We start from the raw sequence: 230,686 nt of genomic DNA, 5'->3' as shown, positions 1-230,686 counted from the left end.
ATTTTATAATCTTAGCTTAAATTTATTAAAGTAGTATTAAAGTTGGTGTAACTTAGGTTATAAATTACATGGTGCTCAACCAGTTAAATTTCAAGTGTAGGTATTTATTCAAGTATACATTCTAGGTTAAATTATAGTATGTTTTTCACCATACTTTTGCACCATACTATAACAATGTAATATGAGCTAAAAAGGTTAATGAAAGAGCGAACCTATAAGTTTAAAATTTATAATTATAGCTCTGAATAAAACTATAAAATAACAAGGTTATTAGTTTAACTAGACAAAAATAAATCATGTTTACAGTTTTACGTTTTTTAGCTTAAGCAGTATTTACGTTATTTATTGACTAAAAATACCGCTCGGGTAAGCTAATAGTGTTTATCTTAATTTACAATGAATTAGCCGTTTATAACTTGACATGATTCTCATGCATTATTATTGCTCAATAAAGGATAACTATGCTAAGCGTATTGGGTACAAAAATAAAAAAGAAATCTAACCGCTACCGTCTAAAACTTACGGTATCGTTGCTCGCATTACTTGGCGCAATCGCCATTGGCTTTACGCTGTTAATCATTCAGATTCAGTCTGGTACTTCTGTTTATTTAGCCGCTTTAAGTAACTGGTCTCACGGGGTCAGTGAATCTGTTAGACAAGCTAAAAAGTATGTAAATTCTGGTGATCCTCGTGAACTACAACTCACACGCGAAAAATATCAAATTCCACTTGGGCACCTGCGTGGCCGTCTTATTTTAGAGCGTGATAAATTAGATTATCAATCAGCATACCGCAGCTTTTTACAAGGTGGAAATCACCCCGACGATATTGCAAAAATGATTTGGTTATTTCGTTTATTTCAAAATGCACCTTATTTTAACGATGCTATTACAGCGTGGAGAAGTTCTGATCCATGGGTAATAAGATTAGGCGATACCATTGAAAAGCTACCTATAGCATTGCAAACCTCCCCTTCAGAAGTCGAAGCTGTACAAATAGAGCTCGATGAAATAACCAATCGCTTAGCACAACCACAAAGTCAATTTCAGGTAAAAATGAGTTTAGCCAGTCGCGTTATTACTTCTTTATTATCGATTGCCAGCGTTATATTTTTTCTACTATTAGGTGGTATAGCAACACTATTGCTTAAAAAATTAACCGCCACAATTCGTGTTTCTGAATATAAATTTAGAAGTACTTTCGAAAATGCTGCCGTGGGTATCGCTCAATTAGATGCAAACGGGCGGATTATTGAAGCTAATAATGCCTTATGTAGTATTTTAAAATACAACTACACCGTTCTGTCGCAGCTAAGGTATAACCAGCTGATACATCCAGATGATAGTAATATATTTAATGAAGAGCGCTCTTTGTTAGATAAAGGAGAAAGTGAACGAGTAACTTTTAAACAACGGTTACATACTATTGATAAAAGCGTTGTATGGGTGCAAACCACTATGTCGCGATTCGAATGGGGCAACCCGTCTGAAGTGCGTTACATTTGTATTATTGAAGATGTGTCAGAACAACATCGACTCAGTAATGAATTAAGTTATCAAGCACGTCACGATAATTTAACTGGCCTGATCAACCGCAGAGCTTTTGATGGCTACTTAAGCGAGTCGTTACATAAAGCTCGAAGTGAAAATTTTGTCCATTGCCTATGTTTTATCGATTTAGATCAATTTAAAGTCATTAATGACACACTGGGTCATTTCGCAGGCGACCAGCTATTATTGCAAGTTACACAACTGTTCAGTCGTCAATTAAGAAAAAGTGACTTATTGGCTCGCTTAGGTGGCGATGAATTTGGCTTAATCCTCGATTGTTGTGATCCTGAACAAGCAATTAAAATGGCAGAAAATCTTCGTGATAGTCTCAGCCAACTACCTTTTAGTTGGGATGGGCGTGCCTTTAATATTGGCTGTAGTATTGGCATTACCCCTATTATGGCCACTAGCGGTGATGAAGCCTCAATATTGCAAGCAGCAGACTCAGCTTGTCACATGGCCAAAGAGCAAGGTCGAAACCGCGTTATAATGACCTACCAAGATGATGTAGAACTTGCTGCAAGACGCATTCAAATGGAATGGATTGAACGTATTCGCCGAGCTATTGATACAGATAAGTTATATCTAGATGCACAAAAAATAGTGCCTTTATCTGCCAATAAAAATACGCACATCGAAGTACTCGTTCGTATGCTAGGAGATAATAATGAAGTTATCCCTCCGAATGCATTCTTACCTGCCGCTGAACGCTTTAATCTCGTACATTTAATAGATCGCTGGGTAATTCACAAAGTTTGTGAACATCTACAACGTCATCCTTTGAAATTGAATAATATAGACGTATGCCATATTAATATTTCTGGTAAAAGTTTTGATCACGAAGATTTTACTCATTATACAATTAACACCATTAAGCAATATAACATTCCTGCAAGTTGCCTTTGTTTTGAAATAACCGAAACGGCAGCAGTTAGCAACTTAACTGTTGTGTGCGAATTTATGGAAAAACTCAAAGCTATGGGCAGCAGTTTTGCATTAGACGATTTTGGTGCAGGACTGTCTTCTTTTGCTTATTTAAAGCAATTCCCTGTGAAATATCTCAAAATTGACGGCGCGTTTGTCAGAAATATGGCCAACGATGATACCGACAAAGCGATGGTTAACGCTATTAGCAATATAGGGAAAACCTTAGGGAAAGTTATCGTTGCAGAGTTTGTTGAAGACAAGCAGGCCTTAGCTTATCTAGAAGAAATGGGCGTTGAGTTTGCACAAGGGTATTATTTACATAAGCCAGAGCGGTTTGATGGCCTAGTGAGTATTATTAAATAATACTCACTACATCTCCAGACGTGCTATTGCTTCTGAATTATTAATGGTTACTTTAACGCTATTAATTAACTAAATATTTCACTGGCACTATAAGCGACTAAAAAACCTACCGCTGCAATCGGGCCAGTTATATCATGCATATCTTCAAAAGCTTCTGGGATCATAGTTTGTATGATCATCACTAAGATAGCTCCTGCCGCTAATGCGGTAGCAAAACCAATATATTCATTACCGAGTTGCCCTAAAAGGGTTAAGCCTAAATAAGCCGATAATGCTAGGACTAAGGTAATAGCAATCCAAAGTGTAAAAACAAAAGTAGCGCTTTTTCCTGCTTTTTTCATACCCGCCGAACTTGATAGCCCCTCAGGTATATTAGACATAAATACCGCAAAAACTGTGACTAAAGCAACACTGCCTCCTTCAAGCATACTGACTCCAATTGCTGCTGACTCTGGAATACCATCAAGTAGTGCGCCTAAAGCAATAGCCATACCGGCAGATGTAGCAATCTTGCTTTTATCCGTTGTTATTTTTGCATGTTTGGGTATACCTTGTGAGCGTTTTCGATGAAGCCCACCACCATGAGATACAAAGTAATTCGCTATTGAGTAAACTAAAACACCAGAAGCAAAGCCACTAACGGCATATAACAACCCTCCTTGTTCTGTTGCCTTAGCCATTAGCTCAAATGATAGTGCTGATATTAGAACACCCGCACCAAATGCCATAATACTGGAAATAACTTTATGAGGTAAATTAATAAAGTAACCCACTAAGGCGCCAAGTATAAGTGCAAGCCCTGAAACGCCACCCCAAATTGCAGCCTCTAATGCTGGATTAATCATGGTTAAATCTACTTAGTATTTTGTTAATTTAAAGCCCTATTGCTAGGGCTAAGCCTAAAGCGATACGTTTAAATTCCTATTAAAACGTAAAAGTACCAATATTGAAGTTAATGTTTAGTTACTTAATGTTTAGTTGTTTAATGTTTTGCCAACAGCCGAATATCGTTACCCGTAGGCGACTCATGAACTCTAAGTGAAAATGCCGGTAAAACTGCAATAATATGATCGAAAATATCTGATTGAATATCCTCGTAAGCATTCCAACTGGTTGTATTAGTAAAGGCATAAATTTCAATAGGTAAACCAAAATTTGTTGGCTCTAACTGGCGAACGATTAACGTCATCCCTTGATGAATTTTAGGGTGATTTTTTAAATAAGATACCAAATACTTTCTGAACGTACCTACATTAGTCATGCGGCGACCATTTTGAATCACAGTCATATCGGCTTTTTTATCAATATTCTCTTTTTCAATTTCTGTAATTGTACTGGCAATATAGTCACTTAAAAGTTGCGCCTTTTTCAACTCACCTAATTGTTCTTTGCTTAAAAAACAAACGCTACTCATTTCAACATGAATACTACGTTTTATTCTTCTGCCACCGGCTTCAGACATACCACGCCAGTTTTTAAAAGAGTCAGAAATAAGTGCATAAGTTGGAATTGTAGTAATAGTTTTATCCCAATTTCTCACTTTTACAGTGGTTAAAGCAATATCAACTACATCACCGTCTGCGCCATACTTTGGCATTTCAAGCCAATCGCCAACAGCAAGCATGTTATTTGCAGAAAGCTGTATACCCGCCACTAAACCTAAAATAGGGTCTTTAAAAACCAATAACAATACCGCTGACAAAGCACCCAAACCACTCAATAAAATAAGTGGTGATTTATCCATCAGTAACGACACAGCTAAAATAGTAGTTAAAATACTAGCAACAAGCTTAACGGTTTGTAGCAAACCTCTTAATGGAAAGTGCCCCCGAGTTTCCCGTCTGTCAGAAATCGATTGAAGAATATCTAAAAAGGTAAATAACGATAATAATGCAAAGAGAATAATCCATTGATCGGTTACTACCTCAACAACGTGAAGAAACCATACTCCTTCGGCTATCCAGAGCTTCGCTTGTATAACAACTAAAGCCCCTTGAAGCGCAAATGAAAGTCGTCTGGCAAGCCGTTGAATTAACTTTATCGTTAGGTTTTGACCTTCTAAGGTGTCATTATTTTTACAAGTATCTTTTAAAAAGTGTTTAGCTGCGCCTCTAATAATAAAATGCAACGCAATTGCAAAGGTAGCTATCCATACAATGACTAACATGTCATACCAAAAAAAGACATTACCTGGGAGGTTTTGCCCAAACCAACCTAATAAAAACTCTCTTATTTGCGCTCTTGTTTCAGTCATTATTTAGTTACCTTATACTTAATTCGAAGGTTTTTTGTGATAAACATACTTATCAAAAAATCATGTTTTAGAGCTATTTACATTACCATTTTAACTTTTAAACTCAATTTAAACGCATGTAGCACAATAACTTAACTCGCACCTTAAAGGTAGCTACAACAATTAAATCGAACAGGAATGTATATTAACAATTTAATGCAGCCATTATCACCTAACGCAAGAGGCATCGCTAGGTGATAACGCTTTATTTCATTCAAACTTGCAATAGAAGTAGAAGGGAAAGTAAAAACAAATGCCAATGACTGGCTCAAAAACTAAATGGCTTAGAGATAAGACTTAGGCATAGGTATTTGAGCGACACCTGACGCTACTGCAGCTTCCGCTACCGCCTTTGCCACATTATGGCAAAGCCTTGGGTCCATAGGGCGAGGAATAATATAGTTTTTACCGAAGCTTAATGACTTTTCTCCACTGGCTTTTAATACGCTTTCTGGCACTTCAGCTTTTGCTAAAGTACGAATAGCGTGTACCGCCGCTATTTTCATTTCATTATTAATTTTTCTTGCTCGTACGTCTAATGCACCACGAAAAATAAACGGGAAGCACAATACGTTATTCACTTGATTAGGATAATCAGAACGCCCTGTCGCCATAATTAAATCATCTCTAACTGAATGTGCAATTTCTGGTTTAATTTCAGGATCAGGATTAGAACAAGCAAAAACAATAGGGTTTTCCGCCATTGTTAACAACTGCTCCTTCGACAATAAATTAGGCCCTGATACACCAACAAAAACATCCGCTTCGGCTATTGCATCATCAAGTGTGCGTTTATCTGTATTGTTGGCAAATAGCATTTTATATTCGTTTAGATCACTTCGACGAGTATGCACAACGCCCTTGGTATCAAGCATATAAATTTTTTCGCGCTTTGCTCCACATTGAATTAAAAGTTCCATGCAGGCAATTGCCGCAGCACCAGCACCTAAACAAACAATAACAGCGTGCTCAATGTCTTTACCTTGAATTTCCAATGCATTAATCATAGCAGCACAAGTAACGATAGCGGTACCATGTTGATCATCATGAAAAATAGGGATTTTACAGCGCTCTTGTAGCGCTTTTTCGATAATAAAACAGTCTGGTGCTTTTATATCTTCTAAGTTAATACCACCAAAAGTATCTGCAATACTAGCAACAGTATTAATAAACTCTTCAGGGGTTTTATGATTCACTTCAATATCAAACGAATCAATATTAGCAAAGCGCTTAAATAGCAACGCTTTACCTTCCATAACAGGCTTAGACGCCATTGGGCCTAAATTACCTAAACCTAAAACAGCACTACCATTTGATATAACCGCAACGGTATTTCCTTTGCCTGTGTATTTGTAAACATCGTCTGGATTTTCAGCTATTGCTCTACAAGGCTCTGCTACACCTGGGCTGTATGCCAATGATAAATCGTCACTGGTTTCTGCAGCAGTTGTTATTTGCACCGCTATTTTTCCCGGTGTTGGTTGAGCGTGGTAATCCAGTGCTAGTTGTTTAAAATCTGTCATAGTGGACCTTTAATTTAATGGGTATATGTCATGAGCTAATGCTCATAAACTTTTATTTGTATTGCATTAACAAGACTATTTATCGACATTTTGTGAATTTAGTCTGCCCTGTAGAGTTTGATGAAAATTTACGTGGCAGCGGTTTATTGATGCAAATGCTAACCAAATAGAAAATCTTAATGGGGCTAAACTTTTGCTAAAGATTAAATAAAATCACAAATCCTGTCAGGTATGTCAACTTTTATTTTTCCACTTAATTTAATTTTATTTTTATATGAATTTTTATGAAATCGATAAACTTGACACCTGTGACAGGCTTTGTTATCAAAGTATTAATCAATCATTACTTCCATTCAATAAAGGCATTCAACATGAATTTTAAATCATTTCACCCACCTCGCAGAATATTAATGGGCCCTGGCCCTTCCGACATCAGTCCTGAAGTTTTAGCGTCACTTTCAAGACCTGCCATTGGTCATTTAGATCCTTTATTTGTAGGTATGATGGACGAATTAAAAGCACTACTTCAGTATGCTTTTCAAACTAAAAATGAATTCACTATCGCCCTTTCAGCGCCTGGCTCTGCTGGCATGGAGGCTTGTTTTGTCAATTTAGTAGAAGCAGGCGAAAAAGTAATTGTATGTCGAAACGGCGTATTTGGTGATCGTATGTTCCAAAACGTTACTCGTATCGGCGCAGAGGCCATAGTAGTTGACTCTCCTTGGGGTCGAGCGGTTGAAGTAGACAAAGTTGAAGCCGCTTTAAAAGCTAATCCTGATGCTAAATTTTTAGCCTTTGTACACGCTGAAACCTCAACTGGCGCATTATCAGACGCTAAAGCCTTGTGTGCCCTTGCCCAGCAACATAATTGTTTATCTATAGTAGACGCGGTTACATCACTTGGTGGCGTTGAACTTAAAGTAGACGACTGGGGTATAGATGCGATCTATTCTGGCTCTCAAAAATGCTTATCGTGTGTGCCGGGTTTATCACCCATTTCATTTAGTGAAAAAGCGGTTAATGTTATTAAAAACCGTAAAACACAAATACAAAGTTGGTTTTTAGATCAATCACTTGTAATGAGTTACTGGTCTGGTGAGGGTAAACGAAGCTACCACCACACCGCCCCTGTTAACTCCTTATACGGGTTACATGAGTCGTTAATTCAACTGCAAAATGAAGGCATAGAAAACCGCTGGGCACGCCACCAAGAGCAGCACGAAGCACTTGCTAAAGGTTTAGATAAACTAGGCATTAAGTTCATTGTGCCAGTAGAAGAGCGTCTACCGCAGCTTAATGCTATTTATATTCCTGAAGGCATAGACGACGCCAAAGTTAGAAGTTATTTGTTGAACAAATACAACTTAGAAATAGGTGGCGGTTTAGGTGATTTTGCCGGAAAAGCATGGCGAATTGGCTTGATGGGTTATGCTGCAAGAAGCGAAAATGTAGCTTTATGTTTAACCACATTAGAAGACGCTTTAGCCCAACAAAACTAAACAAGGCTCATTAATATTTTTCATTATATGAAATCTAAAAAATCGTTTTGGTTCAACATGCAACTCAATTATCGATTACATTTGAAAAAAACAATGCGTAATTAGCTTTATTGGGTTACTAAAAAAGCCAGTATCAACAAGATATTGTTATCTTGTCTATACTGGCTTTTTGTATTCTCATCATTAAACTCTCAAAAAATACTTCGCTATATTTCTACTTTAATTATCAACACACTCTACACCTATGTTAATCGTTATTTATAAGTAATAACTAATTGTATTACATGCGCTATAAGCTATTTAATTACCAGTAACAAAAGTACAGAGTGACTTAAGCATATTTAAGCAAAATTAAGTAAACTTAAGACATCGTTGTATAAGGCTAAAACAGCTTTGAAGATTTTTAGATGGCTTAATGTCACTGATTGAATATCAATATATTCACTATTTTTTACTCTCCCTCAGATATATTTTGTACCAACAAATCAAACGTTTTTACATCACAGTTATTGAGGGCGTCACAGCCTTTTATAATAAACCTTAAGCTTGAAAGGTCTTCATCCTGAAAGGGTTTACCACCTAAAGAGTCACCTTCAGCAAAGCAAGATAAAGTGTTGTCATCAACTTCACATTGCACTTCACCTGTAGCGTTAGGACAAAGTGAAAAAGAAGTGCTGCCACATCTAAGCCTTACTATTTTGTTTGTGTCAGAGTGCGCCTCACCGTTAGTCGATAAATATAAATCTATTCTGTAAGAAGCTGAAGAAGGTGATACCCATTGAACGTCAAAACGTGTACCGGTTGTAACTGTTACCTGCTCTCCTTCATAAAAATCTTTTGAATCAAACCTAATATTATGTAAGATAAAGCCCTCTTCATCGACTGGCAATTCATTTATGTTGGTTGACTTTCCGCCAGAGCCACCGCCACAAGCACTTGATAAAAAGATAATAATGGCTATTAAAATATGTTTCATAAATGTCCTTATCATTAAAAATTCCTTTTCGTATTAACAAGTCTGCAATTCGTAATTTGAATCGTTAGTAATGACCAAGCATAAGAAATAAGCTTTAATTGGTGGTCATTTTTAGTCTCAGCAATTGAGTTTACATGATCAAAATACAACTAGGCTCATAAGCTAACTAATGTCTCATTAAGAGACAAATAATAATGGGTTAAAATATGTAACAAAGGAGAAAGCAGTCAATTGTTATTTCTCTTTTAAGAGACTCGTTTGCTAACTCTACAACCCACCTTGTATCATATCTTTTATTTTATGAGCTTTAACGAAATGATCTAATTTATGAGTCTGAATCCACCATGTTGCAGCCTCCATAAGTAACTCAGGATTGTCATTTTTGTTTGCAAAAAAAGCATAAAAAGACAAACCAACATTATCACCTTTACTGGAAATCTTTTTATCACAAATCGCAATAATTTTAGTTCTTAACTCTTCTCTCATTATTTACTCGTCATCATTTACTCGTCATTACCAATAGTCTCAAAACGCTAAGGGTATATAACGCCATGTTAATAGGAAAAATATTGTTGAATAACATAAGCGACGAACGAGAAATTACCAATATTTTTGTACTTATTCGGTTTCTTGTTCAGTTGAACTTACCAACCCAACATCTAAAGCATTTTGCTCATTGTTAAAAATAGCCATAGCTGTATTCATTTTCTTAAAGCCAAGCTTGTAATAAAAGCCTTCTTTACCTGGGTTGGCATATAAAAGAATTTTTTTGTGATCAACAGAAAATTCAACTAATTTTAAAATGATCTGACGACCTAAACCCAGTCCCTGATAATTAGGATGAATTGCTACATCACATATATATGAACAGTCAATTCCATCAGCTAAAGCTCTACCGACACCAATTAGTTTGCAATCATCAAAGATAAAACACTTAAACTTACTATTAGAGAATACTATCTTAAGATTCTCTGCAGGTTTGTCGCCTAAAGGGGCAATTCGATAAAGTTCTGATAATTGACTCCAGTCAATATTAGTTTGATCATAAACCCATGAAAAATTTTCCATACATGCCTTATCAATACATTGCCAGTTTAACACCCAAGAAATAGCTGGCTAACATGTTCGCACGAACAGCAGCCAACTGTTATTTGCCATGCTTTAACAACTTATTTTATTTGCCAAATTCATTCACTAAATTAAAATCTACATTTGGCAGTTTTTCAAAGCCAGGTTTAGCAAACAAATAACCTTGCATTAACTCAACACCAAAATCTCGTAAGCAGATAAACTCTTCCTTAGTCTCAATACCTTCAACGAGTGGAGTAATATTTAAATCACGAAAAATATTTAAACAGTTTTTTACGATTGATTGACGAGCATGATCTGAATCAATATTGCGGATAAGCGCCATATCAAGCTTTACAATATCGGTTTGAAAGTCAGCTAACAACCCTAAGCCAGAATAACCAGATCCAAAATCATCAATTGCAGTTTTAAACCCCAATTTAATATAATATTCGACTATGCTTTTAACAAAATTACTATCTTCTATTTTTTCAACTTCTGTAAACTCAAACATTATTCTTTCAGCTGGAAAATTATATTTCTTGGCCGCATCTAATGTCGTACGAATACAACGCTCAGGCTTGTATATAGCATTTGGAAGAAAGTTAATACTAAGCATAGTTTCAAGTTTTAATTTGGATGCTAAAGCTATCGCCTTAATTCGACAAAGTTGGTCAAATAAATAACGATTATCATCGTTAACTTTAGATATTATTGAAAATGCTGACTCATTATTTAATCCACGCACCAAGGCTTCATAACCATAAATTTTATTAGTCTTACAATTAATAATGGGTTGAAAAGCCATTGTAAAATCGAAGTCAAGGCTACTTTTATCAGAACAATTATCACATGAAAGTCTGTCATAAATTATAGGTTCTTCTTTCATTTATATATCCTTAACAAATTAAACGCTAAATTAAGCGAAGATTTAACGCTCTGTTGACCGTAAACTAGTTTTTGTTCTTATTAATTAGCTTGTTAGTTTTCTTTTTTAATACCTAACTTACCAATTTCTATTTTTGATCTTTCTTCAAGGTAATCATCTAGCTCCAATTTAAGATTGATCGAGTGAACTTCCCACTCGTCATCAGCTTTATAAAACTCTAAGCTAATTAGAGCAGGTTGACGTTGATACTTTAAGACATACCAACGAGTAGAATAAGTTCCTTCAATCTCTTGTTGGTGAATCAACTGAAGCGAATAGAACTTTCCAAGCACATTTAAATAACCATGAAATTGACTATCGGTTTGAATCAAATCAGCTTTGCTAATGTAGTCACTAACAGAGCTATGCTCTAAAGCTTTATTTGCTACATGTTCAATTTCATTTTTTGAAAACAGATCCAAAATCGGTTTAGCTAATTTATCAATCTGTTGTGATTCATTCGCATAAGTAAAAAATGGTGCCAGTAATAAGATGGTAATTAATAGATGCTTCAATTTTTTCTCCTGAAAGTTAATGCTTTGCAAAGCAGTAATAAAATAGTTGGCTAAAATGTTGAAAAGTGAAATCAGCCAACTGTATTTTGTAATGCTTGATTGACTTATTATGTGCTAAAACTGATAACCAACTTGGAAGAAACCGCCGTAGTTACTTTCGAACTCCGCATTAGTAGCATGAATCGAAATACCAAAAGTTGTACCTGAATGGTCAATGCCATTCATGAAATATGTATAACTTACACCAACGCCATATATATTATTTTCGTGACGATAATACTCAACTCCATTTGAAGTAGATGTATTGCTATAGCTTGATTCTTTACCAACTGAGCCAACATAAACACCGAAACCATGTTTATTAGAATTAGAGTCGAATAAATCAGTTTTAATCCAGCCAACACCAACACCACATTCTGAACCGGTCATTGAACTATATGCTGTACAACCAGCTGATATATATTTTAAATCTGTTTTTGAAACGAATGAAAAATTTGTGCCTATGCCACTATACATAGCTCCGATACCAAATCCAACAGAATGATTTTTAGTTTCACTATCTACCGCAGCGAAACAACTAAGAGATAATAGAGGTAAGAGTAAAATGATTTTTTTCAAGGTATATCCTTATTTTATAATAATAATTACATATGCCAAAAGTAGCATTTGTAAATAGCGCCTATTTAAGGGACTGGTTATATGTTCACCAAAGAGGTAAAAAATCAGCCCAATAAGAGGAAGTTTATTTTTTGGCTAAAGTCTTGAGAAACGAAAACAGCCAACGGTTTTTTCCTATTAATTTGCTGGTGAGAAAGGTTTCACTCTATTATATTTGAAAATAAATTTGAGCATTTGTACCTAGCCCATACATCACCATACAATGGACTTTTAGGATCACTATATTCAGTTGGCATATTACGCTGAAAACCAAATTTATTTAATTGGTTATCTTCATCTTTCGTTACATAGACAAGGATTAGTGCATTTTCAAGATATGCATGTACTGTATTTGCCAGAACATCTTTATTTTCAGTCAATGGCATTGCCAATAAATGATTCATAATTTCATTTACTGGGAACAAGTGCTCTTTAATTGCTTTAGATTGATCAATTACGAGTTTAGAAATATATTTCTTTTGTAATCCTTCTTTTTCAAGAGGTTCACTAAACTTTCGAATCAAGTGGTTTATAACAATTTTACAATCATTAATAGTCCCTAAATTTTCAATTTTGAAAGTGATTAATGAGGATATTATTTGATGCGAAATACCTTTCGTTGATAATGGCAAGAAAACCTCCTTATCTGCTGCCTAACGCCAACTTAAGCGGACAAAAACAGCTGATTATAATGTGAAGCGAAGCGTAACCTAACCAGCTGTTTATTTTTGTTATATTTAAAGTTCTTGCAAGGCATTTTCTCCAATAGCCATTAAAACAGGCATACTACCTTCGGAGCTGCTCATTATAAAAGCACGCTTAACTTTAGTATTTACAAAATCATTTGCGACAAATGCCTGTTTAACCCTTTTTACTGACAACCCCATTTCCGATGAATCATCATTAGAAAGCCAATCCCATTGTACAAACACGCCACCATCTTTTAGTAGAGACTTTAATAAACTCAAAGTTGCTTCATAATCTGGTAGAAAACCACAAACAGATGATGCCACTATTACATCAAATTTGTTTTTAAACTCTGGAAGGCTTTGAACTAACTCTTTTGATAGATAGTCAGAAATAGACGATACATTATTTAGCGCCTTTTTATCCAAATGCTTTATCATTTCTGAAGATGGATCTATCGCAACAATACTTTTAGCTGTTGGGCTCATAAGTTGAGTTAATGCACCTGTACCACAGCCGAAATCAAGAACAGTTAAACCATTAATATTTATGTTTTGTAATAGTGCTGAAAATGCATTTTTTGCATACTCTTCAACGGTAGGATCTACATCCCAGTTTTCAGCATACTCGTCCCATTTGTTACTCAAAATTCTCTCCAAAAACTCACAGTTTATCTAAATGTCTAACGCCCGTTTAAGGGGAAAATACAGTTGGCTAAAATAAGTGAACGTTGTGAACAAAAAGCCAACTGTTATTTGTCCTGCTTTAACGTCTTGTTATTAAGCGATGGTACAAGTCTATTCTTTAGTTTCACTAATACAACAACGATACAGGTAACGACAACAAACTGTCCAAACAGCAGCATAAATAACTTTGGCCAAAAATTAATCTCTTCAGTAAATATTGGATGCCAAAAATAAATCAGAGACAAATTACCTGGAAACAAAAAGATTTGATAGCCAGGTAATGGACCACTAAAAAATCCCCAAAGATTCCAACTTAAGGATAATGCAATAAGTCCAATCAATGTTGCTATTACACCAGAATATATTGCTACTGTATGGGGTTTATATAAATTCATTTAGCTTCATACCGCCCCGCTAAGGATAAATTTATAGTTTGCTATAATGTTGAACGGAGTGAAAACAGAAAACTGTAAATTCTACCTCTTGAGCGCCTTGTTATGTGTTCTATTCACCAAGCCAATTTAGCTTGGCATTTTTGTCAATTTCATTAAATTCAGACTCAGTTATCTTTTCACTAGCTAAATCACCTTCAGCAGCCCGAATAATTTTTATATATTGAAACTCTGTTGCCGCAAGAATATATCCTAATTTTCTTTCCGTAATTTTACCGCTATGAAATTGGCTCATGGCTAATTTTTTATTCCACGACTGACCTTTTGGTGGATCAGGTAGTGAAAAATCAATCGAGAGCAATCTTTCATCTGATATTGTGTAACCTTTAGCAATTGAGTCCTTAGCGCATTCATATAATAAATAATCAATAGAGTCTTGCAGGCCGTATAAATGCCAATCAAAACCAGCATTACAACCACCAACAATTTTCCCTTTTTTATCACTAATATCGATTACTCTTTCAGCGCAGCCTGAAAGAAAGAAAAATAAGACTATAGTTTTAAATAAATTTTGATACATCGACTAACTCTTCTAAACACTTAACGTTTACTTAAGCGGAAAATATAGTTGGCTAAAATGTTGAACAGAGTGAAAACAGCCAACTGTATTTCCTCGTCTGAAGTCTTGTTAGGCTTGAATATACGAATAAAGCCTCAATAACGGTTTTGTATTACAATAAATTTAAGTTTTAATCATTGCCTGTAAACATCTACCGCTTTGATCTTCCATTATTCCCCCTTGAGGGATCCAACCTTTCTTTATGAGATCGTTAACCTCTTTGATTAACCCTTTATATGTAGATGTTTTGACGAGTGTATATTCCATTAATAATCTCTTTTTACATAATTATTCAACAAAAAAACCTAACGCTTAGCAACTTGTTATACCTTAATTTTTAGCCTTACCAGCTTCTAAGATTGGCATACCAGCCTCTGTTGGAATATAAATACGCTCGCCACTTCCTTCTTGTAGGCCTTTGATCCAAATATAACGTAGATATGCTTCATTATTTTTTAAAGATTCACCAATTATTCTATTGGCTTCTGCTGCTGCTTTGGCAAGTTCTATATCAGCTTTACCCTCAGCCTTAGCACGAACTAATTTAGCTTCGCCTTCTGCTTGAGCTAAAGTAACTCTAGCTTTTGCTTGCATTAAAGCAGCTTCTTCTTGCGCTTTAGCTTCCACAATGAGTATTTGTTTACTCCATTCAGCCTCTTTTAAAGAAGCCTTACCATTCATTTCCATGCTGTAAACTTTATATTTTGGCCAAGCCCACAGTGATAAGCTTACGACCAAAACGAAAGAAATAACTAAAAAAACTATACCGCCAAATGCGATTGCATTCCGATTCGGGTGCATGGACTCTCCTTAATGTATAACGCCCGCTTAAGCAGACAAAAATTGTTGGTTATAATGTGAAAAAAGCGGAACCTACCAACTATTTTTGTTCCGTTTAAAGTGATTATTATACGCATGAACCTTTTGAAAAACTTAAATTCATAATATTCTCCAAACGACCGCTATCCCCATTTCGTATATCTATTGAAACAAAATTCCCATCATTTATATATTTTATAAGTTGAGCATCGCTACAAACTTTCTCTCTGATGTATTTACGAGAATTAGACTTTATTTTAGCTTTGTCATTTAAGCCAATATTTTCGCCAAGACCACTTAACTCTAGTGCTAAACCCACAGTATTTTTATCAACGCTAAAATATGTCATTTTTATACGTTCATCTGAATCGGTAAAGTATCTCTCGAATGATGCTCTGACTTCTTCATTAGACTGCTTTCCTACAAATACACCATAAAATCGAAAGCCAAGAAATATAACTAGTGAAATTTGTAAGGTTATTTTTATATATTTTTTAACACCCATGCTAGATAAACTCTTGTGCGTATAAAACTTTGCTAAGCAGTAAATAATGATTGGTTAAAATAAACGACGAAGGAGCAAAAACCAACTGTTATTTGTCCTTGTTTAACAGCTTATAGCACTTTGTTTATATGACTATAAAAGAATTTCTTCCCTTTTTGGTACAACTCTTTATCGTTAGGGTACTTTGCGTGTAAGCCTTGTTTAAGCTGATTTAATTCAGTAATTAACGCTACGTTATTATTCATGATCTTAACGAAATGTAAGTGCTTCTCCACATTCACATCACCTGATTGAAAAACATGCAAGTGAACCTTTCTTTGTTTTTTTGAAAAATATTCTCGCCCAATAATGCCATTTTGACCTCTGTAAATAAAACCAAGGTCAACAATATTTTGTTTGAAAGTTGAAACCTTTGAAATGTCCTTAACAACCCCTAACAGATCGATGCAATCTTTAGCATACAACCCTGCTATAGCAGTTGAGCCAATATGAAAAATTTCAATATCACCTTCGTAGGTTGAAATTATTGAATCTCTCACATTTTCGAACTCGGACTTCCAGTTTTCATTGTGCGGAAATATATACATAACTCGTGAGCGCTCTAACGCCTACTTAAGAGGAAATTTATAGTTGGCTAAAATGTTTGGGGAACGAAAAACAGCCAACTGTAATTTTCCGTTTAATATTCTTTTTATGTGCCTGATTTATCAAGGCTATATTGTTCTATACTACCAGCGATAAAACAAATACCAACATAAACCCAAACCGTACTAGCAATAACTTGCCAAAGATCTAAGCCTATAGGGTTAGTAAATGTAGGTATAGCAATTAAACCACGCAATGTGCAAAGAAAAGCAATAGTAATTAAAGCTGGTTTAACTAAAGGTATTTTGCGAATTAAACCAACGGCTGAAAAAGCAAAAACGGTACATGAGAACATTAATCCTGCGACTACGACTGTACCAAATGGAGCAAGTAAAGTTCCTTGCTGTGCGGAATCAATAATTTGTTGAGGTGCTCGCGCGAAAGTAAACCAACTAGGACCTCCCCAGATACATAGTAGATGCCATATAGCAGAAGCAGTGGCAATAAAACCTGCACTAATTAATAACTTTGATTTAAAACTAAACTTCAATGCGAACTCCATTTTGCACTGGCAAATAACGCCCAAATAATGGGCTAAAAAAAGTGGGCTAAAATGGAGCGAATCGAACATCTCGCTGTTTTTAGTCCTTGTTTAATTTCTTGTTATATGCCGACTACATCGTAATTGGCCCGAATACTTTGATACTTAAAGCAAATACGATAACAAAACAAAGTTGCCCAATTATTGGTACAACTATGGGAATTAATATAGTTTGCCAAACAGTTAACTTTAGAAATTTTTGTATAACAGCTAAAAAGATAATAATAGTTAATAGCAATGCTGCTAAATCGTCAAGAGCAACTAGCTCACATAAAGTAGAACTAACTAATTGAATGCCTAGTAATAACAAACTTAAATAAGCAGCTCTCTTTCTTCGTTGCTCGCTAACTTTTAGCTTATTGAGAATAAAATTGAAGCTAAAAAAATATCCAATTAAGTTTGAAAATAAATATAGAAATGTAAACACAAAATCCCTTTAGGCATAACGCCCCTGTTAAGCGGCAAAAAATTATTGGCTATAATGTGAACGAAGTGAAACAGCCAACTGTTTTTTGTCCGTTTGAACGTCTTGTTATATTTTTTTATACACGTAAAACCGAAATATCATAGCTTGAGAGAAGGCAGTTAAAGCAAACAACAATGAATCTTGATTATTTAATGAATACAAAGTTAAGCCTACAAATATACTAACTGCAAAATAGAATTTATACGAAGCATCAGTGAATTTACATATTAACCAGTGAGTTGGAAAACCAATAAGTAACCAGCCAACGATAGAAATTAGTAAGTAGACTCCAAAAAATAGTAAAAATGAAATTATTAAACCAGACAAATCATTAGCTGTGGTTGGTATTGATCCCGAAAGCAGTGTGACAAAAATGATCCCTAGAGCTACCCAAGATAAACTTTTGATAATTGCTCTATCCCAATGCCCTAAATCCACCAAACCTCCATAAAAATATAACGCCCTAATAATGGGCAAAAAATAGTTGGCTAAAATGTTGAGGAACGAAAACAGCCAACTGTTTTTTGTCCTTATTAATTAGCTTGTTATGTGTATTTACACAAAACCTAATTTACCCAAAATATAGAGTAGACTAAACCCTACCATACAACCTATTAAACCAAAGATAATCATTTTTCTTACATACAGCTTACTAGGCTCATACCACTTTTTAAGAAATAGCTCTGGTATATGCATAATTGTAATTCTACTGGAGTAGCCTGATTCTTTTAACGTTTGTATATTCACAGCAAAAGGAGCCATCAAAGTACCAACGAAAAGGCTAACAAATGAGAAGGATAATAGGATGAACAATAAAATTAGCATTTAATTCATAACTCTAGATACACATAACGCCTTACTAAGCGGTGAAAAATTGTTGGCTAAAATTGCGAGGAACGAGCGCTAGCCAACTGTTTAGCGTCCGTTTGAGTAACTTGTTAGTGCTCATTGCCACTCAGCCCATTCTGACCAACGCCCTTCAACAGTACCTGTGTTTCGAAGTTTATCTAAAACTTCTTCAGATAAGTACTCGGCATCGCATAAGTATGGTTTAGATATACCACCAGTATCTAAACTACCAAGAGTGTAATATTCAGCCATAGGACGTATTGATGCGTCTTGATGCGCTAAACGAATAAATAAATCACCAATGAGTGTTCCTAAAATAGTATCAAAAGGGTCTGTTTCTTCTTGTTGCCAAGTACAATTATACCCAACTGAAACACCTTCTTTAACCTCAGGTCCTGATAACATTCCTTCAGTTAATTCTTCTTTGGAAATATTTGGGCCCACAAGTATAGATTTAAATATTCTAAACACAGCTGTATCAGCTATACATATAACATCTAACATTTCTCTTGGATGATTCACGCCCTCAAACTGAAGATCTTGGAATTTTTCCATAATATCAAAAGCGTAATATTCTTTTTCTGTACTCCATTCATGAGAATGAGCCAGAACCCCTGTGATAATAGGTTGATTTAACTCTTTGTATGGGGAACCAGTCCGTTCAGGAACTAAATTTTTGATAGCGAAAGCTGTATTTATAATTTTTTTGAGATGTCTTCTTCTTAATGTCAGTTTACATTCAAAAACTGCTAATACCGCACCTGCTAAATAGTATTTTTTATTGATAAGGTGTTTGGGATAAGCAGGATGAAGAACTAAAATATCAACTTGAGGACTTGCCTCTCCATCATGGCTTAAAATCCTGCCTTTAGTTACGATGTGATAATTAGAAGGGAGCCAATTTCTTAAAAGCGCAGCCCAATTTTCTTCACCTTCATCACCAGCCGTGCCTGGATCTTCTATACTTCTCGCAGAAATCCGCTTATATTCGGAAGATAGTTCGTGCTGCAATTGCTGCATAAATTGATTTAATTCTGAACGCATAAATGTGACAACTCCATTTGAGCACTAACGCCACGTTAAGCGGCAAAAAATTGTTGGCTAAAATTGTGAACGGAGTGAAACAGCCAACTGTTTTTTGTCCGATTGAACGCCTTGTTAGGTTTTTATTACTATTGTTCCATATAACTCTATTGCATATGAACTAACAAATAACCCTATTCCTATAATTAGTAACCATTTCGTTAATTGGAATACAACCTCTCCCTTTTTTACTCTAGTCCACTCACTTTTTAGAGTTTTATGACTTAGCAAATATAGTTTTTCAGTTACCTGAGTAAAATGACCTGTCTCAGCCATTTTGTCATGACTCATAATCATACTTTCAATTGCATCAAGAGCGGAGATTAACTCATGATCTTTTTTAGGGTTCAGCATGAGCTTCAATTTATATATAAGCCTATGAGCTTCATTAAAAAGTTCATGTGCACTTTCGATGAAGTTAACACCATTAACTTTTTTAGTTGCAGGATCTTTGTCTGCAAGCATGAATTTAGCAGCTATATTATTTAAACAACCCATTAACTCGGATACATCGGAACGAAAATCATTAATCCAAGATTGTCTAAACTCTGAAATCTTATGATCCTTTGCTATAATTAAACCTACAAAAGAAACTACTGCAGCGATAATTGTAACTACAATCTTTACATCTAAATCTTCCATTTATTACCTTTGTTGAATATGAGTTCTCAAACTAGATGTTGAAACCTAACGCCCTGTTAACAGGCAATAATATAGTTGGCTAAAATAAGTGAACGGAGTGAACAAAAAGCCAACTGTATTTTGTCCTTTTTTAACAGCTTGTTAAGTACCGTCTGCCACCGACATAACAACTTTACCATTTAGTAATACTGCTAACAAAACTGACGGTTCCCCTTTAAAAGGGTTGCCAATAACCTCAATTTGATAAAACCACTTATCACGGTATTTATAATGAGGGAAACGATTTAGTGAGATGTTGCCCAATGCGAATTCTTCTCTTTGAGTTTTTTGGGTATACAAAGTCGTAGCTAAGTTAATAGCTTCTTTGATTGAAATAGGCACTACTTCTTTAGATGGATCAAATTTTGGCGTAGCTTCTAAATCAGTTAACTCTAATGCTAATTTTTGGACATGGGTAACACCGTCTGCAGTAGTGTGAGAACGTGATTCAATTTCAACTTCTTCACTCGAAGCATTAAAGCTTAAAGTAAGTAATACAAATAGTGCAGATATGCTCAATATTTTCATAAGGTACTTAACGCCCACTTAAGCGGACAAAAATAGTTGGTTAAAATGTGAAGCGGAGCGGAACCTAACCAACTGTTTTTGTTCCGTTTGAAGTGCTTGTTAGCAGTACTTTAACACAGCCCATTGTTTTAACTATGCTTTTAACTTTAACCGGATTACAACTACAAAAGAACTTATGATATTTATTAGCGAAAACATTACGAACAAACCAATAAATGAGCTGAAACAATATTTGGACAATGCAATAAAAGTAAAAGGTTCATTTGTAAAAAAGCTAGGAGTTAAAAAGCTAAAAGAAATAAAGACCAAAGAAAGGGCTATAGCTATACCTGCTGAAATTTTTGCTATCGCTATTTCCCAAAGAATAAACTTCCCAAAAATAGTTTGATTGTTTACGTCCATGCTCATTACAACATCCGATCTAATGGTACTGCTAACACCCATTTAAGGGGCTGATAATTTTTTGCTAAAATGTGTAGCGAAGCGAAACCGAGCAAACTGTTAGCAGTCCCGCTTGAAATGCTTGTTATATATATTATCCACTTTACCAGTCAAATAAATCAAATATCACAGCCAAAAGAGTATTATTACGCGCATGTTTTATACCTTTTTTTACATCTGACTTTTCGACGTTACCAGTTTTTAAATGTTCAGGTAAACCCCTTTCTCTTTGTTCTACGCTAGTCTTAACATCAGATAAAACCATGTGGTTTGTGCTTGAGCATCCAGATATTAATAATAAAATGAAAAACAATGTAGATAATTTCATACACCCTCCTTGAAATATAACGCCCTGTTAAGGGGCAAAAAATTGTTTGCTAAAATGTTGAGGAATGATCTTACACCACTTTCGTAGACACATTTCAAAGTCCTAATTTCTCATATTTTTCAGGCGTTGTATAACCTAAACTTGAATGTAATCGTTCTTGATTGTAAAACGCGATGTATTTCTGAATAACAGCAGTCGCCTCTTCTTGATTGTTAAAACGTTTGCCATGAATAGCTTCTGCTTTAAACGTATGGAAGTACGATTCCATCGCCGCATTATCAATCGGCGTTGCTTTTCGGCTCATACTCCTTATAAAACCTGACTTTTCCACAAGAGTTTTGAAATCATTCGCCGCATATTCAATTCCTTGGTCTGAATGAAATATACAATTATTATCTGGTGTTTCTGTTGCTAAGGCTGCCTTTAAAGCCGCTTGTGTCATTAAAGAATTTCGTTGACGACTAAACGACCACCCAATCAATTTACGTGTAAATAAATCCATAACAACCGCATGAAAGAGCCAACCTTTTTGAGTGCTGATGTGGGTGAAGTCACCAACCCACTGTTGATTCTTTGCGCTTGGCTTAGCGACATAATGCAGATGATTGCTTGTTGTTGAGTAATGTTTTCCTCTATTTGGTAAGCGCAAATATAAGTTTTTAGTCGAGCTACACAGGTTAAGCTCTTTCATTAGTCTCGTGATGCGTCGACGACTACAGCTAAGGCCTTCTCGATTTATCTGTACATGCATTCTTGGTGCGCCGTAGGCTCGTTTAAAGCCTTGGTGCTGCTTAATCAGTTCAGCCTTAAGTTGGTTATCTTTGACTTTATGCGCGGATACTGGCCGATTATGCCAGGCATAGTAACCACCGCGAGACACCCCCAACAGCGAGCATAATCTTGAGACATTACTTAAGGCATGGTTCTTTTTGATAAAGGTAAAATTAACTAGGGGTCTTCCTTTAAGAACCGCTCGAACTTTTTTAGAATTTCAATATCCTCTTCGCTGCGAGCTAGTTTTTTTTCCAACTTTTTAATGTGCGCATTGGCCTTAGCAAGTTTAAGCTTTTCGGGACTGACGGGCTTCTTCTCTTTGGATGGTTTTTCCATTTGATGATTTTTCATAAGCGGATGAGTAAACAATGACTCTTTACGGTATTCCATACACCAACGATAGAGCATGATGGGGTGAATACCCAAGGAACTAGCCACGTCTTTAGCTAAAACACCTTGCTGAGACGAGAGTAAAATAGCATGAAGTTTAAACGCTAATGAATATTGGTTGTAATGTCGCTTTCTTGTATGTCCCATGATTAACCTCTTTGGTAACAATTAAATAAATAACTGTCTACCAAAGTGGTACAAGATCAGAACGAAACAGCAAACTGTTTTTTGTCCTGCTTGAACAGCTTGTTATATTTTCATTTCTCGGACCCAACATCATTAAAAAATGCTTCAGGATCTTTGACATACTTTGCGGCGCTAGATTTTAAAATATGCTTTTTCAACTCAAATATATTAGGTTTGATTACAACGTGCTGCCCTGGTATAAACAATACACAATTAAGTGAGATAGCCGAGTCTACTAGTGAGTTCATTAGGCTTACATAGTTTTTACTTAAATCTAATCTAAAATCTATTGAAGAAACATTAGCATCATCGCGCCACACACTTATATCATTAGTTTTGGTATCACCCCAAAGAGTTAAATCTTTTGACCAAGACTCAGATCTAGGCAATATAGCATCGAAAACTTTTTCGAAGTCATCCCTAGGTTGTTGGTCTATCCACGTGCAAGTTGGGTCAAAACCATCTTCATCATATAATTTTTCAGTTTTGAATCCATTTTCTTCTGCCCATTGGAGGGGAATGAAATCGATTGTCACTTGCCAAACAGCCACCGAAGTCTCCTGAAAATATAACGCCCAAATAATGGGCAAATATCAGTTGGTTAAAATAAGCGACGCAGGAGCAAAACCAACTGTTATTTGTCCTGATTAATTTGCTTGTTAGGTAACCTTTTCCCAACCCAGTGAAAGAATGGACCCAAGCCTAGATAGATAAAAAGCACACCACCTGAAAAGCAAAACAAAATGTTAAACCAAAACAATATTGGATCATCTACTCTTGAAACCTCAATTCCTCTCATTTGGAAAAAATCATCATCAGATTTAATAAACGAGAACCAAATACAAAAAGAACCAAATGCTAGTCCAATAAAATTTGAGAATTTGAACCAATACTTATCTACTTCGTATTCAAATTTTTCTTTAGGCCGATTTGCCAATGCCTCACCTCTCCATGGTTACCTAACGCCCCATTAAGAGGAAATTTGTAGTTGGCTAAAATGTTGAACGCAGTGAAAACAGCCAACTGTAAATTTTCCTGCTTTAATGTCTTGTTAGAAGCCATTTACCTGTAACCAAATACCAACATAAAAACACCAATAAATATTGGTAGAACAACGAAGTTTAAGAAGCTTGCATAATCCCTTTTTATGAGTGAATAAATACCAATACTAAAATGAATAATTACGATAGAGATACATAAGATGCCACTGATAATTAGTTTAAGAGTATATTCGATTTCAGGAAATAATAAATATGTAGCAATACAAGTTGGAAGAATAATTAATAATTCAGTCCAAAGAGCATTCCCGTCATTTATAAATTTTAAATACTTCTGAGCTAGATTCATTCACTGGCTTCTAACGCCCCAATAAGGGGCTGATGATAGTTTGCTAAAATGTGAAACGAAGTGGAACTGAGCAAACTGTTAGCAGTCCCGCTTAATTGGCTTGTTATGTGTTGGCTGACAACTTACTGTAAATCAATTGTTTTTTAGCCTCAGATTTACAACTATCAAATTGTTCAAATAAACCAAACCAAAAAAGCCGTTCATTCATTGTCATACCACCGATGTTTCCAATTGCACTTGTATTGAAAGATGACCACAACTTATAAAGGTGATTATGAGTTTCCTCACTCTCTATCCAAGAGTGACCAAAAAACCTTTCTATAGTCGTTTGAAGCTGAACCACACTTTCATTATTAAGCTTCCAACCTTTCAATACACCCAATAACTTAGCAACATCAGGGTCGCTATCGTACTTTTGGACTTCGTTGACAAATTCATCGTAATTCATAGAAACACATAACGCCCCAATAAGGGGCTAAAAATGGTTTGCTAAAATGTTGAGGTACGAAACAGCAAACTGTTTTTAGTCCCGCTTAATTGGCTTGTTATAACTCAATTAAGCTCAAGATTTACAAAGCTATTCCACTCATCAATTGCATCATCAGCAGCTTGTTGATGCTTTCTTACTGCATCATTTTGTTCGTCGACAAAATCTTGGATACACCTTTTATAACGTTGAACATCATTATTAAAACTATCAACTTGATATTGTTCAGTGAACTCATATGGTTTGTAAGGTTTTGAGCATGAAGGGCTTGGAGTAAACATATCAGCTAAAACAGGTGATGCACAAATAAGTATAAGAAGACTTATCAAGATTGATTTTTTAGTCGATTTCACGATTGACCTCTATTTTGAGTTATAACGCCCTGTTAAGGGGCAAATTGTAGTTGGCTAAAATGTGTGAGGTACGAACAACAGCCAACTGTAATTTGTCCGACTTGAAAACCCTTGTTATGTGTTTTTTTAGAGTAAGACTGTAATTCTAAGCTTATTGTAAATTTGTCTTAATTCAAAATCGCTAACTAAATTAACATCAATATATGCATGGCAATCTACATTGTATTTTATGATTAAATTCTCATCATTGTCATGTCGGTCTTGAGAAAAATACACATTAGTAATTGTACTAATCTTAATTTTTTCAAACTCCAATGAGCTGAGCGACTTAGGAAAACTAATATAGTCTTTAGTAAGTTCAATAAAGCGCTCAGTACCTTTTATCTTATTGTAAATTTTTATAAATGGCTTAACCGCCAAAAGAGGGCTAAGCAACAATAAAGTTAACAATACTGAAAAGAAATATAATATCGGTTTATCATTAATATTTTCAAGTGCTAGGATAAATTTAATAAACACAAAGTCGAAAGCGTAAAAGCTAAGCCCAGAAAATATTACGCAACCAATAGCATAAAATAAGAAATCCCCTGCTTTAGCAGTACACTTAATTCGTTTCATACACCTAAACACATAACGCCCAAATAACAGGCTAAAAATAGTGGGCTAAAATGGAGCGAAGCGAACAGCCCGCTGTTTTTAGTCCTTGTTGATTTGCTTGTTAGTTGCTGATGCTCCGAGCTTTTTTTAAGACACGACACCATCAACAACCACGAAAAAAGATAACACTACATTGAGCTACAATACATGAAAGTGAGAACGCTGAAAAATAGCGGTAAAACCTAGACACTTCCTGTGATTGATAACTACTAACTTAAATGCTGATAAAAACCTGTAACCACGCCTTTAAAAACACCTAAATTTACTAGCAAACTAACGCCTTACTAAGCGGCGCGAAATTGTTGGCTAAAATTGCGAGGAACGAGCGCTAGCCAACTGTTTAGCGTCCGTTTGAGTAACTTGTTAGCCATATTTAAAACTCCTTACTAAAATTGGGGAAGTTTAACTTTTGACTTAAGTTTTTAAATTGCAGTTCAGTATATGGACCTTCTGTTATTTCATCTGGATTAAGGTAAATATTGTCCTTTTTCTTATCTATGTAAAAATAAGAAACTGAGTCTGAACCAGTAATTAATTGCTTTGCTACAACATAGTTTTCATTAGCACCAACGGCGATAATTTTGCTATCTACTCTGCCATGAAAAGAGCCTTTATCATCGATTTTAATACCTAATTTAATATCTCCATCGATATAATAAACCGCATAAGCACCATCCTCCCACATATTTGAATCACTCCAAATAAGTAAAAGCACGATAATTATTACGATGATAGATGATGCTAATTTCATATATGGCTAACAGCTTATTAGACAGATAATATCCCACTTTCCACAAGTAAAACTTCCATCTAATGAATATTTATTCAAATCAATATACATAATTAATATTTATCATTCAATATGTTGTTATTAGTTACTGAATAAAGCGATGTAGAAAGGAAGATTTAATCTGCCTTTCTACAATAAAGCGGGATTTACGGTGTGACTGTATAAAAATACAGTGCTTTATTTTTAATTTAAAATTATCATTAAAATTAAAAACGATAGGCTAAAAGCACTAATAAATCATACTGACCTTTAAGCAATATTAAATAGCCGTTATGTTAAAAAGATAAATTTCGCTACGAACAGTGCGGTTAACGCCCAAACACCATTTGAAATATCTTTATGCTTTCCTGCACCTAATTTAAGAACGGTATAAGTTATAAAACCAAATGCAATACCGTTGGCAATTGAGAAAGTAAAAGCCATCATAACGGTTGTGCTAACGGCGGGTGCATATTCGGTTAAATCATCCCAATCTAGGCCTCTTAATGAGCTCATCATTAACATGGCAACATAAATTAGTGCGCCATCAACCGCAAAGCCAGGTAGCATTTGTGCTAGTGGTAAAAAGAACATACCTGCCGCAAATAGTAACCCAATGGTTACGGCTGTTAAGCCTGTTCTACCGCCAACAGCAACACCAGCAGCAGACTCAACATATGAGGTAACGGGTGGACAACCAAAAGCGGTACCAATTACTGAAGAAATAGAGTCGGCTTTTAATGATTTACTTAAGCCAATAATTTTACCGTTTTTATCTTGTAATTTAGCACGTTCTGCAACGCCCATTAATGTGCCAGCGGTATCAAATATATTCACAAATAAGAAAGTAACAATAACGGGGATCAAAGCGACTTGAAAAGCACCTGCTATGTCGGCTTTCCAAAGTATAGGTTTAAGTGCTGAAAAGTCAGGTATCGCTAACATGCCGTTATAGCTAACAAAACCAGATGCTGGTGCGAATGATTTGGCGGCTTCTGCCACGACAAAAAATTCTGTTGGGAGTACCCATGTCATAATAAAAGCTATCAGGGTTGTTATGGCGATACCAATAATTACCGCACCAAATACATTGCGATAACTCAATACTGTTATCAGTAAAAAGCTTAAAAAACCTAGTGCTGGAGCTTCAGGGCCAAACTCTCCAAAGCCAAAATGTGTTAAATCAGCCAGAGCAACTATATTATCAGGGTTGGCAACAACAATACCGGTAAAGCGTAGGCCTATAAAACCCAAAAACAAGCCTACCCCTGCGGTCATTGCAAGCCGTAAACTAAGGGGAATACTGTCTAACATCCATTCTCGAAGCCTTGTAACACTCATTAGCACGAAAATAACACCAGAAAGAAATACTGCACCTAAGGCAATTTCCCAACTGTACCCCATAGCGCCAACAACAGAAAAAGTGAAAAATGCGTTTAAACCCATACCTGGCGCAAGCCCTACTGGCCAGTTTGCATATAGCCCCATCATAATGGTGGCAATAGCAGCTCCTAAACATGTCGCCAAAAATAAGCCATCGAACGGCATACCGGTTTTCGACATAATAATAGGATTTAAAAACATGATGTATGACATAGTTACAAAGGTGGTTAACCCTGCCATTAGCTCTGTTTTTACGTTGGTATTGTGCGAGTTCAATTTAAAAAATCGTTCTAAGAAGCTTAAATCGTGAGTCGCTGCACTGGCGGTGTTACCGGCTTGATCATCCATAATTTGTTCTCTAGTTGTTTATAATTAGGCTTTGTAATGCTTATAAATTAAGCCCTATTTAGATAATTTATTAACCACTTTAATTGTCGATTTTCGCGATTAACGCTTCTTGTTTTTAACAATTTATTTAATTTTTTATCATCATGTAACAACTTCATCCTATACTTAAATCAGAAAACCTGTCAATAGTGTCAAGAAATTAGTTTTTCTTGTATACTAGACTTTAGTTCTTGATGAACTGATTACACTGGGCAATGTGCTGCATTACTTCAAACTAAATTTAGTTGTGGTTACGTTAGTGCCTTCATTGAAATTTTTATTATTAGGCTGTTATGCTTCAACTTTCACATTTTAATCGTCGTAGTATCAAAGGCGACATTTTTGGTGCTCTTACCTCTACCATAGTGGCATTACCTTTTGCTTTAGCCTTTGGCGTAACGTCGGGCGCGGGTGCAAGTGCAGGTATTTATTGCGCTATTATAACGGGGTTATTTGCTTCTATATTTGGTGGTACTAATCAACAAATATCAGGTCCTAATACCGGTTTAACCATTGCAATGGTGGCCATTTTAACCAGTTTTATAGCGCAATCTCCTGAACATGGTATTGCGATGGCCTTTACCGTGGTTAGCATGGCAGGTGTTTTCCAAATGCTTTTTGGCTTTTTCAAGCTGGGTAAGTATTTTACTCTGATATCTTATCCGGTTATTTCAGGCTTCACGTCAGGTGTTGGTATCCTGATTATTTTATCCCAAATTACACCTTTATTTGGCAAGCCTCTTGCTGATTTATCTTTTTCATCTTCAATATTTACCAGCACAAATACCCTGCTCGGCTTAGTTTGTTTAGCAGTACTTTTTGTCTGGCCACAAAAATTCAGTCGAGTGATACCTGCAAGTATTGTTGCGGTTATTGGTGCAACGCTTTTTTATATTTTTTCTGACAGTGCCATTCCGGTTGTTGGTGCTATATCAAGTGAGCTACCCGCGTTTAATTTCCCTACTTGGCAAGGTGATTTAATAGGTGAAATGATCAAGTCGGCATTATTGATTGCCACCTTGAGTACTTTAGACTCTTTAATGACATCACTTACGGTTGATAGTATCAGTAATGATTTACATAATTCTGATCAAGAACTAGTGGGCCAAGGCATAGGTAATATTATTGCAGGCTTTTTCGGTGCCTTACCCGGTGGCGGCGCGACCATGCGCACCGTAACAAATTTAAGAGCAGGAGGAACAACACCTTTATCCGGTATTTTGCATGCACTTTTTATTCTCGCTATTGTCTTATGGGCAGGCGAATATACGGCTTATATACCTGTGGCGGTACTCGCGGCAATTTTAACCCATGTTGGTATTAGTATTATTGATTGGAATTTTCTAAAACGTGTACATCAAATCCCACTGTTTAGTGTTGCTTTGATGATTTCAACTATGGTGATGGCGGTTATATTTGACTTAATTACCGCGGTATTAATTTCAGCATTTGTGGCAAATTTGGTTACTATTCGTCGGTTATCAGAAATTCAATTAGACAATATTAAGCTCTTAACAGCGCAAGACGCACTGCACTTACCGATTTACGAAAAAGAGTTATTTACTGAGTTAAATAACCATGTACTTTTACTCAACATATCAGGCCCAATAGGTTTTGGTGTCGCACGAGGGTTAAAGCAAAGTGTGTCAAAATTAGATGAAAACAAAGCCTTATTGATCGATTTTACTGATGCGCGTTTTGTTGGCATTACCAGCACAATAGCTATTGAAGAAATTATTATGAGTTATCAAACACAAGGTAGAAAAATACTTTTATCTAATATCTGTCAGCGAGTTCGTGATGATTTTAATAAATTACAATTATTTGACAAAGTACCAAGAGAGCAGATATTTAATACTAGAATTGAAGCGTTATATTATTTAAAAAATCAAATACAACCATAATATTATTGAGTGTAGCGAGTAATTTCGTACTCGCTGCACTCAACTATTTACCTGTTTTGGCTCTTTTGCAATGCAAGGCTAGAGCCAAAGTTATTTACTTTTATTAACTGTAATTTACGATGAGAGTTGCTCGAAGGTATCAACGCCTGCTTGCGCGCAACCAAGATCTTGCTCCGGCGAGCCAGAGCTTACACCTATGCCACCAACTACTTCGCCTTGATAAGTAATGGGTAAGCCTCCGCCTACAATGCACATACGCCCACCTAATGCGGTGTGTATACCAAATAAGTTATTTTCATGGCCCGGAATACAAGCCTGATTAAAAATATGGGTACCTTTGCGAGCTGAAGCGGCGGTAAAAGCTTTATCTTGAGATAACGTAATACTGTGTATTTTTCCACCGTCCATGCGCTCAAAAGCAAGTAAGTTTCCTGACTCATCAACAACCGATATGCACATAGGCACGCCAAACTCCTTTGCCTTTATTACCGCGCCATCAATAATTAATTTCGCCTCTGATTGATTTAATCTATTTACTGTTAACATAGTTTACACTCTTTAGTTTTTTAAAATTCCTTATTAAACCAACGTCTTCAATACCCTATGTTATGTATTGATTCTATTGATTTAACGTTATATGTATTAACTTGAACTGTATTAAATTTTGGCTCATTTATACTTTTGCAATAACATGACCCAATTCAATGGAAATTGACTTTCCTGCTTTAATTAAATGCTTGATCCATTCATCTTTACGTCTTTGAATTGGAGCCGAAACTGAAAGCCCTGCTACAACTTCGCCAAACTTGTCATATAAAAGTACACCAATGCAGCCAACGCCCATTTCCGCTTCTTCGTTATCAAATGCATAACCTTGGTCAACACAAGCTAAGCATTCGTCAACTAGGGTATCGAACTTTGAAAAGGTTTTGCGTGTATAAGTGGGTAGATTTGTGCGCTGTGCGTAGCCTTTAATACCTTCTACACCATCTCGACCTAGCATCATTTTGCCAACACCGGTCACGTGCAACGGTGCCCTGCTACCAATAATTTGTTGAACATGCATCATACGATTTGGAATCGCTTTTTCGACATAAATAACCACATCACCTTCGCGCGTAGTTAAGTTAATAGTTTCACCAAACTTATCACGTAGCTTTTCCATGTAAGGAATAGCGACCTGACGAAAGTCTATCGCGTTACTTTGATTACTACTGAGTCTTATAAGTCGACCACTGAGCTGATATCTGCCAACACTATCTCGATCAACAAAGTGGTTATCAATCAACGAATGCAAGATACGAAAAGCCGTTGAAGGCGCTAAATTAGTATCAGCACTCAACGCCTTAAGTGTTACGGGTAATGAGTAACGTGAAATTGCGTCTAATAACATCGCTGCTCGGTCAATCACTTGAATACGAGATTCTGGTTTATGCTTTTTCATAAAACTCACACTGTCTTCCATTAGGGATTTAACTTGCTGTTAGCAAATCTACTTTACTGACTCTGTAGTTAAATATAATGCTAAAACAACCATAATAAATAGCTAAATTACACAATAATAATTCCACATTGTGAAATCCCGTACACGTCAGAACATAACCACCTCGTTAACGATTGATTTTTATGAACTTAATAAATGGTAATTACAATAACAATAAAAGAATTTCATATAGTGAAATCAACCTTGATTGCCTGACCCTACCATTTTCCATAAGGTGGAATAACTTAAATAAATCAAACCTGCTTTTATAAACCCATACAAAAGCAACGCACTTAAATCCTTTAAGTAAACAAAATAGTCAGCCATTTAGCCGTGGTTATTCAATAAAAAAGGAGCCGAATTTGAGCAGTTCAACAGAAAAGCCTATGTACATTCCAACTTACGACGATGTACTTGAAGCACACGATCGCATTAAGCCCTACATTCATGAAACACCTGTTTTAACTTCACGGTTTATTAATGAACTAGCCGGTGCTGAATTATTTTTTAAATGCGAAAACTTACAAAAAGCGGCTGCGTTTAAAGTACGCGGTGCTTGTAATGCCGTATTTGGTTTATCTGATGAAGCAGCAAAAATTGGTGTTGCGACACATTCGTCAGGCAATCATGCGTTATCACTTTCTTATGCGGCTGGTCGACGCGGTATTCCGGTTACGGTTGTTATGCCAAGAACGGCTCCGCAAGCCAAGAAAGATGCAGTTATTGGTTATGGCGGTACAATTATTGAGTGCGAACCCTCGACCACTTCGCGTGAAGCAGTATTTGCTGAAGTAGTGGCTAAATCGGGGCTGACTTTGTGCACCCTTACAACGATCCTCGTGTTATTGCAGGCCAAGCCACTTGCTCAAAAGAGTTAATTAGCCAAGTTGAAAATTTAGATACTGTTGTAGCCCCTATCGGTGGTGGCGGCATGATTTCAGGCACTTGCTTAACCTTATCGACCATAGCGCCTAGCATAAAAATATATGCCGCAGAGCCACTAAATGCTGACGATGCAGCCCGATCATTTAAAGCCGGTCATATTATTGCTGACGATGCTCCAGACACCGTTGCAGACGGTCTTAAAGTTCCCCTAAAAGATTTAACTTGGCATTTTGTTAAAAATCACGTTACCGACATTTTAACGGCAACAGAAGATGAAATTATTGCTGCGATGAAGCTTATTTGGCTACGTATGAAAATAGTCGTAGAGCCTAGTAGTGCTGTCACATTAGCCATTATTCTCAAAAACCCAAATGTTTTCAAAGGTAAACGAATTGGGGTAATTCTTACCGGTGGCAATGTCGATTTAGACAAACTGCCATGGATGAATAAATAGATTCAGTTCAAAGACATAAACTTAATAACAACAGAAATTTTGGAGATAAAAATGACTACAAGTAATTTAGAAGTAGGTTACGACATTCCGGCAGCTATAGGTATGGCAGAAGCTGATATTCAAACCCCCTGTTTAGTCGTAGATTTAGACGCCCTAGAGCGCAACATTGTCACCATGGGTAACTATGCAAAAGCAATGGGGGTTCGTCATCGCGTACACGGCAAAATGCATAAATCTGTTGATATTGCGCTATTACAAGAAAAGCTTGGCGACAGTTGCGGGGTATGTTGTCAAAAGGTATCTGAGGCAGAAGTATTTGCACGAGGTGGTATTAAAGATGTACTGGTATCAAACCAAGTACGTGACCCTGCAAAAATTGACCGTTTAGCCCGCATGCCTAAATTAGGTGCGCGTACACTTTGTTGTGTTGACGACCTTGATAATGTTGCAGAACTTGCGCTTGCCGTTAAAAAACACGGTACTGAAATTGAATGTTTAGTTGAAATAGACTGTGGTGCTGGACGTTGTGGTGTAAGTGAAGGACAACCAGTTGTTGATATCGCTAAAGCTATTCATGCAACACCGGGCTTAAAATTTGCGGGTATTCAAGCATACCAAGGTGCAATGCAGCACATGGAAAACTTTCAAGAACGAAAAGAAAAGCTCGATATAGCGATTGCAATGGTAGCTCGCACCATTGAAATGCTTAAGGTGGAAGGATTAACGTGCGATATTGTTGGCGGTGGCGGCACAGGTTCATATTACTTTGAAGGTAACTCGGGCGTATTCAACGAATTACAATGTGGTTCGTACGCATTTATGGATGCTGATTATCAACGGATTCACGATGAGAACGGTGAAAAAATCTCTGAATTTGAAAATGCCCTATTTATATTAACGTCAGTAATGAGTCATACAAAAATAGATAAAGCTATTTGTGACGCTGGTCTTAAAGCACAGTCTGTTGATAGCGGCTTACCTTATATATTTGGACGTGATGATGTTGAATATATTAAGTGCTCAGATGAACACGGCGTGATTTCAGATCCTAACGGTGTCTTAAAAATTAATGAAAAGTTAAAGCTAGTGCCTGGTCATTGTGACCCTACCTGTAATGTTCATGACTACTATGTAGGTGTGCGCAATGGCAAAGTTGAAGCGCTGTGGCCAGTATCAGCACGTGGCAAAGCTTACTAAGCGGCACGTTTTTAAATTCAGGTTTAAAGTTTTATTCTCCCAAGGCGTAATGGTTAAGCTTGTCGTTTTTATCTGTTTCCCAACCGACAATAACGAATGACTTTTAACCTTACCTTTGGGAGTTTTTTCATCGCATAAAAGAGTAACAACTTGATGCCCTATTTCAGCCAATTGATAACTTAAGGATACAATAATGAGTCAGTCTCCCATAAAGAAAAACCAAGGTGTTTCAGTAATATCTGAAGCAGTATGCCAAAAAATAATCGGCAGAGAAAATGCCTTTATTGCCGTAGAAAATGTATTTGCTGCGATGGCGAAAAATACCGCCTATAACTTCCCTGTGATCCGTGAAGCCATTGGCCATAAAAATGCGCTTTATGGTTTTAAGTCAGGCTTTGACCGCGATGGCATGGTGCTGGGTTTAAAATCAGGCGGTTACTGGCCTGGCAATACAGACAAAGGTTTAACGAACCATCAATCGACTGTTATTTTATTCGATCCTGATACAGGTAAATTAAAATCATTAGTCGGTGGAAACTACTTAACGGCCGTTCGTACAGCGGCATCTTCTGCGGTATCAATTGCTCATTTAGCCCGTAAAAACGCTAAAGTGTTAGGCATTGTCGGTGCAGGTCATCAATCAACCTTCCAGTTACGTGCAGCTTTAGAACAGCGTAGTTTTGAAAAAGTTGTGGCATGGAACTTACACGCAGACAAATTGAGTAACCTTGCTGATGTTTGTAAAGAGTTAAACGTGCCATTTGAAGGACTTAGTCGCGAAGCACTTTGTGTTCAGGCCGATGTTATTATTACCATTACTTCAGCGTTTGAGGCTTTAATCGATAAAGCGTGGATAAAACCAGGAACGCACATTGCGTGTATGGGCACCGATACTAAAGGTAAACAAGAAGTAGATGCCGAGCTATTAGTCACCGCTAGTGTGTTTACTGATGAACTTGCACAGTCAATTACCATTGGTGAAGCACAACATGCAATTGCTTCTGGCTTGATTAAAGATACCGATATTGTCTCAATTGGCGATGTTATCAATGGTGTAAAACCAGGAAGAACGAGTGATGATGAAATTACGTTATTCGACGGCACCGGTGTGGGTTTACAAGATTTAGCCGTTGCCTCTGTCGCCGCAGCGTTAGCAGAAGAAAAAGGCTTGGCTACTTATTTTTCACTTTAGTTTTTAACTCTTAGTTATTAGCTATTAATTTCTCTGTCAGTTTTCATTTAAATTAATGGTGTAAATAAGCTCAGCGGTGCTAATATCGCCGCTGAAATTGCACCTTAATATTGTGCACCTAAAATAGCGTATTAAATAACGTGTTTGACCTGACTCAGTAATATTAAAACCCTTAATCTTTATCACCATTTTTAATTGATAACACTAGCCTTTTACATGCTAAAACTTAGGCACATACCAGAATGAAGCACACTCTCCATCATGTCAGTAAAACTATTTTTCGTAGTTTTTCTCAAGTTATGCTGCAACAAAATACCTTAACAGGCTTACTGTTCTGTCTTGGTATCGCTATTAATTCAGTTACCATGTTGTTAGGAGCATTGTTGGCTGTGTTAGTGAGCTTTATCACCGCTACATTATGCAAATTCAACTCAAGGTTAGTTCAGCAAGGTGTTTATGGCTTTAATGCCGCGCTTGTTGGCACGGCGGTGTGGTTCTTTTTACCCGTGAGTTTTTTGTCGTTAATATTAATCATTATCGCTGCTAGCTTTGCCACCATACTTAGCCATATTTTACTCATCTATAGTGCCAAATTTCCTATCTTTACCGCACCTTTTATAATGACTACTTGGTGTATATTACTTTTTATGAAGGTTTCAGGTATAGCGCCAGTAACCGAACAATTTTCAACTCATGACATTGCTGATTTTCACACGGTTTTTCGAGGATTAGGCCAAGTAATGTTTCAAAGTTATTGGCTTTCCGGGCTAATATTTTTTGTTGCTTTGCTGGTAAGTTCGTACAAATTGGCTATTTGGGCATTAATTGGTTCTGGAACAGGCCTGCTGATCGCACGAACTTTAGGTTATTCTGAAGGGACATTATTAATTGGTGGTTATGGCTTTAACGCTGCGCTTGTTGCTATTGCCTTAGCTCAACGTTACCAAGGTAAACATTACTTGATTTTTATCGGTATATTGCTGAGCGTGTTGCTTTCTCAAGCGCTTACTTTACTGGCTATACCTGCATTAACAGCGCCATTTGTATTGGTTAGCTGGATAGTCGTTGCGGTAAAATCGAAAATAACAGGGGTTTATAAACTTCCCTAGCTAATACCGCAACCTTTTAGAATGATTTGAGTGAGTGAAGCAACCACCTCTTCGAAGTCGTCATCGTTCATTGCTTCTTTATCAAGTGCCGCGACAACTTGTACGTTAAAATCGGCGTAATGCTGAGTTGAACTCCAAATTAAAAATAACAAATGGTAAGGATTAACAGGGTCAATAAGGCCTTGTTCAACCCAAGATTCAATAACCATAACTTTGGTATTCAACCACACTTTAAAATCATTATTTAAGTAGTCGTTAAGAACTGGTGCGCCATGAATGAGCTCACTTGCAAAAATTCTTGATGCATCTGGATCATTTTTAGAGTGCATGACCTTCGCTCGAATATAAGCACTAAGCACTTTTTTGGGTTCGTTAGCCAAAGTTAGTGTGTCGTAATCTTTATTCCATACCGCGATAATATCACTCAATAACTGTTGGTATAAATCAGTTTTGTCAGCAAAATAGTAGTGAATGTTGGCACGAGCAATATTAGCGCGTTCAGCAATGCGTTTTATCGATGCCCCTTTAAAACCATAAGTAACAAACTCTTTCTTTGCTGCTTCTAATATTATGGCTTTATTTTTTTGTCGGATTGTCCCTTCAACTACTTTTTCTTTACTCACTTAAATTCCTATTACAACGTCAACATTAGCGGTATTTACACGTTAGTTAAATATACAGATACTTAGCGACAATAATGCCACTTATTTTTGCTTATTATTATCAAAAAATACTGTCAAAAATAAGTATCCAAAAATAATATCAAAAAACAGTTAGTTTTAACACGAGTGGAGCGCTAAGCCTAACTTAAACCTAACTTAAACTTAACTAAGCCTCTAAGATAAAAAAGGCAGATAATATCACTAAAAATTTAGGATACTAGCTGCCATTTGTTGATCAATTTTCGCCTAGGTTTTAAGAAAATCCTAGCGAGTTGTTATTTTGAGTTCGCAAGCCAAATGGCTAAACGCATACGCTCGTCATCTGTCATCGCGGTTTTATTCATAAATGGCATATCTTTGGCATCAATCACGCGTGCTTGAATACGTGGACCCCATTGTTTAATGGTATCAATATCAGAAAACACAATACCCGCTGGCGCAATGGTAAAAATGTCATCGGTCGGGGTTTCTGCATGGCAAGTGCCACAACGTTGCTCAATTATTTGCGTAACCTCACCATTAGTCACCACTTGTTGCTGTTGCGCTGCGCTTAACTCAACTGAGCGCGGTGCAATAGCTACAGCTAACACAACGGTCGCAACAACCGAAGCAACCAAAATTACAGGCTTTTGTTTACCAAAGTGTCGTAAAACAAAATATTGTCGAACCGCCGCTGTGATCAATATAATCACCATTAACACTAACCAGTTAGCACTATGGTTAAAGGTCATTGGGTAATGATTTGAGATCATAATAAAAATAATGGGCAAGGTGGTGTAAGTGTTATGTGTTGAACGCACTTTGGCATTTAAACCATAAGCAGGATCAGGTGCTTTACCTTCTTCTACGGCTTTAACTAAAGCACGTTGCGACGGCATAATACCGAAAAACACATTGCCGGCCATAATGGTGCCAATAATAGCGCCCATATGCATGTAAGCACCACGTGCACTGAATATTTGCGTTAACCCATACGATAATGCCGTTGCTACAACAAGCAGGATCAAACCTAAAATAAGGCCATGATTTCTTAGCTTAGTTCTAACTAAAAATTCGTAAATACCTACGCCGACCACAATAGAACCAACACCTAACAAGATGGCTTGCACTTGTGATAAGTCAGCAACACGTTTATCAATTAAATATGATTCAGCGCCAACATAGAACATAAGCGTTAATAATAGAAAACCTGTGATCCAAGTGGTGTAAGCTTCCCATTTAAACCAATGTAATGTCTCAGGAATTTTTGGTGGTGCTAATTTATATTTCGCCACTTCATAAAAACCACCACCGTGTATGGCCCACAAATCACCACCAATACCTTTGTCAGCTTTTTCTTGTGGTGGTGTTTCTAAATGATTGTCTAACCAAACAAAATAAAAAGATGCGCCGATCCAAGCAATACCTGTAATAAGATGTGCAAATCGAATGACTAAATTGAGCCATTCATTAATATACGGGTCCATAAAATTCCTTAGTGTTCAAAATCTGTTGTTTTATTATTATTGTATTTTTTAAACCCGCTCACCCATTATATGAGTTGCTTTAACATGGCGTTCATCGCCTAACATGCTTAGTATAAAAAGTTTTTCTGAAAGTGTTTTGCAATGTTGCATACGTCTATCCATTAAAGGCGTTGCGTTATAATCCAACACAATGAAATCGGCTTCTGCGCCTTTAACAAAATTACCTATAGTACCTTCAAGATCTAAAGCTATAGCTCCACCTAATGTAGCTAAAAATAGTGATTTAAATGGACTAAGTTTATCGCCGCGAAGTTGTTGTGTTTTATAACCTTCGTTTATCGTACTTAACATCGAGAACGTTGTACCAGCACCGATATCGCTACCCAAACCCACGTTAACATCAAACTTTTCTGCCTGCTTAAGGTTAAACAAGCCACTACCTAAAAATAGGTTTGAGCTAGGACAAAAAGCAATAGCAGAGTCAGTTTCACTTAAACGCTGGCATTCGCTGTCATGCAAATGTACGCCATGAGCAAATACACTACGTCGGCTGAGCAAGTTACTTTTATCGTATACATCTAAATAACCGTCGCTATCTGGAAATAGTTCTTCTACCCAAGCAATTTCAGCTTTGTTTTCACTTAAATGGGTATGCAAATAAACACTTGGGTGTTCTGCTAATAACTGCCCTGCTTTGTTTAATTGCTCGGTTGAACAGGTAGGTGCAAATCGCGGTGTAATAGCATATTGCAAACGGTCAGTATTATGCCATTTCTCAATTAATGCTTTACTGTCATCATAACCACTTTGTGCTGTGTCAGATAAGTAATCAGGACAATTTTGATCCATTAACACTTTGCCACAAATCATGCGTAATTTTTTCTGTTGAGCAATGGTGAAAAAGGCTTCTACTGATTCTTTATGTACGGTACCAAAAACTAAGGCGGTTGTTGTACCGGCCTCAAGTAATTGTGTTAAAAAGAACTCTGCGACTTTTTTACCGTGTTCAAGATCTGAAAATTGACGTTCAAATGGGAAAGTATAGTTTTCTAACCACTCAAGCAGTTGTTCGCCGTATGACGCGATCATTTCTGTTTGTGGATAATGCACATGAGTATCAATAAAGCCTGGCATCATTAAACCATTTTCGTAATGAACAACCTCAACACTTGTATCTAGTGTGTTAAGTAACGTTTTAGCTTCGCCAACTTGTTCAACAAGCCCATCTTTAATGATGAGGAGCCCATCTTCAATATATTGATAACTGTCTTGTAGAGCTACTTTGGCAGGATCAGCCAAAAAATGCAGTAACTCTCCACGATATACTTTCAACATTAATTTATTACCTTCTGATTTATTTATTGTTTTTTATAACGAGTGTTTATATTTATCAGTCAATGTGAAAATTGACTTTAAGCTTTTAATACCGATAACTGTTGATTAGGAGTCCGACGTTATTAACTTTCTGTAATAACGATAGAGCCATCTAATTCCAGCACGTCACAGTTATCACCTTCACCTCCGCGATCTACCACTAAAAAGTCACTTTCGCCTCCCAGTGCTAAACAGAAATGATGCCAAGTGCCTTTATGATAGTTAACGCCTTGGTCAGAATTTGCGATGAAAATTTCCAACTTATTTACGTCAAATTCTCCTGCGGGAGCTACTACCACTAGGTATGGATTTTGGCCCATAGGTATGAATGCTTGGCTGCCGTGTGGATGACGTTCCATCATTTTAACGGCAATCGGTTGTGCTAGCGGTGTAGAGCGAAATATGTTGATGATTGCGTGTCCTGCATTATCACTGACATCAACCTTAGCGAGATCATGATAACGCTGAGTAAAGCCATCGTTAATTTCGATTATTTTAGCGCCAGCATCAGCTTCAATAACATCACCAAAAGCACTAAAAGCTTCGCGTGTTAAAGGCTTTGGCGTAACGACTTGTATGTTGTTTGACATAATAGTTACCTACTTAACTTTATTAGCTACCACGATATGTTGAGTAACCAAACGCCGTTAATAACAACGGAATATGATAATGACTTGCACTGCCATCTAGCTCAAAAACGATATCAACATAAGGATAAAAACCTTGCTCTTTATTGGCCAAAAAATACGGTTTAGTTGAAAAGTGCATACGATAAATTCCTGCACCAAGCACTAAATCGTCAGCTAATAAACCAGCAATTCGGCCATCGGCGTTAGTTAAACCGCACGCTAACTCATTCCAACCATCATTGGTTTGAACAAATAAAGTAATGGGTAAGTTTTGCGCAGGTAAACCGCGAGTAGTGTCGAGTACATGAGTGGTTATTTGGCTCATATTAATTTCTCTAAACGTAAGTGAAATATTTTGCGTTGTTCTTCAGCCGCATTAGTCAGTTCGGTTACTTTATCGTTTGGCAAACGCGCTTGTAATAATGCCACCATTTGTGCCGCGCTTTTACCTGTTGCACAAACAATAAATATAAAACCAAACTTTTCTAAATAATCTGCGTTACCTTGAGCTAGCGATTCAATCACTTGCTCGGTTGCTTCACTGACTGAGCTTTGTTCACCACTGGCAAGTTCTTTGGTATTGGCATACTTTGCTCTTAACGTATCAACGTTGCCAATTTGTGGGTGACCTTCAAATGCTTCTAAATAGTCTGCTTCAGCAAGTCCTTGCCACGCTATATCTGCTTTAGTTTCTAAATCTTTTTTATCTGCAAAAGGACGCGCCTGAACCATTTTTTCTACCCAAGCTGCAGATGTACAACATTGCATAAAGGTGTGTGTGGCTTCATCGATAGTTAATTCATTTAATTGTGCTAAATTCATCTTATTTCCTGTTATTAACTGGTTTGTTTCTTTGTCATGCAATGATTGACTAAAGTAAGACATACAAGCTAAATGCTACTAATAAAAGCATAGCTATCACTTGTTTTATTATTTATTTTGTTATTTATTTATTTTATTGAGAGTAAGTATATTACTCTCTTTACTGACACTTTCTAACGTAAAGGTATTTCACATTGTAGAACGGTTTTATACGCTTTCATGCAAATCACCGGCTACGACTAACCAAGCACCTGATAGCCTTTGTTAGTTAAATAAAATGTTAGATAAATTAAATGCTAGTCAGTGTTAAGTAATTGCTTAAGTTCTTGCCAATGAATACCTTGCTGCGATTTAGGGCGTTTTTTGTTCACTGGCGTTGTTGAGCTATGCTCTTCTGATTGTTCAAGTATTTCATCTAATTGCGCTACTTTTGTTTGTTCAGCTTGGTAAATATTAATAATTTCAGCTGAAACAGAAATGGCGACTTCCATCGGTAATTTACCGCCAACTTGAGATAACCCTATCGGGCAATTCATTCTTGCAACTTGGTTTTCATCTATATCTCGGTGTTTATAACGTTGTTTGAATCTGCGCCATTTGGTATCGGAAGCGATTAGCCCTAAATAATGAAAATCAGCACGCTTTAAAATTGCCTGTGATATTTCAAAATCCATTTGGTGATTATGTGTCATGACAATAAAATAGCTATTTTCTGGCATGCTCGCTACTTCAAGCTCTGGCGCGTCACTGACGACTTTAAGAACATTATCATATTGCTCAGCATTAACAGGAAACTCTGCTTCTCGGCTATCTACCCAAGTTACTTTACACGGCAGTTGCGCTAACAATGGCACTAAAGCTTTACCTACATGGCCAGCGCCAAACAACATGATATTAACACCGGTTGTTGCAAAGCATTCAAACAACACGGTTGTATTACCACCACAACATTGACCTAAATTACTGCCCAGTTGAAAATGTTCGATATGCTGGCAACTTTTACCACTGAGCAACATTTTTTTCGCTTGTTTAATCGCCTTATGCTCAAGGTGACCACCGCCAATAGTGTCAAAAATGTCGTTACTGCTGATGACCATTTTTGTACCACTATTTCTTGGTGTTGATCCTGAAACACCAACCAATGTCACTAAGACATAGGCTTGGCCTTGTTTGCTCAATTTATAGCTCGCGCTGCTCCAGTTTGTTGTCATCAGTATTTACCTATGCTTGTGCGCTGTCTTTCATCGCTTCAACAGCCCAAAGAACACGTTCAGGGGTTGCAGGCGTATCAAGCGCGGGGCTTAACTTGTAATCTGACACACTCGAAATGGCATCTTTAAGTGCTGACCAAACTGAAATACCTAACATAAATGGTGGTTCACCCACCGCTTTAGAATTGTAAATAGTTTGTTCTCGGTTAGGATCGTCAGGCACTAAATCAACTCTAAAATCACTTGGTGTATCACTGATTGCCGGAATTTTATAAGTTGCAGGATTATTAGATAACAGTCGACCTTGATCATTCCAAACTAATTCTTCAGTCGTTAACCAACCCATACCTTGGATAAATGCCCCTTCAATTTGGCCAATATCTATTGCTGGATTCAACGAATGCCCTACGTCATGTAAAATGTCGGCACGTAATAATTTATATTCACCTGTTAGCGTATCAATTAATACCTCAGATACCGCAGCACCGGTTGAATAATAAAAGAACGGTCGACCTTTACCTGTTGCGCGGTCAAAGTGTATTTTTGGCGTTTTATAAAAACCCGTTGAAGATAGCGACACTCGGCCCATGTAGGCTTGCTGAATAAACTCTGCAAATGAGAATGTTTCTGTTCCCACTATGACTTGGCTTTCTTTAAAGTGGACCTCGGCTTCACTAACGTTATATTTTTCACAAGCAAACGCGATTAAACGGCCTTTAATGGTTATAGCTGCCGCTTGTGCTGCTTTACCGTTTAAATCGGTGCCTGATGACGCAGCTGTTGGTGAAGTATTAGGAACTTTATCAGTTCGGGTAGCAGACACGCCGACCGTATCCACGTTAACTTGAAACTCTTCAGCAACAATTTGGGCCACTTTAGTATATAAACCTTGGCCCATTTCTGTGCCACCATGGTTTAAATGAATAGTACCATCGGTATAAATATGTACTAAGGCACCTGCTTGGTTTAAGTGTTGAACAGTAAACGAAATACCAAATTTAACGGGTGTTAAAGCAATACCTTTTTTTAATATGGTGTTTTCAATATTGAACTGACTAATGCTTTTTCTGCGCGCTTGGTAGTCAGCACTTTGCTCTAATGATGAAATTAATTCCGCCATTTTATTATGTTCTACCGTTTGGTGATAATGCGTAACATTGCGATCATCTTTACCGTATAAATTGATTTTACGGATTTCTAACGGGTCTTTACCTAAATAGCGCGCAATATCGTCCATCACCATTTCAATGGTCATCATGCCCTGCGGGCCGCCAAAACCACGATAGGCGGTATGCGACACAGTATTTAATTTACAGCGATTACCGGTAACCGTTGCTTGATCTAAAAAGTACGCGTTATCAGAATGAAACATAGCTCTATCGACAATGGCATCTGACAAATCAGGTGAATAACCACAATTGCCGTTTACTTCGATATTAATACCTTTAATTTGACCATTATTATCAAAGCCAACGCGGTAATTATTTTCAAAAGGATGACGTTTACCTGTCATACACATGTCGTCTGATCGGCTTAATTTAAACTTTACAGGACGTTTGGTTTGATTAGATAAAAGCGCAGCTAGACAAGCCCAAGGCGCAGCTTGAGTTTCTTTACCACCAAAACCACCGCCCATACGGCGAGTATCTACAATCACTTTATTTAGAGGAATATCAAGCACTTCAGCCACTAGCTTTTGTACTTCACTCGGGTGCTGTGATGATGAGAATACGGTCATGCCGCCGTCTTCAGTTGGCTCGGCCGTAGACACTTGCCCTTCAAGATAAAAGTGCTCTTGACCTCCAACAGAAATTTCACCCGATAATTGATGCTCTGCTTGTTCAATTGCAGACTCTGAATCGCCTCGTTTCATGGTAAATGGCGGACGAACAAAGCTTTGTTTCGCTAAGGCATCTTTTACCGTTAATACAGCGGTTAATTCTTCATATTCAATTTTCGCTAATTTAACTGCACGTCTAGCTAAATCATGACTGGTAGCTGCTACAGCAAATATTGGTTGACCAATATAATCCACTTGACCAATAGCCAACACCGGATCACCCGGAAATACAGGGCCAATATCGGTATGTCCTGGAACATCTTCAACCGTGATCACGGCCACAACGCCTTCAGCTGCTTTAACGGCTGATAAATCGATACTTTTAATGCGGCCGTGTGCAATGGTGCTTTGACCTGCAGCAGCATGTAACTGCCCTTGAAGGCTTGGTCTGTCATCAATATATAGCGCTTCGCCACTGACGTGTTTGTCAGCGCTTTCATGCTTTTTAGAACGACCAACACCGCCTTGACCGACAGAAGCTAATTCTGCATTGATATTTTCGTTAGAGTGTTTTGTTTTTATAAGACTACGCATAATTAACTACCCGTGTTTCAATCTGTTTACTTTGTAATTCTAAATAACACTTTTGAATTAAGTTTTGTGCCACTTTCATGCGATATTTATCAGAAGCACGCACATCAGACATCGGCTTAAAATCGAGTGCTAATGCTGATTGCGCTGCGGTGATACTTTCGCCATTTAAAGTTTTATTTAACAAGGCGGCTTCACATTGTTTAGCGCGCATAGGAATACCCGCCATGCCACCAAAGGCAATACGAACATTGGTGACAATATTATCTTTAAGTTCGATATTAAAGGCCGCTAAAACTGCAGAAATGTCGTCATCAATGCGTTTAGATATTTTGTAAACCTTTAAAACCTTATCTGGCGTAGATTTAGGTATATAAATGTTCTTTATAAACTCAGACGGGTTTAACAGCGTTTTTTTGTAATCAACAAAGAAGTCTTCTACTGCTATTTTTCGTTCGCTGTCACCGCATTGCAAGGTCATTTCTGCACCTAACGCAATTAAAGCTGGCGGCATATCACCGATAGGCGAAGCATTACCAATATTGCCACCTAAAGTGCCATTATTACGGATTTGTCTTGAGCCTATACGCTCAATCATTTCACCAAGCTCATGATATTCTTTATGTAACATTGGAGTAAACTGGCTGTAAGGCACTGCTGAGCCGATAATAAATTCTTCAGCCGTGTTTTCTATCATGTTTAATTCAGCCACATCTCCCAAATAAACTAGGTCTTCAATGGTGGCTAAATTTTGTGTCACCGTTAATGCTAAATCAGTAGCACCGGCCACTAAAGTTGCTGACGGATTTTTTAATAATTTTTCGGCTAACTCTACGACAGTTTTTGGCGCGAAGTAATGATGACGAGCATTTGATAATGCCGCTGAAGGTAAGGTTTTAAACTCATTCAACTGTTGTATTGTTTGAGTATAATGTTCGGCAAATGAGTCAGCTTCGCAATGCTCACTAGACGCCATAGCCGCGTCAATAATTGAGCGATAGCCTGTACAACGACATAAATTACCCGCCAGCGCTTCTAGTACTTCTGTTCGGTTAGGCTTGTTATTTTGTTTATGTAAGGCGAATGAAGACATAACAAAGCCTGGTGTACAAAAACCACATTGCGAGCCATGATTATCGACCATAGATTGTTGAACATGATGCAGTTTTGCACCCTGCTTAAGATGCTCTACGGTGATCAGTTGCTTACCGTGTAAACTGCCGACAAAGCTAATACAGGCATTTATCGATTTATAATCTAGCGTTTGGTTATCTTTGGTTAACTCAGCAATAACAACCGTACAAGCGCCACAATCTCCTGAGGAACAGCCTTCCTTGGTGCCACTATTAAATCGCTCTTCACGTAAATACTGAAGAACCGTTAAATTAGGATCTATATTTTCTATTGTAACAACGTCGTTGTTTAATAAAAAACGCACTGTACTTATGGTCATATTGAATTTCGCTTCTTGTTTTGTGATTTTATAAAGTGCTTATGTAGTATTAAATATATCAGAATAAAAACCTGACACAAGTGTCAATTAATGTTTTTCGCGTTAAATATTAAAAATTACTTTAGCGCATACTCTGTTAACGCTTTAGCTCAATAGCTTTCAAACGAATAATTTGCTAGCCTTAACATCATAATAATAGTTTAAAATCCCAAAAATCTCGTGGATATTTCTCGGAAACATAATGGACGAAGTCGATAAAAAAATTGAGCAATGGGCAATTCAAATGCCAGAACTCGATACTAAAGCTATGGCTATTACTAGCCGAGTATTAAGAATATCAAAGCACATGAGCGATGAATTAACTAAGTCATTTCGTGATTACGAACTTACAGATGCTGGCTTTGATGTTTTAGCGACGTTGCTGCGTATCGGCCCTCCGCATGCGCTTTCGCCAAATCAATTGCTTGAACAAATGTTGATAACCTCAGGTACGATGACCAGTAGAATTGATTTACTTGAAAGTAAAAAACTGGTTAAACGCACAACCAATAAAAAAGATAAACGCAGTGTCACTGTTTCTCTCACGCCGAAAGGCTTAAGTCTTATTGAGAAAGTGATTGTTGAACATGCGCAAAGCCAAAAAGCGGTAGTGTCTTGTTTTACATCAGCAGAGCAAGCGCAATTTGAGCATTTATTAAAGCGCTACCTTACGCAAATAGGCTACTAAGCACTCCATATTTAGCCGTTGAAGTTCAAGTATAAAAAAACGCATGTAATGTCATTAAATTTGATTATTACATGCGTTTCTAGTTATCTCTTTAGTAAGGTCTTCCGTAAATAATTACTTAGCAGGACGTATAAAAGGCATATGTCTATTTACGTCTTTGTACAGTAAATATCTGAACGGGCCTGGGCCACCGGCATAACAAGATTGTGGGCAAAAAGCGCGTAACCACATAAAATCACCCGCTTCTACTTCAACCCATTCACCATTGAGGTGATAAACCGCTTTGCCTTCTAATACATAAAGCCCGTGCTCCATGACATGAGTTTCATCAAACGGAATAACTCCACCGGGTTCGAATGTAACAATATTCACGTGCATGTCATGACGCATATCTGACTGTTCAGTAAAGCGAGTGGTTTTCCATACGCCGCCAGTATTGGGCATTTCAATGCCTTCTACTTCGTTATCACTGGTAACAAAGGCTTCAGGTGCATCGATACCTTCCACAAATTGATACGCTTTGCGGATCCAATGAAATTTAACGTTGGCACTGCTGTTATTTTTTAGCGTCCATTTGCAACCAGGCGGTAAATAAGCATAACCACCTGTTTCAAGGTGATGGTTAGTGCCTTCAATATTTACGTCCATTTCGCCTTCAACAACAAACAGCACACCTTCTGCTTTTTCGTCTAATTCAGGTTTTTCAGAGCCACCATTTGCGCCAACTTCAACAATATATTGTGAAAAGGTTTCTGAAAAACCACTTAATGGACGCGCGATAACCCACATACGCATGTTTTCCCAAAAAGGTAAGTAACTGATCACAATATCAGTTAACACACGTTTTGGAATAATGGCGTATGCCTCAGTAAAAATTGCCCTGTCTGAAATCAATTGTGTTTGTGGTGGTAAACCACCGGTTGGAGCATAGTAAGTGTGTTTATCTGACATGGTCTTTATTTCCTTGATGTCTGGGCTGCAATGAATTTTTTTCTGTATTCATGCAACAATGGTTCGGTATACCCATTAGGTTGGGTTTTACCTTTAAATATTAAATCTAACGCGGCTTGAAAAGATAAGCTGTTGTCAAAATCGTCTGACATCGCTTGGTAAGCGTTATCGTGTGAGTTTTGTTGATCGACCACCATCGCCATTTTTTCTAAAGATGACCTAACCTGCGCTGGTGTTAGAATATTGTGCTCTAGCCAATTACAAATATGTTGGCTTGAAATACGTAACGTGGCTCTGTCTTCCATTAAACCTATATTGTTTATATCAGGAACTTTTGACGCTCCCATACCTAAGTCAACCCATCTTACGACGTAACCGAGTAAGCCTTGTGCATTGTTGTTTAATTCATTCTCAATGTCTTTTGTAGTCAGGCTGCTAACGTCGCTAAGCAAAGGTACTGTTAAGATATCATCAATGTTAGCGCGTGGTCTTTTTTCAATTTCTTTTTGCTGAGCAAATACGTCAACTTGATGATAATGCATAGCATGAAGCGTTGCTCCCGTTGGTGATGGTACCCAAGCGGTATTAGCACCTGATAATGGGTGAGCAATTTTTGCTTTCATCATTGCCGCCATTTCATCGGGTATTGCCCACATACCTTTGCCTATTTGCGCTTTACCTGTAAAACCACAAGCTAACCCTATATCTACATTCCAATCTTCATAGGCTTTAATCCAAGGCTGTGCTTTCATATTACCTTTGGCGACCATAGGACCAAGCAACATACTGGTGTGAATTTCATCGCCAGTTCTATCTAAAAACCCCGTATTAATAAAAACAACGCGGCTTTTAACGGCTCTGATACATTCTTTTAGGTTTACCGTCGTGCGGCGCTCTTCATCCATAACACCAATTTTAATGGTATCTCTGTCTAAGCTTAAAGCATCTTCAACCGCGTTAAAAAGCTTATTAGCAAATGCGACTTCTTCAGGGCCATGCATTTTAGGCTTAACAATATACACATTGCCATTTCTGGAGTTACGATGCAGGTTGTTTTTTTGCAAATCATGTAGCGCAATCAAGGTGCTGATCATAGCGTCCATAATGCCTTCTTGAATTTCAAAGCCGTCTTTATCAACGATTGCGGGGTTTGTCATTAAATGGCCAACGTTGCGACAAAACAATAAGCTGCGGCCGTGTACACTAAAACTTTCGTTTGCAAGGTTTTGATAAACTTTATCTGCTTTTAAAATACGTTTGGAAACCTGACCTGATTTTTCGATGGTTTCGCTTAAGTCCCCTTTCATTAAGCCTAACCAATTACGATATACCTGAATTTTCTCTTTCGCGTCAACGGCTACAACAGAATCTTCAAAATCTTGAATCGTGGTCAGCGCAGACTCTAAGGTAATATCCTTTACGCCAGCAGCATCAGTTTTACCAATGGTTGAAGTCGGGTCTATTTCAATCGCTACGCGTAAATCATTATGGGTTAATAAAATAGAACTTGGGCTAGTTTGCGTTCCTTGATAGCCGATTAATTGTTGGCTATTTTGTAGTTGTGTTGTTGTGCCATCGTTTAATGTAACCAATAGCTCATTATTGTTAATCGAATAAACACTAGCATCATGATGAGTAGCTTTAATCAAAGGAAAATGTTCGTTTAAGAAGTCTCTACCATAAGCAATAACTTTGTTTGCTCTAATCGAGTTATGTGATCGCCCTCTTAATGCCCCACCTTCATCACTGATAACATCGGTACCATAGAGTGCATCATATAAACTTCCCCACCGTGCGTTAGCCGCATTTAATGCAAAGCGTGCATTAGCAGTTGGCACCACAAGTTGTGGACCTGCTTGTGTGCTAATTTCAGAATCTACATTTTGGGTAGTTATTTTAAAGTCTTCACCTTCTGGCACCAAGTAACCAATTTCTGTTAGAAATGTTTTGTACGCTGACAGATCAAACTGGCCTTGATGCTTTAAATTCCACTGATCTATTTGTGCTTGTATTTTATCTCGCTTAACTAATAGCGCTCTGTTTTCAGGCCCTAATTCGTGGGTGATTTCAGATAAAGCCGTCCAAAAGTGTTGCTCTGAAATATTCAAGTCAGGCAGCACTTCTTCTTTGATAAAGGTTACTAAATCATTATTAACTTTTAATAAGTCTTTTTGTTGGAATTTTGTCATGTATTAATTACTCATTACTCTTGGATATTTAAAGCTTCATTACCCATAAATGTAAACAAATACTTAACACCTGTCAACAAAGACAGTTAATTGTAAACAAAATTGTTGACAATTTAAAATGAACTGCTCTATAGTATGCTGAAGAAAAGTGTTTTATTTAATCGCATTCAAATTTTTACTGAAAAACTATACTGAGAACATCTAAGTTTTAGTTAGTTCTACAAGGAATAATAAATGGCTAAGTTATCCACACACGTATTAGACACAGCAAATGGCGTTCCTGCACAAGGCATAAAACTCGAGTTCTTTCGAGTAGAAGGTACTGAGCATCAGCTTATTAAAACCTTAATAACAAATGCTGATGGTAGAACTGATGAGTTGTTACTTGACGCTAATGATATCGAAGTGGGTGAATACGTGATTGTTTTTCATGTTGGCGATTACTTTTCAAAGATCACAGGCGATAGTACTGAACCTGCTTTTTTAAATCGTATTCCAATCAATTTCGGTATTTTTGATGCTGATGCCAATTACCATGTTCCTTTATTAGTTTCCCCGTGGAGTTATTCGACATATCGTGGAAGCTAAATCACAATTCAGTCGTTTTTCAATATTTTAATAAAAGGTGTTCAGCATGAAACAATGGAATATTTATCTCTCAGGTGAAATTCATACCGATTGGCGCAAACAAATAGAACAAGGCTGCAAATCGCTACCTGTAGTATTTACTTCGGCGGTTACAGTGCATGAGCTTAGCGATGCTGCGGGCGATCATTTAGGGCATGCAGAAGATCCCTTTTGGCGCGACCATCAGTCTTCAAAAGTAAACGCGATAAGAACGCAAACGCTGATTAATGATTGCGACCTAGCCATTATTAGATTTGGTGACAAATATAAACAATGGAACGCGGCTTTTGATGCTGGTCAATGTGCTGCCTTGAGTAAGCCTTATATCACTCTGCATGATGAGAGTATTATTCATCCACTTAAAGAAGTTGATGCTATGGCATTAGCTTGGGCGAAAACAACAGACGATATTATCAAAATCATTGAATATGTAATTAAACAATAATAGAAAGATAACTTCTTAATTAATCACTTAAATATAAAATAAAGGAAAAAAAATGGCAGATTATAAACGTATATTCGTCGCGATCACCCCACACAGGGAAGAACAACCCGCCCTTGCTCGTGCTGTTTTTTTGGCAAACAAATACCAAGCGACATTGGTTTTAGGCAGTTCAATGTATAATCGCAGTATAGAAAAAGCCTCAGGGGTGGCGGCTGAAAGCTGTAAAGAATTAAAACAAACGTTAATGGACGATCAGAAAAAAGTGATGCTAGCATTGGCTGCTTCACTTGAAATTGAAACAAAAACTGAGTGTGTAGTGACGTGGCATAAAAAGTGGTATGAAGGTGTTATAAGCCTAGCCACAGAAAATAACTGTGATCTTATTATTAAAGAAACCAAGCATTACAAAAAATCGGTTCGTAACTTATTTACCCCTGATCATTGGAATTTACTTCGTTGTAGCCCGATTAATGTGCTGATGGTTAAAAACCATAAATGGACCTGTAACGGCGATATAGTTACCGCCATCAGTTTAGATGACGGCGATAGCGAGCATCAGTGTTTAAGTGAAAAGGTGGCGAAAGAAGCTGCTTCTATGTCAAAACTATTTGGTGCAAACTTACATTTTATCAATACGGTCAGTAAGGCCCCTATGCATATCGCAGTTGATAAATCGGCTTTCGATCCAGATAAAGTCAATGCTCGAGTTATGCAAAAGCATAAAGAAAGCTTAAAAATATTAGCAGATAATTTAAATATTGCTGATGTAAACATCATTGTCGAAGAAGGTTTACCTGGTCACGTTGTGCCAAAGTTATGTGACGATTTAAATGCTGAATGTTTGATACTAGGATCTGTTGGTCGTAAAGGTGTAACGGCCGCGTTATTAGGTAATACTGCTGAATATATTATCGACAAATTGGACTGCGATACTCTTGTTGTTAAAGGCTAACTACCTAAGGGCTATTACATTGTTAATAGCCCTTATTCTTATTTCTCTCAATTTACGACCTGCACTTACTTCAATTGCTCCCGTTATGGAGCGTATTGTTCAGGACTTATCACTCAGTCGTGCTAGTGCAGGGTTAATTACCACAATTCCTGTACTGTTAATGGGTTTCCTCGCCCCCATTGCGCCTATTTTAGCGCGACGGTGGAGTCAAGAACGCGTGTTAACAGCTGCTATGGCACTACTCTTCGCTGCCTTATCCATTCGTTACTTTAGCCAATACAGTTTCTCGTTATTATTAATTTCAGCGTTCATTGCTGGCGTTGCTATTGCTATCGCCGGTCCATTAATGTCTGGCTTTATAAAACAGTACTTTGCGCGTCATATTACGCTCGCCATCACGATATATTCTGTCAGCATTTCTGTTGGAGCATCACTTGCCGTAGCGCTGACGATTCCGATCATAAAGCTCAACAACGACCATTGGGAGCGCGGGTTAGCTGCATGGGGATTATTGGCCTTAGTCGCCTTTCTTATGCTGCTTATTTTTATGCCTAAATCATCCAGTAACAATCAACCGGCTTACACCCATCAAAAACTGCCGTTAGACTCTTTCAGAGCTTGGTTGTTAACCGGGTTTTTCGCCGCGCAATCTGGTGTTTTTTATGCATTGTCAACATGGTTAGTAGCACACTTTCAGCATGCAGGCTTTGATACTATTAAGGCAAGTATGCTAGCGAGCTCGTTTATGGCTTCGGGCATCATAGGTGCATTTGCATTACCATTATTAGCTGCACGCGTAGCCAATCGTAATATACTCATTGCGGTGGTAACGCTGTCTTCTACATTTTTAATCCTATGCATTGCATGGCAACCACAATGGCAGCCAATTTTAATAGTATCACTGTTAGGAATTACAACATCGGGAACATTTGCACTCGCACTTGCTTTGCCCGTTATGGAGTCAGACTCGCCACAATCTGCGTCACAATTATCTTCTATGATGTCATCTTTTGGTTATATTGTTGGAGGTGTTACGCCATCGCTGGTCGGTATAGGTCGAGACATAACACACAGTTTTGAATGGCCAATGACGTTTTTGTCTGTATTAAGTTTTTCTATGGTGATAATTGCCCTATTTTTACAAAATAAATCTAGCGATTAAGGACATTAAAAAGCCCGTAAGTAGATATAATCGTCTTACGGGCTTTTTGGGTTTTGATAAGGCTTGTAAGTTAGAACAACTTAACTAGCACTATGATGCTTAATCCAATGCTCAGCTATATCTTGTCTTCTACATAACCATACATCATTAAACTGTTCTACATAGTCGAGAAAACGCACTAAACTTGCAAACCTACCTGGTCGGCCAATAATGCGACAATGCAGTCCTATCGACATCATTTTTGGTGCGTCTGCACCTTCTGCATACAAGGTATCAAAGGTATCTTTTAAATAGTTAAAGAACTGATCACCTGCATTGAAACCTTGTGGGCTGGCAAAGCGCATGTCGTTTACATCAAGTGTATAAGGTACGATTAAATGTGGTTTGTTTATGCCGTCAATAAAATAGGGTAAGTCATCAGCATAACTATCAGAATCATATAAGAATGAGCCTTCTTCCATGACCAATTGTCGCGTATTTTCACTCATTCGGCCTAAATACCAACCTTTAGGCTTTTCGCCGGTCATTTCTTGGTGAATAGCAATGGCTTTTTGTAAGTGTTCACGCTCAGTATCAATAGATACTTTTTGATAGTCGATCCAACGATAACCGTGGCTGGCAATTTCCCAATCAGCTTCTAACATGGCTGCTACCGCTTCAGGATTTCTCTGCATCGCCATAGCAACACCGAAAACGGTAACGGGTACTTTTCGCTGTGTAAATAAACGATGTAAACGCCAAAAACCTGCACGACTGCCAAACTCATAAAATGATTCCATATTCATATGGCGTTCATTTTCAAAAGGTAAGGCACCAATAATTTCAGATAAAAAGGTTTCAGAGGCCTTATCGCCATGCAAGATACAATTTTCTGCACCTTCTTCATAATTAATAACAAATTGAACCGCTACTTTTGCCTTGTTCGGCCAATTAGCTTGTGGCACTTTTTGCCCGTAACCTTTCATGTCTCTTGGATAATCATTAAGATTTTCTGATGTCATATTAATGTCAACTCGATAGTTTAATTTCTAAATTTAAATTTGTAACTGCTGCTTTAGGATTTTTCCATTTAACAACATAAATACGGTCTCTAGCAGGTAAGTAAATAATAAATATCCTGAATATTAAAGCTTATCGACCGTTGCTCATATAAGCTTTTATACTGGTAATATAAGTAGTTTTGGATATAACATCTCTAATTAAAAATGTATTTGGAAGAACTGAATTACCTTTAAAAGTCACTCATTATTATTAAAAATAGCTGAGCTGAGGCAAGTTAATTTTTTAGTTTCGTCATTTAGTATTATCTAATAATCACGTTAAAGAGTTAATATAAAATTAATATTATCGAACAAAAGTTATCAATTTATTGCCCGATAATAATATGCTAGTTATTATATGAATAACTAAGACTAGTTCGTCTTAACAAACTAGCCTTATATAACTTAATCAGGCTCGTCTGGAACAATTAGATTAAGGAAAATAGCAAGAAACGCTGCAGGAAGTAACCCTGTTGCCAATAATGCTTTAGCTGTACTTGGCATATGTTGTAAAGCACCAGGTTCAAGCATTAAACCAAAACCTAAAGACAATGATATAGCAAATATCACCATATTACGGCTAGTCCAATCTACATCAGCAAGCATTTTCATACCTGACGATGCCACCATACCAAACATTAATATAACGCCACCGCCTAATACTTCAATGGGAATGGTAGAAATAATGGCACCCACTTTAGGGATAAACCCACAAATAATAAGGAATACCGCCCCTATAGTGGCCACATGTCGACTCATTACGCGTGTCATGGCAATTAAGCCTACATTTTGCGAGAACGAAGTGTTTGGTAAACCACCAAAAATGGCAGAAAACGATGAACCTAAACCATCAGCAAAAGTAGCACCTTTGATTTCAGTATCCGTTGCTTCTCGATCTGCACCACCTTTAGTAATACCCGAAACGTCACCTACCGTTTCAATAGCCGATATAAAGGACATAAGAACAATACCGAGAACTGCTGCAACCGTAAATTCAATACCAAATGGTAGTATTTTAGGCATTGCAAAAGCAGCGGCACGGCCAACATTATCAAAGCTCACCATACCGATTGAGTAGGCTACAACGTAGCCTGCAATCAAGCCTAGTAAAATTGATGATACTGACAAAAAGCCTTTGGTAAAAAACTTCAAGCCTAGGGTTACAACAATAACAACACTAGCAACACCCCAATTTTGTAATGAACCATATTCAGGTGTACCAATGGCTGGCACACCACCAGCGGCATATTGAATACCTACTTTCAATAAAGAAAGACCAATCATAGTAACAATTAAACCTGTGACTAAAGGAGGTAGAGCAAAACGTAAACGACCGACTAATGGCGCTAAAGCAGCTTGAAATAAACCGCCAATAAATATACCGCCAGTAACCGCAGCCATTGCATCGACACCTTTACCAGCGACTAATGGAATTAAAATGGGAATAAAAGCAAAGCTCGTTCCTTGAACAATAGGTAATCTAGCACCAATGGGACCAGCACCTATGGTTTGTAACAAAGTAGTTGCACCAGCCAGTAACATACACATTTGCATCATGTATAGCATCATAGGGAAGTCTGGTGAGTTTGAGCCAAATCCAAAGCCCGCAGCACCTGCGATAATAATCGCTGGTGTTATATTTGCTACAAACATGGCGAGTACATGCTGAATACCCAAGGGAACTGCCACGCTTAAACGCGGCATGTAGTTAGGATCACGACATTGTTCCGGTGTTCCTACAGATAAATTAGACATATTATTTTCCTCGTTTAGACAGCCAGACTAAAAAGTCCAACGTACCATAATTTGTGGAACTGATTCGTCACGTCCTTTAATACCTAAACGGTTTTTCCAGTATTGATATTCTACGCCAACAGCAAAGCTTTCATTTGCATGCCATAACACTTGAGGTTGCATTAATAAGTTTGATTCACTACCAAAGCCATCGCCTTCACCTGAGGTCCAATCTAAAAAGCCTTCGAATGAAAATTTCTCATCACTAATAGAAAAATCTTTGCTCCAAACTAAGTTAAACTGTACAGAACTGCCGTCTTTTGTAGGATCATCACGGTATTGTAAATGCGTTTTAACAAATTTAAAGCCAGATACATTCCAATCTAAACTTGCACCACCCATTTTTACTATTTTGGTGGTAAATTTATTAGAAGTCATATCAGCTTGAACGATACCATAGACACCTTTGATTACGCTGTTATCTTCAGGCTTGAAAAAACGATATCGAGGGCCAAACTCTAAATGTGTACCGCTGGTATCATCAGCATTGCTTATGTTAGTTACATCAGCGAAAAAATAAGTATCACCCCAAGTAAAACCTGTAGCATTGGCAATAGTGAAAATAGCTTCGTCTTTATCAGCACCATTAAAACCGCGTGCATAGTCTTGACCATATAAACCTTCTACTTTTGTAGAGCTCCAGACGGACGCTTGTGCAGTTGTTACTGCTGCGCTAGCTAAACCAACTAACAGGGTCGAGGCAGCAATAGCTGTAGTAATCTTATTCATGTTTTATTCTCGCTTTTGTTGTGTTGTTGTTGTGATACTTTATTGTTTTATTATCTTTATTTTTTTAAATTATTTTAATTATTTTTTTCTTGTTTACAGCACTTTCAACATCAGTAAAAAGTGACTGATTTATCACTCTAATGTTGATTTTGTTGATACCAAGTTGATACTAACTGTCGCTCTTCATCAGTCATGCCCGTTAAGTTGCCAATAGGCATAGCTTTAAGGACTACTGCTTGTTGATAAATTTGTGGCATTTGCGCTTTAATTTGTTGAGGCGTGTCGTACATATAACCTTTTGGCGCTGCTGCAAAACCCAATTGCGTAGGCTTTTGTGCATGACAAGTTGTACATCGCTGTTCAATAATAGTGGCTACTTGAGAGAATTCTACTAATGGAGCAGAAGTATCAAGCGTTACATTTTCAGTTTTAGGTGCCATGGCCCAGATAACGCCAATCATAATCGCAATGGCGGCAATAAGTGCGCCTGTTAAGGGTTTACCAGGGCTGTGACGTGAGACAAAGAAAATACGAATTAAGGCGCCTGCCATAGAAATAGCAATTAAAATCAACCAATTGTATTCATGGCTATAAGTCATTGCATAGTGATTACTGATCATCACAAATATCACTGGCAAGGTGAAATAGGTGTTGTGAACTGAACGTTGTTTACCTGCAATGCCCGGTGCTGCGTCAACCTCTTGCCCTGCTCTGAGTCTTTCTACCATTTGCTTTTGACCGGGAATAATCACGAAGAGTACACTGGCGGCCATAATCGTACCTAACATCGCACCGAAGGTCATAAAAGCCCCTCTTCCGGTGAATATTTGCGTCAGAGCGTAGGCTGCAATTGATACCAAAATAAAGATAACAATGCCTAAAAGTAAATCGTTTTTAGCTAAAGCAGATTTACACAATATGTCATAAATAATGTAGCCACCGAACATAAAACTTAAACTAACGGCTATGGCTGTGCCTTGCGTCATATCAACTTTGCTTGCATCAATAAGATAGATATCTGCGCCATACCAATAAACAATCGCCATTAAGAAGAAGCCGCTGATCCACGTTGTGTAGGCTTCCCATTTCGACCAGTGTAGATTGTCATCTAGTTGGTCATTTTTAGGCCCAAGCATATACTTTTGGGAATGATAAAAACCACCACCATGAACAGCCCAAAGCTCTCCGAATACGCCATTTTCAGTATCAGAAGATTTTTTCGGCTTACTTAATGAGTTATCGAGCATAACAAAATAAAAAGATGCACCAATCCATGCAATACCTGTGATGATATGAAGACTGCGAACTAAAAAATTTAACACGTCAAAAAAATACGCTTCCACCTGCTTGATCCTTTTCAATAATGATTATTGTTTTAATGATAATTAATACCAATAATATTTTTAAACATGAATAGCCAAAACTCTTTATGTTAAATAACCTTGGCTTATATTTTCTTGCTATGCCAGTGATCTTAATGAAATTTTTTCAGAACTATATTTCATAGCCTTTGTTAAGGTCTTTTATTGCTAAAGAGTATTAACAAATTAAACTTAGTAAATTGATAAAACATTATTCGATGCTAATAAAATATTCTTTATTTGCCTGTTACCGAAAAGCAAAACATTCGATAGTTGTTGGTATTAGCGTATCTATGTTTATTGCTGTTTATTGATTAACCAATATCAACCTAGCATATTGAACAAAAAACAGATTGTCAACAATCATGCATACAATAATCTGACATAACAGGCAGGTTGAGATTTTGGCAAAGAAAAAACCGCCAAAAAAACGAGGTCTTGGGAGGATTTGTAGCGGGGAAATTAAAATAATTAAACTCACGTAAACGCTTAACTTATGCCTGAATCACGCTTATTTTTTTACAATAAGCTAAACATAAGTTTTATTTAAGTTTTGTTTAAGATTGGTGTTAAGTTACGAGAAGTTTAAGTTTGATATGACAGGCCACAGCCCTTTAAAATTATATGCTTTATAGTTCTTTTAGCTTCGTCGAAATCATCTATATTGAGCGGTCTTTCCAAGGCTGCTTCAATTTCTACGGCGAAATTTGCATAATGTTGCGTAGCACCCCAGATAGTAAAAAGTAAATGATAAGCCGAGACTTTATCTATTTTACCTTGTGCTTGCCATGCTTCTATAACCTTTGCTTTTTCATCTATCCAGTGTTTAAAATCCGTTTGAAGATACTCACTTAAATAAGGAGCACCATGCAATATTTCACTGGCAAAAATGATCGAAGCTGTGGGGTTGATACGTGAATACTCTATTTTCGCATCTATATAGCTAGCAATGGCTTGAGCAGGATCATCGTCGGCGTTTATATTCGCAAAAGCTTGATTCCAAAGATTAATAATATTTGTTAATACCGCACCGTACAACGCTAACTTATTTTTAAAGTAGTAATGGATATTAGTTCGAGGTAGTTTAGCCGTCTCAGCGATACGCGATATTGAAGCACCATTAAAGCCATATTGCTTAAATTCTTGGCCAGCTGCAGCTAATATTATATTTTTGTTATATAAACGCGTTTTTTGGTGTGAACCACCTAAGGCGTCTTCATTGATTTGTATTTTCGTCATATGTGGATCTATTTACGTAATTTAAATTAGCTCATGTGCTAACGTTTTTTAAAAATATCAACTAAATCACCAACGGGCTCTTTATCTTCTAGTTTTAAACGCGATTTAATGCCTTGCACGTGGTTATACATTAGCTCAGAAGCTTTGTCGACTTGTCCTTTTTGCATAACGTCAATCAGTTCAAAATGCTCTAAGTGAGAACATTTAGGTGCGTCAGGTTGCTCATACAACACAATAACCAGAGATGTTTGTGGTATTAAGGTGGTGATAATGCGCTCTAAAGTGGCATTTTGTGATATTTTTGCGAGCATTAAATGAAAGTCTCCACCTAGTTGAATTCCTTCAACCATGTGTTCATCATCAATATTGTCTTGCTCTGCTTTTACGATACGTCGAAGTAAGTCAAAGTCACTCGCCGTTGCATATTTAATCACATCTTTAACGATCGCCACTTCAATAATTTTTCGAGCTTCAAGAATATCATGCGCTTGTTTGACGGTTGGGCTGGCAATAAAAGCACCTTTATTAGGCTCTATCTCTATAATATGATCTTGCGACAGACGCAGTAAGGCACTGCGGATAGTCGTTCTGCCGACATTGAATATTTTTGATAAATTTTCTTCAGTTAGCCGAGTGCCAGGACGTAAACGAAACGACAAAATCGCGTCGAAAATCTCTTGATATATTTCCTTATCACTTATTTTTTTTGGTTTTTTATCAGCCACTAACTTCTCTTTCATCACATTCCTAAATACGGGTAAATCAATTTATAGCAAACTTTCAAGCGCTTAGTATATACCCAAAGTATCATAAGATGCGCGTTTCGATGCCAATAAAAACGATTACTGAAGTAGATAAAGATAAGATATGAAGGGTTAGATATTGAATTTATTTTGAATTTGTTTTGAATAATAATGCGTACACATGGTTTACTTTATTAAGGTAAACCATGTTTTTAGTGTTTTTAAGACTTAATTATATTGATACCCGTTTATAGTCTCTGTACTCAGCTTGCCAAAAATTGTTTGCAATATTCGCCAGCAAAACATCGTCAGTTATGGGTAAAGCAAGCGCTTGCTGCATTGCCACTTTAGCGACAGCAAACGCTATTTTACGACTTAATGTCGCAATATCGGTCATTGGCGGCAACAAAGCAGCATTAGGATCTGTCGCTTGTGTTGATGCATCAGCAAGTGCGTTGCTGGCCGCCATTAACATCTCATCACTAATAATTCGGGCGCTACAAGCAAGTACACCTAAACCAATACCCGGGAAGATATAACTGTTGTTACATTGGGCAACATGAATATACTTACCTTTGTGCGTTATCGGCGCAAATGGGCTACCTGTTGCAACAACAACTTCGCCATCCGTCCATTCAATGATTTGTGCAGGTGTAGCTTCAACCTGCCTAGAAGGGTTACTTAATGGAAATATTATAGGTCGTTCACAATGTAACTTCATGCTACGTACCACTTGTTCGGTAAACAAACCTGGCTGACCTGAAACACCAATCAAAATATCAGGCTTGGCACAATTAATGACATCAATTAACACCGGATATTCTGAACTATATTCCCAATCTACAAGCGATGATAACGGCTGCTGCAACGCGCTTTGAAAATCACGTAACCCGCTCATACCTTGTGTTAACAAACCATATCTATCGACCATAAATATTTGTTTACGTGCTTGTGTGTCACTTAATCCCTCAAAACACATTTGTTGAATTAGCATTTCGGCAATACCACAACCAGCTGAGCCACCGCCAACAAAAGCAACTTTCATCTGTGAAAGCTTAGTTTTTCGTGTACGACAAGCCGCTAATATTGTACCTAAAGTGACCGCCGCTGTACCTTGTATATCATCATTAAAACAACACACCGTATCTCGGTACTTATTCAGTAATGGCATTGCATTAGGTTGAGCAAAATCTTCAAATTGGATCATCACTTCTGGCCAACGGCGTTGGGTTGCTTGAATAAATAAATCCAAAAACTCATCGTATTCAGCTTGACCAATACGTTGATGTTTAGCGCCCATGTACATAGGATCGTTCAATAGTTTCTGATTATTTGTGCCTACATCCAACATCACAGGTAGTGTGTAAGCTGGGCTAATACCCCCACAAGCGGTATATAACGAAAGTTTTCCAATCGGAATACCCATACCACCAATACCTTGGTCGCCAAGTCCTAAAATTCGTTCGCCATCAGTGACGACAATCACTTTAACTTTACCTTTGGTGGCATTTCTCAAAATATCGTCAATCAAGTATCGGTCTTGATAGCTGATAAATAACCCTCTAGAAGAACGGTAAATATCTGAGAATTTTTCACAAGCATCACCAACGGTTGGGGTATATATAATTGGCAGCATTTCTTCAATGTGCGCTTGTATCAACCGAAAGAATAAGGTTTCGTTAGTATCTTGAATAGCACGCAAATAAATATGCTTATTCAATGGCTCATCAAAGCTTTTGTATTGCATATAAGCGCGTTCAACTTGTTCTTCAATTGACTCATAGCGCGGCGGTAATAAACCCAGCAAATTGAAATTTTTTCGCTCTACCTCAGTAAATGCACTACCTTTATTTAATAAAGGTGTTTCAAGTAAGGCGGGGCCTGAATGTGGAATGTATAAGTAGTTTGACACTGGATTATTGCTCATTAACGTTATAGCTCTTGTTGGAAGGTGAAAGAAATTACCGCTGCATTTATTTTATCTTGATACCAAGATAACAAGCGATTATCTTGATATCAAGATAATAATTGTGATTTATTTCATATCGGCTAATAACATTAAGTTATAAATCTAACGACGATACAATATCCAGTTGATTAATTGTCGGCTCATTTTTAATGGTTAAAATAAAAGCTACGGCGTTATAAGATTGATAAGTAGAAGTGATCAAATAATGAGTTTTAACTATTCAATATAGGAGAACAAAATGGCTTATGTAGATGGTTTTGTAATAGCAGTACCCACTAAAAATAAAAGCAGCTACCTAAAACTCGCTGAAGAGATGGCGGTTATTTTTAAAGATCATGGCGCCTTAACCGTAGTAGAAAATTGGGGCGACGATGTCCCTGATGGTGAAACCACCTCGTTTCCTATGGCAGTAAAGTGCGAAGCTAATGAAACGGTGGTTTTTTCTTGGATCACTTGGGCTTCTAAAGAGGCAAGGGAGTTGGGGGTGAAAAAAGTCATGGCAGACTCTCGCATGAACTGGGACAACATGACGATGCCTTTTGACGGTAAGCGGATGATCTTTGGCAGTTTCGAAACCATTTTGGAAAAATAACGAACTTAATATCTCAGGTTATATCTCGCTAGGGTACACTGACATTTCGATAGCTCGGTAAGTTTAATAGCCATTGATAAAATATAAAACTTGTTGAGTTTATCCTCGGTAGTCATTCTTTAAATATAAAAAATAGCCCACTAACTACATTAGTGGGCTATTACTGGTTTCTAAAAGTGAAGCCTTTGGTTCATAACTTAAGGCTTAAAGCTTAATGATAGTACCGTTCACTGGGTTAACCATAAACTCAACCAATTCAATAGCACTGTCTTCAGGTGCACTCTCTGCACTTGCTTCGTTACCAGCATCAGCAGCATCAGTTACCATTTGGTCTAGCACAATAGTAAATTGTGTTGGTCCATTTGCATAACCTTTCACACGTAATGTGTAAGTTTCACCACCAACAACGGTGCTGCCTACTTGCTCTGACGCACCTAAATTACCTGATGTAGCTAATACATTACCTTCGCTATCTAACATAGAGAAATCAAGATCTGGATAAGCACCACCTACATCAACATCTGCACTTAAGGTCGCTACGGCACTTGTTGCACTGCTTAATGCGTTAAAGTTAACATCGACATAATCTACGCCATCGGCAACTAGTACATCAGTTGTACCGATTGCGACTAAACCTTTATGTTCAGAAATAGCATGGTAAACCACTTCGCGTTCTGCAGCTTCAGAAGTATCATTTGACACTTGGCTACCATTAGCGGCACGTGATTGCCCTTCTATCTTAGCGAATACTTTCGCTTTAAAAGTAAACATTTCAGCTAAAGGATTAGCAAAGCTTAGATTACGCGCACTTGAGTCCATACCAATTGCCAAAGCTTCATCGTAGATGAAACGTGCTTTATCACCACGTTGACCACTGCCTGAATTATCAGCGTTGTTAACCGTAACGTTAGGACTACTAATTGACACAATGTCAAAGTTGATAGGTCCAAATAGTGACTTCGCGCCATTGTTAGTTAAGGTATTATCAAAAGCAAATTCACTAAGCGAGAAAGTCACATTACTGATCCTTGCTTGAACATCCTTAGTCACATTTTTCGCTTTTAGTTTAGTTTTTGCCGTACCAGATAAGTCAGAAAAACCAACCTGACCTGAAGCGTTAGTTTTAATAGCTCGTACAACATATTGGTAATCAAAAGCTTCGATACCTTGACCCGCGCCACGACCAAAGCCTTGACCTTTATCTAAGTAACTCGGCTCAGTAACGAACTCAACATGGGTATACCCATTAGACGTTAAATCACCATCAATATATTCACGACCAGGAACACCGGCAAATAAACGCGCTGGGCTGCCTCCTTTACGTTTTAATACTTGATAACCAATGACATTATCAACACGATCCCACGTCACATTAATGCTGTCTTGATTCACAATATCAGCAATAATATTTTGTGGTGTAGCTGGGGCTTCTTGACCGGCAGTGAAGTCACTTACCGCAGTTGAAATCATCTGTACACCGCCAAGTGGTGCTTGGGCATTTTTACCTAATTCACGAGCAGCATATACACGTTCAATTAACGCATGGTGCTTACCAAGAGAATTCGCATCAATTGAATTTGCCGGGTATAACATAGCGTCAGCAATTAACACCGCGTCTCGGGCTTTAACAAATGTATCTGGCGCACTAACACCTAGTACATACATAGAGCCTAAGAAGATACGTTCCCAAGTTTCTTTACCTAAGCTAGCCGCTTGCGTTGCTTCACCAGTCACTGGATCAGGTCGCACAAAGTCGTTAGCTGGGTACATCTCTACCATCAATTCACGTAAATCCCACATTGCGCCGGCATAAATTTCACCGTCTCTGTGTACTTCAAAAGTGTTACCGCGAGTCCCTAATTGAGAATAACGCAATTGACTTTGGCCACTACGAATATACTCAAAAGAGTCTGGGTCAACATTGCCTTCACGTAATACATCTCTTAATTTACAAGCATTAACCGGATACGTTCCTAAATCTGGCGTTTCACCAATAGTATAAGCCCATAAATCTGCTTGACCTTCGTTTAACGCGCCGCCTTCTGGACTACCTTCAAAGCCTGCAATTGGCGTAATAGTCGCATGTGTACCTTCATGAATTGGAACACTAAAATCTATTGCTAGGTTATTAAAAAGATTACCGTGACCATAAAACGTCGGGTTAACCACAACTTCTTGACCAGCAACGTCTTGTGAAAGTGGAATAGCGAAGGCATTATCTAAGTTTAACAAGTCGTTTAGGAACTCAGGGTCACTTGGGTCTTGTGGCGCATCTAAAACATTAGGAATATGCACAACGCCCACTAATGGAGTTGCCTCATTTGGGTATTGATCCGGAAAACTACCACTACCAAAACCGCGCGCATGAACCGCATCACCATCTTTGTGTAAGTAATCCAAATATTCCAATAAGTTAGTAATATAAATAAACTGGCTGATACCATCAAAATGTACTTTTGAGCCTGTGGTATGATCTTTTTCATCGACGCGGCCATATACTGACGCTTCATCACGATCAAAATAATAAGTGCCTAGCGCGGCTTGAGCAAATGGTGAACTCGTTGGTAAGGCACTGCCGATAAGGGCATGTTTACCTGTCAAGACACCTTCAACACCAGTAATGCGGTTGGTATCATCAAATTTTCTTAATTTAATGCGCAATAAGTCTTGTGGTTTACCGGTTAAGCCGCCGTCTTCATCTATGATTTCACAATTGTCTTGTAATTCAGCAGTGATCGGTGGAAAGGTTGGGAAATAATCGGCATATTGATCGGTAGGTTCATCACCTTCTGCGGTACGTACTTGATCTTCACGGTAAAGAACGTCACCAGATTGCGCATCAACCATATATTTAAAAACACCAAATGGGTTAGTTGAATAGTAATAAAACTGCCAAACTAAACTATGTCCTTCACCTGTTTGTACAAAACGTAACTCAGGCATAGGTGTTTTAAATACGCCTAATTTAGTGGCAATAGTTTCAAATGCTGGTGTTAATACATCTAATGCCGCCGCAGGAATATCTTTTTGAAATTGTAATAAATTTTGGCTTGCCGCTAATACCGCAGCTTCTGCAGAAAGTTCAGGTTGACTAGCAACACTAAAGTCTTTTTGATACGGGCCCATAACACCACGAACATTATTGTCTGCATCGATAACAACACCAACACCGTTACCTTCTACTTTAATGCCATTAACCATTTGTTCGAAACGAACAACTTGGCCACCTAAAGCGGGTTTTGAACGGTTAGCATTAAATTGTAATTGGTCATTGCTCAAACCTTCAAAAATATCTTGATGGTCAGCAATAAAATTACGCGCCATATTTTCTGCAGAATTACCTGAAGTTTTAATGGCCATTCCCGTCATAGCATCGATTGTTCCAGTCATATCGTTCACTGAAACCTGTGCATTGGGGTTTGACGCTTTAAACTGGTTAATGGCTTGAGCTTGTGTTGTGCTCAATGCCATTAAATTGGTAAACGCTGTATCTTGTAGTTGATTAAGGGTTGGCACGCCAACAACATCAAAATTTAAGATTTTATTTGCTTTCGCACTGTCTGTAATTGCAGCAGCATAAGCGTCGGTGGGTAAAACGGTGAAAGGTGTAGCAAGTGCAAACGCAATAGCGCTAGAGAGTAGTGTAGTTTTCATCTTAATAACCTTTATATTTTTTGCAGCTATAAACGAGAAAATATTCAAACGTTCATGGCCGCTTTATGGGTAAGAAAGTAATTCACCTCTCCACAGTGCCCACTTTTTCAACAAAGGTTAATCGGGTGTTCCCCTCACTCAAGCTAGGTAAAAACCCCTAGTCCCATTGAATACTAAGTTGATTAATTAACTGCTCATTTTTAATGGTTAAAATTAATCAAATGGGTATTACTCAATTTTCAATTTACAGGTGGCTTACCATTAACATCTTCATGCTAAGCTTTAGGAAGTATAAAAGGTCCTCAAGATAAAGACCCTAGGTCGCTGTTACTTATGTAATTATTGGTAACTTGACCAAATATTATGGTTATAGTGTCCAAAGAAGTTGTCACTACCTGTCATGATAAATAATAAAAATGGCGCAAATAACGTGGATAGAATTACTATCACGCTCATTAATCGCAATAGGTGAAATTTTGCTTTCATTTTTTAACTCCTTCAATCGTTATTATGGGTTAAACAATCCGTTAGATATCTAAAAACTTTAACGTCAAAATAGCCATAAATAATGCGGTAGTAACAAAACTTAATAACTAATTAATGTCGATAACAGTACGGAGTTAATTGTCGCCTGAATATCGGCACAGGGAGATTGGATAAGCGCTCGACTGTTATTATAAAGCTCAACAGTCGAGCAAATTTAGCAGGTAAAAAACCGTTAATTCAAGAAACGAAATTAGTCTCGTTGCTATTTATTTAAGTGCTGAGCATGAAAACGCAGATGCTCTTCAATAAATGATGAAATAAAGTAGTAGCTATGATCATAACCTTCGTGAATAGCCAATGCTAACGGGTAACCATTAACTTTAGCTGCAGCTTCTAGAGCTTCAGGCTTTAACTGCTCACTAAGAAAATCATCCGCACCACCTTGGTCAACCTTAGTAGGAATAAACTGTTTCGCTTTGCGCATCAATTCACTGGCATCATGGTTGCGCCAATTGGCTTGGTCTTTGCCTAAATAAGCGGTAAAAGCTTTTTTGCCCCATGGCGAATTAACTGGATTACAAATCGGGCTAAATGCCGACATTGAGCTATAGCGTTCAGGGTTTAAAAGCCCGATAGTCAAAGCGCCATGCCCCCCATTGAATGACCACTAATGGCGCGTTTATTTGAGACTGGAAATGAAGACTCAATAATGGCCGGCAACTCATTCACCACATAATCGTACATTTGATAATGACGGTTCCAAGGTGCTTGTGTCGCGTTGACATAAAAGCCGGCTCCTTGACCTAAATCGTAGCCTTCATCATTGGCAACACCTTCACCACGAGGGCTAGTATCTGGCGCAACAATAGCAATACCTAACTCGGCGGCCATGCGTTGAGCCCCAGCTTTTTGCATAAAGTTTTCATCACTACACGTTAAACCCGAAAGCCAATACAACACCGGTACTTTTTCGCCATTTGAAGCTTGTGGTGGTAAGTAAATAGCAAAGCGCATCGCGCAATTTAATGTTTTCGATTGATGACTATATTGCTTATGCCAACCACCAAAGCTTTTATTTACACTAATATTCTCTATTGTCATGCTAAAACCTCAAAATGATAGAGCAAGCTCTCTTGCAAGAGCTTGTGATTTTTTAACTAAGTACATCTTAATTATCAAGATGACACTTACTTATCAAAATGAATAACAGTACGAATACTTTCGCCTTTGTGCATTAAATCGAACGATTCATTAATGTCTTCAAGGGCCATGGTATGGGTAATAAAGTCACTTAATTTAAACTCACCCGCTAAGTAACGTTCTACATAATCAGGTAACTCAGTACGGCCCTTAACACCACCAAACGCTGAACCTCTCCATACTCTCCCTGTCACCAATTGGAATGGACGGGTTGATATTTCTTGGCCGGCACCGGCAACACCAATAACAACTGACTCGCCCCAACCTTTATGACAACACTCTAACGCAGAGCGCATCAAGTTAACGTTACCAACACATTCAAACGAGTAATCAACACCGCCATCGGTTAATTCAACAATTACGTCTTGAATAGGCTTGTCATAATCTTTCGGATTAATACAATCCGTAGCGCCTAACTTTCTCGCTAACTCAAATTTACTTTCGTTAATATCAATGGCGATAATACGCCCTGCTTTTGCCATGGTTGCGCCAATAACCGCTGATAAACCAATACCGCCTAAGCCAAAAATAGCTACCGTTGCGCCCTCTTCAACTTTTGCTGTATTCATCACAGCGCCCATGCCGGTAGTCACACCACAACCGAGTAAACACACTTCTTCAAGTGGTGCATCTTTATTCACTTTCGCTAATGAAATTTCAGGCAACACTGTGTATTCAGAAAATGTTGAACAACCCATATAATGGAAAATTGGCTGACCATCTTTATAAAATCGTGTCGTGCCATCAGGCATTAAACCTTTACCTTGGGTTTCTCGAATTTTTTGACACAGGTTGGTTTTACCTGATAAACAAAATTTACATTCGCGACATTCTGGCGTGTATAAAGGAATAACATGGTCGCCAACTTGAACACTGGTAACGCCTTCACCTATTTGCTCAACAATACCGCCACCTTCGTGACCTAAAATTACCGGAAAAATACCTTCTGGGTCTTCACCTGACAAAGTAAAGGCATCGGTATGACATACGCCAGAAGCAATAACCTTAACCAGTACTTCACCTTTGCGAGGCAGCATAACATCGACTTCTTCGATAGATAAAGGTTGCTTAGGACCCCAAGCAATAGCGGCTTTTGATTTAATAAATTTATCTGACATATTTATTCTCACTTTTAAATTGGTATATTTTCTGGGTAGAACACAAATACAAATACAAATGTTCACGATGAAGCTAGTGTACTGCAAAAATTAAATGATGATAATGACACCAAAATACAATTCACTTTTACTGGTGAGTAACAATGCTAATAGAGTTACGTATTATTAATTGGGTTTATACTATCTATTTCTAAGAGGATAGTAATATGCTAATTTACAATTCATTTGTACATATAGGTAATAATCATGCAATGGGAAGGTATTAGCGAGTTTGTTTTTGTCGCTGAAAATGAGAGTTTTACACTCGCTTCGAAGAAAATGGAAATATCGACCGCGCAAGTCAGTCGTCAAATAAGTGCATTAGAAAAGCGCCTGAATATAAAATTATTTTACCGTACAACGCGCAAAGTTTCTTTAACCGAGGAAGGCCGAGTTTTTTATCAGCACTGTCGCAGTGTACTCGACGGTTTAGACGCTGCAGAGCGCGCAATAACCAATTTGCAATCTAAGCCTCAAGGAAAAATAAAGCTCACAGCGCCTGTAACCTATGGTGAAAAGCAAATATTGCCACTGGTAAATAATTTTGTGAAGCAACATAGCGACGTTGAAGTTTCAGCTTATTTAAGCAACCGACAAATTGACTTATCAGAAGACGGTTATGATTTAGCTATTCGTTTAGGAAAGTTAAGTGACTCGTCAATGATGGCTAAAAAGTTGGGCAAACGTGCCAATTATGTTTGTGCTTCACCGAGTTACCTAGACAATCATGGTATTCCGCACTCAATAGCAGAGTTAAGTCAGCATAGTTGTTTATTGGGCTCGTCAGATTATTGGCATTTCAGTGAGCTAGGTAAAGAAAAAAGTATGCGTTTAAAAGGTCGATTACGTTATAACAATGGTCATTGCTTGACTGACGCGGCATTGAAAGGTTTAGGTATAGTTCAGTTACCTGATTATTATGTTGAGCAACACCTTAAAAATGGTGATCTTATTTCATTGTTAGATAATTATCGTGCTCCTGATGAAGGGATATGGGCAGTTTACCCACAAAATCGTCACCTTTCTCCTAGAATACGACTACTCGTTGATTACTTGGCTGAGCAACTAGCTTAAATTCACCTAAGTAGTATCGGGTGAATTGCGTTTTTTGCTAATTAATACATTTATATTTGGCTTAAGCACAATTAGCTCCAACCTATAATAAAAGGTTATAATATGCGCTCAATCAAAACTTATACTTTTCATTTGCAGTCATAAAACTTTTGTATGTGCCAAGGTCAAATATACGTACAACTTTTAAATAATTAACCTTTATTTTCAATTAATTACATTAACACCAGCTACTTAATATTAAATACATGAACGTAATTAAAAATAAAAATTTCAATCTATTTCACCTTAAAATACTAGTCTCCATGGTTACATAGTTCATCATAATTGATGATGCTGGATAAAGTAATTCTTATGGTATAGTTATTGGGTAATTTAGGATGTATTTACAACCTTGGCTTTAGGACTTTTCTTTTATTTAATCGTTTTTGAAATTTTATTTTTAGGACAAAATTATGAGTAATACCACACCTAAAATCGTCATTATTGGCGGAGGTGCAGGCGGATTAGAATTGGCAACACAATTGGGTCATAAGCTAGGTAAAAAAAATCTCGCTGATATTTTACTCATTGACAAAAATCGCACCCATATTTGGAAGCCACTACTTCATGAAGTAGCCACTGGCTCAATTGACCCAGATTTAGATGGTGTTGTTTACTCTGCACACGCTGCTAAGCATTATTACCGATTTCAACTCGGTACTTTTTGTAATATTGACCAAAGTAATAAAACGATAACACTTGCAGCACTTTATGATGAACTCGATCACATTATTTTACCTGAACGCAAGGTAAAATATGATCATCTCGTTATTGCCATCGGTAGCGTAAGTAATGACTTTAATACTCCAGGTATAAAAGAGCACTGTTACTTTTTAGATTCAAATCAACAAGCTGAGCGTTTTCAGCATACCTTGCTCGACAGTTTTACTCGTTTACATCAAGATGATAATCAACAACAATCGCTTAATATTGCCATTGTTGGAGGCGGCGCAACTGGTGTAGAACTTTCCGCTGAACTTTATCATGTTTCTGAGTTACTCAAGTTATATGGCTTAACAAACATGTCAGCCAAACGCTTACATATTCATTTAATTGAAGCTGGACCAAGAATTCTACCAGCTTTACCTGAGAGAATTGCCACGAGTGCTAAACGTGAGTTATTAAAGTTAGGGGTTAATGTTCGAGAGAATACTCAAGTAAAAGCCGCCACTGAGTATGGTTTTATCACTAATGAAGACGAGAATATTAATGCCAATATTATGCTGTGGGCTGCGGGTGTAAAAGCGCCAGACTTTATAAAAGAGTTAGGTATTTTTGAATTAACGCGAAGTAATCAAATTCTAGTAAACCAATTTTTACAGAGTAGCGTTGATGACAGTATATTCGTATTAGGTGATTGTTGTGCCTTTACACAACCGGATGGAAAACAAGTACCTCCTCGCGCTCAATCGGCTCATCAAATGGCGCAATGTGTTGAAAAAAACCTTATTGCTACATTGAAACAACAACCTCTAAGTAAATTTATCTATAGCGATCATGGCTCTTTAGTGAATCTTTCGCGTTACAGCACTGTCGGTAATTTGATGGGCAACCTAACAAGCAGCAGTTTCTTTGTTGAAGGGAAAATAGCTAGATTTGTTTACTTATCACTGTATCGCATGCATCAGCAAGCCATTCACGGTACGGCTAAAACCCTTGCCTTGTGGATCAGCGAAAAAATATTGCGTGTTGTACGACCAAAAATGAAGTTACATTAGTTTCAGCACACTAATTTTCTCCAACAAGTCTGCTCATACTTAATAAGGTTAGTGAATTAAAGTCGCTAACCTTCTTCATTTATTTTTAAACTTGGCTTTAGGCATAGCTTTAGGCATAGCTTTAAGCATGTCTTTAAGCATGGTTTTAAACTTTTTTTCAGGTGAGTATAAAAATAAAGTCAGCCGTAAATTAAACGCTTAGTTAACTAGACTAACGTTAATAGCTAGCAACATATGCACTATTCGTCAAAAAACTAATCAACTTAACCTGCTAAACCGCTAATTGCGGAAATAAACCAATAACTTGTTTAATAACTTCAGTTTTTTGACTTTTAGCTAAGTAGACAGCAAAGATTTCTCGATGATAAACAGGTGCACTTTCAACGACAAATAAATTATGCGCTTCTACGTGTTCAAATATCATTTGCCTAGGTAAATGTGCACTGCCGCCTGCTTGTAAAATGTAGTTTAAAGCAATACGTGGTTGACTCATAAAATGTTTAGCCGGTGGTGCATTCTGAGATTCTCGCATGTGTAAAGTGTTTACCGACTCGCCATAATCTACCATTATATAATCTTCAGCATTCATGCCATCTTCATGATCCGGATCTGTGGTTACTAAGTGCAAGGGTACCGTTGATACTTTCTCTGTCACCAAATCTTCAATAAAAGGTGGCTCAAATAAAAACGCAATATCAACCGTACGATTAATAACGTTTTTTCTTAACTCCATCGGCGAATAAGTACTGGTAAACAAACTAACGGTGTCTAAATTACGGTGAATTTTTTGCAACCAACCTTGTAAAACAATATCCCAAATAGAATTCATAGAGCCAATGGCCAGTTGCATCGCATCATGCTCAGCTACACCGACGTCATGCTTGGTTTTTTGCCACATGAAGAGTAATTCATTGGCGTGCTTGATCAACCTGTGCCCTTCTCTAGTTAATTTTAGATGTTTATGACTTCGGTCGAACAGGAGAACACCTAAGTCATCTTCGAGTAACTTTATTCTTGCACTCACTGCTGATTGGGTAATAAAAAGATTTTCAGAGGCGACTCTAAAATGTAACGTTCGACTTACTTCTAAAAATGTCGTTAATAATTCAAATTTCATAAAAACCCTCTCTAATCAATTTTTTTGATTAAACCAGCCAAAATATTGCGTTTTATTATTTTAAAGTTTGACTATACACTTTACTTACAAATTTACCTCACTTTATTTTTAAAAGTGAAACATTCGGAATTAACACTATGAAAATTGCAATCTTATCAAGAAATAAAAATCTTTACTCTACAAAGCGTCTTAAAGAAGCAGGCGAAGCTATGGGTCATGAAGTTGATGTAATTGACACTTTGCATTGTTATATGGACATTACTAGCAGTAATTCTAAAGTGCGTTATCACGGTAAAGAATTACCTATGTACGATGCCATTATTCCGCGTATTGGTGCTTCTGTTACATTCTATGGTACTGCTGTTGCTCGCCAATTTGAAATGATGGGCACATTCAACATTAATGAATCTGTTGCAATCAGTCGTTCACGCGATAAATTACGTTCTTTACAATTATTGTCACGTAAAGGGATTGGCATGCCGCGTACAGGTTTTGCTAGCAAGCCAGATAACGCTAAAGATTTAATTAAAAACGTCGGTGGCGCACCCGTTGTAATTAAATTATTAGAAGGTACGCAAGGTATTGGTGTTGTTTTAGCTGATACGGCCAAAGCTGCAGAAGCAATTATTGAAGCGTTTATGGGCTTAAAAGCTAACATTCTCGTACAAGAGTTTATCAAAGAAGCCGGCGGTGCTGACATACGTTGTTTAGTTATTGGTGGTAAAGTTGTTGCTGCCATGAAACGTCAAGGTGCTGAAGGTGAATTCCGTTCAAACTTGCATCGCGGCGGAAGTGCTGAAGTGGTTAAATTGTCAAAAGCAGAGCGTGATACAGCGATTAGTGCTGCAAAAGCTATGGGCTTGAACATGTGTGGTGTTGATTTATTGCGTTCACAGAATGGTCCTATGGTAATGGAAGTTAACTCTTCTCCAGGTTTAGAAGGCATAGAAAAAGCAACAGGCAAAAATATTGCCGGTATGATTTTTGAATTTTTAGAAAAAAATGCCAAGCCACATGCTAATAAAACGCGCGGTAAAGGATAAGTTGAATGAAAGATATTTTAAAAATAGGCGAGTTTGAAATATTACCTGGCGAACAGCGCAAAATAGAGTTGCCTGTCGCCAAGCTATATACCGACGCTAATGTATCTTTGCCTGTACACATTATTCGTGCAAAAAAACCGGGGCCTACTATTTTTATTAGTGCTGCGGTGCATGGCGACGAATTAAATGGTATCGAAATTATTCGTCGATTAATCAGTGAGAAGAAGTTTAAAATCACTCATGGCACCTTAATAGCGGTGCCTATGGTCAATGTATATGGTGTAGTAAACCAAAGTCGCTATATGCCTGACCGTCGTGATCTTAATCGATGCTTTCCTGGCTCAGCAAAAGGTTCGCTGGCGGGTCGCATAGCACACATTTTTCTTAATGAAATTGTTAAGCATTGTGATTACGGCATTGATTTACATACGGGTGCAATTCATCGTTCAAATTTACCGCAAATTCGCGCTGATTTGTCTTGTGAAGATACTAAAGAGTTAGCCATGGTATTTGGCGTACCTGTGGTATTAAACTCAAACATTATTGATGGTTCTTTAAGAGAAGCAGCAGTAAAACATAAAACCAAAGTGCTACTTTATGAAGCCGGTGAAGCCCTACGTTTTGACGAATACTCAATTCGTGCAGGCATGAAAGGCATTACTAACGTGTTAAAACATTTAGGTATGCGTAAAGCTTCAACTACTCGTAAAAAAGTAATAGCGCCGTTTGTAGCTAACAGCAGTCAATGGTTGCGAGCGAATGGTAGTGGTATTGTCAATCACCGCGTTAAGTTGGGCGACCAAATTAAAAAAGGTGATGTTTTAGCTGAAATAGGCAGCCCGTATGGCGACATTTTAGATGTAGTTACGGCAAGCAGAGCCGGTATATTAATTGGTCAACAAAATATCCCTTTGGTACAAGAAGGTGAAGCTATGTTCCATATTGCTTACTTTGAAGAAGATGATAAACACATCTCGCAACAAATAGAGAGCTCTCAAGATAACTTATTACCGCAAAGCAGTATGTAAAAGAAGGTAACGTAATATGACTACAAAACAAAAAGCGATTATTGGACGTTTAGAAACAATAGCGTTACCTGAGTTAGCAATAGCTGATATACAGGTGCGCGTTGACACGGGAGCGAAAACGTCTTCGCTCCATGTTGACAACATTGTCAAATTTAAAAAAGATGGCAAAATAATGGTGAGGTTTGACTTACACCCAGACGTTTACAATGTTGATGAAATGATCTCTTGTGAAGCGCCGATACATGACATCAGAAGAGTTAAATCTTCAAATGGCACCTCTGAACAACGTTATGTTATATTAACGCCAGTGCAACTGGGTGATATAAATTGGTCGATTGAAATAACGTTAACGGATCGTTCAGACATGAGTTACTTAATGTTATTTGGTAGAGAGGCTATAGGTAAAAGGTTTCTTGTTGACCCATCAAAAGTATTTGTAAGTTCTTAACTTATTACCATTTATTGAGGCGATAATATGACATTTGAACAGATAGTAGAACAAATAACAGCATTGCTGACTTTTAACGTGATTAATGTATCAGATCAACCTGTTACATTAGGCGATATACTTTTTATCCCCCTACTCATTATCATTGGTTTGTTATTGAGTAAATGGCTAATTAAGTTAATCAGTAACCGTTTAAGAAAGAAAAAAACTGACCCAAATGTCATTCATTTAATTGAACGGATTTTATTCGTTATAGCCATAGCGGTTATTATTATCAGCATATTAGACTTTATGAATGTGCCGATTGCCGCCTTTGCGTTTTTATCTGGCGCGATTGCCATTGGTTTTGGTTTTGGTGCACAAAACATTATCAATAACTTTATTAGTGGTTGGATATTAATGTGGGAACGCCCTATTCGCATTGGTGATTTTTTAGAAGTTGAAGATACTAAAGGTTTAGTGGAAGAAATTAATACCCGCTCAACACGCATTAAACGTATAGATGGTGTTCATTTACTTATTCCTAACAGTAAATTACTCGAAAATACGGTTGTGAATTGGACCTTAGTAGACCAATTTGTGCGGTGTTCAGTTTCTGTTGGTGTTGCCTATGGCTCACCAGCTAAAAAAGTAGCTGAATTAATTATGCAAGCGACTACTGAGCAACCTGAAGCCCTTACCGAACCTAAACCATTAGTGACTTTTGATGACTTTGGCGACAATTCATTAATGTTTCAAGTTACATTCTGGATAAGTTCGCGCGCAGAAACAGGCTTAAGGGTCGCAAAAAGTAATGTTAGATTTCGTTTAGAGGAATTATTTGAACAAAATGACATTGTGGTTGCATTCCCTCAGCGTGATATTCATATCGATGGCTCGCTACAGTTGGTTAAAAGTGAACGAAAAGCCGACTAAATAGCAAAGCAATATGTTAACTAATCTGTAAGTAAAGCCCCTGTAATAAAATATTACAGGGGCTTTTTATTTCCACAGGCCAAATTATTTAAACAATCCAAAATTTTCCTCAATCGCTATACAGGCAGTGCAACAATAGATGCTGGTTATTATTTAACGTTACCATTTAACGTTATTATTTAACGTTCTTACTCAGCCATATTAATAATCATACGAATTTAAGGTAAGTTTTCACTTGAACTGCAAAGACTTTCAGTCGAATGGTTTTGTCTTTAGTTATTTGAATTGAGTAAGTTCAGGCACAGTAAGCAAAGGAAAATCTGTAAAAGCAACAAATAAAGTTTCGAATACTGGCCTGAAATACTTAACAAAGATGCTTGGCTTGGAATACGATATGAGCAATATAAGCTTATTTATAAAGGGTTAGGAGCCTATAACAGATATTGTTACAGGCTCCTAGAATTTAGCATGACTTCAAGTAATGTAAACACTAATCCTTTTTATTTTCGAACCATAACTTCATAAAATCTGCAGTAAGCTTTTGTTCTATACCTAATGCTTTTTCAGTTGGACAAAAAATTGAAAACGCTATTTGAGTATCACCAAGTTCAGATGTTGACACCTGAATATGGGGCTCAGGCCCGGCAATACTAATGTCTAATCTATTTTCTATCAGTTGGTTATATCTAATCGCAACCTCTTTAAATTCTATACAATACAAATTTGCTTTTTCATGCAATGTATCAAGAAAAATAAAAGGGTTCACACTATCATCGCGCACTATCGTGAAATGATGCATTGCGTAGCGCTTTAAAAAGTTCAGGTTCTTGATAACAGAAGTAATTAACTGACTATTAGGCACATACAAGGTTTTTCCTGTGTATTGATAATCGTGTTTATTAACCTCTAACAGTGTGAGTTTTGCCCAATCATTAGAATGAACCTCACCATAATATTTACCCACTTGTATCCAATCACCAATACGAAATGGACGACTAGTTAAAATATAGATAAAACCGATAAAACATTGAATAAATTCTCTGGTTGCAAGTACGATAGCAACAATAAATGCCGCGATTGAAAAAGCAAACTTTTGAATTTCACTCGACCAAATATTAAAAATAAAAACAATCACTAACAGAGTAAATATATTATTTACCATATTAATTTTTAATCTTTTACTCTTCTTAGATTTTCTTTTTATTACCTTTATCGTAATCGCTTTAAAACTATAAAAAGCAATAATAAATAATAATGTTAGTATGAATTTGTGCTGTAATAAAAATTCAATGACAGTGTCAATATAAAAAATAATAATTACCTTAGATTAGTTGTAAACACGATATGCTTAAATACAATAAAATCAATGATTAGTCTTCAACCACTTTTTGATTGATTTTTTGCAAGTGAGATAAGGTACCTTCTACCCCTAATTTGTTAAAACTGGCGTTTATTTCTGCCTGTTTTGTTTGCAATAAGCTTATACCTTCAACTTCAATATCAAAGAAAAGCCAATTAAGCTCATCTGACTGTAATAGTTTTACAACTGCTTTGTTGGTTTTATTCTTACCTACAATAGTAATATCTACCATGGCTATTTTACCGCTTTTAGACAAGGTACTTTGGCCGATATTAATCACTTCATTATTGTATTTATTTAACAAATTACTATAAGTGTTAATAAGTTGTTGAGACAATTCAGCGATAAAAGACGTTTTAAGATCATCTGGCACCTTAGCCATGTTTTTATTGAGCACTTTATAAGTAAAGTAGCGCGTATCAACCTCAGGCAATAAATACTGATTTAACACATCTCTGATATTATTTTTTGTTAACGTATCCGCTTTTTTTAGTTTAATTAGAGAGGTTTCCACCTGACTAAAAACGTTTTTCACTTTTACTTTAGCCTCGTCAGCTGTAGCAAAAACAGTTGCAGATATAAGTAACGCCATCGTAATAAAAACAACACTGAGTAAGTTAGTGTTGAACGCCCGTTTGGTTTTCATTTTAAAGCTCAATAAATTATGTATACCGACAATTATAATGATTAGTTTCAAGCTAGCAAACGCTTTAATTTATTCAATGTAATCAAATTAATTTATTAAACAAAAATATGTCAATAGAACATGAAAAATATGCTGTGTTTATATGAATCTACACATAAAAATTGCAATTAATATTGTAATAAAGCTAGTGGATATATTTCTAAATCCATCAATGATTTCGTATCATAATGTTAAATATTATTTTTCTTTTATATTAGTTTTTATAAGTTTCTGATCTTTACGCTTGTTTCATACGTAACTTACTAGAATAGGTTAAGAATCATATGCGTTTAATAATCAATCAATTTTTAAGCTAATTATGGTAATAACATTTAATAATGCACAATAAAAATCGATATTCTAGCAATAGCCTGATTTTTATATTATGTTAATGATATAGTTAGTTTATTCACAATTTGTAGCACTAAATTTTGTATACATACCCTTATTTAAACAGATTAATTTATTAAATATTTAACACAACATTTAGAGATGTTTTAATGAATAATGAAACAACTGACATCACCCATACAGATATTGAGCGACAGAAATTAATTGACTCTAGCCGTTTTCATGGCGTTCATTGGTTAATACTCGCACTTTCCTCAATTCTAACCGTTGGTGCTTGGTATATTGCCTCAGAACAAGTCAACAAAAGAATAGCAGAACGTTTTGAGCGTGAATCTTTGCATGTAATCGAGCTTGTTAAAGAAAGAATGCAGTTATACGAACACGCATTATGGGGCGCTGTGGCTCATATTGATGCCAATGAATTAGAAATTGATAACAAACAATGGCAAAACTACAGCAATAGTTTGCGAATAGACGAAACATATCCTGGCATTAATGGCTTAGGGGTGATCTATAAAGTAAAAAAAGATCAGCGCTTAAGCTTTATCGAAAAACATAAAAAAAACCGACCTGACTTTGTCGTACACCCATCACACAACGCGTATGAACTTTGGCCTATAACCTTTATTGAACCATTGATAACCAATAAACAAGCTGTTGGTTTAGATGTCGCATTTGAAGAAAACAGATACCTTGGTGTCAAAAAAGCCAGAGATACAGGTCTCGCGCAATTGACCGGCCCTATCACCTTGGTGCAAGATGCCAAAAAAACCCCAGGTTTTCTTTTTTACGCACCTTTTTATAAAAAGGGTATGAGTCATAGTACGATAAGTGAACGACAAGCCGCAATTGAAGGCGTTGCTTATGCCCCCTTCATAATGTCTAAACTTATTTCCGGTACCCTAGCTGTCGATCAACGCCATGTGAGTATAAAAATCAGTGATGCAGGTCAGTCTTTATACAATGATATGGACAATACCCTTGCCGATAAAATAGACCCTAAGCCGTTATTTAGTAAGCGAGTAGATGTAGATTTTTATGGTCGAAAATGGCAAGTTACCATTAACTCAAACTTGAACTTTAGAAAAGCTTCAGGCTCCAACCAACCTTACTTTATATTGGCGGGTGGTGTAGTTATAGACCTTTTACTCTTAGCATTATTCATCGTTTTGTCCAGATCTAACAAACAAGCTCTTATTTATGCTGACGAAATTACGCGTGAATTAAAAATTAAAACAACTCGATTAACTAAGTCAAACCAAGATCTCGAACAATTTGCCTATGTTGCTTCACATGATTTAAAATCACCACTGAATGCGATGAGAAAATTAGTGAGTTGGATAACTGAAGATTGTGAAAATATTTTACCTGACAGCTCTAAAGAACATTTGAAACTGTTAAACAATCGCAGTGAAAGAATGAATAAATTGCTAGACGACTTGCTCGATTATGCCCGTATTGGTCGTCACGAGTTCAAAGCAAAACCTTTAGACTTAAAAGCAACAGCAAATGATATTTTTAGTTTATTAGACCATCCGATTACTTTCAAATTATCAGTTGAAAAACAAGTGTTACTATTACCCAGAACGCCAATAGAGGTAGTACTACGCAACCTAATTTCAAATGCAATAAAGCATCATGATAAAACCGAAGGTCATATTCAAATACACTACAAAGCAGTTAACGACATGCATATTATTAGTGTCGAAGACGACGGTCCAGGTATTCCGGCTGAACTGTTTGATAAAGCCGTTGAAATGTTTCAAACTTTAAGACCACGAGATAAAGTTGAAGGCAGCGGAATGGGCTTGTCATTATCGAAGAAAACGGTAGAACATTACGGTGGTAGTTTAACTATTCAATCCGATGGTGTACGTGGTACTACCATCGTAATAACATGGCCAATTACGATAGAAAAATAACATTAAAAAATAACGCTAAATAGCAATAGAGAAAGGCGAAAATTTAAAAATGAGTGAACAACCCAAAGAAGTAACACTGCTTCTGATTGAAGATGATGATATAGACGCTATGTCGATAACGCGTGCCTTTAAAAAAATGTATATTGGCAACAATATTATCAGGGCAAATGACGGGCAAGAAGGTTTAGATCTGCTGCGCAGTGGCGCCGTACCTTCTCCCTATATCATATTATTAGATTTACAAATGCCACGTTTGAATGGTTTAGAGTTTTTAGAAGCAATTCGTGAAGATCCAGAGTTAGCTCAAAGCACAGTATTTGTATTAACAACGTCAAAATCTGATGAAGATATAACCGCTAGTTACAAAAAGAATATTGCCGGCTATTTTGTTAAAGAACAAGTCGGTGAAGGCTTTTTAGATATAGTAAAAATGCTTAAAGGTTATTGGAAAATAGTGCATTTCCCAGAGAGTTAAATTAGCAAGCCAAATAAAACGCATTTACAAGGAATTTATCACGTGAATATATTGATAGTTGATGATGATATCGTTGATCGAGAAAGTATTAAACGAACATTAAATCAATCGACTACCCATTTTAACTTTGTAGAAACCGAGTCTGTAGATGAGGCTTTAACAGCGCTATCAGATAAGAAGTTTGATGCTATTTTACTTGATTACCGTATGCCTAAACGTGACGGTATTGAACTTTTACTCGAGTTGAAAAACGCGTCAATGGATGTCAGTGTAGCTGTCATTATGTTAAGTAACTCAGAAGAAACTGAGTTAGCTTTAGAGTGTGTAAGAGCTGGCGCTCAAGATTTTTTATTAAAATCAGAAGTAACTACATCAAGATTACAGCGTGCCATAGTGCAAGCACAAGCAAGGTTTGAATTAGAACAGAAGCTTCATGTTAGTTACCAGCAAGCAAAAAAATTGGCCGAACACGACACCTTAACGGGTTTGTATAATCGTTACTCTTTTGAAGAGGCATTACAATTAAGTATTTTACAAAAATCTCGAGAAGATACCAAGTTAGCGCTCACCCTGTTTGACCTTGATAATTTTAAATTTATAAATGACAGTTATGGCCACCATGTTGGCGATGACATATTAATACAAGTAGCCCAAAGGGTTAATGACTGCTTAAGGGGTAATGAAGTTTTTGCTCGTTTAGGTGGTGACGAATTTGCCATTATCTTAAGTAACTTACAAGCGATTGATAATGCAACTAGAGTTACCAAGCGTATACTGAGTACTTTAGATAAGCCATTTGATATTGCTGGCATTTCAATAAAAGTAACAGCTAGTATCGGCATTGCCATCTACCCGGACAGTACGGTTAATGCCACTGAATTACTTAAACATGCTGATATTGCAATGTACCGTTCTAAAAAGCTTGGTAGAAATCAAATATGTTATTTTGAAGATAAAATGCAAGAACAGTTTCTTCAGCGCTATCAAATAGAAGCTAATTTAATAGGTGCCGTTGAGCGCAATGAATTTATATTGCACTATCAACCCGTTTTTGAAACTACAACATCAACTATCGTTGGTTTTGAAGCATTAATACGCTGGAATTTTCAAAACAAATTACTGTATCCAGATAACTTCATTACTATTGCAGAGTGTTCTCGCGCCATAGTAGATATTGGCCGTTGGGTGATTGATCAAGCTATCTATCAACTTTCGATATGGAATTTACGTGACAACAAAGCCTACTCAATTGCGATTAATTTATCTAGCGTGCAATTATCTGATAAAACGCTATTCCAATTTATTAATAGAACCTTAGATAAGTATCATGTCAATGCTGAACTTATCGAATTTGAATTAACAGAAACAGCCCTGCTTGAAAACAGTGACCAAGCTATTGATACATTAGAGTTGATAAATAATTTGGGTTGTCGAATTGCATTGGATGATTTTGGCAGTGGGTTTTCATCAGTTTCTCATTTACAGAGCTTTCCAATTGACACGGTTAAAATTGATAAGTCATTGATAATGGAATCTGAACAACCAAAAACTAGGGCTTTAATTGAAGGTCTATCTGCAATGTTACATTCATTATCACTTGATATTGTGGCAGAAGGTATTGAGAACAAGAAAAGCTTACAGTTTTGTCAACAACTTAACATTCGACGCGTGCAAGGTTATTATTTTTCTAAACCTTTTGATGCCCGCACGATAGAAAAAATGTACTTATAGTTTTACTCTGCTTTCAAGTAAAACTAAACGCTTTATAGCGCTTAACTTATGGTTTATAAACAATATTTTATTGCAATTGGAGCAGTAAAAACATAACCTGAGTTTATGTTAAGATTACGCAAGTAGTTGATGTAATTTTCCAATAGGCACTGATACTAATTCAGGCTTAAATATAGTTATTTAAAGGAAATTATGAAAAATCGTTTTTTAAATACCTCAGCATTGGCACTTTCATTAATTGTACTTTGCCCTCAAACATACGCCGACGTATTTTTGGTGCAAGATCAACAAGGCTTGCCAGTTAAAAATGCCGTGTTAGAGTTTGTGAATACCACTCCCATGTCAACTGTAGTTGCTGAGCCAAATACTTTGATTATGGATCAAGTTGATAAACTTTTTAAGCCTGATGTGTTGGTTATTCAACAAGGTGATTTGGTTGATTTTCCAAACAGTGACAACATTAGGCATCATGTCTATTCATTCTCTTCAGTAAACCCATTTGAGTTAAAACTTTATTCCGGTAAGCCAGAAGCACCGCTGCAATTTAACAAAGCAGGCGTAGCCGTTTTAGGCTGTAATATTCATGACTCCATGGTTGGATACATTTATATCGCTGGTTCAAAACATGTATTGATGACTGACGAGCAAGGCATAGTTAAATTAGACGATGCCATTAAGTACGAAAGTGTCAATGTTTGGCATTCTAGTTCACTTACCAGTGTACAAAACATCAAATACGGTAACTTAACTAAAAAAGCAAACGAGCAGGCTTCGTTTATGATTAACTTAGTCGTTGAATCTCCTGAGCCAAGAAATACATTCCAAACTATATTCAAGCAGAATGGCGAGTAAAGCTTCCTTACGCTGGCAAATAACCCTACTGGGCGTGTCACTGGTTATTTTAACCGTGACAAGCCTTTTAGCTGTGTCTATTTGGAAATCAGTTACAGCTCACCGCCAACAGATTGATCAAAGAATCACCAGTGCTGAAAATGTACTCATAGAATATTTAAAAGCCAAAGAAGATTTACTCCTTACAGCATCGAAAGTATTAACGGCAGATTTTGGTTTCAAACAGGCAGTTGCGACACGTGACAGAGCTACTATTTCTAGTGTATTAGAAAACCATAGCTCTCGAATAAATGCGAGCTTAATGATACTAAGTGACTTAAACGGGAAAGTTATTTCCTCTAGTAATCGTCAGCTTAACGTTGACTCTTCTATCATTGAAAACTTAACCACTGAAAAACAAAACTTAAACAAAACTCAGTTAATGTTGCTCGACAATAAGTTATATCAACTCATTGTTTTACCTGTGCAAGCACCCAGAACCATAGCTTATTCCATTATTGGATTCCAAATCGATCAAGCTTTTGTTAACGAATTAAAAAGACTAATGGCGATTGAGGTAAGTTTTTTATCCCAAGACAATCTTATAATATCGTCTTTACAACATCCCGATAAAGCCCATAGTAAACACTTTAAAGAAACGGATAACACTTGGTTATTATTTGAAAGAAAAATTTACGAAAATAAACTCATTGTATTTACTAATGCTCAAGGTAATGAATATACTGCGCAACTTTCTGTAGATTTAACACCAAGCTATACTGAACTAGATAAGTTAGTCGTCATTACTTTATTTATATCATTATTCATTATTGCTATTACAACCGTTGCCTTTAGTATTATTGCAATAAGGCTTACCAAGCCACTTTATCAATTAACGCGCTTAACACGTGATTTTGCTCAAGGTAATTACGAACATAAAGAAATGACTTCTGTAGGCAGTTTAGAAGTTTCCCGCGTATACGATAGTTTTATTAAAATGGGCGAACGCATTGAAAAACGTGAAAGTGAAATTAATTATCAAGCCAAACATGATTCACTAACCGACGTTTTTAACCGATCTACGTTACTTGATTTACTATCAAAAACAATTTCAAACCATGACAACACGACTTATTCATCATTATTGGTTATGGCTATTAATGTTCGACACTTTAAGCGTATAAATGACAGTTTAGGCTCCGGCATTGGCGATGGCGCACTAAAAGCAATTGCTCAACGTGCTAAAAATATTTATCAGGACAAAACCTTGATGATAGGCCGCTTTTCAGGCACTGAATTTTGTTTGGTTATTAAGCTATCGCATGGTGAAAGTTCTGAAGATTTAGTTGAACATTTTTTAAACCAGTTACGTGCCCCGCTGCAAGTGAATAATCTTTGGTTGAATTTAAATTACCGTATAGGTATTTGTACCTTCCCTGAACAAAGCAACAGTGCAAAAGAAATTATTAGAAGAACGACTATAGCGTTAGAAGCAGCAAGAGCAGAAAATACCACAATAAGAGCTTATAAAGAAGGTGAAGACGAAGCTTATTTAGAAAGATTAAGTTTGCTTGAAGAACTTAGAGAAACAATGAAACGTGACAACGGTGAGTTGTTTATGGTTTATCAGCCTAAGTTAAATTTAGAAAATGGACAAATAGAAAAAGTAGAGTCGTTAATACGTTGGATAAAAACTGATGGTCAATTTGTTTCGCCGGAATTATTTATTCATTTAGCTGAACAGTCTGGTCTTATTATAAAACTGACTCACTGGGTAATTGATACCGTACTTAAGCAGCAACAAGAGTGGCTTGCTAAAAATATAAGACTAAAAGTAGCAATTAATATCTCGGCACAAGATATTTCTCACCCGGACTTTATCGATTATGTTTTTCAAAAAATATCCCAATACAGTATTGACCCTAACTTAATTACATTAGAAATAACAGAACGCGATATTATGACTAATGAAGATCTCGTGGTCAGTAGACTTAAGCATTTGAAAAAGACCGGTATACAAATTTCAGTCGACGATTACGGCATTGGGCAATCTTCTTTAGGTAAGTTAAAACAGTTACCTATTGATGAATTAAAAATAGATAAGGCCTTTATACTTGAGCTCGACACTTCAGAAAAAGACCAATATATTGTAAAATCGACCATAGAGTTAAGCCACCAGTTGGGTTTAAGTGTGGTGGCAGAAGGTGTAGAAAATAAAGCATCATTAGATATGCTCAAATCGATGAAATGTAACCACGTTCAAGGTTATTTTATTTCTCGCCCAATTAAATCAGCAGACTTACTAATATGGTTAGATGATTATGAATAAATTTACCCCATTACTTTATGCGTGTTTTTTTAGTGTTTTTTCGGCTAACTGTTTAGCCGAAGGAAAAATACTTGCCACACCAGGTGTTTCACAAATTGAAGGTTCGGGTGGTGGTGGTATTGTTCCTTGGGCGCAATTAGCCGGTTATGCAACCGAGGACAGTGTTTCAGCCAGTGCTTCATGCAGCCGAGTTACCGTAAAAGATTTCTCATTAGATAGCTGTGGTGTTCAAGCAAATTTTTATGACAAAGTCGAGTTGTCTTATGCGAAGCAAACCTTTGAAGTAAACCCACTTAATCTTGATTTAAAACAAACGATTATTGGTGCGAAAATTAACTTATTTGGTGATTTGGTTTACACATCAATGCCACAAGTGAGTTTAGGTATTCAATCAAAAAGATTAAAAACAAGTGATGTAGCCTTCGCACTCGGTGCAGAGAAAGATTCGGGTACTGATGTATATATTGCGGCCAGTAAGTTGCATTTAGGGTTTATTAATGGCTATAACTGGTTATGGAATATTACTGCAAGGCATACTAAAAGTAACCAAATTGGCTTGTTAGGTTTTGGCGGTGCTAATGAAAGAAATAAAATTCAATTGGAAGCATCAACGGCGATTTTACTGAATAGACATTTAGCTGTAGGGGTTGAGTTTAGGCAAAAACCCGATAACTTAGGCTTAGGTGAAAACCACTGGAAGGATGTTTTTGTAGCATGGTTTCCAAATAAACACTTCAGCGTTACTTTAGCCTATGTTGATTTGGGCAGCATAGCTGCTATCGATAAACAAACTGGCTGGTATTTATCTACTATGTGGTATCTATAATGAAAATTGAAATGACAACAATAACAAAATCAGCGCTGTTAATGCTTTTAGTTGGCTGTATTTCTTGCGCTTCGCCTAACAATACCGCTGTTGATAATGAACCTAGTCTCTATCAACAAATAGGTCAAAAACCCGCTATTGATAAAATCATTGATAATTTAGTCAACATTATTGGCCAAGATGAAGTAGTTTTCGCGCACTTTGCTCAAAGTAATGTCACCAATTTTAAAGAAAAATTATCGGTGTATTTATGCCATATCACAGATGGACCATGTCAGTATAATGGCGATACTATGCAAGATATTCATAGAGGCATGTATATCGATACAAATCAGTTTAATCACTTTGTAGAATTATTTATCAGCGCAATGGACGAAGCTAATATTAGCTACCCGATTCAAAATCAGTTATTAGCACGACTTGCACCGCTTAGAGAAAGCATTTTTAAAATGTAATTCATATTAACGCTAGCAAATACACTGTAAAGCTAGCGTTTACATCTTTCCCCTTCCTGCCTAGCACACGCTTTAAAAGTCATTTCAGTTAGTTACTAGAATATATTAGCTTTTAGTATTTGGCTCAATTTGGCTGGGCTCAGTGGCGCTAGCTTCAACTTTATCATTAACTGTTGCTGATACAGGGAAAGCCGCAGTTGCTGTTCCTGCGTATAAGCTAACATGTGGAAATGGTATTTCAATGCCCTGTTGATCAAAGGCGTTTTTAATCTCTGTATACATACTATTTTTCAACGCTAAAAAGTTCTCCCGTCTCGACCACACAGAAAACTGAATATCAATCGACGAACTACCAAAGCCAGTTATTATAAAAACGGGAGCCGGCTCTTCTAAACAAATTAAATTTTTCGACGCTAGATCTAGCAATAGATTACGTACTTTCTCAATATCTTCTTTGTAAGCGATACCAATTTTTAAATCAGCACGGCGAATAGGATATTTAGTTAACGTAGTAACGGCACTTTTGATCATGCTTTCATTCGGAATACGAACAAACAGATTGTCAAATGTGCGTAACTTAACCGACAGTAAGTCTATCGAAATAACCTCTCCGGTGATGTCGTTAACTTTAATAACATCCGTAATAGAAAATGGTCGCTCGATCATCAAAAATAAACCACTAATGAGGTTTGAGGCAGACGTTTGAGATGCAAAGCCTAAAGCAACAGTAAAAATTCCCGCTGCTCCCAACATTATACTGAGATCAATACCTACGTTATCTAATGCTGAAATGGTGACTAAGGCTAAAAGCCCATAAAAAACCAACCTTTTTAAAAATAGCTGTCCATGCGCTGTCAGTTTATGTTTTGCGAGTTTAACCACTGCAGTGCTGATTAATTTAGCTATTATAAAGCCTATAATAAACAATAAAAGTGCCTGACATAGTGCAAATAAATGTGAGGCTTTAAGAAGATCGATAAACGCTATAATGTCTTTCACAATAATTCTCTTTAATTAAGCAAATAAACTACTAATACTACGTATCAGTATACTTTGTTCTGAAGCCACTCTGGGGTTACTCACTAAGACTGAGGATATCGCTTCAACGGGGGCGTGTTTATCAAGGTGTAATTCAACATTATCGATATGACTACCACGGTGCACCGATATACCTGTAGTCCAAAGCTGAGACGCTTCATCCGAATATAAATGCAATAATGTCACCGGCACATTAATACGCTCTATGGTTAAAGATTCACTATGGTTATTAATTACAGTGATCGGAGTAATTGCCCTATGCGCTCTTTTTTCGATATTAGTTAATTGAATACGAGCTGCAGTATATTTTGCGTAACAAATTTGCCCGATACGTGTCGATGGTCCAAACCAGGAGTCCGAAGGCCGCCAAAAAGGTAGATCTAATAGCTTCTCACCTTTAGGCTGTAATTTAGCTGAAAACCAAATAGGCGTACTAACATATAAGCGCGCTTTTTCTCCTGCAAGCAAAGTTAAAGGAGTGTCTGGTCTTGCCACAACGGAGCGATCGGCAAGCAAAGGCAATACTTGTATTCTCTCTGACGTGCTTTGTTGTAGGTATCGGCCAAATTTTGCTTGCTCTATACAACAATCTTCAACAGGCTCACCAACGACCATTTCCTCGTCATTTTCAACATCAGATTCTAAATTCCAGCTATTCCATTCATTTTCGAAGCGTTGTAATATTATTGACCTATCGCCGAGTCGCCAGCAACGTTGTTGTTTAAGGTTAAACGTAAACTCACCCCACCAAGCATTTTCTGCCATTTCACTTATCTCTACTTTAAATTTTTGTTAACTTAATGGCATTTATAGTGCCTAAAAATGATTGATTATTGATGCTAGCTTTTACTATTACCCATGTATTTCCTTACTTGGAAAAAGCAGAGAAATTAATAACTTTATTTACTGCAAAGTAAACTTACTATTGAATTGAAATGGGATAACAATAGCTTTCTATATTTATAGATTATGCTATCTTAAGGCACTTGTGTATATACCCAATGCCTCTTACAAACTGGCTTTTATCGCTATTAATCATTTACTCCCCAAAGGAACGTTTCATGACAACATTACACATTGTTTTGTCAGATTTGGAAGTTACTCACGCCACTCTTTCGAAAATAACTTTGCTGCAAAATAAACTTTCAGCAAATGTTATATGGTATTTACATCATCACCAACGGTTATTTGATCGACGTTATTTTACTCATGAACTGGCCGGTATTTCGGGTGAGTTACAAGCAAACCATGAGAGTAAAATTGCTCAAATTGAACTAAAAATTAAAAAGCATTTTCCAAAGTCTAGTGTTTATCAGTGCAAAGATAAATACTGGTCAAAACAAGTGAATAGTAACGCAGCTAAACTAGACCCAATTGTTATTGTTCGATCTAAAACTGGCCTGACTTCTGCTGATAATCAACATATCAGCCAGAATAAAAGTACCGTGTTTATTATCAATCAAGAGAAATGGTACTCAGATGGCAAAGCCGTTGGGGCGATAGACCCTTTTCATGAAGATGATGAGGATAATGAGTCTGATATGAAAGTCGTTGAATTTATGCGTAAATGGTGCACGCCTGCTGAACAATCAGAGCCATACCTACTACATGTAATACATATTCCACCTTTGGCGATAGAATACGAAAAACAAATTGAAGCGCTACATAAAGAACAAATTTATCGCTTTGCTAAAACAATTAAGTGTTCCAAAAGTGTAATATCGTTCACCCGTGGTACACCTGAAGACGCTTTATTATCATACGCTGACAATAACAAAGTAGACTTTATCGTTTTAGGATGTAGAGAGCACAGTTTATTTGATAAGTGGCTTAACGGTTCAACCATTTCAGCACTACTTAGCCACCAAAGTTGTGATCTAGTGTTAATTAATACACCTTAATTATCAGCGTTGTGCCTAATGACCGAATGAAAAAATCAAATTTTTTGGTTATTCATTAACATATTAGGCATAGATTTTTTTAAGCTATTTATTTGATAATAAAAAATAAATCGCCAAATCCCCATAATAAAGTACCGGTAATAAGTAACGATACTTCTAGAATACCAAGCTGTAACCTTACAGCTTGCAATATTTTTTCGGTTTTTTCTTCAAAGTCATCTTCAATAGTTTGAATTTTGCTTTCCATATTTTCATTTGAAACTTTTAGTCTACGCAGATTTCTTTTTGCGCGAGCCAGTGTGATCCTATGATGAAAATTAAGCCGCCCTATCAATAAGCGCTCTTGTATTATGCCGCCCAGCCCTGACCAAACACCTAGTACGGCAATTAAACAGCCACTGCGAGAAAGCCACTCTAAACCCGCATATTGGATAATGGATAAATAAACACCAAGCGTTGCAATGAGTATAGCTAATAACCAGTTAATTAATGGGTGACGTCTTGGAATGCTCACCGCCGCAACTAAAACTTCTGATGTTGCGTTATTTGCATTTGTTAAATCTGCTGACATAAATACCTTTTTGTTTTTGTGACCACTTAGTCTTGATCTTTTTTGTTATTTTTATCTTTAGTCGTCGAAAACTGTTTTTTATAGTTAATATTAGCACTTATTTCTTCACCGCTTATCGCTTCAAAAGATATATTCGGTGATAGTTTATATTCTATGCTCCACCCTGCTTGTAAGCCACTTTCAGAATCTATGTTCGTGCCGTAGCCAACATTTAAGCGGTCGTTAATCTTCGCCGCAATATCAACACGTGTGCTATTACCGTTACTGCCACTTTTACTGGTAAATGCAACATCTTTAAGACCTAGCTGGTCTCCTATTTTTTGTACTAATTTGTTAGCACTTTCTACGCCTAAACTAATAGCCGCACTGGTTAAAGCATTACCCTCTTGTTGCGATAAAGAGTCTAGGTTTCGACCCGTTATTAGTAAGGATAAAATATTTTCATCAGCCATAGTCGGCTCCGAAAATAAAGTTAAACGCGGTTTTTGTATGGTGCCATCGGCAATAATGCCCACTTTTATATCATCGACCATTCTAATAGCACGAAATTGTATACTCGGATTAGCAGCGGTACCCAAAAACAATAATTGCCCTTGCTCTATAGTCAATGTTTGCTTGTATGCTTCAAACTTACCGTCTTTTAAATCTAATCGGCCATTAAGCGTTAGGGCTTGTCCGGTTATAAGAGTTGAAGATAGGTTACCTTGTATTTCACTTGATAAACCAAAGCCGCTAATTTTAACATTATCTCCTGCCGACAACGTCAGAGAGATATCATAATCAAATGGCGAATCTGTAACGGTTTGCGCGTTTTCATCAATAATGACTTGATCTTCAGAAACATTAATTGCAGATTTTGGTAATGATGCTACTTTGATATCAGCCTGATCTACAACCAAATTACCGTTAACAGTTAAATGATTATTCTCGAACTTTGCTTTTAGCATAGGTGAAACAATTAATTTATTTTCATTATTATTTACCAGCGTAACTTGTTGACCTTCGACGGTTAAATTTGCTTTTATCGGCGCAGATATCTTAGCATCGCCGGCAATAGTTAATGCCCCTTGTGGATTTTGTAATTCGCCCAACAATACAATGCTATCTTGCTGACTGCTTAATTTTATTTTGCTGTTACTAATATCTAAGCCATATTCATCAATAACTAAATGGTTAATATCGACTATACCTTCACCATCAATAATGGGCTTTTGTAATGTGCCTGCTAAGGTAAAATTTTGTACTAAACTGAGGTCAATTTTATCTAACCCTTTCTGCCATTGTTTGAGCCAGTCAAATTCTTTTAAACTGAGTGATAAGTCACCACTTATCTTTGCAGAGTCAACTAAAGGCCAATCACTGCTTAATTGAGCGGTTATTTCATCTTCGCCTGGTAAACGAATATTCAGTCGTGAACTAACACTGTTTTGTAACCACTGACCTTGAAGTTTAAATTGTGTAATAGTTAATAAATGCTTTGAAAAAGCGTTATCAGCTTTGATTTTTTCATCGGGAATATTAAACTTAATATCTGGTTGTTCTAAATTAAAATCGACTTTAAAATCAGGCGTAATCGACAGCACAAGCTCGCCCTTAGGCATCACAACTTCAGATTGCGATTGTGGTAAAACTATCTGAGTATTTATGGTTTCCCATTGGGTAATTAAAGCAATATCGTCTTGCTTCTGCTGGGTATTGACCGAAAATTCTTCTACTTGCAATTGAATTTGTGCTGACTGCCATTTAAAGCTTGGGATTGTTATATTGGCATTAAATTTTTCAAGTTTTTTGGCATGTCCTGTTATCGATAAATTACCATTAACCGTGCCCTCTATGCTTTGTAATTCATGCGTTGGACTTGCGAGTAGTATTGATTGCCATGCTTGAACTTGTTTAAAAACTGGTGACATTGCCCATTGATTAAATATTAAATTAGCTGACCATTGCTGAGTTTTATTTTCAGCATTAATACACAGTTTTCCAACACCGCTAAGACATAGGTTTTTAACCCGCTGCGTATCTGAGCCCAAAAGCAACTGTTCGCTTGTAATTAAAACATTTTCTTTTTGATTTAAAGCTTTAAATTCAAGGTTATTAATTTGCCAAATTGCGTTAGCTAAATTACTTTCAGGACTAAAGGGTTCAGCATTTTCTTGTGGAATTTTACCGTCAAGTGTTAAGTTGACATCAGTATTCTCTGCTAATTTAGCCTTTACTAACATATTATGTTTTTCAGGTAATCCTGAAAAATTTAATGAAGCTAGTTCAACAACATTATCGTTAACAGTAAATGAGCCTGCGTTAACATTGGCTAGCCACTTTTCACCAAAATCCAGTGACCAATCAATGTTTTTACCAACAAAGTTGGGTAAAGCTAAATGCTCAATTTTTCCTTCGCTGGTAGCTGCCCAAACAGATTGTTGTTTTTCAACTTGCCAATTTGCTTTGATATTAGCAATTTCTAACGAATTTATTAAATCTAATGAGCGACCTTCAATGCTGCCATTAAACGATAAGTTTTCAGTGGTTGGATTATCAATGTTTACCTCGCCTTGCACATTGGCTGTCAACTCACCCAATATAATTTCATGACTTTTAAGGTTTAAAATACCTTGGTTAACATTCATTTCAAGGTTCGCCAACACCGGCCACGCGGCTTTTATTGTCGAACTTTTATGGTTAACTGTGTCTGGAAAGGCTTGTTTTATTGAAGCGGCTATTTGTGCTTCTTTAAGTTCGCTTTTTAACAAGAGAGAAACGGCTAAATGCGAGCGCCAATTAAGTACATTGTCGAGCGTTGTATTAACATCTAAACTAATCGGTTCAAATGCTTGCCAAGTAGCGGTAGTTTGTAAGTTTGCGGTAAGTTCAGGCCAATTAAGAGCAAATTTACCGGACAACTTTTCAACAGTTATGTTGACATCGCTCAATGCCACTTGTTGTTTTTCAGCGGTTAAACGGCCATTTTTTATAAACAAACCTTGATCATAATACCAATCAGCAGAGACTAATAATTGGTTGGGCGATTGCAACTGCAAGGTTAAGGTTGATGATTCACTCATTCGTCCTTTTGTTTTTGCATTAACCGACAGCTTTGGTCCTTGTACACTTAAACCGAGTTGATGTTGCCATTTTTTTCGCATATCAACATAGCCAGATACTGCAAGGTTATGCTCGTCATATGTTAACGTTAATTCACTAACACTGGCTTTATTGCCCGCAAGCGCCAATTTTTTCAAACTTAACTGCTTTATATTGTACTGGGCATTTACGGTAAGTTTGTTGTTGGCAGTATTTGTTGTTTCAGGTGATATAACTTGATAGTTAATGGTATTAATTGCTGCCTGTTGGATCTTAATCTCAATAGGAAATTCAATGGCGTTTAACGCAGGTAAAATTGCTTGAGGTTCATCTGTTTTTTTATCACCATCACTCGATAAATTGAAAGCATTTATCGTGATGTTATCGCAAACGACCACCCTATCGAGCAAATACAGCCACTGACAATCAACAACAATATCGGTAACGTGAATATTTGTCTCAGGTTGTTGCCACTTAAATTCTGATAGCTGTACACGCGAGCTTAATGTACCACTGACTTTACCTATGCTTAGCGCTTGGGGTTGAAATTGTGCACCGCGATTGACTAACCATTGTAAACCTGACTCCGTGGTATAAAACCAGGTTAGTAATAACAATATAATCGCCACTAACGCAGTAAAAGCTACGCTAAGCCAAGTTAGTATGGCTTTCTTTTTGAACGGTTTCATAGATCAGGCCCTATGGTGACATGAAAACGCCATGCTTTATTTCCGTCAAGTGCCTTCGCGATATCTAGGCGAATAGCACCAATCGGTGTAACCCACCTTAAACCTGTACCAACTGACTTTTGCAACTCCCAGTCTTTCCAATCATTAAAAGCATTACCTTGGTCGGAAAATATCGCCCAACGAAAGCTTTCATAAAATAAATAATCAACTTCAATGCCCGAGGTTAATATATGCTTACCACCAATGGATACATCGTTATCAGTCGGCGATAAGCTTTGATGTTTATAACCACGTACAGATACGTCACCGCCGGCAAAAAATCGATAGGTTGATGGCATTGAACTCGTAAAATCTTCGGTATCCATTAGTGTTGAACCGATACGAGCGCGCAACAGTAAACGCCAATCATCATTTAATGACCAAATACGTTTTACTTTCTGATCTGTTTGTAAAAATTCGATGTCGGGATTGCTCAATTGCTTGGTACTAAATCGAATGATACTTTGCCAACGCCAGCCCTCAACCGCCGAAAAGGGATCGGTCACACTGTAATAGTTAGTCTGCCATGAAGGAACAATATATTTAAGACTTTGGTTTACATCAGCTTCTGATTCTAGTTGCTCTTGTGCCATAACAATAGACCATTGACTCGACCAATGAGCATTAATTTTATTCGCTAATACCGACTCTAAAGTTAAAATATTACTGCGACCAATTTCTTCATCTTTAACCTCATAACTGACTAGGTTTATCCACTGGCTACTGGCTTTTTCTAACGGGATTTGATACTGAAATGTCGCATGTAAATTAGCTTTATTTAATTTAACCTCATTAAAGTCGATAGAAGCAACATATTGATGTGCCCTGTTGTTTACCCTTCTATTTCTCCAACTAACACCAAGTTTTCCTCCACTATCAGTACCGTAGCCTAATAACGTTTTAAGCTCATACTTGTCGGTATCGAGTATTGAAAGGTTAACATCGACACTTTTTGTTGCATGGTCGACTGACTGATCAACCACAACCGATTTAAAAAAACCAGAACGGTTCAGTGCTTGTTGACTAGCAACAATGTCTAATTGGCTGTAGGCATCACCTTCACGAATAGTTGAATAACTGTTAACTAAATCGTGAGATAAAACCGTACCTTCAATGGAGATCTTATGGATGGTATATCGAGCGCCGCAATTAAAAATCCAATCAACATTTGCTTGTAGTTCTGCTATATCAACATTTAAAGCACTTTTGGCAAAAGTAGCATTTAATAAACCTAACTCTTGTGCTTGACGTTGTACCCGTGATTTAAATTGACTGTAATCGCCATGGTTAATTATTTTATCCTTGGTAAACGGGTGTTTAGCGACAAGCTGTGACATTTCTTTCGATTCTATTTCACAATTGAGCGCAATACTGCTGTTATTCCACCGAACAGGTTTATTTAGCTCAATGCTCAATACCTTCCCTTTTTGATCTTCTGACAACGTTAAAGCGGGCTGATAATAGCCTAATGCTTGTAGTGCACTGCGTGCTTTACTTAAAATATAATTGTCGGATTGAGGGAAACCGAGCAAAGACAAAGGAATAACATTTTCGTTACTGCTTAAACTACGATAAATATTAGTTTTAAAGGTTGTTTCAACACCAATAATATTGAGATGTGTGCCTGAATTAATGCCGGGGTCAGCTGCAATTACTTTGGACGTAGTTACCAGTAAAAGTAATGTAATATATGTATAAAATAATCGGCTTATGTATAGGTAATTCAGATATTTCAATATTTTTCCATGGCTGATTAACTGATGATAACAACAAAGCGGAATATAATTATGACGACTTTGTTTCATGAGATCATTATTTAATTACTATTTAGCTGAAATCTTAATAAAACATAGTTGTTATAAAATAAAGTAGTTTACACTATCGTTAAAATTACAAACTTTCCACATTGTTTTATTCAATACTTTAACAACTTTGCAAACAGTAGATTGTTTTGTCATTACACTTAATTTTATACAATATTTTAAAAGGTTAACAGCTATGCACATGGACCCATTTTTACCTCAAGCGGTGGGCGCTATTTTCTTTATACTGTTGTTAGGCTTTATCTTGAAATTTTTTCGACAACCCCATGTCGTCGCTTATTTAATTGCAGGAATTTTTATCGGTCCTTGGGGCTTTGGTTTAGTTACCGACATTGACAGTATTTCACGTTTAGGCACAGCGGGCGTGGTTTTACTGTTATTTTTTGTTGGCATGGAAACCGACATTCATAAATTAGTCGAAAACTGGAAACTCATTATTTTCGGTACCTTGATGCAAATTATACTCAGTGTTGGTTGCGTTTGGTTATTAGGTATTTGGTTTGACTGGAGTTTAGCTCGCATTGTATTAATTGGCTTTGTTATCAGCCTGAGTAGTACCGCTATTGTTATCAAATTACTGCAAGATAATGGCATGCTTTCATCCAGCTTAGGGCAAAGTGCATTAGGCATTTTACTCGCGCAAGACTTAGCCATTATTCCGATGCTTATAATCATAGGGTTACTTGGTGCGGGTAACATCGACAATGTGCAATTAGTTAAACAAGGTGTCGGCACGCTATTCGCCGTTGCATTATTCGCCTTTGTAATTACCCGTAAACAAGTGCATTTACCGTTATCAAAGTGGTTAAAGGGTGATCATGAATTACAACTTTTTGCTGCATTAGGTATTTGTTTTGGCTTAGCTATGCTCACAGCATGGTTTGAGCTATCAACCGCTTTAGGAGCATTTATTGCTGGTATGCTTGTGGGAGCAGCTAAAGAAACCTTATGGGTACATCGGACTTTAGATTCATTTAGGGTGTTATTTGTTGCCTTGTTTTTTGTTTCAGTAGGCATGTTGCTAGACATTAGCTTCTTAATAAGTCATTGGCAACAAACCGCTATATTAGTGATGGCCGCATTAATTACTAATATTTTCATCAATGCTATTATTTTAAAGTTGTCAAAATTCAGTTGGAAAGAGAGTCTTTATGCTGGAGTATTGTTATCGCAAATAGGTGAGTTTAGTTTTGTGCTAGCTGCTGTTGGTCATCAGGCAAGTATTATTAATGAGTATGGTTACCAATTAGCCTTATGTGTTATCTCGTTATCATTACTGACTAGCCCAATATGGATTGGCCTGAGTAAAAAATGGCTTAAAGTCGAACACACCCCGCTAAAACCATCAGTGTAATTTAATAAGCTCTGATGTAATTTATATTAGGAAGCTATACCGTTTTGAGTCGGCATAACTTCCTATTCAATCTAGTTTTAACCCATATTTCTATGAGTTAACATTGCTATAACCAGCGTTTTCGCTTAAATACGATTAGCAATACGACTGAAACCACAGCCATAACACCTAATAAGATGAAGTAACCATTATCAGCTTTTAGCTCAGGTATATATTCAAAGTTCATACCGTAGATACCGGCGAGAAAAGTTAACGGCACAAATAATGCTGTAATAACCGTTAATACTCGCATAGTAGCATTCAGTTGATGTGATGTTACTGACATATAACCATTAATTAAATCACCACAAATATCATAATACATTTGCGACAAACTGAGCAGGCGGTCGAGACGTTCACGTAAGTCATTCACCGTATGAGTTTCTTTATCAGTGATTAAATCAGTGTCTTCATCATCAACATAAGCTTTTAAGGTTTCACCCATGTTTACGTGATAATTAAAAGTACGTCTTATTTTAACCAGTTGTGAACGATAAGAGGTAATTTGTTTCATCATTTGGTCGTTACCACTTAATTGAAAGTCATCTTCAATTCTTTCTAGCTCAGCTTCAAAACTAAACATTTCTTTAAGGTAGTAACCACAGCTGCTATGGAAAAGTCTTAGTGCTAAATGAACAGGACTACGCTTAAGGTACTTTTCACCTATTTCACAAAATAACTCGTTAATCGCTAACGAACTTTGTGGATGTCGAGTAATTAACACGCGCTTGCCGATAAACATACTTATTTGTAAATGATTGAATTTCAGGCTGTCATCGTTAGCAACAATGCCGCGATACAACATAAAGATATAATCTTTAAACAGTTCAATTTTAGGAGGATGGCGCTCACGCAGCACATCGTTGATCGCAAGAGGATGACATTTAAATTCTGTTAATATTTTTTTCTCTTCTTCTAAGTCAACGTTATCAAGATCAATCCATAACGTAGTGTCGTTATTTTCCTGCCATTGACTTATTAATTCACGACTACCGATAACGGTTTCTTGTGTAGGTGAAATCAACATACATTTTATCATTTTATACTCTCAATATGCCCCGAATAAAACGGGATAATTTATTAACCCTATTCTCAGCTTTTATAAACACCTGAGAATCAGTAACAAAAAACTGTAAAATAAACTTAACTTTTTTGTTATTAAAGCTAACTTATTTCTACCTGATTGTAATACAATTACCTGTAAATACGAATAAAATTAACACCATAATAGTTAACCATAAGTGTTATACAATTCATTACTCAATAAAGATCATATCCCGTTATTAAAACGGTTTTAAGGATTAACCAATGTTAGAAAATACTATTGATAAATTATCCTTAGTTATCGACGACATTCTCATTGCAGAGCATGAGCAAGACATAGCCCAAATAATGCTTGCTGCAAATGAAACTCTTGTAGCAGAGCAGTTCGCGCTATTAATTGAAGCTCTGCCACAAGATAAACGTTTAAGTGTCTGGGCTACGTACCCAGAAGACATTCAAAAAGATGCTTTTGTCGATATGGGACAAGGCACAAGAACAAGCTTAATTCAGGCGTTAAGTGATGATGAGTGCTTCGAACTACTCGCTCAACTAGACGTTGACGATGTAATTGAAATTGCAGAAGAAATACCGAGTCGATTATTAAAATATGCGATCAAAAATCTAGACGACTCGCAGCGAAAACTTTATCAACAAGCACAACAGTTTACTGTTGATCAGGTCGGCCATTGGCTAGATTACAATTATGTCCGTATTTCTGAAAAGCTTAAAATAACCAGTGCGCAATTATTATTACAAAAAGGCTTATCTCCTTATACAGAAGACTTTTATGCAGTAAATAAAGAGGGTGTTCTAACTGGCACTGTTGACATTAACAGCTTAATTCAAAGTGATGCTGAAAGTACCCTAAAAACATTGTTTTCGCCTGAAACCATTAAACTCAATGGTAATGAAGAATTAACTTCGGCGGCAGAAGCTGTAATTTTATCGGGTAAAATGTCATTGCCTGTTGTTGATGAAAACGACCACTTCCTTGGCCGTTTTACCGTTGAGACGGCTTATCAAGTCAAACAAGAAACACAAACAGAGCAAATTAACAGTGCTGCCGGTTTATCTACCGACGAAGATTTATTTTCAAGTGTTAGAACCAGTGCCAAAAACCGTGGCATTTGGCTTGGTATTAATTTAATTACTGCATTTTTAGCCTCTTGGTTTATTGGCTTTTTTGAAGCTACCTTGCAACAAGTGGTGGCTTTAGCTGTTTTAATGCCTGTTGTAGCATCAATGGGTGGGGTTTCAGGTAGCCAAACGTTAACCGTTATTGTTCGAGGTATGGCATTAGGTCAGATAACAGAACAAAACAGAAAAGTACTATTACGTAAGGAATTAAAAGTTGGTGGGCTAAACGGTATCATTTGGTCGCTTGTTATTGGCGTAATTACCTACTTTTGGTTTGACAATGCACAACTGAGTTTCGTTATTGCCTTAGCAATCTTATTAAATTTACTGACGGCATCGGCATCCGGGGTTATGATCCCTGCCATTTTGAATAAATTGAATATTGACCCTGCCTTATCTGGCGCGGTTATTTTAACCACAGTAACCGACATTGTTGGTTTCGTTGTATTTTTAGGATTAGGTAGCTTACTGCTACTTTAAGAAAAGTAAAAAGAGGATTTAAGTAATGCCTGTAGAAACTATCACCTGGATTGCTATTGTGTTTTGTATTTCACAATCTGCTATTTTTTCAGGATTAAATTTAGCTTTTTTTTCACTGAGTAGACTGCAGTTAGAAGTAGAAGCGAATAAAGGCAATAAAGCCGCCAAAATTGTATTAACGTTAAGAAACGATTCTAACTTTTTACTTGCTACTATTTTATGGGGCAACGTAGGAATTAATGTTTTATTAACCATGTTGTCAGATTCAGTTTTAGCCGGTGTTGGCGCGTTTTTATTCTCAACAATAGCCATTACCATCGTGGGTGAAATAACACCACAAGCTTACTTTTCTCGTAACGCTTTAAAAATGGGTAGCATGCTAGCTCCGATTATTCGTTTCTACCAATTTGTTCTTTACCCCGTGGCGCGACCAAGTGCACTCATTCTAGATGCATGGTTAGGTAAAGAAGGTATTACCTACTTAGGGGAGAGTGAACTCGGTAATATTATTAAAGAGCATATACGTGCCGAAGAAGCTGATTTAAACCATGTTGAGGGTATCGGCGCGTTAAACTTTTTTGCCTTAGATGAAATTAAGGTCACTGAAGAAGGTGAAGTGTTAGACCCAAGCTCTATTATAGCGTTACCAACAAAGCTTGATTTGCCTATTTTGCCTGACACATACTCTGGTGCTAATGATCCTTTTTTAACTATGCTCAATGAGTCGGGTCACAGCTGGGTGGTTATAACAAACCTTGAAGGTACACCATTATTAGTTATTGATGCTGATGGTTTCTTACGAAGCGCACTGTTTCAGTCAGAGAACTTTGACCCTTACAGTTATTGTCATCGCCCGGTTGTTATCTCAGATGAAACTACGTCATTAAACGAAGCTATTTTACAAATGAAAGTGAACACCTCAATTGATAAAAACTTCGACGGTGTTATTGAACACGATGTGTTATTAGTGTGGGGCGAAACTAGACGCATTATTACTGGTGCAGATATATTTGGCCGTTTACTTAAAGGCATGTTGCCATTAGTGCAGCATAACGAAAAAGTAGCAGAGCTGATAAACGCTGAAAAAAAATAATTAAGCAGTAACTTATTTTACAATATTAAACTTCGGCTACTGACGCCGAAGTTTTTATTTTTCACCTTTCAAGTTAAACCTTTCAAGTTAAGCCTTTAAAATTACACCTTTTAAATGATAACGTCTAAATAACAATGCCTAAATAACAACACCTACAAAGCTTTAAATTCTGTCAGCAAGCATTGAGTCACTTTTACGTTATAGCCTTAATTACTCTGGCTTTAAAGCAAGTACATCTGATTTCAACAAGCTCAAGATTTTCTCTGCTGTATTCCCTAGTACTTTAGCTTGCAAACCTTTACGCCCAACCGTACCTATGACAACTAAGCCTGCTTTTTGCTGCGCGGCAATGCTGGGAATAACCTTTTCTGGTTCGCCTGCTTTAACATAAAAGTTAGCGACAGGTATGTCGTATTCAACAGCCAACGTTTCTATTTGGGTTTTTAAGGTTTTAGCTGCCTTAAGCTCCAACTCGTCTTTGAAGTGAATACCTAAGTCACGTAATACTTTTGAAAATACTACGGTGTAGCATACAAATAATTCCGCTTCATTGGTTTGAGAAAATACTTTAGCGGCTTTCAATATTTGATGGTTTAACGCTTGTTTACTTTTGCGTTTGGTTTCTAGATCTATTGCGGCTAATACATTAGGTGATTTGCGCCATTTATTATCACTGACAATAAAAACAGGTGCTGGGCATTCGCGTAATAATTGCCAATCAGTTGACGTGTACAAAAAAGTCTCACTTCGGTGTGCCGTTTTTACCACCATGGTTGGGCTATGCTCTTCTGCGTAATTATTTATCCAATTATAAATACGTTTTTCCCAAACAACGTCAAAACTGTAGTTAACTCCTTCAGGGATTATTGTCTTGAGTGATGTTTTTGCATCTTGTTTAACTGCATCTATTATTGTTTGTTGTATCTTTTGTGGATCATCATCAATAAGTCGTAAACTTTGATAACAAAAATAAACAATATGTAAAGAATTATGGGTGCTTTTAGCAAGTTCACAAGCGCGCTGAATAGCCACTTGCTTACTTTCCGATAAATCTGCAATCACTAATATACTGTTCATAATACCCTCTCAGCTGATGTGTATTACTTAAAAATAACACACAAGATTCAGCGTTTCTTTGATATAGAACAAAGCTTAGTAAGATAAGTAATGAAATGAAAATAGCTTAAAAAGGTTAATCGAGAACTAAAGCTAAACCCTCGTAACTTTAGGTGTTGGTGTTGGTGTTATTGTTCAAGTGCATTTGACGAATAATTAAGGCTGTGCAAGCGACAGGTAATAATGAAATCAATGCAAACATAAAGTTTCCGCTAACAAAGATTAAAACACTTGATAATAGAAAGGCTAAAGCGACGAAAACTGCTCCCACTTTCGCAACCTTGTTATAAGAAAAAAATAGCCCCATTGAAAGCAAAGCTGCAGCGAAAATTTGAATGACACCATAGAGGGTAATAGCAAAGTCATTAAACATGAAATGTTGTAAAAACTGAACTTCATCAGGGCTATGGATAACTTTTGCTATGCCAGCAAATAGGCTTAATAAAGAGATGATGACAATCAATAAATTTATAACAGATTTCATCTACACTCCATGAATCAAGACTTGATTCGCCATAAGTATTAATCCTAGCATGTTATATTTTCTTTGTTGTGCGTATAAGGTTTAAATTACCGTTAATAAACGTCTACACAATAGAGTTAAGCTTTTCTTTATGTTTCTTATTTGCGTATAGGTATATCAATAAAGCAATAACGATGTTGAAGCTACAGCGCAATATTTCAGCTAATTGAAAGTTTAAAGTCACTAAGTTATAAATTAAATCAACCGTTGAACCCAAGCCAAGTATAATGGCTAAAATCATAAATATTTTTTCTAAAGACATTGAATTAGACATAAAGCGCTCTTCAAATATATTATTTTCAAGTGAAATTTGTAAAAGGTTTAATCTTAAAAACCTCAGTAAACACAACAACCAAAAGCGCTAATAAAATTAACTTTCTCATATACTTAAGCACTATCCATGATTTTTTTAATCAATGAATCTAATTTCGATAAGTTAGCATCCAGATAAACGGGTATAGTAATATCAGCATTTTCTTTGATTGATTTTTCAAGCACCCCTTGCCAAGTTGGTAAAGCTGCAATGCCTATAACGACACAGTTTTCTTTACTTATCTGCTGAAAAAAATTAATTATTTCGTTAACCGCTTCAGGTGTTAAACCAGCAGATTCATCGGCGTGAGCTAGCAAGGCCCAAGGAGAGTTTTGAGGAGCAATTAATAAAACTTTATCGTTTAATTGCTTAACACCTTCTTGATTAAAGCTTCCTGATGGATATATATGTACTACATTTCCAGTCAGATTAATTTTGTAATCTCCATGCGATTCCATTATAGCTCCTGGATTTCATCAAAAAGTAACAGCTTAGTCAGCGTATTTTTTTATTTTCATAAAAAGGTAATGCGACTAATGTAAATAACTTTGAAAAGAAAGTACATAAACATTACTAACATCAGAAAGTTATTTGTAGCGTTACTGACTATGCTATCACCTTAAAAACCATCAGATTAATTGACCAACTTACTGATGACTTTTACGTTATTGTGCAAGGTTTTATGGACTGGGCATTTATCTGCTATTTCTAAAAATCGTGCTTGTTGCTTAGCCTCTAACTCACCAATAAAACTAATTTCACGCACTATGGCTTCAATACCTTGGCTTTGCTCTTCACACTCTTGGCAATCAAGTAAATAATTTCGACTATGCTTTAGTTCAACTTTTATATGTTTTATAGCAAGATTTTTGCGTGTGGCATACATACGAAGTGTCATAGCAGTACAGGCGCCTAAACCGGCAAGTAAATGCTCATAAGGATCAGGACCCATATTATTGCCACCAACACTTTCTGGCTCATCTGCAAGCCAATAGTGGCTAGCTGTGCTTACATGCTGAGTAAATTTATGATTTTTTTCTTCAACAATCACATGACCTTTAGTAATTTCAGTTTTCCCATATTCAGCACTTGTTTTAGAAGCGTTCATTGAAGACATAACGTTGCTAACGTCTTTATTAACACTTTTATCATGTGTTATATATCGCCCTGCCCACGCCGAAATTACATCGGCAGCATACTCGGCATCACGCTTATTCGTTAATAAATGATCCGCGTCATCTAAACTAACAAAGCTTTTAGGATGTAAGGCCGCTTGATATATTTTTTCCGCTTCACTGATATTGACGGTACTGTCAATGGGTGAATGCATGACTAAAAGTGCTTTCCTTAAATTACCAATGCGACTGGTATCGTAGCGTTTAATGTCATCTAAAAACTGTTTTTCGATAGTAAACACACGTCCAGCCAAGTTCACTTCTGCTTTACCGTACTTTTCAATATCATCGACTTGTAAGGCAAAGTTATGAGCGACATGTTCGGCATCAGATGGAGCCCCAATAGTGACTATGGCCATAGCTTCTTCAACCTGTTGAGCAACATTAAGCACTGCTGCACCACCCAAGCTATGACCAATAAGCAATCTCGGCGCTTGATATGTTGTACGAAGAAAATCCGCAGCGGCAAGTAAGTCTTTTATATTTGAGGAAAAGTTACTATTTGCAAAGTCACCATCGCTATTTCCTAAACCGGTAAAGTCGAACCTTAACACGGCAATTCCTTTTCTAACTAGCGCTCGGCTTATACGTGATGCCGCCGCAATGTCTTTACCACAAGTAAAGCAATGGGCAAATAGTGCATAAAATTTAACATCAGATTCTGGGGTTTCTAGCAAACCACTAAGTTTGTGTTCTCCACTGATAAACTCGACTTTTTGACGCATAGGGGATCCTTTGTTATTTGATAGTTTTATTTTATATCTAGATTACTAAGATTGACCGCTAAAGCTTAAATTTAATTTCTCCCATTAACATTTACCCATAGTATTTAACTTAAATATTACGATACATAACTTCATATTATGTATAAAATATAGCGGTATTTTTTATTGTTAAGGAACAAGTATGACTATAGGTGTTGGCGGCTCTACCGCAAAAATCGAGCTTGAAAAATTAGCTAATATGACAAATCAGGTAAAAGCGATTTCTGAGGCTGAATTTAAACAACGTATTAAAAAAGCACAAACGATCATGGCTGAAAATAATATAGCAGCTACCTATATTGATGCAGGAACAAATTTATACTACTTCACAGGTACACGCTGGTATGCCAGTGAACGTATGGTGGGTGCTATTATTCCTCAGGAAGGAGAAATAAAATATATTACTCCTTATTTTGAAGTTAACACGCTGAGTCAGTACATGACGATAAAAGGTGAAATTAAAGGTTGGCAAGAGCATGAAAGCCCTTATCAGTTAGTATCACAAACGTTAAGTGAAATTGGCATAACAACAGGTCAATTAGCCATTGATGAGTCTGCCGCATTTTTTATTGCAGACGGTATTAAAAAAGCAGCCCCAGCTTTAACACTTATCGACGCTAAATGTGTAACGGCAGGTTGTAGAGCAGAAAAGTCTGATACTGAAATAGCCTTGTTACAACAGGCAAAAAACATGACTATTGAAGTTCACAAAGCGGTAGCTCGTATATTGCATGTAGGTATAACAGTGCAAGAAGTGACTGATTTTATTGATCAAGCTCACCGTAAAGTGGGGGCACCTGCTGGTTCATACTTTTGTATTGTACTTTTCGGTGAAGATTCTTCATACCCTCACGGTGTTAAATCGCCCAAAGCACTCGAAGAAAATGACATTGTACTCATTGATACCGGTTGTCAGGTTGAAGGGTATAACTCAGATATTACCCGTACCTATGTTTTTGGCGAGCCAAACCAACGCCAACGAGATATGTGGTTGATTGAAAAATTAGCACAAGAAGCTGCATTCGACGCAGCCAAAATAGGTGTTGCTTGTGGTGATGTTGATGTTGCAGCAAGAGCTTACTTAGCAAGCCAAAACTTAGGACCTGATTACCAAACACCTGGATGCCCTCATAGAACAGGTCATGGTGTAGGTCTGGATATTCATGAATGGCCATATTTAGTTCGCAGCGATAGAACGCCACTGACTAAAGGTATGTGTTTTTCTAATGAACCCATGCTGGTAATACCTAATGAATTTGGTATTCGTTTAGAAGACCATTTTTATATGACAGAAACTGGCGCAAAGTGGTTCACGGAGCCTTCCTACTCAATCGACGACCCTTTTGGTTATAAGCAAGCTTAAGCTATATTAAGCTGGGCGATATAACGTAAATAACTTGACTCAAAGTTCAGGGCCAAACCTGCGTTTATTCCTGACTTTTAAAAATTATTACATTTTAGCTAACTAAATAGAGTGGCGTATGTCTTGAGCTTTGAGTAGAATCGATACATTGTTATTTTTGATACTGAATTTATGCACGCATTTTTAGAATATATTCCACTGGTTATTTTTTTCGTATTTTATAAATTCGCCGATATCTATTGGGCTACTGGCGCACTAATCGTCGCTTCCGCCATTCAAATAGCTTATTTTTTAATTAAAAAGCAACCCATTCCAAAAAGAAATTTGATTTTCTTCGGTCTAATTGCCGTTTTTGGAGGCTTAACTATATATATGCATGATGATACTTTCTTGAAATGGAAAGTGACGATTATCCAAGGGATTTTCGCAATTGCACTTTTAGTGAGTCAGAAATTATTTAATAAAAACATTATGAAAGAGTTTTTAGGTGAAGCCCTAACCTTACCTGAAAACATTTGGAACAGACTAAACTTAGCTTGGGCATTGTTTTTCGCGCTTTGTGGTTTTCTTAACTGGTACATTGCCTTTAATTTTAGTTTAGAAACTTGGGTTAATTTTAAGGTGTTTGGTTTAACTGCCATGACGTTTATATTTGCCATTGGCTCAGTGTTATCTCTTTATAAATATATGCCTGAAGAACAAGAAGACTCAGAACAAAAAACAGAGAAACAAGAATAATTTAGTATTTGTAATACGTATTTTTAATTTAATATTTTGGATATAAAATGTTTTACCTTATTTATAGTGAAGATGTTGAGAACAGCTTAGCGCTGAGAATGAGTGTACGCGAAAGTCATTTAGACCGATTGCGTATGTTGCAAAATCAAGGAAGATTACTAGTAGCCGGACCTTGTCCAGCTATCGATAGCGAAAATCCAGGCGATGCAGGCTTTACTGGCTCACTTATTATTGCAAAGTTCGACAGTTTAGTAGCTGCTCAACAGTGGGCTGACGAAGACCCTTACATCGCGGCAGGCGTTTATAAAAACGTTACTGTTAAACCGTACAAAAAAGTACTTCCAGCATAAATATTAGCTATGAATAATAAAACACTTAGTAGATACATATTAGTCAGCGCCCTGCTGTTCTCAAGCTCTTTAATGGCTAAAAATACGGTTGATCTGTGCGAAAAAACTATGGACAGTACAGCCGATGTATCTCGGTGTTTAGATGGTATTAGAGATAAGAAAGATCGTGAATTACAAACCTGGATAAATAATCAAACCTTTATTTTAGAAGAGTTATCACTTCACAATGGACGAAGTACATCGCTTGATATGTTTAAGCGCTCTCAGCGAAACTTTATCAGCTACCGAGAAAATAACTGTCGTTGGCAGTATTTAGTCCTCGCACCAGACGAAAGCGCAGCTATCGCCTATAAAAAATGTTATATCACGTTAACACAAGACCGCATTGAAGAATTAACTCACCTCAATAAAAACAAATAACTATTCGAGTATTAAATATACTAAAGCAACTAATAATAAGTAGTGAAAAATCGTTTCATTACTTGTTAAGTCTCAGCGCAATGTAGAGTATTACTCTGATATATTTGGTGTTAACTTTCGCATTTCATCCTTCTTTAACTAGTCCGTTAATGAGTAAAAAAACGGATTGTTAAGTCTAAAATTTATTTCTTTGTTATTTAAAAAACTTTATCACTTTTTATTAAGTTAGCTCAGCTGAATAAAGCTTGATATATATGCTGATTTCACCTAAATTAACACTCAATCAATGCGTGATTTTCATCTAATCTGCTGATGATTCGATAACGGCTATAAACTACAACATATGATAGTGATACCGATTATCGAATTAACTTAGAAATGATGTTTATAATATTTAAAATCATGCGCTTATCTAACTTTAAATCAAAGACTCTTGGTTGATGTAGTTTATGGAAATATTGTCAAACCTATCAGTTTATTTAAGTAACCCACGTACGTCTTTAAATAATAAATTATTAAAAATTTGTTCAACCATTAAATCAGCAATTCCTGAATGTGATCGGGTAGGTATTTGGCTGTTTTGTAGTGACTATTCTGAAATGTTTTCTCTCATTTGTCTTGACGAATATGGCAAGCAAACGATGGGGGAGCATTTACTGGCCAGTGACTTTAAAGATTACTTTTCACACATTATTGAGAATGAGTTTTTAGTTGCTTCTGACGCTAGGAATAATGACGTATCTAAATGCTTTAATAAGGGATACTTCGATGTTCACAATATACATTCTTTATTGGATGTAACATTCAAAAAGGACTTTGTCCCATTGGGCATAATCTGCTGCGAACGAACTGGCGATCAAGTCGAGTGGCAAACAGCTGATATAAAAACACTTAAAAAAATTGCCGTAAAAGCCTCTTTATTTATCAGCGATAACGTTTCTGAAACCTACTCAAGTAAATCTAAAGAAAATATAATTAATATATTGAGTGAATAGATTTAATGTCCTTAAACGCCACAAATTATCCACATAAATAACGGTATATCAATTTAATGCATACCAGGCTAGCTAAGCTCTTTGTTTGCTATGCTTAACTTGATAACGACGCAATACCGTATCAACTCCCCAAGTTAAAAATAACGCGACCAGGAGCAGTTGCGCCGCAATAGCCGAAAATATATCAGGGGCTTTCATAAGCGTCGCCATTAAAGAATCTCTATAATAGAAAAACCACTGATGATTCTCTGGAAACACTACCGTGTGCAAATAATAAAAAACCTCAGTAAAGCCCCAAATACTTAATATTACTACCAGTAAAATAATAAAACTCAACAGCGAAATTATTTTTTGTTTACCTGTTGGCATTTCTCTTATCGAATTAACGCTTATTGTCTGTTCTTTACGACAGTAAAAAAATATCATACCCAATAAAATTAATAAATTTACCCACCACAACTTTTCTAATGAACGGAGTAAGTTAGCAACATCTTGAAGATGAACGACCTCACTCTTTGTTAATAGTGCTTTTAATATCGATTGATGATTAACATAACTTATTTTAGATAAAGTATTACTTGGTAGATTGCCTTGTAGTTTGCCTAGTTGATTGTCTTCTTGATTGCCTTGCTGATGAATTGCATCAACAATTTCAGCAAACATTTTCTCATGCAATTGAAAATTATCGACAGGAAAGTCGCGTTTACCCTGGGTGTTTTTGGGTACGTTTTTTTTAATAACCTCATCGATGTGCAAGGTTTGATACCAAAAGCTATATAAAAAATTTGTTGTTTTACTTATTTGCCAGCTAATACCTAACGAAAAGGTGAGCAATATTAACGCGAATACACACCAGATAACTTGTCTAACAAACGCATATTTCATCATAAAAATTATCTAACCTTACTAACACATTAGCCAGCAACTAAAGTTCAAATTATTGATTGAGGATTAATAGTCGTGTTCAGCGAGCTATTAATTTGAAGCAGTACACTAGCATAATGATACCTCTGATAACTCAAATTTATAAACTAATTTTCTCCCCTAATCAATTTTAAACAAATAGTGGTTCATAGTAGAAATACTGCAATTTAAATTTAGCTTAAATAAACGATCATAAATCCATCACATTGCTAGATCAGTATCACTACCATCCTTTATTAACTTAGCATTATATATATTGCTGAATGTTGTAAATAATACTTGAAATCAAACCATAACCGATATACTGTATATGCATACAGTATATCGAGGTGAGCAACATGATTAACATCAACAAAGTAAATTTAGAATTTAATAACAACAACTTAGACTTAAACTCTGTACTAGATAATACCCGAGAAATAAGCCTAACCTCTCCTTGGTGTAATACTGTACCGGTAAATAATCCTTTTGAATTATCTGAAAGATATCAAGATATTTGTGAAAAACATTACGATAATAACAAGTGGATTTTAATGATTAACCCTGAAAGTGATTCGTTAGAGCAGCTCTCTAATATGGGTAAAATTAATCCAGCTAAAATATTAAAAGTGAATGCAAATAAGGTCAATGTTAGTCTAGAACATATTAAAAACACCTTATTAAAAGGTACTTGTTCAGCCATGATTTTGTCAGGCGCGAGTTATAATCAAGAAGAATTAAATGAAATAGCACACTGCGCAGCGATGGGTAAAACTCATTGTATACTCTTGCAACCAATAAGCGTTGGCCAAACACAGCAATTACATTAAAATAATTTTTCACCATGTCTCATTAGATTAAAGAGGGGCTGAACTCCCTTCCCTCTTATTATTCTCTTATTAAGTGCCAACTTAATGGTGATTGCTTTAACGAATTATTCATAGATTGGCTGTAGATAAATATTTCAATGGTTGTAGGTTGTCATGATAAACTAGCCGAAATTGAATATTTAATAGAATACTTAAATGCAATGTCCATGCGGCTTAGAACTCACCTATGCTCAATGTTGCCAACCATTAATAATGGCAACAATACCAGCAAACTCTCCTGAACAATTAATGCGATCTCGCTACTCAGCTTACGCGACTAAAAATGCAGAATATATTTATCTTACCTATGCAAAAGCAAGTCAGCTTGAACAGTCGATTGTTGACATTGAACAGTGGGCTGCACAAACAAAATGGTTAAAACTTGTTATTCATAATGCTAGCGAATATCAAAAAAATAAAATAAATAAAGAAAGTGCTCAAGTTGAATTTTCGGCCTTTTATCAGCATCAGGGGCAAATATGGCAAATGCGTGAGAACTCGAACTTTATAATTGAAGATAACGCTTGGCGTTATTTAGATGGCGATGTATCAGACAGTAAAGTGTTAATTAAACCTAAAAGAAACGATACTTGTTTTTGTCAGAGCAATAAAAAATTTAAACAATGTTGCGCTAAAGCATTTTAAACAACAGCTGACAAAAATTCTGATTTATCTAACGAGTTTTTTATTCCTGAAAACCAAGCATCAGCATTAAACTCAGCTTTTGGTTGAGTTTGCTCTAATGTTTTATCTTTATATTTCTGCTGACAATACAAACTTGTATTACTTATTACTTGCTGGTTTATAAAGCTAGCATCGTCACGAAACGCCAAAGGATTGGGGGTTAATGCATTCAATAAACGTAAATGGTCTAACTGTTTAGATTCAATTAGGACAGCTTGATTAAAAAGTTGAGTATCTTCAATGTTCTTTAAGGCGATAGGTGCTTCATTTGGCAGTTGAAAATGTTTTCGTAATTGTTCTGTTGAAGTCGTGTTTTCAGGCGTAATAGTTTGTGGAAGTTTGAACTGACTGTGCGCTCGCACATCATCGGTTAGCATCGCCAATAATAACGAAAAATCAGAGCGACGTTTGTTATGAACGCTTTCATTAAGCTGTTCGCCTAATTGAAGTTCATGTACAAGTATGTCGTTTGATAATGCGTCTACTGTCAAAATAATCTACTTATTGATTGCCGATAATACTTTATCGGCAATCAAATAAATTACTTTATAGCTAAGTTGAATTAATTATGTATTTTTATAATAAATACATAATGTTGTACAGTTATCACTCATTAACTTGCAATGTGTTTAATCGGCCAACTGAGAATGAAACTTGCTCCGCCATTTTCACTATCAACAACAGAGGCACTGCCTCCATGCCATTCCATAATACGGCATACAATCGCTAGACCTAAACCAAAGCCTCCCGTTTCACGATTACGAGAAATATCACCACGGGAAAATGCATCAAATATGGTGCATTTAAAATCATCACAAACACCCTCACCATTGTCGGTAACTATTACCTGACAGTGTTCAGCGTTTTTCGAAATAGCGATGTCTATTTTACCGTTTCCATATTTTATAGCGTTGGATATATAGTTGTTCAGCGCGCGAGCAATAAATTGACGATCAACGTCAACTTTGTCATCACCAATTGAATTAGTAATATTAAAGCTTTGCTCAAACTGTTGATAATTACCCACCTGATTTTTAACAATATCAACCATCGATTCTTGAGAAAAATTTAGCTGTGGCTTTTCATTATCGAAACTAGCATAAATCAACATTTCGTTAATAAGCTGTTCTAATTCACAAATATCTTTACTTATAGCGTTACGGTATCTTTCTTGTTTGGCTTTATCATCGGTACACGCTAGCATTTGTAAGGCAAACTTGGTGCGTGCTAAAGGAGTGCGCAGTTCATGCGCTACCGCTGTAGACAATTCTTTATGAGCATCTATTAAACGTTTAATACGATGTGCCATGGTATTAAAGGCCGTTACCATAGGTTCGGTCATTGTTGATCTAGCTTTCGGCGCTACCATATCAAAACTTTCTTGGCCAAACGCTATAGCTGTTTTTCGTAGTTGATCCAAATCACGAGATAAAGGGCGTAACCAAAAAAACAATAAGCAGGCTAAACTGGCGAGTAAAATAACACGAATTAAGGCTTCAACTCTTGGCCTTGTTGGCATTTTGGCTGGGCCAAGTACAATCACTGCACCTGTGCTATTGATACGATGATGAATTTCTACAGCATCATTATCATAAAAAATGTGAGTGTTATCTTCTTTGATTACATCATGGCGCTGATGACTGATTTTCTCTACTTGTTGTTCTGACATTAACTTTAATGGCAGTTTCCATTGCTCAGATGCACCTGACAGTATTTCCTGCCATTCGTTTTCTGGATGTTTTTCTAAATAATTAGAAAGCGAGAGCAACATACTTTTATAGCCAGTATAAGACTCTATATCCTGTTCAAGATAAGAACTCCACACTTCATCGAGCATCCATGAGAATACGATAAAAATAGAGATTATCAGGAAATATAAGCTAAAAAATGAGCGACCAAGTTTCATCAAAATGCCTAAAAAGAGGGAAGAAACACTGATGAATTGGCGTAGCAACTCATCAGTTTACACATTGAAATAATACTTAACTCCAAGCGTCAGGGACAAATAAGTAGCCTTGTCCCCAAATAGTTTTAATTCGAAAAGGAGTTTCATTACTGTCATGCAATTTTTTGCGTAAACGAGAAATACGTACATCAACACTTCTGTCCATACCGTCGTACTCACGGCCAACAACCGCTTTATATATATAATCTCGGTTTTGAACTTCGCCTGAACGACTTGCTAGTAACCAAAGTAAATCGAATTCTTGACTTGTTAGATCTACATTTTTACCGTGTAATGTTACTTGTCTTGAACCACGGCTTATATGTAACTCACCACAATCAATTTCAGCACTTTCTTTGCCTTCAGAAGGTAACTGGCCTCGGCGTAAAAGTGCATTAACACGAGCAAGTAGTACTCTAGGTTCTACAGGCTTGATAACGTAATCATCAGCGCCAATTTCTAAACCTAATACTTGATCAAAGTCAGTGCCCTTAGCAGTCAGCATTAGAATTGGACCTTTAAAACTAGGTCGTAAATCTTTACAAACCGCAAAACCATCTTTGCCAGGTAACATAATATCTAGAATGATTAAATCTGGGACAAACTTATCAACGCGCTTTTCGACCGTGTCACCTCTAAACTCTTGTTTAACGTGGTAACCTTCACTTTCTAAAAACTCAGTGACTAAATCCGATAACTGGCGGTCATCTTCAACAAGCAATATTTTCTTTACTGACATATTATCTGGCATTAACTTGATCCTACTTTATTACACTGAATTAACAGTATTCTCATGGATGTATTATCAACACGGTTCAATGTTTACTGCCGCGGTTTAATGCGAATCAATAAATAAATAACAACCATTGAAAGTATGAATGATTTTAATTTTTATAATCATAAAATGTTTACTATTAATTAACAACGCCATGTACAAGGTGTTACGGCAATAGTACAATTTATTACCCTAAGTTTACACTTAATTACACCAACATAAGTAACTAATTTTTATAGTATTTATAAAAAAGTATTTTCACAATAATCTGTATTTATTTAATCATGGCGTTTTACTTAGCTGCTCATGGCATTTATGATATGTACACAACCTGATGTTAATTTTAAGACCTAAAACGCTCTATGACAATTCACTTATCTCAAATAAAAGAGCCGACAGAGAGCGCCTCCACCGTCGAAAAATTTAAAGCCCAAAAAACACTATATTCTGTCATGTTAGTGGTACTGTTTAGTTGCGCTGGTATCGCATTGCCTTACCCAGTACTAGCACCTATTTTTCTTAATGAAATTAGCCCTCTAACTACTTTTGCAGATTTACCTGGCAAAATTTCACTTGGTATAATATTAGCTATATATCCACTTGGTGTTATTTTAGGTAGCTCAGTTTTAGGCGCTGCTTCAGGTCTTTATGGACGTAAGAAAACCTTACTTATTACCCTAGTGTTAACTATTATTGGTTATGTGCTATCAGCATTAGCGGTTGTTGCTGAAAGTTTTTTAATGTTCATTTTTGCACGTTTTATAACAGGAATTTTTTCAGGAAATATCAGTATAGCGAAAGCAATCGCAGTAGATCTATCTCCAACATTGGATAAAACACATACCTTTAACCTTGTAAATGCTACCGGCTATATTGGTTGGTTACTTGGCCCTTTAGCTGGAGGGTTACTTGCCGTTTATGGTTTAGATGCTGTTTTCTACTTAGCAGCTATAGCCTTAGTCATAGCTCTACTCAGTGTTACATTTTTTTTACAAGCTGATGCTTCAGAACTCAATCAATCTAATGTCAAGTTCTCACAACTATTTAGTAAGCAGAACTCATTTGCTTTACTCGCTAATACAAAAATTAGGCGTATATTTTTAATTTATTTACTGGCTACTTTGGGCCTAAATGCCTACTACGAATTTTATCCAGTTTGGTTAGTTGAAAACTTTAATTTTACAAGTCTGAACATTGGCTATATTACTGTTGTATTAACTTTATGTATGACAATCACTAGTGTATTTTTTGTTAAAAAATTGAAGCTAATCATGGGGCTAAAGTTTGGCGCTATATTTGGCATGGTATTAATGGCAGTTTTATTTAGTTTACACTTATTACTAACAGAGACTAATGTTTGGCCAGTTTATGCCATAACAGGTATCGCAATCGCTATATTTAATGGTTTGTTACCGGTGTATATTTCAGAACAATATGCCGATATTGAACAAGGCCAACTTATGGGGTTAATTACTACTACATTTAGTGTTGCGAATGTACTTATGGCACTTATTGGTAGCGCATTAGCATTACTGGGTGCTCATTGGGCTATATTATTTGGCGCTATTTTACTTATTATTGCCTCTGTTGATTTTCACTTTAGTCAGGAAGATATTCGTTAAATAAACATAGTTTCAGGTAAACTTAGTTCACTGAGCCTTTCGCTATTTACTTGTCTAAGGACTTATTTAAAAACTTAGCTAAGCACTTGTCTAAAGACTTAACAATTTAATTACTCTGCCACTTTCTCTCGAACCATAATAATACCAGTGATACAAACATGATTAGCCATAGTATAAATTTATCAACTTGCTGATAAACATGCGATGAATTAAATGCATCATTATCGGCATAATTATCGGTATAGTTAGCATCAGCATTAAATTGACTCACTGCATGCTTAATGCCCTGCTGCCAAGCTGGAAAAGCGTCCTGGTCATAAAAGTAGCGAGCTTGCTCAGACAGTATTGACTGTTGATCATTTAAGGCTTGAAATAAATACCAACCTGCTTGGCTAGCTAAAAATTGTCCACACTGTTGATTGTTTAAAAGCGGATATGCCGTTAGCGACAACTGAGCAACAACCACCTTTTCTAGTGATGACATTAAACAAATATTTTGATGCTGATCAACCTTTGCATACACGTTTGTTGAAGGCATTACCCATCGGGTGTTTTGTTCACCTCTAGATATGTTCAATAATAAATACTGCCAATAAGCGCTATAGTACGCAGGGCTGATTTGTGATGACCATTGATAAGTTTCATTAAGTACCGTCAGTGCCACAGACCCTAAACCCAATGATTGTTTAGCAACTAATGCCTGACCATTACCTGACTCAACAATAGTTCGTCCCTGCTTGGCATTTATATTAATTGAGACCGATTGAGCGGATATAACGTCACTTTTAGCTAATTTAGGTTGTTCTGGCCAATAAGCTAAAACCTGGTTGTTATTGACATCTACAGAGGCTAACTCAAACAAGTTCAGTAACCTATTGAGCTTATCAAATTGGCTATTTTCAGCTGTTAATAGTGTACTATCCGCATTAATTAATACCCCTAATCCATCTTTGATTGCATTATATATTGCCTCAACTTCCATTGTCGGCAACGAAAGCAGCATTCTGCTGTCGATAATCAGGAGATCATAGCTTTCTAATAATATGCCAGTTAAGTCGTTAGATTGATTTTCTGTTATTTTTTGAACTGAATTTACTCTCTGATACGACCATTTACTTTTACTTATTTGGCTTATAACACTTACTTGGCTGCCAGCCTCATTCAACCATTGCTTCAACCGCCTAGTTTCAAATGACGGTGCTGATTGCTTAATCAATACACGGGGTTGGTTTCCCATAACAACGCTAAAAGCAATATCTTCACTTACGGTAAAAAGTTTTTTTGCCGTCGCACTTTTGTTTAGTAACTCTTTTACAATAAGCTGATAATTAAATAAGCCTGATATTTTACTGGTAGTTGTTAATGAAAAAACGTCATTCGGCTGAACAATAACACTGTCTTGAATACGGTCATTGCTCACTAAACTCAGCTCAAACTGACTATTAATATCTGAAGAATGTTGAAATTGCCCTGTTACCGTTATTGCTTGCCCTAAAATTAACTGTTTCGACCAGTGTAAATAACTAAATCCTGTAATTGGATTACTCGCATAAAACTTAAATTTGATAGAAAGTTTCTTGGATGCGCCTGTTTTTAAAGGCGTAGGTGTTTCAGCTTCAGCTTCAAGTATCTGGGTGTGAGAAACATCACTATTAACTTGGTTAAAAGTCTCAAGATATTGCCACTGTATTTTACTTAGCCCATCACCAAATATTTGTATTAATGTCGGAACGTTATAGCGTTCGTTATACCCTTTAGATTGATTAATGCTAACCATTTCCCAAACATTGGTGAGGTCTTGAGTTGAGCTAATAACTACAACTTTGTCTGAATAGTTTTTAGCTAACCATTCCTTTAATGACTGATTGTCAGCGGTACTTTTTTCAGAATCTAATAACAGCCATATCCGCTGAGCAGATTTTAGTGCCTGCGTGATGTTAATATTGTCCATACCCTGAATATTGAAATTTTCATTTTTTGCTGATTTTTTAAAACCTTGAGTTAGTAACACATCATAAGTTGATGGTTGTACTTTCATCTCAAAAGGTAAAAGAAAAATCAGCATACTGATAAAAGCAATAATATTGCCAAAAATCAACATTGATACATGAATACTTTTGCTATTTATAAAAGCATTTTTTTTATTTGAAATAGTATTACTATCACTTTTAAAGCGTCGAAAAATTATCACACAGCTAATCACTAAACCGAATAATGCTAATAGTAGAATGGCCCAGTGTAATGAGCTATCTAGCGTTAAACGGTAATTGCCTATAGCAATGCTTACAACTGAAGTAATCACAAATCACCCGTTAAAAATTGGCTATAGTTTTCAACCATAGATTGATGGACATTAAAGTCTTGTGGTTTACTGTTAGGGCTGGAGGTTGGGCTTGGTAGTAATTGCTCAAGCTTTCCGGATAATAATTCAATACAACCAGCACATTGAGACAAACTCAGTCGCCGTTCAAGTAATATTTTTTCAATCACCACTAGCAACTCCACTAAGGCTGGTCTTTCATCTATAAGCTCTTCGATTCCTAATTTAGTTAATTCAACTAGCGCTAATTCATCTACAGATAGCGCCACATTCGCCTTGAAATTCTGTGATTCATTAATGCCATTATCGTTTGATAATGTCATTGTTTGAGACACAGGCTTCGAAGAGATAAGCGGTTGGTTATAGGCATTCAGTAATTGTAAAAACTGTCGGAATGCGAATAAAGTTTGATTTGATAGCTGCTCAGGCATAAAGCGCGAAACTTGTACCGAGTTGGCTAAAATGTCTGTTTGGTCGCCTTGATATCGACGTTGCTCTGTTACGGGGGGTGGCTCAAAACCTAAACGTTTTACATAAATTCGCTCAGCTTTTCTGGCTAAATTTAATAACTTAAGCGCCTGTTGTTCAAAAGGTAAGGCAAGTGAAGGCTCAGACAACATTAAATGTAGTTCTGCTTGCCACATATGGGATAAACTTTGTTTCATCAACGCGCGAGGGTCTCGATTTGTCATTACACCCACATCACTATCTTCATGATTATGGCCATATTGATTTATCAGCTCCATGCGACCTGAAGCTTGGATACCACGAGTGTTATTTCCCCCCTCACTTTCATGTAAGTGCCCCAAAATGTCTTCATGATGCTCTGCTTGATTCGACGAAATTACCGCATTAACACTGCCACCTTGTTCGTCATGTATCTTAATTTCAGGTTTATGCTCAGCAGTATCATGAGCTTCATCAAGGCTTACCTTGTTATTTTTATCCCCTTCAACTTCATCACCGAGGTATTGACCATATTTTTCTTTAAGCGCACTCTGTGCTACCCCTAACAATTCTGATTTTTCATTAAAACTCGTAGGCTCAAGATCAGTTTTATCTTCTATTAATTCTATGGTTTCAATAATAATTTGTCGCTGACTTTTGAAATATTTGGGCATAAAATCAATCAGTATTCCGTCGGCATTAATACCACTTTGCTCTTCTTCTAACCAACGTATAATTTTTGTTGTTGAACGGGTTTGCTGAAAATCAGGTTCACGATTATCGGTTGCCACAATACTAAAATAAAGCTCGTCACCAGGTTCCATAGCTAACTCTGCTATAGACCATTTTTTATAGTAGTGCCTTTTACCATCAACAAGTTCATCGCTGTCGAAGGCATAGATTTGATCTCTAAATTTAACCCCTTCACCTGAGCCTTTTGCTATCGAGGCCTTTATCTGAACGTCGGTAATCGAAAAGTCATCTGATATTTGAACTTCGGCGGTTAGATTAGGAAGCGTATTTTTGCCATATTCTGTCACTGTACTTTTTGGATTAATAAAACGAATTTTAGGCGCATAATCAGGCGTTAAACTCATACGATGAATACCTGAAATACTGTCGATAATTTTCGACTCAACATGCCTAGCTGCTATATGATAAACCATGCTTTTGCGTAGTATTAATTCAATCTGATATGAACCATCGTCCTGCTTGATTAATTGATGACGTTCACTATTAGATAAAACAAGAAAGTAGTCTGCCTTAGGTGCTGAAAAATTTAATCTCCAACGTACTTTACTGCCCACCAAAGTATTGATATCAAGTGACTCTGATATCAATTTAGCGGCCTGACCTTTCGTTAAACTATAGCTAGGCGGCATGATGGTGACTTGTTTAGCTATAATTTTAATCGCCGTATCATTCGGCTTATTTTCAATATTATTAAGGCTATCAGTACTTTGAGTAGCAGGTTGAAACCCTGAGATAATTTTATCAACTAAATTAAACTGATACGAAATAATAAAAACAATCAGCAAGATAAAAAGTAAAACACTAGAGAATATAAACTCTTGTTTGGCAAAATCTGGCGACAATTGACTATTTTTCACTTCTGCTTGTTGCTGCAAAATTTCGGCTAAACGATCTAGTACTTTATTCTGTTGCAGTTTTTCTAAAGCAGAGAGTTTATCTTGGTCAACTAATAATAACTGTGTACTTTGCTCAAGCTCTTCAAACTGACTATTTAGATGAGTAATAAGGTTTTTTAATGTAATACTCGCGTACTGTTTATTTTGAATTATTGTCACCAGCTTAATCACTATGGTTAAGACTAATGCCAGTAAACAAACGATAAATGCATACTCAACACTGAAAAAGTTAAAACTCATTAAGGTAAATAAAAGCGTGATGATCAATACGCACAATATCGGCATAAAAAGTAACAGTTGCTGTTGCAGGTATTTACACCGCCAATGCGCTACAAGCTGATTTAAACGGCTTATATTTATTTGTCGTTTATCTTTGCCTGAAAAGCTGAGATTACTTTCTGATTGAATATCCTTTTCGCTCGTCATTAAGCATCAACCTGATCTAATGATTTCGTTTTTGATTTAGAACGATAAATTTCACTAACGATTCGCTCAATAGTCCACAGTAATATCAATAAAAAAGTTAATATTTCAGTCCAATAGCTCTCATTCCTTTGCTGAGTAACGGCTAGGTCTTTAACATGTTTAAAATTAAAACGCCCTTTTTCAATACTGCTTGGCCCTAGACTGGCTTGTTCAATACTACTCAGTGTTTTAACTCGTTGGCTAATTTGTTCATGCAACAGCGTTTGCTTATTCTCAAGAGTGTGTTCTTGCCATTGTTGAAATAACAAGTCTTGTAAAAACAACGGAAATTGCTTCAACAATAGTAAGTTACTCCAAGAGGGTGTAAACCTCGAATATAACTGGTAAACAATACTTTCACGCTTTGCGCTTTGATAGACAATGCTCGATTTAGTTAACATAGGTAAACTGATGCCGTTGGGTTGAGTGAATTGCCAAAGTATTTCTGTGTTTTTTATGGTGCCAACTTCACTCAATTGTTCGCCGATATTTAGCGGTGTACCACGCTGATAAAATAAAGCTTCAGGATAAAGTAAAGCAGCACTAGTTTTATTAATGCTTATGGCATTCGCATTTGAGAATAAGGTATTTTCATTTGACTGTTGCGCATCAACAAATAGCTTTGAGCTGGTTGACAAGACCTTAACAGTTTCTTGATCAAGATCTGTTGTACTTAAATAAAATAGCCAATCCGGGGGAGTACGTAAAATTTGCTGATAATGCTCAGTATTTTTAAACGTTTTTTGATCAAAGGATGACAACTTTAATGCTGGGGCTACTTGTTGTTTTATTAATGCAAAAGCTTGCTGAAAGTATTTAAGATCGCCATACCTGTCCTCATCATAAATAATAACAACGTTCATCGCATGTGGATATTGTTCATCACGGTTAGAAGCAAGGTTTTGAATTTGCCAATCAACGGAGTTGGCTATCGTAATATGAGGCTTTATATCGTTAAGTTTGTATTGAGCCGCGCGGTCAGTAACAAAAAGTTTAATCCGTGTTTCAGCTGCTAATAATTGACTAAAGGAGGTTAGATTTTTTAGCGTATTTTGATGTTGGATGACATTAAGCTGTTGTTGCCATTCCACTACTTCCTTATCGGTAATTAACTCAGTATTACCGGCTAAAAGATAGATAGGTTGATTTAAACTATTATCGATTAACTGCTGTCTTTGTGTGTCATTGCTTTGGTTCAACCAATCAACAGTAACAACATGCACTTCATCATTCTTTATCAAAGCTTTAGTTAAAAAAAGATCCGCTAAAAGTAATACTGAACAAATCAAGAACAAAAGTCGTAATAACAATAACCAAGCTTCAGTAAGACGAATTTGTCGCATACTTTTGGGTTGCAGTGAATCGATTAAAGCAATATTGGCAAATTTAACCTGCTTTGGTTGGCTTTTACTGATCAAATGCAACACTAGTGGCACTATTAAGGCCAATAACGCTATAAAAGCTAATGGATTTTGAATCATCACATCAGGAAAGTAACTCATGTTTTGCGCCCATGATTACTATTTCTTACACTGAGAAAATCGACTAAAGCTTGATCTAAGGCTTGATCAATATTAGCGTGAAAATATTGAATATTTTGCTGTGCTAAATGCGCTTTTAATGTTTCATCGCAATGTTGCTTATTTTTAAGATAACTCGTACGCACTTCTTTCGCTGATACTTGACGGTATTCGTTAGTCTCTAGGTCTTGAAAATTAATCATACCTTGATAAGGAAAGTTAATTTCATCATTACTGTCTAGATGAAAAGCAACCACATCGGTATGCCTATTCGTCAGTTTTGACGTTAACGTTAATAACTCTTTATTAACCTGATGAAAATCACTAATAACTATCACTAAGCCATTTTTACGTACGGTACTTAATTGACTCAAAATCATTTGAGTATTTGGCATCGCACCACTGGCTTCTAATTGCGTTAAGCTGAGTAATATTTTTTGCCAGTGACGTTCACCCGGCAATGCCGCAACTTGTTGATGGCTTGTGCCAGAAAGCGCTAATAAGCCAACACTATCACCCTGCTTTTGAGCTAAATAGCTGATTGTTGCCGCTAAATATCGACCATAGTTCAATTTATTCCATTGGCCTATAACTGAATCTTTTTCAGGGATTTGAGCAGTGCTGGCAAAAGACTGTTGTAACATAGATTCGCTACAATCGAGTACGATCCAAACATTCACATTGCTTTCTCGCTCTGCTTCTCGAACAAAGTATTTATCTGAGCGAGCAAATAATTTCCAGTCTATTTTACTGAGTTCATCACCAGGTTCATAAGCTCTAAACTGGCTAAACTCAATACCAACTCCGCGTTGAAGACTTGCATGACTGCCATGTAAAAACCCTTGCGCTAAGGTTTTAATTGCTAAAGGTAGATCTTTAACTCTTAATAAAGTTTTGGCATCAAAATATGGCTGTTGCACGTGCGTTACCTGATTTACTGCAAGGGACTGGTTGGCAAAGTAACAAAGGCTAATAAATCCTCAATAACATTATCAGGAGTAATATTTAAAGCCTCGGCCTGAAAATTAACTAGAATTCGATGCCTTAATACCGCTGGCGCAACAAACTGAATATCAGCAATGGTGATGGCATAACGTCCCGCCATTAATGCTTTTGCTTTTGCACATAAAATTAACGCCTGCCCAGCTCTTGGACCTGCTCCCCAACGTACATGTTCGACAACACTTTGGCAGTGTTCTTTTAATTGTTCCGATGTTTTTTCTTTCGCTTCAATTGAACTTACAGGTCTTGTTGCTCGTGCTAAATTTGCGGCATAAGATAGTAACTCATCAGACACGGTGACATTACGTACCAGGTTTTGTAATGCGATAATATCTTCTGCCGTTAGCACTTCAGTCAGTTCACAGTGACTATTACCCGTAGTTCGTTTAAGAATTTCAATTTCTTCTTTTTCTGATGGGTAACCTACGCGGACAAACATTAAAAATCGATCTAATTGCGCTTCAGGCAATGGATAAGTACCGGCTTGTTCAACAGGATTTTGCGTTGCTAAAACAAAAAAAGGTTTAGGTAAATCGTAAGTTGTTCCTGCATAGCTTATGCGGCGCTCTTGCATCGCTTCTAATAACGCAGCTTGTGTTTTTGGTGGTGTACGGTTAATCTCATCCGCCAATAAAATATGCGTAAATACCGGTCCTTGCTGAAATTTAAAAAAACGCTCGCCACTATCATGATCCGTTTCTAATATCTCAGTGCCAATAATGTCACTGGGCATTAAATCAGGTGTAAATTGCACGCGATTGAAATTTAGCGCTAATGTTTTTGCTAATGAACTTACCATCAAGGTTTTAGCTAAACCTGGTACACCTTCAAGTAAACAATGTCCGCCAGCCAATATGCTAATTAATAGCTCATCAATCACACTTTGTTGGCCAACAATAACTTTCGCTATTTCATTGCTAACTTGATTCAATTTGCCTAGTAACTCGGTTATCTGTTGTTCTTGCATGTATATTCCATTTATAAATATGTAAACGACTCGCTAGCTATTCATTGCATACATAACAATATTGACCGCAAAGCGAGTATTATCGACTTTTAACCAACGTTTATTACGAAAGTCATAATCCCATTCACAACCTAAGTCTTTATTACTATATAGCACGGCAATTCGGCCATTAACTTCGATTGCTTTTAAGTAGTTGTGCACCAAATCATCGCCCCAGCCATTCAGCTCAATTGAAGTTCTAGGCGGGCCTTCGAACTTAAAAAATGAAGAATATATGGCGTGGTCATTAGGAATTTTCTTTAACGCTTGCTCGCCAAATATTTCACGCATTTGTCGTTCAAAGCTGCGAGCAAACATGCCATCAATATCATGATTACAGTCATCAACAAATACAAAACCACCATTTTCAACATAGCGTTGAAAGTTTTGTTTTTCTTCTCTATTAAATTGCACTAGCCGATGGCCAGCTAGATAGCAAAATGGCGCTGCAAGCATTTGTGGATCAGATAAAGGCAGTATTCGCTCTTTAATATCGACCCGTAAACTGGTGTATTCGATTAATGAGTTAAGTACGTTGGCAGGCATTCTTTCGTCAACTTCCCAATCGCCTGACTCATAGCTCAAACGTGTAAAAAAGAAGTCAATTTGCTCTTGTGCACTCAGTCGTAAAAACGGTAAAGCAAATGTGCCTACTGAAAATAGCGAAATGGTACGAATAAAATTACGTCGATTCATATAAACACAAGAAAAAGTTAAGGGTAAACAAATATAACGCGTTTACCCTTATTTAAGTTCTTCTTTTTGATCCTATTTATTGACTAAACAGCGTCTGACAAACTGCTGAAGGTGAAATCACGTATTTTCATTGGCGGAATCATACTGCCATTAATACGTTGCGGCTTACCAAGTGCTTCAATATTATTAAGCATAACAATTGGGCTTTCGTTGAAACGGAAGTTTTTAATTGGATATTTAATCTTGCCATTTTCAATATAAAAAGTGCCGTCACGTGTTAGACCTGTATATAGCAAAGTTTGCGGATCTAACGCTCGAATGTACCAAAGGCGAGTAACAAGAATGCCACGACGAGTGTCTTTGATCATATCTTCGAGTGTGTCATTACCACCAGCCATAATAATTTGTGCCGGACCACCAAACAAGCCAGAGCCTGTGTATGCGGTAGGTGCATATTCTACGCCTGTTTTACTCGCCCAATAAGGAGAGTTTGGCATATTGACTATTTTGCCATCCTTTATCCAGTCTGTTTTCCCAACACTATGACCATCACCAGCAAAAGGTGCTGTTGGTGCTTCAGAATTCATAGGATCCGAGTAGATATGTACACGTTCATCAAAAAGTTTTTCGCCTAAACGGTTAGTAGGTCCACCCTCTTTGCCATCTTCTTGTTTCTTACTTAAAAAACTTCGGCCTTCATCCGCAGCTCGCTGGTTCATACTGCCAAACATGTTATTCAGTAATTGTACGCTAGCGGCAGGCTCTAATATGACCGTATATTTACCCGGCTCTAATTCTTTGGCGCCGGACGAACCAATGGACTTTTCAATTGCCACTTGTGAAGCTTCTTTAGTATTTAATTTTTTAAAGTCACTATAATCACGAGTAACCCAACCCGAGCCTTTGCCATCTTCAGTACGAATAGTGACTGTAAAATCAACATTAGTCGCCTGATTATAAGCAAACAACCCTTTACTGTTCATAATAGCAACAAAGGTCGTTGAATCTTGCAAAAACCCTGAAGAAACCAATTTATTAGCTTTAGAAGGCTTAATGCTATTTTCAGCTGCTTGGGCTCTATCATCTGGCGTTATATTCGTGGTTGAGTCAAAAGCGCTTTGAGGTTGATTGTATTTTTGCTTACCAAACAATGGCATATTTTCTGGATTTTCAGGCGCTAATTTGGCTAACTCCTCAGAGCGTTTAACCACTTTCATTAATGATGCATCGTCAAATTCATTAATGGTTGCCACACCTGTTTTCTTGCCAAATGTTGACTGTACAGACAAGGTTAAATCACTTTGCTCACCTGAGGTAGAAACTGTATTACGCGCGGTGCGAATATTGCCACCGTCTTCTCCACCTAAGTTACACTCACATTCATCGGCTTTTGAAAATGAAAGTACCTTTTTTAATAACTCTTTCGCGTGTTGTTCTGTTAAAATTGTCATGACGCTATGCTTCCTTTTATTCTTTATTTTTATCGTCAAATATAGGTAAAATTAAACCTTACGAGCGGTATTTATCACGTTGATATTATTAAATCTTGTTGTTGGACAACCATGAGAAACTGCACTAACTTGAGAAGGCTGACCTTTACCATCAAAAAATGACCCGCCTATGCGATAATCAGATTTACCCGCCATTTGTGTACAGCTATTCCAAAACTGTTGGGTATTTGATTGATAAGCAACATCTTCAATCTGCTCAGTAATTTTACCGTTCTTGATTTCAAAAAATAATTGACCTCCAAATTGAAAGTTATAACGCTGTTGGTCAATCGAAAATGAACCACGACCAGCAATATAAATACCATTTTCAACGTCTTTTATAACATCGTCAGCTGATAAATCTTTATCATTTGGTTTTAAGGAAACATTAGGCATACGTTGAAATTGAACATCACGCCAACTTTGTGAATAACAACAACCGTGAGATTCTTTTTGATCAATCATATGCACTTGATCACGAATGGCTTGATAGTTAACCAAAGTGCCGTCTTTAACTAAATCCCACTCTTTTGTTTTAACACCTTCGTCATCATAGCCAACATTACCTAATGAGTATGGTTGGGTTTTATCGGCAAATAAATTAACAATATCAGAGCCATAATTAAATTTACCACTCTTCCATTTATCTAAAGTTGCAAAACTGGTGCCTGCGAAGTTAGCTTCATAACCTAATACTCGGTCAAGCTCTAATGGATGTCCTACAGACTCATGAATAGTTAGCATTAAGTGGGCAGGATCTAATACTAAGTCATATTTACCGGGTTCAACTGATTTAGCTTTTAACTTAGCTTGCAGTTGTTTACCTGCTGCAGTTGCATCTTCAAGCATATCGTAAGAGTTTTTATAACCAACGTTAGCACCTAATATGCGTACTTTGTCTTCTTCTTTACCATCTAAGTACTCAAAGCCCATGCCCACAGGATTACCCAAACCAGTGCGTTGCTTAAAGCCTTCTTTACCAACCGCTGTAGCAAAAAATGGTGCCCATAATCGATGTACGTCTTGATCTATGTAAGAACCATCGGTAGAAGCAAAGTATTTTTGTTCATTCACTAAAAACAAAATAGAAGTAATATAGTTAGCCCCGTTGGACATAGCGGCATCATTTACCGACAGCAACAAATCAACTTTATCTTTAATTGGGATTTCGAGAGCATTCTTTTTAATGGGGGTATTCCAGCTAACATCACCAACACCTTTTACCGGTGCAAGTTGCACTGGAACCGTTTGGAATTTTGAATTAGCTATGGCAACAGTCACTGCTTTTTCTGCAGTTTTAGCGACACTATCTGGAGTCATATTTGAAGTAGATGCGAAACCCCAAGTACCATTGGCAATTACACGAATACCTATACCTGCTGATTCAGTATTAACAATGTTATCAACGCGAGTCTCTTGTGTCGTAACAAACTGATTGAGATAACGGCCAATGCGCGCATCAGCATAAGAAGCACCCTTTGCTTTTGCAGCATTTAAAGCAATGTCAGCCAGTTTTTTCTTATAAGCGACATCCATAGGTTTATCTAGCAATTGATCTGCCGATACCGCTAAGCCAGACATCGGCAACATTAACCCACCAGCACCAACGCCAGTAAGTTTAATAAAATCACGTCTTTGCATTTCCAATCCCTCTTTTTTTATTTTAACTTCTTGTTATATTTTATGTTTTTTAAACTACCAACAACAAAGCCTTAAATATACTAAAAAAAACATTTCGTAAATGCACGAGTAATAAGCTTCAGGCGGATAACTAACATCATTCAAATATAGCGCAATGTAGCAGTCTACAACAGAGGTAAAAATAATTTAGCTAAACATAAGATTAACAATTAAGTAACAAAGTATTTCCATAGTTCAAACTAAGGAGGGATTATTGTAGAGTAAAAAGTGGAGATCACGCGATAATATAAATGTTATTAAAATAAAGTGTATTCCACTAATTTAAGTGTTTCACAACCATAAAAAATGTACGTTGAATGTGCCTAATTATAAAGGCATGCATACCTTAAACAGTCTTATTCTTCACTGAATTTCATCTCGATATCACTACTGATAATGTCCAACTTCTGGTAGCATGAGCGAAAAATAATTATTGAGTGTCAAAATGAAAATCATCTCTTTTAATATTAATGGCCTTCGTGCACGTTTACATCAACTACAGGCGATTATAGACAAGCATCAACCCGATATTATTGGCTTACAGGAAATTAAAGTTCACGATGAAGCTTTCCCACTAGCTGATGTTGAAGCAATGGGCTATCACGTGTATTTTCATGGCCAAAAGGCACATTATGGTGTTGCTATGCTGTGTAAGAAATCAGCCGACATTGTTATTAAAGGTTTTCCTACTGATGATGATGATGCTCAAAAACGCATGATCATGGTGCAAACAACTGATGAAAATGATGAAAAAGTAACGGTATTAAATGGTTACTTCCCCAAGGTGATAATATTGCACATGAAACAAAGTACCCTTATAAGCGTCAGTTTTATAAAGATTTAATGCAATACTTAAATGAACACCATACCCCTGATGAAAACGTTGTAATTATGGGTGATATTAATATTTCTCCGACCGATTTAGACATAGGTATTGGAGAGCCTAATAAAAAACGCTGGTTGAAAACTGGAAAATGTAGCTTTCAACCTGAAGAAAGACAATGGTTATCTACCTTGATGAACTGGGGTTTTACCGATACTTTTAGGGCATTACACCCAACTCGTGAAGAAAGATATTCGTGGTTTGATTATCGCTCTCGCGGCTTTGATGATAATCGCGGACTGCGTATTGACGTTGTGCTCGCCACTAAAAATCTTGCCGAGCGTTGTATAGAGTCAGATGTTGATTATGAGCTTAGAGGGATAGAAAAACCTTCTGATCATGCGCCTATTTGGTCTACATTTAGTCAATAAAAAGCTTTAATTTAATGATAACTATGACTCCAACTCATTATGCTTGCCCGTTATGTAGTTTACCCCTGCTAAATCAAGCTGCGGTATTTCGCTGTGAAAATAACCATAGCTTTGATTGTGCAAAAGAGAACTATTTAAATTTGCTACCGGTACAATTTAAGCATTCAAAAAATCCGGGTGATAACAAGGCAATGGTAAATGCTCGACGGGCACTTTTAGAGCAAGGCTACTATCAGCCACTAATGAATAGATTACTCGCTTTATATCATGAAAAAATGCCTGCAGATGCCAATAAGCCGGCAATTGTTCTTGATGCAGGTTGTGGAGAAGGGTTTTATACTCATCAACATAAAAATGCTGAAAATACGGTTTACGGTGTTGATATCGCCAAAGAAGCGATAAAAAAAGCCGGTAAAAAGTATAAAAATTGTCACTTTAGCGTCGCGACATTATCTAAGCTACCTTTTGCAGACAGTTTGTTCTCTTGGATAGTATCGGTATATGCACCGATTTTAGAAAATGAATTTACGCGCGTGTTATCACCTGGTGGATTTTTGTTAACCGTTACACCGGCTAAGCAACATTTAATGCAATTAAAACAGCAAATTTATGATGATGCTAAAGAGCATGATATTGAAAAGTTACCCATTGAAAATTTAACACTGGTACACCAAGAGAATATCACTTATCAAATGCACTTAAAAACGGGTCAAGACACATTAAATTTATTGTCTATGACACCCTTTGCATTTAAGGCCAGTGAAAAAGTAAAACAGCACTTATTAAATCAAGATAATTTTACTTGTCAGGCAGACTTTCTAATTCGCCTTTATCAAAAATCAGATTAATTAAAATTAAAAAATAAAAAAGGCGATACCCAATCAAGGTATCGCCTTACTATTGAAAATGAAAACGCTGTTTACACAAGCATATTCTTAAGTCATTTTGTAACGATTTTGAAAAGTTAAATTCAATAACTGAGCCAGGTCTAAGTAGCGAGGACGTTGCGTAGATAGCTTGAGATCGCCACCACTTTGATTTACACGCGCTACACTTTCCTTATACCAACTAGCCAAACCTGGCGGTAAAAATTTATCGGCTTTAATGCCCATAAATATCAAAGCTTGTAATGGAAAACTCAAAATACATAAACTGTATAGAAGTGCTTGGGGTAAAACAGACCAAGAACCAAAATACAATTGCATAATAAAACAAAACAACGCTAACCCTGGCATTATTTTACAAACCAAACGGCTAACTTTAACCGCTTGATAGTCAGCAAAATACTCACCAAGTTCTGTGCGCGTTGGCCACAAATTAATGTATTTTCGACCAAGCAATATAATTTCTAAAAAAGATAGTTTCATACACCACACACTACATTAGAGGTTAATTAAAAGATAGCACAAAGTTGTTACCAAAATACAACTCAAGCCAATAAAAATTAGGATTAGTGGTCAATATTATTTGATAATAGTGAGGTTAAATCATGTATTTAATAGTGCACATTTCTGAGCACGTATGAGTCGACTAGCACCAGTTAACCACGCTCTATATTAAGTTTATATTGATATCAAACATCTAGTCATAAATGGCTTTTAACTATTTTATTAGTATGTTAGTAAAAGTTATAAATCAAAAGAATAAATTGATTACAATTCATGCATCTTTGAACTCTTCTGGTTAAATTGCAGGTTATTAGTATGATCTACCATGTTAATTGCACGATCTTTTAATACTTTGATGACAAGTTCGATATTTTAATAACTTATCTAAAATTTTTCTTTTAAAATCACAGCTGTCACTTTTTAACCAGTACCATAAAACCCTTTAAAAACAATACACTAAGCAGTTAAACAATAGTTGTACACAATGATACCCACAGCTTATGTGGATATCATTAATTACAAAGCATTAAAAATAACGCATTTAATTCACTTTATATCTTCATTTAGATATCTAAATATAATGACTTGACTTCAATAATCAGTTTAATGAGGACTAAGTACAGGTTAACCAGTTAATCACATAGATATACAAGCGCAGTGAGTCGATCTCAACGCTATTATAACCGCTAGAGATCGTGTGTATTAAGCGTTATAGTGATGATACGAGTATTTACATAATCAAAAGTATATTTATGAGCAATTTGACACTGCGCCGCTTAACTGAAACGTTTACAATTCACAGTTTGCAACGTGAAAGCTCGATCCCTGATGCTGTATTTACTGCACCTATATTTTTTCTAGCTAAAACTTATGATGAGATATCGATTGTATTACCCGAACACATAGAAATTGACAGTGAAGAAACAGAACCCGGTTGGCAAGCATTGGAAGTAGTTGGTCCATTAGATTTTAGTTTGACAGGTATTATGTCAAATATATCAACTGTTTTGGCTAACGAAAAAATCAGTATTTTTACAATTTCAACTTTTGATACTGACTACATTTTAGTAAAATCAAACAACGTTGAAGCTGCAACTGACGCACTTATAAAACATAATTATCAAGTAATATAATCAGGAAATAAAATGACAATACTTTATGGCATTAAAAACTGCGATAGCGTAAAAAAAGCAAAAAAATGGTTAGAGCAAGAAAATATCCCATATCAATTTCACGACTTTAAAACCGACGGTTTAAGTTCTGAGTTGTTACAAGAGTTTATAACGTTGGCAGATTTAACAACCCTGTTAAATAAGCGCAGCACTACATTTCGTAACCTCTCTGATGAGATTAAAAACAACCTCACTGAGGAAGTTATGATTGAAAATATATTAGCGCAACCTACGTTAGTTAAGCGCCCGCTCATTAAGCACAACCAAGCATTTTTAGTCGGCTTCAAAGACAGCCAATATCAAGAAACTTTTTGCTCGTAATACGGTGCTCTCATGATAAAACACAATAATACCACCATCTCATTAGCGCAAGCGTTGATCGAACGCCCTTCTGTTACCCCAGAAGATTTTGGTTGTCAGCAACTCATGGCTCAGCGATTAGCCAAGTTAGGTTTTAATAATGAAAGCATGGTATTTGAAGATACCACCAATTTGTGGTCTCGACGTGGTAACACAGGCCCTGTATTTTGCTTTGCTGGCCACACCGATGTTGTACCGGCAGGCAATTTAGACAGCTGGCATACACCACCTTTTGATCCTGTTATTGCTGACGGCATGCTTTATGGCCGTGGGGCTGCAGATATGAAAGGAAGTTTAGCCGCAATGATTGTCGCTACAGAACGTTTTGTTGCTGACTACCCTGATCATAAAGGTTCAATTGCATTTTTGATCACCAGTGATGAGGAAGGTCCATTTATCAACGGTACCACCCGTGTTATAGATACGCTTGAAGCGCGAAATGAAAAAATTGATTACTGTATCGTTGGTGAACCTTCTAGTACCAGTAAATTGGGTGACGTTGTTAAGAATGGCAGGCGGGGATCAATATCAGGTGAATTAACCATTCGTGGTAAACAAGGACATGTAGCCTACCCTGAACACGTTATAAATCCTATTCATAAAGCCATGCCTGCATTAGATGCATTGAGTAAGCAACATTGGGATAATGGTAATGAATATTTTCCCCCTACGAGCTTTCAATTATCGAATATACAATCAGGTACTGGCGCAACAAATGTAGTCCCGGGTCATTTAACTGCACTCTTTAATTTACGCTATAGTACAGAATTAACAGCAGACATGATTGTTGATAAAGTTGAGGCATTACTAAACCAGCATCAACTTGATTTTGACATTAAATGGGTATTTAACGGCCAACCTTTTATTACTGAGCCAAGTACACTGGTTGATTCTGTCGTTCAAGCTATTGAAACATGCTGTAAAATCACACCAGAACTATCCACCAGTGGCGGTACATCAGACGGAAGGTTTATTGCACCAACAGGCGCACAAGTTATCGAGCTTGGTCCTTGTAATGCTACGATTCATCAAGTTAATGAAAGTGTAGCGGTTCAGGATCTAATTTTGTTAACTGACGTTTACTATCAAACCTTGATCAACGCATTAACCGACCATGCCTAAAATGAGTGAGCTTGAGTTAATATTAACAGGTAAAACTGAACATCATATTCACTGGTTAACTAGCAATATCGGCATACATCATGAAATGTTGTCAGCATTCGAGCAACTAAAAATCGCGGCTAAAACCGCAGGTATTGAGCTTGCAATAGCCAGTGGTTTTCGCAGCTTTGATAGGCAACTGTTAATTTGGCAAAATAAGTTTTCTGGTGTTACAGCAATAAAAAATGACGCGAATGAAATATTAGCGGTTGATCAACTCAGTGAACGAGAAAAAATACACGCTATTATGCTATTCTCTGCATTACCTGGTGGCAGTCGTCACCATTGGGGTTGTGATATTGATGTTTATGCAAAAAACTTATTACCGCAAGGACAATCTTTAGCACTAGAGCCTTGGGAATATCAAACTTCCGGGCACTTTTATCCTTTAAGCGTATGGCTTGCAGAACATGCAAAAGAGTTTGGCTTCTTTTTACCCTATGATAAGTTTCGAGGTGGTGTTGCTCAAGAGCCTTGGCATCTTTCATACATGCCATTATCTCAACAATACCAAGCGTTATATACAGAAAGCACTTTAGCTAAAGCATTATCAAATGCTGATATTCAGGGGAAAGCTTTGCTGCTGAAGTTATTACCTGAGCTTTATCGACGTTATATCGTCAACATAGCTGAGGTTTAATAACGATAAATAATTTATCGTGAAAATATTGTCTAAATAATAATTTAAAATAGCCAACTTCTTAGCAGTAACCATGAAATTGGCTTTTACCTATATTCGGAGTACTACATTATGGTCAGCATATTAACTGAAGCTTGGGTTGCACCCACTATTGTCATTATCGCATTAGTCGTATTAATTGGTAATTTAAGTACCTTTCAAAAAAGTGCAAAAACGCCTTTACGCAAAAAAAGTTTAAACGATTTAAAAGAAACCATACCAAGAACACAAAAATCACCTCATAAAATGCCGACAGTTACCAAGGAAAATGATTTAGCCCATAAAACAAAAAACTCCGATTAACGGAGTTTTTTATTTAAATACTAACGGTAGAGATGATCATAAGAATCATTAAAATGCGTCTTTAAATGATAACCCTGCTTCCATTACGTCAAATATTTTATCTAATGTAGCATCTGGTAAGGTATTACCTTCACTATCAAATATAGTAACAACTGATTTTGCAGCCATTTTTTCTACCTGAAATTGATACTTACCGTTAGGTAAATCCAAAGTAGGCTTAGTCTCGCCCCATATGCTATCCCAAAAGCTCACTTCAGGTTTAACATAATCAACGTAGTAAATTTTAGTTGATTCGTTAAGATCTTTAATGGTAAAACCATGATCTTCAAAAAACAGCGGTAAATTAGACCACAATAAATCTTCATCAATTTCAACAATATAAGCAGATTCGCCAGAAACGTTCTCACCTAAACTAACAAATTTATGATTAGCACGTAATAAACGGTTTTCTTGTTGCTTTAATCGGTATTGAAAATCTACTTGTGCAATAACTTCATTAAGCATATTCATTTCAGCACGTTGTTGATCAATAATATCAATACGTTTAGTGCCGCCAGCTTTATCTGTTTTCATATAATCAAGTAATTCAACAACTAGCGCAACACTTCGTCCGTGTGATTTACTTTCAAGCAAATAGCGATATTTAATACTTTCCGAGATAGTTATCTCTTTAAATAGCCATGAACCTTCTTCTACTTCTTTGTGATACCAATCTGATTCGAAAACAAAACCATCTTCGTCTATTTGTGTTAAATCAACATTATCGGATGCTAATTGACCTTTTAATGCTTTTATAATAAAAGCGCGTAAGTCTTCATCATCAAGTACTTGATCGAACCAAACCTTAGATGCTGATGTAGTATTTTCTGTTCTAGTTGACGCTGCAACAGGCAATACAAGTGATGGTGCGCGAACATCTACATCAGATCCAATTGGACCTTCATGGTTTATTTCATCAGTAACAAAGTAAGTATCAGCTTTTTTAGGCTTAGCTAATCCTGCAGGTATTTTTAACGACGATACTTCTTTATGCTTCGCGTATTCAAAATCGCCCACTGCTTGTTTATTATTTACTGTACTGCAGCTAGCAACTGCAACACTTAATAATGAAAAATAAAATATCTTGCGATTCATTAACACTCCCGAGGATACAAATCTGAATCTTTCTAAATTTAATTTTGCTTGTTGTATTTATAAGTCACATTTTTATTCATTACGACACATTAAGAAATGGTGGTCGTAACGCTCAAGCAATACTTCTATAACGCTGTTTTGATAACTGAATCAGGGCTAAGTTCCCTAAATCATATCATTTATTTAAAATCCGCAAATTAATGGCAAAATAGCTAAATTGGGCAGCGCACCATGGTACTTGCCTGAAAATACAAACACAAGATACTGAAGCACATTTATCATAAAAAATAGAGAAATAGTAAGGTATTTTTAGTGGTTTGATTTCACAGTCCTAGACAGGAAGTTAAGATCCAAGCGCATGATAATAAAATTATTAACTACGGTAGAGATTCTACGTGAGCTTGTTACTCGTAAGATTGATCATGGAAAATGCATATAAAACGCTATTACAAACCTCATACTCAATAAATAAAATTACGGAAAATATGTGCACTTAAGTACATTAAAATTAGAAGTACCGAGTAATATGAGATAAAAAGCAGCGAATTAGGTGGGCCTATTTTCAAAATAATGCAATAGTTTAAGCTTTGTATTCAGTTGATTTTAAGGTTGATGCGCTGGATTGCTTAAAGATAACCAGTGAAAATATAACTTCTGTAATTCCTCCTAAAAATGCGCCAATAACAAAGTTTGTATTTAATAAAATACAAAACATACCGCTAAACATTAACGCTGCACCTAAGATCCAATAAGTCTTAATACCATACAAAGTATTAAAAATTAAATAACGTACACCTATTGTCATCAACATAATCGGGAAGAACCATTCCACTTTGAGCTTTGCTACAAAAAAAGCTAAAAACAAGCCAACAAATAAAATAATGGTACTTTCCAGCGCGAGTTTGCCTAAAGGATTATTTTGTTGATGTTTACCCGATCGTTTAAGCACTTTCGAAAGCAATAAAGCTAATGGGTGGATAAACATACCAGCAAAAAACAACACCAACATACTCGACTGATTGGAATATAACATTGCGGTAATGCCAGCAATACACCAAATAAGGCCAGAAACTAAAACCCCAGTTCCACCACCAAAATATGAAAAGTTCATGTCACTTTGTGCAAACTTAAAGTTCATTTATAGTACTTAATAGTAAAGGTTCATCGTATTCATGAAAGATATCAACGACCTATTTCAACTGATATCAGCTCACATCAATTCATATAACAAAAAACATAGACATTAAAATTATCGCAACGACAAAAATAACCGTTCTGTATAAAGTTAACTCTTTTTATGACTACCGTCACATATTGGCTGATTACCTGTTAACTTACAGCCGCAAAAATAGATTTTTTTAGACTCTGTTGCGGTATATTTAACGGGTGTAAATTCAGTTCCTTTATGTGAGCCATCACAAAATGGTTGGCTTGTACTTTGTCCACAAGCACACCAAAAATATTTTTTATCTGCTTCTACTTCAATACCATATGGGGTGTCTGAAATGCTAACAGGTTTATTCATCATGTATACTCCGTGGTTTAAAAATACCAAGGTAATTACTATTACTTGGTTTAAGCAGCAATTCATGCCGCTATAACCAACTTTAGTTTATATTTTTTAAAAGGACACTAAACTGAAATTTTTCCTTCAAGGTATTGCACCGCTTTACCTGAAATATGAACCTTATTGCCTTTTACGCTACACAATAGCTTTCCTCCTCGTGTAGACGCTTGAAAAGCCACCAAATCAAGTTTGTTGAGTTTACTTGCCCACAAAGGTGCTAAACCACTATGAATAGAGCCCGTTACTGGGTCCTCATATCCGCCGTTAGCTGGCCAAAAATAACGCGAAATAAAATCATATTCCTTTGATCTTGCAGTCACAACTACATCAAAAGGTGCAAGCTGTTTTATTAATTCGATATTTTGTTGCACCAAAAGCACATCAGCTTCTGTTTCATAAACCACAAAATAAGCTTGATCATTTAATAATACTTCTAGTGGTTTAATCGACAATCCATTTAATAAAGCTAAAGGTATATCATGAATTACTTCAGGTATTTTATTAGGAAATACCATTTCAATATAACCATTACTTAATGCTGTTACCCATAAATCACCCACAGCTTTAGCAAAAAATTTAATCTTCTTTACATCAGAGTGTTGTTTAAAAATAACAAATGATGCCGCTAAAGTTGCATGACCACAAAAATCAATTTCTGTTATCGGGGAAAACCAACGTATTTCGTAGCTGTGCTGCTCAATTTTTTTGACAAAAGCAGTTTCTGACAGATTATTCTCAACAGCAATTGACTGCATAAGTTCATCACTGAGCCAGTCTTCTATTATAATGACCGCAGCTGAATTACCCTTAAATGTTGTATCAGTAAATGCGTCAATAACATTAATTTTTAATTCCATATGAAAAATAACACTCCAAGCCTAATATTACTTAAAACAGTAGTTTTATATTTATCAGTTTACGTTGATATTTAAAAGCTTTATCCCAAGGTTGTAACAAAATGAACAAACATCATTCTCGTTGGCTTTAGCAACATAACATACGTTACAATAGCTTTTTTAATACCACAGTTAGGTTTATTGATGAGCGAATATTTAGTTTTAACAGCCATGGGACCAGATCGCACCGGCAGTGTCAGTGACTTAACCAAACTAGCCAGCGAATGTGGCTGTAACATTTTAGACAGTAGAATGGCGATATTCGGCTTAGAATTTACCTTAATCATGTTACTTACCGGTAATAATAAAGCTATTCATCAATTAGAAAGTAAATTACCTGCTGTGGCACATAAGCTTGAACTTATCACTATGATGAAAAGAACATCCGGTTATCGTGAACAAGACTTTGTTCATCATTACCAAGTTGATTATGCTGGTATAGATCAACCCGGTGTTTTAAAAGCTGTTACTGCTTTTTTTGCCACACGCAATATTGATATATCATCTTTAAAGTCTGAAATTAATCAGAAAGATAATCACATGAGTGCATCAATTTTAATCGCATTGATGGAAGAAACGAGTATCGATAAACTTGAAAGTGATTTCCTCCAATTGTGTGAGCAATTTGATGTACAAGGTTGTATAAAGAAAATTCAATCAAACCAGATAGATTAACCAAGTAAATACCCGTCACACTCCACGTGTATTACCTAAAATAGAAAGGATAAAAATAAATGTTAGCAATAGGCCAACCTGCCCCGAAATTTACATTACTCGATCAAAACAGCACAGCTATTGAGCTAGATTCATTTAAAGGTCGAAAAGTACTTATCTATTTTTATCCAAGAGCTTCGACTCCCGGTTGTACTGTACAAGCTTGTGCTTTAAGAGATTCTAAATCAGAACTTGATGATTTAAATGTTGTTGTATTAGGTATAAGCCCTGACACACCTAAAAAACTAACAAACTTTATTAATAAGCAAACATTAAACTTCACATTATTATCTGATGAAGATCACGCAGTTTGTGAAGCTTATAACGTATGGCAATTAAAGAAATTCATGGGAAGAGAAAGTATGGGCGTGGTGAGAACATCATTTCTAATCGATGAGAATGGTAATTTAGAACATATCTTTAATAAGTTTAAAACTAAAGATCATCACGAAGTTGTTCTAGATGTATTAAAAAATCTTTAATCTCATGATGAATACCGCTTAAAAAGCGAGTAAAAACAAAAAAGGCTTAACAATTAATTTGTTAAGCCTTTTTTTATAAACAGTACAATGGGTTGCATTGCAGAAAAATTGCCGATAAATTTTAAATAAATTAGTAAGTTAATTAAATATATTAACCAACTTTTACTGATAACTGCTCGGGCTGTTGATAATTTTTAGCGTCTAAGAAACCTGGCTTTGCCAGTGCTATATCGGTTAATTGGTTCACAACATCACCAATAACAATTAACGTAGGTGGCGTTATTTTATGCTCTGCTACTAATGCTGCAAGCGTAGATATTTTACCACGAAATATTTGTTGCTCTGGCTGTGTTCCCTTTCGAATAAGTGCAGCAGGAGTGTTAGCATCTCGACCATGCTTTATTAACTGCTCAGTTATGCTTGGTAAAGTATTAATCCCCATATAAAAGACAACTGTTTGGCTGCTATCGCTTAAACTTTTCCAAGGTAAATTAAGTTGTCCATCGTTTTGCATATGACCCGTAATAAAAGTACAGCCTTGTGCAACACCTCGGTGGGTTAATGGAATTCCTGCATAAGTAGTACAGCCTGATGCCGCGGTAATGCCTGGACAAAGATGACAACTAACACCATTTTTTAATAAATATTCAGCTTCTTCACCACCACGACCAAAGATAAAGGGGTCACCACCCTTAAGCCGAAGTACTTTTTTACCTTGTTGTGCATATTGGTGTAATAATTCATTAATTTTATCTTGCGGAACACAGTGCTTAGCTTGTTCTTTACCGACATATAAGCGCTCACAATCTGCAGGTAAAAGTGCCATTATTTCATCACTGACTAAGCGGTCATAAATAGCAACTTCTGCCTGTTCAATAAAACGTAAAGCGCGAATAGTCAGTAATTCTGCATCACCGGGACCTGAACCAACTAATGCAACTTCACCAGCTTGTAAAATAGATTTGCTATTTACGTTTTTCAAAAGTTTTATACTCTATTGATTTTAATTAAAATTTTTAATGATAAGTGACATACTATCCAAAAAAAATGATATTGGATCCTACCTTCGTTATTCTATTATAGAATAAAAAAAAGCGTTCCTATAAAATTTAATCCGATAACTTAGTGCTAATTAACCTAAGTTATTTTATTGATCTCACGGGTATAAAAGGGTCTAGACTCATCATAAAACAATAACGCTTTGTTAAGGCTGATATGTAGCATGTGATAATAGTTATGTAGCCTAGAATATTTTAAATGAATGAAACTGGCTAGAAGATTAAAATATTAGCAGTTACATCATAAATTAAAGCCTTTTTGATGAGACTTTAATTTATGCATAGCAGATGAGTAGCAACTTAAATGTCTGTTATTCCCTCAGCTTGCGTTGTAGTTGACCAAGCATTAAGCACAGCCTTAACAAGCGTTGCCAACGGAATCGCAAAAAATACGCCCCAAAAGCCCCACAACCCACCAAATAATATCACCGCAATAATAATAGTGACGGGATGTAAATTAACCGCTTCAGAAAATAGCAAAGGCACAAGCAAGTTACCATCAAGCGCTTGAATAATACCGTAAGCTATCATTACATAACCAAACTCTGCAGTGGTACCAAATTGAAACAAGGCAACAAGTAAAACAGGTAAAGTTACAATGGTTGCGCCTACATAAGGTACAAGAACCGATAGCCCAACTAAAACCCCCAATAATACCGGATAATTAAGTCCTAAGGCGATGAAGGCAATAGTTGATGCTGTGCCGATAATAATAATTTCAATTAATTTACCACGAATGTAATTCATGATCTGTTGGTTCATTTCACTGCCAACTTGTTTTGCCATACGGCGATCTTTTGGTAAAAATTTACGTAAACTATTAAAAAGCACACTCTTATCTTTCAAAAAGAAAAATACCATTAACGGTACTAAAATTAGATAGATCAGCAGTGCAACTACATTAGAGATTGAACCCAAGGATGCTTTTAATGCTAGTTGTCCCCATTCAATGAGCTTGTCATTGACTAAAATGATCACATTGCCTATCTGTTCAGCACTTACAAATTCAGGGTATTGTTCAGGTAAAGCGAGTAAGTATGTATGTCCTTTACCCAGCATTTGCGGTACTTCTTGCAATAAATTACTGCTTTGTTGCCATATTACTGGCATTAAACCCAAGATACCGATTAAGGTTAATCCGACAAAAGCAGAAACGACAATAACAACTGACAGTCCACGAGATAAGCCAATCTTTGATAACTTGTTTACCGGTAAATCTAATAAAAAAGCGATGGCAACGGCAACAAAAACAGGCATTAACAAACTACTAAAAAAATACACAAACAAGAAAGTACAAATGAGAATAACCATTAAGGTTACCGCACTTGGATCTGAAAAGTTCCTTTTGTACCAATCGCTAAACAGTGAAACCATAATATTTATTTTTCCATTCTTATCAATAATTCAACAGTATGCTTATCTACGTTACGCTGTTCAAAGTAAAACCCTTGTTTTAATAACAACCTGGGAATATCTTTTTTGGAGCCATTATCACGAATACGTATCAGACAACTATCAATCGGCGTTAACTTTCTCAGTAATAAGCGTAAATTCACCAGTGGCACTGGGCATTTATCTTGGGTGGCATCGTATTCGTAAGTCATAAATAAACTATGCGTTGTGCTTTAGTTTGATTATCTAATTTGCGACAATTGATTACAATGACATTTGTAAATTCTTTTGATGTATTTTTAATAATTTAAAGAGGTTAAAGAAAATAAATGAGCAAACTTTCTGATAATCCTAGTCTTAAAGAAATTGACGCCTATAAAAAAAAGTTAAACTGGGGTGATGTTCCCACAATTTATCAATTAGCGACGAACTCAATTAGGGAAATGGATGGATTGTTAACTCATGGTTTTAATAACGCTTTTAAACAGCTGCTTGATCAACGCAATTGGAACTTAAATACAACAACGCAATCGAGCAATATTATTGGTAAAGTAACAACGGGTAAGCCAAAAATTTCGCTTTATCATAATATTAATGAACAACATTATGAGTTACATTGTTATCCAATAATTAATAACGAACCGGTAAAGGAAGCACAGTTTAATAATCCGCAATGTCCTTTTATTGAATGGGCACCGCTAACAATGCAAACGTTGTTTAGATTGAACTCATTACTGCCTTTTATTGTCTACACCTTTCAAAAGGGTGATTTAGCCGATTATGCCCTTATTCGTTATGCAAACCAGCGAGTTGATGAACTTATTACGGTGTTAAGCCAATCTTTTGATATCACTGATATTAAAGGATATTCAATCGCTGAGTTTTGCAAAGAAGTTTACCGTAAGCAATCACAGTCTCAATCTTAGGCCTTAACTTGTGGTAATACACCTGAAAATATGGAAAATTAAATTTGTTTAAATTAAAACCGTTTATTATTGCACTTGCCCTTTCGTCTTTAACTACTAGTGCTTTGGCAGCGAATACAGAAACTAATAGAAATAAACTTCCTGAAATTGGCTCTGCGGGTGTAAGTGTACTTTCTATTGAAAAAGAACGCCAAATAGGTGGCGAAATGATGCGTCAAATTCGCGCATCACAACCAATATTGAATGATCCCGTATTAACAGAGTATATAAATGACTTAGGCAACCGTATGGTGAGAAATGCCAAAGATGTTAATTACAGCTTTGAGTTCTTTGTTATTCGTAACCAAGAGCTAAATGCATTTGCCTTCTTTGGTGGTCATATTGCTATTCACAGCGGTTTAATCACAACCGCAAGCACTGAAAGTGAACTTGCTTCGGTTGTCGCGCACGAAATATCACATGTTACTCAACGCCACTTAGCCAGAAGATTAGAGTCTCAAAGCAGAAGTCAATCGCTTACCATGGCCGCTATGGTTTCTAGTGTTTTATTAACCTTAATTAACCCAACCGTTGGCATGGCGGCGCTGAGTACTACAATGGCAGCTTCGCAACAAGCTAGCATCAACTATACACGAGGCAACGAGCAAGAGGCTGACCGAGTCGGCATTATGCTTTTGGTTAATAGTGGTTTTAATCCACAAGGTGCACCTGACTTTTTCAGCAAAATGGCAGAAAAATACCGTTATACATCAAAGCCACCTGCCATGTTATTAACGCATCCATTACCTGAGTCACGCATTGCAGACGCCAGAATTAGAGCACACAATTTCTCACCACGTCCATTAGCCCCAAGTTTAGCGTTCGAACTAGCTAAAGCACGCATAATGGCGAGATATGAAGGTAATGCTGAAGGTAACATTATTAACTTTCAACAAAGTTTGGATAAACAAAATTATGCTGTTGAGGCTGCTGCACGTTATGGGTTGGCACTATCTTACTATGAAAATAAAAACTATAAAGTCGCTACTTCTCAGCTTGAAGCGTTATTAAACGACGATAACAGAAACTTATTTTATGTCGATGCGCTCGCCGATGCTTATATTGCTGAGAAAAACTTTGATAAGGCTATTGTCATGCTTAGTGAGTTAAACTTATTAATGCCTAATAACCAAGTTGTGACTTTAAACTACGCAAACGTATTAAACGAAGCAGGGCAGTATGCACAGGCTGAAACGCTTTTACAAAAGTTTTTAGTATTGAGCCCAAAAAACTTTATTGCTAACGATTTATTAACTGAAGTCTATAGAAAACAAGATAAAAAAGCCCTGATGCATGCTACTAAGGCTGAAGTATATGCCCTCTTAGGTGCTTATCCTAAAGCGGTTGATGAATTACAAACAGCGTATAATTTTGTTGAAGAAAACCCATTATTACAAAAACGCATGAAAGGCCGAATACTGCAATTACAAGAACAACAAGAAAAACTTAAACGCCTGTAAAAAATCAGTTAAAATAGCGCTAATTTAATGAACTTAAAATAATCTAAGAGAAAAACATGTTAACGATTTATCACAACCCTCGTTGCTCTAAAAGCCGACAAACATTAGCACTCATTGAAGAGCAAAAACACGATGTAACTATTGTGGAATATTTAAAAACACCCCTTAGTGTTGCCGAAATTGAAAAGCTATTAGCTTTACTGAAGGTATCGCCAATCGATATGATGCGAACAAAAGAAGCCGAGTTTAAAGAGCAAAACTTAGCTCAAGCGAATGACGTTACTTTGATTGCCGCTATGGCTGCAACACCTAAACTTATTGAGCGCCCTATTGTTAGTGATAGCACACGCGCTATTATTGGTCGACCGCCAGAAAACGTGCTTTCTTTAATGCAGGTAAATAATTAAACATGACAACTACCTCACGTTTTTCAACAACCAAACTTAAGCAAATAACTTTATTTGGCTACTTCTCATTACTGTTTTACATGCCGTTTTGGTTAATTATTGTTAGTGATGACACCGCACTCTCTGTTCCTTTAACATTAACGTTTTTTACCTTACCGTTACTGTTTCCATTAAAGGGATTATTGCAAGGCAATCCTTATACTTATGCTTGGTCAAACTTTATTGTGATGATTTATTTTTTGCACAGTCTAACAACATTATGGGTTTCAGCTGATGAAAAATTGTGGGCTGTAGGCGAGTTATTTTTTGCCACAACAATGTTTATCGCAGGCAGTTATTATGCAAAATATCGCGGGCAGGAACTTGGTTTAAGTATTCGTAAAAAGAAAGAATAAAAGAACTTGGATTAAAATTTTAAAATCGATTTATAAAACGATTAGACAGGTTTACTTCACTAAACTTTCTTTTAGCATTTAATTCTCACCTCTTAAAATTCAGCACTAAAGTTATTTCATCTAATTTAGTGCTTTTTCTTTTACATTTCCAAGAAAAACTTACCGACTTCAAGTTATACATTATCCTTTACTAATCGAGATAAATTGTATAAAAATAGCTCAGGATATTGATTTTTATAACCAACAGTTTATATAACGAACAACCCATAACTGAAGTTAGTTCATCTATACAAACATTGTAAATTGACCAAACACAGTAAACAGAGGCACAAATGACTAATATTTTTTCGAACAGGAATATTATATTGGCGTTAACTTTAGGCGTTTTTGTTATTCAAGGCTGCGGTGGCGGCAGTAGCGCTGAAAATAAAAAAGAAGTGCCCATTGATGACTTTACCCCGGTTGTGACCCAAACAGGCATAATAGCATCTGATGAAAACAGCAAAACCGCTCAACCGGTTGAGCTATTTCTATATTTTCCCAATGACTCGATTAGTAATATTAACTGGCAACAAACAGCAGGTAATCATGTTGTTTTTCATGCTGGTAACTCAAAAGGCATTGCGTTCACGCCCTCATCTGCTGGTGACTATAGTTTTCAGGTAAATTTTAGCCGTAATGGTCAAAGTGAGACATTAACTCATGCTTTTTCAGTATCCGATGAAAATAACCAAATATCGGCAAGACTAGGACACGCAGTATTAGAAGGTAATGACGTTTCATTAAGAGTCAGCCTAGAAGACACTTCACTGACCAATAACAGCATTGTCTGGCAACAAATCTCTGGCCCTAATGTTACCTTTAGTGAAGCCACAAACGGCAAACGTGCTATTTTCTTTAAAGCGCCCGCTGTAAGTGCTGATAGTTTACTTACTTTTAGTGTAAGTGCTTCAGATGGCACAACTCAACATCAAGATACTGTGACCATACTCGTTGAAAACGCTACCACCATTAGTAGCAATGAAAATATTGCCTACGATACCCGATTAGCTAGAGTTTACCCGTTCAATGCTAACTCTCCTTATGCCAATGTATTAGTTGACTGTGTTTACAGCAACGCCATAGATTTTCGCACTAGCTGTAGGTTGGATCAACTGCCACTCATAGCACAAGATACAACATCACCAACCGTTGAAGACATAATGGATCGCGTTGTGGTTTCTCATCAATGGATGGGGCAACGATTTAAAGAGTTTTTACAAAACTCAGATCCTCAAGGCGACTTTAAAAATTTACTTCGTGCTACCACAGCCATTGTTATTTCGTATGATGTTCGCCCGTCTTATTACTGGGTAGTTACGGGGGCTATTCATTTAGATCCAAATAATTTTTGGTTAACGCCTGATGAAAGAGATACCATAAATGAAGCACCTGACTATCGAGCATCATTTGGCGACAGGTTAAATTTTGTAATGCCATGGCGTTATGTTAAAGATAATACCTACGCAAGCTTTTACTACCCTGAAGATATGCGAATAACACGAGATGCAAGCGACGGACTTTATAGTTTAGCGTCTTTGATGTATCACGAACTTGCCCACGCCAATGACTTTTTTGCTCAAAGTTCTTGGGCAAGTTTAAATCGAAATGATCGTATTCTAGATGCCGCTGAAAAAGTATTGCAATCTACCGGTATTCAGTCAGATTCGTTAAGTATCTCATTGCCACTTTACGGCGATGAGATGTACCGATTAGCACAAGTACGTTATCAAGGTGAAACAGCAACAACCACTGAACAAAGCTATAGCCCAAATGATGTTACAAGTTTCTTTAGCCCTGAACATGCACCACAATTTTACAATTACAGCAGTAAACGTGAAGATTATGCCATGCTATTTGATGGTTTTATGATGAAAGCCCGATACGATATTGACCGCGATATCGCCATTACGAATCAACCTCAAAGTGCGAGTGATGAATACATAGTTACTTGGGGTCAGCGCGGACGTATTGGCGATGAAAATATTAAGCAAAGGGTCGACTATGTAACTCGTAGAATACTGCCAGAGTTTACTTCTGCCTCGAGTATTATTAGTAATTTATCAGCGCCGATAGCAATGGAGTCAGGTAAAACATGGGGAGAAAACTTAGCGATTAGCCCGGTGATTAATCAAACAGAGAAATCAACGGCCCAAGCCATACCATTGAATAATTTCAAACTTAATAGAGTTAGTGTCAACGGCCCAATGTTTTACGAAAAACCCATACCGACTCGACCAATTAATTAATATGGCGCTTATAGTGTATGCTTTTGCAATAAATAGAGCTTAATTTAGCAATCGGTATGGATATAGCTTTAGGTCAGATTAATAACGTTAATGTCGGGAGTTAACACGTTGGAATTAACTCAGCTTTAGCGTTATTAGTTCGCTACTGTTAAGACAAACTTAAAATACGCACTTAACGATGAACTTTAAAATAAAACGTCTTTAATGAAGGGAATAGTTATACGACGCTGCTCTCTAATTGATGCTTGATCAAGTTGCTCTAATGCGGTAATTAAACTGGTCATGTCTCGCGATAAACGATTAATTAAAAAGCTGGCAACCTCATCACTTATATATAAACCTCTTTGCTGTGCTCGATATTGCAAAGCAAAGGATTTTTCTTCATCCGATAGTGGCTTTATTTGTTCAGTTAAGCCCCAGCTTAATCTTGATACCAGATCAGGCAAACTTATATTAAGATTCATCACACTTTGATCGCCAGTGATAATTAAACATTTATTTTGTTCAACCATGCGATTATATAAATCAAATACCCCTTGCTGCCATTTTTTATCGCCTGCAATTAACTGTATATCGTCTAAACAGACTAAATCAATATTCTCCAACCCGTCTAGTACGTCAACTGAAAGCTGTGTGAGTTCTGAAAAAGATAAACATAAAGATGAGATGCCCAACGTATCAGCATAGGCGCAACTGGCATGTAACAAATGACTTTTACCGACACCGGATAAGCCAAACAAAAACAAGCTGTGTACCTGTTTATTATTAACGGTTATCTGGTCAAGAAAGTGCGTTAATTGCTGCACAACCATTTGGTTACTTTCACTTTTAAAGCTCGCGAAAGTTTCATCGTCTGGTAATTGTACAGAGAGCGTTAATTGCGACACTTTCTTCACTTTTCACCCCAATTGAACATGGGTATTTGATCACTACCTTCAGGCGCAGCCAATGGATCGATATATCGATTTAGCTGCTCACTTAATTTTAAAGAAGCCAGTAGTGCTTGTTGAGAGCCAATTAACGATAATTTAAAACGTCGGTTTGTCCCTTTCACACTGATTAATTGAACGGCTTGAACAGCTGATAACTCAGCAAGAAAATCTGATACGGCAATTAAATCAGCTAAAGAGGAAATGTTCGCTACGTCAATTTCAAACTCATTATTGTTTGTTGTAGATAAAGCATATTGCTGATAAATAATATCGGTAATATCCGATAAAACCGTCGTTAATAGCGTATCAACATTATCGCCAGTGTAGGGTTTACTAAAAATTTGTGCGTGCTCACTTTGAGCGTCAGTCATCAGGCTCCAATCTACAACCAGACTATGATTTTGGCATAGCGGGCAATTTTCTTCATCAATTTTGGTAGCGACTAAACTTGAGTTAGATACTCTAATAACGACCACAGCTTCTGCCAAGTAACGCGCTGATGCTTGTGCAACAGGTTGTGAAAATCGCCCCCACACATCGGTAAGCGTCAACGAGGTTAAATCAGTTAAGTCCATTATTGGCATTACCACAGGTAGACCACGTAACTGTGAAAAGTTATCAATAATCGACGGTAACAAAGAATCCGATGTTGAAGAAATGATTTTACGACTAAAACCATCCTCTTCAACCAACCAAAGCATAACTTGAGGTCTTAATCGCCCCCAAATGGCTAAATCACTGTCTTTAAATAACTGGTTTATTTTATCTTCGTCAAACGACACATTAAGTAATACATTATTATTACTGCGAATATATTGATATTGAGTAACATATTTATTGTAGTTGTTTATCGCTTGATTAATCTGTGGGTGGTCAATTTCTTTACCGCCGACTTTAACTAAAATAGCACTCAAAGCATTTTTAAGTGCTTGATTACGATCGCTATTCGACTGCGACGCTACAGCAACTTTTGCGCTGTACAAATTTTCAACTTCGATAGCGCTAGTGTTAAGCGATAATACAAAGCAAAAGAATATCAGACAATTTCTGAACATATATGGCATTAGCATGTGTTTCATAAAGAAGATCTTATCATAATGTTGCTGATTTTTATCACTTATAAAAAATAATTTATTTTAAATATTTTCAGCAGGTCTTTGCGCTGATAGAATGTGCGCCTTTATCGTACAAGTAAACTAACAACATAATTGAGGTTTCCCGTGAGCGAAGAAAAACAGTCTTTAAGTTATAAAGATGCTGGCGTTGATATAGATGCAGGTAATGCCCTAGTTGAAAATATTAAAGGTGCAGTAAAACGCACTACTCGTCCAGAAGTTATGGGAGGTCTAGGTGGTTTTGGTTCTGTCTGTCAACTTCCTACTGGTTATAAAGAACCAGTACTAGTCGCTGGCACTGATGGTGTTGGCACGAAATTACGTTTGGCCATAGATTTAGAGAAACATGATACTGTCGGTATCGATCTAGTTGCTATGTGCGTTAATGACTTAATTGTTCAAGGTGCAGAGCCATTATTTTTCCTCGATTATTATGCCACAGCAAAACTTGATGTAGAGGTTGCCTCTGCTGTTGTTGAAGGTATTGCTGAAGGTTGTGTACAAGCAGGTTGTGCGCTTGTTGGTGGTGAAACAGCTGAAATGCCAGGTATGTATCACAAAGGCGACTACGATATAGCTGGTTTTTGTGTTGGTGTAGCTGAAAAGTCACGTTTAATCGACGGAACTAAAGTTGCAGCAGGCGATCAACTTATCGCACTTGGCTCTTCAGGCGCACATTCAAACGGTTATTCTTTAGTACGTAAAGTATTAGAAGTGAATAACACTGATACTAATGACTTACTTGACGGCAAACCATTAGCAGAGCATTTATTAGCACCAACAAAAATTTATGTTAAATCTGTTTTAGAATTACTTAAGCATGTTGATGTACACGCATTATCACATATTACAGGTGGTGGCTTTTGGGAAAACATTCCTCGTGTTTTACCAGAAAGTGCACAAGCTATTATCGATGGTAAGAGCTGGCAATGGCCGTCTATCTTTAATTGGTTACAAACCAATGGCAACATCAGCGAACATGAAATGTACCGCACATTTAACTGTGGCGTTGGTATGATCATCGTAGTGCCAGCTGACGAAGTAGCTAACAGTATCGAAATCCTTAACGCTCAAGGTGAAAATGCTTGGCATATTGGTGAAATTGCTGATTTACAAGCAGGCCAAGAACAAGTCATTATTAACAAAGGTTAATCATTAATGCGAAGCCGAATTGTAGTACTCATTTCAGGCGGCGGCACTAACTTACAGGCGATTATTGATGCCAGTAAGCATGACAACTACAGCGGCGACATTGTCGCTGTAGTATCTAACAAAGCTGACGTTTATGGATTAACTCGAGCACAAGATGCTGACATTCCAACCTCTGTGTTATCTCATAAAGACTTTGATAGTCGAGAAGACTACGACAGTGCGCTGATAACTGAAATTAATCATTATCAACCTGATCTTATTGTTCTTGCCGGTTTTATGCGAATTTTAACCCCTAAATTCGTACAAAAATTTCAAGGGCGTTTAATCAATATCCACCCTTCTTTACTGCCTAAATATCAGGGTTTACATACTCATCAGCGAGCTATTGACGCTGGCGATAAAGAGCATGGTGTTAGCGTACACTATGTTACAGAGGAACTTGATGGTGGTCCTGTAATTCTGCAAGCTAAAGTCCCAGTATTTCCAGAAGACACTGCTGATGATCTTGCTCAAAGAGTACATCAACAAGAACACCGTATTTATCCGATGGTGGTAAATTGGTGCTGTACTAAACGGGTAACTATGGTAGAAGAACAAGCATTATTTGATGGTGTAATCTTACCAGTTTCAGGTTATGCTAGTGAAGAATAGCATTTAATTTAGAGAGTTTTCCATGTTGAAATCATTAGCTTATATCCCTTTGTTTTTATCTTGTATAACAAGCAGTGCACTAGCAGCAGACAAAGAAACAAGTAAAGTGATCCCAGCGTTTAGTGCAAAATATATTATTCTACACAACGATAAATCTGTTGGTGAAGCAACACGTAAACTAAGCTATTTAGACAATGGATTAGCAAAATACAGTTATCATACCAGTATTGAGTGGCTAATTTTTTCTGATGTTCGAGATGAAACCTCGATTGTAAAGCTTGAAGGTACTAAGGTAACGCCACAAAGCTTTGAGTATACCCGTGAGGGAACTGGCTCAGATAAACATTACAAATGGCGTTTCGATATTGACAACAATAAAGCTGTGGATGAAATAAAAAAACGAACTAAAAACGTTGAGTACCCAGAAAACATTCAAGACTCGCTGAGTTATCATTTACAACACCGACTTAATTTGATTGAAAATGCTAAACAAGAACACTTTGTTTACCCTGTTATTAAAACATCAGGCTCAATCAAAAATTATGTCTATCAGTATGACGGTGAAGAAGAGTTAATGTTGCCTTACGGTTTGGTAAAAACCATCAGGCTCAAACGTGAAGTTATTGAAAAAAAACGTATTACTTATGCTTGGTTTGCACCAGAATTAAATTACCTTTTAGTCAAGCTTAATCAAACGAAAGGTGATGTAAAGCAATTTGAAGCGCAACTAAAATCAATATCTCCACAAGCCAATAAATTAACGCCAACTCAATAATATACGGTTGTAAAACTTAAAACTAAAGTGGTTGTTATGCAGCCATTTTAGTTTCTTAAATATTTTTCTAATCCTGCTTACTCTGAAATACCAATTCACCTTTACAAAATAAGATCCCTTCACCTGCTTGCATTTTTTGCCATTTTTCATCGTCAGTTAAAGGTTGTGTGGCAATCACAGTTACAATGTCATTGTCAGTGGTCTCTTGATCAAAGTTAACTACCATTTCGGCATCAATCAAACTCGCTTTACCAAAAGGTGCGCGTCGCGTTAGCCAATGCAGGTTATTAGTGCAGTAAACTAATAAGAAGTCGCCATCCGTTAGTAGCAAGTTAAATACACCCAGTGTTTTAATTTGCTTACATAGCTCAATAATATAATGAAATAATATTTCGCTGTTAGGTTTGTCACCATCAAATTTTTGTAAAAGTTGATCTAATATCCAACAAAATGCTTGCTCACTATCTGTTTCTCCAACAGGTAGATGATATTTTGTTGCTAACTTTTGTTGGTAATCAGCTAACTGACCATTATGCGCGTAGGTCCAGTTTTTTCCCCACATTGGCCGAATAAAAGGATGGGTATTTACCAAAGATACATTACCTGAGTTTGCTTGACGTATATGACAAATAACCGTTTCACTTTTAATGGGATAATCAGTCACTAATTGAGCAATAGGTGAATGTGCGCTTGGTAGAGGGTCTTTAAAACTTCTGCAACCTTTTCCTTCATAAAAGGTAATGCCCCAGCCGTCTTTATGAGGCCCCGTATTACCGCCTCGCTGCATAAGGCCACTAAAGCTGAAACAAATATCTGTAGGTACATTGGCGCTCATGGCCATTAATTCACACATAAAATAAAACCAAAAAAAAGAAGAAAGAGAAACCAAGAAAGTACATCATGACAAGTGGTATATTATTCACCATAATCACTTTAAACGGTATGACTAAATATTATCTATAATAAGTATTAGTTATACATTTTACGTTGATATCGATATTAATTAATAGTGTTTTAACTCAAGACAAACAATATCAGGAGAAAAGCAGTCAAGTAATGATAAATAATTTGAAATTATGTAACAGACGAATTAAGCTTAAATAATCAATCTGGTCTGACCTTACTTATCGTTAGACCAAAATATTAACACTAAGGAAAAAATGTGGACTACTTAACTTGGATACTCATTGCTATAGCGTTGTGCGGGTATATGGCTTATTCACGCGCTTCACTATCAACATTCACTATATCATTTGCCCTACTCATGATTGTTGGCACTTTTTTCGATGTCATCGGTTTCTTCGGTTGGTTGCTATTTGTTATTATCGCTATTCCGTTAAACATAGCCGATATACGTAAACAGTATATTTCTAGCCCTTTACTCGCTATTTTTCGCGGCATTATGCCTGAGATGTCAGAAACGGAACAAGAGGCGATTGACGCTGGTACTACTTGGTTTGAAGCTGAGCTATTTCGTGGCACTCCCGATTGGAAAAAGTTACATAACTACCCTAAGCCTCGATTAAGTGCTGAAGAACAAGCCTTCCTAGATGGTCCAGTAGAAGAAGTTTGTCGTATGACAGATGACTGGGAAACTACTCACGAACTTGCTGATTTAACACCTGAAGTATGGCAATACTTAAAAGATAATAAATTTTTCGCCATGATCATCAAAAAGCAATACGGTGGTCTAGAGTTTTGTGCCTACGCACAATCACGTGTTTTGCAAAAACTTTCTAGTGTAAGTACCGTGCTATCTTCAACTGTTGGTGTACCTAATTCATTAGGCCCAGGCGAGTTGTTGCAGCATTACGGCACAAAAGAACAACAAGATCATTATTTACCACGTCTCGTAAAAGGTGACGAAATCCCTTGTTTCGCATTAACAAGCCCTGAAGCTGGCTCAGATGCTGGTGCTATTCCTGACTTCGGCATTGTTTGCCGTGGTGAGTTTAATGGTGAAGAAGTGTTGGGTATGCGTTTAACATGGAATAAACGTTATATTACGTTAGCACCTGTTGCTACTGTATTAGGCCTTGCATTTAAATTACAAGATCCAGACCACTTGTTGGGTGAAGAAGAAAACTTAGGTATTACCTGTGCTTTGATACCAACAGATCTTGAAGGTGTTATTGCTGGTCGTCGTCACTTTCCACTTAACGTCCCTTTTCAAAATGGCCCAACCCAAGGTGACGGCGTATTTGTACCACTAAGTTTCATTATTGGTGGTCCAGAAATGGCAGGACAAGGCTGGCGTATGCTGGTTGAATGTTTATCGGTTGGCCGAGCGATAACATTACCGTCAAACAGTACGGGTGGTATCAAATCTCTTGCATTGGCAACAGGTGCTTATAGCCGCATTCGTCGTCAATTTAAAATTTCTATCGGTAAAATGGAAGGTGTTGAAGAAGCCCTTGCCCGCATTGGTGGTAATGCTTACTTAATGGACGCGGTTACAACTATGTCGACAGGCGCTATTGATTCGGGTGAAAAGCCAAGTGTAGTGTCAGCAATTGCGAAATATCATTTAACTGAAAAAATGCGTTCTTGTGTGGCCGATGCTATGGATATTCATGGCGGTAAAGGTATTTGTATGGGGCCAGGTAACTACCTTGCTCGTGCTTACCAAGGTGCGCCAGTAGCAATTACTGTTGAAGGTGCAAACATATTAACACGCAGCATGATTATCTATGGTCAAGGTGCTATTCGCTGTCATCCATATGTTTTAGCTGAATTATCAGCGGCTAATAATAAAGACAATGACCAAGCAGTTAACGACTTTGATCATGCGTTATTCGGCCATATTGGTTTTGCTATTAGTAATATTTGTCGTAGCGTTTGGTTCTCATTTACGGGTAGCTATGCATTAAGCTCACCGTATAACGATGAAACTAGACGTTATTACCAGTTAATGACCCGCTTTAGTTCTAATTTAGCCATGCTTTCAGATATTGCTATGTTGACCCTTGGTGGCGATTTAAAGCGCAGAGAACGCATTTCAGCGCGTTTGGGTGATATTCTAAGTTACTTATACTTAGCATCTGCAACGCTTAAGCGTTATAACGATGAAGGACGTCAAAGTGCGGACTTACCTTTGGTTCAGTGGGCGTTAGAAGATAGCTTGTATAACGCTCAACAAGCTATTGATGAGTTAATTAGCAACTTCCCTAATCGTATAGTAGCTAAAGTATTACGTTTGATTATTTTGCCACTCGGTTGTTGGTTGAAAAAACCGTCTGATGTTACTGATCATAAAGTAGCCGCATTACTGCAGTATCCAAATGAAACTCGTACTCGTCTGGGACATGGACAATACCTTACGCGTGAAAAAGGCAATGTATTAGGCCTGTTAGAACAAACGCTTGAAGATATTATTGCTTGTGAGCCTATTTTTGACAAAATTTGTCGTGAATTAGGTCAGCGCCTGCCGTTTTATCAACTTGATTTGGTAGCTGAAAAAGGTCTAGCTGCGAATATTATTACTGAAGAAGAAGCAGCATTACTTACCGCAACAGAAGTTGCTCGTAAGGCGACTATAGATGTTGATGATTTTGATTCTGACTATTTAAAAGCGAGTAAGTAACACGCTTTACAATTAAAAATAATATCTAAGCCCATTACTGCATATGAATGCATAATGGGCTTTTTTTTAGCTAAATATTACGCAGTTAAAGTCCTCTATAGCCACGCCATATCAAGAAAGCATGTTAACTATTCACTCACAAATAACCTTAGCAGAAACACAACTCAATCATGATGAAAATAAATACAACCTGTAAAATTAAACGGCAATAACGTCGTAGCTAAGTTCAACCGGTTCTAATTAAATCTAATTAGTAAATTTACGGCTAATCAGCCAAAAGTGTGATAAAAACCATACAATCTCAAACAAATTCTAAAAAGGTTAATATGAATGAAATATGTGCAACTAGGAAGTAGCCCACTAGAGGTATCTAATATTTGTTTAGGCAGTATGACTTGGGGGGTGCAAAATAATCAAAACGATGCCAATGCTCAAATCGAATATGCCCAATCACAAGGTATTAACTTTATCGATACAGCAGAAATGTATGCTGTGCCTCCAACCGCCGAAACCTATGGAAAAACAGAAGCTATTATTGGTAATTGGCTAGCTGCTGACTCTTCACGACGCGAAAATATTGTATTAGCATCAAAAATTGCTGGTCCTGGATTCTCTTATATTCGCGATGGCAGTAAAATATCAGGCGCTAACGTTATTGCTGCGGTTGAAACATCATTAAAGCGTTTAAAAACTGATTATATTGATCTTTATCAATTACATTGGCCTAATCGCCAATCCCCCATTTTGGCAATCATTGGCCTAACGGTGTTAACCACTCTGCTGTTAATGTAGAACAACAAACATTAGAAATGCTAGATATTCTGCAAGGTTTAGATACTTGTGTTAAAGCGGGGAAAATTCGCTATTGTGGGCTTTCTGACGATACGCCATGGGGTATTAACCAATACCTTAAGCTTAGCGCGGAGCATAACTTACCTCGCATGGTATCTATTCAAAATGAATTCAGTTTATTACACACTAAAGATTCACCTTACCTGATAGAGAACTGTGTGCTTGAAGATATAGCATTTTTACCCTGGTCTCCACTTGCCACTGGCGCGCTCACCGGTAAGTACTTGAATGGTCAACGCCCAGAAGGTAGTCGCTGGACACTTACGCAACGCCATGGCCTTTTTCGCGATACAATCAATGCTGATGCTGCTATTGCCGCTTATGTCAAAATCGCTAAAAAGCATAAAATAACGCCAGCACATTTGGCTTTAGCTTGGTGTGAACAAGTCAGTGGTGTAACTTCAACTATTATTGGTGCAACCACTATGCAGCAGTTGAAAGACAATATAGCGGCATTTAAACAACCACTATCGACTGACGTGCTTGAAGAAGTTAATCAGGTACTACAACAATATCCAACACCGTATTAGCTTTATCTGAAGCTTATGTTTAATCGATATATAGCTGCTACGTTATGTTTCACTGCAGCTATATTTATTTTGCATATCTTTAACTGATAGTGAGGCTATTTCTTTTAAAACCTCTAGATCGATGTCTGCTAGTTTATTAATATACAAACAAGATTTACCCACTTTATGTTTACCCAATTTTTTTAATTGTGACTGAAAACTTGAAAATCCGGGCATAATATAAATAGCAATATTTTGCTTTCGAGGTGAGAAAGCAATAACCATACTATCGCCCTCTCGGCCACTTTCATATTTGTAATGGTATTGTCCAAAGCCAATGATACTGCCTTGTAAATTAGGCCTATACCCAGATACATCAGCTAATAAACTGACCAAATGTCGACTGTCATCTTGCTGAACTTGATCGGTTATATCAGCGAGAAATACGGTAACTTCATTCATAAGACTTCCTCTGTTGCTTATTAAGAAAAGTATAAACTAAAAATCACGGTGTAATCTCAACTTGATAATACAACCTGATATTAAACAACTTAATATTAGACGCTAGATCGAAAAAGGCTGTATTCCTGATGGAATACAGCCTTTAATTTTATGGTAATAAATTAATCTAGTTAGTGCCTAGATAACCTCTAAACTCTTAAACTTATAAGAAAGATAATAGCTCTTCATCTAACTGCATTAAGGTTTTAGGGTCTGCCATCATAGTTACCGCTAAAGATTTAGTGCGTGGTAATAAACGTTCAAAGTAAAATTCGGCCGTTTTAATTTTCGCACGATAAAAATCTCTATTTTCAACATCAGTAGCTAATTTTTCATAAGCCGCTTGTGCCATTTGTGCCCAGAAGTAAGCCATAACGATATAGCCAGAATACATTAAAAAGTCGACTGAAGCTGAACCAATAACGTCACGATCTTTTTTCGCTTTAAGGCCTAAACGAATAGTGTATTGTTGCCATTTCGCCACAGATGTACTTAAAGGCCAGATAAACTTATTCATTTGACGTTTATGTGGATTGTTCGAAATCATGCTTTGATCTTTACAGAAAATAAGCACTTCTTTAGCAAATGCATTTAAAGATTTACCACGTGTCATCAGTACTTTACGGCCTAATAAATCAAGCGCCTGAATGCCTGTTGTACCTTCATAAAGCGTTGAAATACGCGTATCACGAACAATCTGCTCCATGCCCCATTCTTTAATGAAACCATGACCACCAAAAATTTGTAAACCATGGTTAGCACTTTCCTGTCCAAGCTCAGTTAAAAATGCTTTTAAGATAGGTGTGATGAAACCTAAACGATTATCGGCTTTTTTACGTTCTTCTTCAGATTTAGCATTTTCTATTTCATCAACAAGTTTTGCTGTGTAATAGATCATGGCACGACCGCCTTCACTAATGGCTTTTTGTGTCATCAGCATTTTACGTACATCGGGGTGAACAATAATCGGGTCAGCCACTTTATCAGGGCTTTTAGTCCCTGATAGAGAACGCATAGACAAACGCTCTTTCGCGTAAATCAATGAGTTTTGATATGCTAGCTCAGCAGCACAAACACCTTGTAGTGCGGTACCAACACGTGCCGTATTCATAAAGGTGAACATACATTCTAAGCCTTTATTTTCAGGGCCAATCAACACACCTTTAGCATTATCGAAATTTAGTACTGCAGTTGCAGAGCCTTTAATCCCCATTTTGTGCTCAATTGAACCACAAGAAACATGGTTAAACTCACCAATATTACCTTGTTCATCAGTTTGCATTTTAGGCACAATAAAAAGAGAAATCCCCTTAGTACCGGCAGGTGCACCTGGTAATCTAGCAAGTACAATATGAATAATGTTCTCGGTTAAGTCATGCTCACCTGCTGAGATAAAGATTTTAGTACCTGTTAAATTATAAGTACCATCGCCATTTGGCTCAGCTTTAGTTTTCACTTGACCTAAATCTGTACCACATTGTGGCTCAGTTAAACACATAGTGCCGGTCCAAGAACCTTCAATTAATCGGGTAAGGTATAATTCTTTTTGCTCACTGGTACCGTGTGTATGAATAGTATTCATAGCACCGTGGCTTAGTCCAGGGTACATAGCCCAAGACCAGTTAGCGGTACCCATCATTTCTGACATAACCATGCCAAGAGATGCAGGTAAACCCTGACCGCCATGCTCAACAGCATGAGGTAAACTAGGCCAGCCACCTTCAACAAACTTTTGATAAGCTTCTTTAAAACCTTTAGGTGTTGTTACAGCACCATTGTTAAAGGTACAGCCTTCTTCATCACCGCTTTGATTAAGTGGCAGTAACTCATTTTCACTAAATTTTGCACACTCTTCCATAATGGCATCAACCAAATCGGGTGTTGCTTCTTCGAATTCAGGATGCTTTTGGTAATGGTCGTAATAATTGAATACATCTTCGAATAAAAATTTGATGTCTGCTATTGGCGCTTTATAACTTAGCATGGCTAACTCCTAACACTTTTAAAAATAATTTTTTTGCATTTCTGCATAACTGGTATCGAGTATACACAGATCTAAACACTGGTCCAACCACTATTTTATTATTTACTAAAACAAGTATCAAAGTTAACCTTTAAATATTTTAAATCATAAGGTTATATAAACTTCATGGTATGAAAATAATTATTAATTATGTAAAAAATACGGAAATTTTGAGGGCTTATATTCAAAATATGCTTTTAAAAAGGGGTGGAATTAGGTGAAATAGATATAATTTATGAAGATATATCTAAAGAAAAACTTCGGATTAAACAGTTAGCGAGCGCTTTATTCTTAGAAAAAATGACTAAAATGTTGACCACATTTGCTTTACGCCGATTAAATGCATAATGCCAATACCTAAGCAAATACTTGAACTCCAAATCCAGAACTCAGGTGTTCTACCTAGCGGGTTATTAATTAAAAAATAGCCTGCTACACCACGCAGTAAATAAATTACTGTAATCATCACTAATATAACGCGAAGAAAAGGTAATTTAACCATCATACCAGCGGCAGAAAAAGCATATAGCGACCAAACCATTAAAACAAAAATAATGCAGGATGTTATTAACGCTGGCTTGATACTACCCTGCTCTGCCATGATTGCCATTTGCTCGCCTGCGCCGAAAAATCGATACCAGCTAGCACCGAAATATATACAACCTACATGAATAGTAGCGGCGAATAGACTCATTATACCGGCAATAATTAGCATTATGTTCATCACTTAATCCTTTATTTAACCCCTTACTTAAAGCCCATTTTACTTAGTTCATTACGCTCAATTTTATTGGAAAACTTTTGACACGTTAAATTATTAATATATTAATAAACCGTTATTCAATGGATAAATATATATCGATTAATGCTTCATTCTCGATAACGTCTGTTTTTGAGAAATTAACAATGTCAATTTGAAAGCGTTCAGGTTCATTCATTTTTTATGTCTTAATCGTATTTTTTTAGCACAACGTAGAGCGAATACTTATAGCGTATTAGGGCAGGCTATTCTTCAGTAAGCCAATCAAGATAACATTGCATAAATAACTGCCAAAAATGCTGACAGCCTGAAACTTCAATTAATTGTTGTTTCAATTGTTGTAAAACAACTTCATCTGTCACAGTAGTGTCGTCGGGAAAAAATTGCGCTTGTGTTTGCTGACCATGCTCAAACAAAAGTTGAATACAGGCGATATAAGCCTCTAGACTTTCAGCAACTTGTTCTACTTCCCAACCATTATCGGCTAAAAATCCAGTGTAAACAGGCAATAGGTTCTCACGAATATCAACAAAGTAAGGATCACCTAGTTCTGTATCTCGAGCAAAAACCTGCCAAGATGATTGCCAGCACCCTGCTTCTTCACCAGACAAGTTTTCATTGGTGCTTGATTGCTCTAATTCGCTACCACCAAAACCCGTTTGCGCCTGATTTAATTCATCGATTGTCGTTACATTATTAAAACCCTGCGGACCGAAAAACACCTCTTTATTTGTCAAAGTATTTAACTTACTGATCAGTTCTTTATCTGTCATATCTACCTAATTATTTAAAAATAAAAATTTATACACGGCTTTGGCATTATCGAAAGGGCTTTATTAAAGCTTGCCATAAAGTGTTAGCGGCCATGAATTATGTATTTACTGAAGTGCTAGTTTACCTAAATGCTAGGCAGTATAAAGTTGTGTAGTTTTTAAAGCAAAGCCTACCTTATTGATCATTTATAATTCGTCTTAATATTGAAGTTAAGGCTACATCTTTGGGATTTTTAATATCTTTAATCACCAGGCTTATCACTGATGGGTCATTAACATGAGCAATTAACGTGGCTGTTAAATCCATTTGGGGTAGATTATTGATTTACCCGTTATCGTTTAAGAAGGTAGCCGTTAATAACAAGGCTTTATTTGTTCAAACGGTATTTTAACCAAAGTTTATAATACACGGCATTACAGGTTTGGTTATCATCCATTTTCCCATCTCTATCACAGTCTGAGCCTGTTAAGCCTTTTACAACTTCTGGCCCATATTCTTCAACATCGCTTGCCTCAGCTGGCACTACAATGGTGACTTTTGGCGAGTGGTCAATAAAATCAGCCACATTCTTATATGATGAAAACTCAGCTTCACTTACAAGCTGAGTAATATCACTCGTCGCGATGGCATTACTAACCAGGAACATGGATATTAAGAAAGCTAGGCTTATTGAATAGGCTTTTTTATGTCTCATTTTGGATCTTTGATTAGAGTTGTAAATGTTAATATTTCTCAAAATATCATAATTGATTGCATGTCTGCTATTTAAAACGTAGTTAACTCAATCAAAAGAATTAACTGAACCCTTTTAACCACAGTGCGAGCTTTGGAAAATGATCATTCACTGTATTCGGATGGGTTAATATATTAATGTGATCATAGTTAACCTGATTACCTGCTTGTTTAGAAAGCACTGAAAACTTTGCATTCCTGTTGTTGCATTCATCAATAAAAAGTTGCACATCTTGTTGGTGACCTAATGCATAATCACTAATACCAGTAAGGTGCCATGTAGGTGGCCAAGTTATATTTTGTGCAGCAGTGTAATAGTCAAAGCCATCATTTAGGTCATGCCACTTTCCAGGGATAACCCATGTAATACTTTCTTCGAGCGACTTTTTTGTTTCACTATCAGAGCCAAATCTGAATTTTTTCGCATCAAAATAACCGTTCTTCTTTGCTAATATTGGTGCAATATAACGCCACATAAATCCTAATTTAAAATAAGCTTCCATGGTTTTCGCCGTTACTACTCGCTTAGTACCAAAACACGTTTTACTGTGTACTTTGTCAAGCCACTTTGGGTAGCGAGCTAAAAAGCTACTGATTAATACACCACCCCAAGAATGAGCGATAAGGTGCATTTTTTGTGGGTTAATACTCTGTATTTTTTCTAAAAATAACGCAATATCGCAGGTAATGGTTTCGTGTTGACCAAAAGTTGATTGTGAATTAATGGCTGGAAGGCTTTTACCGCGGCCACGCAAATCCGCTACATAAACATCAAAACCTTGTTCGGCAAGATAGCAAGCTAGCCCTTTACCTTTTTCTGTGTAAAAGATAAAACCGTTTTCTATTAAACCATGCAACATAAATATTGGCACACCGCCTTTGCGCTGCCATATATGACGTAAGTGAAGTTGCTCTTCGCCTTCAGTAATATAAATTGATTCTTGTTGCATTAATGCTTACTCGTTATGTTTATAGAATTAATTTTTCGTGCTTTGACAACGTACCTTGATAATTCATGGGGATAATAAACCCCTTTGACATATGGTCTGACCAGGCAAGTAGGTTACTCATTTTTAAACATAAGAACAAGTGACATAAATCAATGCGATTATCATTTATCACACATATAAGCTTTCTATATAGGTATAAAGGCGCGTTGGCAGAATATTTATTGTGCCGATAACAGTTTGTTACTTTACCAGCAGCAGAAAACTGCCTAAAATTAAAAATGAATTACTGTAGGAGAATAATGAATGTTATTTAATCATTATTTATTTGCAGTAAAACGACAAGCTGTTTCATGGAATGAAAAGATCCAACCCACGGATAGGGCCAGCAATTTGGATCACCCTCTATAGCTTGGAGTTTTTATGATTGATTTATTATTTGATATCATTGGCATGTCTGGAACTGTGTTAGTTGTAGGAGCATTTATCATGCTACAACTTGAAAAGTTAAATCCTAAAAGTTTAACCTATAACCTTACCAACCTTATTGGTGCAATTTTACTGCTTATAAGTCTTTGCTACAATTTCAATTTAGCAAGCTTTGTTATTGAGCTTTTTTGGATTGCAGCATCTGTTATTGGTTTGTTTAAATATTACACAAAACCAAAACAAACAGTGAGCGTTTAATAACCAGTATAATTAAGTACTAAAACTTATGTTGAGTCAGTTACACTAATTGAAGCGATATAGGTTTTAGTTGATTTAACCCCCATTTTTTGTCGTATTTAACACCAGTTCTTAATTTCTCTAGAAAATTTACCTTTATCTCTTGCGTTAGCTATTCATACACGTATCATGCCGCCCTATTTTTAAGTTTATATCGTCGGAAACCTTGTCAAATGAGAAAATTACTTACCTCGCCTAACGCCATGTCATTGAGTACAACAGAACAAATAATTTACCAAAATGCATTGTCGTTTGTCGCTGACCTTAGCCTGAATTTAATGGCGGTAAAAGTAGATAATCACCCAGACAATTTTCTTGATTGGTGTAGAGAGTTACACCGTATTTGCTTACATGAAATAAACCAAGAACTACTTGAACCTGAGCAACAAAAGCCACTAAAAAAACTACAAGAAACCCTATCAAACGGTGTTAGCGCTTGCCAATTAAAAATGGCCCGTGTTATTCCTTGGCCGATATTCGCTAGTTTTGTTCAAGAACACAGCGTGCTACAAGCGTTACCAGAAAGATTAAAGTTATTAGATTACATCGCAAACTTACCGTCTAAAAAACTATCTGAAATGATAGATGAAGACAAACTTGTTTTTACCGGTAAACATACAGCGCAGCACGACATTAGCGTATATGACTTTGATGTGGAGTGGTTTGCAGGCACACGCGGCGCAAAAACTTTTCACCAACTATTAACGTCTCACCCAGAAAAATTTGATTTAGCTCTTGAGAGTATTCCGCTTGAAGGCGAAGTTACATTGGCACACTATCAAAGCTTTGTTGAAGCATATAAGGCAATTTTCTCTGCCCATGCTAGCGATGTTAAAGTACCGTTAAGTGCCGCAACACGTTTACTTGCTATGCGCCGACCAGATCAGTTTATTGCACTAACGAGTGCTAAAATAGATATTCTTTCGCAAGGCTTAGGCCTAGTAAAACTCAATAATCAAAGTTTTGATGATTATTGGCATGAAATGATTGAGAGTATCCGAAATACGCAATGGTGGCGCAGCGAAATGCCAGAAGATGACGTTGAACTTCAGCTGTGGAAAAACCGTGCTATTTTGATTGATTTATTTTTATTTGCTGATAAATCTTTAGCAGAAAATTCAAACTATATTCGTATGCGCGACAAGCCTAAAAAAATTAAAATTGGTGTGGCTAAAGCCGTTAAACGCAGTAAAGCGTCTGCAGAGGCTATCGTTGATAAAGCGTTTGAAGCCGATGATATTCCTGACTTCATTCTAAACATGCGCAGCACAATAGTTAATAGTGTTAAAGATGGTAAAACAGTTGACCAAGCGATTACCTTAATGCGCAATATTTTTGGTTAATTAACTACCTACTAAAAAGCAAATAATAACTTTAATATTAAGCCCAATTTTTATTGGGCTTTTTTATGTATTTTAATTCAAGTTAAAAATAAGCTGCAGTCGCTTACTTATTGACAGTAAATTTTTATATGCCAACTATTTACTCATTTGATTGGTAAAGAGTCCATTTTAATCCAAGCCCAATAGCGTAATTAAGATCTTTTTTAAATAGTGGGCTTTGCTCATTACTTGCCCCTTTATAAAACCCAACTTTAGTGCTTAAAAATATTGAAATATTTTCGCGAATTTTAAATCGATTAACTAATGTTGCTTCGGTTCCCAAGTACCCTCCTTTTGCCAAATAAGCAGGTCGTTCACTCGTGCTAAACGCTTCATCAACTTGATAAAAATACTGATGTGTTTTTTTCGTTGCAAATAAGGATGAAAAAGTAGCTTTAAATGAGTCATTGTCGCTAAAAAGATGTTTACCTTGATATGATATTTCCGGCTGAAATATATACCCTCGATCATCAATATTGGAGAAATCAGTCGAAAACACCTGACGAAGTTGTAAGTTTAGCCATGTTTCACTTTCCTTAGTATTATTCAACATAACACTGACCTCTGGACCAAGCTCAAAAATAAAATCTAAGTCTGGCATACCCTCTCGAACTTTAGCGTCATCTGAATTAGCCGCGAAAGCTGCACCAAGCGATAAATCGACTTTAAAACGAGGTTTATCAACGGCCATTGCTTTAATAACACCACCTTCCCCAACTCTTAGTCGTTTTCCTCTATATATGACAAAAGGTACAGGTAGAAACTTGCTTTGGGTTTCAGCTGCTCCAGGATAAAGTGGACTATTAAATACCGCAACAAAAGCCCCGGCTTCCCATTTGGGTTTATCAGTACTTGTGCTCATTTCTGGCAATTCATTCATCGCTTGCACGTTAAACGACAGAGATAAATTTAAAACGGTGATGATGCTAAAAATAATTCGATTAAAAGGAACTCTTAATTTTTGCATTCGCCTCTACTTATTATATTTTTAGTGGTGGAATTTAGTTTGATATTTTTCTTAACTTAACGAGATAAAAAAAATGACGCTTTGCGCCAAAATTCTCGAGTATTTAACCTACTTCCCTCTCAATAAGTTTAATAAAACATTAGCGTTGACTTAGATCAAGGATTAAATTTCCCAGTAGACCATACTGATATTTAAGCCTTTAATTTATTAACCATAACTCAATACCGAAAATATCAACATTTTTTTGTGCGATAATCATTCATAATCTATGAAAGATAAATGAATATAGCCGCTCGATATTAGCGAGGCTATAATAAATAATATATTAGCGACCATGAATTCGCGAGTAGATCACAAGCCGATATAAAAGGTACTTTTACCGATTAGCATATCCGCTAAGTATTTACTGAATATGGATTTAATTCTGTGATAAATTAAATACCACAGTTGAAAACACAGAGAGAACTATGCAATTACGAAAACAGCAACCATCTAGTGTCGACTGGTCTAAATACCTAAAATCTGGGAATAGAATATTTATTGGCTCTAATGCAGCAGTACCTAATGCATTAATTGAAGATATTATTGCCAACAGCCAAGGTTTACATGACATTGAAGTTGTGCATATTTTAACGCTTTCAAATGATGTTTGGGTTGAGCCAAAACATCGTGATCTATTTAAAGTAAACGCTTTTTTTATTGGCGGCGAAAAAATTCGTAATGCCATTAATGAAGGTCGGGCTGACTATACCCCTACTTTTTTATCTGAAATTCCCAAATTATTTAATGAGAATATTTTACCCTTAGATGTTGCTTTAATCATGGTAAGTCCGCCCGATGAATATGGCTACTGCTCGCTAGGTGTTAGTGTTGATATTATTCAAGCAGCAATCAATAAAGCAAAATATGTTATTGCTCAAATTAATCCCAACATGCCCCGCACAAACGGCCACAGTTTTGTGCATATAAATCAAATTCACGATCATATGACCGTAAAGCAATACTTGCCTGAAACTCCAGTCCCCGTGGTTGATAGAGTAACCGAACAAGTAGGTCAATATGTTGCTATGTTGGTTGAGAATGGCTCTACTATACAAATTGGTATTGGTAATATACCTTCTGCGGTACTGCGCTATTTAGCCAAACATAAAGACTTAGGTGTGCATAGTGAATTGATTTCCGATGGCATTATCGACTTAATGCTTTCAGGTGTAATTAACAACCGTAAGAAAACCTTTCATAAAGGTAAAACCGTTGTCAGTTTTTGTGTGGGTACACGTCGTTTATATAAATTTGTTGATGGTAATCCGCATGTAGAGTTTTACCCAAGCGAACATGTTAACTCACCGGTAAACATTGCGCGTAATGACAATATGGTTTCAATTAATAGTGCTATTGAAGTCGACCTTACAGGCCAAGTGGTATCAGATTCTATTGGTTATCATTTTTATAGTGGTATTGGTGGGCAAGTAGACTTTATTCGTGGCGCTTCTTTAAGTAAAGGCGGCAAACCTATCATTGCCCTACCTTCTACCACCAAAGACGGTAAAATATCGCGCATAGTAGCGCACATTACCGAAGGCGGAGGCGTAGTAACATCTAGAGGACATGTGTCTTATGTGGTTACCGAATACGGTATTGCTTCACTGCAGGGCAAAAGTATTCGCGAAAGAGCATTAGAGTTAATTCGTATTGCACATCCTAAATTTCGAGACCAATTACTTAGAGATGTTCGTAAAAATTACTGGGTTCCTGAGTATCAAGAAAACACGCCAACATCAGTACCTGAACTTGGAGAAGTTGAAATTAAACGTTTCACCTTTGCTGATTCAGAATACTTTCTACGCGCCCTATCTCCAGCAGACGAGCGTAAGCTACAAGAGTTTTTTTATTCTCATAATCAAGAAACTTTAATGATGCGCTACAACCATCATACAACTCAAATGACTCGTGAAAAATCTTGTGATTTAGTCAGTGTTAATCAACATGTTGATTTAGCATTGTGCTTAACCGAAAGAGATAATAAAGGTGAGTCTATCCAAGGTGTTGGTCGATATTATTACCTTGAAGGAAATAATAGTGCTGAAGTTGCTTTTGTCATTAAAGAAAGTAAGCGCGGCAAAGGTATGGCGAAAGCATTACTGACTGAAATAATCACCATTGCTAGAATTCGTGGCATTGATCAGTTAGTCGCCAGTGTAAGACGAGACAATGCACCTATGCTAAAAGTATTTGAAAAGGCAGGCTTTTTAAGAAAGCCATCGGATGGTTATGACGAAGTAAGTTTAGTTTACACGTTATAAATAGCAGACATGAATAAAAATTGAATAGTTAAGTTATGAGTAAGTAAAACTTAGCATATAAGATATTAAGGAATGTAAAAATATGACCGTTGGCGTAATTAGTCACCACCAATGCTTAACCCACGATATGGGCGATCATCATCCCGAAGCGCCTGCTCGAATGGCAGCCATACAAGATCAGCTTATTCGTAGCGGTCTCGATTATGTTATTAAACAGTTTGATGCTAATCCTATCGATAAAGAATTACTTTATTTAGCTCATGACAAAAACTATATAGAGTCAATTTTTGCTAATGCACCAAGCGAAGGTACCTACAACGTTGATGACGATACCGTCATGAACCCAAACACGCTTAATGCAGCCCTACTTTCTGCAGGAGCTGCAAAAGACGCGGTAGATTTGGTCATGTCAAAAGAGATCTCATCTGCGTTTTGCGCTACCAGGCCTCCCGGTCACCATGCTGAATACGATAAAGGCATGGGATTTTGTTTTTTTAATAATGTCGCTATTGCTGCAGCCTACGCTAAAGAAAAATATAAACTCAAACGGGTCGCTATTGTAGATTTTGACGTTCATCACGGCAACGGCACAGAAAATATTATTAAGGATAAAAAAGGGTATTTATTTTGTTCTACATATCAATATCCCTTTTATCCCTTTGAAGTTCAAGAAAGTACTAAACCGCCCATCATTAATACACCATTAGCGGCAACGACTAAAAGTAATGATTTTAGACACGCTATTTTGGAGCATTGGTTACCTGCATTAAATAAGTTTAAACCACAAATTATCTTCATTTCTGCTGGCTTCGACGCGCACATAGAAGATGACATGTCACAAGTGTGTTTAGTCGATGAAGATTATCGTTGGGTAACTGACCAAGTTAGAGATATTGCCGAAAAGTATGCTGATGGTCGCATTGTTTCGGTACTAGAAGGAGGGTATGCACTTAATGCCTTAGGAAGAAGTGCTGTAGCGCATATTAATGGCTTAATTGGCTACTAGTAATCACTAATATACATCGTATTTATAAATTCTAATTTATAGTTATACGGCTTAATTGAATGTTATACACCCAAAGTATCAACTTTAGGTGTGTAACATTTTAATGAAAACTACTTAAACATAATTTCTCTTAATCTATATTCGCCTGTTAATGTTCTAACATTTGGATAGGTTTTAGTAATTTCACGAGAATTATCTTGATTAGCCTTACCCCAACTTTTCATAAAGGTATTGTATTTTTCCTTATTCGGGTCCAAGTCACTACTATTTTCAAAAATCACCATTAAAATCATATTAAAATCACCGCTTTGTGGTAATTCACTGCCATAGATTTTCCAATCTTTAATGTAGCCTAATTTTTTTTGCAAGCGTACCGCTTTTATCCAACTTTCTCGAAGCCCCGCCAAGTATACATTTTCCATATTGGGATCAATACGTACCGTGGTCATGACAATAATTTCAGTTCCAAGATCATAGTCTTTATAGATCTCAAGCTCAGCTTGAGAAGAAAAGGCAAAGAGTATGCAACATAAACTTAAAAACTTTACGATATGTTTCATTTTTACTCTCCATTAAAACCGAGAATTCGGCAGGGAAAGTATAGTTATTGGAAGCTGAATTGCGAATGAATTGCGAAATTAGACTATAAAGTCTGATAAATGGAGGGATTCAATATTAACATTGTGCGTTTATTAAATTTTAATATAAACGCACAATTGTCTTGATGCAGCAGGTAAAATTTTAAAAAACTATTTTTCTTCAAATGCACGAACAGCAGGCTTAACCAATATCTCAAGATAAAACGTAGTAGTGTCTTCAGTTAAAATCGTATCAATTTCTTGGCTAATCGTTGACACATGAATAACGTCAGCAGTTTGCTCTGTTTTACCAATTTTACAATCGAAATCCCAATAGTCCGCACCTTCAGGTAACGTTTTATTACGTTCACGTTTTATGTATTTTTTAACTTCGTGTTTAGCTGACTCAACCATTCTAGCGAGTTTAATTTTAGGGTGGGTTAACTCGAATGTTTTTTTCATGAAATTCCTTGGGGCAAATAATAGTGCGCTCTACAGTAAATTATATTCTATAAAGCTAATATCGCTATTTTACGTAAACATTTCACTAATAGCCATACTTCTTCTGATCTTAGTTAAATAACCTGCACAGGTAATGATGTAATATTCTTAATTACAATCTGGTATTTTTTAAAGCACAGATTCAATAAATAAAAGTATTTAATTTAGGTCCAAAAAAAGGCCGTTTAATAACGGCCTGTATATGATTAATTGCTAATCAGTTGAGATTAAGGGCTTTCAAAAGCGTTTGATTGCTCTACTTCAAACTTCTTCTTTTGCTTAGCAGATAAGACACCCTTACGATGTGCTAAAGCAGCCTCAAGCTTGCTCGCTGAACTTGCTATTGCGGCATACAACTCTTTATCAGCGGCGTTAACTGAGACAGTCGCGCCCTCATAACTGGTGGATACTTCTAACTTCTGTTGATGTGGTTCTACGGTAATAATGACTTCTAGGGTCATTAGGCTTGGGAAATGTTTAGCAATTTTAGCAAACTTGTTTTCAATTGCTTGGTTGATACCTTCGGTAATTTCAACGTGATGTCCAGAAATGATTATTTTCATATTGCTACCTTTTTTGTTGTCTTCAATTATATACTCAGGGCGATGACAACAAAAAACAATAGCTAAAATGAACTAATTTGTAATCTTACGCTAAATAATTGAAATAATTAATAAAAGTCAGCTTGAATATCTAACGACCTAACCGTTAGTGATCGTTTTTTAATCGAGATATTGTGCTAACAATAGCCAATACTAGACCACCTGCAACAATTCCGGTAATTCCATCGAGCAATATCGATAAAATACTTTCTGAAAAAGTACCTAAATATCCACCTATCCATTGTTCAATATTTGTAAATTGACCATTAAGCCATGAAAAACTATGAACAATAATACCTCCACCAACAAGGAACATTGCAATAGTGCCCACAACCGTTAATAACTTCATAAGAAATGGAGCAAAAACAAGTAAACCTCGCCCGACAGATCTTTGCATGGCATTGAAGCGCCCTGCCACAGATTTACGAAGTAAATAAAGTCCTAAGTCATCTAGCTTTACAATTGCGGCAACAAGCCCATATACGCCAATGGTAATCGCTATAGCGAGTAAAGAAACAACTAAGACTTGGGTCTGAAAAGGTGCGTCTTGTACTGAGCCTAAAACAATAACCACAATTTCGGCCGAAAGTATATAATACGAAAACTTTATATTTAGCACACTTTTTTTGGAATTACTTATTTACAGGCTATAGTGAAATTTGTTGTGATTTTTGATCTACAGCGGACATGACAGAACGATAACATTCCGCTAGCATTTTCCTGATAGCTGACATTCCCCCGTAGATGAAATCAGGTTGCGTTTGATAATAACTTAACCAGTGAGTCGTTCAGGCTGAATGTGAACAAAGCCACCAAACCAGTCATTCATCATTTATTAGTTAACGCTAACAAAGTACGCAGAGAGGAAATCAGCTGTCAAAAGTTTTCCATCTATTTTCTAAAATTTCAAAATCTATACTACTATTTATATAGTGTTGTTGGCTTTCCTCCAAAGTCACGAAATGAGGAAAGTATGCTTTTTATTCCGCCCAAATGAAAAGTACTATTCATCAGGGACTTATACAAAGGAGAGCAATATGAAGAAAGAAATATTATTGATATTATCGGTTTTTATTGCAGCATGTGATTCTGGTAGCTCTAATCTGTCTGGAAATTATGGTGGGGAAAATTGTGATGGATTATTTGAATTTAAATCAGATGGTTCTGTTTACATTAGATCATCCCCTGACAGTGCTCCAAATGCTTGGACATATGAGCGTGAAGGAGACAAAGTTATACTCGACATAGCAGGTCGGAAACCTGTAATGACTTTAGAAGGTGATGTTCTCGTATCACAACTCTGGGGTAAGTGCGTAAAGCAATAAGTACAAGTATAGCAAGTTGCTTAAACAGAAACATAACAGTTGGCATCGCTTCGCGATTATAGCCAACCATTATGTTTCCGTTTAAGCAAGGCTACATGGACTCCCCTTTGTCAAGCAATACATGTATTGCTCGAAACTGATTTGTCACCAACAAACAGCTCAGTCTGAATGTGAACAAAGCCACCCAAAGCGGTCATGAGGCGCTAAATGAAAATAGCAACTAATCCGATAAAACGGTCATGTTAAGTTGGAAATCAGAACAAGGTTTGGAGATACAAATTGCACAGTTAAAACTAGAATCCCTAGACTTCTAATACTATACTAAATTTGCTAATTCTTTAGCAGACTTATTATAGTTAGTAGCTTCTAATTGAACATATCATCAATGATATTTTTTTTTCCGTTAAGATGAGTTTCGTATTTTTTATTTTGTTGTTTTACGCCATCGAGTGTAAGAGTGAGGTCTTCTAATATTGGAAGATATTTATCTAAAATATCTTGATTTAATCTAAGAATATGAAGACAAGAAATAGTACCAAGTGATTTGTCTATTTCTATGTATTTCTTTTTGGCTTCTAAAAGTAACTTAGTATCCGTAGATGAAATCATATTTAACATACTGGAACTCACATCAGGGAATTTCAAACCAAGTATTTCTAAAAGAAAAAATAGACTAGCTCCTTCTGTTTCAAAAGCAGTTTTAAAACGAGAAAAAGAGCCATCAATAGAAAATTCAAACTGTGAAGTTGAGGTAAGAACAGCGATATGCCAATCTTTAAATTCTTTATGATGACGATTTCTTTCATAGTGAGATATTTCTAAACATTTTTTAGCGTAATACGCATAGAAAAAAGGTGAATCTATTTCACTCAAAAATTTTAAAACATTTTTGAACTTTTCTTGATTTTTTATCGCAAGTTTTTCATAAAGTTTTATTTTTGATGTGTCAGGTAACTGACGAATAAATTCGGCTGCGTAATACTCGCAAATAGATTTATGAATATAGTAATAAATCAGGCCATCTTGTTGAATAAGACTCGTGCGTTGAAGTATGTCTTCTACAACTTCGTCAGTGGCAAGCTCAGATCTACCTATAGTTTTTAGTGCTTTTGAACAGAGTGCAATAAACTCAAACTCTGTTACAGAAATAGAACTTTCTTCGGCAATTGAATGGAAACATAATGCTGAAAATATTTCCTTTAACTCTAAATTTGAAGTATTCGAAACAGTATGTCTTTTCCATGCACCTTTTAATCTATCGTGTTTTGAAGTAATCAAATCAAAAAGTGGGCGATAGAAATCAACAATGTTTTTTGGTTCTTCTATTAATTCAGGATACACATAAATGTAAATATCCACCATAACAGGCGAGATCAAAATTTTTGCTATTGATTCAGATTTTTCAATGGATTGAATGAGAATTTCTTTATAGTTATCATCAATGTTTTTATATTTTTTTATGATTGAAGTAACATCAAAAATTGTTAAATCCAAAAATTCGTAATTTGTAGTGTGGCTAGAAGCATACGTAATGGGTGTATTGGGTCTAGTAGTGACTATACATGACGTGTTGAATCTTGAATAAGTTTCATTAATAACATTGGAAGCTATTCTATGATGATTGCTTTCCACTTCATCAAAACCATCAAATAAAATCTTTACAACTCCCTCTTGTAATAAGTATGAACTTTGTTCTGGGGTTATATTAAATCCAAAATATGATAATTCTTTCGCCAATAATTTATCTATACTAGCTTCTTCTTCCCAATCAACATCGCGTAAATTAATGATAAAGGGTATAAAAGTATGTTTGTCATCTTTTTCTAGTATATCCAAAACAGCTTTTCTCAAAGCGGTGGTTTTTCCTTGTCCGGCACGACCTATAAAGCAACTAATTTTACTTTGACTAAGGATTTCAGATAATGCATATATGTGAGATGACTTCTTTTGAGACTGTTTTAATAAATTAATTGGATGATAAATATCCCCAACAAATACATCCTCGCTTGCAGAGCTAATCATCCTAAAATACAAATATTTCTCAATAAATTTATGATGTGCATGGTCTAGGTCTGGGATAAAAATAGACTGGAGTATTTGTTCCGCTGCCCTATCAAATTTTGATTTTTGAATCCGCTTTTCTAACCAACCAAATATTTTCTTTGTGATTAACTTTGCTGTTTCTGATTGTATAACTTTATTCGCAGCATTTAATTTTAAAGAACTTGATGAATTTGAGTCAGCTTCCAATTGAAAATCCTTATTTGTAGCGATAATAATATAAAGTCTAATCATACCAATAGACACTTAAATCGACTAATCAAATTAAGTCATTGATAAACCTGTTTTGTTTCACGGAGTGAATACTGAACATAATTGTTCTTTCAGGACAATAACATCAATTTACTACCCAATTACATCAACACTGCCACCAAATGACATATACTGAGACCATTAAATTGCGTTAGGTTTGCCGCTAATGAATTAAGTTAACTTTTTGCTTAACTGTCGTTAATATTTGTGTCACTAATGGCAGCAGCGACAAACCGGACATTAACATTAACAGCTTCTCTGACAGTGTTCATAATTCTTAGACTTACCTTTATACTGATAGTCGCAAAAGCTACCTTTGCTGACCTAAACAATCGATTGATATCCTCCTGTTTTTATGTTCACTTAGATACGAGACCGGACGTTAGCTTTTTATCAGTTAATGGCCAAATTAAGTTACCACTATACTTTTGAATTTATGTAATATGATATCAATGCCTCTGTAGTAAATTTTGAACTACCGATAAAATTTGAGATTCCACTTGAAGAATTGTTTTTAGCAAACAATTGCAATGCGGCAGCATGCCTCATTGAGTGAGGAGTTAATTTTACACTCAAGTTATCTCCAACTTTTTTAAAAGCTTCATAGACTGCCTGTCTTGATATTGGTTTGGGTTCTTTATTTTTTATATTTCGACTTTTACGAGATTGAAATACAAATTTATCCTGTGGATATTGTTTTTTTATGCTTAATATTATTTCTTTAGCTTCAGGAGTAAGGTGAATATTGGAAATACTATTTTGCCGAGTTTTTGAAAACTGTATTTGTAATGTATCACCATTGAAATCTGAGAATTTCACTTGTAGTAGTTCATTAATACGACAACCTAAAAACACACCCAAACGCCAAAAATCTCTAATTTGAGCCCCAGAATGTATTAATAATAAATCTTCAACTTTTTTCATTTCTTCTGCTGTTTTAGGGATGAATAACTCAGTGTTCATTTTTAATCCTTAGTGCATATACTTGTCATTAAGTTGTTTATGACAAGTATGTATTGTATTTAAGAAATAGCAACTATTAATATGCAAGCACTTAATAATCATAGGTTTGTATGTATTTAGACCGAAAATTTAGCCACTAAAGTGGTCATTAGAGTTTTGTATATTAACGGCAGTTGATCCGACAAAGAAGTCATAAACATTGATTAATGACTTCTTTGACCTAAAGCGGATATTGCTAGGCGGTTAAAAAATATTGGTTGGAGAACGACTAGCCATAAAGGGGATTAATGATAAAGTAAGATCAAGCACAACGATAGGTTATGATTTAACAGGAAGTATTAACCGAAGTGATTAAAAACAACTTTATTACCATCTAAATCACGGAAATATGCACCATAAAAGACATCAGGAATACGTTGTCCTGGTTCACCATCGCAGGTTGCGCCCAAGGTTATTGCCTTATGATACATCTCGTCACACTTCTCTTTCGAACCTGGAGCAATAGCTAGCATATTGCCGTTACCACAGTTTTGCACATCTTCGTTATATGGAATGCAAATGGCGAGCATGGGTTCTTTCATACTTTTACCAATAAATATAATGCGTTCCATTTTTATCAGCGTTTTCGCGCCAATTGGTGCTAATAGTTCATTATAAAAGGCTTCTGATTTTTCTAAATCGGTTACACCGATGGTTGCATAGCTGAGCATATTTATTCCTTTTTCATTATGATAAATGTCGTTTATGTTAGATAACGATTTAACTAAAACAGGTTAAGTAAATCATGCCAATAAACGTCTGTAAATAGCATCGTGAATTGATGGCTTCTAAATCTTCAGTATCTGCCACATTGCTGACCTAAATTAGACCTCAAAATCAGGGCCGTTTAGGCTACAAGGATACGAAACCGGACGTTCCCCACAGATGTAAATATGTATTTTTTGACTATCAATATTGCCAATTAATCGGATAGCATGACTGGAAAAATGCCACCATTGCGGTCGTTCACGTTTGAAGTATTAACGATCACTTTGTGCGCTTAGTTGACATAACGAGTTGAAAAACTTAATGTCTTCTTAGAGCGATAAGCGGAAGTTGGATTAAATAGAATGATAGGGATTTCAAATGAAAAACTTTAAATTAAAATGTGTTTACAATATATCTGTTGCAGATGAGTTTAATCATTATTTAGCTTTAGCTGACGGTTATAAAAATGGGTAGCATTATTCAGAAAAGTAAAATAAATTTTATTTTTATTGTTTTTTTTTCTTTAGCCACGCTAGCGCAGCATGTTGTACCTGACAATGTAGTATTACATTATTGGTTTCCTATTTTCAGCATTTTATTCTTTATCGCAGCTTTCCCCTACCTTGACTCCCCAAAGATATTTATCACCTTAGTGCTCATCTCATGGATATCATCATTTATAGTTGTGAAATTATTTCTTGGGCACTTTTACGGTTATGACGTTATTTTTATTTTATTGTATTTAAAGATTTTTTCTATATCAAGTGCCACTGGTTTTATTACAGCTAAATTTTTTTCACTCTATTTAGAGAAAAACTTATTCAACAAAAAAAAGGTTATCACATTGGTGGGAACGGCTATCTCCCTACTAGTTGCGGTGACTATTTTTATTAATTTTGATGTTTCATCAGAAAATAAACTACATAATGAACTAAGAAAAAGGTTTCAGTTAGCGGAAAGCATCAGCGTATATTATAACCGCAGTAGAAATAAGAATATTAATAATCAAATTGCGATTGAACAAAAATTGATTGATGATCTTTATTCAGTCAAAGAGGGAATAATTAGTCACGGTTATGACGATAATATTACTATTTCAAGTGACCATATAGGAATTTCTCTTGTTTATGAAGGGATCCCTGAAAATGAAGTCTGTAATATGTTTGATTATTTCTCTTCGCCTAATCTCTATGGTTTTGCTGATACTTTTGTTAATGACGTGTTAGTTAGATCACGTGTTAACTATAAAAACATAATAAATAGCAAAGACATCTGCTATGAAAGTGATGATAAAGTGACCATACGTTACACTGGCTCGTATGCCGATTTCGATCGGTATTCAAAATACTTACCCTAATGACAGCACATGGCACAAAGCAGTCTAAATATGGCTGCTTTTTTGTATCTTAATTAGGTCGGCTTTGTGGCAAAAGTTAGCTTTACGTTGACTAGTCGAACTAACAGCTTGAAGATTAAACCCTGATATGAGAATTATTAGATAAAGTCTAAGCTACTACACATAAGCCATTCAAACCGATTTTTGTTCCTATCTTGTTGCAGTGGACACCTCCTCATCACATTGAGGAGGCTATCAACACCATTAGTGTCTTAGCAAATAAGTGCAATATAAAAGCGGCATCGCAAACTTTGTTACCATATCTTGCATTTATCTAATATCGCACTGCTGACTTACAAAATGGTTACCTTGCCCCTGTTCTTCATGTATACGTTTGTTTCGCAAACACTCCCAGTCATCTACTGGGTCTAACTTATCCCAATAAAGATACATCGTTAACTCTTCTGATGGAATTTGAGCACCATGGGTTTGTATCATGTAAAAATAAATACGAGCGATGTTACCTTTAACACCATCAGGCGGCTCTGCTACATCTTTGTCGAAATCAATTTCAAAATCACATTGTCCATAATTACGTTGTTCACCTTGAATGACAGCAAAGGCATAGTTAGAGCGGTCACCATTTAATTCACCAACAGCCGGGACTAGATTGTGCATATCATCGTGCGCTTTTTTAAATGCTGGATTTAGCTTATAGGCACAGTCACGACCTGAAATATATTTGCCATCAGATTTTTGGCATTGGGGATAGTTCTCTTTGTTTTTCCATTCATCTAAATGGCCACCAATCACAAAGGCAGTTACTACATGTTCCCACTCAATTCTACTGATTCTGGCATTAACTTTTCCGCTTTTTGTAATGGGATTTCTTGCCTCATAACCACAAGCTTCCGGGTAAATCATTGTTTCGTGTTTATTACCGTCACCGTCTCTATCTTCGATATCATCGAATACATAATCACAACCACAATAAAAAGTTGTCCCCCTATCAAAATATACTTTTTTTTCAGCTTTAGACTTAGCATTAGAGAAACTGGTTGGGTAGTCAGCATGGGCTGTAAATGCCACCGCAGATAGTATTAACAAAACTACTCTAAACATTTAATTCACCTTGGATAAAGTTTTTATCACTCAAGTTGTAATGGACTTTTAGTATTGATTATTTAACCAATTCAATAAGTTTACTACAACTACTTGATTACAAATATAGTATAAAGCATTAAGGAGAGCATAAAACTATACCCTGTAATTGGCGCGTTAATTAGTTATCGTCTAATATCATTATTGAACTCAATAACTGCAAGGATGACAGTATGACTCAATCACTTCCACCATGGACTCTAGTCAAAACATGGTTAGACATAATTCAACAAAAAGATATCCCTCCATTTGTAAAACAAAAGCGCCAAACACTTATAGACTATTATTTCGGCTCAACTGAATTTGCAGACATGTATGTTGAGCAGCACCAATATTGCTATCAAAAAGTGTCGTAGCGCCTGAGACGAATAAACAATTTAAAAATATAAACTTCAATGAAGCTCTTTCTAGGGCGTACATATACACGTAAGTTATCACTTGTTTGGAGTGTGAAAACAAGTGATAACTTTCTCGTATATTCTTTATTGGACAATTACATTCGTTGTGCCACTCAATATCATCAGAAATGCCTGTCATTATTATCTAACTCTGCCACCTTATGACATTTATAGTGACCACTACATAACATTAGGTTTACCACTTATAAATATGATCACTTTGTGCGCATTGCGGAAGTTACGAGTGACAAAATCAATACTTCAGCTCCTAGCCAGAAGATGACGTTAACTTTTGAGTTAAAAACGGCAGTTCAGGGATTCTAAAGTTGTCCTTTTTATGTAAAAACTCACATCCATCCACAACTAAAATTATGACTAAAACTTTTGCATGGCGTTAGTTCTCAAATCCCCCAAAGCAGACATTGGAGTTATTTAAGTTTTTGAATAATTATAGAGTATTAAGTCTAAGGCGCAATCGTCCCCACTGTGAGATAGAAACGATAACTAATGTATTGAAATTAATTACCCATTTCAGTTATGCATGTTTTTTAACCACTTATAGGTAGCTTCAATATCAAACGCTCGGCAGCCATAACCGACATTTAATAACTCTTCAGGTAAAAACTCATCGTATTTTTCTATTTTCTTTTCAACAACCAATTTAGCCAACTCCGTATTTGATGACATGCACTGTTTACTCAACTCTTTTATACAGGACACTATGCTTTCAGCATTTGATTTTTCTACTTCTATGACACCTGCATAAGCTCCAGCTACAAAACCTTTTTGTGTGAGTAAAGCAACGAGAGTATTGACAACTTTATCGCCCATCCATGTAAATATGCATGTGCTATTTCCATGTTGGAGGATTGATATGCCCTTTAAATTTGAATGATTGAAATAATCTATTGCTTCACCAAATAAAGCTTTCGCCTTAGTATCAATAAAGTCTATTTTTTGATTTCCCACTGAAATCCGATAATCCCCCTCACTTAGAATTTTGAACATTTCCTGCCTGACTTTGTCATGAATAGACATTCCTTCACCGCCAAACTTTGGAGGTTTGCCTCCTTTTGTTTTTTCAACACGAATAACTTTGTTATCGGGATCAACATCAATGACTTTCCATCTTTTACCACTAAAAATTATATGTTGCCCTTCAAGGACAAGAGAATCTATAGGTAAGGTTCCCAATGATTTGTTGCCAACCAAAACCCTATACTCTTCAGGCGTTTTAAATACAGCATAAAATGAATAGTGGCCGACTAAACGTTCACCTAATATTCCTAACACTAACTCTCCACTCGAAAGCTGAGTTAAAAGTTCTACTTTACCCATATGGCTCAACAACATTTTGAATTGTTGAATAGATGTATGTTGAAATGGTCCGTTCTTGCATAATAATTCAAAAAGTTGATCTGCTCTAACTCCTCCCCATTGCCCTGTCATTGCAAGAACTTGATGCAGTAAGGTCGAAAAGTGCATTAAAGTGTCATCTGCTGGCTCAAACCATTTACTTTCAATTAGTAACCTAATCATCGCTAACGACTGAATTAACTCCAGCCGCAAGCAATCAACTATATTCGATTTTTCACTTAGCTCATTTTCAGCTATTAACATACGTAGAATAGCTGGAGATCCTCTTCTTCCTGATCGCCCCATTCTCTGACGTAAGCTAGATACAGAATGAGGAGCCGTGACTTGTACAACAGAATTTACCTTTCCAATATCAATACCTAACTCTAGTGTCATAGTACACACCGCTGTTGTTGGTAGCGTTTCTTTTTGAAGACGAGCTTCTAACTCCTCTCTTATTTCCTTAGATAATGAGCCGTGATGCGGATAAAATTCATTAGGTACAATATTTTGCTCGCAAAAATCAGTAAGCTGCGCAGCAATACTTTCTGTTCTTTTTCTACTATTAGCAAAGACTAAATGAGAGCCTCCACGACACAAGTCATATACCTTTTTACATATTTCATATTCGGCAGTATCTCGATCATCATCAGCTTTAAGATCAATAGGCTCAAAATATCCTTGAACTTGTACTTTAAACGTAGATTGGCTTTTTGAACTCGTGATTATGTCGCAAGACAATGCCTGATTAGGCCGAAGTAGATGTGGAACTTTATCTAACTCTCCTAATGTTGCGCTTAAAGCAACACGAGGAATTGGATTATTATACCTTCCTAATAGGTGCTCAATCCTATTAAGAATAGAAAGAAGGTGGTGCCCACGCTCTGAGCCTATAAAAGCATGGAATTCATCAATAACAATATATTTTAAATTCGCAAATGCCTGCTTAGTCCACCCAGCCTCTCTTACCAATAATGATTCAAGGGACTCTGGTGTTATAAGCAAGATTCCTGACGGTTTCTTCTTCGCTTTTGATTTCTTAGATTGAGGGCTATCGCCATGCCATGGAGTAACTTCCATATCTAGCATTTCAGATAGGCTTTCTAAACGCCTATATTGATCGTTAATTAATGCTTTTAGAGGACTTATGTAAAGAATACCGAAACCATCATCTAAATCTGCTATAGCACTACAGGCTGGTAAAAAAAAAGCCTCAGTCTTTCCTGCTGCTGTTGAAGCACTGATTAATACATCTTTTTTACCTTCCAAAATTGGAAGAATGGCTTTTTTCTGAATTTCTCTTAAGTCTGGCCACCCTTGTTTAAATAGCCATTTCTGTACTCTAGTATCCAGATATTTGTATGCATCCATCATAAAGAAAAATTAGCCAGCCCATCAGTGTTTTCTTCAGTTTCACTTTCAACATCTAATGTCATATCACTGGGTTGCTCTTCTTCAACAGACAACTTTTTAATCAACTCAGACCACTCAATTGATGGGTTTTGTTCGAGTACAGCCAGCATATCCAGAAAGGTCTTTATGGTATTTCGGGGAGTTCTAAAATAAGCTTCCCCGATAGTTTGGCTACAGTGGTGTAAAAAAGATTTTAGTGCTTCATCAGGAATAAGGTAATTGGTGCTATCACCACCAGCAAAAACATGCCGTAAGTTCTTTAACAGTATGTATAGTTCTTCTGGTGTTAAACTAGCTAGGTGAAGTGCTGGAGATGAGTAGTCTATTACCCCGGCTCTTTGTGCAAAGGTATTTTCTGCAAGTCTAGACTGAAGCGCTTCATAACTATATAGTCCTTTTCTTGGGTCTAATAAAAATTCTGGCGTACCTCCTAGTAAGAACCCTATATATTCAGCACTTCCTTGTAAGCAATCATTCAAAATCCTTAGAATCTGCTCATAGTTAGATGTGCGAGCTTGGGTGCTACTTAGCTTATATAAATTAACCATTTCATCCAAGTTCACGAGCAGTCCTTGATATCCTGCCTGACGCACAAACAAACTAAGTAGTTTCAATGCATCATAAAATGAAGCATCTGAAATGATGGTTCTAACACCAAGATCCTTCCGTGCATCTGTTTTAGTTGCATATTCGGCACGTAACCAGCGAATTGCATTAGACTTTAGCAATTCATTACCTTGTTCATGCCCATTCCAATAGGCTTCGATCACTTTAGCAAAATCATAACCACCAACTAGCTCAGATAATAGTGATAATCGTTCATGAATAATGTCCGTTACGCTTTGTTCTTTTGCATCAGCCTCTTTACATGCTTCGGTAATAAAGCGTTCAACTACACTAGTGAGCGCGTTACCATCAGGCTTGTTTCGAGTTGATAAGTTTCTCATCAATTCAGAATAAAGATTTCTAGCTTGCCCTGATGATGCCTGAATGCGTCTATCAGGAGATAAATCAGCATTTACAGTTACAAGCTTTTTTTCTAGCGCGATAGAACGAACAACACTTAAGAAGAAGGTCTTTCCAGAGCCGTATTCGCCAATAATCAATCTAAAGGCTGAGCCACCATCACAAATTTTTTCAATGTCTTTATAAAGTGCTTCAAGTTCCTTTGAGCGTCCAACTTGAATATGTTGAATTCCAATTTTAGGAGTTACGCCTGACTTTAAAGATTGAATAATGGCATCTTTCTCTTTTGCTCTAATACGTTTTTGAGACATAATTCACTTATCCTTTTAATTCTTCAATAATTTCAAAATCTACATAAATATCAATATCTTGGTCTAATACTGGAGCATCAACAACATCAAATGACCAATCATTAATTGTTTCAATTGCGCCATCAACCATCAACCCCAACTTTTGACAAAGCTCCATTACTTCTTTTCTAGTCCATTGTTCTTTGACTATCAGCTCTTGATAAAGAGAGTTATGTGATGTGTCTAAAACACTTCCAACCTGCATAGGCTTTGTTGATATTGGTTCTACTTGCTGAGATGCTACTTCGTCCACAAAGATAGAACTGAGCATCCGTTGGGCAACCAATGTCTCGGATTCATGCAAAGCTAATAGCTCTTCATTCAAAGTAAACCCTACTTTATCTGACTGTTCTTTTGTAGATAATACAACAGGTTCATCTATTACAGGTGTTTCTTTAAAAGTATCAACACTATGTTTTACACTGCTAACAACACTTTCATTCTCTGATTTTAATACAGGTGACTTTCGATGTTTATTCCTGAGATATGCACTTCTTTCACGGTTCTTGAGTATCAACTGTTCTTTTTTAAGTAAAATAACAAGCTCATCTCTTACAAGTGTTTCTTCAAGGTTATCAACACGAGGTTTTACACTACTAACATTACTTTCATTCTCTGATTCTAATACAGGTGACTTTCGATGTTCATTCCTGAGATATGCACTTCTTTCACGGTTCTTGAGTCTCAATTGTTCTTTGGTAGATAAAGTGGTAAATTCATCTCTTAGCTGTCTTCCTGTTAAAATACCAATACGAGGCTTTACACCGCTAACATTAAGTTTACTCTCTCTTTTTTTCTTTATATAACTTGTCAGTATTAAAACTAGTTTCCAAATTTTAATACACAAACGACTTATTGAGGGCAATAAACAATCTTTACTGAAGAAGAACAAAATAACTAACAAATCAAATAACATAACTCCCATTATTATTGGAATAGTAAATTGACAAAACACTAGTACAAGAAAAGGATGCTTTCTATATTTTGATAACAAGCTCAAATAGTTTTTCACTTTACATCCAAAATATATTATTTTTTTGAGTCATAACTACTTTAACCTTTTAACTCTTCAACAATTTCAAGATCTATATAAATATCATCGTCATCATCAAGCACTGGTGCATCAACAACATCAAACGACCAATCATTAATTGTTTCAATTGCTCCATCGACCATTAGTCCCAATTTTTGACAAAGTTCTATCACTTCTTTTCTGGCCCACTGATCTTTAACTATAAGCTCTTGATACAGGGTGTTGTGCGAAGCGTCTAAAATACTAACTGCCTGGTTAGATGTTGTTAATATTGGTTCTTCTTTTTGAGGTGGCTCTTCGTCAACAAAGATAGCTCCAAGCATACTTTGAACTTCAGATGTTTCAGACTCATGTAAGGCCAATAACTCCTCATCTAAAGTAAACCCTGTTTTATCTAATGTTCTTGACTGTTCTTTTGGTACTAAACTTGAAGATTTACTTGAAGAAACATTATGAATGTCACTAGTCACAAGTGATTTGTCTAAACCTAAAGCTACGTATAACTTTTCTAATTGTTTAATTTCTGAAGGGTCTATTTTTCCATCCGCTAATGCTACAGTGAGTAAAATGTGACTAACAACTGATTTTGCTTTGGTATCCAACTTCTCTAATCGTGCTTTTAAACCATTCATATTAGCAGGAGAATTTAACCTCCATGTTAGGTACGCATGTAGTGATTTTTTCTCTGTAGGTGATATTTTGATATCATGATTGATAAGTTGATGAAGTACATTCAATTCATCTTCATCTAAGTGAGAATCAATATTTGCGACCATTGCCCCTAGACGAAGTGCCATGCCAATATCATTAAAAGCTTTAGATGGTTCGAAATACTCACCATGACCTTCAGTAAAGAGTACCAATTTACCGTCAAGTGAAGGCTTTGCATTGTGATATCTTGAATCAGGCGCTATTCCAAAACCTGCTTTTGTAGCAATGTTTTGAATTAACTCTAGTTCTTTCTTATTTATTTTTTCAGGTAGAGATATTCCCATTTGTGCCCAAAAATCTGATACAGAAACTAAACCGGCGTCACCTTGAATAGCAGCATTAGCCCACACTTTAAAATTACTTATAAACGATGATGAATTCTCGTTAATTAATTCGTCTGGTAATAATAAAATTGCAGCAACATCATTGCTAGAAGTACCTTTCTTACCTAGGTAACGGCTATATGCCTCTAATTCATCAGTACATGCATCAGCAATTGCAATTAGCTTTTTAGTTGGCCCTTTAAGCATACTCGGATCTGGAAGTTCTTTTTGATCTATTGTAACGCCACTAATCGTGTTGCTAGCAGGCCAATATTCGATATCTAGTTTTGTTTTATTAGGTTTGACAACAAAGCCTTCAATGTATTTCTCTACATATTTAGATTTAAATAATTGAGCAAACTTATCATTACATCTACGCGCTGGTGTTCTCAATGAATATTCAGGGTAGTAATGAGTCCACGCAAGAGCGATCTCTGGTGAGATCGGCTCTCCCTTAGAAACAGAGGTAGCAAGGTTGAATTTGAATAATAATGAATTATTGTTTAACGAATAATCTTCAGGAGATAGATATACAATTTCAGGTCTAACTAAGCACATTAATTCAAGCAAGCGACTCGCATAATTTGAGAAGGAACGACTATCCCCATAAATACTCTTTAACCTTAATACTTCGTTGAATATCGCTTTATATTCAATATCATCAACTGTACCTTGGGCTGCATCGACCGTGACTCGTCTTTCAATACCATAAAAATAAATAAACACATAACCAATAGAAGTAGCTGGGTCATTTCGGCTACTGAATAGCCAGTCAATGTAAGCCCCTCTAGCCTTTGGGGATAAGGTTATATACTTTGGCCAATATCCCAAACTGTCATCAGTAAATAAGTAATTGGTGTCTTCAACTTTAAGAGTATCATCAACTAGTGATGCTTCAGTTTCTTGGTTGCTAAAGTAACTAGAATCAGTATCTAAAGCTTTTAATATACCGCCATAATAGAAATTCCCTTTGGACAAAACTTTACCATTTATTTCTACAGTCTCATTCTCACTAATCCATCTACCGGGTGATTTATTTTTACTTTCTTCTTCTTCATAACCATGAGAAATAGTAAATGTAGCTAAATTGTCATCATCTTCTACGTTTCTATTCGAAGAATGAACTTGAGGAGAATTTTGTGTTATCACAGTTTTAGTCCTAGGACTTTTAGTTTGAACTTTGCTCTTAGGCTTTGAGCTACTGAATATTTTATATATAACAAAACATATACCAATGAAAATTAATATCCCCACATTTACCTCCTAAAATACATTAAATTATATGTTCATAAGTCAGCACTAAGCTGTTCACTTTGTTTAACTCTTTTCTTATCTCGAACCCAAGTAATTGAGCCATGAGTTTGCTTCATTTCAAATAAATCTATTGAAGCAAATAAATCACTAACTTTTTTAAAACCATAGTTTCTTTGATCAAAAGAAGCATGATTGGATATATGGTTACCTATAGAACTTAAGTTAGCCCACCCATCATTATCCTCAGAAGCTTCTATAGCTTGGCGAAGCATATTCATGAGTTTCGTATCACTTTTTATGCTCGGTTTACGCTTTTGGCGTGGTTTTTCATCTGTTTCTATATCATCCAGGAAGAGAAACTTTGAACAACTATTCACAAATGCCATTGGAGCCTTACGTTCACCAAAGCCTATAACGAACTTGCCATCAGCTAATGCGCGAGTAACAAGTGGGGTGAAATCACAATCAGATGAAACAAGACAGATAGTATCTACATCTTTTGTATACAGAATATCCATCGCATCAATAACTAGTGCAATATCACTGGCATTTTTTCCTTTAGTCAGATCAAATTGTTGGATAGGTTGAATGGCGTATTCATGAAGAACATCTTCCCATGGCTTAATACATGGGCTTTTCCAATTGCCGTACGCTTTGCGGATATTAACCACACCGTACCTAGCAAGTTCAGATAATACGATGTCAATTTTAGCTGCGGGAGCATTATCAGCATCGATAAATAATGCAATTTTTTCCTTATCTTTCAAAACGTAATTCCTTTTAACTTTGCGTACTACTGTCCATCGGTACATTTATGCCATATCTTCATGAAATAGCAATGATTTTATGAAGATATGGAATATTTATTATTTTAGAACAACTTGATTAACTATATTCAATAAACAATATTAAATTAGAGCTCTTATAATCATAATTTATATCTCGCAATGTTCCCCGGTATAGAATTTAATACCTGAAATCATATTAACCTAATGTCCGCTTTGGTATTTTCTAATCAAATTATAATTTTTGATTTTATAAATTCCTGATGAAATTTAGAACAATTCTATTATCTAATGCAGGGCTGAGTTTCATCGACTCAAATACCGTCAGATAAGCAAAGGCTTATGTCCGCTAACGTATTAAAGTGAACATAAAGCAGGGTTGTTTTTACTCGTAAATTTAGACCGCTTTGTGTCATAAGTTAGCGTTATAAGACGAAATACTACTGGCATTAATAAGCGTGGAGCAGACCTAATTCCATCTTGAATTCACCACTATAATTAGTCAGCTTAATTATAGTGGAGCAAGCTCAAAGTCATTACTATTCTTTATATCATGGGGGAAAGTATCTTTGCTGTTGCATGGCTCATACTTACGTCATAAGTTGAGCCAATAGTAAGTAACTAGCTTGTATTTAATTAGTTGTAACTGGCTTCTTTATTAAAATTACTGAACTCACCTGATTTAAATTTGGTTAACTCTGCTTTAAGTTGAGTAACTGATTTATCATTAAGATAAACCCCACCATCAACACATCCTACAAAAGAACAAGTTTTAATAACTAAAAAGTGATTGGCACTGTTACCACTATGAAAACTGTATTCATAATCAATCGAAGTGTTATATGAGCTTTCAAAGGTAATAATCTTTTTAGTTATTGTGTCTTCCTTCTCAATGGCTTGTTTATTCCATGCCTCATATTTATCAATTGCTGTTAATACAGCAGGCAAATCGCGCTCATTTATTTTAAATTCTAATGTGCTTTGGGTACAACCATACTTATTACAATTTGAACCATATGCATCAGCACTGTAAACGATGGTATCGCCTTTCAATGTATTCATTCGCATTACCTTTGCAAATGTCGTTTTGTTCAAGTATTTGCTTGCGATGCTATTGTATTCAGCTATCCCAACGTTCGTTTCAACCCTTGCTTCTTGTAGGTTAATATCTACTGCCGTCATTGCACAACCTGCTAAAGTTGTCATCATTAATGCTGTTATTACTGCTTTCATTTCACTTCCTGTTTGTGAGCCTCTTAGGAGGTTCTGTTATTGATTAATTATTTTGATTTTGTTAATATTTAAACCGCTTCATGCACAAAGTTACCTTCATTGTAATGAGTTTTACTCATTTAATTACCTTGAAGGACTTACCGAACATATTATAAGCTTGTATTTGAATATTATTCACTAAACTCGTAACGTCTGCCACTACATACAGAGACAACAAACATCATTGATGAGCATTAATGCTACCTCATACCCCCAAAAGTGAAATGAAAAACTAAAGAGTCATGAGAAACTTCGGTCGCTTTGATTTTAATATATAGCCAATAACGATTTTTTTTGTGCAAAAAATTTTTGCTTCTCTTAAAAGATTTATGGCTAATTATCCATAAAATCGTGCAGGTAAGTCTTCGAAATTAATTATTTCTTGATGGAATCGACCAAATGTATTCGTCATAGATTCATAAGAATCAGTCAAAACACTATTAGTAAAACTTCCATTTATTGAAAGAATAAGATTATCAAAATCACTTTCATCAGTAGAGTCTAAAACCGAAATCATATTATCTTTAATGCTAGGAGTTATAGTTGAATTTTCGATAGTTTCAAATGACACGATATTCATTTGAGCAGGAATATCTTCACTTACCCTATATGCATATTCAATTAATTTTGTTTCAGCAGGCATGAATAACGTGGCTTCTTGATTTTCACCATGAGTTACCCTCAAAATCCGACCTAATATTTGGCGGTAATGAAGCTCAGTTTTTATGTTGGTTAAATGGCAACAAACTTGTAACCGAGGAATATTAGTACCTTCACTGATCATACCTATACTGACAATCCACTTGTTTGTTCCTTGCGTGTATTGCTTGATCTTTTCACTAGGGCAATTCTCTTTATAACTTACAATATCGGCATTCTCATTTAACTCATGTTGAATTATTTCAACAATTTTCAATGCATGTTCAACAGAGGAAGCGACAACTAAACCTCCAGCATTTGGGTTACTTTGACGAATTATATTTAGTTGTTTATCTGCTCGTTTTATTAGGTTAATAATAATATTTTCATCATGTATTAGTTCTGTATAGGGGAATGAGGAACCTGATAAAAGCTCACCAAAACTACTAAAATATTTGGTGAAATTTGAATTTGTAAGTTTTATATGATCATTATCAATAGCAATAATTTTAGGCAAGCGGCATACGTTATCTCGTATTGCATCAACAAGACTGTACACATAGTCGCATTGGATTTTCCCTTTCGATGAACAGTATTTTGATAGAGTAATTGGGGTAGCATCAGATCGCCAAGGCGTTCCTGTTAACGCTAACGTATAAGTGGCTTTATCTTGAATGTTTTTAATTATTTCTTTGCCCCATTTATTAGCATTTTCATCATGACTTCCACTGCAATGGTGAATTTCATCAAAGACAGCAAGCACTTTAAATTTTTTGAATAATGCCCAAAAGTTTTCGTCAAGGTAAGCTATTTTTTGATAAGTTATAGATTGGCCCTTTGCACCTAATTTTCCGTCAAAAGAGTACCTTGTAATATCACTTAGCACAGTAGAAAACTCACTTGCCACAATGCTAGAAGGAGAAAAACAAAGTACTAGGTCAATATCACCATTATTCAGTAATCGATTAGCCAAATTTGCGGTCATGAACGTTTTCCCCGCAGCAGGAGTTGCCTGTACCAAAAAATGGCTTTGCCCTGATTGATATCTCTCTAATGCAAGTTCAATACATTCATGCTGCCATCTTCTTAATTTCATCTTTATATTTCCCTATTATTTAGAATGAATTCAATAACACGAATTTTGCCGAGAATTTTACTGTTTTGTTCTCTTCTCTTGTCATACCTAGGTTGTAGTTCATTTATTAACTCAGGGTATTCTTTACATAGCTGTTGGTATTCTTCTGCTTCACCAATACCTATTAGTAGCTGTTGCTTATAAGCTTTATGCTTATCTTTAAGACCACTTGAAGATGAATTATCATGTCTTTTTTGATTTTTCTGAAAATTAACAGTCTTTACATGAATGTTGCTGAATGTGTCAGACCTTACTATTACCCCATTTTTTACAAGCAGCTTCATTTGTGCTAATACAAAGTAGAGCATCTCTACGACTCCAAAATGGTCTTCGCCAACTTTTTCTACAAAAGCTTGCTTAAGTTCAAACGCTGTAAAGCTATCAAAAGATGGATCGCTCACTATTTTTAAGATTTGCTCATCAACTTGCATATAAATAATCTTAAATCATTAAAACACCACATAAAGGTAGTTTAACACCTTTTTAAGGTGTTTCAACACCTCGATAAAAATAATTACATATGAAAAGATTTAGTTATTTAATAATGTGAAAATTAAATGAGTAGTATTGCTAAAAAGCTCGGTAAGAAAATAAAACTGGCAAGAGTTGAAGTAGATATGTCGCAAAGTGACTTAGCTCAAGTGTCGAATATAGACTCTTCCCATATAGGTAAAATTGAGCGTGGTGAAGTAAATATTACTGTTGAAACACTTTATAGAATAGCTAAAGCGCTAAGGTGTAGCCCTAAGATATTATTACCAGAATAATTTATTTTTTAAATTAAAGTAATAACCAATTGTTGCCCAGTTCAATATCAGTAAAGTAAGCTATCAATATTAAATTTTGTAGTGCCTTTTTATCATAATTATATCGCTTTAGATCGGGCACTTTCGCGCATATTTGAAGTATCGAGATTAGAACCACACTTTGATTATCTTTTTAACTGAACTTATTCTATGATCATCTCAAATATTGATGGAGTTCAGAGCATGAATACAGTCATTAAAAACGGGCACATCGTGTCTATTTCTGAAGGTGAAGAATTGATCGGTAAAATTTTATGGGGTATCTGTGTCGATGACATTAGTACATCAAAAATAGTAGAAATCTCACCTCATAACCAGCAAATAAAAACTGCCAGTGGTAGCCTTTATCAAGTTATTGGCGAAGGCCAAAAATCTCAGGTGCAAATGAAAGACTTCGAACTCCTTCGCCACGGATTCAGTCCTAAGCAGATCACCCAATTGAATTTGGCACCAAACGATTTTTTTCATTAACTCAATCAAGTGAGAGCTTATCATGCCAACCCGAACAATTGATTTCCACAATGCCGATTGCTCAGCCTGCCATAAAAAACATGTCGATATCAGAACTGAAATAGTTGCACCATCGCCAGAACGGCCCAATGCTATTAGAAAGAAAATTATCTGGCGGTGCGAAGATCACCTTGACTGTGATGTTGATGAAATGGAAAAGTTGGCATTGGTTAAAATCCGATTTCAAGATATAGAAGAAAGTGATCTTGTTGATGGTGAAATTTTCCTGAAGCAACTTGATCCTGACTAGGCAAGGCTAAGCGGACGTTAGCCTTTGTATATCTAGCGACAAGTGATCCGACAAAGCGGTCGTAACGATTATTACTATCCACGCTAACTATTGCCACACTGAAGACGTTAGCATTTGAGAATTGTCACTAAAATCTTTTGTATGCTTTGATCAACAGCGGATATGGCAGAACAACCACATTACGTTAGTAGTTTCCTTATAGCTGACATTCCCCTTAGTTGAATACAGGTCTCGTTTGATAATAACTTTTTACCAATAAGCAGCTAAGTTCGAGTGTGAACTAAGCCACCATTGCGGTCGTTCATCATCAAATTATTAATGCTAACTTTGTGAGCTAAGCGGAAATTAGCTATTAGTTGTTCGTAAGGTCAACTGCTAGTTTATGATTGAATTGGAAATATTACCTAATGGTACTGAGCCTTCATACAAACACTTGGTAGGTAGTCAGACAAGTTTCTTTGGTAATAATACTAATTTTTCTTACTTCTTTTTACCTGTTCCATTACATGAAAAGCAAACTCCATTTAGTACATGACTAAAATGAAGTAAATATCCACTTCCTTCACAGTTAGAACAACGATTTTTTGGTCTACCAACTCCAGCTATCACCTTGCGTACATGTGCTTCTCTAATTGCTTTTCTAGCTGCTATACCAGCTGCAATACGAGCGTCTAGTTCATTGTCCGTAAGCTCACTAGCTTCTTTGCTAGCTAAAATACGATCACTTAGTTCATTGGCGGAGGGCTTTACGATTAGTCTCATCTGCTCGATGGCATTATTTAGATATTTTACCCCCTCAACAGGGGTTGCGAAATCAAATGATGTCATCTTGTGCCAATTATCCAAGGCATAGTGATTACGAATGCCGCTCTCACGCATCTCTTTAACTACTTTACCACCTTGCTCATATAGTAAGTCTAATTCTGCCCATTGAACCTCTGGCTGTGATACAGGTTCACTAAGTTCCGGTTTTATTAAAGGCTTACTAGGTTCAGGTTTTTTGAGAATCTCTGTTAAGTAAACAGCGATGCTCATCATGATACCGATGATTATACCTAAGGCCGCTCCAATGATTAATATTTCTGCCATGATGTCTTAGGCTCTATTTAACTTATAACGTCTTCGTTTTGATATTGTTGTCTGTCGATTATATTCATAAACTACTTCCTTATAAAGGATAAACAATATACAAAAAAATTTAAATAAACTCTTTTAAATTAAATTTTCTCTTCTAATGATCACTTAGTCGGATCACTTGTCGCTAGGTAAGCCAAGGCTAACGCCTATATTCGTATCTTTGTTAACATCGTTCCTGAGAGCATTAGAGTATTTTTCAGCTTACTAAAAGCCTTAGCGCTTATAAGGGTATGATTTTATAATAAATTTATAAGCATGAAAGCTATTACTAAATCAAATAATAATTCATAGTAAGGGTTTTCTTAGGTTTTACTCTTATAAACAATTTCTTTGCAAACATCATAGACACTAACTACAAACTTTCACAGAAAAGTCATAAAAAAAAATTAGTGAAAGAAAAGTTAGTTATTTATTATGTGGTGTCTAATTTATTATATTGCTTTCACAGTTCTGGTTTAGTACGTTTTTTAACTACTTTTGACCTACAATTAAAAAATGATTTGATGCTCCTGAAAAGCTACCTTCTTCCATCGTTCTGCTATCTACAGTAATTGTATCTCCCTCATAAGTTTGTACAGTGAACCCTCTTTGTTCTAAATAGTCAGCTTTTTGGAACGCTACTTCCGCTGTAGGTGCTGATTCAACATAAATTTCAGTCATAATTTGTAATCCTTTTCTTATTTATTAATTACGGAATATAGAGGGTCAATTGCATTATAATCAGAACCTTTTAGATTTGTTATTAACGAATCTACAGTCGCTCTACTTTTAACTCTATTCTTTATGACCTTAGGTAAATCTGAATCTGGGATAGAGTCCACCTTTGTTATTAATAGTGTGGTATTGATATTGTCGTCATCATCAGAGAAGTAGCTCCCTATAAGAATGATTTTTGCATCTTCAGTTGTTATTTTTTCTTTATTTGCTTTAGATATTTCAAGTGCTTTTTCTACCCCTATTTTATCTTTAATTAACTCAATATTGGTCTTATTTAGGAGTTTCACTTTCTCTTCTAAAACAGTATTTAATTTTGTATCTGACGTTTGAAGTGTAACTAAATCAGCTCCAGCACTTTTGGTAATATTTTGTGCTGCAATTCCTGTAATAAAATATTGAGCAATTCCTACCCCATTACCATCTTCCCCTCCTTTTATATCAGCACCAAATGAGGCAAATACCGAATAAGTGTCGGTATTATTATTTTTAGTATTTCCTGATTGAGCCATGTATTTCGCTTTATGCACATCAATGCCTTGATAGGTAGTGCCTGAAACGTCTTGAATAAGGGAGTTGCCAGCAACTTTGGAATAAGTGCCTGCTGTCAGTGTAATATCAGAGCTATCATTTGCCAGCAAAATAGTAGAACCTTCACTAAAAGTTAGTTCAGTTTTGTCGTCAAGTTTTATCTTGGTTTCTTTGGGTAGTACAACAAATTTTCCAGCGGAAAGAACTATAGCCGTGTTACCTGCTGGAATTAATATTGAAGAATTATCACCAGTGATGTAATAGCCCTTATGCTTATATTTGAGGAGATTTGAATCTAAGCCATTTATAAATAATGGCATCCATACAAACTCTCTTCTTTTGTAACCAACAATAAAACTTGGAATGCTGGCTTGTTCTGGACTAGTTGAAATATCTACACCAAGACTTGTTTGAGTACCAAAAACCATTACGTCAGAATGTGGTGCAGCGCAGCTTCCTAATAGAAGTGTTAAAGTAATCAGGGGGATTTTTGAGTAACACATACATTTTCTCCTTTGAATCCATTTCGTGTTAAAACTTCCATTAATTCCTGTAATTCATGTTTGTTTTTAATGATAATAACTAATTGACACTTTGGAGAAATATTAATTCTTGATGTATCTTTGTAGCCTAAACCTAGACCAGTCCCCAAAGAGAATCGTTAACAGGTCGGCCATCAATTAAAATCCATGCTCCTATTGATTTAATCTCAAGGTTTGTAATTTTTTTTTCTTCTACTTCAGGAGTTATTACACGAACAACCCCAAAATAAATCTCTTGCAAATGATCCTTACTGTCAGATGAATCAAGGTAAATGTTAGTGCATCCAGCAAGGCAGCAAGTAATAATAATCTGTAATAAATTTATTTTACTGTTCAAGTGCCTTCCATAGATCAAATACTACTTGGTTATTATTTATACAATAGAAAATGAAAAATAACAATTTTTTTAAAGTGATAAAGACACTAATGTCTGATTGTCGTGGTAAGTTAAGTTACGTTTCAAGGAAGTAAGCAACTTTACTATATGATATTTTGATCAATAAAAGTCAACTGCTATTGTCCTTGTTTAACAGCTTGTAAAGTTAATAACTCTTAGTTGGAATATTACAAGAGTAATTGGCACGCTATTTTCGCTTTTAGATAAAACCAATGCACTTTCAGTAGCTATAAGATTCACATCGGTAGGAAAGTCATTCTCTTCGCTATAACTAAAACTTGCTACTATCTTTATATTAAGTATGCTTTCCTTTCCCTTAAATTCAGGAAAAGGGTCGATTTATGCAATTATATTCTGTGAAAATTTAAAGGAACCAGATAAAGGTATGACTCTATGGATAACAAAACTTCAAACATTATTGATCAAGGACTAGATAAAAAACTGTTCTTCGTAGTTGGGGGGCTTCTTTTATTGATATGTATTTTATTGATGATTAACCTACTTCTGCAATGGAATAATTATAATCAAGGGATCAAGTTAGCTGTTGATGGGGGCCAGAACCAACATACAATGGTTTTGACTTATTCTAGAGCAATGGATTTTGCATTCGTTAAAACATCTACCATATTTCTTGGTTTTGTACTTGTTTTTGTGGGTGCACTGTATTTGCTAAGAATAAATGAAGTAGCTTATAAGTTCGAGGCTAAAAGTGGCCCTAGAAACGTCTCATTCCAGACAGCATCACCTGGGCTTGTGTTAGTCACATTGGGGGTTATAACCGTCTTGTTTACAACTTATAACAAATCCTATATATCCATTCCTAGTTCTTTTAATAAAACTAAACTGAATCAAGAACTAAATGAAATGGATATAAATGAAGCTGTATCAAAGCTATCTTTTGTAAAAAATAGTGGGGAATTAACTTCAGATAGCGTTAATAATATAGACGTAATATGTAAATACATGAAAAATAATAATGTAAAAGATATTAATATTGAGGCTTATGGTGACGGACTACACACACCCGAATATGAAACTGCTTTAGGTGAAAGAAGATCAGCAACTCTAAATACTTTCCTCAGGAAACATTGTTCATATCAAGTTAATTACTCGGTAATCAGTTACGGAGAAGAGCTTAATAAGGTTGACGGACAAAAGGTCACTATTAGTTTTAGGTAAAGCTAACAAAAATTAAAGAGGGATCAAAAAACGTTTTAAAATAAAAATATCGGATTTTTATGGAAGCTAGATATTTTAAAGTTCAACGATGGATATGGAAAAAAACTCATATTTTTAAATGCCCCAAAAAAACTTTGTAAAGCTTATTTAGCCAGAGACCATAACTTCATTTTATCTAGAGGGTGAGTTATATGATGCGTCATTAACTCTTAAATTTAATTCCATTGGATGGACTACCATTGGCAGCAATGAGCTTGCAGGAGACATCTAGCTCACTGACAACAAAGCCACCATAGCGGTCATTATTCATTAAACAATCAACTCTAATATTTTGAATTTCCAAAAATAGTATCTATAATTAACTGTCAGGCTGATATACGTAGATAGGGAGTTTCAAATGCCGTTACGGAAAGTAGATATTGCAACTATTGCAACTATAACTATATCAATAGTAACTGGTATAGTTTTTATCGCAGGACTAAATACAAAACTTGAACTTTTAGACCCTCAAAAGATTCAGTCTCAAATAGACAGTGGTATCAAGAAAGTCAGTACAGAAGCAAAGAAAGGTGTGAATCAAATCCCTGTTGGTTCGGTCGTGGCATTTGCAGGTCCAAAAGCTAATATCCCTAAAGGCTGGATGTTATGTAATGGATTAAAAATAGAAAAAACCAGGTCTGAATATGAAGAGTTGAGGCTTACTATCGGGTATACCTACGGTGGCTCTGTACAGGAAGATTATTTGAACCTTCCTGACTTTAATGGCTTATTTCTCCGAGGCATAGATCGTTCTGGCCAAATTGATATGGAAGGAGAACGGAAAGTAGGTCATATCCAACGAGGCTCAACTGCTCTCCCTACGACACAATTTACTACAGCGACAGATGGTTCCCATCAGCATAGCTATAGCTCAAACAATCAGGTTCCTAATCAGGGAGGACACAGCAATTTTTGGTTTTCTACACAAGCCCCTGTATCAAAGAATACCACGGGAAATTCAATACATAACCATACGGTTTCTAACGGGGGTGATAAAGAAACTAGACCCGTAAATGTTGCAGTATTCTGGATAATTAAGGTTTCAAGTTCCAAGTAATGCGTATCAATAGAAAGGGAAAACACAGTGGTCATTTGTCATTAGTACAACTTTGCATGAAGCGGACTTTCATATTCTTAGGATACTGACTTTTATATACATGTACAGCGTACTACTAGATTTCCTCTAATGGTGCGGGTAACTGATTATGGGGAGGCTTTCAACAGCATATAAAATAATTATCAATTGCTACCAAAGTTCGCATTTTCATTTGCGAATTTACATAGAAATCTCATTAATACTCAGCGAATGGATTTGTCAGGCGAACTTCTATCCTATTAGGTTTCAGTCCTGTTCTTTAGTAACGTTCTGTATTTGCATAAGTGATGGTTTAAAGTTTTCGGGAGTTTCTACATCGAACTTCACATTTTTCTCACCAGTTTCCAGTAGAACCTGCAATTTTGTATTAGAAAACGGCACCTGTGAATATAATGCAAAGCAAGCATTTGTTTTACTTCCTATAGTGAGGCCACTATTAGTTGATAAAAATTCTTTTACTTCATCAATATTTTCAATAGGTTTAATGATTAATTTAATCTCTCTGTCAACGGTGATGCTCTTCTTATGCAAAACCGAAACATCGCTTACATTGAGGACTTGTTCCCCATTATTATTGAGCTTAACTAAAATGTAATTCCTTGAACCAGGCTCCATATATGCGACCGGATCCTTAATTTTACCTTTTGGTCTAGTCTTATCATGAGTTTTAATGTTTACAATGTAGGTAAGAAAGCCACCTATAACAAGGCTAGCAATGCCTACTAATGCAGCAAAGCTTGGCTCCTGATAAAAAGAAAGATCTGGTTTTTTGCATATGTTGTTTTCAAACTTACCAGTTTCACAGATGATGTTTTCGGTTATTGGAATGGTTTTGACTTTGATGCCACCATCATATAACTCCAACTTTGGCTTTTCTGATTTGCGTTCTTCTGTTGAGTCAGTATTGTTTGCGTTCTCCATGACTAATCACCGCATCTACAAAGAAGGCCCTTGACGTTGCCTTTTTCATTGACTTGCATCTCCTCGCAATGTTCTGAGCATGAATGTGAAATGCAACCTTCTATTGTATATGCGCAATGAAGACGTTTTATATACTTTCTCCACTTATCTTTGACCCAATATTCACATTTTATCCTGTGAAGCCCCCTTGAGTTTGATTGAGATTCATCAAATACTTGTACTTGTTGAGGGATAATCTCTTTATTTAATGTTGTTTCCGGTTGATGTTCTTCAGGGTAAATTAACGTGTAATCATTCCAGCGTTTAAATGCAATAAATGTTTCTGAGGGATGCAAGTCATCGATTTCAATGATTGTTTCTTTCTCAATTAGAGGTGAGTGTGATCTTACGAGCAATAAAAAACCTTTTACATCTCGTTTTAATAAGTGGGTGGGTGGGTATAAATATCTACTTTCTTGATGTTTTTTCGTACTAATAGTTCTAGATAGTGACTCAATGGCATATAATGCTGGCACCTTATATACCTTAATTACCCTATCTAGTTCAATTTCATAAGGGAGGAAGTGTGCCTGATTTCGAACTAAATCATCGATATCGAGGTAATTAATTAAGTTAGGCATTGGTTAACATCCTTATACAGTTTAAATATTTCTCCATTAAATTTATATAACTGTAGTTAAAGTTTAGGTATATGCAAATCTTGAATGATGTATTTTATGTGCACACGTAAGTGTTAGCTTCCCCTAAAACCTAGTTGACGAAGTCTCTAATGATCACTAGCTTAATGTTAACAAAGATACGATTGCTGACATTAGCCTTAGCTTATCTAGCGACAAGTGATCCGACATTGCAGACATTTCAAAGAACCCGACCCCGCAGTTCGGGTTTCCATGATTGGTTTAGATCAAACCCAATATGGAACTCATACGATGAGAAGAACGAAGCCATCATTGATATACAAAAAAACTAAAAATCTACGAGCGTGCCAATTGTTGCTAGGTCATCGAAAGCTTGAAAGCACTGTTAGGTATTTAGGGATTGAAGTTGATGATGCTCTTGAGATTTCAAAGAGTATCGACTCTTAGGTATTGTGCCAGATCCATAACTGGTATCTGGCAACAACGCCACCGTTGCCGTCAGTCACTTAGTGGAAAAGTGACCATTAACCCGACTACACCAAGCGGTTTGATTTTTAGCACTACTATTTATAAGAGTAATTTTCCCTTTAATACTTCAAGTTGTTATCATTCTGTATATTCTCGGCCATTATCAAAAACAATTGCTTTTCCTCTGGGCAATAGCGTACAGCCAGCTGCCGCCAACTCTTCATATGACAATGCAAAGTCAACAAAAACCACAGTGATACTATCGAAAAATATTTGACCAGCTTTTGAGCGAGAATAATGCCCACTTGCATCGATTATAAACTGGTATCCTCTGTATCGAGGTGGCTGTTTCCTTCCATCTGGATATTGATGCTCTACAGGGTGTGTTGGTGTTATTTTAAAATAAGATCCTCCACCATTTAATTCTTTGTAATTGCCTGTTGATTGCGCCACATTTAGACGACAAAATTGTTTATTTTGAACTGGTTGATAATCTATAGTCAACCGACTTTTATCACCTTGACCTGCATTGCAACCAATTTTCTGAAGTGTATTACCCTCGGTTGCTTTACCTATATAGGTTCTATTTAGAAAACTAACATCATCCCTTTTTGATATTGAATCCGAATACACTTGAAGTGATTCTTCATATCCTAAGCAATACTCTGCTAAAGCGGTGACAGGATAACTCAATATAAGTAGTGCAAATAAAGCAGCTAGGTGTGTTTTTAATTTTTTCATAGCATTAGTTCCTTTAATTTTTTTATCAAACATCCTAATTATAGTGCAGAAATTACAAATTTCCCCTTGCTGGCAAGAGTTAGCGTTATGAGATGGGATTCCAAAGGCAGGTATGAGCTTAAACCAGCCCCACAAACATGCTGTGAATTTTGGTTTAAATTGTCCCTAATATGTTTATGACTTCACAAAAGCTAATGTCATCAAGGCACTTAGTTGCAATTGTTTTCTTGTTTTTTATGACGTTTTTTGTAACTTCCCTCAATAATTTTATGCAAGAACTTCAATTATTTTACCAATATTACTACGGCCCATAAAATACTATTCAAGAATTATCATCCTTCGTGAAGATCCACAAATAATTGAAAAAACGTAATAAAACATCAATATCACCTTCACTAACTTTAAAGCTTTGTTATACATATATGTATAACAATCAATACCTTATAAATAAAAGTAATTGCTAACAAGGTTAAATTAAACTAATCTGTTAAATATAAAGTAGGAATTGAAGAACAAGATAAAAAGTAAAATTATGTAGTTTAAAAAGGTATCTTCAAAATGGCTAAGAAAAAAAAGGACAGGGTAACAGTAACATCAGCTTTGCATGTCCCTAATGTAACTCAGCTAGCAATAAAAGGTGGTGATGGATTACCCGACTATAAACGTTATTATACATGTGCACACTTTCGTTTTTTTTTCGAACCTAAAAAATCAAGATCTGAAAATATTTCAGGTCGAATAAATATTGGTCTTAGGGATAATACATTTAAGATTTTCAGTGATGGTAAAATAATTGTCGGCCTTGAAATAGCCGAAACATTTTGTCGGTTATTAATTGAGCATTTCAATATTAACAAACCAAGAACACCAAAATATATTAATTCTCAATGTGAAGCTTTATTTAAATATCTTGCTCAGCTAGAAAAAATTCCAGCCACGTTTGAAGAGATCACTTTCTCTATGTATGTGGGCTTTATCCATAGTTCTTCAAGTGTTATTAATACGAATGCAAGAAAACATTTTCTTACAATATTAACACTTCATCCCTTAACTAAATCGTTTTATTTTTTATCAGTAAGATTTTCTGGACAGGAACAAACTCCTATTCAAGAGCTTGACTTTGATACTCTATTTGACGAAAAAGACTATTCTGATCGAGTCATGATGCAGATGTTGGCGTGCTGTTTTTATGAGCTGGAAATTTGGAAGAAGCGCTATGAACTGATGTTAAGAACGACTAAAGAGAGTCTGGGTGAAAATTATATAGAGAGGTATTCATCGAAGGACACAATATTAAAAGGTTTATTAACGAGCGGCAAGGATGGACATGACAAGCTATTCTTAAATTTTTTACTTGAAGTAAAACAAGAGCGAGCTGGAGCTAAGATCAAGCATAGATGCTCTCAAAGTGATCTAATACGAAAGGTCGCAGAAAGGGACGATTATATAGAGCTAGGTGGATTGAGTCTTTTTACTAACTATTCGAAATATCTGGCTGACAAAATGTGGAGCTGTCATGCAAAATCAAAGCTCCCTAAATATAACAATTACCTATCTTTTAAGACTGATAATATGGCTGTTATCTTAGCACTTTACATGATGATTTCGACAGGAAATAATCAAGAATCAATTGTAAGTATTAAACGAAACTACAGAAATAAATCTTGGTATGAAAATTTTGACGTAAACCTTGGAGTGGATGAAGCAACACCCGCAGCACAAAAAGAAATTCGAGTAGTTGGTTATAAGAGTAGAGGTGTAACTAGCAGCAAACCGATACCAATGCGTATTCCGATCAACTCCCCTATTTTTGAATACATGAAACTTTATGATGACATAGTAAATGACCCTGGAAGAGATAATTTCTTTACAATCGATATAAATGCAATTGGAAAGTTCTATAACAGATTCTGCGCTTCATTTGAAATACTCGATGATGATGATATGCCACTAACTAGCATTCAAACAAGTAGACTCCGTAAAACTTTTGCTGGTCACTTACTACTCGAATTAATTGACGATGTTAAAAGCATTGAAGATTTAATTAATAAGTTACGTGAAGCACTCAATCATGAAAAATTTGATACCACCTTATTTTCTTATCTCATGAAAACGGGCATGGGAAATCAGGTTATTAATGCTGCTACTATTGCCCTGACAACCAACATGCTTAAAAAGGCAATGGCCTTTCGAGGTAAAGTCTGCGAAGACACTGAGCGTTCCACAACAAATAAAGAGGTCTATTTGTGTGACTGCACAGATGATACACGCCCCACGCATAATATTCCCATTGCTGAAAGATGTAAAAAGTACGACATGTGTCTCGGTTGTGAGCGTTCCGAAGTCTACGCTGCGCACTTACCTAGTATTTGTTACCGTATCATGCAGTACAATGAAATGGCTATTAAAAACCCATTGATATTCAGTGACTTACTTGAGGATAGGCGACAAATTGCTTTGGATACCATAAATAGGTTTGGCGATGAACATGGTCGAGGCATTGAAGTTGTTGAACATGCCTATTATGAAGCAACTAAAGCAATGAAAGATGGTATTCCATTGCTTCCAGCCATAATACAATTCCAATAAGAGGTTTGAAATGTTAACTAAAATTAAAATTTTAAATAATCAAGAATCTCCATATGATATAGGTAAAAAGCAATGGGACCTCCTTGATGAGCTGGAGTCTAAGTATGAATCAATTGATATGTCTAAAGTTATTCACGATGGGCTGTTTCTTGATCCTATTTGGCTCATGGTTAATAGAGGTAAGGTTCAATTAATAGATTTTAATAGGTTATTTCCCAACAAAGCTCACTACCCCCTAATGCTGCTTTGCCGTGTCGTGTGCTATCAACTTTTGGTGGTCTATGGTTATGCAGTCAATACGGTTTGCAGAAGGTTGAAGTCTTTTGTCCTCCAGATAGTTAATTCGGGGCAATGGGATAACATTATGTGTGCTGAGCGTAATCAACCATTCCTACTGTTCTCTGCAATGGAATCCGATGCATTAACTAATATTGCCCAAACGCGTTTAGCAAAAAATGGCGGAATTAGTAATGACGCATTTGATTTTTTGAATAATTGTTTACATCTTAAACATCTTGCGGGGATTGACGTTTTTTTGGCAGGAATAAGCTTACCTTGGAGTGAGCAAGGCATAGGGGTTAACGCTTGGATAGATCAGCAAAGAGAAGTCACTGGAGTAATAAAAGAAAACAGTTTTTATGCTCCTATGCCATTTGAAAATGTATCTAACATCGTTCAAAACGCACTACCTATTGTTGAAGATCATCATGATGAACTAGTCATTTTTTTTAACGATTTTAATACATTAATAGCTAGTTTTGAAAATGTACATGGAGCCAAAACTAGTAAGCTATGTAGGGACCTTGTAGAAAAGCACAAAGATATGTTTTCTTTAATATTGCCAGTCGAATACGGTAAACATAATGTTAGCGGTGATTACGCCCCAATTAAAAGTAAGTGGATAACTAACTTGTTCAATTTGGTTAAGAGTGCCTGTAGCTGGATAATATTACTATCAACCGGATTACGAAATTTTGATATGCGTGATTTACGTATCGGCTGTTGCCAGCCATCGAAGCGTTATAAAGGGATGTGGTGGTTGGTCGCTGATATTAAAAAGACTAAAAATCGTCTTGTCATTCCTGTTGGTGAACCAACTTATAAAGCGGTAAAGCTTCTAGAAAGCGCTCGCTACACCTCTGTTGGTAATTTCCTATTAACACCCAGCACATATGTTACAGGTAACTCATTAAATAGCAGCGATCCCACTCATGATGAACCGGGTAAAATTCAATATGGGAGTACATTTAACGATCTTTTAAAAGTACTTCCTAAAACTTATGGTTTTTCAATCAAAACTATTGCAGAAGATGATGCAGACGCAACCGCTCACTGTATACGTGCCACTCTTGCTGGTTACATTGCTGAAAACTCCAACGCAGCAATTTTTATTTTAAAGCGCTTATTTGGGCACAGTAACCCGTTAATGCCAAACGAGTACATTTACAGGAACCCGCTAGTCATGAAGAGACGCGAAGATCTTCAGCTAAAACTAACTGAAGATATGGCTAAAGATATGGCTCATGCAGTGACGTATGGTGAGGTCAGTGGTCGCAATGGTGAAAGATTACTCAAGGGCGCGGCACACATGAAAGCGAAAGTTGAGCAGGAATTACGATTAAAAAACCAAAGTTTGACAGAAATGGAAATGTTTCAAACGTTAGAAGAACGGCTAACCCAAATATTCTTAGATGATATGAGAAATGGCGAGACATACGCTCTGCTTACCCCTATGGCAGTGATATGTAATCGAGCTTGTAACAACACATTAGATAGTCCATGCGCGGTACAAAGTAATAATCAGGACCGAATATCTTCAGGGATTAAAAAAGCTATAACAGATGCGCTGAGCACTCTTCCGAATCCAGCTCAATGCATTGGGATCAATTGTCCTGATGCATTAATGGGTAAAAAATGGTCGAGAGAACTACTCAAGAGTTTTGATTTTTATTACAAATATCGTAACGTGATAGTTCCAAAATCGACCATAGAAGAAGACGCAAAAGTATTTGTAAGCATGTATGCCACGCCACTGATGACTATTTATAGTGACGAGCGAGAAGAAAGATACTTTAATGTTGTTAAGTGATAACCAAGATGAAGAAAAGCGTCCATACGATAAACGTTCACATGATGTACGGATAGCCGATTTAAAATCTGCGTTTATAGAATTAAGTGCGATAGCCAGAATTACAGGTTTAAAAACCGATGCATCAGCAGCTAAGGTGCTAAAAAAAGCAGATATTCACAAATCTTTTTTTGATAAAAAGAAATTAATTAAAGATGCTGCAACCAAGAAACGTTACCTTGATGTGAGTGATGAGATTCGAGATTTTCAAAAAAAATTCAATGAACTGCCACATGAAGATACAATATTAGGTAAAGCTGAAGCGCGTAAAGAAAAAGAAAAAGATCGCGCAATTAAGGCTGAAAAGGAATTGATTAGTAGTCGAGAGCAGGTGGCTGGCCTTTACCAGAAAATAGCTAAACTTCAAAATCGTAATAAGGATAAGGATCATGGCTTAATAGAATTATCCCATCAGGCATTACTGGCCAATAAGCAAAACACATCAAATACAGTTAACTTTGCAAGTGTGGCACTTGTATCACCAGACCTTTATTTAGAAAAAAACGGTAGATATTGCTTCGATGACGAAGCTTTGCGATCAAAAGCATGGGCACGATCTGAAAAAGATTTGCATGAGGCATTGTGTCGTGAATTGCCGATGAGAGTTTACATGCTCATAGGTCCTGGGTGTGCAGGAAAATCATACTGGAGGAATAATACAAAGTCATATTGGAATGATCGCCATCCTGTCGTTATCGATGCGACTAACCTTAGTACTTTTCAAAGAATGAAATGGTTCAATATCATCAATCAATATATTCGCACTAATGATATTCATATCTGCGGTGTTATTTTTCTTACTCCACTTGATACTTTGTTCGAGAGAAATAACCTACGTATACAAGGAAAAAAGATGTCCGATCAAGTAATTAAGGACAAGTTTAATGCGTTAGAATGGCCAGATTTAAAGGAAGAGAAATTCAATGAAATTGTGGTGGTAAGGCATGGATAAGCAACAGCTAATTGAACAATTTGAAGCAGGAACGATAAACAGACAATCCAAAGGTGTATTGCGCAGAATAGTGATCAAAGAAATCTTTGAAGATCTCATAGAACAGCCCATAGAAATTATTGCAAAAATATTGAACGAAAAACGGACTAAAGTTGATTTAAATGAGCTTGCCAAACTAGTCGGCTATGAGATAAAAGATACCAATATTCGTCAGTCATTTATGGATGAAGTGAGGCCCTTTCAAGACAAATTAAGACAAAAAGGTCATATTATACTAGCTGAAAAAAATCGCACTCAAGAAAAGGATGAAAATACTAAGGCGCTCATTGATTTTCTTCACGCACGACTTGCTGAACCTGATTACAAGTGGCCAATGCATTTAAGGGGAAACCTTTACAGACGCGCTATTTGGGCATATTTCATCGATACGCCACTAGACGAGGTGAAATATCCTGGTGCGCCCATGTCACAAAAAGAAGTGAAAGAATTATGCGCTATTATTGATGTAAAGATGGTGAACAAAGAGTTGCAAACCCTCGATTATTCGAGTACTTCTGCTACAGATGAAATGTCCGACACCATGGAATCAAAAGTTATTTCTCGACTACGCAAAGAGCTAAAAGAAAGCAAAGAACAACTGGTTGAAGAACGAGAAACTCGACTTGATCTTGAAAAAGAAATTGAGCAATTGAAATATAAAAAGAAAGAGTCGTTGGGTGCTGGTCGTGATGCAATTAAAGCCGAGAGTATTCGCTAATGAAAAGTTCAACAGGTACGGTCAGCAAGATTGTTTTTGAATATAAAAATAAGCAAGTCATTGTGTTGAATACCAAGCAAGATTCGATTCAAGTGGTAATTACAAATGCTAATTTGTACGTTGAAAAAAATGAACATATCCATGTACGAGGAAGACTGATAAAACATGCCATTTGGGGGGAACAAATACATGCCGATGAGATTGATTGTACTCCAGTGACCCATGAACTACTTGCCAATTTTTTAATGACAGGTGTTGGAATTGGTCCTGCAATTGCTAAGCGCCTGATGAGTCATTTTCCTGATGAACTACTCATTTTAATAGAGTCTGATAATATTGATGTACTGTCCTCTATACCTAGAATTTCAAGATCAGTTGCAACAGTAATTTGCAATAATTGGCGTAAACAATCAGGTAAAGTTCAGTTGCTCGAATTTATGGATTCGGTGTTACAAAATACCCCAGTCTCTTCACGGAAGCGGTTGAGGCAAGTGGCTAAAAAAGCATATAGCTTTTATGGTGAAGATACCGTAAAGAAACTACAAGATGATCCCTATAGAGTTTGGGCTTTCTCAACCTTTGCACTAGCAGAGCGATTTGCTACTTCAATGAAGATTCCAAAAAATGATAGTCGCAGACTGATCTGTGCGGTAGAAGAAATTTTATTCAGACAATTAAAAAAAGGCAGCACACAAGTTGCTCCACTCGACTTTGCTGATGCCTTAACTAAGCTTGTCGGCACACCTGAGCTGATGTTTGATGCATTGAAAGCAGCAGTGGTCGCGGGAACAAAAGAAAACCCACGCATTGTCGTGTCAGAATCATCTTGTCCAAAAAATATGCCTGATAATGAGCGTTTGTATCATAGGAAGTTTGCCCTCCCCGGTACAACGATCATGGAAAACTATGTCACACAACAATTACGCGAAAGGCTTAACAATAACATTTTACCTATCGTAATTAGCGATGATGTTCTGGATAATTATGTGCTGCAAGGCCATAAACTGAGCTATGAACAGAAAAACGCAGTTAGAATGATTTTGACCAATGCCGTTAATGTCGTTAGTGGCGGAGCTGGCACAGGAAAAACGTCAGTTCTGTTTTGCGCTAATGATTTAATTAAACAATCTGGTAATGATGTCCTTCAAGTTGCATTGTCAGGTAAAGCAAGTCAACGCTTGATACAGCAGACAGAGGACGATGCTTTTACAATCGCAGGGTTGCTAAATGAAATTGAAAAAAATGATTCATTTTTAGATCGGTATCAGACACCTGTGGTGCATATCGATGAGGCAAGTATGGTTGATTTGCAATCAATGTACCGTATTCTTACGGTGTTCGAGAATAGAGCGTTACGTCTCGTTTTTATTGGCGATTGGGCGCAGCTAGCACCCGTTGGTATAGGCTTGATATACCATAAGCTTGTAAAGTCAGATGTGGTTCCTAGGGTTGAGTTGACCATCAATTTCAGAAGCAATGTCGGTATTGTTGATGCGGCTGAAAAAATCAAAAAAGGAATTGTGCCTCAAGACAATGACAATGTTCAAATCATTGAATATGAATCTTCTGAAGAATTACAAAACCTTCTACAACGGCAATACTATACGAATACCTATAATGATAACGAAGCACACATTATAGCGGCTCGAAAAATAACTGTTTCTGAGTCAAATACCGCACTTCATAACTTGTTATCTAAAGGTCATAAAATTATTAAAGTTGCTCCCCAATTTCGCATTGGCGATAAAGTCATTTATAAGCAAAATAACAAGGATTTGGGATTAGTCAATGGCAGTACTGGTACGATAACGGGGCAAGGCCCTGAAACCATGCATGTGACGTTTTCAATCGAAGGCGCTAAAGAACTTATGTTGGAGCAAATTCAAAATAATTCCAAGGGAATATATATGTTGCAACATGCTTACGCTATGACCTGTCACAGCTCACAAGGAAGTGAATTCAATGTTGCGATTGTCGTTGTTGAGGATTTTTCCTTGGTAGAAAGAAGTTGGCTTTACACAGCCATTACTCGCGCCAAAGATAAAGTCGTATTACTTGCGCAGAAAGGTGCCATTCAAAACGTATTGGATCGAGGATTTAGGTTTGAAAATATTTCTGTGGGGTTTGACCTATGATAATTGAACTGGAGCATAGAGATTCTACTGGGATACCAATTCCATATAATGCCGATACTAACGAAGTTAATACGCATCTTTTGGACTTCCTAGTGTTCAGAAAGAAATACAGCAAATTCATTCATCATACATTACGTAATGCAAGCAAAAAGACGATTGGGAATGATGCACACCGTATCAGTTATTTTATTAATCTTTTGGCACAGCAAAAGTATCAAGATCCTGATGGAATAGTAAAGGTCGGTATTCATTATTGCTCTGCATCATATGAAGGCAACATGGTGCCAATCATAGAGAGTTTACGTGCTGCGGAATGGAAAGAGGTATCAATCGAACAATATGTGAAATCCTGGCGTAACTTTTACCGATTTTTAACTGCGACAGATGTTGATCATATGATGTATATGCCGGATACAATAGAAGTAGAACAAAAAGGAGATCAAGATGATAATTTCATATCGCATACTAATTATACAGATAATTATGAGGGTGAGAAAGAAACGGCTATAGATGAGACAAACAAAGAATTTAAAGATGACTATGTAGATTCAGTTATTTCAATGACAGATTTTTGGAAAATTTACGAACATCTCTGTGGAATAGATGAAGTTTATGCTGTGATGGCATATTGTGAATTTGCTACATTAATGCGAATTGAAGGATTAGTCCGTAATTTCCCACTAACTCATAACAAACTTAATCCTCACTTTAAACCTTATGCGTTAGCTGAACGCGTAGCTAAAAATGGTGGAATTCGTATGCAAGACCTACATTACATAGCGAAAGGGGGGAAAATAAAAACAACAAAACTCTCTATTTCAGTTCACAAAATATTTAATGATGAATACATTAAATCCAGCATTTGCAATTATGAGCAACGTTTTAAAAAATATCAGGATGGGTACTGTAATACAATATGGGCTGAAAATAAGCACAGGACTCCACAAATGCGATTCTGTTGGCTTAACAAGAATGGCACTCCGGTATCTATCAGGGAATATCAAAAAGCATTTGAAGATACGGCAAAAGCACTAGGTATTAAAATACATAGTCACATGTTGCGTCACACAGGAGCAACACAATTGCTGTGGCGTTATCTTAAAGAACACAATTTAACAGCATCACACACTAACGAATTACTTGTTGCAGACGCACATCTAATGTTACAGAAGCTATTAGGGCATCAAAGCGTAAAAACAACCAGAATGTATGTGAAAACTATTGAACGTATGATTCAAACTGAAAAATTGAGTATGTTATTGAATTCAGCACTATCTACATCTAGGAAACATCACGATGAGCTTATAAAAGGCAACAAGGTATTATCTAATGGACTTTCTTCTATGGAACGTGCTGTAAAAAATATGGAGGAACATATGACGGGCAGTAATTTATTAGACAAAATAAATCGTAAAATGGGATAAGCTCAAAATAGAGTCTTTAGCCTGTAAAGGCAGGGGAAAACAAAACCCACCTTGCGATGGGTCATGCCCGTTACAACCATCGGGACCTCTCCCTGTGTTGCATTATAAGAATAGCATCGTCATGCCCGTTGTCAAATACCTGACAGGGTGAATTGGGCGAAGCACAAGAGGGGCTGGCGAAGCCCTTTATGTAACTAGAAATCATGCTTGAAATTGGGTTCATTGATGATATGTGACTACGCATAATTTTTGATAATTAAAAACATAACCTCGTGGTGTAGCCCAAGTCTATTTTATTAAAAAACACATTAAACGTTCCAGTTTAGTGAGTAAAGCAGAGGTAATTTTATACAAAAAGTTAATACCCATAATAAATATCTACTTTTCTGTCGTTGGAAAAGTCATTCTTATATGTTGGTCCGTAAGGTACTTGTAAAATTTGAATTCCTTTTAAGCTTTGGTAAGCCTTATCCTTTAAAAGCTTCAATAATTCAGTTTTTACTTTATTAGCTCTAGCCTCTGCAAGATATTTATTTGATCCCCACTCTTTTTTAGCTTCATTTTTTAATGCTCTACGATCAGTAATGCCTATTAGAAGAATAGTTTTAATATTAATATTTAAACGTAATTTTTCATCCAGCATTGATTTTAATTGATAATTAATTGTTTCAACTACTCTATTTGTTTGTAATTCTGTTTTTGCTGTTGTAAAAGGGCCAATATACCCCAGATAATCGATAGTAAATTTGGGGCTTAATTTAGTGTCTATTTTTTTTACGTTTTCTTTTATATTTTTATTTAAGTTTGGAGTTATATAAGCTTTAGTTTCTTGCCATGTTATTTGCATCAATAATAATATGATGAACATGGTAAAAGTTCTGAGTAGATACTCATGAGCCATTTTTATACAAGTAACTTTACTATTAACAGCTATTTTATTATGAGTAATTACTGTCATCATATCTTTAATATAAGCACACTTGGGCCTTGCGTTATTATTTATCTCTATCAATTCACCTATATCTAAACGATATGAAACAGAAACCTTTAAAGTTTTAAAAGCCCAATAGCCAGACATCAAAAGATAAAATGTCGCTAATAGCGATATAACAAGAGATAAATATACTAGATATATATAATGATTAAATACTAATAACTTGGGGATCATTGAGACTAAAACTGGAGCAAAGGCAGTTACAGCCGCTAGGTATATCCCAGCTTTAACATCAGCAGAAGATTTTCTCTGGCACTCCTCTTGATAAAGTCTCACAGTATCAGTATGAATTAAATCTGCATTTTTATTCCAATCGGTAGAATTAATGCGTAGAACGTCATCTCCGAGCTTATTTCTTTGATCTTGAATTTGTTCTGGAGACGGTTTTTCTAACAGTGGAAATATTATCTCCCTTATTGCTTTTAGTTTACTCAAAAGTATTACTCTTCGTAAGCTCATGGATAATAGAATCTGTAATTTTGCTGCCAGTTAAGTTTTCTATCCAAGCCCATTGGCCATTAGGATTGATTTCTAAAAACCAATATTTATCATCAACATCACAAATGAAATCAATTGCACCATACTTTAAATTAAGCTTCTCAACTAACTGAAAACACTTTCTCTCTAATTTTACAGGTAAGGTTATTTTAGAGTGCTTTAAATCGGTTCTGGCACCATTACGCCAATCAACTTCTGTTTCTTTATTCGTTTGGGAAAATATAGCAACTGGGAATATTTCTTTACCAACAACGGTAACTCTAACATCATATTTTTTTATTATTTCTTCTTGGATAATAATTGGGGCTAAAGCTAATGCACTTTCATCATTATCGGTAAACTTATTCAATCTATTCGTGAAGATCACACTTTCTTGAACGCCTGTTATTAGTGCTTGCCGAAGTGGCTTACCAATAACATTATGCTTAGAACTGATTTTTTTGGCTGAAATTAAATCGTTTGTCACACAAGCCGCAGGGATATTAAAATCAAGTTCATGAGCTAATAACAATTGTAAGGGTTTATCTTCAGCAAGAATGATATTAGTCGGAGAGTTCAGCCATAGTCCGTCTAGCCTCATATATAAACTTTTCAATAAACTTTGCCATTCGGCTACAGCATAAGATACTGCTTCATCTCCAATAATAGATTCAATGACTGGCATTCCAGGTCTTCTAAAATATGCTGATGTAATATCATTACCACATACTTCCCCGTTAGGAGTTCTTATGCTCCAATCCTGACGGCTCTGATAGGACATGGTGCATTTATATTTTGGCAAAAGTTCTGTATTTAAACGAAAGTATTTAATACCTCTTCGTTGTAACTCCAAAACAATATAGTCCATAGTTATATCGCGCTGATTTGTGACGAGTAATATCATTTTAATTCTAGAGTGTTCATTGTTGAGTTTCAAAAGGAGATAATAATAAATCTATATCAGTGTTATCATCACTCTCATGAAATGTTCTTGTTTTTGTTGTAAGCTCAAGTAAATGATTTAGCTGCATATAATTATCGTCACTTTCTGTGCTGGTATGTGTTTTTGTCGTTAATTCTAATAGGTGACTCATTTCTAAGTCAGCATCATCACGCTCTTGCTGCACATCAGTTTTGGTTAATGTTTCAAGGAAGCATAGAGACTGATCATCTTGTTCCTCACTTACCTTTGTTTTTGTCGTAAGCTCAGCTCTATTACATACATTGATCACAGGTATCTGTGATTGATCTTGGTCTATCACCCATACATCAAGGTTTGGTGAGTAATACCCAGGAAGCTCACTTTCACTAGTTCTCAAAACAGAGTACCTCATTAAATAAGGCTCTAGCTTAATGTTGGTATTGGTCTTCATTTCCATAATCCATCCTCTACACTATTAAATAGGCAATATTCTATACAGATATAAGATGTTTTACCATGTTACTGATAAATATCAGTAACATGGTAAAACATATCGAATAGCTGAATTATCTATAAATTAGGTATGCTCTCCAGACATAAGCAGACATAAATATTTAAAAGGAAGTCATATTCAGTTCTCAACAGTAGATAATAAACACCCACTAAATTAAAGTCTGATAAAAGTTAAAAAAGAAGAACCATCGTCACTAACTTTTATAAAGTGCCAATGACTACCATTGGCACTTTGAGCGAAAAAATTATTCAGAAAAGTCTGATTTCCAAATTATACAGGCTCTATTAGCTAAATGATTTTGCCTAGATTCAATATTTTCCCTATTCCATTCCGTTCGTGTAATTTCTGATGAAAGAGCATAATCAGAGCTTCTATATACATCAATTTTAGAATCTAATAGCCCATTACCTATGTTCCTATTATCAGACGCAGATAAGAGCGTATAGTTTCCTAATCTGTATATAAGATCACTTTGTAACTCCTCCGGCACAAACCTACTCCAATCGGTAGGAGGGTTCTCAGGAAGAATGTGTTCTATGGTTCCACCATTGGTTTCCCAATCTAGTTCATTAGTTCTAATATGATTTTCAAGTTTAAAAATGATATAGCGGACTAATTTTTTCCTATTTTTTGTAACAATTCGAGTTTTACTAAATGCGAGGCTAAAATCTGAATCATCTATATAAATTTCCCTTAGCTCATTAAATACTGCTCTAGCTGTAGAAATTTCTTCTTCATGCACTTTTATAGATGCTTTGTTTAATATTGACTCAAGGCTATTAGGATTTAATTTCCCGATAGTACTGTATCTAAATAATGTTGCTTCAATTAACTTTAGAACTTTAGAAAACTCAGTAATGCTTAACTTACGATGACAGGCCATTAACAGAGAGTAAACTTGTTTTACACCAAAAACTTTTATTGCCTTTAAATGTGGTCTTAAACTGAGGCTTGAATCCCATAACTCATGGTTTGGTTCCTTGATGGCTCCAAAAACTTCCGATTCACGTTCTAGTTTATCTAGAAAATTTTGAGCTTCACGAGGATTTTGTACATTCCCCTTAATCCGTTTAAATAGTTGATGTGAACGAACTAACCTTTCGGAAGAGTTGATAAAGTACCTCAAAAAGTCTGGTAGTTCCTCACTTTTTACATTTGAACAAATGATATCCCATTGACGTTGTATTATCTGCTGATCAGAATCAGTAACAAGAAGTGAAAACAAATAATTCTTTAACAAATCTGAAGAGCTAAGCTCTATACCACGAGCATTTAGCGTCTCAAAAACAGTATATGCTGATAGCTCATCTTCTACTTCAATCTGTATAAAAATAAGTTTACGAGCTACATCGTTAGTTAAAAAATTAACGATATATTCTCCTGAGGTATTTTCACCAATATACTCGTAAATTTTATTTTTAAAGTATTGCCCGCATTTCAACATTAATTTTGAAGAAGGATTCGTACTTCTAGAATTATGAGGTTCTTCAAGTTGAATAATAAACCTTTCATAGATGTCATTATTGTTATTATTTAACCTGAGTTTACTAGAATATCTTAAGCTTGACGGATCTCGGTCACCAACATATCTGCTACGGACAATATCGGATCTCGTTCTATTATTTTCTGCATCGTTATCAGTATCAATAAAGTCTTTTAATATCGATAATATTGATATTACAAAAATACTTAAGGTTGTTATCCTTTGTTGCCCATCAATAATTTTATATTTTCTATCTTCATGTTGCTGTAAGACTAAGGACCCCATGTAATGTTTGTTATCATCACCTGAAGTTACTTCCAATATGTCGTTCCAAAGATCCTCCCAGTGCTCTTCTTTCCATGAGTAATCCCTTTGATAAAGTGGTACCTCAAAACGCTTTTCACCGCTCAACAAATCAGAGAGGTTAACAGTATTGGTTGCTAATAAATTACCGGGCAAAATTTATTCCTTATTCCTTTATAATTAATACAACGATACCCCAAAGATAAAATATTTCAAAGGGAAAACTTCTGTCAATTTAACGCGAAATATTAGTTACATAGCCAATTATTTACTTTACATAACTTCTGTTTGTGGCAGTGAATTCAAATGTATTTTAATTGCTAAATGTTCACACTGTATAATCATCCTGTTATGACTGCTATCGTATCTTTACTGACCTAATCAACTGTACGATTAGGTCAAATTCAAAATTCAAAATTGAAAAGTGTCAGATAAAATACGAGCTATTGCAGCTAAGTTTTACTCCTTGGCGTTAGAAGTGGTAGATATTTTCCTTAGTGCTCTTTGTTGATATTAACTCCACATTTTCTTATTTTCTAAAATTGTCTTAAAGGGAATCAATAAACACTTGATATAAAAGTACCTAAAACTCGGAAAGCATTATTGCACTGCCAGATTATTAAATGATGCGTATTGTTCCAATCAAGATTTTTTTAATGGTGTGTTAGCTTTGATAAAAGCATTTAACTCGGCCTTTGTTTGTATTTTTTTAAAATGCTCAGGGGGAATTTTCAGGTATTCCAAATGTTTATTATTTCCAATGACTTTTCCTTTTTTATCTGCGTTTATTGCAGAAATCCATAGCCATGAATCGAAGTTACCTTCTGTATTTGAGTAGGCATACCAAACAGGGATATTGAATAATTCTTGAAACTCCAAGTATCGCGAGGACTCTTTTTTAATACCCAAAGTAAACTGACTATAATTCTTAACATCTACAGCTATAGTCCCTATTCCTTCTATCAACAGCAATACATCTGGCCTTTTTATTTGATCTTTAAATACATGTGAAAATGTATCTATTCCTTGTTCAAAAAAGACAAATGGTAAATTGTTGTGATTTAACCATTCACAAAACCCCACTTCGCCTTTCCAACCTTTAAGTTCGGAACAGCTCACTTCATCCTCACTATAAGTAAAGTATTCTGATTCAATAAATTTAAAATAGGTGAAACCTGTAATTGTATCAAAAGGAGAACATTCAGAAAAATCCTGAACAGTCTCCTTATGAGGACATTCTTTACAATTTAGAACTTCAGGGTAAGGTGGTGGACTATCTGCAAATTCCATCGTATCAGTAATAATATTCTCATGTCCGCATTTCAAGCATTCGAAGCGACTAACTATATGTACCAGCATAACCTTCCAATTTATATTTATTATAAATAAACATTATCACAGTTTAACAAAGTATAAAGGTATTAAAAGCAATTACTTAATGAGAGTTCTGGCTATTGTATTTTTGATAGTTGAGATGTAGTGGCACGGTAAGAGCAAGCTCCTTAGTTGTTATATACACCATTATTATCAGCTCTTATTTATGCATAATGGATACAAAGTTTAATCGGAAGGATGGATTGGCTTTTATTTACTAATTTATCTCTTGTGGCAACAATGACAGGTAGCCTAGGACATTATGAATAACTCTAGCCCTTCAACATGATCTAAATTCAAAGCTTTACAGTATTGCACATACTCATGAATATTTAATTTTCTTTGACCCGTTTCAATTTTACTAATAAATTGGAATGGCTCATCAATAATTATAGCAAGTTCCCTTACAGATAGGCCCTTAGCTAATCTTCCTGCTTTCAACCAAATTAGGAAATTTTGATATTTTTCTGTATTTATTGATTTTATCATTGTCCCGATTATAGTGACATGTTACTTCGTCACCAAATCGGGGACGGTGAATTGACTGAATTATATATTTTTTATAATAATAAATACAAGTGGCAGAGTAGAGGTTAGTAATTATGGAAAGGACATATTTAGATGAAGGCGTTTTGATATCTGTACTATCAAATGAGGGCTGTGAACTAAAATTTATTACAGGGAAAGTAATCGATGATAAAACGAAAAGATTTCAGGTTGGTCGGTTCTTAATTACATTGCAATTAGAGTTATGCGGCAAAGATGTTTTCCTAACTAAACGAGGAGAGTTATACGAAACTTCTGACTATCCTTGTATCACAGAGGTATCATGTGCTGAGTTTTTATTAATGCGTACCAATTCTTTTAGCTTAAAGCAAATATTAGACATTCGAGAGTGTATAGATAAGGCAAAGCTAATTGCGGCTTTTGATGAATAGACGGAATTTCGGTCAAAATTTTTGATTGAATTTACCTATTATTACCTGTTTTTTGTATTAATAAAGTGGACTATATGGAAGAAAACCACTAAATTTAAACGGTACACATGAAATACCGTAAAGCATTCATTCTATCTACACTTCATCAAAGTGTACTGTTTAACTTTTCATATTAAGTATAAAATCGGTACGGATAGCCCCTTTTATTTTTTCTTTTTCCAAAGCGGCAATATCAATATTTTCATCGCTAACCGCTTCCAGTAAGGCTTTATGTTCTGCTGCTATGGTTTTTTTACTATGAAAGTACTTATGCGATACCTTCTCAAAACCTTCAAAACAGAGAAATAAGCCACCCAAAACTAAGAGAACCGTGATCAAGGGAGGTAAAAAAGCACTGATAAGTAAAGCAGATGGCACTAAAATTAATTTATTGAGAAATGAACCTTTGGCAACAGCCCAAACAACAGGTAGCTCTCTATCAGCTTTAACACCCGAAACTTGTTCAGCATTAAGGGCTAAATCATCACCCAGAACGCCGGCTGTTTTCTTTACTGCTACCTTAGATAAAATAGCAACGTCATCTAGTACGGTTGCAATATCATCTAATAAGGTTAATAAACTTGCACCTGCCACGTTCAACTCCTTCGATTACTCTCGTTATTCGATAATTAATTCGTTATTTTTTTAACAATGATTTTAAATCTGCAAACGGGTTATATGTTGCGGTGTCTTGATTGGTATCACCCGCTTTAACTTCCGTATGATAATTTGCATGGTCAGTGTATTTAGCATGTTCGTTGTCATGACAGTAAATACACAATAACTCCCAATTACTTCCATCGTTGGGATTGTTTGTATGATCATGGTCCATATGGTGAACGGTTAATTCTCGAATATTGGAATATTCAAAAGCGCGCGCGCAACGACCACAAACCCAAGGATACAGTTTCAATGCTCGATCACGGTAACCTTGCTCTTGGCGTTTATAATTAAGGCTGGAGCCTAATCTATCTGAGGACATAATATGAACTTTTTCAGTAACTAATACGGTATTGTATGAGTAAGGTAACAGAACTGCAATACGGTAATTTTAATCAATGCAAATGTCCCGATAAACGCTAACACGTTTTGAAGTATTCTCTTTAATGCCGCTAAAATTTGTCAGATCAATCTGGTCTGCTCTCTTTACTTATAAACAATAACTTGCCATGATATTTGACCATAGCAAAATGAGGAACATTCATGAAAACCGTCGAAGAACAATTATCAAGTTACAAGAGTGTGCATTTTAATAAATTCAATATAAAAACTCACTTTGTTGGCGTTCCCCTCATTGTTTGGGCAATTACCGTATTGTTAAGCTTAAATACATTCACCGTTGAACTAGCAGGTAAAACAATAAGTTTTACTCCAGCGATAATTTTTTTCACACTAGCAATGTTTTATTATTTAAAATTACACCTAAAGCTAGCCCTTGGCATGCTGTGTTATGTTGTTGTAAATATTTACCTTGCTAGTTTAGTGTCTGCTATGGAGAGTGCATTGTGGATTGGTATAATAGGATTTATTATTGGTTGGATTATCCAATTTATTGGTCATATATATGAAAAAGCTAAACCTGCTTTTTTCGATGACATTATGGGTTTAGCTATAGGGCCGTTATTTTTAATGGCTGAAGTTTACTTTATGCTTGGTTTTGAGAAGAACCTTGAAAAAAGCATCACACCAATGGCAATAGAAAAACGTAGATTGATAGAGCGTGCAAAGTGAAAGTGAAAGTAAGCCATTAGGGACGCATTGAAGTAAGCTTCCCTAAAGGTGATATATTTACAACCATAGCTGTATTTAACTCGCCAGTATTACTAACTCTTTATAAAGATGCCTTAAAAGTAAAAATAATAAATACAAGACATAAAATTGAGTACCCCTTTCTACTTAAAAATTTCACGCCACCTTAGGTTTATATTTTTGTCATCAAACATGAGCTGATGATCAAACCAGTATTATACGCATCAGCTATTCTTAACTATTATTTTAGATCCCCCTGTAAACCTATACAAAATCTATTCAAAACCTATACAAAACCTATACAAAATCTATACAAAAATCCTGTAAAACGGTTCAACACGATTAAAATTTGTAATATATCACTTAGCCATTAATAACCTCTCGCCAGTCAGCTTTGTATCAATGTATTAGTATTTATTATCAATATTACATTAAGTATTATTTTTTAAAACAGTAACTCCAGTAAACTTTAATTTTAAAAATAGTTATTGACCGATCGGTAATCAACCTGTAAATTGCAGTTATTGACCGAACGGTAAACAACTAACTGATGGATTTATTATAATGGCACGCCCTAGAGAATTTGAAATAAATGATGCATTAGAGAAAGCCATGGAAGCCTTTTGGGGTAAAGGTTATGACGCGACCTCAATGGTTGATTTAATGAAAGTAATGAATTTAAACAAAGGGAGTATTTATGCTGCCTTTGGCAATAAACATGCTTTATTCACCAAAGCTTTAACACAATATACAGATACAACATATGCACGCATAAAAAATATATTTACTAGTATAGAGGCGCCTAACGAAGCCATGAAAGTATTCTTTGATGAAATGCTAGTTGAACAATCAATACCAACAGATAAAGTAAAAACAGGCTCCCTAATGGTCAATTCCATCATAGAACTTGCCCCACATGATGAAGCTGCAAAAATCATCCTGAATTGTCAGGTAAAACGACTTGAAGCCATATTTTCAAAAACTATCGCGAAAGGTCAAGAGACAGGAGTCTTTAGAAATGACGCCAACGCCAAGGATATGGCTATTGAAGTAAGTGTATTTATATTTGGCATTATGTCATATCGGAAAACTGGTTGTGATATAGCCAAAATACAAAGCATTACTGACAACTATTTAAATTCGTTAACAGCGTAAATTTTTTAACTAACTAAACAGTCAAAAATAAACTAAAAGGAAATACCCATGAACTTTAATATTTCAAACATTACAAAAGGCGTTATAGCTGGATTTATTGCTACATTAGTACTTACTGCACTTATGATGATGAAGAAAATGATGGGCGTAATGCCTGAGCTTGACCCCATTCACATGATGTCTGTTATGGCGGCTCAGAAAATGGGCATGGAGACAAATATGATGGTTGGGTGGGTTATGCACTTTATGATCGGCGCAGTTGCATGGGGTGGTGCATTCGCTGTATTAAATAATATTTTACCAACACAAAACCAAATGATAAAAGGTATTATCCTTGGCATTGGTGCTTGGCTTATCATGATGGTTGGTCCTATGGTAATGGCTGGTAACGGATTGTTCGGTTTAGCTTTAGGACCTATGGCACCTGTTATGACCTTTATGCTACACATAGTTTTTGGTGTGGTTTTAGGGCTTGTATATCAAAAGTTAACTCATTCTACACCTAGCGTTTAATACGTTAACTACAGATATTTCTGGTAACAGCAGTGAAGCTAAAATGAAATTTACTCGAAACAATTTTAAAATTGCGATTGTAGGTGGCATAGTTGCTCAAATTATTTTTGAAGCCTATGCCTGGTTAATATCACCACTGCTTTTTGGCCCAGAGCTTCAACCAGCTAAGTTAGTCATGGGCCTATTTCAAAAGTATCTTGGTATAAGTATTACTTATCCTGTGGCTTTTGGAATTCACGCTTTTATTGGCGCTATAGGCTTTGGGCTATTCACCTTATTATTTTATAAGTTGCTAAACGGGCGCCCTATATTATCGGGTGCTATTTCTGGACTTATTTTGTGGTTTGTTGCACAAGGAATATTAGCTCCAGCTATGGGACGAGAATTTATGATGGGCTTTGGCGCTTATACACAATCCTCTTTTATAGCGCATATAGGTATGGCGTTGATCATTACGTTATTTATAAAGTGGCGCTTATCTATTGTAAGACTTTCTTAAATAGCGATAGTAAAACCTTAAGGGCCATTAATTTTCACCTTTTCATTACTTTAAGTAAATAACGATAAACTGCACTTTAATAATGTAGATATTATAAATTCATTATTTTTTCTTCCACACTGTAAAAAAGATTAGCTCAGCACAAAAGATTAAACTGCCTGCTCAAATATAATTAAAGCCAATCGATTAATCGATTGGCTTTATATTAAACTAAAAGGCTCACTAATTAGGGCATTAAGAACAAAACTAAAATTTTCAAATAATAACGCTAGAATGTCTTAATTAAGCACGCCAATTAAGTAAAAAGACCTTAGTAATTTAAAAGCTTTTGTTATATTGCACAGCTAAAAGTAATGCATTACCTTCTGAGCTAAAACCCCAGTCTTTATTACCCACAAAAGGGCTTAATGCATCAGGTAAAGCAGCTAATAAAGCGTCTTCTTCAGTAACCACAACATTGTCACCATTAACATACGAAATACCAAAATCGACACTGTCGGTGTCATTTAACTGGTATGTTGCACCGGCACTATACCAAAGGCGGTCACTATCAGGTATTGAAATTGAACGATGGTCTACAGCTGCAGACTGATCGAATGCCACACCCATTCTCAATGTTACTTCTTGATTAAGATTATATGTTGCGCCTAAAGCGAAGCGATAAGTATCTTCAAAGTTTTCTTGCTTTTCAAAGGCTAACTCATTGCCCGCATAAGCTTCAAGTTTTTCAAAGCTAGACCACTGAGTGAACATTACACTGTAATGTGCTGCCCATTGAGTCGTCAATTGATGAAAACCTGAGAACTCAGCTATCGATGGCATATCAATAGTTAAACTACCATCTTCTGTCGGTGTCCCCAAACCTGTGAAGTCGCCCTCAAAGGCAAGTTCTACTTTGCTTCGATAAGAGAGACCAATTCTGTGATCACTATTAATTTCATAAACAGCACCAACATTCCAACCATAGCCAAAATCGTCACCCGACATATTTACAACTTCAGTGCTCGTTGGTACAGGTGGAAACACTAAACCAACGCTTGGAATTGTAATACCATTTTCTAACACCTTACCTGCATGCCTAATAAGCTCGGCTTCACCATAGACAACATTCAAGCCTAAACCTAGACTAAGCTGTTCATTAACGCGGTAAGAGCCACTAATATTAGCATTGATCGTTTTTAAGTCTGTTTTGCCACCAATAGAACCTGCAGCATAATCTTTTTCGTATTCACTTTTTAAACCATAGTTTGAATTAATAGCTAAACCATAAGCGAAAGTATCATTTACTGGGTTAATAAAATACGCGGCAGGAATAATAGCACTGGGTACAACTCCATCTTGATCAAGTTCATTAACGTCGTAAGCTGCACTAAGTATATCGGGTGCACTAATGCCTTCAACTTTAACACCTGGATCAATATACGTTGCCGATAATGATAAGGATTTTTTGTCGAATAATGCCATTGCTGCTGGGTTACGTGCTAACACAGCCGCATCGTCAGCGATCACCGCATCACCGGCAAAAGCACGACCTAAGCCAGAGGCGCTTGTTTCGTTTAACTGAAAAGAGGCTGAATAAGCATTAAAAGCGCTTAATGTAATAGCCGTGGCGATAATTGATTTTTGTAATGTCATGCTAAGTTCTCGAAATTATGGAAAATTAAAAATTTATCGTATTGAAAATTAAGGTAATACTACGTGAAAAACACATTTCTCTTGTAAATAAATGTAACGACAATACCCATAAATGATTTGTATAAAATGATCTTGATAAGTTTATTAACTATTAGGTTAAACCCGTCATTCTATAACGTTGGTATAATGATATTAAAAGTAAATGGTTTATTGCTAAAAGGTATAGCTAAGGTGCAAAGTCAATGCTAGCTAAAGATATTTAAGGAATTATAAAAGGAATAAAATGCGATTAACTGAAAGTATTAGTGATGGTACCCGAGGCCGGACTTGAACCGGCACACTCTATGAGCGAGGGATTTTAAATCCCTTGTGTCTACCAATTCCACCACTCGGGCATCGAGAGTATTTTTTATAGTAGAGATTGGGACCCTACTTTGATAGTAAAACTATCGAATTTGGAGCGGCTAACGAGACTCGAACTCGTGACATTCACGTTGGCAACGTGATGCTCTACCAGCTGAGCTACAGCCGCTTCGTAGATATTTAAAAATACTAATTTACTGGTTAATCAATCTTACATTGATTTTGCAGTAATGGTACCCGAGGCCGGACTTGAACCGGCACACTCTTACAAGCGAGGGATTTTAAATCCCTTGTGTCTACCAATTCCACCACTCGGGCATCGAGAGTATTTTTTATAGTAGAGATTGGTTCCCTACTTTGATAGTAAAACTATCGAATTTGGAGCGGCTAACGAGACTCGAACTCGTGACATTCACGTTGGCAACGTGATGCTCTACCAGCTGAGCTACAGCCGCTTCATTAACTTAACTAATTAAAACATTAAGCATTTACACATTTAAAAATTGGAGCGGCTAACGAGACTCGAACTCGTGACATTCACGTTGGCAACGTGATGCTCTACCAGCTGAGCTACAGCCGCTTCATATTTTAAATTTATTCTATACATACGCCAATATGTATTAACACCCCTACTGTACTAATGAAATGGTACCCGAGGCCGGACTTGAACCGGCACACTCTTACAAGCGAGGGATTTTAAATCCCTTGTGTCTACCAATTCCACCACTCGGGCAATGTGGAGGCGGGTCCCGGAGTCGAACCGAGGTAATCGGATTTGCAATCCGGTGCATGGCCACTCTGCCAACCCGCCAATTTCATTTACTACGAGTAAGGTAGTATTCCTTTTATTATTCTCTTATAGAGAATTGGAGCGGCTAACGAGACTCGAACTCGTGACATTCACGTTGGCAACGTGATGCTCTACCAGCTGAGCTACAGCCGCTTCATCTGCTGACTCCCTGTCAACTGGAAACGCATTCTACATTGAAAAACTGATGAGTCAACCCTTTAATATCAATTTTGTTTTGACTGCTCAAAAAGCGACTAATCTGGTGTTTTTTTAGCTAAAATAAAAGCTTTTAATCACAAATCACTTACTTAACTCTGGCCAAGCAGCTTTAAAATAAACCACCATTGACCAAAAAGTAAGCACTGTAGCGATAGCATAAAAGCTAAAAGCAGCAAAAAGTAATATTTCATGTGGAAATTCAAATAATATTAATGGGATATCATAAGTTGGATACCAAATGAGTCCCATAATACCTAACATTTGTGCCGCAGTTTTATATTTACCCAATTGCGAAACAGCAATTATGTCTCTTTTACCGCGTGAAGACATAAATTCACGTAAGGCACTAATAAATATTTCACGCGCTATCATTAATATTGCCGACACTGAGATCCACCAAACTTGTAAGTCTTGAATCAGAATAACTAATGCAGCGACCACCATTAATTTATCAGCAACAGGGTCTATAAAAGCGCCAAAAGCCGATGATTGATTAAGTTTACGGGCTAAATAACCATCAAGTGCATCACTAATTGCGGCAAACCAAAAGACAACAAACGCGCCGAAATGATTCCACGATACAGGTAAATAAAACACCACGATAAAAACGGGGATTAACACAATTCTAAATAATGTAATTTGGTTGGGGATGGTCCACATAATATGTCTTATATTCTTATCGTTAACTGAGCAAGATTTTACAGACATTTTACACAGATTGAGTGCTAATTGTCATGCAAGGCGTCATAAATATTTTCTGCCAATACTTTACTAACACCAGGTACTTTTTCTAATGTGGCTTTATCGGCTTTTAAAACTTCTTGTAAACCACCTAAATACTGTAAAAGCGCTTGTCTTTTTTTAGCGCCTATTCCTGGAATACTTTCTAAAGTTGACTTTTTACTGGCTTTTTGTCGTTTAGCTCTATGCCCTGTGATAGCAAAGCGATGAGATTCATCACGAATATGCTGAACCAGATGCAAAGCCGGTGATGTGGCAGGCAGCGATATTAATTGATGACTCCCTGCTAAAATTAAGGTTTCAAGACCTGGCTTTCTTGACTCACCTTTAGCAACACCAACCAATAACGGTGTTTTTACTTGATCAACGCCAGCAAAAAAATCTTCTGCTTTTGCTAATTGACCTTTACCACCATCAATAAAAATAATATCTGGCATTTTTTCTTCACTGGTGACTTTGCTGTAACGTTTATCTAAAGCAAAGGCCATAGCAGCATAATCATCGCCGGGGGTAATTCCATGCACGTTATAGCGCCTGTAATCACTTTTTAGCGGCCCTTCTTGATTAAAGACTACATTAGACGCCACGGTTTGTTGTCCCATAGTATGGCTAATATCAAAGCATTCAATGCGAGATATGCCATTGGTTAATTCAAACACTTCATTTAGTGCAGAAAACCTAGCTTGCATTGATTCTTTATGAGAGTTGCGTGTCATTAATGCGGTAGCAGCATTTGTACATGCCAATTTTAAATATTGAGCACGCTCAGTTCGCACATTATGCGACATTTTTACATCATGCTCGGCCTGTTCAATAATAACTCGTACTATATCTTGTTGGTTTTCAATTGCTTCAGGAATAATAATTTCTTTCGGTATAGCCCCTAAATTAAGATCATTACCGATATAATGTTGACTGATAAAAGCCGCTATTATCTCAGCATCGCTGGTATCAACAGGAACGGTTGGAAAATAACTTTTACTGCCTAATATTTTATGATCGCGAACAAAGAGTAAATGAATACATGCTTGCGATTTATGACGATGAATTCCGATAACATCCATTTCAGCAGCTGAGCCACTGACAAATTGTTGTTGTTGAACTTTACGTAATGTTGATATTTGGTCTCTATACTTTGCCGCATGTTCAAAGTTCAGCGTTTTGCTGGCGTTTTCCATGTTTACTACCAAATGCTCAATGACTTTAGAGCTTTTGCCTTTAAGGAATAACTTAGCTAACTGCACCTGCTTTTGATAATCTTCAGGCGATATTTTATCTACACAAGGCGCTGAACAACGCCCTAGTTGATGCTGTAAACATGGACGACTTCGAGCGCGGTAGTAACTGTCTTCACATTGCCTTAACGGAAAGAGCTTTTGCATAAGGCGTAAGCTTTCCCATACCGCCCCTACCGTAGGATAAGGTCCAAAGTAATCTCCTTTAACCTTTTTACCACCTCGATGCAGACCTAATTTGGGATGTTTATGATCTGTAATAAGTAAATAAGGATATGATTTATCGTCGCGCAGTAAAATATTATATTTTGGCTGATATTTTTTAATATAATTATTTTCGAGGATCAGCGCTTCACCCTCTGTATGGGTAACAGTGACGTCTATAGCAGAAATTTGTTTAACTAATGCGCGGGTTTTATTACTTCCAACATCTTTGCGAAAATAACTTGTTAAGCGATTTTTGAGTTGTTTGGCCTTACCTACATATATTACCGTTTGGGTGATATCGTACATACGATACACCCCGGCTTGTTCAGAAACAGCAGCTAGAAAGGCTTTATGATCGAATAGTGTTTTATCATGTGATAAAGGCGTGTCAGACAATGTTAAAGAACTTCAGTTTTTAACATACCATGACGAATAGCTAAATGTGTTAATTCAACATCATTACCCACGTTAAGCTTTTCAAACATACGATAACGATAGCTGTTAATGGTTTTGGTGCTCAGTACTAATTGCTCAGAAATATTAGGTACTTTTTCGCCACGTGTGATCATCAGCATAATTTGTAATTCACGTTCAGATAAACTACTAAAAGGATTTTCATCAGGTGATTTAAATTGGTTCAAGGCCATTTGCTGGGCAATTTCTGGTGTTATATAACGTTGACCACTATTAACAGCACGAATTGCGTTAATCATTTCGTCTGAACCAGCGCCTTTAGTTAAATAGCCCGCAGCGCCAATCTGCATAACTTTTGTCGGGATTGGGTCTTCACAATAAACCGTTAACACAATAACTTTAACATCTGGCGCATAACGTATAATTTTTTTGGTTGCTTCTAAGCCACCAATGCCCGGCATGTTCATATCCATCAGAACAACGTTAGGCTCAGTTTTACGACAAAATTGAACGGCTTCCTCGCCTGTTTTGGCTTCGCCAATTACCTTAAGTCCTTTTACTTCGTCTAGGATTTTTCGTATTCCAGTTCGAACCAACTCATGGTCGTCGACTAACAAAACATTTATCAAAGTAGGATTACCTTATGAATACTTTATAAAAAGTAACGGAGTAAAGACAAAATAATATAGCGATTAAGGCGTTAACACAATCTAAATTGAAGTTTTGTAACTAATTTAGTTCACCGAATGAGATGTTTTTCAGCCAATAATTACAGGTCATTTTTATTTAGCCAGTTGTTCAACAAGCCTATTTGACCATTTTTATATGCTGCGTAAGTCAAACGAACGGCATTGCTCAAAATAATACTATCATTCCATTTAGTTTGATCGGCAATCAGTTCGTAGCATTTTTGAGCTTCTGGTGAAAGGTAGCCTCGCATTTCTTTTTTACCTTTAACTTTTTGACGTTCACGATAACGCTTTTGCTTCTCAGCGTTAGTTAATGCCTTCTTTTTAATATCCATCAATAACTTACCTAATTAAACTTTAAAAACCCATCGGTTACGCATAACCGATTCTGGCAAATTCAAAGGCATTTGTTAAGTAAAATATTGATTTATTTAACTGTTCGGAGTTGTTTAGCGTACAAGTGTTCGCTAAAGTAACTACTTTGAAATTATTAATAAATCTAAGTGATCACATGGAACAACAAAATTCGTTCTCGAAAGAAGACCTTGTAAAAGCAGGTACTGGTGAAATGTTTGGCCCTGGCAATAGCCAATTACCCTCTGACAATATGTTAATGATGGATAGAATTGTTAGCATTACTGATGACGGTGGTGAACATGGTAAAGGCGAAATTATTGCTGAATTGGACATAACTCCTGATCTTTGGTTTTTCGATTGTCATTTCAAAGGTGACCCGGTAATGCCAGGTTGTTTGGGTTTAGACGCTATGTGGCAATTAACAGGTTTCTTCCTAGCATGGTCAGGTGGCCCAGGTCACGGACGTGCTTTAGGTGTCGGCGAAGTTAAATTCACTGGCCAAATTTTACCAACAGCTAAAAAAGTAACTTATAAAATCACCTTAAAACGTGTAATCAAGCGTAAGTTATTTATGGGTATTGCTGACGGTACTGTATCTGTTGATGGCCGTGTTATTTACACAGCGAAAGATTTAAAAGTAGGTTTGTTCACTGATACAACTAAGTTTTAATGATTAGTTAACGCCTATTTTCGAATTGAATGTGGTCAATTTACAGCGCAATGCGAAATAGCACCCTGTTCATCCTGAACATTAAAAGCCAGCAATTAGCTGGCTTTTTTTTATCTAAATATTGACCCGTCCTAAATAAGGTGTCTTGTTCTGAAATGTGAATCGTCCTAAATAAGGTTGACACGTAGACTGAACTAAAACTTAAGAACCGCGAAGATACACACCTTTTTTTACATTATTCCTTGCCGGTAAAAATATCAAAATCACTCATAAGAAGAATATAAGAAGGATAAGAATAGATAAAGATTAGTTGTAAAACGCATTTTAAGCCCCTAGCCATAAATCGCTCAGATGCTAGGTGCTAGGTGCTATAGTTATTTTAAAAATTTATTAGAACTTTTAAACAAAAAAACCAGCAATTAAGCTGGCTTTTGTTTAAGTTTTTTTCATAACATATGAATGTTATAAATTAACTATTAGCAATACGTGCATCGACCACAGCAATAGCTTGATCAATTCTGGTTAATACTTTTTGTTGGTCTAATAATGCTAAAGTAATGTCTAGCGACGGTGAGTTACCACCACCTGTAGCAGCAACACGCAAAGGCATGCCCACTTTACCCATTCCTACCTCAAGTTCTGTCGCAGTGTCGTTTATAGCTGCATGAATTGGTTCTGGAGACCAATCAGTTAAAGCGGCTAATTTCTCTTTAACTAATAACAATGGTGCTTTAACGACTGGGCGTAAATGTTTTTTAACCGCGCCAGCATCAAGTTCGGTAAAATCTTCATAAAAGTAGCGACTTATTTGTGCCATTTCTTTTAAAGTTTTAACACGATCAGATTGTATTTTAACTATTTCTTCAAGCGCTGGGCCATTTTCAATATTAATACCCTGCTCGTTCATATGCCATGCAAGATGAGTAGCAACATAAGCGGGATCTAAAGTTTTCATGTAATGCTGATTTACCCAAATAAGTTTATCAGTATTAAAGCCTGAAGCTGCACGGTTACAATCTTTAAGATCAAATAGCTCGATCATTTCTTCACGAGAAAAAATTTCTTTATCGCCATGTGACCAACCTAAACGCACTAAATAATTAAGCAATGCTTCAGGTAAGTAACCGTCATCACGATATTGCATCACACCAACCGCGCCATGACGTTTAGATAAACGTTTACCGTCATCACCTAATATCATAGGAATATGAGCATATTCAGGTACCGTGGCACCTAAAGCAATTAAGATGTTAATTTGTTTTGGCGTATTACTAATATGATCATCACCACGAACAACATGAGTAACTTTCATATCCCAATCATCAACCACAACCGTTAAGTTATATGTTGGAGTGCCATCAGAGCGCGCAATAATTAAATCATCAAGTTGCTCGTTACTAATGGTAATGTCACCTTTAACCATGTCTTTAATAACAACATCACCATCTAACGGGTTCTTAAAGCGAATCGCATAAGGTTTATCTGCTGGGTAGTCAGTACGTTCACGCCATAAACCATTATATTTTTCA

216 protein-coding genes, 8 tRNA genes and 5 pseudogenes (1 of these 229 running past the window's edge) are annotated in these 230,686 nt (G+C 36.3%); 84 read left to right on the top strand and 145 right to left on the bottom strand.

The window, feature by feature from the left end; genetic code table 11:
- The first annotated feature begins 461 nt into the window (after positions 1 to 461).
- Positions 462 to 2,840, top strand: coding sequence for an EAL domain-containing protein (locus DBO93_RS08625; RefSeq protein WP_108455974.1), 2,379 nt, complete (start codon positions 462 to 464; stop codon positions 2,838 to 2,840).
- 65 nt (positions 2,841 to 2,905) lie between these two features.
- Here the strand turns inward: DBO93_RS08625 and DBO93_RS08620 are convergent, their stop codons facing one another.
- The 3 genes from DBO93_RS08620 to DBO93_RS08610 form a co-directional block, all read right to left on the bottom strand.
- Complete coding sequence (locus DBO93_RS08620) at positions 2,906 to 3,685, bottom strand: ZIP family zinc transporter (RefSeq protein WP_239059151.1); 780 nt, start codon at positions 3,683 to 3,685, stop codon at positions 2,906 to 2,908.
- A gap of 137 nt (positions 3,686 to 3,822) precedes the next feature.
- Positions 3,823 to 5,094, bottom strand: coding sequence for a mechanosensitive ion channel domain-containing protein (locus DBO93_RS08615; RefSeq protein ID WP_108455973.1), 1,272 nt, complete (start codon positions 5,092 to 5,094; stop codon positions 3,823 to 3,825).
- A gap of 323 nt (positions 5,095 to 5,417) precedes the next feature.
- Complete coding sequence (locus tag DBO93_RS08610; RefSeq protein ID WP_108455972.1) at positions 5,418 to 6,656, bottom strand: malic enzyme-like NAD(P)-binding protein; 1,239 nt, start codon at positions 6,654 to 6,656, stop codon at positions 5,418 to 5,420.
- Positions 6,657 to 7,027: 371 nt separating this feature from the next.
- Here DBO93_RS08610 and DBO93_RS08605 point away from each other — a divergent pair, with 371 nt between their 5' ends.
- On the top strand, positions 7,028 to 8,155 hold the full coding sequence (locus tag DBO93_RS08605; protein ID WP_108455971.1) for an alanine--glyoxylate aminotransferase family protein: 1,128 nt from the start codon (positions 7,028 to 7,030) through the stop codon (positions 8,153 to 8,155).
- Between the two features lie 451 nt (positions 8,156 to 8,606).
- On the opposite strand, the gene DBO93_RS08600 is transcribed toward DBO93_RS08605, so the two are convergent.
- The 19 genes from DBO93_RS08600 to DBO93_RS08500 all read right to left on the bottom strand — a co-directional run bounded on the left by DBO93_RS08600 (position 8,607) and on the right by DBO93_RS08500 (position 20,800).
- A complete protein-coding gene (locus DBO93_RS08600; RefSeq protein ID WP_108455970.1) occupies positions 8,607 to 9,131 on the bottom strand; it encodes a hypothetical protein in 525 nt (174 codons plus the stop codon).
- A 267-nt stretch (positions 9,132 to 9,398) separates the two neighbouring features.
- Entirely contained in the window at positions 9,399 to 9,617 is a 219-nt protein-coding gene (locus DBO93_RS08595; protein ID WP_108455969.1) for a DUF6500 family protein, read from the bottom strand.
- A 132-nt stretch (positions 9,618 to 9,749) separates the two neighbouring features.
- Positions 9,750 to 10,199 carry a GNAT family N-acetyltransferase gene (locus DBO93_RS08590; protein ID WP_108455968.1) on the bottom strand — a complete coding sequence of 150 codons (450 nt, stop codon included), beginning with the start codon at positions 10,197 to 10,199 and terminating at the stop codon, positions 9,750 to 9,752.
- 106 nt (positions 10,200 to 10,305) lie between these two features.
- Complete coding sequence (locus DBO93_RS08585) at positions 10,306 to 11,088, bottom strand: EAL domain-containing protein (protein ID WP_108455967.1); 783 nt, start codon at positions 11,086 to 11,088, stop codon at positions 10,306 to 10,308.
- 92 nt (positions 11,089 to 11,180) lie between these two features.
- A complete protein-coding gene (locus DBO93_RS08580; RefSeq protein ID WP_108455966.1) occupies positions 11,181 to 11,642 on the bottom strand; it encodes a hypothetical protein in 462 nt (153 codons plus the stop codon).
- Positions 11,643 to 11,756: 114 nt separating this feature from the next.
- Entirely contained in the window at positions 11,757 to 12,260 is a 504-nt protein-coding gene (locus DBO93_RS08575) for a hypothetical protein (RefSeq protein WP_108455965.1), read from the bottom strand.
- Between the two features lie 200 nt (positions 12,261 to 12,460).
- On the bottom strand, positions 12,461 to 12,931 hold the full coding sequence (locus DBO93_RS08570; protein WP_108455964.1) for a hypothetical protein: 471 nt from the start codon (positions 12,929 to 12,931) through the stop codon (positions 12,461 to 12,463).
- 105 nt (positions 12,932 to 13,036) lie between these two features.
- Positions 13,037 to 13,633: a class I SAM-dependent methyltransferase gene (locus DBO93_RS08565; protein ID WP_108455963.1), complete on the bottom strand. Its 597-nt coding sequence runs from the start codon at positions 13,631 to 13,633 to the stop codon at positions 13,037 to 13,039.
- Between the two features lie 104 nt (positions 13,634 to 13,737).
- Positions 13,738 to 14,067: a hypothetical protein gene (locus DBO93_RS08560; RefSeq protein WP_108455962.1), complete on the bottom strand. Its 330-nt coding sequence runs from the start codon at positions 14,065 to 14,067 to the stop codon at positions 13,738 to 13,740.
- A gap of 109 nt (positions 14,068 to 14,176) precedes the next feature.
- Positions 14,177 to 14,644: a hypothetical protein gene (locus tag DBO93_RS08555; protein WP_108455961.1), complete on the bottom strand. Its 468-nt coding sequence runs from the start codon at positions 14,642 to 14,644 to the stop codon at positions 14,177 to 14,179.
- Between the two features lie 369 nt (positions 14,645 to 15,013).
- Positions 15,014 to 15,484, bottom strand: coding sequence for a hypothetical protein (locus DBO93_RS08545; RefSeq protein WP_108455959.1), 471 nt, complete (start codon positions 15,482 to 15,484; stop codon positions 15,014 to 15,016).
- Positions 15,485 to 15,590: 106 nt separating this feature from the next.
- A complete protein-coding gene (locus tag DBO93_RS08540; RefSeq protein WP_108455958.1) occupies positions 15,591 to 16,007 on the bottom strand; it encodes a hypothetical protein in 417 nt (138 codons plus the stop codon).
- Positions 16,008 to 16,117: 110 nt separating this feature from the next.
- Positions 16,118 to 16,594 carry a GrpB family protein gene (locus DBO93_RS08535; protein WP_108455957.1) on the bottom strand — a complete coding sequence of 159 codons (477 nt, stop codon included), beginning with the start codon at positions 16,592 to 16,594 and terminating at the stop codon, positions 16,118 to 16,120.
- 104 nt (positions 16,595 to 16,698) lie between these two features.
- On the bottom strand, positions 16,699 to 17,142 hold the full coding sequence (locus tag DBO93_RS08530; protein WP_204100664.1) for a hypothetical protein: 444 nt from the start codon (positions 17,140 to 17,142) through the stop codon (positions 16,699 to 16,701).
- Between the two features lie 124 nt (positions 17,143 to 17,266).
- Entirely contained in the window at positions 17,267 to 17,620 is a 354-nt protein-coding gene (locus DBO93_RS08525; RefSeq protein WP_108455955.1) for a hypothetical protein, read from the bottom strand.
- Between the two features lie 105 nt (positions 17,621 to 17,725).
- Entirely contained in the window at positions 17,726 to 18,097 is a 372-nt protein-coding gene (locus DBO93_RS08520; protein WP_108455954.1) for a hypothetical protein, read from the bottom strand.
- Between the two features lie 507 nt (positions 18,098 to 18,604).
- Positions 18,605 to 19,552 carry a DUF6602 domain-containing protein gene (locus DBO93_RS08510; RefSeq protein WP_108455952.1) on the bottom strand — a complete coding sequence of 316 codons (948 nt, stop codon included), beginning with the start codon at positions 19,550 to 19,552 and terminating at the stop codon, positions 18,605 to 18,607.
- A gap of 114 nt (positions 19,553 to 19,666) precedes the next feature.
- Positions 19,667 to 20,233 (bottom strand): hypothetical protein, encoded by a 567-nt coding sequence (locus DBO93_RS08505; RefSeq protein ID WP_108455951.1) that lies wholly within the window; start codon positions 20,231 to 20,233, stop codon positions 19,667 to 19,669.
- 141 nt (positions 20,234 to 20,374) lie between these two features.
- The gene (locus DBO93_RS08500; RefSeq protein WP_108455950.1) at positions 20,375 to 20,800 is read right to left on the bottom strand and encodes a hypothetical protein; all 426 of its coding nucleotides are present in this window, start codon (positions 20,798 to 20,800) and stop codon (positions 20,375 to 20,377) included.
- Positions 20,801 to 20,975: 175 nt separating this feature from the next.
- Between DBO93_RS08500 and DBO93_RS08495 the strand changes: the two genes are divergently transcribed.
- Positions 20,976 to 21,188, top strand: a complete 213-nt coding sequence (locus DBO93_RS08495; protein ID WP_108455949.1) for a hypothetical protein — start codon at positions 20,976 to 20,978, stop codon at positions 21,186 to 21,188.
- Between the two features lie 156 nt (positions 21,189 to 21,344).
- Here the strand turns inward: DBO93_RS08495 and DBO93_RS08490 are convergent, their stop codons facing one another.
- From DBO93_RS08490 to DBO93_RS08440, 10 genes are all read right to left on the bottom strand, one after another.
- Positions 21,345 to 21,569, bottom strand: a complete 225-nt coding sequence (locus DBO93_RS08490; RefSeq protein ID WP_108455948.1) for a hypothetical protein — start codon at positions 21,567 to 21,569, stop codon at positions 21,345 to 21,347.
- Positions 21,570 to 21,663: 94 nt separating this feature from the next.
- Positions 21,664 to 22,503 carry an IS3 family transposase gene (locus DBO93_RS08485; protein WP_239059189.1) on the bottom strand — a complete coding sequence of 280 codons (840 nt, stop codon included), beginning with the start codon at positions 22,501 to 22,503 and terminating at the stop codon, positions 21,664 to 21,666.
- Positions 22,504 to 22,517: 14 nt separating this feature from the next.
- A complete protein-coding gene (locus DBO93_RS08480) occupies positions 22,518 to 22,880 on the bottom strand; it encodes a transposase (RefSeq protein ID WP_108455946.1) in 363 nt (120 codons plus the stop codon).
- A gap of 110 nt (positions 22,881 to 22,990) precedes the next feature.
- Positions 22,991 to 23,470 (bottom strand): hypothetical protein, encoded by a 480-nt coding sequence (locus DBO93_RS08475; protein WP_108455945.1) that lies wholly within the window; start codon positions 23,468 to 23,470, stop codon positions 22,991 to 22,993.
- Positions 23,471 to 23,553: 83 nt separating this feature from the next.
- Entirely contained in the window at positions 23,554 to 23,856 is a 303-nt protein-coding gene (locus DBO93_RS08470) for a hypothetical protein (RefSeq protein WP_108455944.1), read from the bottom strand.
- 513 nt (positions 23,857 to 24,369) lie between these two features.
- On the bottom strand, positions 24,370 to 24,714 hold the full coding sequence (locus DBO93_RS08460; RefSeq protein WP_108455942.1) for a hypothetical protein: 345 nt from the start codon (positions 24,712 to 24,714) through the stop codon (positions 24,370 to 24,372).
- Positions 24,715 to 24,818: 104 nt separating this feature from the next.
- Positions 24,819 to 25,106 (bottom strand): hypothetical protein, encoded by a 288-nt coding sequence (locus tag DBO93_RS08455; RefSeq protein WP_108455941.1) that lies wholly within the window; start codon positions 25,104 to 25,106, stop codon positions 24,819 to 24,821.
- A 126-nt stretch (positions 25,107 to 25,232) separates the two neighbouring features.
- The gene (locus DBO93_RS08450; RefSeq protein ID WP_108455940.1) at positions 25,233 to 25,724 is read right to left on the bottom strand and encodes a hypothetical protein; all 492 of its coding nucleotides are present in this window, start codon (positions 25,722 to 25,724) and stop codon (positions 25,233 to 25,235) included.
- 412 nt (positions 25,725 to 26,136) lie between these two features.
- Positions 26,137 to 26,514 (bottom strand): hypothetical protein, encoded by a 378-nt coding sequence (locus tag DBO93_RS08445; RefSeq protein WP_108455939.1) that lies wholly within the window; start codon positions 26,512 to 26,514, stop codon positions 26,137 to 26,139.
- Positions 26,515 to 26,823: 309 nt separating this feature from the next.
- The gene (locus tag DBO93_RS08440; protein WP_108455938.1) at positions 26,824 to 28,263 is read right to left on the bottom strand and encodes an NCS2 family permease; all 1,440 of its coding nucleotides are present in this window, start codon (positions 28,261 to 28,263) and stop codon (positions 26,824 to 26,826) included.
- Between the two features lie 332 nt (positions 28,264 to 28,595).
- Here DBO93_RS08440 and DBO93_RS08435 point away from each other — a divergent pair, with 332 nt between their 5' ends.
- Positions 28,596 to 30,206 carry a SulP family inorganic anion transporter gene (locus DBO93_RS08435; protein WP_108455937.1) on the top strand — a complete coding sequence of 537 codons (1,611 nt, stop codon included), beginning with the start codon at positions 28,596 to 28,598 and terminating at the stop codon, positions 30,204 to 30,206.
- Positions 30,207 to 30,320: 114 nt separating this feature from the next.
- Here DBO93_RS08435 and DBO93_RS08430 read toward each other — a convergent pair whose 3' ends face one another.
- Together DBO93_RS08430 and DBO93_RS08425 are read right to left on the bottom strand one after the other, a co-directional pair.
- Entirely contained in the window at positions 30,321 to 30,752 is a 432-nt protein-coding gene (locus DBO93_RS08430; RefSeq protein ID WP_108455936.1) for a heme-binding protein, read from the bottom strand.
- A gap of 127 nt (positions 30,753 to 30,879) precedes the next feature.
- Positions 30,880 to 31,650, bottom strand: a complete 771-nt coding sequence (locus tag DBO93_RS08425) for an IclR family transcriptional regulator (RefSeq protein WP_108457783.1) — start codon at positions 31,648 to 31,650, stop codon at positions 30,880 to 30,882.
- Between the two features lie 401 nt (positions 31,651 to 32,051).
- Between DBO93_RS08425 and DBO93_RS18950 the strand changes: the two genes are divergently transcribed.
- From DBO93_RS18950 to DBO93_RS08405, 5 genes are all read left to right on the top strand, one after another.
- Positions 32,052 to 32,567: a pyridoxal-phosphate dependent enzyme gene (locus DBO93_RS18950; RefSeq protein WP_239059149.1), complete on the top strand. Its 516-nt coding sequence runs from the start codon at positions 32,052 to 32,054 to the stop codon at positions 32,565 to 32,567.
- On the top strand, positions 32,507 to 33,028 hold the full coding sequence (locus DBO93_RS18945) for a pyridoxal-phosphate dependent enzyme (RefSeq protein WP_239059148.1): 522 nt from the start codon (positions 32,507 to 32,509) through the stop codon (positions 33,026 to 33,028). Before DBO93_RS18950 ends, DBO93_RS18945 begins: the two co-directional genes overlap by 61 nt.
- A gap of 51 nt (positions 33,029 to 33,079) precedes the next feature.
- Entirely contained in the window at positions 33,080 to 34,225 is a 1,146-nt protein-coding gene (gene bhcC, locus DBO93_RS08415) for a 3-hydroxy-D-aspartate aldolase BhcC (protein WP_108455935.1), read from the top strand.
- A 193-nt stretch (positions 34,226 to 34,418) separates the two neighbouring features.
- On the top strand, positions 34,419 to 35,417 hold the full coding sequence (bhcD, locus tag DBO93_RS08410) for an iminosuccinate reductase BhcD (RefSeq protein ID WP_108455934.1): 999 nt from the start codon (positions 34,419 to 34,421) through the stop codon (positions 35,415 to 35,417).
- Positions 35,418 to 35,659: 242 nt separating this feature from the next.
- Positions 35,660 to 36,526 (top strand): urea transporter, encoded by an 867-nt coding sequence (locus tag DBO93_RS08405; RefSeq protein WP_108455933.1) that lies wholly within the window; start codon positions 35,660 to 35,662, stop codon positions 36,524 to 36,526.
- On the opposite strand, the gene DBO93_RS08400 is transcribed toward DBO93_RS08405, so the two are convergent.
- The 9 genes from DBO93_RS08400 to xdhA all read right to left on the bottom strand — a co-directional run bounded on the left by DBO93_RS08400 (position 36,523) and on the right by xdhA (position 46,514).
- Positions 36,523 to 37,149 carry a TetR/AcrR family transcriptional regulator gene (locus DBO93_RS08400; RefSeq protein WP_108455932.1) on the bottom strand — a complete coding sequence of 209 codons (627 nt, stop codon included), beginning with the start codon at positions 37,147 to 37,149 and terminating at the stop codon, positions 36,523 to 36,525. The two genes, DBO93_RS08405 and DBO93_RS08400, sit on opposite strands and share 4 nt — an antisense overlap.
- 314 nt (positions 37,150 to 37,463) lie before the next feature.
- Positions 37,464 to 38,654, bottom strand: a complete 1,191-nt coding sequence (locus DBO93_RS08395; RefSeq protein WP_108455931.1) for a urate hydroxylase PuuD — start codon at positions 38,652 to 38,654, stop codon at positions 37,464 to 37,466.
- Between the two features lie 48 nt (positions 38,655 to 38,702).
- Complete coding sequence (gene guaD / locus DBO93_RS08390; RefSeq protein ID WP_108455930.1) at positions 38,703 to 39,989, bottom strand: guanine deaminase; 1,287 nt, start codon at positions 39,987 to 39,989, stop codon at positions 38,703 to 38,705.
- A gap of 122 nt (positions 39,990 to 40,111) precedes the next feature.
- Positions 40,112 to 40,606: an ureidoglycolate lyase gene (locus tag DBO93_RS08385; RefSeq protein WP_204100681.1), complete on the bottom strand. Its 495-nt coding sequence runs from the start codon at positions 40,604 to 40,606 to the stop codon at positions 40,112 to 40,114.
- Positions 40,607 to 40,640: 34 nt separating this feature from the next.
- Positions 40,641 to 40,982 carry a hydroxyisourate hydrolase gene (gene uraH, locus DBO93_RS08380; RefSeq protein ID WP_108455928.1) on the bottom strand — a complete coding sequence of 114 codons (342 nt, stop codon included), beginning with the start codon at positions 40,980 to 40,982 and terminating at the stop codon, positions 40,641 to 40,643.
- Positions 40,979 to 41,479: a 2-oxo-4-hydroxy-4-carboxy-5-ureidoimidazoline decarboxylase gene (gene uraD, locus DBO93_RS08375; protein ID WP_108455927.1), complete on the bottom strand. Its 501-nt coding sequence runs from the start codon at positions 41,477 to 41,479 to the stop codon at positions 40,979 to 40,981. The genes uraH (DBO93_RS08380) and uraD overlap by 4 nt, the downstream gene beginning before the upstream one ends.
- A gap of 296 nt (positions 41,480 to 41,775) precedes the next feature.
- On the bottom strand, positions 41,776 to 42,690 hold the full coding sequence (xdhC, locus tag DBO93_RS08370; protein ID WP_108455926.1) for a xanthine dehydrogenase accessory protein XdhC: 915 nt from the start codon (positions 42,688 to 42,690) through the stop codon (positions 41,776 to 41,778).
- 10 nt (positions 42,691 to 42,700) lie between these two features.
- Positions 42,701 to 45,064, bottom strand: coding sequence for a xanthine dehydrogenase molybdopterin binding subunit (gene xdhB, locus DBO93_RS08365; RefSeq protein ID WP_108455925.1), 2,364 nt, complete (start codon positions 45,062 to 45,064; stop codon positions 42,701 to 42,703).
- Entirely contained in the window at positions 45,057 to 46,514 is a 1,458-nt protein-coding gene (gene xdhA, locus DBO93_RS08360) for a xanthine dehydrogenase small subunit (RefSeq protein WP_108455924.1), read from the bottom strand. Before xdhA ends, xdhB begins: the two co-directional genes overlap by 8 nt.
- 241 nt (positions 46,515 to 46,755) lie before the next feature.
- Between xdhA and DBO93_RS08355 the strand changes: the two genes are divergently transcribed.
- Positions 46,756 to 47,241 (top strand): MarR family transcriptional regulator, encoded by a 486-nt coding sequence (locus DBO93_RS08355; RefSeq protein WP_108455923.1) that lies wholly within the window; start codon positions 46,756 to 46,758, stop codon positions 47,239 to 47,241.
- Positions 47,242 to 47,355: 114 nt separating this feature from the next.
- Here the strand turns inward: DBO93_RS08355 and DBO93_RS08350 are convergent, their stop codons facing one another.
- Both DBO93_RS08350 and DBO93_RS08345 read right to left on the bottom strand, forming a co-directional pair.
- Positions 47,356 to 48,192, bottom strand: coding sequence for a bifunctional allantoicase/(S)-ureidoglycine aminohydrolase (locus tag DBO93_RS08350; protein WP_108455922.1), 837 nt, complete (start codon positions 48,190 to 48,192; stop codon positions 47,356 to 47,358).
- A 5-nt stretch (positions 48,193 to 48,197) separates the two neighbouring features.
- Entirely contained in the window at positions 48,198 to 50,381 is a 2,184-nt protein-coding gene (locus tag DBO93_RS08345) for a malate synthase G (RefSeq protein ID WP_108455921.1), read from the bottom strand.
- A 234-nt stretch (positions 50,382 to 50,615) separates the two neighbouring features.
- Here DBO93_RS08345 and uraH (DBO93_RS08340) point away from each other — a divergent pair, with 234 nt between their 5' ends.
- The 4 genes from uraH (DBO93_RS08340) to DBO93_RS08325 are packed head-to-tail and all read left to right on the top strand — an operon-like array spanning position 50,616 to position 53,567.
- Complete coding sequence (uraH, locus tag DBO93_RS08340; protein WP_108455920.1) at positions 50,616 to 50,969, top strand: hydroxyisourate hydrolase; 354 nt, start codon at positions 50,616 to 50,618, stop codon at positions 50,967 to 50,969.
- A gap of 46 nt (positions 50,970 to 51,015) precedes the next feature.
- Positions 51,016 to 51,453, top strand: a complete 438-nt coding sequence (locus DBO93_RS08335; RefSeq protein ID WP_108455919.1) for a YtoQ family protein — start codon at positions 51,016 to 51,018, stop codon at positions 51,451 to 51,453.
- A 52-nt stretch (positions 51,454 to 51,505) separates the two neighbouring features.
- On the top strand, positions 51,506 to 52,405 hold the full coding sequence (gene uspE, locus DBO93_RS08330) for a universal stress protein UspE (RefSeq protein WP_108455918.1): 900 nt from the start codon (positions 51,506 to 51,508) through the stop codon (positions 52,403 to 52,405).
- 19 nt (positions 52,406 to 52,424) lie between these two features.
- Positions 52,425 to 53,567: an MFS transporter gene (locus tag DBO93_RS08325; protein WP_108455917.1), complete on the top strand. Its 1,143-nt coding sequence runs from the start codon at positions 52,425 to 52,427 to the stop codon at positions 53,565 to 53,567.
- A gap of 80 nt (positions 53,568 to 53,647) precedes the next feature.
- Here DBO93_RS08325 and puuE read toward each other — a convergent pair whose 3' ends face one another.
- From puuE to DBO93_RS08290, 7 genes are all read right to left on the bottom strand, one after another.
- Positions 53,648 to 54,568, bottom strand: coding sequence for an allantoinase PuuE (puuE, locus tag DBO93_RS08320; RefSeq protein WP_108455916.1), 921 nt, complete (start codon positions 54,566 to 54,568; stop codon positions 53,648 to 53,650).
- A gap of 444 nt (positions 54,569 to 55,012) precedes the next feature.
- Entirely contained in the window at positions 55,013 to 56,362 is a 1,350-nt protein-coding gene (locus DBO93_RS08315; protein ID WP_108455915.1) for a nucleobase:cation symporter-2 family protein, read from the bottom strand.
- Between the two features lie 27 nt (positions 56,363 to 56,389).
- Positions 56,390 to 57,130, bottom strand: a complete 741-nt coding sequence (locus DBO93_RS08310) for an outer membrane protein OmpK (RefSeq protein WP_108455914.1) — start codon at positions 57,128 to 57,130, stop codon at positions 56,390 to 56,392.
- A gap of 137 nt (positions 57,131 to 57,267) precedes the next feature.
- Positions 57,268 to 58,473, bottom strand: coding sequence for a urate hydroxylase PuuD (locus DBO93_RS08305; RefSeq protein WP_108455913.1), 1,206 nt, complete (start codon positions 58,471 to 58,473; stop codon positions 57,268 to 57,270).
- A gap of 603 nt (positions 58,474 to 59,076) precedes the next feature.
- Positions 59,077 to 59,730, bottom strand: coding sequence for a TetR/AcrR family transcriptional regulator (locus DBO93_RS08300; RefSeq protein ID WP_108455912.1), 654 nt, complete (start codon positions 59,728 to 59,730; stop codon positions 59,077 to 59,079).
- Between the two features lie 38 nt (positions 59,731 to 59,768).
- Positions 59,769 to 60,470, bottom strand: a complete 702-nt coding sequence (locus DBO93_RS08295) for a GntR family transcriptional regulator (RefSeq protein ID WP_108455911.1) — start codon at positions 60,468 to 60,470, stop codon at positions 59,769 to 59,771.
- Positions 60,471 to 60,705: 235 nt separating this feature from the next.
- Complete coding sequence (locus tag DBO93_RS08290) at positions 60,706 to 62,400, bottom strand: NAD-dependent malic enzyme (protein WP_108455910.1); 1,695 nt, start codon at positions 62,398 to 62,400, stop codon at positions 60,706 to 60,708.
- 280 nt (positions 62,401 to 62,680) lie between these two features.
- Here DBO93_RS08290 and DBO93_RS08285 point away from each other — a divergent pair, with 280 nt between their 5' ends.
- Positions 62,681 to 63,034, top strand: a complete 354-nt coding sequence (locus tag DBO93_RS08285) for a DUF1428 domain-containing protein (RefSeq protein ID WP_108455909.1) — start codon at positions 62,681 to 62,683, stop codon at positions 63,032 to 63,034.
- Between the two features lie 204 nt (positions 63,035 to 63,238).
- Here DBO93_RS08285 and DBO93_RS08280 read toward each other — a convergent pair whose 3' ends face one another.
- The 4 genes and pseudogenes from DBO93_RS08280 to DBO93_RS08270 all read right to left on the bottom strand — a co-directional run bounded on the left by DBO93_RS08280 (position 63,239) and on the right by DBO93_RS08270 (position 69,492).
- Positions 63,239 to 66,688, bottom strand: a complete 3,450-nt coding sequence (locus DBO93_RS08280; RefSeq protein WP_108455908.1) for a M36 family metallopeptidase — start codon at positions 66,686 to 66,688, stop codon at positions 63,239 to 63,241.
- A gap of 339 nt (positions 66,689 to 67,027) precedes the next feature.
- Positions 67,028 to 67,174 carry a hypothetical protein gene (locus DBO93_RS18700; protein WP_162533756.1) on the bottom strand — a complete coding sequence of 49 codons (147 nt, stop codon included), beginning with the start codon at positions 67,172 to 67,174 and terminating at the stop codon, positions 67,028 to 67,030.
- Between the two features lie 262 nt (positions 67,175 to 67,436).
- Positions 67,437 to 68,275: pseudogene (fghA, locus tag DBO93_RS08275) on the bottom strand (S-formylglutathione hydrolase).
- An 86-nt stretch (positions 68,276 to 68,361) separates the two neighbouring features.
- On the bottom strand, positions 68,362 to 69,492 hold the full coding sequence (locus DBO93_RS08270; RefSeq protein WP_108455907.1) for an S-(hydroxymethyl)glutathione dehydrogenase/class III alcohol dehydrogenase: 1,131 nt from the start codon (positions 69,490 to 69,492) through the stop codon (positions 68,362 to 68,364).
- Between the two features lie 246 nt (positions 69,493 to 69,738).
- Between DBO93_RS08270 and DBO93_RS08265 the strand changes: the two genes are divergently transcribed.
- Together DBO93_RS08265 and DBO93_RS08260 are read left to right on the top strand one after the other, a co-directional pair.
- On the top strand, positions 69,739 to 70,605 hold the full coding sequence (locus DBO93_RS08265) for a LysR substrate-binding domain-containing protein (RefSeq protein ID WP_108455906.1): 867 nt from the start codon (positions 69,739 to 69,741) through the stop codon (positions 70,603 to 70,605).
- A gap of 452 nt (positions 70,606 to 71,057) precedes the next feature.
- Positions 71,058 to 72,362 (top strand): NAD(P)/FAD-dependent oxidoreductase, encoded by a 1,305-nt coding sequence (locus DBO93_RS08260; RefSeq protein WP_108455905.1) that lies wholly within the window; start codon positions 71,058 to 71,060, stop codon positions 72,360 to 72,362.
- A 271-nt stretch (positions 72,363 to 72,633) separates the two neighbouring features.
- On the opposite strand, the gene DBO93_RS08255 is transcribed toward DBO93_RS08260, so the two are convergent.
- Positions 72,634 to 73,479, bottom strand: coding sequence for a LysR family transcriptional regulator (locus tag DBO93_RS08255; RefSeq protein ID WP_108455904.1), 846 nt, complete (start codon positions 73,477 to 73,479; stop codon positions 72,634 to 72,636).
- 137 nt (positions 73,480 to 73,616) lie between these two features.
- On the opposite strand from DBO93_RS08255, the gene rimK reads away from it, so the two are divergent.
- The 4 genes from rimK to DBO93_RS08235 are packed head-to-tail and all read left to right on the top strand — an operon-like array spanning position 73,617 to position 76,913.
- Complete coding sequence (rimK, locus tag DBO93_RS08250; protein ID WP_108455903.1) at positions 73,617 to 74,522, top strand: 30S ribosomal protein S6--L-glutamate ligase; 906 nt, start codon at positions 73,617 to 73,619, stop codon at positions 74,520 to 74,522.
- Positions 74,523 to 74,527: 5 nt separating this feature from the next.
- On the top strand, positions 74,528 to 75,550 hold the full coding sequence (locus DBO93_RS08245; protein WP_108455902.1) for a succinylglutamate desuccinylase/aspartoacylase family protein: 1,023 nt from the start codon (positions 74,528 to 74,530) through the stop codon (positions 75,548 to 75,550).
- Between the two features lie 16 nt (positions 75,551 to 75,566).
- The gene (locus tag DBO93_RS08240; RefSeq protein ID WP_108455901.1) at positions 75,567 to 75,998 is read left to right on the top strand and encodes an ATP-dependent zinc protease; all 432 of its coding nucleotides are present in this window, start codon (positions 75,567 to 75,569) and stop codon (positions 75,996 to 75,998) included.
- A 27-nt stretch (positions 75,999 to 76,025) separates the two neighbouring features.
- Entirely contained in the window at positions 76,026 to 76,913 is an 888-nt protein-coding gene (locus tag DBO93_RS08235) for a mechanosensitive ion channel domain-containing protein (RefSeq protein ID WP_108455900.1), read from the top strand.
- A gap of 490 nt (positions 76,914 to 77,403) precedes the next feature.
- Here DBO93_RS08235 and DBO93_RS08230 read toward each other — a convergent pair whose 3' ends face one another.
- Together DBO93_RS08230 and DBO93_RS08225 are read right to left on the bottom strand one after the other, a co-directional pair.
- On the bottom strand, positions 77,404 to 78,075 hold the full coding sequence (locus DBO93_RS08230) for a mechanosensitive ion channel family protein (protein WP_108455899.1): 672 nt from the start codon (positions 78,073 to 78,075) through the stop codon (positions 77,404 to 77,406).
- 208 nt (positions 78,076 to 78,283) lie between these two features.
- Positions 78,284 to 78,919, bottom strand: coding sequence for an ABC transporter substrate-binding protein (locus DBO93_RS08225; RefSeq protein ID WP_162533755.1), 636 nt, complete (start codon positions 78,917 to 78,919; stop codon positions 78,284 to 78,286).
- Positions 78,920 to 79,458: 539 nt separating this feature from the next.
- On the opposite strand from DBO93_RS08225, the gene DBO93_RS08220 reads away from it, so the two are divergent.
- The 7 genes from DBO93_RS08220 to DBO93_RS08190 all read left to right on the top strand — a co-directional run bounded on the left by DBO93_RS08220 (position 79,459) and on the right by DBO93_RS08190 (position 87,878).
- Entirely contained in the window at positions 79,459 to 81,231 is a 1,773-nt protein-coding gene (locus DBO93_RS08220) for a CHASE domain-containing protein (protein WP_108455897.1), read from the top strand.
- A gap of 49 nt (positions 81,232 to 81,280) precedes the next feature.
- Entirely contained in the window at positions 81,281 to 81,706 is a 426-nt protein-coding gene (locus DBO93_RS08215) for a response regulator (RefSeq protein ID WP_108455896.1), read from the top strand.
- A gap of 42 nt (positions 81,707 to 81,748) precedes the next feature.
- Positions 81,749 to 83,437 carry a GGDEF domain-containing response regulator gene (locus tag DBO93_RS08210; RefSeq protein ID WP_239059147.1) on the top strand — a complete coding sequence of 563 codons (1,689 nt, stop codon included), beginning with the start codon at positions 81,749 to 81,751 and terminating at the stop codon, positions 83,435 to 83,437.
- Positions 83,438 to 83,629: 192 nt separating this feature from the next.
- Positions 83,630 to 84,289, top strand: a complete 660-nt coding sequence (locus DBO93_RS08205; protein WP_108455894.1) for a methylamine utilization protein — start codon at positions 83,630 to 83,632, stop codon at positions 84,287 to 84,289.
- A gap of 55 nt (positions 84,290 to 84,344) precedes the next feature.
- Positions 84,345 to 86,597: an EAL domain-containing protein gene (locus tag DBO93_RS08200; RefSeq protein WP_162533754.1), complete on the top strand. Its 2,253-nt coding sequence runs from the start codon at positions 84,345 to 84,347 to the stop codon at positions 86,595 to 86,597.
- A complete protein-coding gene (locus tag DBO93_RS08195; RefSeq protein WP_108455892.1) occupies positions 86,590 to 87,423 on the top strand; it encodes a DUF3034 family protein in 834 nt (277 codons plus the stop codon). The genes DBO93_RS08200 and DBO93_RS08195 overlap by 8 nt, the downstream gene beginning before the upstream one ends.
- Positions 87,423 to 87,878 (top strand): group 1 truncated hemoglobin, encoded by a 456-nt coding sequence (locus DBO93_RS08190; protein WP_108455891.1) that lies wholly within the window; start codon positions 87,423 to 87,425, stop codon positions 87,876 to 87,878. Before DBO93_RS08195 ends, DBO93_RS08190 begins: the two co-directional genes overlap by 1 nt.
- Before the next feature lie 105 nt (positions 87,879 to 87,983).
- Here the strand turns inward: DBO93_RS08190 and DBO93_RS08185 are convergent, their stop codons facing one another.
- Complete coding sequence (locus DBO93_RS08185; protein ID WP_108455890.1) at positions 87,984 to 88,877, bottom strand: mechanosensitive ion channel family protein; 894 nt, start codon at positions 88,875 to 88,877, stop codon at positions 87,984 to 87,986.
- Positions 88,878 to 88,892: 15 nt separating this feature from the next.
- A complete protein-coding gene (locus DBO93_RS08180) occupies positions 88,893 to 89,681 on the bottom strand; it encodes a hypothetical protein (protein ID WP_108455889.1) in 789 nt (262 codons plus the stop codon).
- 296 nt (positions 89,682 to 89,977) lie between these two features.
- Between DBO93_RS08180 and DBO93_RS08175 the strand changes: the two genes are divergently transcribed.
- On the top strand, positions 89,978 to 90,817 hold the full coding sequence (locus DBO93_RS08175; protein ID WP_162533753.1) for a universal stress protein: 840 nt from the start codon (positions 89,978 to 89,980) through the stop codon (positions 90,815 to 90,817).
- A gap of 88 nt (positions 90,818 to 90,905) precedes the next feature.
- Here the strand turns inward: DBO93_RS08175 and DBO93_RS08170 are convergent, their stop codons facing one another.
- The 3 genes from DBO93_RS08170 to DBO93_RS08160 are packed head-to-tail and all read right to left on the bottom strand — an operon-like array spanning position 90,906 to position 96,933.
- Positions 90,906 to 91,388: a hypothetical protein gene (locus tag DBO93_RS08170; protein ID WP_108455887.1), complete on the bottom strand. Its 483-nt coding sequence runs from the start codon at positions 91,386 to 91,388 to the stop codon at positions 90,906 to 90,908.
- Between the two features lie 26 nt (positions 91,389 to 91,414).
- Entirely contained in the window at positions 91,415 to 95,158 is a 3,744-nt protein-coding gene (locus DBO93_RS08165) for a translocation/assembly module TamB domain-containing protein (protein ID WP_108455886.1), read from the bottom strand.
- Positions 95,155 to 96,933 carry a BamA/TamA family outer membrane protein gene (locus DBO93_RS08160; RefSeq protein ID WP_162533752.1) on the bottom strand — a complete coding sequence of 593 codons (1,779 nt, stop codon included), beginning with the start codon at positions 96,931 to 96,933 and terminating at the stop codon, positions 95,155 to 95,157. The genes DBO93_RS08165 and DBO93_RS08160 overlap by 4 nt, the downstream gene beginning before the upstream one ends.
- A gap of 268 nt (positions 96,934 to 97,201) precedes the next feature.
- Here DBO93_RS08160 and DBO93_RS08155 point away from each other — a divergent pair, with 268 nt between their 5' ends.
- Positions 97,202 to 98,374, top strand: coding sequence for a cation:proton antiporter (locus DBO93_RS08155; RefSeq protein ID WP_162533751.1), 1,173 nt, complete (start codon positions 97,202 to 97,204; stop codon positions 98,372 to 98,374).
- A 106-nt stretch (positions 98,375 to 98,480) separates the two neighbouring features.
- Here the strand turns inward: DBO93_RS08155 and DBO93_RS08150 are convergent, their stop codons facing one another.
- Positions 98,481 to 99,452 (bottom strand): magnesium transporter CorA family protein, encoded by a 972-nt coding sequence (locus DBO93_RS08150; protein ID WP_108455883.1) that lies wholly within the window; start codon positions 99,450 to 99,452, stop codon positions 98,481 to 98,483.
- 269 nt (positions 99,453 to 99,721) lie between these two features.
- Between DBO93_RS08150 and DBO93_RS08145 the strand changes: the two genes are divergently transcribed.
- Positions 99,722 to 101,074 carry a magnesium transporter gene (locus tag DBO93_RS08145; protein WP_108455882.1) on the top strand — a complete coding sequence of 451 codons (1,353 nt, stop codon included), beginning with the start codon at positions 99,722 to 99,724 and terminating at the stop codon, positions 101,072 to 101,074.
- A 25-nt stretch (positions 101,075 to 101,099) separates the two neighbouring features.
- Complete coding sequence (locus DBO93_RS08140) at positions 101,100 to 102,167, top strand: CNNM domain-containing protein (RefSeq protein WP_108455881.1); 1,068 nt, start codon at positions 101,100 to 101,102, stop codon at positions 102,165 to 102,167.
- 210 nt (positions 102,168 to 102,377) lie between these two features.
- Here DBO93_RS08140 and DBO93_RS08135 read toward each other — a convergent pair whose 3' ends face one another.
- The 5 genes from DBO93_RS08135 to DBO93_RS08115 form a co-directional block, all read right to left on the bottom strand.
- Positions 102,378 to 103,244 carry a universal stress protein gene (locus tag DBO93_RS08135; protein WP_108455880.1) on the bottom strand — a complete coding sequence of 289 codons (867 nt, stop codon included), beginning with the start codon at positions 103,242 to 103,244 and terminating at the stop codon, positions 102,378 to 102,380.
- A gap of 148 nt (positions 103,245 to 103,392) precedes the next feature.
- Positions 103,393 to 103,767, bottom strand: a complete 375-nt coding sequence (locus DBO93_RS08130; RefSeq protein ID WP_108455879.1) for a hypothetical protein — start codon at positions 103,765 to 103,767, stop codon at positions 103,393 to 103,395.
- A 103-nt stretch (positions 103,768 to 103,870) separates the two neighbouring features.
- Positions 103,871 to 104,080, bottom strand: a complete 210-nt coding sequence (locus DBO93_RS08125) for a hypothetical protein (protein WP_108455878.1) — start codon at positions 104,078 to 104,080, stop codon at positions 103,871 to 103,873.
- Positions 104,081 to 104,193: 113 nt separating this feature from the next.
- Complete coding sequence (locus DBO93_RS08120; RefSeq protein WP_108455877.1) at positions 104,194 to 104,577, bottom strand: hypothetical protein; 384 nt, start codon at positions 104,575 to 104,577, stop codon at positions 104,194 to 104,196.
- Positions 104,578 to 104,753: 176 nt separating this feature from the next.
- Entirely contained in the window at positions 104,754 to 106,019 is a 1,266-nt protein-coding gene (locus tag DBO93_RS08115; protein WP_108455876.1) for a bifunctional alpha/beta hydrolase/OsmC family protein, read from the bottom strand.
- Between the two features lie 181 nt (positions 106,020 to 106,200).
- On the opposite strand from DBO93_RS08115, the gene DBO93_RS08110 reads away from it, so the two are divergent.
- The 5 genes from DBO93_RS08110 to DBO93_RS08090 all read left to right on the top strand — a co-directional run bounded on the left by DBO93_RS08110 (position 106,201) and on the right by DBO93_RS08090 (position 109,924).
- Entirely contained in the window at positions 106,201 to 107,421 is a 1,221-nt protein-coding gene (locus tag DBO93_RS08110; protein ID WP_108455875.1) for a Xaa-Pro peptidase family protein, read from the top strand.
- Between the two features lie 171 nt (positions 107,422 to 107,592).
- Positions 107,593 to 108,159, top strand: coding sequence for a septation protein A (locus DBO93_RS08105; protein WP_108455874.1), 567 nt, complete (start codon positions 107,593 to 107,595; stop codon positions 108,157 to 108,159).
- Positions 108,160 to 108,206: 47 nt separating this feature from the next.
- Positions 108,207 to 108,509, top strand: coding sequence for a YciI family protein (locus DBO93_RS08100; RefSeq protein WP_108455873.1), 303 nt, complete (start codon positions 108,207 to 108,209; stop codon positions 108,507 to 108,509).
- Between the two features lie 9 nt (positions 108,510 to 108,518).
- Positions 108,519 to 108,929, top strand: a complete 411-nt coding sequence (locus DBO93_RS08095; protein WP_108455872.1) for a lysozyme inhibitor LprI family protein — start codon at positions 108,519 to 108,521, stop codon at positions 108,927 to 108,929.
- A 449-nt stretch (positions 108,930 to 109,378) separates the two neighbouring features.
- Positions 109,379 to 109,924 carry a GAF domain-containing protein gene (locus DBO93_RS08090; RefSeq protein WP_108455871.1) on the top strand — a complete coding sequence of 182 codons (546 nt, stop codon included), beginning with the start codon at positions 109,379 to 109,381 and terminating at the stop codon, positions 109,922 to 109,924.
- A 72-nt stretch (positions 109,925 to 109,996) separates the two neighbouring features.
- On the opposite strand, the gene DBO93_RS08085 is transcribed toward DBO93_RS08090, so the two are convergent.
- Complete coding sequence (locus DBO93_RS08085) at positions 109,997 to 110,812, bottom strand: DUF1461 domain-containing protein (RefSeq protein ID WP_108455870.1); 816 nt, start codon at positions 110,810 to 110,812, stop codon at positions 109,997 to 109,999.
- 374 nt (positions 110,813 to 111,186) lie between these two features.
- Between DBO93_RS08085 and DBO93_RS08080 the strand changes: the two genes are divergently transcribed.
- Positions 111,187 to 111,657, top strand: coding sequence for a hypothetical protein (locus tag DBO93_RS08080; protein WP_108455869.1), 471 nt, complete (start codon positions 111,187 to 111,189; stop codon positions 111,655 to 111,657).
- A 252-nt stretch (positions 111,658 to 111,909) separates the two neighbouring features.
- Positions 111,910 to 112,341, top strand: a complete 432-nt coding sequence (locus DBO93_RS08075; RefSeq protein ID WP_162533749.1) for a YchJ family metal-binding protein — start codon at positions 111,910 to 111,912, stop codon at positions 112,339 to 112,341.
- On the opposite strand, the gene DBO93_RS08070 is transcribed toward DBO93_RS08075, so the two are convergent.
- From DBO93_RS08070 to DBO93_RS08060, 3 genes are all read right to left on the bottom strand, one after another.
- Positions 112,338 to 112,871 carry a VC2046/SO_2500 family protein gene (locus DBO93_RS08070; protein WP_239059146.1) on the bottom strand — a complete coding sequence of 178 codons (534 nt, stop codon included), beginning with the start codon at positions 112,869 to 112,871 and terminating at the stop codon, positions 112,338 to 112,340. The genes DBO93_RS08075 and DBO93_RS08070 overlap by 4 nt on opposite strands.
- Positions 112,872 to 112,993: 122 nt before the next feature.
- Positions 112,994 to 114,286: an ATP-binding protein gene (locus tag DBO93_RS08065; protein ID WP_108455866.1), complete on the bottom strand. Its 1,293-nt coding sequence runs from the start codon at positions 114,284 to 114,286 to the stop codon at positions 112,994 to 112,996.
- Between the two features lie 76 nt (positions 114,287 to 114,362).
- Positions 114,363 to 115,076, bottom strand: a complete 714-nt coding sequence (locus DBO93_RS08060) for a response regulator (protein ID WP_108455865.1) — start codon at positions 115,074 to 115,076, stop codon at positions 114,363 to 114,365.
- Positions 115,077 to 115,462: 386 nt separating this feature from the next.
- Between DBO93_RS08060 and DBO93_RS08055 the strand changes: the two genes are divergently transcribed.
- Complete coding sequence (locus DBO93_RS08055; protein WP_108455864.1) at positions 115,463 to 116,722, top strand: MFS transporter; 1,260 nt, start codon at positions 115,463 to 115,465, stop codon at positions 116,720 to 116,722.
- A 106-nt stretch (positions 116,723 to 116,828) separates the two neighbouring features.
- Here DBO93_RS08055 and DBO93_RS08050 read toward each other — a convergent pair whose 3' ends face one another.
- The 8 genes from DBO93_RS08050 to DBO93_RS08015 all read right to left on the bottom strand — a co-directional run bounded on the left by DBO93_RS08050 (position 116,829) and on the right by DBO93_RS08015 (position 128,958).
- On the bottom strand, positions 116,829 to 119,024 hold the full coding sequence (locus tag DBO93_RS08050) for a hypothetical protein (protein WP_108455863.1): 2,196 nt from the start codon (positions 119,022 to 119,024) through the stop codon (positions 116,829 to 116,831).
- Positions 119,021 to 121,564: a hypothetical protein gene (locus tag DBO93_RS08045; protein ID WP_108455862.1), complete on the bottom strand. Its 2,544-nt coding sequence runs from the start codon at positions 121,562 to 121,564 to the stop codon at positions 119,021 to 119,023. The genes DBO93_RS08050 and DBO93_RS08045 overlap by 4 nt, the downstream gene beginning before the upstream one ends.
- A complete protein-coding gene (locus DBO93_RS08040) occupies positions 121,564 to 123,105 on the bottom strand; it encodes a BatA domain-containing protein (RefSeq protein WP_108455861.1) in 1,542 nt (513 codons plus the stop codon). Before DBO93_RS08040 ends, DBO93_RS08045 begins: the two co-directional genes overlap by 1 nt.
- Positions 123,102 to 124,043, bottom strand: coding sequence for a DUF58 domain-containing protein (locus tag DBO93_RS08035; protein ID WP_108455860.1), 942 nt, complete (start codon positions 124,041 to 124,043; stop codon positions 123,102 to 123,104). Before DBO93_RS08035 ends, DBO93_RS08040 begins: the two co-directional genes overlap by 4 nt.
- A 14-nt stretch (positions 124,044 to 124,057) precedes the next feature.
- Positions 124,058 to 125,092 carry a MoxR family ATPase gene (locus DBO93_RS08030; protein ID WP_108455859.1) on the bottom strand — a complete coding sequence of 345 codons (1,035 nt, stop codon included), beginning with the start codon at positions 125,090 to 125,092 and terminating at the stop codon, positions 124,058 to 124,060.
- A gap of 33 nt (positions 125,093 to 125,125) precedes the next feature.
- Positions 125,126 to 125,827 (bottom strand): DUF4159 domain-containing protein, encoded by a 702-nt coding sequence (locus tag DBO93_RS08025; protein WP_108455858.1) that lies wholly within the window; start codon positions 125,825 to 125,827, stop codon positions 125,126 to 125,128.
- Positions 125,828 to 125,910: 83 nt separating this feature from the next.
- Positions 125,911 to 127,278, bottom strand: a complete 1,368-nt coding sequence (locus DBO93_RS08020) for a TldD/PmbA family protein (protein ID WP_108455857.1) — start codon at positions 127,276 to 127,278, stop codon at positions 125,911 to 125,913.
- A gap of 51 nt (positions 127,279 to 127,329) precedes the next feature.
- On the bottom strand, positions 127,330 to 128,958 hold the full coding sequence (locus tag DBO93_RS08015) for a TldD/PmbA family protein (protein WP_108455856.1): 1,629 nt from the start codon (positions 128,956 to 128,958) through the stop codon (positions 127,330 to 127,332).
- Between the two features lie 484 nt (positions 128,959 to 129,442).
- Here DBO93_RS08015 and xthA point away from each other — a divergent pair.
- Positions 129,443 to 130,251: pseudogene (gene xthA / locus DBO93_RS08010) on the top strand (exodeoxyribonuclease III).
- 23 nt (positions 130,252 to 130,274) lie between these two features.
- Positions 130,275 to 131,099 carry a 23S rRNA (guanine(745)-N(1))-methyltransferase gene (rlmA, locus tag DBO93_RS08005; protein WP_239059145.1) on the top strand — a complete coding sequence of 275 codons (825 nt, stop codon included), beginning with the start codon at positions 130,275 to 130,277 and terminating at the stop codon, positions 131,097 to 131,099.
- 87 nt (positions 131,100 to 131,186) lie between these two features.
- Here rlmA and yfbV read toward each other — a convergent pair whose 3' ends face one another.
- Positions 131,187 to 131,618 (bottom strand): terminus macrodomain insulation protein YfbV, encoded by a 432-nt coding sequence (gene yfbV / locus DBO93_RS08000; protein WP_108455854.1) that lies wholly within the window; start codon positions 131,616 to 131,618, stop codon positions 131,187 to 131,189.
- A gap of 773 nt (positions 131,619 to 132,391) precedes the next feature.
- Here yfbV and DBO93_RS07995 point away from each other — a divergent pair.
- From DBO93_RS07995 to DBO93_RS07975, 5 genes are all read left to right on the top strand, one after another.
- Positions 132,392 to 132,772 carry an ACT domain-containing protein gene (locus DBO93_RS07995; protein ID WP_108455853.1) on the top strand — a complete coding sequence of 127 codons (381 nt, stop codon included), beginning with the start codon at positions 132,392 to 132,394 and terminating at the stop codon, positions 132,770 to 132,772.
- A gap of 12 nt (positions 132,773 to 132,784) precedes the next feature.
- Positions 132,785 to 133,132, top strand: a complete 348-nt coding sequence (locus tag DBO93_RS07990) for an ArsC family reductase (protein ID WP_108455852.1) — start codon at positions 132,785 to 132,787, stop codon at positions 133,130 to 133,132.
- A gap of 12 nt (positions 133,133 to 133,144) precedes the next feature.
- Positions 133,145 to 134,293 (top strand): succinyl-diaminopimelate desuccinylase, encoded by a 1,149-nt coding sequence (gene dapE / locus DBO93_RS07985; RefSeq protein ID WP_108455851.1) that lies wholly within the window; start codon positions 133,145 to 133,147, stop codon positions 134,291 to 134,293.
- Positions 134,286 to 134,972, top strand: a complete 687-nt coding sequence (locus tag DBO93_RS07980) for a M15 family metallopeptidase (RefSeq protein ID WP_108455850.1) — start codon at positions 134,286 to 134,288, stop codon at positions 134,970 to 134,972. Before dapE ends, DBO93_RS07980 begins: the two co-directional genes overlap by 8 nt.
- 111 nt (positions 134,973 to 135,083) lie before the next feature.
- Entirely contained in the window at positions 135,084 to 135,314 is a 231-nt protein-coding gene (locus DBO93_RS07975) for a hypothetical protein (RefSeq protein WP_108455849.1), read from the top strand.
- A gap of 48 nt (positions 135,315 to 135,362) precedes the next feature.
- Here DBO93_RS07975 and bamC read toward each other — a convergent pair whose 3' ends face one another.
- From bamC to DBO93_RS07955, 4 genes are all read right to left on the bottom strand, one after another.
- Positions 135,363 to 136,448: an outer membrane protein assembly factor BamC gene (gene bamC, locus DBO93_RS07970; protein WP_108455848.1), complete on the bottom strand. Its 1,086-nt coding sequence runs from the start codon at positions 136,446 to 136,448 to the stop codon at positions 135,363 to 135,365.
- A 580-nt stretch (positions 136,449 to 137,028) separates the two neighbouring features.
- Complete coding sequence (locus DBO93_RS07965; RefSeq protein WP_108455847.1) at positions 137,029 to 137,586, bottom strand: hypothetical protein; 558 nt, start codon at positions 137,584 to 137,586, stop codon at positions 137,029 to 137,031.
- A 147-nt stretch (positions 137,587 to 137,733) separates the two neighbouring features.
- Complete coding sequence (locus DBO93_RS07960) at positions 137,734 to 137,976, bottom strand: CDGSH iron-sulfur domain-containing protein (RefSeq protein ID WP_239059144.1); 243 nt, start codon at positions 137,974 to 137,976, stop codon at positions 137,734 to 137,736.
- 104 nt (positions 137,977 to 138,080) lie between these two features.
- On the bottom strand, positions 138,081 to 138,872 hold the full coding sequence (locus DBO93_RS07955; protein ID WP_108455846.1) for a PhzF family phenazine biosynthesis protein: 792 nt from the start codon (positions 138,870 to 138,872) through the stop codon (positions 138,081 to 138,083).
- 183 nt (positions 138,873 to 139,055) lie between these two features.
- Here DBO93_RS07955 and DBO93_RS07950 point away from each other — a divergent pair, with 183 nt between their 5' ends.
- Together DBO93_RS07950 and bcp are read left to right on the top strand one after the other, a co-directional pair.
- A complete protein-coding gene (locus tag DBO93_RS07950) occupies positions 139,056 to 139,586 on the top strand; it encodes an ACT domain-containing protein (protein WP_108455845.1) in 531 nt (176 codons plus the stop codon).
- A gap of 59 nt (positions 139,587 to 139,645) precedes the next feature.
- Complete coding sequence (gene bcp, locus DBO93_RS07945; RefSeq protein ID WP_108455844.1) at positions 139,646 to 140,107, top strand: thioredoxin-dependent thiol peroxidase; 462 nt, start codon at positions 139,646 to 139,648, stop codon at positions 140,105 to 140,107.
- Positions 140,108 to 140,258: 151 nt separating this feature from the next.
- On the opposite strand, the gene cobA is transcribed toward bcp, so the two are convergent.
- From cobA to DBO93_RS07930, 3 genes are all read right to left on the bottom strand, one after another.
- A complete protein-coding gene (cobA, locus tag DBO93_RS07940; protein WP_108455843.1) occupies positions 140,259 to 141,089 on the bottom strand; it encodes a uroporphyrinogen-III C-methyltransferase in 831 nt (276 codons plus the stop codon).
- Between the two features lie 376 nt (positions 141,090 to 141,465).
- Positions 141,466 to 142,539 carry an AI-2E family transporter gene (locus DBO93_RS07935; protein ID WP_108455842.1) on the bottom strand — a complete coding sequence of 358 codons (1,074 nt, stop codon included), beginning with the start codon at positions 142,537 to 142,539 and terminating at the stop codon, positions 141,466 to 141,468.
- A 5-nt stretch (positions 142,540 to 142,544) separates the two neighbouring features.
- Positions 142,545 to 142,769 carry a sulfurtransferase TusA family protein gene (locus DBO93_RS07930; RefSeq protein ID WP_108455841.1) on the bottom strand — a complete coding sequence of 75 codons (225 nt, stop codon included), beginning with the start codon at positions 142,767 to 142,769 and terminating at the stop codon, positions 142,545 to 142,547.
- Positions 142,770 to 142,886: 117 nt separating this feature from the next.
- Between DBO93_RS07930 and DBO93_RS07925 the strand changes: the two genes are divergently transcribed.
- The 5 genes from DBO93_RS07925 to DBO93_RS07905 all read left to right on the top strand — a co-directional run bounded on the left by DBO93_RS07925 (position 142,887) and on the right by DBO93_RS07905 (position 148,072).
- Positions 142,887 to 143,483 (top strand): hypothetical protein, encoded by a 597-nt coding sequence (locus tag DBO93_RS07925; protein WP_108455840.1) that lies wholly within the window; start codon positions 142,887 to 142,889, stop codon positions 143,481 to 143,483.
- A 44-nt stretch (positions 143,484 to 143,527) separates the two neighbouring features.
- The gene (locus DBO93_RS07920) at positions 143,528 to 144,982 is read left to right on the top strand and encodes a M48 family metalloprotease (RefSeq protein ID WP_108455839.1); all 1,455 of its coding nucleotides are present in this window, start codon (positions 143,528 to 143,530) and stop codon (positions 144,980 to 144,982) included.
- A 56-nt stretch (positions 144,983 to 145,038) separates the two neighbouring features.
- On the top strand, positions 145,039 to 145,389 hold the full coding sequence (arsC, locus tag DBO93_RS07915) for an arsenate reductase (glutaredoxin) (protein WP_108455838.1): 351 nt from the start codon (positions 145,039 to 145,041) through the stop codon (positions 145,387 to 145,389).
- A 2-nt stretch (positions 145,390 to 145,391) separates the two neighbouring features.
- Entirely contained in the window at positions 145,392 to 145,784 is a 393-nt protein-coding gene (locus DBO93_RS07910; RefSeq protein ID WP_108455837.1) for a DUF2069 domain-containing protein, read from the top strand.
- 332 nt (positions 145,785 to 146,116) lie between these two features.
- Positions 146,117 to 148,072 carry a hypothetical protein gene (locus DBO93_RS07905; RefSeq protein ID WP_162533748.1) on the top strand — a complete coding sequence of 652 codons (1,956 nt, stop codon included), beginning with the start codon at positions 146,117 to 146,119 and terminating at the stop codon, positions 148,070 to 148,072.
- A gap of 185 nt (positions 148,073 to 148,257) precedes the next feature.
- On the opposite strand, the gene hda is transcribed toward DBO93_RS07905, so the two are convergent.
- Both hda and DBO93_RS07895 read right to left on the bottom strand, forming a co-directional pair.
- Positions 148,258 to 148,959 carry a DnaA regulatory inactivator Hda gene (gene hda / locus DBO93_RS07900; protein ID WP_239059143.1) on the bottom strand — a complete coding sequence of 234 codons (702 nt, stop codon included), beginning with the start codon at positions 148,957 to 148,959 and terminating at the stop codon, positions 148,258 to 148,260.
- Positions 148,960 to 148,964: 5 nt separating this feature from the next.
- Complete coding sequence (locus DBO93_RS07895) at positions 148,965 to 150,083, bottom strand: DUF2066 domain-containing protein (RefSeq protein ID WP_108455834.1); 1,119 nt, start codon at positions 150,081 to 150,083, stop codon at positions 148,965 to 148,967.
- Positions 150,084 to 150,224: 141 nt separating this feature from the next.
- Between DBO93_RS07895 and purM the strand changes: the two genes are divergently transcribed.
- The 3 genes from purM to DBO93_RS07880 are packed head-to-tail and all read left to right on the top strand — an operon-like array spanning position 150,225 to position 152,697.
- Entirely contained in the window at positions 150,225 to 151,271 is a 1,047-nt protein-coding gene (purM, locus tag DBO93_RS07890) for a phosphoribosylformylglycinamidine cyclo-ligase (RefSeq protein ID WP_108455833.1), read from the top strand.
- A gap of 6 nt (positions 151,272 to 151,277) precedes the next feature.
- Positions 151,278 to 151,922 carry a phosphoribosylglycinamide formyltransferase gene (gene purN / locus DBO93_RS07885; protein ID WP_108455832.1) on the top strand — a complete coding sequence of 215 codons (645 nt, stop codon included), beginning with the start codon at positions 151,278 to 151,280 and terminating at the stop codon, positions 151,920 to 151,922.
- A 22-nt stretch (positions 151,923 to 151,944) separates the two neighbouring features.
- A complete protein-coding gene (locus DBO93_RS07880; protein ID WP_108455831.1) occupies positions 151,945 to 152,697 on the top strand; it encodes a DUF3108 domain-containing protein in 753 nt (250 codons plus the stop codon).
- A 67-nt stretch (positions 152,698 to 152,764) separates the two neighbouring features.
- On the opposite strand, the gene DBO93_RS07875 is transcribed toward DBO93_RS07880, so the two are convergent.
- The gene (locus tag DBO93_RS07875) at positions 152,765 to 153,550 is read right to left on the bottom strand and encodes a class II glutamine amidotransferase (RefSeq protein ID WP_108455830.1); all 786 of its coding nucleotides are present in this window, start codon (positions 153,548 to 153,550) and stop codon (positions 152,765 to 152,767) included.
- A 309-nt stretch (positions 153,551 to 153,859) separates the two neighbouring features.
- Here DBO93_RS07875 and fadE point away from each other — a divergent pair, with 309 nt between their 5' ends.
- The gene (gene fadE, locus DBO93_RS07870; RefSeq protein ID WP_108455829.1) at positions 153,860 to 156,280 is read left to right on the top strand and encodes an acyl-CoA dehydrogenase FadE; all 2,421 of its coding nucleotides are present in this window, start codon (positions 153,860 to 153,862) and stop codon (positions 156,278 to 156,280) included.
- 330 nt (positions 156,281 to 156,610) lie between these two features.
- Positions 156,611 to 157,662, top strand: a pseudogene (locus DBO93_RS07865) (aldo/keto reductase).
- Positions 157,663 to 157,704: 42 nt separating this feature from the next.
- Here the strand turns inward: DBO93_RS07865 and DBO93_RS07860 are convergent.
- From DBO93_RS07860 to DBO93_RS07835, 6 genes are all read right to left on the bottom strand, one after another.
- Positions 157,705 to 158,103: a DUF1801 domain-containing protein gene (locus DBO93_RS07860; RefSeq protein WP_108455828.1), complete on the bottom strand. Its 399-nt coding sequence runs from the start codon at positions 158,101 to 158,103 to the stop codon at positions 157,705 to 157,707.
- A 202-nt stretch (positions 158,104 to 158,305) separates the two neighbouring features.
- Entirely contained in the window at positions 158,306 to 160,126 is a 1,821-nt protein-coding gene (locus tag DBO93_RS07855; RefSeq protein WP_108455827.1) for an acyl-CoA dehydrogenase C-terminal domain-containing protein, read from the bottom strand.
- Positions 160,127 to 160,469: 343 nt separating this feature from the next.
- Complete coding sequence (locus DBO93_RS07850; RefSeq protein WP_108455826.1) at positions 160,470 to 160,889, bottom strand: hypothetical protein; 420 nt, start codon at positions 160,887 to 160,889, stop codon at positions 160,470 to 160,472.
- Positions 160,890 to 161,170: 281 nt separating this feature from the next.
- The gene (locus tag DBO93_RS07845) at positions 161,171 to 161,698 is read right to left on the bottom strand and encodes a hypothetical protein (protein ID WP_108455825.1); all 528 of its coding nucleotides are present in this window, start codon (positions 161,696 to 161,698) and stop codon (positions 161,171 to 161,173) included.
- Positions 161,699 to 162,066: 368 nt separating this feature from the next.
- Positions 162,067 to 162,393: a hypothetical protein gene (locus DBO93_RS07840; RefSeq protein WP_108455824.1), complete on the bottom strand. Its 327-nt coding sequence runs from the start codon at positions 162,391 to 162,393 to the stop codon at positions 162,067 to 162,069.
- A gap of 100 nt (positions 162,394 to 162,493) precedes the next feature.
- Entirely contained in the window at positions 162,494 to 163,381 is an 888-nt protein-coding gene (locus DBO93_RS07835) for an alpha/beta fold hydrolase (protein WP_108455823.1), read from the bottom strand.
- 420 nt (positions 163,382 to 163,801) lie between these two features.
- Here DBO93_RS07835 and DBO93_RS07830 point away from each other — a divergent pair, with 420 nt between their 5' ends.
- Positions 163,802 to 164,065, top strand: coding sequence for a hypothetical protein (locus DBO93_RS07830; protein ID WP_108455822.1), 264 nt, complete (start codon positions 163,802 to 163,804; stop codon positions 164,063 to 164,065).
- Between the two features lie 212 nt (positions 164,066 to 164,277).
- Positions 164,278 to 165,447, top strand: coding sequence for a hypothetical protein (locus tag DBO93_RS07825; protein WP_108455821.1), 1,170 nt, complete (start codon positions 164,278 to 164,280; stop codon positions 165,445 to 165,447).
- A gap of 139 nt (positions 165,448 to 165,586) precedes the next feature.
- Here the strand turns inward: DBO93_RS07825 and DBO93_RS07820 are convergent, their stop codons facing one another.
- Positions 165,587 to 166,453: a MipA/OmpV family protein gene (locus DBO93_RS07820; RefSeq protein ID WP_108455820.1), complete on the bottom strand. Its 867-nt coding sequence runs from the start codon at positions 166,451 to 166,453 to the stop codon at positions 165,587 to 165,589.
- 467 nt (positions 166,454 to 166,920) lie between these two features.
- Here DBO93_RS07820 and DBO93_RS07815 point away from each other — a divergent pair, with 467 nt between their 5' ends.
- Positions 166,921 to 168,756, top strand: a complete 1,836-nt coding sequence (locus tag DBO93_RS07815; RefSeq protein WP_108455819.1) for a GNAT family N-acetyltransferase — start codon at positions 166,921 to 166,923, stop codon at positions 168,754 to 168,756.
- Between the two features lie 82 nt (positions 168,757 to 168,838).
- A complete protein-coding gene (locus DBO93_RS07810) occupies positions 168,839 to 169,762 on the top strand; it encodes a histone deacetylase family protein (protein ID WP_108455818.1) in 924 nt (307 codons plus the stop codon).
- Positions 169,763 to 169,872: 110 nt separating this feature from the next.
- Here the strand turns inward: DBO93_RS07810 and DBO93_RS07805 are convergent, their stop codons facing one another.
- The 4 genes from DBO93_RS07805 to DBO93_RS07790 all read right to left on the bottom strand — a co-directional run bounded on the left by DBO93_RS07805 (position 169,873) and on the right by DBO93_RS07790 (position 172,062).
- Positions 169,873 to 170,322 carry a hypothetical protein gene (locus DBO93_RS07805; RefSeq protein ID WP_108455817.1) on the bottom strand — a complete coding sequence of 150 codons (450 nt, stop codon included), beginning with the start codon at positions 170,320 to 170,322 and terminating at the stop codon, positions 169,873 to 169,875.
- 189 nt (positions 170,323 to 170,511) lie between these two features.
- Complete coding sequence (locus tag DBO93_RS07800) at positions 170,512 to 170,802, bottom strand: DUF6172 family protein (protein WP_108455816.1); 291 nt, start codon at positions 170,800 to 170,802, stop codon at positions 170,512 to 170,514.
- Between the two features lie 266 nt (positions 170,803 to 171,068).
- Positions 171,069 to 171,404 carry a ribosome-associated translation inhibitor RaiA gene (gene raiA / locus DBO93_RS07795; RefSeq protein ID WP_108455815.1) on the bottom strand — a complete coding sequence of 112 codons (336 nt, stop codon included), beginning with the start codon at positions 171,402 to 171,404 and terminating at the stop codon, positions 171,069 to 171,071.
- A 145-nt stretch (positions 171,405 to 171,549) separates the two neighbouring features.
- The gene (locus tag DBO93_RS07790; RefSeq protein WP_275403667.1) at positions 171,550 to 172,062 is read right to left on the bottom strand and encodes a DUF808 family protein; all 513 of its coding nucleotides are present in this window, start codon (positions 172,060 to 172,062) and stop codon (positions 171,550 to 171,552) included.
- A gap of 418 nt (positions 172,063 to 172,480) precedes the next feature.
- On the opposite strand from DBO93_RS07790, the gene DBO93_RS07785 reads away from it, so the two are divergent.
- Positions 172,481 to 172,768 (top strand): hypothetical protein, encoded by a 288-nt coding sequence (locus DBO93_RS07785; RefSeq protein WP_108455813.1) that lies wholly within the window; start codon positions 172,481 to 172,483, stop codon positions 172,766 to 172,768.
- Between the two features lie 366 nt (positions 172,769 to 173,134).
- Here DBO93_RS07785 and DBO93_RS07780 read toward each other — a convergent pair whose 3' ends face one another.
- The 3 genes from DBO93_RS07780 to DBO93_RS07770 all read right to left on the bottom strand — a co-directional run bounded on the left by DBO93_RS07780 (position 173,135) and on the right by DBO93_RS07770 (position 176,754).
- Positions 173,135 to 175,075, bottom strand: coding sequence for an NACHT domain-containing protein (locus tag DBO93_RS07780; RefSeq protein WP_162533747.1), 1,941 nt, complete (start codon positions 175,073 to 175,075; stop codon positions 173,135 to 173,137).
- A 426-nt stretch (positions 175,076 to 175,501) separates the two neighbouring features.
- Entirely contained in the window at positions 175,502 to 176,044 is a 543-nt protein-coding gene (locus DBO93_RS07775; RefSeq protein ID WP_108455811.1) for a tyrosine-type recombinase/integrase, read from the bottom strand.
- Positions 176,045 to 176,382: 338 nt separating this feature from the next.
- Positions 176,383 to 176,754, bottom strand: a complete 372-nt coding sequence (locus tag DBO93_RS07770; RefSeq protein ID WP_108454964.1) for a VOC family protein — start codon at positions 176,752 to 176,754, stop codon at positions 176,383 to 176,385.
- A 503-nt stretch (positions 176,755 to 177,257) separates the two neighbouring features.
- Here DBO93_RS07770 and DBO93_RS07760 point away from each other — a divergent pair.
- Positions 177,258 to 178,148, top strand: coding sequence for a hypothetical protein (locus DBO93_RS07760; protein ID WP_108455809.1), 891 nt, complete (start codon positions 177,258 to 177,260; stop codon positions 178,146 to 178,148).
- A gap of 309 nt (positions 178,149 to 178,457) precedes the next feature.
- On the opposite strand, the gene DBO93_RS07755 is transcribed toward DBO93_RS07760, so the two are convergent.
- The gene (locus DBO93_RS07755) at positions 178,458 to 179,249 is read right to left on the bottom strand and encodes an endonuclease (protein WP_108455808.1); all 792 of its coding nucleotides are present in this window, start codon (positions 179,247 to 179,249) and stop codon (positions 178,458 to 178,460) included.
- Between the two features lie 212 nt (positions 179,250 to 179,461).
- Here DBO93_RS07755 and DBO93_RS07750 point away from each other — a divergent pair, with 212 nt between their 5' ends.
- The gene (locus tag DBO93_RS07750) at positions 179,462 to 179,644 is read left to right on the top strand and encodes a hypothetical protein (protein ID WP_108455807.1); all 183 of its coding nucleotides are present in this window, start codon (positions 179,462 to 179,464) and stop codon (positions 179,642 to 179,644) included.
- 573 nt (positions 179,645 to 180,217) lie between these two features.
- Here the strand turns inward: DBO93_RS07750 and DBO93_RS07745 are convergent.
- The 8 genes from DBO93_RS07745 to DBO93_RS07710 all read right to left on the bottom strand — a co-directional run bounded on the left by DBO93_RS07745 (position 180,218) and on the right by DBO93_RS07710 (position 191,354).
- Entirely contained in the window at positions 180,218 to 182,416 is a 2,199-nt protein-coding gene (locus DBO93_RS07745) for a DEAD/DEAH box helicase (RefSeq protein ID WP_108455806.1), read from the bottom strand.
- The gene (locus tag DBO93_RS07740; protein WP_108455805.1) at positions 182,413 to 183,732 is read right to left on the bottom strand and encodes an ATP-binding protein; all 1,320 of its coding nucleotides are present in this window, start codon (positions 183,730 to 183,732) and stop codon (positions 182,413 to 182,415) included. The genes DBO93_RS07745 and DBO93_RS07740 overlap by 4 nt, the downstream gene beginning before the upstream one ends.
- 7 nt (positions 183,733 to 183,739) lie before the next feature.
- On the bottom strand, positions 183,740 to 184,783 hold the full coding sequence (locus tag DBO93_RS07735; protein WP_204100663.1) for a tellurite resistance TerB C-terminal domain-containing protein: 1,044 nt from the start codon (positions 184,781 to 184,783) through the stop codon (positions 183,740 to 183,742).
- 41 nt (positions 184,784 to 184,824) lie between these two features.
- The gene (locus DBO93_RS07730; protein ID WP_204100662.1) at positions 184,825 to 186,987 is read right to left on the bottom strand and encodes a TerB N-terminal domain-containing protein; all 2,163 of its coding nucleotides are present in this window, start codon (positions 186,985 to 186,987) and stop codon (positions 184,825 to 184,827) included.
- A gap of 137 nt (positions 186,988 to 187,124) precedes the next feature.
- Entirely contained in the window at positions 187,125 to 187,859 is a 735-nt protein-coding gene (locus DBO93_RS07725; RefSeq protein WP_108455802.1) for an NYN domain-containing protein, read from the bottom strand.
- A 654-nt stretch (positions 187,860 to 188,513) separates the two neighbouring features.
- Positions 188,514 to 189,110, bottom strand: a complete 597-nt coding sequence (locus DBO93_RS07720; RefSeq protein ID WP_108455801.1) for a hypothetical protein — start codon at positions 189,108 to 189,110, stop codon at positions 188,514 to 188,516.
- Between the two features lie 376 nt (positions 189,111 to 189,486).
- Complete coding sequence (locus DBO93_RS07715; RefSeq protein ID WP_108455800.1) at positions 189,487 to 190,884, bottom strand: DEAD/DEAH box helicase family protein; 1,398 nt, start codon at positions 190,882 to 190,884, stop codon at positions 189,487 to 189,489.
- Between the two features lie 2 nt (positions 190,885 to 190,886).
- Positions 190,887 to 191,354 (bottom strand): hypothetical protein, encoded by a 468-nt coding sequence (locus DBO93_RS07710; RefSeq protein ID WP_108455799.1) that lies wholly within the window; start codon positions 191,352 to 191,354, stop codon positions 190,887 to 190,889.
- A gap of 126 nt (positions 191,355 to 191,480) precedes the next feature.
- Here DBO93_RS07710 and DBO93_RS07705 point away from each other — a divergent pair, with 126 nt between their 5' ends.
- The 3 genes from DBO93_RS07705 to DBO93_RS07695 all read left to right on the top strand — a co-directional run bounded on the left by DBO93_RS07705 (position 191,481) and on the right by DBO93_RS07695 (position 192,489).
- A complete protein-coding gene (locus DBO93_RS07705) occupies positions 191,481 to 191,690 on the top strand; it encodes a helix-turn-helix transcriptional regulator (RefSeq protein ID WP_108455798.1) in 210 nt (69 codons plus the stop codon).
- 222 nt (positions 191,691 to 191,912) lie between these two features.
- A complete protein-coding gene (locus DBO93_RS07700) occupies positions 191,913 to 192,200 on the top strand; it encodes a hypothetical protein (RefSeq protein WP_108455797.1) in 288 nt (95 codons plus the stop codon).
- A gap of 22 nt (positions 192,201 to 192,222) precedes the next feature.
- Positions 192,223 to 192,489 carry a hypothetical protein gene (locus DBO93_RS07695; RefSeq protein WP_108455796.1) on the top strand — a complete coding sequence of 89 codons (267 nt, stop codon included), beginning with the start codon at positions 192,223 to 192,225 and terminating at the stop codon, positions 192,487 to 192,489.
- 480 nt (positions 192,490 to 192,969) lie between these two features.
- On the opposite strand, the gene DBO93_RS07690 is transcribed toward DBO93_RS07695, so the two are convergent.
- From DBO93_RS07690 to DBO93_RS07675, 4 genes are all read right to left on the bottom strand, one after another.
- Complete coding sequence (locus DBO93_RS07690) at positions 192,970 to 193,578, bottom strand: hypothetical protein (protein WP_108455795.1); 609 nt, start codon at positions 193,576 to 193,578, stop codon at positions 192,970 to 192,972.
- Between the two features lie 519 nt (positions 193,579 to 194,097).
- The gene (locus DBO93_RS07685; RefSeq protein WP_108455794.1) at positions 194,098 to 194,286 is read right to left on the bottom strand and encodes a hypothetical protein; all 189 of its coding nucleotides are present in this window, start codon (positions 194,284 to 194,286) and stop codon (positions 194,098 to 194,100) included.
- Between the two features lie 17 nt (positions 194,287 to 194,303).
- Positions 194,304 to 195,374 (bottom strand): hypothetical protein, encoded by a 1,071-nt coding sequence (locus DBO93_RS07680; RefSeq protein ID WP_108455793.1) that lies wholly within the window; start codon positions 195,372 to 195,374, stop codon positions 194,304 to 194,306.
- A 133-nt stretch (positions 195,375 to 195,507) separates the two neighbouring features.
- A complete protein-coding gene (locus DBO93_RS07675) occupies positions 195,508 to 195,750 on the bottom strand; it encodes a hypothetical protein (protein ID WP_108455792.1) in 243 nt (80 codons plus the stop codon).
- 453 nt (positions 195,751 to 196,203) lie between these two features.
- On the opposite strand from DBO93_RS07675, the gene DBO93_RS07670 reads away from it, so the two are divergent.
- Both DBO93_RS07670 and DBO93_RS07665 read left to right on the top strand, forming a co-directional pair.
- Entirely contained in the window at positions 196,204 to 196,989 is a 786-nt protein-coding gene (locus DBO93_RS07670; protein WP_108455791.1) for an OmpA family protein, read from the top strand.
- Positions 196,990 to 197,386: 397 nt separating this feature from the next.
- Positions 197,387 to 198,085: a tail fiber protein gene (locus DBO93_RS07665; protein WP_108455790.1), complete on the top strand. Its 699-nt coding sequence runs from the start codon at positions 197,387 to 197,389 to the stop codon at positions 198,083 to 198,085.
- A gap of 285 nt (positions 198,086 to 198,370) precedes the next feature.
- Here the strand turns inward: DBO93_RS07665 and DBO93_RS07660 are convergent, their stop codons facing one another.
- A complete protein-coding gene (locus DBO93_RS07660; protein ID WP_108455789.1) occupies positions 198,371 to 199,045 on the bottom strand; it encodes a hypothetical protein in 675 nt (224 codons plus the stop codon).
- A 2-nt stretch (positions 199,046 to 199,047) separates the two neighbouring features.
- Positions 199,048 to 199,665: a hypothetical protein gene (locus DBO93_RS07655; RefSeq protein ID WP_108455788.1), complete on the bottom strand. Its 618-nt coding sequence runs from the start codon at positions 199,663 to 199,665 to the stop codon at positions 199,048 to 199,050.
- 264 nt (positions 199,666 to 199,929) lie between these two features.
- Between DBO93_RS07655 and DBO93_RS07650 the strand changes: the two are divergent.
- A pseudogene (locus DBO93_RS07650) lies at positions 199,930 to 200,130 on the top strand (integrase); the annotation flags it as partial.
- A gap of 159 nt (positions 200,131 to 200,289) precedes the next feature.
- On the opposite strand, the gene DBO93_RS07645 reads toward DBO93_RS07650, so the two are convergent.
- On the bottom strand, positions 200,290 to 200,892 hold the full coding sequence (locus DBO93_RS07645; protein ID WP_162533746.1) for a hypothetical protein: 603 nt from the start codon (positions 200,890 to 200,892) through the stop codon (positions 200,290 to 200,292).
- A gap of 558 nt (positions 200,893 to 201,450) precedes the next feature.
- On the opposite strand from DBO93_RS07645, the gene DBO93_RS07640 reads away from it, so the two are divergent.
- The 6 genes from DBO93_RS07640 to DBO93_RS07615 are packed head-to-tail and all read left to right on the top strand — an operon-like array spanning position 201,451 to position 210,877.
- Positions 201,451 to 203,481, top strand: coding sequence for a hypothetical protein (locus DBO93_RS07640; RefSeq protein WP_108455786.1), 2,031 nt, complete (start codon positions 201,451 to 201,453; stop codon positions 203,479 to 203,481).
- 10 nt (positions 203,482 to 203,491) lie between these two features.
- Positions 203,492 to 205,570 (top strand): hypothetical protein, encoded by a 2,079-nt coding sequence (locus DBO93_RS07635; protein WP_108455785.1) that lies wholly within the window; start codon positions 203,492 to 203,494, stop codon positions 205,568 to 205,570.
- Positions 205,557 to 206,561, top strand: a complete 1,005-nt coding sequence (locus tag DBO93_RS07630) for a hypothetical protein (protein ID WP_108455784.1) — start codon at positions 205,557 to 205,559, stop codon at positions 206,559 to 206,561. The genes DBO93_RS07635 and DBO93_RS07630 overlap by 14 nt, the downstream gene beginning before the upstream one ends.
- Positions 206,554 to 207,318: a hypothetical protein gene (locus DBO93_RS07625; RefSeq protein ID WP_108455783.1), complete on the top strand. Its 765-nt coding sequence runs from the start codon at positions 206,554 to 206,556 to the stop codon at positions 207,316 to 207,318. Before DBO93_RS07630 ends, DBO93_RS07625 begins: the two co-directional genes overlap by 8 nt.
- Positions 207,318 to 209,453: an ATP-dependent RecD-like DNA helicase gene (locus tag DBO93_RS07620; protein WP_108455782.1), complete on the top strand. Its 2,136-nt coding sequence runs from the start codon at positions 207,318 to 207,320 to the stop codon at positions 209,451 to 209,453. The genes DBO93_RS07625 and DBO93_RS07620 overlap by 1 nt, the downstream gene beginning before the upstream one ends.
- The gene (locus tag DBO93_RS07615; RefSeq protein ID WP_108455781.1) at positions 209,450 to 210,877 is read left to right on the top strand and encodes a tyrosine-type recombinase/integrase; all 1,428 of its coding nucleotides are present in this window, start codon (positions 209,450 to 209,452) and stop codon (positions 210,875 to 210,877) included. Before DBO93_RS07620 ends, DBO93_RS07615 begins: the two co-directional genes overlap by 4 nt.
- A gap of 358 nt (positions 210,878 to 211,235) precedes the next feature.
- Here the strand turns inward: DBO93_RS07615 and DBO93_RS07610 are convergent, their stop codons facing one another.
- From DBO93_RS07610 to DBO93_RS07585, 6 genes are all read right to left on the bottom strand, one after another.
- A complete protein-coding gene (locus tag DBO93_RS07610; RefSeq protein WP_108455780.1) occupies positions 211,236 to 212,306 on the bottom strand; it encodes a hypothetical protein in 1,071 nt (356 codons plus the stop codon).
- On the bottom strand, positions 212,299 to 213,252 hold the full coding sequence (locus tag DBO93_RS07605; RefSeq protein WP_108455779.1) for an MvdC/MvdD family ATP grasp protein: 954 nt from the start codon (positions 213,250 to 213,252) through the stop codon (positions 212,299 to 212,301). The genes DBO93_RS07610 and DBO93_RS07605 overlap by 8 nt, the downstream gene beginning before the upstream one ends.
- A gap of 16 nt (positions 213,253 to 213,268) precedes the next feature.
- Positions 213,269 to 213,727 (bottom strand): hypothetical protein, encoded by a 459-nt coding sequence (locus tag DBO93_RS07600; protein WP_108455778.1) that lies wholly within the window; start codon positions 213,725 to 213,727, stop codon positions 213,269 to 213,271.
- 301 nt (positions 213,728 to 214,028) lie between these two features.
- Positions 214,029 to 215,726, bottom strand: coding sequence for a DUF262 domain-containing protein (locus DBO93_RS07595; RefSeq protein WP_108455777.1), 1,698 nt, complete (start codon positions 215,724 to 215,726; stop codon positions 214,029 to 214,031).
- Between the two features lie 486 nt (positions 215,727 to 216,212).
- Complete coding sequence (locus DBO93_RS07590; protein ID WP_162533745.1) at positions 216,213 to 216,860, bottom strand: hypothetical protein; 648 nt, start codon at positions 216,858 to 216,860, stop codon at positions 216,213 to 216,215.
- A 336-nt stretch (positions 216,861 to 217,196) separates the two neighbouring features.
- Positions 217,197 to 217,433 carry a helix-turn-helix transcriptional regulator gene (locus DBO93_RS07585; RefSeq protein WP_108455775.1) on the bottom strand — a complete coding sequence of 79 codons (237 nt, stop codon included), beginning with the start codon at positions 217,431 to 217,433 and terminating at the stop codon, positions 217,197 to 217,199.
- Between the two features lie 113 nt (positions 217,434 to 217,546).
- Between DBO93_RS07585 and DBO93_RS07580 the strand changes: the two genes are divergently transcribed.
- Positions 217,547 to 217,882, top strand: coding sequence for a hypothetical protein (locus tag DBO93_RS07580; protein WP_108455774.1), 336 nt, complete (start codon positions 217,547 to 217,549; stop codon positions 217,880 to 217,882).
- Between the two features lie 165 nt (positions 217,883 to 218,047).
- Here DBO93_RS07580 and DBO93_RS07575 read toward each other — a convergent pair.
- Both DBO93_RS07575 and DBO93_RS07570 read right to left on the bottom strand, forming a co-directional pair.
- Positions 218,048 to 218,515 (bottom strand): annotated as a pseudogene (locus DBO93_RS07575) (DUF808 family protein); the annotation flags it as partial.
- Between the two features lie 43 nt (positions 218,516 to 218,558).
- A complete protein-coding gene (locus DBO93_RS07570) occupies positions 218,559 to 218,903 on the bottom strand; it encodes a YajD family HNH nuclease (RefSeq protein WP_081149954.1) in 345 nt (114 codons plus the stop codon).
- A gap of 221 nt (positions 218,904 to 219,124) precedes the next feature.
- Between DBO93_RS07570 and DBO93_RS07565 the strand changes: the two genes are divergently transcribed.
- The 4 genes from DBO93_RS07565 (at position 219,125) to DBO93_RS07550 (ending at position 221,837) form a co-directional block, all read left to right on the top strand.
- Positions 219,125 to 219,652: an Mpo1-like protein gene (locus tag DBO93_RS07565; protein WP_108455772.1), complete on the top strand. Its 528-nt coding sequence runs from the start codon at positions 219,125 to 219,127 to the stop codon at positions 219,650 to 219,652.
- 582 nt (positions 219,653 to 220,234) lie between these two features.
- A complete protein-coding gene (locus DBO93_RS07560) occupies positions 220,235 to 220,825 on the top strand; it encodes a TetR/AcrR family transcriptional regulator (RefSeq protein ID WP_108455771.1) in 591 nt (196 codons plus the stop codon).
- Positions 220,826 to 220,873: 48 nt separating this feature from the next.
- Entirely contained in the window at positions 220,874 to 221,338 is a 465-nt protein-coding gene (locus DBO93_RS07555) for a DUF6789 family protein (protein WP_108455770.1), read from the top strand.
- Between the two features lie 43 nt (positions 221,339 to 221,381).
- The gene (locus DBO93_RS07550; protein WP_108455769.1) at positions 221,382 to 221,837 is read left to right on the top strand and encodes a hypothetical protein; all 456 of its coding nucleotides are present in this window, start codon (positions 221,382 to 221,384) and stop codon (positions 221,835 to 221,837) included.
- A gap of 318 nt (positions 221,838 to 222,155) precedes the next feature.
- On the opposite strand, the gene DBO93_RS07545 is transcribed toward DBO93_RS07550, so the two are convergent.
- The 13 genes from DBO93_RS07545 to DBO93_RS07485 all read right to left on the bottom strand — a co-directional run bounded on the left by DBO93_RS07545 (position 222,156) and on the right by DBO93_RS07485 (position 228,465).
- Positions 222,156 to 223,472, bottom strand: coding sequence for an outer membrane protein transport protein (locus DBO93_RS07545; RefSeq protein WP_108455768.1), 1,317 nt, complete (start codon positions 223,470 to 223,472; stop codon positions 222,156 to 222,158).
- Positions 223,473 to 223,781: 309 nt separating this feature from the next.
- Positions 223,782 to 223,867: transfer RNA gene (locus DBO93_RS07540), tRNA-Leu, on the bottom strand.
- A 61-nt stretch (positions 223,868 to 223,928) separates the two neighbouring features.
- Positions 223,929 to 224,004, bottom strand: a tRNA-Gly gene (locus DBO93_RS07535).
- Positions 224,005 to 224,066: 62 nt separating this feature from the next.
- A tRNA-Leu gene (locus tag DBO93_RS07530) sits at positions 224,067 to 224,153 on the bottom strand.
- Between the two features lie 61 nt (positions 224,154 to 224,214).
- A tRNA-Gly gene (locus tag DBO93_RS07525) sits at positions 224,215 to 224,290 on the bottom strand.
- Positions 224,291 to 224,339: 49 nt separating this feature from the next.
- A tRNA-Gly gene (locus DBO93_RS07520) sits at positions 224,340 to 224,415 on the bottom strand.
- Between the two features lie 66 nt (positions 224,416 to 224,481).
- Positions 224,482 to 224,568, bottom strand: a tRNA-Leu gene (locus DBO93_RS07515).
- A gap of 4 nt (positions 224,569 to 224,572) precedes the next feature.
- Positions 224,573 to 224,646, bottom strand: a tRNA-Cys gene (locus DBO93_RS07510).
- Positions 224,647 to 224,702: 56 nt separating this feature from the next.
- Positions 224,703 to 224,778: transfer RNA gene (locus DBO93_RS07505), tRNA-Gly, on the bottom strand.
- A 147-nt stretch (positions 224,779 to 224,925) separates the two neighbouring features.
- Positions 224,926 to 225,504, bottom strand: a complete 579-nt coding sequence (pgsA, locus tag DBO93_RS07500; protein ID WP_108455767.1) for a CDP-diacylglycerol--glycerol-3-phosphate 3-phosphatidyltransferase — start codon at positions 225,502 to 225,504, stop codon at positions 224,926 to 224,928.
- A gap of 65 nt (positions 225,505 to 225,569) precedes the next feature.
- Entirely contained in the window at positions 225,570 to 227,423 is a 1,854-nt protein-coding gene (uvrC, locus tag DBO93_RS07495; RefSeq protein ID WP_108455766.1) for an excinuclease ABC subunit UvrC, read from the bottom strand.
- 2 nt (positions 227,424 to 227,425) lie between these two features.
- Positions 227,426 to 228,070: a UvrY/SirA/GacA family response regulator transcription factor gene (gene uvrY, locus DBO93_RS07490; RefSeq protein WP_108455765.1), complete on the bottom strand. Its 645-nt coding sequence runs from the start codon at positions 228,068 to 228,070 to the stop codon at positions 227,426 to 227,428.
- Between the two features lie 140 nt (positions 228,071 to 228,210).
- Positions 228,211 to 228,465 carry a hypothetical protein gene (locus DBO93_RS07485; protein ID WP_182257495.1) on the bottom strand — a complete coding sequence of 85 codons (255 nt, stop codon included), beginning with the start codon at positions 228,463 to 228,465 and terminating at the stop codon, positions 228,211 to 228,213.
- 176 nt (positions 228,466 to 228,641) lie between these two features.
- Between DBO93_RS07485 and fabA the strand changes: the two genes are divergently transcribed.
- A complete protein-coding gene (fabA, locus tag DBO93_RS07480) occupies positions 228,642 to 229,157 on the top strand; it encodes a bifunctional 3-hydroxydecanoyl-ACP dehydratase/trans-2-decenoyl-ACP isomerase (protein WP_081153845.1) in 516 nt (171 codons plus the stop codon).
- 469 nt (positions 229,158 to 229,626) lie between these two features.
- Here fabA and gltX read toward each other — a convergent pair whose 3' ends face one another.
- Positions 229,627 to 230,686: the 3' portion of a glutamate--tRNA ligase gene (gene gltX, locus DBO93_RS07475; protein ID WP_108455763.1), read on the bottom strand. 353 nt of this gene lie beyond the right edge of the window; 1,060 of the gene's 1,413 nt are visible here — the last part of the coding sequence; its start codon lies beyond the right edge, outside the window; its stop codon occupies positions 229,627 to 229,629.

Origin of the sequence: Colwellia sp. Arc7-D (genome assembly GCF_003061515.1) — a bacterium.
GTDB lineage: Bacteria > Pseudomonadota > Gammaproteobacteria > Enterobacterales > Alteromonadaceae > Cognaticolwellia.
The sequence above is the reverse complement of the archived record's forward strand: the minus strand, read 5'-3'. Positions and strand labels throughout refer to the sequence as shown.

Bases quoted from the DNA above. Each gene is read 5' to 3' on its own strand.
- DBO93_RS08625 (WP_108455974.1), top strand. From the start codon at position 462: ATGCTAAGCGTATTGGGTACAAAAATAAAAAAGAAATCTAACCGCTAC.
- DBO93_RS08620 (WP_239059151.1), bottom strand. From the start codon at position 3,685: ATGATTAATCCAGCATTAGAGGCTGCAATTTGGGGTGGCGTTTCAGGG.
- DBO93_RS08615 (WP_108455973.1), bottom strand. From the start codon at position 5,094: ATGACTGAAACAAGAGCGCAAATAAGAGAGTTTTTATTAGGTTGGTTT.
- DBO93_RS08610 (WP_108455972.1), bottom strand. From the start codon at position 6,656: ATGACAGATTTTAAACAACTAGCACTGGATTACCACGCTCAACCAACA.
- DBO93_RS08605 (WP_108455971.1), top strand. From the start codon at position 7,028: ATGAATTTTAAATCATTTCACCCACCTCGCAGAATATTAATGGGCCCT.
- DBO93_RS08600 (WP_108455970.1), bottom strand. From the start codon at position 9,131: ATGAAACATATTTTAATAGCCATTATTATCTTTTTATCAAGTGCTTGT.
- DBO93_RS08595 (WP_108455969.1), bottom strand. From the start codon at position 9,617: ATGAGAGAAGAGTTAAGAACTAAAATTATTGCGATTTGTGATAAAAAG.
- DBO93_RS08590 (WP_108455968.1), bottom strand. From the start codon at position 10,199: ATGGAAAATTTTTCATGGGTTTATGATCAAACTAATATTGACTGGAGT.
- DBO93_RS08585 (WP_108455967.1), bottom strand. From the start codon at position 11,088: ATGAAAGAAGAACCTATAATTTATGACAGACTTTCATGTGATAATTGT.
- DBO93_RS08560 (WP_108455962.1), bottom strand. From the start codon at position 14,067: ATGAATTTATATAAACCCCATACAGTAGCAATATATTCTGGTGTAATA.
- DBO93_RS08555 (WP_108455961.1), bottom strand. From the start codon at position 14,644: ATGTATCAAAATTTATTTAAAACTATAGTCTTATTTTTCTTTCTTTCA.
- DBO93_RS08545 (WP_108455959.1), bottom strand. From the start codon at position 15,484: ATGCACCCGAATCGGAATGCAATCGCATTTGGCGGTATAGTTTTTTTA.
- DBO93_RS08540 (WP_108455958.1), bottom strand. From the start codon at position 16,007: ATGGGTGTTAAAAAATATATAAAAATAACCTTACAAATTTCACTAGTT.
- DBO93_RS08535 (WP_108455957.1), bottom strand. From the start codon at position 16,594: ATGTATATATTTCCGCACAATGAAAACTGGAAGTCCGAGTTCGAAAAT.
- DBO93_RS08510 (WP_108455952.1), bottom strand. From the start codon at position 19,552: ATGCGTTCAGAATTAAATCAATTTATGCAGCAATTGCAGCACGAACTA.
- DBO93_RS08505 (WP_108455951.1), bottom strand. From the start codon at position 20,233: ATGGAAGATTTAGATGTAAAGATTGTAGTTACAATTATCGCTGCAGTA.
- DBO93_RS08500 (WP_108455950.1), bottom strand. From the start codon at position 20,800: ATGAAAATATTGAGCATATCTGCACTATTTGTATTACTTACTTTAAGC.
- DBO93_RS08495 (WP_108455949.1), top strand. From the start codon at position 20,976: ATGATATTTATTAGCGAAAACATTACGAACAAACCAATAAATGAGCTG.
- DBO93_RS08490 (WP_108455948.1), bottom strand. From the start codon at position 21,569: ATGAAATTATCTACATTGTTTTTCATTTTATTATTAATATCTGGATGC.
- DBO93_RS08480 (WP_108455946.1), bottom strand. From the start codon at position 22,880: ATGGGACATACAAGAAAGCGACATTACAACCAATATTCATTAGCGTTT.
- DBO93_RS08460 (WP_108455942.1), bottom strand. From the start codon at position 24,714: ATGAATTACGATGAATTTGTCAACGAAGTCCAAAAGTACGATAGCGAC.
- DBO93_RS08450 (WP_108455940.1), bottom strand. From the start codon at position 25,724: ATGAAACGAATTAAGTGTACTGCTAAAGCAGGGGATTTCTTATTTTAT.
- DBO93_RS08445 (WP_108455939.1), bottom strand. From the start codon at position 26,514: ATGAAATTAGCATCATCTATCATCGTAATAATTATCGTGCTTTTACTT.
- DBO93_RS08440 (WP_108455938.1), bottom strand. From the start codon at position 28,263: ATGGATGATCAAGCCGGTAACACCGCCAGTGCAGCGACTCACGATTTA.
- DBO93_RS08435 (WP_108455937.1), top strand. From the start codon at position 28,596: ATGCTTCAACTTTCACATTTTAATCGTCGTAGTATCAAAGGCGACATT.
- DBO93_RS08430 (WP_108455936.1), bottom strand. From the start codon at position 30,752: ATGTTAACAGTAAATAGATTAAATCAATCAGAGGCGAAATTAATTATT.
- DBO93_RS08425 (WP_108457783.1), bottom strand. From the start codon at position 31,650: ATGAAAAAGCATAAACCAGAATCTCGTATTCAAGTGATTGACCGAGCA.
- bhcC (WP_108455935.1), top strand. From the start codon at position 33,080: ATGACTACAAGTAATTTAGAAGTAGGTTACGACATTCCGGCAGCTATA.
- bhcD (WP_108455934.1), top strand. From the start codon at position 34,419: ATGAGTCAGTCTCCCATAAAGAAAAACCAAGGTGTTTCAGTAATATCT.
- DBO93_RS08405 (WP_108455933.1), top strand. From the start codon at position 35,660: ATGAAGCACACTCTCCATCATGTCAGTAAAACTATTTTTCGTAGTTTT.
- DBO93_RS08395 (WP_108455931.1), bottom strand. From the start codon at position 38,654: ATGGACCCGTATATTAATGAATGGCTCAATTTAGTCATTCGATTTGCA.
- guaD (WP_108455930.1), bottom strand. From the start codon at position 39,989: ATGTTGAAAGTATATCGTGGAGAGTTACTGCATTTTTTGGCTGATCCT.
- uraH (WP_108455928.1), bottom strand. From the start codon at position 40,982: ATGAGCCAAATAACCACTCATGTACTCGACACTACTCGCGGTTTACCT.
- uraD (WP_108455927.1), bottom strand. From the start codon at position 41,479: ATGAATTTAGCACAATTAAATGAATTAACTATCGATGAAGCCACACAC.
- xdhC (WP_108455926.1), bottom strand. From the start codon at position 42,690: ATGACAACAAACTGGAGCAGCGCGAGCTATAAATTGAGCAAACAAGGC.
- xdhB (WP_108455925.1), bottom strand. From the start codon at position 45,064: ATGCGTAGTCTTATAAAAACAAAACACTCTAACGAAAATATCAATGCA.
- xdhA (WP_108455924.1), bottom strand. From the start codon at position 46,514: ATGACCATAAGTACAGTGCGTTTTTTATTAAACAACGACGTTGTTACA.
- DBO93_RS08355 (WP_108455923.1), top strand. From the start codon at position 46,756: ATGGACGAAGTCGATAAAAAAATTGAGCAATGGGCAATTCAAATGCCA.
- DBO93_RS08350 (WP_108455922.1), bottom strand. From the start codon at position 48,192: ATGTCAGATAAACACACTTACTATGCTCCAACCGGTGGTTTACCACCA.
- DBO93_RS08345 (WP_108455921.1), bottom strand. From the start codon at position 50,381: ATGACAAAATTCCAACAAAAAGACTTATTAAAAGTTAATAATGATTTA.
- uraH (WP_108455920.1), top strand. From the start codon at position 50,616: ATGGCTAAGTTATCCACACACGTATTAGACACAGCAAATGGCGTTCCT.
- DBO93_RS08335 (WP_108455919.1), top strand. From the start codon at position 51,016: ATGAAACAATGGAATATTTATCTCTCAGGTGAAATTCATACCGATTGG.
- uspE (WP_108455918.1), top strand. From the start codon at position 51,506: ATGGCAGATTATAAACGTATATTCGTCGCGATCACCCCACACAGGGAA.
- puuE (WP_108455916.1), bottom strand. From the start codon at position 54,568: ATGACATCAGAAAATCTTAATGATTATCCAAGAGACATGAAAGGTTAC.
- DBO93_RS08315 (WP_108455915.1), bottom strand. From the start codon at position 56,362: ATGTCTAATTTATCTGTAGGAACACCGGAACAATGTCGTGATCCTAAC.
- DBO93_RS08310 (WP_108455914.1), bottom strand. From the start codon at position 57,130: ATGAATAAGATTACTACAGCTATTGCTGCCTCGACCCTGTTAGTTGGT.
- DBO93_RS08300 (WP_108455912.1), bottom strand. From the start codon at position 59,730: ATGACGAAAATACAAATCAATGAAGACGCCTTAGGTGGTTCACACCAA.
- DBO93_RS08295 (WP_108455911.1), bottom strand. From the start codon at position 60,470: ATGAAAGAGAAGTTAGTGGCTGATAAAAAACCAAAAAAAATAAGTGAT.
- DBO93_RS08290 (WP_108455910.1), bottom strand. From the start codon at position 62,400: ATGAGCAATAATCCAGTGTCAAACTACTTATACATTCCACATTCAGGC.
- DBO93_RS08285 (WP_108455909.1), top strand. From the start codon at position 62,681: ATGGCTTATGTAGATGGTTTTGTAATAGCAGTACCCACTAAAAATAAA.
- DBO93_RS08280 (WP_108455908.1), bottom strand. From the start codon at position 66,688: ATGAAAACTACACTACTCTCTAGCGCTATTGCGTTTGCACTTGCTACA.
- DBO93_RS18700 (WP_162533756.1), bottom strand. From the start codon at position 67,174: ATGAAAGCAAAATTTCACCTATTGCGATTAATGAGCGTGATAGTAATT.
- DBO93_RS08270 (WP_108455907.1), bottom strand. From the start codon at position 69,492: ATGTCAGATAAATTTATTAAATCAAAAGCCGCTATTGCTTGGGGTCCT.
- DBO93_RS08265 (WP_108455906.1), top strand. From the start codon at position 69,739: ATGCAATGGGAAGGTATTAGCGAGTTTGTTTTTGTCGCTGAAAATGAG.
- DBO93_RS08260 (WP_108455905.1), top strand. From the start codon at position 71,058: ATGAGTAATACCACACCTAAAATCGTCATTATTGGCGGAGGTGCAGGC.
- DBO93_RS08255 (WP_108455904.1), bottom strand. From the start codon at position 73,479: ATGAAATTTGAATTATTAACGACATTTTTAGAAGTAAGTCGAACGTTA.
- rimK (WP_108455903.1), top strand. From the start codon at position 73,617: ATGAAAATTGCAATCTTATCAAGAAATAAAAATCTTTACTCTACAAAG.
- DBO93_RS08245 (WP_108455902.1), top strand. From the start codon at position 74,528: ATGAAAGATATTTTAAAAATAGGCGAGTTTGAAATATTACCTGGCGAA.
- DBO93_RS08240 (WP_108455901.1), top strand. From the start codon at position 75,567: ATGACTACAAAACAAAAAGCGATTATTGGACGTTTAGAAACAATAGCG.
- DBO93_RS08235 (WP_108455900.1), top strand. From the start codon at position 76,026: ATGACATTTGAACAGATAGTAGAACAAATAACAGCATTGCTGACTTTT.
- DBO93_RS08230 (WP_108455899.1), bottom strand. From the start codon at position 78,075: ATGGTAAATAATATATTTACTCTGTTAGTGATTGTTTTTATTTTTAAT.
- DBO93_RS08225 (WP_162533755.1), bottom strand. From the start codon at position 78,919: ATGAAAACCAAACGGGCGTTCAACACTAACTTACTCAGTGTTGTTTTT.
- DBO93_RS08220 (WP_108455897.1), top strand. From the start codon at position 79,459: ATGAATAATGAAACAACTGACATCACCCATACAGATATTGAGCGACAG.
- DBO93_RS08215 (WP_108455896.1), top strand. From the start codon at position 81,281: ATGAGTGAACAACCCAAAGAAGTAACACTGCTTCTGATTGAAGATGAT.
- DBO93_RS08205 (WP_108455894.1), top strand. From the start codon at position 83,630: ATGAAAAATCGTTTTTTAAATACCTCAGCATTGGCACTTTCATTAATT.
- DBO93_RS08195 (WP_108455892.1), top strand. From the start codon at position 86,590: ATGAATAAATTTACCCCATTACTTTATGCGTGTTTTTTTAGTGTTTTT.
- DBO93_RS08190 (WP_108455891.1), top strand. From the start codon at position 87,423: ATGAAAATTGAAATGACAACAATAACAAAATCAGCGCTGTTAATGCTT.
- DBO93_RS08180 (WP_108455889.1), bottom strand. From the start codon at position 89,681: ATGGCAGAAAATGCTTGGTGGGGTGAGTTTACGTTTAACCTTAAACAA.
- DBO93_RS08175 (WP_162533753.1), top strand. From the start codon at position 89,978: ATGACAACATTACACATTGTTTTGTCAGATTTGGAAGTTACTCACGCC.
- DBO93_RS08170 (WP_108455887.1), bottom strand. From the start codon at position 91,388: ATGTCAGCAGATTTAACAAATGCAAATAACGCAACATCAGAAGTTTTA.
- DBO93_RS08165 (WP_108455886.1), bottom strand. From the start codon at position 95,158: ATGAAACCGTTCAAAAAGAAAGCCATACTAACTTGGCTTAGCGTAGCT.
- DBO93_RS08155 (WP_162533751.1), top strand. From the start codon at position 97,202: ATGGACCCATTTTTACCTCAAGCGGTGGGCGCTATTTTCTTTATACTG.
- DBO93_RS08150 (WP_108455883.1), bottom strand. From the start codon at position 99,452: ATGATAAAATGTATGTTGATTTCACCTACACAAGAAACCGTTATCGGT.
- DBO93_RS08145 (WP_108455882.1), top strand. From the start codon at position 99,722: ATGTTAGAAAATACTATTGATAAATTATCCTTAGTTATCGACGACATT.
- DBO93_RS08140 (WP_108455881.1), top strand. From the start codon at position 101,100: ATGCCTGTAGAAACTATCACCTGGATTGCTATTGTGTTTTGTATTTCA.
- DBO93_RS08135 (WP_108455880.1), bottom strand. From the start codon at position 103,244: ATGAACAGTATATTAGTGATTGCAGATTTATCGGAAAGTAAGCAAGTG.
- DBO93_RS08130 (WP_108455879.1), bottom strand. From the start codon at position 103,767: ATGAAATCTGTTATAAATTTATTGATTGTCATCATCTCTTTATTAAGC.
- DBO93_RS08125 (WP_108455878.1), bottom strand. From the start codon at position 104,080: ATGTCTAATTCAATGTCTTTAGAAAAAATATTTATGATTTTAGCCATT.
- DBO93_RS08120 (WP_108455877.1), bottom strand. From the start codon at position 104,577: ATGGAATCGCATGGAGATTACAAAATTAATCTGACTGGAAATGTAGTA.
- DBO93_RS08115 (WP_108455876.1), bottom strand. From the start codon at position 106,019: ATGCGTCAAAAAGTCGAGTTTATCAGTGGAGAACACAAACTTAGTGGT.
- DBO93_RS08110 (WP_108455875.1), top strand. From the start codon at position 106,201: ATGACTATAGGTGTTGGCGGCTCTACCGCAAAAATCGAGCTTGAAAAA.
- DBO93_RS08105 (WP_108455874.1), top strand. From the start codon at position 107,593: ATGCACGCATTTTTAGAATATATTCCACTGGTTATTTTTTTCGTATTT.
- DBO93_RS08100 (WP_108455873.1), top strand. From the start codon at position 108,207: ATGTTTTACCTTATTTATAGTGAAGATGTTGAGAACAGCTTAGCGCTG.
- DBO93_RS08095 (WP_108455872.1), top strand. From the start codon at position 108,519: ATGAATAATAAAACACTTAGTAGATACATATTAGTCAGCGCCCTGCTG.
- DBO93_RS08090 (WP_108455871.1), top strand. From the start codon at position 109,379: ATGGAAATATTGTCAAACCTATCAGTTTATTTAAGTAACCCACGTACG.
- DBO93_RS08085 (WP_108455870.1), bottom strand. From the start codon at position 110,812: ATGATGAAATATGCGTTTGTTAGACAAGTTATCTGGTGTGTATTCGCG.
- DBO93_RS08080 (WP_108455869.1), top strand. From the start codon at position 111,187: ATGATTAACATCAACAAAGTAAATTTAGAATTTAATAACAACAACTTA.
- DBO93_RS08075 (WP_162533749.1), top strand. From the start codon at position 111,910: ATGGCAACAATACCAGCAAACTCTCCTGAACAATTAATGCGATCTCGC.
- DBO93_RS08065 (WP_108455866.1), bottom strand. From the start codon at position 114,286: ATGAAACTTGGTCGCTCATTTTTTAGCTTATATTTCCTGATAATCTCT.
- DBO93_RS08060 (WP_108455865.1), bottom strand. From the start codon at position 115,076: ATGCCAGATAATATGTCAGTAAAGAAAATATTGCTTGTTGAAGATGAC.
- DBO93_RS08055 (WP_108455864.1), top strand. From the start codon at position 115,463: ATGACAATTCACTTATCTCAAATAAAAGAGCCGACAGAGAGCGCCTCC.
- DBO93_RS08045 (WP_108455862.1), bottom strand. From the start codon at position 121,564: ATGACGAGCGAAAAGGATATTCAATCAGAAAGTAATCTCAGCTTTTCA.
- DBO93_RS08040 (WP_108455861.1), bottom strand. From the start codon at position 123,105: ATGAGTTACTTTCCTGATGTGATGATTCAAAATCCATTAGCTTTTATA.
- DBO93_RS08030 (WP_108455859.1), bottom strand. From the start codon at position 125,092: ATGCAAGAACAACAGATAACCGAGTTACTAGGCAAATTGAATCAAGTT.
- DBO93_RS08025 (WP_108455858.1), bottom strand. From the start codon at position 125,827: ATGAATCGACGTAATTTTATTCGTACCATTTCGCTATTTTCAGTAGGC.
- DBO93_RS08020 (WP_108455857.1), bottom strand. From the start codon at position 127,278: ATGACAATTTTAACAGAACAACACGCGAAAGAGTTATTAAAAAAGGTA.
- DBO93_RS08015 (WP_108455856.1), bottom strand. From the start codon at position 128,958: ATGCAAAGACGTGATTTTATTAAACTTACTGGCGTTGGTGCTGGTGGG.
- rlmA (WP_239059145.1), top strand. From the start codon at position 130,275: ATGACTCCAACTCATTATGCTTGCCCGTTATGTAGTTTACCCCTGCTA.
- yfbV (WP_108455854.1), bottom strand. From the start codon at position 131,618: ATGAAACTATCTTTTTTAGAAATTATATTGCTTGGTCGAAAATACATT.
- DBO93_RS07995 (WP_108455853.1), top strand. From the start codon at position 132,392: ATGAGCAATTTGACACTGCGCCGCTTAACTGAAACGTTTACAATTCAC.
- DBO93_RS07990 (WP_108455852.1), top strand. From the start codon at position 132,785: ATGACAATACTTTATGGCATTAAAAACTGCGATAGCGTAAAAAAAGCA.
- dapE (WP_108455851.1), top strand. From the start codon at position 133,145: ATGATAAAACACAATAATACCACCATCTCATTAGCGCAAGCGTTGATC.
- DBO93_RS07980 (WP_108455850.1), top strand. From the start codon at position 134,286: ATGCCTAAAATGAGTGAGCTTGAGTTAATATTAACAGGTAAAACTGAA.
- DBO93_RS07975 (WP_108455849.1), top strand. From the start codon at position 135,084: ATGGTCAGCATATTAACTGAAGCTTGGGTTGCACCCACTATTGTCATT.
- bamC (WP_108455848.1), bottom strand. From the start codon at position 136,448: ATGAATCGCAAGATATTTTATTTTTCATTATTAAGTGTTGCAGTTGCT.
- DBO93_RS07965 (WP_108455847.1), bottom strand. From the start codon at position 137,586: ATGAACTTTAAGTTTGCACAAAGTGACATGAACTTTTCATATTTTGGT.
- DBO93_RS07960 (WP_239059144.1), bottom strand. From the start codon at position 137,976: ATGATGAATAAACCTGTTAGCATTTCAGACACCCCATATGGTATTGAA.
- DBO93_RS07955 (WP_108455846.1), bottom strand. From the start codon at position 138,872: ATGGAATTAAAAATTAATGTTATTGACGCATTTACTGATACAACATTT.
- DBO93_RS07950 (WP_108455845.1), top strand. From the start codon at position 139,056: ATGAGCGAATATTTAGTTTTAACAGCCATGGGACCAGATCGCACCGGC.
- bcp (WP_108455844.1), top strand. From the start codon at position 139,646: ATGTTAGCAATAGGCCAACCTGCCCCGAAATTTACATTACTCGATCAA.
- DBO93_RS07935 (WP_108455842.1), bottom strand. From the start codon at position 142,539: ATGGTTTCACTGTTTAGCGATTGGTACAAAAGGAACTTTTCAGATCCA.
- DBO93_RS07930 (WP_108455841.1), bottom strand. From the start codon at position 142,769: ATGACTTACGAATACGATGCCACCCAAGATAAATGCCCAGTGCCACTG.
- DBO93_RS07925 (WP_108455840.1), top strand. From the start codon at position 142,887: ATGAGCAAACTTTCTGATAATCCTAGTCTTAAAGAAATTGACGCCTAT.
- arsC (WP_108455838.1), top strand. From the start codon at position 145,039: ATGTTAACGATTTATCACAACCCTCGTTGCTCTAAAAGCCGACAAACA.
- DBO93_RS07910 (WP_108455837.1), top strand. From the start codon at position 145,392: ATGACAACTACCTCACGTTTTTCAACAACCAAACTTAAGCAAATAACT.
- DBO93_RS07905 (WP_162533748.1), top strand. From the start codon at position 146,117: ATGACTAATATTTTTTCGAACAGGAATATTATATTGGCGTTAACTTTA.
- DBO93_RS07895 (WP_108455834.1), bottom strand. From the start codon at position 150,083: ATGAAACACATGCTAATGCCATATATGTTCAGAAATTGTCTGATATTC.
- purN (WP_108455832.1), top strand. From the start codon at position 151,278: ATGCGAAGCCGAATTGTAGTACTCATTTCAGGCGGCGGCACTAACTTA.
- DBO93_RS07880 (WP_108455831.1), top strand. From the start codon at position 151,945: ATGTTGAAATCATTAGCTTATATCCCTTTGTTTTTATCTTGTATAACA.
- DBO93_RS07875 (WP_108455830.1), bottom strand. From the start codon at position 153,550: ATGTGTGAATTAATGGCCATGAGCGCCAATGTACCTACAGATATTTGT.
- DBO93_RS07860 (WP_108455828.1), bottom strand. From the start codon at position 158,103: ATGAATGAAGTTACCGTATTTCTCGCTGATATAACCGATCAAGTTCAG.
- DBO93_RS07855 (WP_108455827.1), bottom strand. From the start codon at position 160,126: ATGCTAAGTTATAAAGCGCCAATAGCAGACATCAAATTTTTATTCGAA.
- DBO93_RS07850 (WP_108455826.1), bottom strand. From the start codon at position 160,889: ATGAACATAATGCTAATTATTGCCGGTATAATGAGTCTATTCGCCGCT.
- DBO93_RS07845 (WP_108455825.1), bottom strand. From the start codon at position 161,698: ATGACAGATAAAGAACTGATCAGTAAGTTAAATACTTTGACAAATAAA.
- DBO93_RS07840 (WP_108455824.1), bottom strand. From the start codon at position 162,393: ATGAGACATAAAAAAGCCTATTCAATAAGCCTAGCTTTCTTAATATCC.
- DBO93_RS07835 (WP_108455823.1), bottom strand. From the start codon at position 163,381: ATGCAACAAGAATCAATTTATATTACTGAAGGCGAAGAGCAACTTCAC.
- DBO93_RS07830 (WP_108455822.1), top strand. From the start codon at position 163,802: ATGATTGATTTATTATTTGATATCATTGGCATGTCTGGAACTGTGTTA.
- DBO93_RS07825 (WP_108455821.1), top strand. From the start codon at position 164,278: ATGAGAAAATTACTTACCTCGCCTAACGCCATGTCATTGAGTACAACA.
- DBO93_RS07820 (WP_108455820.1), bottom strand. From the start codon at position 166,453: ATGCAAAAATTAAGAGTTCCTTTTAATCGAATTATTTTTAGCATCATC.
- DBO93_RS07815 (WP_108455819.1), top strand. From the start codon at position 166,921: ATGCAATTACGAAAACAGCAACCATCTAGTGTCGACTGGTCTAAATAC.
- DBO93_RS07810 (WP_108455818.1), top strand. From the start codon at position 168,839: ATGACCGTTGGCGTAATTAGTCACCACCAATGCTTAACCCACGATATG.
- DBO93_RS07805 (WP_108455817.1), bottom strand. From the start codon at position 170,322: ATGAAACATATCGTAAAGTTTTTAAGTTTATGTTGCATACTCTTTGCC.
- DBO93_RS07800 (WP_108455816.1), bottom strand. From the start codon at position 170,802: ATGAAAAAAACATTCGAGTTAACCCACCCTAAAATTAAACTCGCTAGA.
- raiA (WP_108455815.1), bottom strand. From the start codon at position 171,404: ATGAAAATAATCATTTCTGGACATCACGTTGAAATTACCGAAGGTATC.
- DBO93_RS07785 (WP_108455813.1), top strand. From the start codon at position 172,481: ATGAAGAAAGAAATATTATTGATATTATCGGTTTTTATTGCAGCATGT.
- DBO93_RS07775 (WP_108455811.1), bottom strand. From the start codon at position 176,044: ATGAACACTGAGTTATTCATCCCTAAAACAGCAGAAGAAATGAAAAAA.
- DBO93_RS07770 (WP_108454964.1), bottom strand. From the start codon at position 176,754: ATGCTCAGCTATGCAACCATCGGTGTAACCGATTTAGAAAAATCAGAA.
- DBO93_RS07760 (WP_108455809.1), top strand. From the start codon at position 177,258: ATGGGTAGCATTATTCAGAAAAGTAAAATAAATTTTATTTTTATTGTT.
- DBO93_RS07755 (WP_108455808.1), bottom strand. From the start codon at position 179,249: ATGTTTAGAGTAGTTTTGTTAATACTATCTGCGGTGGCATTTACAGCC.
- DBO93_RS07750 (WP_108455807.1), top strand. From the start codon at position 179,462: ATGACTCAATCACTTCCACCATGGACTCTAGTCAAAACATGGTTAGAC.
- DBO93_RS07745 (WP_108455806.1), bottom strand. From the start codon at position 182,416: ATGATGGATGCATACAAATATCTGGATACTAGAGTACAGAAATGGCTA.
- DBO93_RS07740 (WP_108455805.1), bottom strand. From the start codon at position 183,732: ATGTCTCAAAAACGTATTAGAGCAAAAGAGAAAGATGCCATTATTCAA.
- DBO93_RS07720 (WP_108455801.1), bottom strand. From the start codon at position 189,110: ATGAAAGCAGTAATAACAGCATTAATGATGACAACTTTAGCAGGTTGT.
- DBO93_RS07715 (WP_108455800.1), bottom strand. From the start codon at position 190,884: ATGAAATTAAGAAGATGGCAGCATGAATGTATTGAACTTGCATTAGAG.
- DBO93_RS07710 (WP_108455799.1), bottom strand. From the start codon at position 191,354: ATGCAAGTTGATGAGCAAATCTTAAAAATAGTGAGCGATCCATCTTTT.
- DBO93_RS07705 (WP_108455798.1), top strand. From the start codon at position 191,481: ATGAGTAGTATTGCTAAAAAGCTCGGTAAGAAAATAAAACTGGCAAGA.
- DBO93_RS07700 (WP_108455797.1), top strand. From the start codon at position 191,913: ATGAATACAGTCATTAAAAACGGGCACATCGTGTCTATTTCTGAAGGT.
- DBO93_RS07695 (WP_108455796.1), top strand. From the start codon at position 192,223: ATGCCAACCCGAACAATTGATTTCCACAATGCCGATTGCTCAGCCTGC.
- DBO93_RS07690 (WP_108455795.1), bottom strand. From the start codon at position 193,578: ATGGCAGAAATATTAATCATTGGAGCGGCCTTAGGTATAATCATCGGT.
- DBO93_RS07685 (WP_108455794.1), bottom strand. From the start codon at position 194,286: ATGACTGAAATTTATGTTGAATCAGCACCTACAGCGGAAGTAGCGTTC.
- DBO93_RS07680 (WP_108455793.1), bottom strand. From the start codon at position 195,374: ATGTGTTACTCAAAAATCCCCCTGATTACTTTAACACTTCTATTAGGA.
- DBO93_RS07670 (WP_108455791.1), top strand. From the start codon at position 196,204: ATGGATAACAAAACTTCAAACATTATTGATCAAGGACTAGATAAAAAA.
- DBO93_RS07665 (WP_108455790.1), top strand. From the start codon at position 197,387: ATGCCGTTACGGAAAGTAGATATTGCAACTATTGCAACTATAACTATA.
- DBO93_RS07660 (WP_108455789.1), bottom strand. From the start codon at position 199,045: ATGGAGAACGCAAACAATACTGACTCAACAGAAGAACGCAAATCAGAA.
- DBO93_RS07655 (WP_108455788.1), bottom strand. From the start codon at position 199,665: ATGCCTAACTTAATTAATTACCTCGATATCGATGATTTAGTTCGAAAT.
- DBO93_RS07645 (WP_162533746.1), bottom strand. From the start codon at position 200,892: ATGAAAAAATTAAAAACACACCTAGCTGCTTTATTTGCACTACTTATA.
- DBO93_RS07640 (WP_108455786.1), top strand. From the start codon at position 201,451: ATGGCTAAGAAAAAAAAGGACAGGGTAACAGTAACATCAGCTTTGCAT.
- DBO93_RS07635 (WP_108455785.1), top strand. From the start codon at position 203,492: ATGTTAACTAAAATTAAAATTTTAAATAATCAAGAATCTCCATATGAT.
- DBO93_RS07630 (WP_108455784.1), top strand. From the start codon at position 205,557: ATGTTGTTAAGTGATAACCAAGATGAAGAAAAGCGTCCATACGATAAA.
- DBO93_RS07625 (WP_108455783.1), top strand. From the start codon at position 206,554: ATGGATAAGCAACAGCTAATTGAACAATTTGAAGCAGGAACGATAAAC.
- DBO93_RS07620 (WP_108455782.1), top strand. From the start codon at position 207,318: ATGAAAAGTTCAACAGGTACGGTCAGCAAGATTGTTTTTGAATATAAA.
- DBO93_RS07615 (WP_108455781.1), top strand. From the start codon at position 209,450: ATGATAATTGAACTGGAGCATAGAGATTCTACTGGGATACCAATTCCA.
- DBO93_RS07605 (WP_108455779.1), bottom strand. From the start codon at position 213,252: ATGATATTACTCGTCACAAATCAGCGCGATATAACTATGGACTATATT.
- DBO93_RS07600 (WP_108455778.1), bottom strand. From the start codon at position 213,727: ATGGAAATGAAGACCAATACCAACATTAAGCTAGAGCCTTATTTAATG.
- DBO93_RS07590 (WP_162533745.1), bottom strand. From the start codon at position 216,860: ATGGAATTTGCAGATAGTCCACCACCTTACCCTGAAGTTCTAAATTGT.
- DBO93_RS07585 (WP_108455775.1), bottom strand. From the start codon at position 217,433: ATGATAAAATCAATAAATACAGAAAAATATCAAAATTTCCTAATTTGG.
- DBO93_RS07580 (WP_108455774.1), top strand. From the start codon at position 217,547: ATGGAAAGGACATATTTAGATGAAGGCGTTTTGATATCTGTACTATCA.
- DBO93_RS07570 (WP_081149954.1), bottom strand. From the start codon at position 218,903: ATGTCCTCAGATAGATTAGGCTCCAGCCTTAATTATAAACGCCAAGAG.
- DBO93_RS07565 (WP_108455772.1), top strand. From the start codon at position 219,125: ATGAAAACCGTCGAAGAACAATTATCAAGTTACAAGAGTGTGCATTTT.
- DBO93_RS07560 (WP_108455771.1), top strand. From the start codon at position 220,235: ATGGCACGCCCTAGAGAATTTGAAATAAATGATGCATTAGAGAAAGCC.
- DBO93_RS07555 (WP_108455770.1), top strand. From the start codon at position 220,874: ATGAACTTTAATATTTCAAACATTACAAAAGGCGTTATAGCTGGATTT.
- DBO93_RS07550 (WP_108455769.1), top strand. From the start codon at position 221,382: ATGAAATTTACTCGAAACAATTTTAAAATTGCGATTGTAGGTGGCATA.
- DBO93_RS07545 (WP_108455768.1), bottom strand. From the start codon at position 223,472: ATGACATTACAAAAATCAATTATCGCCACGGCTATTACATTAAGCGCT.
- pgsA (WP_108455767.1), bottom strand. From the start codon at position 225,504: ATGTGGACCATCCCCAACCAAATTACATTATTTAGAATTGTGTTAATC.
- DBO93_RS07485 (WP_182257495.1), bottom strand. From the start codon at position 228,465: ATGGATATTAAAAAGAAGGCATTAACTAACGCTGAGAAGCAAAAGCGT.
- fabA (WP_081153845.1), top strand. From the start codon at position 228,642: ATGGAACAACAAAATTCGTTCTCGAAAGAAGACCTTGTAAAAGCAGGT.